Below are 230,686 nucleotides of genomic sequence, written 5' to 3'. Positions count from 1 at the left end.
CTGCCTTCATGAATATCCAAGACAAGGTGAAAGAAGTCGTTGACTCCTTAGAAGGTGACGAACAAACTGGTGCAGATATTGTGGTTCGTGCCCTCGAAACCCCACTACGTCAAATCGCTGAAAATGCTGGTCTAGAAGGTTCTGTCATTGTAGAACACATTCACGATAAAGACCAAGGTGTTGGTTACAACGCTGCTAGTGGTGAATGGGTAGACATGATTTCTGATGGTGTGGTTGACCCAACCAAGGTGTCACGTTCTGCTTTACAAAATGCAGGCTCAGTAGCTGGTTTAATTTTAACTACTGAAGCAGTTGTTGCTGACCATCCAGAAGAAAATGCAGGAAATGATGCAGCTGCAGGAGCAGGCGCACCAGGTATGTATTAATCCAAAAACTGAATAGGATAAAGATTGAAAAGCGCTTGGGAATTTCCCAAGCGCTTTTTCACAAAAAAGTAAGCTCAGATTAAGGAGATTTTCCTCAGTCAGAGCTTACTTTTTCTCTTTATCGTTTTTACCAAATATTATCTAAGATTAGGGTTTGGGTTCGGTCAGGTCCCACTGACACTGTGGCAATGGGGGCCCCTACGATTTCACTGATGCGACGGACATAAGCTTTAGCATTTTCGGGAAGTTGGTCAAAGTCTTGACAGCTAGTTATGTCTTCTTCCCAGCCAGGTAAACTTTCATAGATGGGTTGACATTGGGCCAGGTAGCGCAGGTTAGCGGGATAGGACTTGGAGATTTCGCCATCAGGGGTTTGGTAGCCTACACAGACCTTGATTTCATCTAGGCCAGTTAAGACGTCTAAACAGTTCAAGGAAAGCTTGGTTAAACCAGAAACCCGGCGCGCATGGGCCGTCACCACCCCGTCGAACCAACCTACCCGGCGTGGACGTCCAGTAGTGGTACCATATTCATGGCCGACTTCACGGATGCGGTCCCCAATAGCATCATGCAATTCAGTTGGGAAGGGACCGTCACCTACTCGAGAGGTATAGGCCTTCATGACTCCGATAACGGTATTGATTTTGCTTGGGCCAATCCCACAACCGACTGTAGCACCACCGGCAATGGGGTTAGAGGAAGTCACGAAGGGATAGGTCCCATGATCAATATCCAATAAGACCCCTTGGGCCCCCTCAAAAAGAATGTTTTCTCCTTGGTCATAGGCATCATTCATCAATAAGGAAGTATCCGTGACATATTTTTTCAGTTTTTGGCCATATGCTAGATATTCCTGGTAGATGGTGTCGTAGTCTAATGGCTCTTCGTCATATACCTTGGTTAGGAGTTCGTTCTTGACTTGAATTTGTACAGATAACCTTTCCGCGAAAGTTTCAGGGTCAATGAGGTCAGCCATCCGGATACCATTACGGGCAATCTTATCCATATAGGCAGGGCCAATCCCTTTTTGGGTAGTACCGATCTTATTGTCGCCTTTACGTTCTTCATCCAAGCGGTCGATCAGTTGATGGTAGGGCAAGATCACTTGGGCCCGTTCAGAGATGCGGAGGTTTTCACAAGAGATTCCTGCTTGGCGCAAATAGGCCAATTCTTCAAGTAAAGATTTAGGGTTAACAACCACGCCATTTCCGATCACACTCAGCTTATCTTCTGAAAAAATTCCTGAGGGAACGAGGTGGAGCTTAAAAGTTTGCTGGTTGAATTGGATCGTGTGGCCAGCATTATCACCGCCTTGGTAACGGGCAATAATATCGGCTTGGCTACTGAGGTAATCGGTGATTTTCCCTTTTCCTTCGTCGCCCCATTGAGTACCTACAACAACAACTGATGGCATATGCGTTCTCCTTTATCTATTCGATCTTAATAATGTCTTCATCATGTTAGCTTGTGGCATAACACCCAAAATATTATACCGCAATTTTTTTTGAAGAAAACCTTTTTTTAGGCCCTGACCTTTTTAATCATAAAAAAGTCCTTGCCTGCCCCAAAAAAATAGCATACATTTATAAAGTACAGAGTGCGACAGTCACAACGAAGGACGAAACCATTGGAGAAAACTGTCATAATAAGCTCAGCTAAAAGGATGTGAGGACGCCGTTAGAGACTTGAATCACTGGAGGAAAATACCATAAGCACAGGAAACTGTGCGTTGGAATTTTCTGAAGTGACTTCAAGGCTGGCGTCCGAACTCAGCTAAGCTGAGCGCTGGCAGTTTTTGAAATGGACGTTCGTCCTGTGACTGGAGCAGGTTTGGACAAAGTGCGACAAGCGCGCCAAAAGTTAAGAAGCACAAGGCAGAAGAAACTGCCAGAAAAGGAGTCAAAGCAGATGATTAATCGCTATACCCGTCCAGAAATGGGACAATTGTGGTCGGATGAGAACAAGTACCAATCGTGGTTGGAAGTGGAAATTTTAGCTGTTGAAGCTTGGGCTGAATTAGGAGAAATCCCCCAAGAGGATGCCCAAGCAATTCGTCAGCAGGCCAAGTTCGATGTCAACCGTATTTTAGCGATTGAAGCGGAAACCAAGCATGATGTGGTGGCTTTTACCCGCTGTGTTTCGGAGTCATTGGGCGAGGAGAAGAAATGGGTCCATTATGGTCTGACCTCGACCGATGTGGTGGATACAGCTTATGGTTACCAATTAAAGCAAGTCAATGACCTCCTCCGCCAAGACTTAGATGATTTCTTAGCGATTCTTAAAAAACAAGCCCTCAAATATAAAAACACCCTCTGCATGGGGCGGACTCACGGGGTTCATGCGGAGCCGACAACTTTTGGTTTAAAAGTGGCCCGTTGGTATAGTGAATTTAAACGTCATCGTGAACGTTTTGAACATGCCGCTAAGGGTGTTGAAGCGGGAAAAATTTCTGGTGCAGTGGGGACTTTTGCTAATGTTCCTACCCAGGTGGAAGCCTATGTTTGTGAGCATTTAGGGATTCGTGCCCAAGAGATTTCGACCCAGGTCTTGCCACGTGACTTGCATGCAGAATATATTTCAGTCTTAGCCCTAATTGCTACCGGAGTAGAAAATATGGCGACTGAAATCCGCCACTTACAAAAGTCAGAGGTCAGAGAAGTGGAAGAATACTTTGCTGCGGGACAAAAGGGCTCTAGCGCCATGCCCCATAAGCGTAACCCGATCGGTAGTGAGAATGTCACTGGGCTGGCCCGGGTAATTCGAGGCCATGTAGTGACTGCTATGGAAGATGTCAGTCTCTGGCATGAACGGGATATTTCCCATTCCTCAGCCGAGCGGATTATTTTGCCTGATACCACCATCTTAGTGGACTATATCCTCCATCGTTTCGGTAATATCTTAGCTAATCTGACGGTCTTTCCAGAAAATATGAAGCGCAATATGCAGGCTACCCACAATTTGATCTTCTCCCAACGGGTCTTATTAAAATTAATTGATGCAGGTCTTTCTAGGGAGGCGGCCTATGATTTAGTCCAACCCCTAACCGCTAAGTCTTGGGACCAAGGCCTTGATTTTAAAGGCTTAGTCGAAAATAATGCGGAAATTCGCCAGTCTCTCGACCAAGCGGCCATTGATGATGCCTTTGATCCGGCTTATCACTTGCGCCGAGTGGATGAAATTTATGCGCGTTTGGGATTAGCTTAGTTGATTATTTTTAAATGATCTCTTTGTCCTTCTTCAGTTATCCTCTAATATGCTATTGAAAACGTTTACTATTTATAAGCAATATGAGATGATAGGTTTATATCAAATCTTAAATAGACTTAATGGAGGTAGGCTTATGCATATTACAAAAGATCACTATGTGTTCTCTATGGACAAGAACCATGAACCCATTGCTAAGGTAGCTAGTGGCCAGCGTTTGCAGGTTGATGTCTGGGATTGCTTCAAGGGCAGCGTCCAGGATGAAAAGGACTTAATTTCTGGGATTGATTTTAATGAAATTAATCCAGCAACTGGTCCGATTTATGTGGAAGGCGCTCAACCAGGCAATGTGCTGAAAGTGACTATTCATAGCATTGACTTAGATCCCCAAGGAGCTATTATGACTTCTCCAGGGCTCAACAAATATTTCTCCAAGGAAATTACTGAAGAAGAGACAGCCATCTGTAAGGTCAGCGAAGACCAAAAGACCTTTGACTATTATGGAGCAACTTTCCCGGTTCATAAGATGATTGGTGTGATCGGGACAGCACCTAAGGGCGAAGCGGTAGCTACTGGATTGCCTGACTTACATGGTGGCAATATGGACAACAATCAAATAACCGAAGGCTCTGTCGTTTACCTGCCTGTGGAGGTCGAAGGGGCACTCCTGGCTTTAGGTGACATGCATGCCGCCATGGGTGATGGCGAGATTTGGGGCAGTGGTGTTGAGATCGGTGGCTCGGTTGACCTAACTGTAGAAGTCCTCGAGTCCTTCCCTTGCCCAACGCCTTTTGTGGAAACTGACCAGGCTTATTATTCCTATGGTGTCGGTGAAGACTTTGAAACAGCAGTTGTTCAAGCCAATGACCGGATGGCAGAATTTCTCATGGCTCAAACCGGCTTATCCTATAATAAAGTTGGCATGTTCATGACCTTTGCCGCTCATTTAGAATCTTGTCAGATTGTTAACCCCAATATTTCCATGCGCGTTCGGGTCGACAAGGCCAGTTATGAAAAGTTAAAGGATGTTAAAGAGTAAGCCTAAGTAAAAAAGGAGTTGCAGTGAGCAACTCCTTTTTAATTCGGCCTTCTTTAGGCATTTTCGAAGGTACCGTATTTAATGATTTCTTTGTTTTTAATCATTATCTCTGACATGGCAATCACGGTATCGATGGCTAGATTGTCTTCATCTAAGAGAAGGATATCTGCGTCCCGTCCCACTTCTAAACGTCCCTTATGGTCAAGTTTTAGGATACGGGCAACGTTAGAGGTGACTGCTGGGAGGGCCTTTTCAAGGGCAATATTTTCTCTTTGAACAGCTTCTTGAATACCGACCAAGAGTGACTTAGCACTGCCCACACCAATACGGAGGAAGTTGCCCTCTTCATCGAAGCGAGGCAGACTTCCTTGGCCATCAGAACTCATGGTAATGCAGGATTCATCTAAGCCTTGGTCTAGGACTTGTTTGAGAACGGTTCTAAAGGGAATCTCCCCGTCTTTTTCATAGGTCATATCGGGGTCTTCACTTCCGGTAATATCGAAAGTCCCCCCGCGTTTGGCAAAGGCAATGGCTTCATTAACCAGTTCCTGGCTCCGGCCACAGTGGGTCGGCAGGAAGGTGGTGACTGGAATATCAGTTTCATCTAAGGCCCTAAAGAGGAATTCTAGTCGGCCCTTGTTGGGGCCTACATGGCAATTGACCACGCCGGCCTTACCTGCTAATAGACCACCAGTCCGGGTATCAGCGGCTGCATGGGCAAATTGTTCAAAGGTTGGTGCCCCATTGCGGTGGTCGGAAATAGCAATTTCACCAATGCCAATCACCTTGTCAATGGCCATAATGTCTTTGATGATGGATCCGGTGAGGGTGGTTGCCGGGAGACGGTAGTTTCCGACATAGATATAGGTGGAAATTCCCTCTGCTTCTAAACCGCGGGCCTTGGCTAATAGGGCCATTTCATCGCGCGCAACGCCATCAGTCCCCAATAAGCCACAGGCAGTAGTTACTCCAGCCGTGGTTAGTTGGCTTAATTGGACTTCTGGTGTCCGGTTCTGAAAACCATTCTCACCACCGCCTCCTAGGAGGTGGAAGTGGCTATCAATGAAACCAGGGGTAGCGATTTTGCCTTGACCGTCGATCACTTCAATGTCGATCGCATTACTATCAATTGTGATGTGGTCCTCAATGGCAATAATTTTGGAACTGTCCATTAAGATATCTTTAACCCCTAATTTTTCAGGGGCGTAAACAGTGACTTGTTTGATTAATTTCATACTTTCCCAACTTTCTAACTGTAACCGATACTAATGGCAATAATAATGGCAATGCTTCCTAAAACAAAGAGGAAACCCTGCATTTTAATTTGGAACTTAGCCCAATCTGCCCAATCGATCCGAGCGACTGCCAAGCAACCCACCAGGCTAGCAGAAACTGGGGTGAAGGCGTCCACAAAACCGGACCCTAATTGGAAGGCCAAGACGGCAACTTGACGACTGACTCCGATAATATCCGCCAGTGGAGCCATAATCGGCATGGTGAGGGCGGCTTGACCGGAGTTTGAAGTCACCACAAGGTTGAAAAGTGATTGGAAGATGTACATGAACCAAGCGCCTAGAACGTTAGGAATACCAGATAAGAGGTTACCGACGCCATAGAGAATGGTATTTAAGGCGGAGAAGGTCCCCGCGTCTGATCCTCCTAAGACCAGTAGGATCCCCTTGGCCATCCCGACAACTACAGCGGTAGGCGCCAGGTCAGAGACCCCATCTTTAAAGGCGAAGGCAATATCATTAACGGTCATGCCATCAATTCTAAAGATGAGGGCGGTAATTCCTGATACTAAGCCCATAACAAAGAATTGGGAAGCTAATTCAGGAATGGAAAAGCCTTGACTCATCACACCCCAAACAATCCATACCAGGCCGAGTAACATTTCTAATAAGATCAGTTTGTGGCCCAGGGTAAATTCATGGCTGACATCCTCTTGCTTGGCTAAATCGGTCCGGAAGTAGGCGTCTGATTCATAAGAGGCTGATAATTGTGGTGCCTTACGAATTCGCTTCGCGTAGACCATGGTAAAGCCGCAGGAGAGGGTGGTAATAATCACCCACATCACAATCCTAAAGCCAGCCCCTGACAGGGCCGGAAGCCCAGCGATCCCTTGGGCAATAGCAATGGAGAAGGGACTCATCCAGGAACAAGCGTTACCAATCTGTGAAGCAGCAAAGGTAACGGTCACGGCTGTAATGGAGTCATAGCCCAGGGCAATCATAAAGGGAGCAATAATCATCACAAAGGGAATAACCTGTTCAGAAGCTCCAAAGGTTGCTCCGGCAAAGGAAAAGAGGAAGAAGAGCAGGGGAATGGCCAAATGTTCCATTCCTTTGGCGCTATTGACAAAGGCATAAATTCCGGCGTCGATAGCTCCGGTCCGCATAATAATTCCAAAAGAACCCCCAACGACTAAGAGAAGGGCCACAATCCCGATGGCGGAACCATAGCGGTCCCCGGTGACAATCCCTTCAAAGATATAGTTTAACACCCCAAAGCCATAGTGGTCCTGGGTTCCCCATAGGCCAGCGGTTTTATTTAAATTTTTACTGGTGTCGTAGATACTATCTCCATACATGGCATAGAGTTCGGATTCTTCTAAGTCGATTTCTTCTAACTGCCCCAGGGTCAAGGACTCTGACTTTTCTAGAAGCTTGGATAAATCCTCCTGGTCAACTTCTAGTTCTTGCAATTTAGCGGGTTCTTGGACCAGATCTTCCAAGTTGTCCCTTAAAACATCCTCCTTTAAGGGATGCATGTAACGGAAGGAATCTTGTTGGAGAACGGTCCGGGTTTGGGTTTCCCCATTGGCTCCTTCATATTCCAAAACTTCGGTGGTATATTTACCAGCCGGAACGATGAATGTTAGTAACCAGGCCACGAGAACAATACCAAAAATAATGACGTAAGTGTGTGGCGTCTGGAAACGCTGTTTTTTCTCAGCGGTTTCATTCATTTTTCTCACTCCTTATTTTATATTTATAAGGTTATTGTACCATGATAGCGCTTTAGGTGATATGTCTTAAAATGAAATTCCTTTTAATTAATGAATAAGTCCATTACGGTCATTTCTTCTTGCTTGAGTCTCTTGGGATTTTTTTAGATAATAAGAACGAGGTGATGATTATGGAGAACTATCGGAATTTTATCAATGGAGAATGGATAGCATCGTCAAGCCAAGAATTAATGCCAGTCATTAATCCGGCGACAGAAGAAGTCATCAATCATGTACAAAAAAGTAACCAGGAGGATGTTGATCAAGCAGTGGCCGCGGCTAAGGCAGCTTTTCCTGATTGGAATGCCTTAAGTGTGGACCAACGTTTAACCTATTTAGAGAAAGTTTATGACGGCTTGAAGAAATATGCTGACCTTTTAGTTAAGACCACGGTCTTAGAATTAGGGGCTTCGGTCAATTTTGCTAAGGATAATCATATTCCTATGGCCATCAAAGAGATGCGTGAATATATGGATTCGGCCAAAGACTTTGACTTTGAAGAAGAAATCGATGGGGCACGGGTTATTAAGGAAGGTTTCGGTGTGGTGGCTTGCATCACTCCTTGGAATTACCCACTCAATCAAATTCAGCGGAAGGTCACCCCAGCCCTCATTGCCGGAAATACAGTAGTGGTTAAACCGGCGTCAAATACGCCTTTGACCGCCTTGGTCTATGCTAAGGTCTTTGAGGAAGCTGATCTTCCTCATGGCGTCTTTAACTTAGTCACTGGTTCCGGGAGCGAAGTCGGTGACTACCTGGCGGGGCACCCTGATGTGGCTGTCATTTCCTTTACGGGGTCTACTGAAGTCGGCCGAGGTCTCTATGAAAAAGCTGCACCAAACATTAAGAAATTAATTCTTGAATTAGGTGGCAAGTCGGTCATGCTCTACTTAGCCGGTGGGGATAAGGACTTAGCGGTTAAAAAGTCCATGGATTCGATTTTAAACAACCAGGGCCAAACCTGTTCCGCCTTTACCCGCTTATTAGTGCCTGAAGCTGAACTGGAAGACTTTAAGGAATTGATTGAATCTTATTACCAAGACCACGTCAAAATCGGTATGCCCGGCGAAGGCGAAACCATGGTAGGGCCGATGGTATCGGCGCAACAAAAAGAAACCGTCCTTGACTATATTCAAAAGGGGATTGATGAAGGCGCTGAGCTTTTCTTAGGTGGTCAAGATATCGACCACAGTGGTTTCTATGTTCAACCTACAGTCTTTACCCAGGTTGATAATCAAATGACCATTGCCCAAGAAGAAATTTTTGGTCCGGTTTTATGTGTATTGACCTATCAGGATGAAGAAGAGGCTCTTGCTATCGCTAATGACTCGGCTTATGGTCTATCCGGTTATGTGGTTGGGCCTAAGGAGAAAGCGGTAGCCATGGCTGAACAATTGCGGACAGGAAATGTCTTCGTTAACCATGCTTCTGGGTCTTCTAGGGCGCCATTTGGTGGCTATAAAGAATCCGGTCTCGGTCGGGAAAAAGGTCCTTACGGAATTGCCGACTACTTAGAAATTAAGACGATCTTTGTCTAAGGGCTTGCTTCTTTTTCATTTTAGGATTAAACTTTAGGAAAAAATAAAAATAAAGATTGACAATAAATAAATGTCCTTTATAATAACATTAATTTATGAAATCGATGAAGCAAATAAGTAATTAACTCACTCCTGCAAAGCGAGGAACGTTTGGTGCAAGGTTCCCAGGATGACTAATGAAACGTCTTGCTGAGATAGTTAGTCGAAGTTTTGAGATTAACTCGCAGATGTCTGCGTTACCAAACAGAGTTGTCAATAGTTAGTAAGCTATTCGCAAATTAGAGTGGTACCGTGGAAGAAGTCCGCCTCTTAGGAGGTGGGCTTTTTTTGTTGTTTATGAGCCATTCATTGATTGAAGTGATGTTTAGTTATTATAAAGGGAGGTATTTATATGTATCAATGCAAGAAAATGTTTAGTGCGCTGTGTTTGTTTGCTTTGACTCTTTTAATCTTATTTAGTCCAAGCAGTGTTTACGCAGAGGAAAACGAGGGCAAGCAAGTTGTCCAAGACGATCAACTACTTCAGGAAATTAAGGACCGCGGCGTACTTCGCTTTGGTACAGCGAGTGGCTATGCTCCCTTTGAGTTTACCGTCTTAGAAAATGGCCAAAACCGCCTAGTAGGGACGGACGTTTTCCTCGCCCAACAAATTGCTGACGATCTTGGGGTGAAATTAGAAATTGTCGATATGGAATTTGGCTCTCTGATTCCAGCCATGGAGACCGGGTCTGTTGATATGATTATTTCCGGGATGTCCTATACCGAAGAGCGGGATAAAAAAGTGGATTTCTCTGATGTCTACCAGTCCGACCAGCAATATTTTGTGATTAGAAAGCAAGACCAAGATAAAATTAAAGATGTTTCTTACTTTGACCAAGGTGGCAAGATTGGGGTTTCCGATAATACTCTCCAAGATACCTTGGTGACCGAACGAGTTACCAGTGCTGAAAAAGTAGCCATGCGGAAGTCGGCTGATGCTGTCGCTGCCCTAATGGCTAACCAGGTGGATGCCGTGCTCCTCGATGAATCGGTAGCCAAGGCCTTTGCTGCTGAACATGGGGAACTTTTAGCTATTCCTTCTGGTTTAGATGTAAGCTCTGATGGTAAGTCGGTGGCTATCCCTAATAACCAACCCACCTTCTTAGCAGAAATTAATAAAACGGTGAATGCCTGTGTAGAATCGGGACAAATGGATCAATGGATGGAAGAATCCTATGACTTGATCCGGCAAAGTCAAAAGTCGAACTGGTTGAGCTACTGGCCTTACTTCTATGACGGGATAAAAGTCACCTTGTTGATTTCAGTAGTGGCTATTTTAGCTGGGATTATTTTGGGCTTGATCATCGTCTTGATGAGAATCTCAAACTTACCTGTCCTACCTCAACTGGCCAGTGCCTATGTTGAGTTTGTTCGGGGAACCCCTTTAATGGTTCAAGTTCTCTTCGTTTTCTTGAGTATCGGAGCCTTGTTCTCCTTATCTTCCCTGCTATCGGGGATTATCGCAGTTTCCCTAAACGCTGCGGCCTATATTTCAGAAATATTTAGGGGCGGGATTCTTTCCGTCGATCGGGGGCAAGTAGAAGCTGCTCGTTCCTTGGGACTCAATTACTGGACCACCATGAAGAAGGTCGTCTTCCCGCAATCCTTGCGTCCAGTCTGGCCGTCTTTAGTGAATGAAGCGGCGACCTTGATTAAGGATTCTTCCATTGTTTCTACGATTGGGGTAGCGGAATTAACCTTCCAAACCCGGGCGGTGACCAGCTTAACCTATCAGGGAACGATTCCTCTATTTATCTCGATGTGTTGTTACTTTGTCCTTACTTTTGTGACTTCGATGGCTTTACGTTTATATGAGAATAAGATGCAAGCGAAAGTATAAAGTCGATGAGGAAGGCTTGAAAACAAAAATTTTAGAAAAGGTTGTGTTAAAATGGCACTTTGGTCGAATACTTATCATCAAGCCATGGCTGAGTCAGCCTACCAGTTAAATCAATCCTTGGCTATTGACTTGCGGTTACTTCCTGCAGATCTTGAGGCTAGCCAAGCCCATGCCAAAATGTTAGGTCAACAAGGGATTATTGCTAAAGAAGAAGCGGAAGCTTTAGTAGCAAGTCTAGGGGATATGCAAAAAGAATATGCCCAAGGAGAACTCACTATTGATCCTAATTCAGAAGATATTCATAGTTTTATTGAAAGTGAACTCACCAAACGCTTAGGTGATATCGGTAAGAAAGTCCATACTGGACGGAGCCGTAATGACCAAGTGGCCACGGCCATGAAAATCTATGCGCGCACAGCAGCTGACGAATTATTAGATCAATTGGACCAAGTGGTAGAGGCCTTTTGCCAGGAAGCAGGCCAACACCTAGAAACCATCATGCCTGGCTACACCCACTTGCAAAGAGCCCAAGCGGTTACTTATGGGCATTACTTGATGGCCTATGTGGAAATGTTTATGCGTGACTACAAGCGTTTGATGGATGCTCAAAAACGGATTAATCATTCCATGCCTTTAGGGGCAGGCGCCTTAGCTACAACCACTTTTCCCTTGGACCGGCAATTAACCACTGAGTTATTAGCTTTTGATGCTTATGCCGGTAATAGTATCGATGCGGTTTCCGACCGGGACTATAGTATTGAATTACTGAGTGCCTTGGCCTTGATTAGTATGCACCTGAGCCGGTATAGTGAAGAAATGATCTTATGGGCCAGCCAAGAGTTCCAATTGATTGTAGTGGATGACCGCTTTTCTACGGGGTCATCGATTATGCCTCAGAAGAAGAACTTAGATATCCATGAATTAATGCGGGGCAAGGCTGGCCGGGTCTATGGCGACTTGATGGCGGTCTTAACCATCATGAAGGGCATCCCGCTCGCCTATGATAAGGATTTACAAGAAGAAAAGGAAAGGCTCTTCGATGCCATTGATACAGTCCAAGCCTTACTTAACTTACTGCCAGCCATCTTGGATGCCACCCATCCTCAGGTGGAAAACATGTACCAAGCCGCGGGTAAGGGTTATTTAAATGCCACTGACTGTGCCGACTACCTGAGTGCTAAGGGTTTACCCTTCCGTGATGCTTATCGCCAAGTTGGGGATATTTTAAAGTATTGTCATGAAACGGATAAAACTTTAGAGGAACTCTCCTTAGAAGAGTACCAATCCTTTAATGGTTTATTTGAAGCCGATATCTACCAGGCCATTGACTTGAAACATGGAGTCTATGCCCGTCAGGTGGCAGGTGGACCAGCTCCAGACCAGGTCAAAGAACATATTGCCCAAGTGAAAGAACGTCTGAAAAACTATCAAAATAAGAGAAAAGAAGGGAAGAATGAAAAATGTCATTGATGAAGAAATTGAGTCATTGCTTTTTAGCTGTTTTACTGATGCTAACGACCCTATCCGGTCTCTTAGCCCCACAAGTCTATGGTGAGGAAGACCAGGGCCAGACCCCTAGCGAGAATTCACTCCTCCAAAGCATAAAAGACCGTGGTGAACTTCGAATGGGAGTTAGTCCTGACTATCCACCTTTTGAATTTATTACCATGAAAGACGGCCAACAAACCGTGGCCGGAGCGGATATTGAATTAGGGCAAAAAATTGCCGATGACCTCGGGGTTAAATTAAATGTTGTGACTATGGAATTCTCTAGTCTCCTATCTTCCATGGAAGCGGGGAATATCGATATTATCATTTCTGGGATGGGTTATACTGAAGAAAGAGCCAAGTCGGTTGACTTCTCTGATGGTTACCAAAATGATGAACAAGCCATTATTATCCGTAAAGACGATGCCGAAAAGATCCATGATAAAGATTCCTTCACCCCAGATATGACGGTAGGTTACCAACAAGGATCGATTCAAGAAGGCTTAGCCAATGAACAAATGGCTCATGTGGGTAAGCACGCTATGCAACAACTCCCTGATTTAATCTCTGCCTTACTGACGGGGCAAATTGATGGAGTTATTATCGACTCTGGTGTGGGTGGTGCCCACGTTCGCGCCCATGAAGATGCCTTAGAAATGATCAATGGCCACTTTAAATTAGAAGACGATAACTCTAAACGGGTAGTTATGCCCAAAAACCAACCTGACCTACAAGCAGCTATCAACCAAAGTGTTCAAGAAGTCAAAGACCAAGGTTTGATGGACCAATGGCTAGATGAATCTTATGATTTGATTATTAGTGAAGGCCAAGAACAAGCTGAACAAGGGGTTGACTGGTTGTCCTATTGGCCTTACTACTGGAACGGCATTAAAATGACCCTGCTGATTTCAGCGGTCAGTGTGGTCTTTGGCTTAACCTTAGGGGCTATCTTAGCTGTTATGCGTCTGACTGAGAACAAAATTTTATCCGGTATTGCTATGGCCTATGTTGAATTCATTCGGGGGATGCCTTTAATGATCCAAGTCCTCTTCATGTTCTTAGGAATCGGTGGATTATTTAACGTACCTGCCTTGCTTTCAGCCTTGATTGCGGTGTCCTTAAACTCGGGGGCTTATATTAGTGAGATTATCCGTGGGGGGATTCAAGCGGTTGATAAGGGGCAAACTGAAGCCGCACGTTCTCTTGGTTTAGACCGTTTGACCACCCTGAAGAAGGTTATCTTCCCACAATCTTTACGGTCAATTTGGCCAGCCTTGGGGAATGAATTTGTAACCTTGATTAAGGAGTCATCCATTGTATCGACTATCGGTATTGCTGAATTAACCTTCCAAACCCGGGCGGTTACCAGCATTACCTATCAAGGGATTATTCCATTGTTGATTTCTATGGTCATTTACTTTATCTTGACCTTTACCTTAACCAAGTTCTTGAACCGTTGGGAAAAACAAATGAATGCCAAATATGCTTAGATTGGCTGAATTATGTTTATAATAAAGAAAAATCTTTACTAGATAACCTTTGTGAGCATTCGTTCTGCTTTTGAATTTTGGCCGTTGAAAAGTCATGGCACCGGCTCGAGCCAAGGTCTCTCGCCTAGCGAGCTTCAAACGGCTAGTACGGCTGATGCCTACTATCCGGTAATTCACATCGCTTGCTTATGCATGGCTAACGGCCAATTTCAAAGCGCCACTACTGCTTACAACTATTATCAAAGTAAAATTTACTAAAAAATAAAGAATCGAAAAAGCCACTTACTGCTTCCTTGAGGGGAAGGGGTAAGTGGCTTTTTATGAGGCGAATGTTTTAGTAGCCTTTCTTTTTATCTAGGCGGTTGATACTTGGATAGTTACCGCTTAGGTAAGCTTGGTAGTTTTGATAGAAAATCTTAAAAATATCATCACGGAAGTGTTCTACCCGTCCAGAAGAATGGGGTGTGATGAAGAGGTTTTTAGTCTGCCATAGGGGACTGTCTTCCCCTAAGGGTTCCTCTTGAAAGACATCTAGATAGGCTCCGGCGATCTTTTCCTCTTCCAGGGCGGCTTGGAGGTCAGCCTCTACGACAGCATTGCCACGGCCCACATTGATGAAATAGCTATCGGTTTTCATCTGCTTAAAGAAGTGCTGGTTAAAGATGTTTTCAGTCTCTGCTGTTGCCGGAAGGGTATTAATAATGATATCCATTTCGCCAAGTCGCTCGGTCACACTCGTTTGGGTGTAGGTATTTTGGAAATGTTCTACCGGTCTCCCTGAGGTATTGACTCCGTAGCAGCTTAAGCCAAAAGCCTGACCAATCCGGGCAATTTCACTGGCTAAATGGCCAGTCCCGTAAAGGAGTGCCTTTTTACCTGCCAGATTCTTCACATGCTCATAACGGTGCCAGTTATTTTCTTCTTGTTGGTCATGGTAGATAAAGAGTTGGTGGAAAATCCCTAAGAGATAACCATAAATACTCTCAGCAATGGAAGGAGCATGGATTCCTGAAACGGTCGTCACCGTTACGTTGGGGTCGGCCATAACTTCTTGGGGCAAGTAGTCAGCTCCAGCGGTATCTAATTGAAGCCAGGCTAAATGGCGGTCTTTTCCTTGGTAGATGGCCCTTAGGGTATCTAAGTCGCTACCGAAAAAGATTTCGATTTGGGCGTAGTCACTCGCTTCAAGTTGGTTTTTGTCTTTAATTTGATAGCGGTCACTCAGCTCTGCTAGTTGCCCACGGGCTTGGCCCTTATATTTGGCAGCTAGGTAGAGGATGGGTTTAGGCATCCGCCTCACCGCTTAGTTTGTTAGCAGCTGCTTGGTCCAGAATGACAACGACATTAGGGTGTTTTTGGAGGGCACTAGCTGGGACTTCTTCAGTCACTGGACCTTCCACCATAGCTTTCACAGCGGCTGCCTTTTCTTCACCAAAGGCTAAGAGCAAGATGTTTTTGCTGTTTAAAATGGAACCGATCCCCATACTATAAGCCGCGGTTGGGACATTGCTAGGAGAGTCAAAGAGACGGCTGTTAGCCTCGATAGTTGATTCCGTTAGTTCAATTTTACGAGTCTTACTGGTGAAGGAAGAACCAGGTTCATTAAAGCCAATATGACCGTTGCGTCCAATACCGAGTAATTGTAGGTCAATCGGATGTTCTTGGAGCAAGTTTTCAAATTGTGAACATTCTTCTTCTTCGTTAGGGTTGGCCCCATTTAAGAGATAGTTATGTTTGAAGGGTTTTTCGTTGAAGAGGTGTTTGTGCATAAAGTAATTATAGCTTTGTGGGTGGCTGGCTTCTAAACCAACATATTCATCCAAGTTAAAGGAAAGACTGTCGGTAAAGTCTAAGTCAGAAGCAACGATTTCTTGGTAGAGTTTTTCTGGTGTCGAACCGGTAGCTAAGCCAAAGACTTTAGGCCCATCAGCTAAGGCTTCTTGGTAGTAATTTAAAGCGGCTTGGCTGGCTGTTTCGATGTCATCATAAATATAAACTTTCATTTTTGTACCTCCATAAAAGATATAAGTTGATAAAAATCTTATCCCTAGTTTAACACGGATAGGAAAATAAATCTGTGGCAAAAGTAGATTTTGAAAGTAAAACCGGCACTTTAACAAAAAAATCACAAAGGTTGAATAGGTGAAAAGGGGGGAGAAATGATTAAAGCATCTTGGCATAAATTTTGGCAGCGGGCACTTTGCCAAAACTAGCCGGCAAATCCATTGAAAGCGTATACAGATATTCTGTACAATAATGGTGTAAATACTTATTACAATGATTCGATGAAGGAGGAAATATTATGGAACAGTCACAAGCCAAGTCTTCCGGCTTGAAGGCAGGTATCCAAAAATTGGGACGCCATCTCTCTAGCATGGTCATGCCTAATATCGGTGCCTTTATAGCCTGGGGGATTTTTGCTGCGCTCTTCATTCCAACGGGTTACCTACCTAATGAAAGCTTAAATGCTGTTGGTGGAGCCATGCAACGTTATCTCTTGCCATTATTAATTGCTTATTCTGGTGGTGCCCTGGTCTACCAACAACGGGGTGCTGTTGTTGCGACCATTGCTACGATGGGAGTTATCGGTGGTGCGCCACCCGAAACGCCAATGTTTATTGGTGCTATGGCCATGGGCCCCTTTGCTGGTTGGGTCATTAAGAAATTTGACCAAGCCTTCCAAGAAAAAATCCCTTCTGGTTTTGAAATGTTAGTCAATAACTTTTCCAGCGGGATTCTGGGCTTCTTCTTAGCCTTACTCGGTTTCTTTGCAGTTGGACCACTGGTGAGTTGGGGAACTGAATGGATGGAAATTGGCGTCAATAAGATCATGGAACTGGGTTTCTTACCTTTGGCCAATGTCTTGATTGAGCCCGCTAAGATCCTCTTCTTAAACAATGCCATCAACCATGGGATCTTAACCCCACTAGGTTCAGCCCAAGTTGCTGAAGTGGGTAAATCGGTACTCTATCTCTTAGAAGCCAACCCTGGTCCTGGTCTGGGTGTTTTACTAGCCTTTGCTATTTTTGGTAAGGGTAGCGCCAAATCTTCCAGTTGGGGAGCTATGATCATCCACTTCCTTGGTGGGATTCATGAGATTTACTTCCCTTATGTGATGACCAAGCCCCTCTTAATCTTAGCGGTTATCGCTGGTGGGGTAACGGGGACCTTTGTTAACGTCCTCCTCAATGTTGGTTTAACTGGACCTGCTTCTCCAGGCTCCATTTTTGCTATTTTTGGGGTAACTGCTCGTGGCGACCATCTACCTATGCTCCTAGCTGTTGCTGCCGCTGCTGCGGTATCCTTTGCGGTTGCTGCTTTAATCCTAAAAACCGACCGTTCCCAAGAAGACAACTTTGCTAAGCAACAAGCAGCTGTTTCTCAAGCCAAGGCTGAATCGAAAGGTCAAAGTGCTGATGTTGAGGCGACTTCAGATGAAGTTCCAGACGTTAACCAAATCGATCGGATTATCTTTGCCTGTGATGCTGGGATGGGGTCAAGTGCCATGGGGGCTTCCCTATTAAGAAAGAAAGCCAAACAATTAGGCTTGACTCAACCCGTGACCAACTCAGCCATTAATAACCTGAGTGACGATGCGAAGACCTTAGTCATCACCCAACAAGAATTAACCCCTCAAGCCCGTAAGAAAGCGCCATCTTCCACCCATATTTCGGTGAATAACTTTATGGATTCTGACCGCTATGATGAAATTTTAGCGGATATGTTAGATGAAGATGTAGAAACGGTTGAAGCTGAAGTATCTGATGGCTCTAGTGAGTCCGCTGATAAAGACGCTAGTCAAGCGCAAGCATCTGATTATGCTGGTATTAACCAGGTCGTCTTTGCCTTCCAAGGACCTGGTGTTGGTGGCACGACCATTGCCGCTTCCATCTTTAGAAATTTACTCGTCAAAAAAGCCCCTGATAAAAATATCCATGCTTCTGCTCAAGCACTGGAAGAGATTAATGACCAAGACAATATCTTGGTGATCGTACAGAGTGATGACTATCAAACAGCCAAGGAACATTTCCAAAAGGCTAGAGTCATTCATTTTGACCGTTTGATTGATGAAGGGAATTACTATTCATTGATTCAATCCTTAGGGGAATAAAGCCTTTAGCCATCCTTTGATAAATAAGCGACTTCAGTCAGATAAAGTTTTCCATTAGCCCGTCTCATGGTGTACTATAAAGGCAAAGTAGCTTTTATAGAGAGGATTAGGCCATGTACTTTTCAGAACGAGAACGGGTCATATTACAGTGCTTTATGGAGCAAGGCGATGGCGTGAGCTTGGAAAGTTTAAAGATGACCTTACAAGTCAGCCAGCGTACAGTTTATCGGGAATTGAATAATTTAGCAGCTTCCTTGAACAAGTTTGGGATCGAAATCGGTCGTGACCGCAAGCAGGGTTACTTCTTACGTTATCCCAAGGACTTTACGGCTTATGATTTAAAGGATATTCTCGGACCAAAGCAAAGGCAAGCATCCTGGCCTTTCTTTGACCGGGAGATACGCCAGCAGCATTTGGCCTGCCAATTATTACTAGAAAACCCAGAATTGACCAGGCAAGGTCTGGCAGAGGATTATGGCGTCAGCCCAGCCACCATTCAAACTGACCTCAAAGCGGTTGGTGAGGCCCTATTGAATTATGACCTCCACTTAGTCCGTGATGATAGGAAGAGTTATTTGGTTAGGGGCTGGGAAGCCGAACGTCGGCAAATGCTGAGTTCACTTTTAAGTCAAAATGTTGACGAATATACCTTCTTCCATCCCAACCGCCAAGGCGGACAAAACAGTCAAGCCTTTATGGCTTTACTAGAGAGGGAAGACTTGGAATTAGTCCAGCAAATCTTTAATCGTTTGAATCCGACAACCTTTGCTAAGGTGACGGATAACCAGTTGAAGCTGATTATGCTCCAAGTCACGGTCACTATTTTTCGATTAAAGTCGGGTCAGCATTTAGAAGATGGAGGGCAAGAAAAAAGCAAACACTTAGCCCTTTCCCGGCCCGGAAAAACTGAACAACAGTTAGCCCAGCAAATCATGACTTGGATATCGGATGCTTTAGCCTTACCGATTGGTATTAATGAACGGAATTTCTTGGCCCAGCAATTAGAAGGGGTCAATTACAAGCCGCTTGAACACTTGTTGATTGAAAATTACGATGGAACTTTTCTCTATCAGGTTTCCGAGCTTATCCAAGCTGTCAGTGAAAAAACGGCCAACGATTTCCGCACTGATTCAGCCCTTTACTATAATTTAGTCACCCATATCCAGGCGACCTTTAACCGACCGGAAGTGAGTGAATTTCAAGAATCTCCCCATACCTTATTGGACCGGATAACTGACCAATATTTTGACCTTTACCAGGCAGTGAGGACGAGCTTTTCCCAAGCCTTCCCGGGTCAGAAGATTGGCCGTGATGAATTGGCCTATATTGTTATTCACTTTGCGACTTCCCTGGAACGTCACCCCCAAGGCCGCCAGAAAATTTCCTTGCTCTTGGTTTGCGCGAGTGGGATGGGAACGACAAAAATTCTGGAAAACCGTTTGAAAAAGTACATTAAACAAAATCTATTGATTGATGTGGTGAAATTATCAGCCTTAAATCAAGTTGCGCTAACTTCCTATGATATCGTCTTATCCACCCTGTTCTTACCAGGGCTCAGCCGTCACTATCACTTGGTCTCCCCCTTGCTCTTAGACGATGAATTAAAGGCCTTAGAAATAGAAATTGAGCAAATCGCTCAAAATAAGGACCGGGTAGGAGCTAACAATCGGACTAGGGAAGTAGGAAGCTTAGCGAGAAATAATCAGGAGCTCAGTTTAGAAAATTATTATCATAAGATCAAAGAGGCTTATCAAGTCTACCAAAGCTTTCAAGTGATTAAGGTCAATAATACTGGAAAGGCTAAGCTTGATCTCAAAGCCTTACTTGACCAGCAAATAGGGCAACTTAGGGGTCGGCAAGTTGGTAATAGCCAGCAGGTCAGCGAGGCAGTCATGCGTCGATTTAAAGAATCGGCTATCGGCATCCCGCATTCAAGTATCGGACTCTTCCATACGAGTCATGTTGAGGTCCTAGAGCCATACTTTGTCATTTATGACTTGGCGGAGGGTTACCCTATTTTGGGCATGGACCACCAAATGATGACCCTTAGACGTTTGCTACTACTCTTAGCCCCCAATCCCTTAACCCCCTGGATACAGGAAGTGATGGGAGCAATATCGAGTTCCGTGATTGAAAATGATGCTAATCTCTCCCTCTATGATCGAGGCGATGAAGGGCGCTTGAAACAGTTATTGAATAACATATTACTGGCTACCATAAAAAATATGGACAGTCTATAAAAAAGCAAAAATGATGTAGGAGTATTCCTAAAGATAAAAGGAGTGAGGAAATGGAATTAAAAGAATCGATGATTCGTTTGAATCAATCCTTTATTAATAAAGAAGATGCCATTCGTGCAGCTGGGCAATTGCTCGTTGATGACGGCGATGTGGAAGAAGAATATATTGATTCCATGTTAGCCCGTGAAGAAGTGGTTTCAACCCATATGGGGAATTTTATTGCCATTCCCCATGGCACCGATGAAGGTAAAGATAAAGTAAAAGCAACTGGTATTTCGGTGATCCAAGTACCATTCGGGGTAGATTTTGCCCCCGATGAGCCAGAAGAAAAAATGGCTATGATGGTTTTTGGTATTGCGGGGATTGGAAATGAACACTTGGATCTTTTATCCAAGATTGCAGTTGTATGTTCAGATATGGACAGTGTTGTACGCTTAGTCAATGCAACAAGTGCCCAAGAAATTATTGCTATTTTTGAGGAGGCAGAAGTTTAATGAAAGCTGTACATTTTGGTGCAGGGAATATCGGACGTGGTTTTATTGGTGAAGTATTAGTCGCCAATGGTTTTACCGTTGATTTTGTGGATGTGAATGAAACGATCGTGGATGCCTTGAATGAACGAGGCTCCTACCAAATTGGTTATGCGGCACCAGGAGAAGAAAAAATTGATATTTCTGGTGTGAAAGCCATTAATAATGGAAAAAATCCTGAAGCCGTGGTTCAAGCCATTCAGGAAGCAAATATCATTACCACTGCGATTGGCCCTAATATCCTTCCCTATATTGCTGAATTAATTGCCCAAGGCTTACAAGCACGCCGCCAAGCTGGGGTGAGCGAACCTATTGATGTCATCGCTTGTGAAAACATGATTGGAGGGACCGATTTCTTACACCAAGAAGTCGATAAATACCTAACCGACCAAGATCAAGACTATATTGACCGCTATGTTGGTTTTCCTAATGCAGCTGTCGACCGGATTGTCCCTGAGCAACACCATGAGGATGTCCTCTTTGTTAGTGTAGAACCCTTCAAAGAATGGGTGGTTGACCAAACCCACTCCAAAGCTAAGAACATTCGCTTAGACGGGGTTCTTTATGTGGATGACCTGGAACCTTACATTGAACGGAAGTTATTCTCGGTCAATACTGGCCATGCTTCTGTGGCTTATTCTGGAGCAGCTAAGGGCTATCAAACCATTGGCCAAGCCTTAGAAGATGGCACCATCTTAGAACGTTTGAAAGCAGTCCTTAAAGAAACCAGCAGCTTGTTAATTGCCAAGTGGAACTTTAAGGAAGCGGATATGGCCGCTTACCGGGAAAAAATTGTTGAACGTTTCCAAAATCCAATGATTGTTGACCAAGTTAACCGGGTAGGTCGGACACCAATCCGTAAGTTGGGTTATAATGAACGCTTTATCCGTCCAATTCGTGAATTAAAGGAACGGGGCTTAGATTATAGCACCTTGCTAACAGTGGTTGGCCTAGCCTTTAACTTTGATAATCCCCAAGATGACCAAAGTGTAGCCTTACAAGAAAAATTACAAAAGCAAAGCTTAGAAGAAGTCATCCAAGATGTCACTGGCTTGGATGATGCGGATTTAATTCATGAAATTAAAGCCGCAGTTGAAGCCGCTAAATAATTTCTACAAAAACTTCAAAGAAAAAGAGGTCAGGAAAAAATTCTGACCTCTTTTTTTGAACAATTTTAAAAGATTAAGCCGCTTGTGCTTAATGGAAATGGTGTTTCATTTTCTCTTGGATGATTTGATCTTCTTTTCTTTGTTCTTGGCGGATCTTACGACGGGAGCCATAACCAGCGCAGATGTAGCGTTCTTCATCGGTTTCTGGTTGAATTTTGGGCATGGTAAAATCTTCATCTTCTTTTGGAGTAGCGACAAAGGTTAAGAAAGAGGTTGCTCCAATGAATTTACGGTTTTCCTGATAATTTTCACCAATCACTTTGACAAAGACTTCCAAGCTGCGATGGCCAGTCCCAGTGACATAGCACTCAATGCGGACAATTTCTCCTAATTTAAAGGGACTAATGAAGTTCATATTGTCCAAGGAGGCTGTTACCCCAGAACAGCGGGTGGCCTTATGGGCAGCGAGACTAGCCACATTGTCGATTAAATAGAGTAATTCCCCACCATAGAGGTTCCCAGCTGGGTTAGTATGGGCAGGTAAAATTAGCATTTCATGGACAACAAGTGTGTCTTTACAATTAAGGACTAAATCCTTTGTTTCGTTTTCCATAGTGACATCCTACTTTCTAATTAAGCCGATTGATTAACTGGTGGTTCCTCCCTTTATGATTTGGTAAGGAAGCTTCAGGTCAGTGTCAAGCGTTTCATTTTCCATTAACTTGGTCAAGGCCCGCATGGCAACAGCACCAATATCATAGATTGGTGGGGCGATTGAGGAGAGTTCTGGACGTGACATGTGGACAATTGGTGAATTATCCGAAGCCATGATTTCGACCTCTTCAGGGACCTTAACGACATTATCTAATAAGGCATTGAGTAAGCCAATGGCGATGGTATCATCGGTAGCAATAGCAGCATCAGCTTCTAATTCAGAGAAGGTCTCGTAAAGCGCATAGCCTGAGTCATAAGAAGGCGACTTCGCCGCAATTAATAAGTCTTCATTGACGGCATGTCCACCTTCTGTTAAGGCCTTTTCATATCCTTGCAATTGCCGGCTTTGGCTCACTTTGAAGCCTTGGTCGCTACCGACGAGGGCGATTCGTTTCTTACCCTTAGCTAAGAAATCTTTAGTGACTTGGTAGTAGGCATCTTCCACGTCTATATTAATCGTAGGCATGGTTGCTTCAGGATCGATTAAATCAGTGAAGACGCAAGGACGACCAGCGGCGGAAATTTTTTGCCGGGCTTCTTGAGAAATGCTATTCCCGATAAAGATAATGCCGTCGACTTGCTTCATAATTAAACTTTCCACCCCAGCAGCGTCATGCTCAGGGTCGGCGTTAGCTAAAATAATATTGTATTCATACATATTAGCAATATCATCGATCCCCAAAGCCAGAGAACTGTAATAAGGGTTAGTAATGTCTGGTAAGAGTACCCCGATATAGCGGGTCCGCTTGCTGGCTAAACCGCGGGCAATGACGTTAGGATGGTAATTTAATTCTTTAATCACTTTCATGACTTTTTCTCTAGTCTTAGGGCGCACATTAGGATTTCCGTTAACGACACGTGAAACTGTGGCCATGGATACCCCTGCTTGGTGGGCGACATCATAGATTGTCACGTTTTGTTTCTCCATAATAAAACTCCTTCGAAAAAATTTACTGACTTAATATAGCAAAGGTGTTTTTCTTTTGCAACCGTTTACTCATTCATTATATCACGTTTTCATTAACTTTCATAAAAAATAAAATCTTTCCTTAAAAGTTATCGTAGCTTATTACGCTGAAAAGCGCTTAAGCTTGCTTGCTGTCTAAGAAAACACCTGTCTCTTTCATTATATATAAAATATTAATTTAAAAATATTATCATAAAATGATAAATAGAAAAAGTTTTTATAACGAAAAAACATTCTTGACAGTATTTCTCTAAGTCTTGAGCTTTTTCCTATTGACAAAAGGCCCCAAGTCGGCCACAATGGAAGTTAGTTTAGACTAGTAAATTGTTGAAGGGTTAAGAGAGAGTTTGGCTGCTGAAAAAACTACCCCGCTCACAATTGAACCTACTAAGATACTAAGTAAGACTTAGCAAGTGCAAGCATTTGCAGGGGAGACACCCTTATCGTCCAATGAGATAAGCAAAAGCTTAATAAAGGTGGTACCGCGAGTCATATCGTCCTTTTAGGGGATGGTGGACTCGCTTTTTTTATCAGATAAAGTGAAAAAGGAGATTACAATGGCAAAAGAAACAACAAGTCATTTACAAGAAAATGATTTTTCTAAGTGGTATTTACAAAGTATTCAAAAGGCTGATTTATTTGCCTATGGTCCTGTTCGTGGAACCATGGTCTTTAAACCTAATGGCTATGCCTTATGGGAAAAAATTAAGACCGAATTTGATAAGAAATTTAAAGCATCAGGGGTAAAGAATTGCTACTTTCCCATGTTAATACCAGAATCCTTCTTCAAGAAAGAAGCTGACCATGTTGAGGGCTTTGCCCCTGAACTCCCCTGGGTAACCCGGGCGGGTGATGAAGAATTAGAGGAACCAGTTGCCCTTCGTCCAACCTCAGAAACCCTCTTTGGTAATGCCATGTCAGACTGGATTAACTCTTACCGTGACTTACCTATGGAACTTAACCAATGGGCCAATGTCTTCCGCTGGGAGAAACGGACCCTACCATTTTTAAGAACCTCTGAATTTCTATGGCAAGAAGGCCACTGTGCCTATGCGACTGAAGAGGAAGCCCGGGAACGGACCCTGCACTTCCTCAAAGTTTATCAAGAAACTGTAGAAGATTTATTGGCCTTACCTGTCTACCCTGGTCAAAAAACCCCTTCGGAAAAATTTGCTGGCGGAGTAGATACCTATTCGATCGAGGCCATGGTGAAAGACACCAAATCTGTTCAGGCTGGGACTTCTCACTACCTGGGGACCAACTTTGCTGAAGCTTTCGATATTAAGTACCTCAATACCGAAAACCAACACGTTTATGCCCATACTAGTTCTTGGGGCGCCTCGACCCGCTTGATTGGGACCATGATTATGGCCCATGGGGATGAGAAGGGGGTTATCTTCCCACCAAAAATGGCACCGATTCAAATTGCTTTGATCCCGGTAGGAAATGTGAAGAAGAACCCTGAAGTCCTTACTCGCCTAGAAGCCATTGAAAAGGACCTACAAGCAGCCGGCTATTCAACTTATTTAGATGATTCCAATAATTCAGCGGGTTACAAATACAATGAAGCTGAAGTGAAAGGAGTTCCACTACGGATTGAATTTGGTCCACGCGATATGGAAAATGGCCAATGCATGATTAAGATGCGTGACTTAGAGGACAAAGAAGCGGTTAACTTAGATGACTTACTCGACAAGGTTGCCAGTGAAATGGAAACCATGCAAAAACGTCTCTATGACAAGGCAGATCAATTCCGTCATGACCATGAACATTTCGACATCGACACCCTGGACCAATTAAAGGCACATATCAAGTCTTGTGAAGAAAAAGGAGAATACCCAGGCTGGATCCTTGCTGGCTGGGATGGCACGGAAGAAACAGAAGCCAAGGTCAAAGAAGAAACCGGCTTCACTACCCGGAATATCCCCTTTGAACCAGCAGTAGAAAAAACCGTCGACCTGGTTAGCGGAAAGCCCGCAAAACACACCGTTTGGTTTGCCCGCGCATATTAGGAGAGTGTGACAAGCGCGTCAGAGAGCAAGATCGCTGGAAGAAAAAGGCGTAAGAATTCTCAAAGAGAATTTGTCGCTATTTTCTGAAGCGGACGCTTGCTCTGCGCTTGTAACAGGTTTGAAGAGAGTGCGAGCTGACGACAAAAAAGTGAAACGCTGGAAGAAATATGCGGCAATCCTTGAAAAGGATTGCCAAATATTTCTGAAGCGGAGTTCACTTTTGTCAGCGAGCAGGTTTGGATAGAGTGTGACGGGTGCACCAAAGATCGATAGAGCTACGCATACTATATCTGTAACTCGCTAACGCTTCGAACAGCTATAGCAACTGGAGCTAAAGAGCAAAAATTCTTGAAAAGAATTTCTTGCACTTTAGTGAAGTGGAGATCGATCTGCACCCGGAACACGTTTTGGAAAGGATGTGAGGACGCCGTTTAAGACTTGAATCATTGGAAGAAAATACCACAAGCACAGGGAACTGTGCGTTGGAATTTTCTGAAGCAACTTCAAGTCTGGCGTCTGAATTCAACTAGAGAGTGCGACAAGCGCAAAAAGAGGGCAGAGACCCTCTTTTTTATTAATTCAAACATGTTTCTTCTACTAACTAAAGACCAGTCGTTTTATAATTTAAGTGGATAACTCTTGTTTTTATCTCAGGGGAAAATAGAAAACGCTTGCTCAATGAGATGAAATCAGCTATTTTAATAATATATTACTTAAATTTTTTAAAGTGGATACAACTTTTTAGTTGTTATTATCCAAGTACGAGAAAGGATCCACCTATGAATACAATGGCAGCTATGGCAAAAAATCAATTTCATAAGTCCATAGAAGATATTAGTGACCAGGAACTTTATTATTTATTACTCGATTTAATCAAGGATAAAAGCAAAGGCTTAGCCACTAATCACAGTAAGAAAAAACTTTATTATGTATCGGCAGAATTCTTGATTGGTAAATTACTGGTCAATAATCTCTTAAACTTAGGGATCTATGACCAAGTTGAAGAAGAATTACAGGCTCACGGCCGCTCTTTAACGGAAGTGGAACAAGCAGAAAAAGAACCTTCACTCGGTAATGGAGGGTTGGGACGCTTGGCTTCTTGCTTCTTAGATTCTATTGCCAGCTTAGGCATGAACGGGGACGGCATCGGTTTAAATTACCATTTTGGTCTTTTCCGTCAGTTTTTCGATAATAACCAACAAACGGCCAAGCCTGATGATTGGTTAGGGGGGAGAACTTGGTTAAACAGCACCGAGACTACTTTTACCGTTCCCTTTAAAAATGGGCCAGTCGCTTCCACCTTATATGAGATTGATATTATTGGCTTTAAAAAAGGGGAACGTAACCGTCTCCGCTTATTTGACCTAGACACGGTGAATTCTGATTTAATTCAATGGGGAACTATCCAATTTGATAAGAAAAATATCCCTGAAAACTTGACTCTTTTCCTCTATCCTGATGACTCTGACCATGCGGGACGGATGCTGAGAATCTATCAACAATACTTTATGGTCTCTAATGCCGCCCAATTGATTATTCGTGAAGCTCTGGATCGAGGGTCCAATCTCCATGATTTAGCTGACTACGCGGTCATCCAGATTAATGATACCCACCCTACCTTCATCATTCCTGAATTAATCCGACTCTTAACTGAAGACCATGACTTTACTTTTGAAGAAGCGGTGGCAGTTGTCCGCCAGGTAGTCGCCTTTACTAACCATACTATTTTAAGTGAGGCCTTGGAAAAATGGCCACTAGCAGATATTGAAGCCGTTCAACCGGAAATTGCTAATATTATTTGCCGCTTGGACCGTCTGATTAAGGAAGAGTTTCCCGATAATCATGCGGTTGAGATTATCGATGGCTCGAACACGGTCCATATGGCCAGCATTGCCATCCACTTTGGCTTTTCGACTAATGGTGTGGCCCGCTTACATTCGCAGATCTTGGTGAATAGTGAGCTCAAGGCCTTTGCCGATATTTACCCAGAAAAATTCTCCAATAAAACTAATGGGATCACCTTTAGACGTTGGATTATGGCTGCCAATCCGCGTTTGGCCCATTTAATTGACCAAAGCATTGGCGACCAATGGCATCAAGGAATCTCCGATCTTAGCGGTTTAAGTAAAGAAAAGGACAATAAGGATTTTATGAATCAATTAGCCCAAATTAAGCAGGCTAATAAAGACCGTTTAGCGGAACATTTAAGGGTAAGTAAACGGATCGAGATTAAGCCAGATTCGATTATTGATGTTCAAATTAAACGGATCCATGAGTATAAACGCCAACAAATGCTGGCCCTTTATATTATCTACAAATATTTTGATATCAAGAACGGCAACCGGCCGCAAACCCCAATCACCATTCTTTTTGGGGGCAAGGCCGCTCCAGCCTATACCATTGCCCAAGATATTATCCACTTAATTCTCACCTTGTCAGCACTGATTAAGGAAGATCCTGAAGTGGCTCCTTATTTACAGGTTGAGTTTGTCCCCAACTATAATGTCACGGAAGCAGAATACCTCATTCCGGCGGCGGATATTTCTGAACAAATTTCCTTGGCTTCAAAAGAAGCGAGTGGAACGGGTAATATGAAATTTATGCTCAATGGTGCCTTAACCATTTGTACCTTGGATGGGGCGAATGTGGAAATTGCTGAGCGGGTAGGGGAAGACAACATCTACACCTTTGGTAAGTCTAGTGATGAGATTATTGACCTCTATGCGAATAACGCCTATAATCCCCAAGATTACTATAATCGTCCCGCCATTAAAGCCCTGGTCGACTTTATTGTGAGTCCGGAAATGATTCGTTTAGGCCACGAAAGTCAATTACGGCGTCTCTATGAAGATATCAAGAACAAGGACTACTTCATGGCGATGATTGACTTAGAAGAATACATTGCCCTCAAAGATAAGATGTACCAAGACTATGAAGACCAAGAAGCTTGGTTGGATAAGGTCCTAGTCAATGTTTCAGAAGCGGGCTACTTCTCCAGTGACCGTACGATTTTGGAATATAATGAGGATATTTGGCACTTAGAAGTCGACGATCCTGAATAAACGATTAAAAAGACATCAGTAAAACAAAAATGCAGCAAGACTAAGGACTTTGCTTGAGAAGTAGGAGCGATCAGAACTTCTCAGCAATCCTTTTGTGCTTGCTGCACTTTTTTATTTATTGTGTTGTTGAAGATGGAAGCGACAAGTTTTTAGTCGATGCATTCGTTTTCGTATTCTAAGGCAGAGCTCTTTCCTTTAGACCAGATAATTAAGCCAGCAATCCCTTGAGCTAACATGCCTAGGTAGGAGAAACCCACGATCAGGTTACCTGCTTGTAACCAAAGAATCACGGAAAGGATATCGTTAATTAACCAGAGATAGTAGCCGTCCTTGTGACCAGTCACTTGACGTTGTTGGGCGGTAAAGGAAATCCCGTTAGTGATGGCGTCTAAGACAATTTGTTGGCCACCTAATACATAGGAAAAGGCCCCTAAACCAATAGTCCAGAAGAAGACAGCTTGGCAAATAATTTTTAAATTAAAGTATTGGTCCACATGGAGGTCACCATTTTCGTCCCGACGTTTAGCCCAACTGAAGTGGCCAACAAATTCGGTGATGAGATAGTAAATAGATGAAAACATATCTCCGTATATTCCTAGGATAGCGGCAGCGGCAATCCCGAAGATGTTTTGAATCCCGTTAACAATAAAAGTGGGTTGCCATTGAATGGCTAAGGTCCAAGTGCCTAAAAATCCAAAGATACTCATCCCTAGAGACATAAGGATGTTAAGGTCAAATTCTTGGCTGGTTAAACTGGTAATAATTCCGTATAAATTAAATCCCAAGGAGACGATAAAACCAAAAGCGATGATGGCTAATTCCACCTTGTTGAGTGGTTTTAAGGCGCGGTGAATACATTCTTTTAAGGACAGGGTCTTAGTGGCTTTGTTTTGTTCTTGCATATATCTTCCTCGTTTTCCTATTGAATTTTTTCTAAGTAAGTGTCAATGCTATCGAAAATAATTTGGGCGTCTTGGGGGCGATGAATGTCATAATTGTCCACATTTAGCCGCATTTTAGGTGACTGGTCATAGTCTGCATACCATTGCCCATAGTGGCTGTGGAGTTGACGGTAATAATCGTAAAGGCCGTTATCAGAACTTGGTTGTTCATAAACCCGGCCCCGTTTTTTGATGTTTTTGACCGCGTTGTCTAGGGAACTATCTAAAAAGACTAAGAGGTCAGGAGCCTTTTTAGGTAGGCTGTCTAATTCTTCCATCATGTTGGCTAGTAAGTCACGGTAGATGCCAAACTCTTCTTCAGAGATATTCCCGTTTAAGACATTCAAATAGGTGAAAAGCTCGTCTTCGTAAATACTACGGTCCAAAACGTTATTATTATCGAAAAAGGCTGCCTTAATATTTTTAAAGCGTTGGTTTAAAAAGTAAATCTGTAAGGAAAAGGCATATTTCTTGGGGTCTTGGTAATATTTATCAAGGATGGGGTTTTCCTCGACAGGTTCGTAAAATACTTTTGTGCCTAAATATTCAGCTAATTTTCCGGCATAGGTCGATTTCCCTGCGCCGATGGTTCCAGCAAAAACTATCACTATTGTAATCCCTACTCTCTAACTATATATTGTGCTGTTTCCTTATAAAAATAAGTGTAAATACTATATCTTGTGTCCGAAAAGTATTCTATCATAGGATATTGATAAGGCCAAGGAAGAAATTTTCCTGCGCTCTTTGACCTATTTGACTAAGCTTGAGACTGCCTGGATGGCTCGGCCTAATTATTTTTAAAATTTAATTAATCTTTTATATTTGGGGGCCTTCTTTATAAAAGTTCTAAAAAGAGCGATAAGCTGATGAAATCGCTTGCGAAAGCGTTAACAAGCTGCTATAATAAGCTTGTGAGTCCCTTACAATGCTTACCCAAAACCTGTAAGGGCTTTTTTGTTTTCAAGGAAATATAAAGCAGTCTGGGGCTTTTTTCTAGCAAATCTTAGTAATCGTGTTAGACTGAATAATAATAAGCAGCGTAATTTCAATGAGTGGAGGACATTAGCTATGGCAGAAACTTTTAGAGAACGATTGGGTAAAGAGCAACTCTTACCCTTATACACGGTCAGTGACTTAGGGTCGGTAGCCCTAGCTGAGGCGGTTTTAAGTGAAAACAACTTATCCTTTATCGAAGTGACCTACCGCAGTGACCTGGCTTCTCAAGCCATCCAGCAATTGGCGGATAGGGGCAAATTAGTTGTGGGAGCAGGCACAGTCCGTGACTTGGATACCGCCAAAGACGCCGTTGACCATGGCGCGCAATTTATTGTTAGTCCTGGTTTATCGACTGAAGTGGTCAACTATTGTTTAAAACAAGATATTCCTGTCTTCCCCGGAGCAGTTACTCCAAGTGAAATCATGCAAGCCATGGATTTAGGCCTTGATGTGGTGAAATTCTTCCCAGCCAATGTCTATGGGGGGCTGTCAGCGATTAAGTCTTTAGCAGGGCCTTTCTTTGATATCCAATTCATCCCCACTGGCGGGGTCAATAGTGACAACTTCACCGACTATTTAGCCAATGATGCCGTATTGGCAGTGGGGGGCTCCTTTATCTTGTCTGAAAAAGAGGTCTTAAAAGATGAAGGAAAAACAGCCTCAGATAAATTAGTGGCCTTAACCAAGCAGCTCCACTAAACTTATTGGAAGGAAAACACCCAGCTTTTAGCGGCTGGGTGTTTTTTGGAGGGAAAATTTTTTAGTCAGTTAAAATTGGCAGGAAAATAAGCCTGATCTCACCCCTTGGGGTAAGATCAGGCTTATTTCTTTATTGATCAGTATCGACCGGGACAGGTACGTCCACATAGACCTCTTCACCAATATGAAAGCTGGCTTGGGCAGCAGTGAGGTTGGTGAGTTCTTCTTGGAGTTTGTCCACTTCTTGGCTGGGGACGCCTAAGTGATAGGTCACCTTTTCTAAGTAGGTGGTATCTAGGAGAGAGTAGGGAGAGTTTTCCACCCAATAGGCCATGCTGCCGTTGAGGGAATAATCGATGGTTACATCGACTTGGGTTTGCAAGCGGCGTTCAACCACACCAATCTGGTGGACGGCTTCGGAAACGGCACCGCTATAGGCACGGACCAGACCCCCGGCTCCTAATTTAGTACCGCCGAAATAGCGGGTAACCACACAGGCAACGTTTTTTAAATCCATATTTTTTAGGACTTCCAGCATGGGCACTCCAGCTGTTCCGCTGGGTTCACCATCATCGAGGGCCCTTTGAATTTCATTACGCTCACCGATTTGGTAGGCGACACAGTTGTGGGTGGCCTTATAATGTTCTTTTCTGACTTCTTCAACAAAAGTGTCGGCTTCTTCCTTCGTGTAGGCGCGCTGAATCCGACAAATAAAGCGTGATTTTTTGATTTCTATTTCATGTTCACCAGCACATTTAATGGTACGGTATTCAATCATTGATGGCTCAGCTCGTTTCTTTTTATTTTCTCCTTATTGTAACTAAAGCAGGTCTAAACTTCAAAAGTCTCCTTTTATTCGTCAATTGAGAGGGGGAATTTGGCCGTTAATTACGGATAAATAGTTTAGTCAGGTGATGAAGAGAGGATGAATAAGCGTGCAAGACTTACTTTTAGGACGGCTGCTGGCGGCGAGTGAGCTGCCCGATGACCTTGATTTAAGCGGTATTCCTAGTCTCCCAGCGATTAAATCTGAGGGAAAGCAATTAATTTGCCAGCGTTGTTTTAACCAGCTGGCTTTTCAGCCTAATCCTTGTCTTTGTGACGGCCCGTGTTTTTATTGTTTAAATTGCCTGGCCTTTGCCAAATTAAGGACCTGCGACCGGCTTTATTATGACCTAGATCCTCACTTTTACTTTAGAGATTTATGTCGGGAGCAAACTTACCTAGAATGGCCTGGAACCCTATCACCCCAGCAAGAGCAGTGTGCTAAACAATTATTGATTTCCTATCAAGCGGGGCGCGACCACTTGGTTTGGGCGGTCACTGGGGCAGGGAAAACAGAGATGATTTTTCCCCTAGTGGACTATGCCCTCCGTCAGGGTCAGCGTATCGCCTTGGCTACGCCTCGGGTCGATGTCTGTAATGAGTTATTCCCCCGCTTTCAAGCTGCCTTTCCGGATATTGATATTCTCCTCCTCCATGGCAAGGTGGACCACCCCTACCGGCTTAGCCCCTTGACTATTGCTTCGACCCACCAGTTACTGCGCTTTTACCAGGCCTTTGATCTTTTAATTGTTGATGAAGTTGATGCCTTTCCCTACCATGGTGACCCTTTATTAGAGGCAGCTAGTCGGCGAGCAGTTAAAGACACCGGCGTGCGAGTGGAACTCACTGCTACTCCTTCAAGAGACCAGCAAAGGGCTATCAAGCAGGAAAAAGTTGCCGCTTCTATCCTGCCAGCCCGCTATCACCGCCATCCTCTCCCGGTTCCTAAGCACCGCTGGGTGGGCGATTGGCGGCAAGCTATTGCTAAGGGGCGCTTGCCGGGCGTATTAGGGTCAACCATCAAGACTTTTCTAAAGAAGGGCGAGTCTTTTTTACTCTTCCTCCCCCATATCGCCTTGATGGAAGAACTCGAAAAAATTCTCCATAAGCATTTTAAGCAAGTAAGCTTTACCAGTGTTTCCTCTAAAGACCCCGATCGGATTGAAAAGATAGCCGCCATGCGTGAACAGACTTATCAGTTTTTACTGACCACTACTATTTTAGAGCGGGGCGTGACCTTTCCTGGAATTCACGTCATTGTCTTAGGGAGTGAGGACCGGGTCTTTAACACCTCCTCCTTAGTTCAGATTGCTGGACGGGTAGGACGCAAACCTGACCAAGCCAGCGGGCAGGTGTATTTCCTTCATGAGGGGAAAACCAAGGCCAGCCTGCAAGCGGTCAAGCAGATTCTCTGGCTAAATCAAGAAGCTAGGAAGCGGGGCTTGATTGATGAGTGAGTGCTTATTGTGTCAAGAAAATTTCCAGGAAAAGCTTAGCTTAAAAGAACTCTTCACCTGGAAGAGCTGGGAGCCTATTATTATCTGTCCAACTTGTCAAGAGGCCTTTCATTATTTAAAGGGGCCGCGTTGTCAGCAATGTAGCCGGGAATGGGAAGAAGGGGACTACTGCCCTGACTGTTTGACCTGGCAAAGGGAGGATGGCTGGTACTTTCGTAATTACTCGCTCTGCGCCTATAATGCTGTCTTTAAAGACTGGCTACATACCCTGAAAAGTAAGGGCGATGTCAGGGTGGCCGGCTTATTTACTCAAGAACTCAAAAAGATTAGAGGCGATTATCCCGGATACACCTGGTTAGCCATCCCTGGCTCAAGTGCAAAGTTTAAAAAACGCGGTTTTCATCAAAGTGAGCTTATTTTGGACCAGGCGGGTATTCCCTACCAACGCTTAATCCACCTAGCTGGATCCAAAAAGAAACAGGCCCAGTTGAACCGCCAAGAGCGCTTAGCTAACCAACGCCAGATTGAACGCTTGACAGAAGGGCCACTCCCTCAAAAAATTCTTCTCTTTGACGATGTCTATACAACCGGTGCGACGATCCACCAAGTGGTCCGTTTTTTAGAATCTTTTGGGGTAGAAGAAATCACTTCGCTTACGCTGGGACGTTAGGGAAAACTGCCTTATGACTTGAATTAAAGCGCTATCTAACATATAATATAAGTAGTAAGAAAGAAGCTTATTAAGGGCTTCTGCCAGACTATGTTTGGCTTAGGAAGGATGAGTAATTATGTTTACTTACAATGTTCGCGGAGAAAATATTGAAATCACTCCTGCTATCCGTGATTATGCAGAGAATAAGATTTCAAAAATCGAGAAATACTTTAAAGACGCTCCGGATACAACCGTCTATGTGAATGCCAAAGTCTACCAAAACGGAGAGGCTAAAGCAGAAGTTACAGTTCCCCTACCACGTTTAACCTTACGGGCTGAAGAAACCTCACAAGACCTTTACGGTAGCATTGACCTAGTGGTTGATAAACTCGAACGCCAAGTGAAGAAATATAAAACTCGGATTAACCGCAAATCACGTGAAAAAGGTATTTCTGACGTGATGTTTACTGAAAATAATCAAGAAGACAGTAAAGATGACAATGACAGTAATATTGAAATTGTCCGTACCAAGAGTATTGCGGTAAAACCAATGAGCGCAGAAGAAGCGGTCTTACAAATGGAAATGTTAGGACACTCATTCTTTATTTATGAAGATGCTGAAAGTGAAAGCGTGTCCTTAGTTTACAAACGCCATAACGGTAAGTACGGTTTAATCGAAATCGAAAAAGACATCGTTAACGAATAAGAGATTTTTAAGTCAGAAGCTGGGTCACTTTGATCCAGCTTTTTTGAATGGAAAGACTTAAAGTTTACCAGGGAAATCTCTTCTGACTAGCTGGCGGAAGCTGAAAAGAACGGGGCCGCTAGAATATAAAAAATGATTTCATTTAGCCGAGATGAGCTGCTTCTGTTACAATCAATGGGGAAAGTTTTTCTTGTTTTCATAGCTATAAAAAAATGCTAGAATAATAAAGATACCTTATTTATGCAAGGAATACGAGTAGATTAAGGAGAATTCCATGGCCAACATTTTAAGAAAAATGTTTGATAACGATAAAAGAGAATTAAAACGTTTTAATAAACAAGCAAAAAAAGTGGAAGCACTTGCTGATAAATACAGTGAGTATTCCGATGAACAATTACGGGCAAAAACTACCTCTTTCCGTGAGCGCCTCGCTTATGGAGAGAGCCTAGAAGATATCTTAGTCGAAGCCTTTGCCACTGTTCGGGAAGCAGCTAAACGGGTTTTAGGTTTATACCCCTACCATGTCCAAATCGTGGGGGGCTTAGCCCTGCATTATGGGAATATTGCTGAGATGAAGACCGGGGAAGGGAAGACTTTGACGGAGACCATGCCAGTTTACCTCAATGCCTTAGAAGGTAAAGGGGTTCATGTGGTAACAGTCAACGACTACCTAGCCCGCCGTGACTCGGTTGATATGGGAGAAGTCTATCGCTTCCTAGGCCTCACAGTGGGTTTAAATACTAATGACCTAACCGCCGAAGAAAAACGAGCTGCCTATCACTGTGATGTGACTTATTCCACCAACAATGAATTAGGTTTTGACTACTTACGTGATAATATGGTGGTTTATAAAGAACAAATGGTCCAACGTCCTTTGCATTACGCCATTGTCGACGAGGTGGACTCCATCTTGATCGACGAAGCCCGGACACCTTTGATCATTTCTGGTCAAGCTGAACAATCCACAGCCCTTTACCAACGGGCCGATTATTTCGTTAAGTCCTTGAAAGAGGAAGAAGACTATGTCATTGATATTGAGTCGAAAACCATTAGTCTGACTGAACAAGGGGTTGACAAGGCTGAGGCAGTTTTCCACTTAGATAATCTTTATGATGTGGAAAATGGTCCCCTGATCCACCACATTGATACGGCCTTACGGGCTAACTACATCATGATCCGTGATATTGACTACGTGGTTCAAGAAGATGAAGTAAAGATTGTGGACGGCTTTACTGGTCGGATTATGGAAGGACGACGCTATTCAGATGGGCTCCACCAAGGGATTGAAGCCAAGGAAAATGTGCCGATTCAAAATGAATCCAAAACCATGGCCACCATTACCTTCCAAAATTACTTCCGTATGTATGACAAATTAGCCGGGATGACCGGGACAGCCAAAACGGAAGAGCAAGAATTTCGTGAAATCTATGACATGGATGTAATTCAAATTCCTACCAACCGTCCAGTCCAACGTGAAGACGCCTTGGATAAGATTTACCCTAACTTGATGACCAAGTTCCGTGCTGTAGCTGATGAAATTGAATCCCGCCACAAAAAAGGTCAACCAGTATTGGTAGGGACAGTGGCGGTGGAAACTTCAGAGTTACTATCACGGATGCTCAGTGAACGAAACATCCCCCACAATGTCCTAAACGCTAAAAACCATGCCCGCGAAGCTGAGATCATTGCGCAAGCAGGGCAAGAAGGCGCCGTAACCATCGCTACCAACATGGCCGGACGTGGGACCGACATTAAATTAGGACCTGGGGTCAAAGAGCTGGGCGGCTTGGCAGTTATTGGGACGGAACGCCATGAGTCACGCCGGATCGATGACCAATTACGGGGCCGTTCTGGCCGGCAAGGAGACCCAGGCTTCTCCCGTTTCTATTTGTCCTTAGAAGACGACTTGATGCGCCGCTTTGGTTCTGACCGGGTGAAAGCAATCTGGGAAAACCTTCAATTAGAGGATGACGATGTTTCGATTGAAAATCCGATGCTGACTCGCCAAGTGGAATCCGCTCAAAAACGAGTAGAAGGAAATAACTACGATACCCGTAAGAGTGTCTTAGAATACGACGAAGTCATGCGTGAACAACGGGAAATTATTTATAGCCAACGTCAACAAATTATCGATGAGAAAGAATCCCTTGATAAAATCATGTGGGCAATGATTGAACGTACCGTTGAGCGTATGGTAGAACAGTACACTGCTGGAACGGAAAAAGAGTGGAACTTAGAAGCCCTCTATGACCAAGTGTCTACTGAAATTCTACGCTCAGATGCCATTCAACTTAGTGATTTACAAGGTAAGTCTCAAGACGAGCTTAAGCAATTCATTACCGATAAAGCCCGCCAACGCTTCCAAGAAAAGTTAGAGAATATTGCTAACCCTGACCTGATCTTGGAATTTGAAAAGGTAGTTATTTTGCGGGCAGTTGACACCCGTTGGACCGACCATATTGATGCCATGGATCAATTACGTCAAGGGGTAGGGCTAAGAGCCTATGCGCAAAATAACCCATTAGTGGAATACCAAACTGAAGGTTATGAACGTTTCAATGATATGATTTCTGGCATTGAATACGATGCCAGCCGAATCTTTATGAATTCTGAAATCCGTCAAAACCTACAAAGACAACAAGTTTAAGAAAGAGTGCGAGGTGACGTAAAAAAGTGAAACGCTGGAAGAAATATGCGGAAATCCTCAAAGAGGATTGACAAATATTTCTGAAGCGGAGTTCACTTTTGTCACCGAACACGTTTAAAAAGAGTGCGACAAGCGCAATAAGAGGGGAGACCGCTACGCATACTATATCTTTACGTCGCTTCGCTTCCTACAGCTATAGCAACTGGAGCTAGAGGGCGAAAGAATTCTCATAAAGAATTCGTCGCCATTTAATGAAGTGGACGCTTGCCTCACACTTGGAATACGTTTAACGAATAAGAAAGAAGGACTGGGCTCGTTGGGCTTACAGTCCTTGTTTTCTTATTACTCAATTTAAAATTAAAGATTTTTTTATAAAGGAGCAGTTCGATGGAAATTAGTGAATTACGTCATCTATTAGCGGAAAACCAAGAACAATTAACCAGTTTCGGGAGGTCTCTTTGACTTAGAGGAGTTAGAAGCCCAATTAGCTGAATACCAAGACCGAATGTTGGCCCCTGATTTCTGGGATGACCCGAATCAAGCCCAGGCAGTAATTAATGAAAATAATCAAGTCAAGGCGGTTTATGATACTTATCATAAATTACTGTCAACTTATGAAGATCTTCAGGCTTATGATGACTTACTTACAGAAGAAGAGGCTGACCAAGAGCTCTACCAGGACTTTGAAGACCAAGTGCTCGCCTTCCAGGAAGAGATGGAGGATTATGAGCGTCATATGTTACTCAATGGCCCCCACGACAAGGCAGCGGCTATTTTAGATATTCATCCTGGGGCAGGAGGAACCGAGTCTCAAGACTGGGCCAGCATGCTGCTTAGGATGTACCAACGCTGGGCAGATAGCCATGATTTTACTTTTACCCTCTTTAACTATCAGGCGGGCGATGAAGCGGGGATCAAGTCGGCTACCTTTGAAATTAAAGGCAATAATGCTTATGGCTTATTAAAATCGGAGCACGGGATCCATCGTTTGGTCCGCATTTCTCCCTTTGACTCCAACAAGCGCCGGCATACTTCCTTTGCTTCCGTAGAGGTCATGCCTGAAATTGATCAGAATACGGAAATAGAAATCAATGATGATGACTTGCGGATCGATGTTTTTCGTGCTTCTGGTGCTGGGGGTCAACATATTAATAAAACCTCATCAGCCGTTCGCATTACCCATATTCCAACTGGAATTGTGGTTTCCTCACAAAGTCAACGCTCACAATTACAAAACCGGGAAACCGCTATGAAAACGCTGCAAGCCAAACTCGCCCGTTTATTAGAAGAAAAGAACGCCCAAGAACTTGATGAAATTCGGGGCGAAAAGTCTGAGATCGCCTGGGGGTCTCAAATTCGTTCTTATGTTTTCCACCCCTATCAAATGGTCAAAGACCATCGGACGAATTATGAAGAAGGCGATACCAGTAAGGTGATGGATGGCGATATCGATGGTTTTATCGATGCCTATCTTAAAGAGACTATCAATCAGGATTAAGAAGAAAATGTTATAGAGTTCTTTTTCAGATATTTTTTTGCTACAATAAGAACTGATGATTGATAACAAGGGGGAGGCTTATTCATGAAGAAAGTTCTAGTCGTGGATGACGAAGAATCAATTCGGAAGTTGTTAGAATATAACCTATCTAAAGAAGGCTATGAGGTCACTTCATCGGCTGATGGTAAGGCAGCCTATGATCTTGCAGGCGAGAAAAACTTTGATTTTATTATATTAGATTTGATGCTTCCTTCCATGGATGGAATGGATGTATGTAAGCAATTGCGTCAAGATAAGGTAAATACACCGATCTTGATGCTAACTGCCAAGGATGATGAATTAGAAAAAATTATTGGCCTTGAACTGGGAGCGGACGATTATATGACAAAACCCTTTAGTCCGCGAGAAGTAGTTGCGCGAATGAAGGCCATCTTACGTCGGTCACGTGATTATGGCAAAGTGGCTAGTGACCAAGAAGACAAGAAGGAAGCTGACCAAGACCCAGCCGGGGAAGAGGAGTCAGTGATCCAAGTAGGCGATATCACTATTAATAAGAGTGACTTTTCTGTTACTGCCCATGGGCAAGCGGTAGATATGACAAAGAAAGAATTTGAACTCTTAACTTATTTAGCTGAACGGGTCGACCGGATTGTTTCTCGGGAAATTCTCTTATCCAAGATTTGGGATTTTGATTACTCGGTAGGTTCCCGCTTAGTGGATGTGCATATCAGTCACTTACGGGAAAAGATTGAAAAGGATCCTAAAAATCCTGAATACATCATTACAGTTAGAGGCTTTGGTTATAAATTTGAGGTGCCCAAAGCATGAAGCGTTTAACTTTAATCATAACAACAGTGTTTTCACTGTTGTTTATTTTATATAGTTTTCTTTTTGCTTATAATGCTAACGAAGTTGTTCAAGTCACTGTCCAGCAGGAAACCCAAGAATCCATGCGGGATACAGTCCATTCGGTTGAACGCATCACTAAGAACTTGACCGCAGAAGATGTGGTGAACAATAGTTCCGCTTGGTTTGATGCCCAGCAGGAAATTATGAATACCCTTAACCCTATGGAACGGGTGTCTATTTATGACGCTAACCATAAGGAAGTTCTCTCCTTTGGTAATAAACTCTTAGCCAATATTCCCTTTACCGATGCGGAGAAGCAGGCCTTAGATAAGAATTTATCCTTTACCGAGTTTGAAAATGAAGAAGATATGACCACCTATGAATATACTGGCTTGATCAAGAATAAGAACCACCAGCCCATCGCTTCAATCCGAGTTCTGCGGAATGTTAACGATATAACAGAGGCGCAAAACCGCTTATTGATCGTGTCTGTCGGTGGGTCGGTGGTCATGGTCTTAATCCTTTTAGCGATTCTGTCCTATTACTTTAAAAAGATTGCCCAACCCATTTATTCTATTTCCGATGTGGTCGGTCGGCTGTCTAAAAGTGACTACTCGATTCGTTATAATCAGCTGGGAGTGGCTGAAATTGACGAGTTGGGAGACGATATCAATGACTTAGCCAGCAATTTGTCCCGGCAAGATATCCAAATTTCCATGCAGGAAGAACGTTTACAACTCCTGATGGATTATCTGGTGGTTGGGGTTTTAATGATCGATAAAAAACACCGGATTAAAGTGGCTAATAAGGCAGCCTATAGTATTTTTGATTTAGATGATAATGTGATTAATCATAAATATGAAGAAGTGCTGACAGGTTATCGGCTCTTACAAATGATAGAAACTTGCTACTCCACCAAAGAGAATGTTAACGATGAAGTTTATCTCTATTATCCTAAGGAATTGATTTTGGATGTTAATATTCTCTATGTTTCTAAGAAGGCCAATGTCTCTGGGATCAGCGAGCAGGTAGTGGTATTAGCCTATGATATTACTGAAATTCGCCGTTTAGAAAAAGTGCGCTCTGATTTCATTGCCAATGCTTCCCACGAATTAAAGACACCTGTCACCGCCTTAAAGGGCTTTACGGAAACCTTACTCGATGGGGCCTTAGAAGATGAGGATACCGCTCGAGAATTTGTCGAGATTATGAACCGGGAAGCTAACCGACTGGGTTTTCTCATTAATGATATTTTAGATTTGGCTAAGATTGAGCAAGACCAACTTGGTCACCGTAGTGAAACAGTGCAACTGAACCGTGTGATTGCTGAAGTCGTTCATTCTTTAGAAATCCCTGCCAGCGAAAACCGGGTGAAAGTCCACTATGATAATGATCTTGAAGCAGGCATTCGTTTTACTACCGAAGAAATGCGCTTAAAGCAGATTTTGACCAATTTAATCAACAATGCGATCAAATACAACAAGGCTGAGGGCGGTCAAGTTTGGATTAGTTCTACAGTGACTGAGGATGATAAATATGTTGTTATTGCTATAAGAGATAATGGACTTGGCATTCCTGACGAAGATATCCCTCGGATTTTTGAACGTTTCTATCGGGTAGACAAGACCCGGTCAACTGCTTCTGGAGGAACTGGTCTTGGCCTATCTATTGTCCGAAATTTAGTCGCATCAATGAGTGGAAAGATTGATGTGGTCAGCGAACTCAATGAGGGGTCAACGTTTACAGTCTATTTGCCTAAAAACGATAAAAATTTACTAGAAACAGAAGCAGACGCCTCCCTGTCTGCTGATAGTGAATAGAAATTAAGTTTTTTTGGACCGGATTTCTATAGCAAAGAAATACCGATAAATAATATTTTAATAAAGAACATACTAGAGCAGTCAATGACTTTTAAGTGAAAGGAATTGGCTGCTTTTGTCTTTTTGACTATTTAAAATATAATTTATAAAAAGGAAAAATTTACACAAAATTTACATAAATTTTACAAAAATCGGCAAAAAAGGCTAAACCCTAACATTATTTTTACATTAGGGAGCTATAATGTATATAGTAAGAAAAAAACGGTCATCCATGATGGCTATATTTTATCAATCAGAAGGAGAGATTGTTTAATGGCATTGAAATTCAAACCACTAGGTAAGTTAGTTATGGCTTTAGGTGTAACAGCAACTTTAGCTGCTTGTGGTAACGGCGGTTCTGAAGGCTCAAATACTGCAGATGGTGGTAGTGAATCAGCTGGTGATTTCTCAGGTACTATTAACGTAACCACTCGTGAAGAAGGTTCCGGTACCCGTGATGCTTTCCAAGAAATCATCGATTTTGAAGAACCAGTAGCGTCTGCTTTAGTTCAAAACGGTACTGACCAAGTGCTTTCCTATGTAGCTGGAGATACATACTCCATTGGATACATCTCCCTTGGTTCCATGAACGATACCGTGAAAGCCTTGAAGATTGACGGTGTCGAAGCAACTGAAGAAAATGTTGCTAATGACAGCTACAAGATTGCTCGTCCTTTCAACATTGTTTACCCTGGTGAATTAGAAGGCGCAGCCAAAGACTTCCATGACTTTATCTTCTCTAAAGAAGGGCAAGACATTGTCTTAGAAAATGGTTATGTTCCTGTGAAGTCTGACGCTGAAGCATATAGCGGTGATGGTTCTGCAAGTGGTACCATTAATATCGCTGGTTCAACTTCTGTTGGTCCGGTTATGGAAAAACTAAAAGAAGCTTATGAAGAAAAGAATCCAAATGTTCAAATTAACATTACCCAAAATGGTTCTGGTGCAGGGGTTACCGGTGCTCAAGAAGGTACAGCTGATATCGGTATGGCTTCTCGTGAATTAAAAGAAGACGAAACTGGTGTAACAGCTGAAGCAATTGCTAAAGATGGTATTGCAGTAATCGTCAACAAGGAAAACCCAACAGATGATTTATCTGTAGACCAAATTAGAGGAATTTATACAGGAGAAATTCTTGACTGGTCAGAGCTAAATCAATAATAGCGATTAGTAAAAAGAGGCTACTCCTTTAACTAGAGGTAGCCCTTTTTATTGCTGGCCCTTTATAATATAATAGCTTAGTAGAAGAATTTTAAAGGGAGAAAAAAATGCAGAAGAATACTTTAGAAGTCGTCATGAAATGGATCTTTTTCATCTGTGCGGCTGTTTCAATTTTAGCATTATTAGCTATTTGTTATTTCATTTTTGCGGGAAGTATTCCTTTCTTGTCGGATTATGGACTAGGAAACTTCTTGTTTGGTTCTAGCTGGCGTCCGCGTCAGGGAGACTTTGGAATTGCTCCAATGATTGTTGGTTCTTTTTATGTGACTCTCTTAGCGATTGCTATTGGTGTCCCTGCAGGAATTTTTACTGCGGTCTTTATGGCCTTCTATTGTCCCAAGAAACTCCACACCTGGTTGAAACCTGCTGTTAACTTGATGGCCGGGATTCCTTCCATTGTCTATGGGTATTTTGGTTTAGTGGTTCTGGTTCCAGCTGTTCGTAGTTTTTGCCAGTCATTAGGTATTTCAAGTACCGGGATGAGCGTTTTTACAGCGGGTTTAGTTTTAGGAATTATGATTTTACCAACCATTATTACCACTTCTGAATCATCCCTAAGAGCGGTTCCTAAGTCCTACTATCAAGCCTCTGTTGGTCTGGGAGCTACCCATGATCGAACAGCTTATCGGATTATGTTGCCAGCGGCCCGGTCAGGGGTTCTTGCAGCGGTTATCTTAGGTATTGGTCGTGCGGTGGGAGAAACCATGGCGGTAATTATGGTTGCTGGTAACCAAGCCATTTTCCCTCAAGGCCTCTTTAAAGGGGTCAGAACCATGACCACTAACATTATGTTAGAAATGGCTTATGCTTCTGGGACTCACCGTGATGCCCTGATCGCGACAGGGGCAGTCTTATTTGTGGTTATCTTAATCATCAATGGTGTACTAGCTATTGTAAACCGTAAAGGAGGCAACCACTAATGGCAGATAAATTACTACGTGCTTTGACTTATCTCTTTACCTTATTTACTTTTGGTTGGTTATTTTTCATTATTCTCTATGTTCTAGTAAAAGGGGTTCCTTATTTATCACCAGAACTATTTGCTTGGAATTATACCACTGAGAATGTGTCGATGATGCCTTCTATCATCACCACCATTTACATTGTTCTAGGTTCCTTACTCATTGCAGTGCCTTTAGGAGTCTTTGCTGGTTTCTACTTGGTAGAATATGCTGGTAAAAATAATAAATGGGTGGAAGCCATTCGAATTGCTACAGATACCTTGACAGGGGTACCTTCCATTGTGTATGGTTTATTCGGTATGCTTGCCTTTGTTTTGGCAGCACAATTCCAGTATTCCGTTTTAGCCGGGATTTTAACCATGGCAATCATGGTCTTACCCTTAATTATCCGTAATACCGAAGAAGGTTTAATGTCAGTTAACGATAGCTTACGCTTTGCCTCATATGGCTTAGGGGCAGGCAAGTTACGGACCATCTTTAGGATCGTTTTACCAGTGGCTATGCCAGGGATCTTATCAGGGGTTATCTTGGCTATCGGTCGTATCGTAGGTGAAACGGCAGCTCTTATGTATACCTTAGGGACTTCGACTAGCTTACCAAAATCACTCTTTTCATCCGGGAGAACCTTAGCCTTACATATGTATGTGCTTTCCACTGAAGGTTTACACCGTAACGAAGCGATGGCAACGGGTGTGGTATTGCTGATCTTAGTTTTAATTATTAACGGAACATCAACATGGCTATCCAATAAATTGGGAGCACAAGGAGGACAACAATAAAATGGCTGAACAAACAAAAACGCCGATGAAATTAAAGATGAGTGCCCATAATATGGACCTCTGGTATAGTAATTTCCAGGCTTTGGAAGATATTGATATTGAAATTTATGAAAAACAAGTGACTGCTTTGATCGGACCTTCTGGATCAGGGAAATCTACCTTTCTTAAATCTTTAAACCGTATGAATGACCTGGTTGATGGTTGCCGGATTGACGGAACCATTGAATTAGAAGGTAAAAATATTTACGATAAAAATATCAACCTTAATCTTTTACGTAAGGAAGTAGGAATGGTTTTCCAACAACCTAACCCTTTCCCAATGAGTATTTATGATAACGTGGCTTACGGCCCTCGTACCCACGGTATCCGTGATAAAAATGAACTTGATCAAATTGTGGAAGAATCCTTACGTGGTGCAGCTATTTGGGACGAAGTCAAGGATGACTTGTCTAAGAGTGGTTTAGCTATTTCTGGTGGGCAACAACAACGGGTATGTATTGCGCGTGCCTTAGCTGTTAAACCAGAAGTATTACTCATGGACGAACCCACTTCAGCCTTGGACCCAATATCCACTTTGAAGATTGAAGACTTAATTAACGATCTTAAAGAAGAATATACCATTGTTATCGTGACCCATAACATGCAACAAGCTGCCCGGGTATCCGACTATACTGCCTTCTTCTATGCTGATCCCGAATTAGGTGGTGGCCATTCTAGAATTATCGAATATGGCCCAACGGAACAAATCTTCAACAATCCCCAACAAGAACAAACTGCCGACTATGTGGCTGGTCGTTTTGGATAGTGGAACTTGCCTTTTACAATTGAAAAGAAACTTTCAGGACTTGGTTAAGGCCAGGTCCTCTTTTTTTTAGAAATAGAAAATAATTGAAAAATTGTCTTATTACTTGGAGAAAAAGCTAGCTTATTAGAAGTATTAGGCGTACAATTCATAGTTATTGAGAGTGAATATATGCGCTAGCCGGAAATAATGGCTTAGCGAGCTAAGGAGGATGTTGATGGAAGCAGAAGCTAGAATCCAGGCGATGGAAAACCATGCCGATCAAGTGGCCGCTTTACTTACTGATTTTTCTAAGTCTCTAGAGGCATATGCTAAGGGCCAAGCTGCCGTAAATAAACTTAGCGATTATTATGGGAGTGAAAAATGGTATCGTGATTTTGAGGCTTCTAACCAGGGAGCTCTTCCTAGTGACTTAAAATGTGGTGTACTTTCTGAGGATCAAGTCTATAATTTACTTACAGATAATTATGAATTAGCTATTCGTATGCTAGAAATAGCCACACAAGTTATTAAAAATTATTAAGAATAAAGAGGGTAGTCATGTTAAATTTCTTTAAGCGCTTAAATGTTTCTCAAAAGATTGCTTTTTCTTTCATGAGTGTGATTTTAGTAGGGTCCTTACTCTTATCCCTGCCGATCGCCCATACGGCGACTTCTACTGCAACTTATTTAGACCATTTGTTTATTTCGGTATCAGCCGTTTGTGTGACTGGTTTATGGACCGAATCCATTTATGATTCGTATAATATTATCGGACAAATGGTGATGTTAGCCCTGATCCAAACGGGTGGCTTGGGCTTGATGACCATTATTGGGTCCATCTACCATACCATTGGGCAAAATATTGGTTTGAAAAATCAAATAGCCACTGGCGCGGCCCTTAACCACAGTGAAAATTACAAAATTGGCGACTTCCTAACCCGAATTATTCGCTATACGGCGATTATTGAGGGGACTGGCTTTATCTTATTGTCGACCTACTTTGTGCCTCGCTTCGGCTGGGCTAAGGGGCTCTGGAATGGCCTCTTTACAGCCATTTCAGCTTTCTGTAATGCAGGTTTTGATATTATGGGAAACAATTCCCTAATTGACTTAAAGACAGTGCCGGTATTAAATTGGACCATCATGGCCCTCATTGTCCTGGGGGGAATTGGTTTCAGTGTTTGGTTTGATATTACTAATCAAATCAAAAATTATGCTAAGAAAAGTAATGGACGCAAACTGAGTTTTTATTTTAAACACTTAACTCCCCACACCAAGTTAGTTCTTATCGTTACTAGCTTAGTTATTCTGACTGGCGCTTCTTTATTTTTACTAGTGGAGTGGAATAATCCTGGTACTATTGGGCCGTTATCGCTTGGAGATAAGATTATGACTGCCTTTTTCCAAACCATCACTATGCGTACTGCCGGCTTTGCCACTGTGGATTACACGGCCTGTCGCCCCGTGTCCTTGTTGCTCTTTGTTCTCACCATGTTCATTGGTGGGGGTGCCGGGGGTACTGCCGGTGGGTTAAAGGTAACCACCTTTGCCTTAACCATCATGCTAGCCTTGCGCGAGGTGCGGCAAATTAAGCATGTCAACTTTGACCGGCATACGATTCCAGATGCAGCGGTTCGTCAATCTTTTACCATAGCTTTAATGTATGTTAGTGCTCTCTTCATTGGGTCGGCCTTATTACTAACTTTTGATCCAGGCCAGCGCTACTTACACTTGTTATTTGAAGCCATTTCAGCCTTGGCGACAGTTGGGGTCTCTGCTGGCTTGACGCCAAACCTTTCCCTAGCTAGCCACATTGTTTTAATGCTATTAATGTTTGTTGGCCGTATCGGTCCGATGACCATGGCTTTAAGTTTGAGACGGAATCGGAACAATTATGATATTCGCTATGCGAAGACCAATATTCTTATTGGGTAGATTAGAAAGAAATAAAAATAATAGGATAAGGGAGTCATTATGAGTAAAGCAAATCGTGTTATTGGTGTTATGGGCTTAGGCCTCTTTGGTTCTGCCTTGGTTAAGCGGCTAGCGACCAAGGGGATTGATGTGATTGCTTGTGACCGCATGGAAAAACATGTCAACGACTTGGAAGATTGTCTAACTATAGGTAGTGTAGGAGACTTTACCGACCTCGACTTTATGCGAGAAGCTGGTTTTGGAAATTGCGATATTATTGTGATTGGAACCGGGGAAAACCTCGAAGCTGCCGTTCTCGGTGTAATTAACTGCCAAGAATTAGGGGTTAACCATATTATCTGTAAGGCGAAGAACCAACGTTTTGCCCAAGCCTTGTTAGCGCTAGGGGTTTCGCGAGTGATTCTTCCTGAAGAGGAATCAGGTTACCATATTGCCGATGTTATCAGTCGCCAATCCATTGAAGACCTGATTAATCTGGATGAAGAAACCGCTATTGTTGAATTCCGGGCTCCGGAAAAATGGGTCAATGTCACTTTGGATGAATTAGATGTCAGACAGAAATACGATCTCAATATTATCGGAATCCGGAAACATTTAAAGGAAACCCTAAATACCCAATTCCAACCGGATTATCGTTTTGCTAAAGACGATATTATTGTGGCTGTAGCCAATAATGAAAAATTTGATCAAATTGATTACTTAGAACGTTTATAATAAGCAAAAAACAGGCCGCGGCCTGTTTTTTGTTTTTATTGATAATAGAGATTTTCATTAGGGAAGACGGGGTCATTAGTGACATCGATACCTAAACTCTTTAAGGTTTTTTCATTGTCTTTAGTGAGTATGTAGGTTGAGTGAGCTTGGGTGCCGTCCAGGGCTTTTAATTGGTCATAAGCCATTTGGGCGGTTGGATTGGTTGACGCTGAAATAGCTAGGGCAATGAGTAGTTCATTAGCAGTTAGGATCGGTGTCCGGTCACTTAAAGGGCCAGTTTTGAGTTCTTGAATGGTTTGTAAAATGAGTGGTGATAGCAAGTTAATCGGGTCAGCGATGCCAGCCAGTACCTTTAAGCTGTTTAGGATGACTGCACCTGAGGCGTCCATCAGGTCACTGCTACGTCCAGTAACAATTTGACCATCATCTAAAGCCAAGGCCATGACGGGTTGGTCTTCTTCGGAATTGAAGCGGTTTTGGACTTCTTTAGCATATTGGCGTGCTTCTTTGACAGGAACGCGGTCTTCTTGCTTGAGGTTGGAGTCTTCCATAATTAATTGCATCCGTGACAAGGCTTCTTCATCGACCAGACCACTCTTATAATCGTTTTCTGTTTGGAAGGAACGTCGGATGATTTCTTCATTAGCTGCCTGACGGACCACTTCGTCATCAATAATGCCAGCTTTGACACAGTTCACGCCCATGTCGGTAGGGGATTGGTAGACCGTTTCGTGGGTAATGCTTTGTAAGATGCGGCGGATGACTGGGAACATCTTTAAGTCGCGGTTGTAATTAACAGCGACTTCCCCATAGGCATCGTAGTGATAATTATCAATCATATTGACATCTTTTAAGTCCACCGTCGCTGCTTCATAGGCAATATTAACAGGATGGTTGAGGGGGAGGTTCCAGACTGGGAAGGTTTCAAATTTGGCGTAAGATGCTCGAACTCCACGTTTCCATTCATGGTAGAGCTGGTTAAGGCAGGTGGCTAGTTTCCCAGAGCCGGCACCTGGACCAGAGACAACCACAATCGGTTTTGTGGTTTCAATATAAGGATTGACTTCGAAACCATTTTCCCCTAAAAGGTCAACGTTAGTGGGGTAGCCTTTAATTTCTTGGTGGGTGTAGACCTTAATTCCCCGTCTTTCAAGATTATGCATAAAGTTTGTGGCATTCGCTTCACCATGGTAGCGGGTGATAAGGACGCTATTAACAGAAATATCTAAGGAATGGTATTCGTCGATTAAACGTAAGACTTCAAGGTCATAAGTGATGCCATAGTCGCCCCGCATCTTGTTACTTTCAATGTCTCCAGCATAGACACAGATAATAATTTCGGCTTGGTCCTTCATTCTCTCCAAGAGTTTCAATTTGGCATCTTCATCGAAACCTGGAAGGACCCGTTTGGCGTGCTTATCGCCGATTAATTTTCCCCCAAATTCCAGGTAGAGCTTGTCCTTGCCTTCAACGCGCTTAAAGATATACTTTGACTGTTCTTCAAGATACTTTTTAGTGTCAAAACCAATTTTACCCATACTCTTACACTCACTTTCTCTTTTTTATTAACGATTAAACGATCGTTACTTGTCTCGGTTCATGTGTTGGTCCAACATATGAACACCTACAATATGATACACGAAAAAGCTCGCTTGCACAGTAGAAAAAAATAATTCTCGTAAAATATTAGTCAAAAACGATAAAAAGCAAAGACTGATTCCCCTTATTTCAAGCTTTTGGCACAGAAGAATCAGCTTTGCTTTAAATGATTTTATCAACCAGGCCTAGTTTGTTTTTATTTTATAATTAAAGTTTGGTATCTTTTGCCAGCGGTCCTTAAGGAAACGAACCACCATTTTCGGTTCCCGGGCCCGGTTAAAGATACCTTTTTTGTTGCCTTGAACCCGTTGAACGCCAACTTTGGTTTGGAAGTCAGCAAAATTCCAAAGTTGCTCGCCGACAAAGTTATCTACTTGGTCGAAGACTCGAGACATCATGACATAGTAATCCCATTGGAATTCTTCTGTAAAGGGTTGGCGCTCGATGGCATGGAGGCCAGCAACCGTATCAACCCCGTATTCGGTGTACATGATGGGTTTATCTGGATAGAGGGTTTGCCAGTCTTGTAATTCTTTTAGGCTCAAGTCTTCAGCTAAGTCAAAATCAGCGGTTTGGGTATACCAGCCGTAATAGCGATTAAGACAAATAACATCAACCAGGTCAGAACATTGGTCAGTATCCGGAGTCGCTAAGAGGATATTGATCATAGTTAGGGGACGTTTTTGGGGGTCGAGGGACCGAGCTAATTCAAAGAGTGGGGCAAAATAATCATGGGCTTCCGGGTTGAAAGTGGCTGCTTCGTTGGCCAAGGACCACATCACCACACAGGCGTGGTTTTTATCTCTTTGAATCAGTTCGCGGATCACTTGCTCATGGGCTGCTTGAGTATCGAGCTCTTGGAAAGTGTTATCGCGGTAAGTTTTTGGGTCAAAGTTAGACATATTAAAACCAAAGGAGGACATAATCCCCACTCCGGTGGTTTCATCAATAACGACAATCCCTTCCCGGTCACAGAGCTGCATCATTTCCTCGGAATAAGGGTAGTGGGAGGTACGGATGGAGTTGGCTCCCATGCTCTTTAAGAGGTTAATATCCAAGACATTATACACAGGATCAAAACCGCGACCATGGGCGTAGCTATCTTCATGTTTACCACAACCTTTGAAGTAGAAGGGTTCTTGGTTAATTAGAAATTGGCCATTTTTGACCTCTACCTTGCGAATACCAAAGTCTTGCCGGTAAGTATCCACCAGTTGGTCGTCTTGGTAGAGGTCGACTTGGGCAGTATAGAGATAGGCATTCAGTGGTTGCCAGAGATGGGGTTGGTCTAGGTAAAATTCATTCTCATTCGCTTTACCCACGGCAACTATCTTTTCAGCTTCGTCATAAATGCTTATTTGATAGGATAACCCGTCATTAACCTGGGAATCAATTGAAACATCGAAGCTAACTTTAGCTTGGTCTAAGGAATCATTTAAGTCAGGCAAGATGGTGAGGTCAGTCAAGTGGGCAGCTTTTGAGCTGGTATAAATAACAATGGAGCGGTTAAGTCCGGCGTAATTGAAGAAATCAAAGTTCTCATCTAATTCCCGTTGGATCTTTCCTTGGTCATCTTTCTTTTCATGGTAGTGGCCCACGGGTAGGGTGGTATGGTCAAGAATATTGGAGAGGAGAACGGTTAGGCGGTTAGTTTTAGAAAAAGAAAACGCGTCCGTAATTTTGCACTCAAAGGGGGTAAAGCCCCCTTGGTGATGGGCGACTTCCTGATCATTGACATAGACCCAAGCTTGGTGGGTTGCAGAGCCAAAGCGGAGAAAAATATCCTGGTCAGCCAAAGTCTTGGGAAGGGTGAAGTCTCTTTGGTAGTAAAAGTAGCCGACATGGTTGCGAATGGTTGGATCAGCCACTTGGTCATTGAAGGAGGCAGGGACCGCAACACTTTGCCAATTGTCTAAGGGGTCCTTAGGATCATAACTTTCTTGGTCTTCTTTAATGCGGAAGCGCCAATTGCCATCGAGCGATAAGACACTGCGACATAAATTGCTTTGTGGATATAACATCTTCATTTCCTTTCTATGGATTTTATCTTAGCCGGCCTCTTGGTCATGGTTAGGAAAAATCTTCTTATTATTACTTTAACAGGCCTTTTGTAGAAACAGAAATAAAAGCGTCAGCAAAAATAAATCGTAATATTTACGATTTACTATTGACTTCGATCGGAAGAATCGATAATATAAATCGTAAGAGTTACGATTTAAAAAATTAAGAGGAGGAAATCAAGTGAAAAAATCGGTTAAAAGCCTAGTCTTTAGCATGTTTTTACTCGCTTTATTAGTGTTTACTGGTGCTTGTACGAAGAATACTGGGGATAAAGAAGTCAAGGGGCTAAATATTGTCACCAGTTTTTACCCAATTTATGAAATAACCCGGGCGGTTTCGGGAGACTTGAATACGGTGCAAATGATTCAAAGTGGAGCCGGTATTCATTCTTTTGAACCCTCAGCCAATGATATTGCTGCCATTGAAAAGGCAGATGTCTTCGTTTATCATTCGCGGACCTTGGAAGGCTGGGCCAAGAACCTTAAGGAAAACCTGAAAGATTCTCCAGTCAAAGTTATCGAAGGATCAGAAGGTTTAACTCTAGACAAGGTTCCTGGCTTAGAAGACCTCGACCCTGGTCAAGAAGTCGATGAAAAAACGCTTTATGATCCCCACTCCTGGCTCGATCCGATTCTAGTCGGCCAAGAGGCACAAAGTATTGCTAAGCAATTAAGTGCGATTGATCCTGACCATGCAGCAATCTATCAAAAGAACGCTGACGACTATCAAGCCCAGGCCCAAGACCTAGTGGATAAATACCAAGATCAATTCAAAAAGGCCAAGCAAAAAACTTTTGTCACCCAGCACACGGCCTTTTCTTATTTAGCTAATCGCTTTGGCTTACGCCAATTAGGCATATCGGGGATTTCACCGGACCAAGAGCCCAGTGCCCAACAAATGGCTGAAATTCAAGACTTTGTAAGAAATTACCAGGTCAAGACCATTTTCGTTGAGCCTCAAGTATCTACCAAAATTGCTGAGGTCATTTCCCAAGCGACGGGGGCTCAATTGGATACCTTAAGTCCCTTGGAAGCTGACCCCCAAAATGATAAAGGACTCTTAGGAAATATTGAGATGAATTTACAAACCCTCTTAAAGCATTTACAAGAAGATAAAAAGTAGAAAGTGAGTGAATAATTGTGGAGAAGAAAAACATTAAGCAAGCCATTCTGGCCTGCTCAGCCTCAGCGCTCTTATTAGGAGGGGGCTATTATTGGGGCTACTCCCAGGGGCATTCAGGCAATGAATCGACGATTAATTACGTGGCTGACCAAGGCCTGAGAAAAGATGGGGCTGAAGTCAAGAAATTGTCTCATGCGGATGATGAAATCGAAGCAGAACAAATTGTGGTGAAGATCACTGATGATGGCTATGTCACTTCTCACGGCGATCATTTCCACTATTACAATGGTAAGGTTCCTTATGATGCCATTATTAGTGAAGAATTAATTATGCGCGACCCCAATTACAAACTTCGTCAAGAAGATATCGTAAACGAAGTTCGGGATGGCTATATCATTAAGGTTAATGGCAAATATTACCTCTATCTAAAAGATCCTAATAAAGCTGTTAATGTGCGGACCAAAGAAGAAATTGAAGAGCAAAGAAAATTGCACAATGTTAAAGAAGACGGTAGCCACGGAGGACATGCCATGACTAAAGCTGAGGCCCAAGCTGTCCAAGCAGCTAAAGCCCAAGGTCGTTATACCACCGATGATGGCTATGTCTTTACCGTGGGTAGCATTGTTCAAGATACCGGGGACGCTTATATTTGTGCCCATGGTGACCACTTCCACTATGTACCTAAGGCAGACCTTTCGCCAGCGGAACGGGCGGCCGCAGCGGCCTATATGGCGGGACGATCAGGAACTTCTCAGTCAGGATCAGCGGGCCCTTCGCATAGTAGTGGACAAAGCATCGTTAGCCAACGTTTAAATAATAGTCCTTATGCTGGTTTAGTGAATGGGAATAATAGCTGGCAAAATCCACAGGGATTAACGAGTAAAATAAGTCCTCAAAATCAAGCTAACCAAGAAGCTCAGCAAGCGAGTCAGGGACAACGCTCTGGCTTAGACGGTTTATTAGACCAACTCTATAAACTGCCAATGAATCAACGCCATGTGGAGTCCGATGGCTTAGTTTTTGATCCGGTCAAAGTCACCAAAAGAAACAATTTTGGCTATGTTCTCCCCCATGGCGACCACTTCCATATTATTCCTTTTGACCAACTATCCGATTTGGAAATTGCGGCCACTGAAGCTTATTTAAAGGCTGGGAACTACAACTACCAAGCGCCTAAAGACCATTCAAAAACGACAGCATCTAATAAGAAATCACAAACAGGGTCGCAGCCTGAGAAAAAAGATCAAGCATCTCCTGGACAAAAAGAGCCAGCAGGACAGAAAAACCAGGAGCATGGCCAAGGCAATAAAGATCAAGGAAAGGATTTGAGCCCCTTAGAAGAGGCGCGGCGTCAGGGACGTTATACTACCGACGATGGTTATATCTTTACCCCTGAATCTATCGTTTCCGACCAAGGCGATGGCTATATCTGTCAGCATGGCGATCATTTCCACTATGTCCCTAAGGATGATTTAAGTGCTAATGAGCGCGCTCAAGCCAAGGCATATCTTAATAAGAAGAGCGGGCAAGCTGGAGCACAGCAAGACCAGACTGAGAAGGTCATTAGGCCCTTAGACCCAGTTCGCCCGCAAGTGAACCAACCAGGCTTTAAACCTAGCCAAATCGACCATCCTCAAGAAGGCAAAGCTCAGCCGCAAAAAGATCCCAATGACAGTCCGGCAAATAGTCAAAAAACCTTAGAGCAAATGTTGGACGAACTCTACGCTCTTCCTCTAAAAGAACGCCATAGGGAAGGGGATGGCTTATTATTCGATCCGATGAAAGTGACACGCAAGACCAAATTTGGTTATGTTCATCCCCATGGTGACCATCACCATGTGATTCCTTTGCAAGAATTATCCGCTCTTGAAATTGCTGCAACGGAGGCTCATCTCAACAATTCTTCTTATATTTACCAAGCTGGGAAAACCGATCAGGAAAGTAAACCTTCAGATTCCCATGGTGAAGAGATAAATAATCAAACAGATGAGTCTAAGAAGCAAGCAAGCCAGGTGGACGATAGACAAGATGAGAAAGACCAAGATAAGGTAAACTTCCTTGCTCTGGCTCAAAAAATCGATAAATCCGCTAAAGGTAAAGATCATAAAGCCTATACCACTGATGACGGCTATCGTTTTAGCCCAGAGTCGATCCTAGAGTACGACAGTAACGGCCTTATCACCCAACATGGTGATCACAGTCATTATGTTCCCTTTGCGGATTTGGATGATGAAGAGATCCGTCAAGCACAGGATTATGTCAATAGCGGGAAAAAGGAAATTAAGTTTGTCGAAGCAAGTCAGGATTCTGCTGATGAAATCGATAAGAAACTTTCTTTAATCGCCCTGGAAAGTGGGGTTAAGAAGGCCGATCTTAAAGTAACCGGCAATAAAGTCATTGTTCCGCATGGTAATCATAGTCATATGAAGAATTTATCGGACTATCCTTCCTACCTAAGAGCGAGTGATTTTTCTACTGCTGAAGAATATAAAGACTATATTTTAGGATTAAAATTGAGTCAGTTCAAATTGGAACATGGTCTCCAAGACAAAGAGGTTTTACGTGATGGTGATCAGTTACTTGCTGTTCTCGCGGATAAAACGATTGCTAAAAAACTTGATGATATTACTTTACCGATAGACTATGAAACTGTTTCATTTAGTTCTTCTAAAAATGACCAAGATGAGAAGAAGGAAGAAATTGTAGCAGAGCAGCCACAAGCTACCCCTATCCCTGAAGGGCTCTTTACCCCTCAACAATTGGCTGCAGTGAATATACAGATGGCCTATCCGGAAAGAGAAGAAAATGGGGCTTTCTTGGTTTACCATATTGATCACTGGCACAAAATCGAAGATATCCACTTAAATGCTTGGTTTAACCAAGATAAGGAAAAAATCGAAAAGGCTAAGGCAAGTATGCGTTATTTAATCGCTCATCCTGAAGCTAAAATGCCGCCTAAAAATGGTTTTGGTGTCCCTCATAATCAATCGGCGGATGACAAGGATTTCTATGTAAGCTTTAATGGTAAAAAGTATAAGGCTTTCGGTAAGGGGCTCCAAGCGGGACCTTATAATACTGGATCTGAAGGCTATGTTTTCAGTAAGGATAATATCTTAGGAGTGGATGACCATGGTGTAACCACCGAGCACCGAGAAGATGGCCATGCCCATACCCACTATATTGAATTTGGCGAATTAAAGGGCTATGAACTTGCCCAAGTGGAAGAATGGATGGAAGAACAGGGAATGGCAGTTGAAAAGACTAAGGACCAAAGCCCTCAAATCGATCCAGAAAGTGTTGTGCCTGACAAGCGTGGTGACCGCTACGTCTTCGAAGGTGAAAATGGTAAGGAGTTTTATGTCTATCCATTTGAATTAAGACCGGACCAAATTGCTGCAGTCGAAGCGGTCTTAGCTAGAAAAACACTTGATCCTCAAACAGTGATAGGCAAGGATGGCGATGTTTACCACTTTAAAGTGAATGGAAAGTCCGTGGTCTACCCAGCTGAAGCTTTATCTAATTACCAAGTTGAAAAAATTGAACGGCAAGTTTTCTTGAAGAATTTCCAAGCAAATAAAGTTCATAGCCGCTTTTCACGGGGCTATCTCTTCCAATTTGACCAAGGCAATCACTACTTCAGCCAGTCTGAACTCTCAAAAGGACAAATTGCCGCGGTAGAAGAAGTATTGAAACAAAGAGGTAGCAAGGCCCCAGATAAAGAGCCAGCCACCGATTCAAAAGCAGCTGTCGACCACAAAACAGACGCCGAACGAATCGAAGCGGCAAAGGAAGCCTTTCTCGCTTCTCATGGTTTTAACCCTGAAGAAGTAAAATCCAGAACTGCTGGAGGCTACATCTTTGAAATTTTCGGCACGGAATATAAGCTGACAGTCTATAAGCCAGAATCCGGACAAGCTAAAAAGGCCAGTGAATTAAGTCCTGACCAAGTCGCTGCAGTGGAAGCCGTGCTCAAATCCCGTGACCAAGAAAGGGCAAACTTAATTTCTGAAAGCAATCACAATCCGTCCTTAGATCATAGTGAGGACAAGAAAGGTCTAGCAGAAAATGTGCTTACTGAAACAGTCAATTCAGAAAAGGCTGAGACCGAAATAATCGATGAGAAACAAGTCTTGCCAGAAAATAGTGAGACCAACGTGCCCACTGCAATCCAAGCGACGGATTAAGCAGTGAAAACTCAGGTTTTTATCGCTAAGAAATTTGTTGAAGTCAAGCTACTACGATAAGACACTCCCTCTAAAGTTAACTTGAAACAAGCTAAAAACTTTAGGGGGAGTTTTTTCTTTGCCTTCGCTTATCAACCGCTTTCATTAACAGTTAAATTTGCTATAATAAGCTCTGGTAAGCTTTATTAAATATGAATTAGTCATGAGAGGAAGGAAAACAATGATTTTTGTAGATAATAATAATCACTACGATGCTTCGGTTAATATCGCCTTGGAGACTTATTTGGTTGAAAACCGCCTAGTCGATGAACCGATCCTGCTATTTTATATCAATGATCCTTCGATTATTATTGGACGCAACCAAAATACCTATGAAGAGATTAACCAACGTTATGTGGATGAGCATAATATCCAAGTGGTTCGTCGCATGTCCGGTGGGGGAGCGGTTTATCATGACCGGGGCAACTTTTCCTTCTGCTTTATTAAAGATGATGATGGCAGTTTCCGTGACTTTGCCTCCTTTACTAAACCGGTGATCGATGCCCTTCATAAGATGGGAGTGGAAGGTGCTGCCCTAAAGGGGCGTAATGACTTAGTGATTGGCGACCAAAAATTTTCTGGTAACGCTATGTACGCTAAGAACGGTCGGATGACTGCCCACGGAACCATTTTATTTGATGCTGACCTGAATGAGGTTAACAATGCCCTGAAACCCCGTAAAGAAAAATTCGAATCCAAAGGGATTAAGTCGGTTCGGTCACGGGTAACCAATATCAAACCCTTTGTCGACGAGGAGTATAAGAACCTCTCCACAGAAGAGTTCCGTGACCGGATCTTACTGGAAATCTTTGGGGTGGAGACGCGTGAAGAAGTCCCTGAGTTAAAATTAACCCCTGAAATTTGGCAAGGAGTTATGGATTTGCGGGCTGAACGGATGGGAAACTGGAACTGGAATTATGGACAATCCCCTGACTTTGATATCCAAGGTTCACATAAATTCCCCTTCGGATTTGTGGATTTGCGTTTAAATGTTTCAAAGGGAGTCATTAGCCAAGCCAAGATCTACGGGGACTTCTTCGGTCTAGGAGAAATTTCTGATGTGGAAGAAGCCTTGGATGGTGTCAAATACGACCGTCAAGCCATGGTTGATGCCCTAAGTGATCTAGACCTAAATAAATATCTCGGCGATATTACTGCGGAAGAATTAGTGGATATTGTATTCCAAGAAGCCTAGAAAATGCCTTCTTGGGGATAATTTGAGGGAAAATGCTAAAACCGTCTGTATGAGAAAGCAGTCTGTGGATAAAAACTGAATAATTAAACTGGAGCTGTGACTAAGTGGAAAACGCTGCCTAACTGATAGGAAGGCAGTCCCCAGTCACAGCTCCTTTTTTCACTTTAATTTATATTATTTATGATTAATTCTTTATTAAAATTTGTTTTGATAATTTAATTTGAGCAGTAGTGACGCTTTGAAATAGGTCGTTAGCCATGACCAAGCAAGCGATGTGAATTACCGGATAGTAGGCTTTAAGCCGTACTAGCCTAAATCTGTTTCAAAAGAAGTCCTGGCGTCCACTTCATAAACGATGTCCGAGTCTTTGCTAAGGCTCTCCCTTCGTTTATTCCAGTGGTCCAGGACTTTTGTACTTTTGTCACACTCTAGCTTTGAAGCTCGCTAAGTGAGGGACCTTGGCCCGAACTGGTGCCATGGCTTTTCAACGATCAAATTTCAAAAGCAGAACGAATGCTCATCGGCTATATTTCAAAAATCTGTTTCCATTTCTTTAGAAAGACTTTAGAATTGCTTGGGAATCTATTGAGAAGCGGCTGGCATAATAAACAGTGTCAAGAAGAGATCAGATATGAAAGTGAGGGATTAGCATGGAAGAAGTGCTAAGAGTTGACCAGCTGACCAAGACTTATGGCAAGCAAGTAGCCTTAGACCAAGTGTCTCTAAGTCTTAAGGCAGGAGAAATTTATGGCTTAATTGGTCGTAATGGGGCAGGAAAAACTACCCTGCTCAAAGCGATTGTCCGTTTGATCAAACCAAGCTCGGGTAAAGTGTCCTTGTTCCATTCAGGAAGTAGCCGGGAGTGGACCAAGGCCTTGGAACGCACCGGGGCAGTCATTGAAAGTCCCGTGGCCTATGACGCCTTAACTGCAGAGCAAAATTTACACTATTATTGTAAATTACGTGGGGTGGTGGATGAGGACCGGGTGGTAAAGGAAACCTTAGACTTGGTTGGCCTGAGTCAGGACCGCAAGAAAGCTTACAAATCCTTTTCCATGGGGATGAAACAGAAACTAGGTATTGGGATTGCCCTATTAACCCAGCCTGACCTACTCATTCTCGATGAACCGATCAATGGCCTAGACCCGATTGCCATCAGCCATTTCCGTCAATTAGTTAAACGGCTAAGCCAGGAAAAGCAAATGACTATTATCATTTCTAGTCATATTCTTTCTGAACTTTATCAAACGGCTAGCCGCTTTGGCTTCATTAATCAGGGGCGGCTTATCCAAGAAATGACTAAAGAGGAATTTGAGCAAATGAACCGGGAGTATATTGTCTTACAGACTAGTCAAGTACCCCAAGCCAGCCGTTTATTGTCTGAACAAGGGCAGTCGAACTTTAAAGTGGTGAATGAAGAAACCATTCATATTTTTTCCTCTGACCAAAAGATTCAACCCTACATGAAACTTTTTAGTCAGGCGGATGTGCCTATCGATGCCATTTATTTTTCTCACAAAAACTTAGAAGATTATTTCACCGGCATTGTCGAAGAGAAAGGAGACCAATAGACCATGTTAAGAGCAGATTTTTATCGATTGTTTCATAGCAAGGGCTTTTACATTACCCAGCTGGTTTTGATTCTGGTAGTCGCCTCCTGTGTCTGGGATAAGGGTGTTTTCTCAATGGCTGTCGGTGAACAAAACACCCAGGAAATCGCCCAAAGGACCGATCTTATCCGAGAAATGGCCTGGACCAGTCACCAAGCCGTTATGGCCATGTCAACCATGGCAGCCTTTTTGATCTATTTTACCTTACCTCTATTTTATATGACGGTAGGGGCTGACTTAAATAGTGGGACCTTAAAGAATATTATTAGTAGCGGGATGTCTAGGACTCATTACTTCTTTTCCAAGTATAGTGTTTTCCTTATGGTGACAGCCCTGCAATTTATCTTTTATTACGGAACTACCTACCTGGTAGCGGGCCTTACCAATGGCTTTGACGCCTTAAGCTTAGAGTGGCTTGGTAATTTTATCAGGGTATTCTTGGTGCAGTACCTCTCCCTCCAAGGCGTCTTTGCGGTAACGATGCTGGTTATTTTCCTAACCCTCTCCAATATGTGGAGTATCTTAGCGACTATTGTGGTGCCCTTGGTGCTAACAGTCGTTCAGATTGCTTACTTTGCTGAAAGTAAAATTGTCGCCTACCTGAATTTCCAAAGTATGCTCAACCAGGCTGGCGCCTTAACTTTGGATAGTGAGTTTTTCTTAGAATTTACCCCCTTAGCCCTCTTAGTGATTGCAGTCTGCCTTTTAATCGCCTTAATGTCATTTAAACAGCGCGATTTCTAAAAATTAGCCATTGAATAGTAATCAAAAACCGACCTCTAAGACTTAGAATGAGCCTCTAAGTCTGGGGGTCGGTTATTTGTTGTTAATCTGTAAGGGAACTAGCTGGCCAAGTGATTTGGCTGGTGAAGTTACCTTCTTGGTAGGTCATGGAGAGTTGACCCTTAGTGAGATCGACTAATTCTTGGATAATAAATAAGCCCAATCCAGAAGAGAGCTGGTCGTTGGCAAGGTTTTCTGCGTAGAAGCGCTTGGTTAATTGGTCTAAATGTTGGACGGCTTGCTGACTTTGATTCGACAGGGTCAAGCGGACCTCATCCTGGTCTTTTTTGACTTGGATATTTAATGTGGAGTGACCGTGCTTAATCACGTTACCCAGTAAATTATCCAGGATTCGGTTCAATAGGTCCGGGCTATTGTCAATATAGCAAGCTTCCTCAATGGCTAAGTGAATCTGAAAATCATCATTAAGGCGGTCGTAGTAATGGAGTAAGTTTTCCTTTACCGCTTGGCTGAGGTCTACTGGCTCAAGCTGCACTTGGACTTGGCCTTCGATAAGTTTTTGATAGCTGAGTAATTCTTCTAAACGGTGGGCGACTTGGCTGAGATGTTGGTTGATTTTCACTAACTTTTCTTTTTCAACCGAGTCTAAACTACCTTCTGAATCCAAGAGTTGCTGGCAGTAGCCGCTGGCAACGGTGAGGGGAGTCCGAATGTCATGGGCAATATTATGGATGGCTTGGTCGAGACTATGCTTTTCTTGGAGGTTTTTAATCCGCAAAGTTTGTAAGTCATCGAAGAGTTGGTTGGCCTCTCGAATTACTTGGTGGAGGTCCTTATCATTCAGGGAACTGGTGAGTAGGCGGTTAGATTGTTCTTTTCGCCGATAGGCCATGTCTTGGCTTAAGTTCTGCAGAGCTTTTTTCATTTTCAGATAGCGGTAGAGCAAGAATAAAGATAAGATGCAAAGTAGCAGGGTCAATCCTGGTCCCCCCTTGCTAGTCTGACGCCAATCCCCCAAATGGTTTCAATATAGTCCTGGCTGGGATCTAATTGACTCAATTTCTTACGCAGGTTGGAGAGGTGGGTGTTTAAGGTGTTGTCCTCGGCAATGTATTGAGCCTGCCAGATAGATTCATAGAGTCGCTCCTTGGTGAAAATTTGCTTAGGGTGGCTGAGCAATTTGTGAAAGATCTTGGCTTCGATTTTAGTTAGGCGGATAGCCTCTTGGTCAGTATAGATAAGGAACTGCTTAGGATCAAAGTGGATGGCTTGAAAGTCAATGACTTGATCTGACTGATCTTTAGCCTGCTGGTGGCTTTGCCGCAATTGCACCGTAATTCGGGCTAAGACTTCTTTATTGTTAAAGGGCTTAGTGATGTAGTCATTGGCTCCTTTTAAGAGGTAGTCACTGACCAGGTCTTTGTCACCCAGGGCTGTCAGCATGATGACCGGGATTTGGCTGCTTTGACGAATATAGTCTAGGACTTCGTCGCCTTTCTTGCCCGGCAGAAGGATATCTAGGAGCACTAAGTCGATGTCCTCTTGGTCAAAGAGTCGGATGGCTTCAGTTCCGGAAAAAGCTTGTTGGATTTGGTAATCCTGACTTAGGAGGTCTTTAAGCATTGTGTTAATGTCATCATTATCTTCCACAATCATGATTTGTTTCATGCAACCACGCCTTTCACTTGATTTTTACCAGTATTGTAACATGGACTAGGCGGATTATTCTCTTATTTCTAGGGCAAAGTTTATAATATAAGCTAGAAAGGAGACCGATGACCATGTCTTTAACCCAATCGCAAAGAGAAGAAACTAAACAAGTGCTTAAAACAGCCTTTAATAAGACTGGATTAAGCAAGCAAGACCTAGCTGACATTTTGGAGACGAGTGAATCTTACCTGGACCAGGTCTTTCAATTACAAGGCCAACGTTTGGAAGATGCTTGGATCTTAAAAAATTATCTCAATACTTATTTAAGTGAGCACGAGCAAGAATCAGTGACTTTTCAGGCCTTGGCTGGCGATTACCATGACTATTGGTTCTTGGATGCTAAGCTGATTGAGCGCGGTTTATTAAAGTAAAAAAGCATCCCCCTAATCTCAGAGCTGCTTATTCGGTCAGCAGGTCTAAGACAAGTGAGAATGCTTATTCCTATGATTTCAATCTTTATTCATTAGGAAGTGACCAGTCTAACTCAGGCCCAAGCGGTACGATGCCGTTAGGGTTAATGGTCGGATGGCTGGTGTAGTAGTGTTCCTTAATATGGGAGAAGTTCACCGTTTCCTTAACGCCCGGCCATTGATAAAGTTTACGGGTATAGAGCCAGAGGGCAGGGTAGTCGGTTAGGTTTCTAATATTACATTTGAAGTGACCGTAATAAACGGAATCAAAACGAACCAAGGTGGTAAATAGGCGCCAATCGGCTTCGGTGATTTGGTCCCCAACCAGGTAATCGTGTTGGCTTAAGTGGTCTTCTAAGCGATCCAATTCCTTAAATAATTGGTCCACTTCTTCTTCATAGACGGATTGCTTAGTCGCAAATCCGGCCTTGTAGACCCCATTATTAACCTTAGGATAAATTTCATCATTCCATTGGTCGATTTCATCGCGCAAGTTTTCCGGATAGTAGTCACCTGCTTTTGCGCCAATGTCGTCAAAGGCTTGGTTAAACATCCGCATGATTTCGGAAGACTCGTTATTAACAATGGTATCGGTCTTCTTGTCGTAGAGAACGGGAACCGTGACCCGACCGCTATAATTAGGGTCAACATGGGTATAGATTTGATAGAGATAGTCAGCATCAAAGAGCGGATCTTTGATCACGCCGTCAGCTTCTTCAAAGGTCCAGCCATTTTCGCCCATATGGGGATGGACAACCGAGATTGAAATCATATCTTCTAGCCCCTTGAGTGCCCGCATAATGAGGGCACGACTGGCCCAGGGGCAGGCATAGGACACATAGAGGTGGTAGCGGGCAGCTTCTGCCTTAAAGCCTCCTTCACCTGTGGGCCCGGGTGAGCCGTCTTTAGTAATCCAGTTTCTAAATTGAGAGTCTTTGCGGACAAAGTGGCCCCCAGTACTTTCGGTATCGTACCACTTGTCATACCATTTACCGTCAACTAATAATCCCATCGATTAATCGCTCCTTTTACTTGTTTTTAGGCCATATAAGCTTCTTATTTACTATATAAGACCAATCCCTAAATGAAAAATGATTTGCTCCTTTTTCTTGTATGGGTAAAAAACCAAGAAATGATTTAATGTCAGAGAAAATAATGGTAAAATGTTCAGGTACTCAAAGTAATTTAATTAAAAAGGATGATGAATATGTCAAGAGTTGTTGGGACAGTATCACGTGGCCTACGTGCACCCATTGTAAAAAAAGGTGACGACTTAGCTCAAATTGTTGTAGATACAGTCATTCATGCAGCCAAAGAAGCGCCCTTTACCATTCATGACAAGGATATTGTGGCCATTACCGAATCAATCTATGCCAGAGCCCAAGGAAATTATGCCAGCTTAGATGCTGTTGCTAAGGATATCCACCAAAAATTCCAATCAGAAAGTATTGGTGTGGTATTCCCAATTAATAGTCGGAATCGTTTCTATAATATTCTCCAAGCCCTTGCCCGGGCAACTAAGAAAGTTGTGATCCAACTCTCCTACCCAGCCGATGAAGTGGGCAATGAATTAATCAGTGATGAAGCCCTGGTGAAGTCGGGCGTTAACCCTTGGACAGATACCCTAAGTGAAACAGAATTCCGTTCGCACTTTGAAGAAATCAAACATAAATTTACTGGGGTAGACTACGTGGCCCTTTACCGCGAATGCGTGGAAAAAGAAGGCGCTGAATGTGAAATCATCTTCTCTAATCAGCCCCAAGCCATTCTTGACTATACCGATTCTGTCTTAGTATCGGATATTCATACCCGTTTCAAAACAGCTCAAGCCGTTAAAGAAGCTGGTGCTAAGACGGTCTATCGTTTAGATGAAATCCTAACCCAGTCAGTCGATGGTTCCGGTTATAATGAAGAATACGGTTTATTGGGAACCAACCTCTCTGGAGACAACGAATTAAAACTCTTCCCACGGGATTCAAAATCCTTTGTCTATGATGTGCAAAAACGCTTATTAGAAGCTACCGGCAAGAAAATTGAAGTCATGGTCTATGGGGACGGTGCTTTCAAAGACCCAGTGGGTCATATTTGGGAACTGGCTGACCCGGTCGTGTCCCCTGGTTATACCAGCGGCCTAGAAGGAACCCCTAATGAAGTGAAATTAAAATACTTGGCTGATAATGAATTCAGTGACCTCAGCGGGCAAGCCTTAGAAGATGCCATTACTGACTATATTAGCCAACATGACGATGTGGATAGAGATGGTAAAAATGTCAGCCTAGGAACCACCCCACGGCAAATTACTGACTTAGTAGGTTCCTTATCTGACTTAACCAGCGGTAGTGGGGATAAAGGAACTCCAATTGTTTACATCCAAGGTTACTTTGATAATTTATCCGATGAAGCTTAATTCATTTAACGAGTAAAAAGGAAAAGTTCAAGCTGAAAATAACAATCAGCTTGAACTTTTTTCTTGCTTATATTTTTCCCAGTAAACTTTTGGGGTCATTTGCATAATAGTATAGAAGCTACGTTTAAGTTTATTTTCATGAATAAAGCCCGTTTCTTTGGCGATTTCTTTCAGGTCTTTATTCCCAGTTTCTAAGCATTGACAGACGCTTTTTATTCGTAGATGGGTCACTAAGTTTTGAAAATTTCTTTCAGTATAGGCGATAAATTGGCTATTAATATCTTGGGGGCTAAGGGAAAATCTTTGACTCAGGTGTTCAATCGTAAGAGCATCAGTAAAGTGAGAGTAGGTGAATTCTAATATTTTAGGTTGCAATTCTTTAAGGGCTATAGGAGTAATGACTTCAATTAATTGCCAGTAGGATTCACATTCTTTAGGGTTTAGGTACTGAATTCTTTTGCTTTCTTCCTGTATTTCTTGACTGTAGGGATAGTTTAATAGCAGAGAAATTTCTTCTTGATTTAACTCAGTATTTTCTTGTAAATGAAGCCATTTAAAGACACGGATTCTTTGTAAAACTTCTTTGAAGCTGATCCCTACATAAGCTTGTATTCCTGCTTCTAGGGACTGGCTGTCCAAGAAAAAGATGTTAGCGACTTCATCTAAATGAAGCGATTTTGAAGCATTGTAGAATAAATAAGCAAATATTTCTTTATAAGAAGGGGTGTAATTACTTATTTGTTGGTTTTCTCTTTGATAGAGGATAATAAACTCTGCTAATTTAAGTAAACTACGAATAGTAGATAACTCTTGGTGGTCATGAAAAAGTTGGTTGGTGTGGGTGGAAATCAGTCCAACCTCTTCACGTAAATCAGTGAGAATTTGTTTGACTTGATAACGCCCCTTAGGACTTATTTTTTTACAAGGATTATTTTCTAGATAATTGAATAAATCAAATGACTCCTTATCAATATTTAAATAGTCTTTCATTAGAAATTTTATGCGATCAAAATTATAAACGAGTAAATAATAGGTTACTCTTTCGGTTATCTCTACAATTTCAGAAACCTCAAAAGGTAGTAAAGCAATAATATGTCCAGCTTTCATAATATAGTCAGTATTATTAATTTTTATTTTCCCTTGACCTGAAATAATAATTAAAAACCGAGCTTCTTTATGCAATAAGGGTTTTGTGGGGCTAGAATCTGATTGGATATCCATTGACAAAGCAAATGAATTTTGTCTAAAGTCATCATCCAATTTATTGACATATTTTCTCATCACTAATTATGGTTCACTCCCCTACTATTTTAGCTTATTTAATAGCATGAATAAGATTATTATATACTAAACTTAGCACAATCAAAATGATAAAAGAAAGCGCTATACTTTGATAATTTATTGATCAACGATATAATAAAAACATATTAAATGGTCGAGATTAAATGAAAAAAGGAGATTGTTATGAGTCATTTATTCGTGAATTGTGAATATGGGATTTCTGGTGACTTAACCCTAGCTGCCTTAGTTGACTTAGGGGCAGATCCGCATTATATCGAAAGCGAGTTAAATAAATTACCAATTGATGATTTTTCCATGTCTTTTAGCAAAAAGGACGAAAAAGGAATTACTGCTAATAAACTCAATTTAAGCTTTACAGAGCTTGATGAAGACCATGATCACCACGGTCATCACCATCATTCGGCTCAAGGAATTTTTCAATTAATTGAGGAAAGTGATCTGGCTGATCGAGTTAAGGAGCGGAGTTTAGCCATATTTAAAGAGGTCGCTCGCGCAGAAGGGAAAATCCATGGGAAGCCAATTGACGAGATTCATTTTCATGAAGTAGGTGCTATGGACTCCATTATTGATATTATTGGGGTTTGCTTAGCACTTGAAGATTTAGATGTTGACCACTTGACATTTTCAAAAGTGCCTACCGGTCATGGCAAAATTGAAATTGCCCATGGGCTTTATCCGGTTCCAGCACCAGCGACTATGGAGATTTTGGTGGGCGTACCTTTATCCTCTTTTACTGCAGAAGGTGAATTAACTACCCCAACTGGAGCAGCCTTCGCCAAGGTTCTAGCTGATGATTATGCGGATGTGGTTGAAGGTACTGTAGAAAAAATCGGCTATGGGGTGGGGGATCGTGAATTTGACCATCCTAATGTCTTAAGAGTAGCCTTGGTAAAAAAAAACTAGCCGGCAATAGGGAAAAGGTTTCAGTGCTTGAGTGCCAAGTCGATGATATGACGGGAGAAGCCTTGGGCTATTTGTTGCGCCTACTGGAGAGCCAGAAAGAAGTTCTTGATGTTTTCTATAGTCCCGTAAAGATGAAAAAAGACCGTCCAGGCGTTCTCATTACGGTCTTAACTCCAGCCAAAGATAAGGAAAGCGTTGCTAAAATTTTATTAAAAGAAAGTTCTTCTTTTGGGGTTCGTTACTATGATACCGAACGCTTGATTTTAGCGAGAGAATTTACCCAAGTGGCCTTAATGGGTAGTTGGCTTCAACTTAAAATTGGTTACCTAGATGGAAAGATTATTAAAGTCACTCCAGAATACGACGACTTGGTGAACTTGGCTAGAGATAATCACTTAGCCCTTAGTCAGGTCTATCAAAAGGCCTTGGCGGTTATTGAAGAAAAATTCGGTTCGCAAATAGAATAAGTAAGGAGTAATTATGGAGCAAAAGAAATTGCAGCAATTGGAAAGTCTCTTAAAAGAAATGGGCCAAGTCTGCGTTGCTTTCTCTGGGGGAGTGGATTCAACTCTTCTCTTATATCTTGCTAGAAAATTACTAGGCAAGGAGAACACCTTGGCCATCATTATTCAGTCTGATTTAGTGAGTGAGGCAGATGACCAGGAAGCACTGGCTCTTGCTCAGGCTATGGATGTCGAAAGTCAGCTTATTCCTGTCAATGAGTTAGAAGATCCTCGTATTCAAAAGAACGATGAAAATATTTGGTATTACAGCAAATTGTTGTTTTACCAAGCCGTTCAAGAGGCCGCTATGGCTCAAAATAAAGACTATGTCTTAGTGGACGGGATGATTGTAGATGATTTAAACGATTATCGTCCAGGGCTAAAGGCTCGTAAAGAGTTTGATATCAAAAGCCCCTTAATCCTGTGTGATTTTACTAAAGAAGATGTCCGTCAACTGGCTAAAAAAGAAGGCATTTCGAATTGGAACCGATCAAGTGGCTGTAGTGTAATTTCACGCTTTCCTACCGGAACACCACTTAACCAGGACAATGTCCAGCAAATTCTAGCTAGTGAAGCTTATATGCGCCAAAAGGGTTTTGATCCCGTTCGGGTTCGCTACTACAATGAATTGGCTAAGCTAGAGCTCTCTCCTGACCAGTTCGACCAATTCTTCCGAGAAAAGGATGAGATTTTAGCCCAATTTAAGGCTTATGGCTTTAAACACCTGGCCCTAGATGTTGAAGGCTATGTTTATGGAAAGCTCAATCGTTAAAACTAATTTATTAAGTGGTATCAATAAAGAGAGATAGAGGAAGGACTTATAATGTTTGATAATTTAGGCGAAAGTAAGGTGGATATTGATCGCGATCATTTAAAGGGTTACCCAGAGATTGTCTATGGTTTGCATAAAACTGCAGGCCAAATCGCTCGGGTGATGCAGTCTTTACTTGACCACGATAAGCCGGTTTTGGTGACCCGGGTGGCTAAAGAAAAATGGGAGGCTATTGGGGCAGATTTCCCTCAAGCGGACTATCAAGAAGCTGCGCAAACGATTACCATTGGCCAATGTGAGAAAATTCCTCATGGGAAGATGGTGATCTTAAATGCGGGAACCTCTGACTTTCCTGTATCAGAGGAAGCCCGGGTGACAGCAGAATGGATGGGATGCCAAGTGACCTGCATTTATGATGTTGGTGTGGCCGGTATCCATCGCTTGTTATCTTACCAAGAAGAAATTCGCCAAGCCAACGTGCTCGTTGTTGTTGCTGGGATGGAAGGCGCTTTACCTAGTGTAGTTTCTGGCCTAGTAGAGGCGCCCGTGATTGCTGTACCAACCTCGGTGGGTTACGGGGCTAACCTAGAAGGTATTACGACGCTCTTAGCCATGATTACTTCTTGTTCTTCCGGGATAAGTGTCGTGAATATCGATAATGGCTTCGGTGGAGCCTACCAAGGCGCCTTATTCTTAAAGCAGATCAGCCAATTTGTTAAGGAGAGAGATTAACAGTTTTTATAGATAAGTAGAAGGAGGGGGTGATACGAAGATATAACTTTGTCACTTGTCACTTGCAAAGAAAAGTGAGGAATTATCATGAAAGAAGAAAATCAAACTGCTAATCAGCCAGCTCCCCAGAAGAAGAAAAAGAATAAAAAACTCGGTAATCTACTTTTACTGGTTGTTGCCTTTTTATGGGGATCATCACTTACCGTAGTTAAGGGCGCACAGGATTACGTTAATCCAAATATGATTTTAGCGATTCGCTTTTCAGTAGCGGCTTTGGTCTTAGCGATAATCTTTTGGAAAAAAATTCGTGATATGACTAAAGATGATTTAAAAAGTGGGGTAAGTATTGGGATTTTTCTCTTTATTGCTTATTCTATCCAGACAGTTGGGGTAGGATATACAGATCCCGGTAGATCAGCTTTTCTGTCCGCTTCCTATTGTGTTTTAGTCCCCTTTATTTCCTGGCTTGTTTTAAAAAATCGGCCTGATAAATTTAATATGATTGCTGCAGCATTCTGTATTGTAGGAATTTATTTTGTGTCAATGGCTGGAGGTGCTGAAAATTCAGTGCTGGGTCAAGGACGAGAAGCAATCTTAGGTGATGCTTTGGCCTTACTGAGTGGTCTGTTTTTTGCCTCTCATATTGTAGCGGTTACGAAATTTTCTAAGGGCAAGGATCCTTATTTGATGACTATTCTGCAGTTCATCACTGCAGCAGTCTTATCTGGCTTAACAACCTTGTTCTTTGAAGATAACTCCAATCTGGTAATTGGCCAGAGGACTTTCTTAGAGTTGGCTTACTTGGCGATCATGTGTACAGCAGTTGCCCTCCTATTTCAAAATGTTGGGCAAAAATATACTGATGAAACCAGTGCGGCTTTAATTCTTTCTCTAGAATCAGTCTTTGGTATTTTAATTCCAGTGGCTTTAGGGGTTGAGACCCTAACCGTATACAAGACTATCGGTTTCGTAATGATATTTGTTGCGATCTTAATTTCAGAAACTAAACTAAGCTTCTTATTTTCTGATTCAAAAGAAGAATAATTAATAAAAAGAGTTGATTGGAATGCTTACGGAGCATTGCAGTCAACTCTTTTGTTATTTATCAAGATTTTTTCAATAACGGATTTGTTCTTTAGGATTTAACTTACGAAATGCACTGGGGGATATTTGTAAAATCTTTTTAAAATTTCGGGTCAGGGTCTTGCTGGAATTAAAACCGACTTGATAGGCGATATCAATAATGCTTAGGTCAGTTTTAATAAGTAAGTCACAAGCTTTATTGACGCGTAATTGATTCAAGAAATTTGAAAAATTATCTTCAACAAAATAATTAAGCATAGAATTAATATCTTTAGGATTACTATCAAATATTTTCGACAGTTGGTCAATGGTTATATCTTCGGCATAGTTTTCATACAGGTAATTGATTAATTTAAGGTCTCGCGGACTTAGACGGCTAGGTATTTGTTTGTCTCCTTTTTTATAGGTGGCTTTGAAATGGCTACTATTTATGCCGTGGTGTTGGCTAAATAGTTTGGATAGCCGGGACTTATCGCTAAAGTTTAAAGTATCAGCAATTTGGGTCAAGCTGAGATCGGTATGGAGTAATAAGTATTGGGCTTTAGATAAACGCATTTCATCGAGCAGGCTATAGAAGCCTAGACCAGTTAATTTCTTGATATACTTTGAAATTGTCGATTTTGATAGAAAGAAAATTTCTGAGAGCTTAGTTAAAGAGATATCTTCAGAAGAGTGTAGGTACATATAGCGGAAAATTTCTTCGCTACAAATACTTTGGGTCTTATTGTTAGAAATTTGTCGTAGGTAAGAAATGATAATTTCTGCTAATTGGATGACAATCCACATTGAAGATAGGGGCTTTGTGTGCCGATTGATTGAGGCAGTGCGTAAGCCGATCTCATCTCTTAAGGAATGGATCGCCCTTTGGAAGACCTGACTGTCATCTTTATCGACTTGGATTGAATGTTGTTGATAAAGTAAGTCAACGATATCTTGACCTTCATTTGCATAGCTTAACTGTTCCTTTAAGATAAATTCAATGAGTTCAAATCGATAAATTAATAGATAATAAGTGACTTTTTCATCGACCTCAATAATTTCTGAAATTTGCCAAGGTAAGAGTGAAATAATCTTGCCTCTTTTCATCGTATGAACTTCGTTTTGAATTTTTATTTTTCCTTTGCCGGATAAGATAAATAAAAAACGAGCTTCTTTATGGATTAATGCCTTTGTCGGAAAACTGTCGCTTTCAATATCTAATGATGCAATAAAGTTATCATCAATATTATTGGGAGAAGGTTCTTGGATATTAATAGGACCTTGCATGACATTCACAACCTTTTTAACTTCTTCACTCTTATGTTTATTTTACCATATAATTGCTTGAATAAAATTCAAAAGAGACGGTGACTAAGTTTGGGTATTTTATTTGAAAGCATTATAAGAAACGACAAACAACATTTCTTACCTAAGATGTCCTAGATTAAAAAAGTGAGCTGCTATAATAGTGCTGTAAGCGATTACAACATAGTTGTAATTAAAAAAGTTCGAACTTTTGTAATAGCAATAATGACATTAATTTTTAGGAGGAAATATCTCATGGCAAAAAACTTTCGTGGTAAAAGTTATCTAAAATTAATTGATTTCACCAGTCGTGATATTCGTCACTTATTAGATCTTTCAAAGAACTTTAAAGACATGAAGCGAGCTGGCGTTCCTCACAAATACCTAACAGGTAAAAATATTGTTCTCTTGTTTGAAAAAACATCTACACGGACTCGTTGTGCTTTTGAAGTTGCTGGTTATGACCTTGGTATGGGCGTGACTTTCTTAGATGCTAATAGTTCTCAAATGGGACATAAGGAATCCATCGCTGATACCGCTCGTGTGCTTGGCCGTATGTATGATGGGATTGAATACCGTGGCTTTAGCCAAGACGTTGTTGAAGAATTAGCTGAATATGCAGGCGTTCCGGTATGGAACGGATTAACTGATGAATGGCATCCAACCCAAATGTTAGCTGATATGTTAACTGTTGAAGAACATTACGGCCACTTAAAAGGTCTAAAATTTGTATATATGGGCGATGCTCGTAACAATATGGCAAATTCCTTAATGGTTGTCTGTGCTAAATTGGGGGTAAACTTCGTTGCTTGCTCTCCTAAAGAACTCGCTCCAGATCCTAAGTTAGTGGAAATGTGTGAAGAAATTGCTAAAGAAAACTTCTCAACTGTTACTGTAACTGACAATGTTGAAGAAGGGACTAAAGATGCTGATGTTCTCTACACTGACGTATGGGTTTCAATGGGTGAACCAGACGAAGTTTGGGAAGAGAGAATTTCTTTACTAAAAGATTATCAAGTAAATAAAAAAGCCATGGAAAATGCAAAACCAACTGCTATTTTCTTACACTGCTTACCAGCCTTCCACGATGAAAAGACAACAGTCGGCCAAGAAATTGCTAAGAAATTTGGCTTAACTGAAATGGAAGTTAGCGACGAAGTCTTTGAATCTGAACAATCCTATGTCTTTGAACAAGCTGAAAATAGAATGCATACAATTAAAGCTATTGTTTATGCAACATTATCATAACTTAATAAGGTAATTGTTACGGATAACACTTAGTTGAATGGAAATAGTATCTTATATATTTCAAAGGATCAGATTGTCTACGGCTAAGATAATATTAGTCGGCTTCTTGCTCACTTAAATAATCATTTGAAAGAGGCTAGTGATGTTTCCCACAACTCATCACTAGCCTAGTTGAAAAGATTAAGAATAGGAAATGAAGTCAAGGTAAGGTTTGAAACTAGTGTTATCTATTCAATTAATAGGCCGGAGGGGAAAGCTTTTAGCGACAGACATTTAACTAAAAAGCTTTTCTACTATCCGGCTTATTTTATTAATTGCTATCTCTAGCTATTATTGATTAACAATTCCTTAATATAAAAACCAATATTTAGAGGTGGTTAAAATGAATTTTATTGAAATGATTACTCAATTTACCAATTGGGTTTGGAACTGGCCTATATTAATTGTACTTATTACTGGGGGATTAATACTTGGTTACCAAACTCGCTTTATTCAAATTCGACACTTTGGTTATGCGATGAAGCAAACATTTGGCAAAATGTTTGACTCGGATGTAGGTGGTGAAGGTTCAGTCAGTCCCTTCCAAGCAGCATCGGCAGCCTTAGCCTCTTCAATCGGAGCGGCTAACATTGTGGTTGCGCCGGCGATTATATTTACTGCTGGACCTGGTGCAATTGTATGGATGTGGGTAGCAGGTATTATTGGTCAAGCCACTAAGTTTTCAGAAATTGTTCTGGGGATTAAATATCGGGAAGTTAATGAAGAAGGAGATTATGTCGGGGGTGCAGCCTATACCTTTAAAAATGGTATTAAAGGGAACCTTGGTAAAATCATGGGCTTTTTGGTTGCATTCTTCTTCATGTTAGAAATCTTACCTTCCATCACAGTTCAAACGATTTCCGCAACAGCACCGCTAGAACAATTAGGACTTTCACGTCCTATATCTGCTGCTGCGATAACTGTCTTAGTCGTTCTTGTTGTTTATGGTGGTATTCAACGGATCGGACAAATTACTGAGAAATTAGTTCCTTTTATGGCTGGTTTATACGTGATTTGTGGTCTGGTTGTTATTTTTATGAATATTCAGAATTTACCTGATGCTGTTTCTGCCATCTTTTCAAGTGCCTTTAATCCACAGGCTGCGATTACAGGTGGCGCATGGGGAGCCTTTTTAGAAATGTTTAAAGCAGGTGCTGCACGCGGTTCCTATTCTAATGAAGCTGGTATGGGTTCAGCTGCTTATGCGCATGCTACCGCCGTTACTGACCACCCTGTACGTCAAGGACTGTGGGGGATCTTTGAAGTCGTTTCTACTACCTTAATGGTATGTACCATTTCTGTTTTAGTGGTGATGCTTTCAGGAAATTATAAGAATCCCGCTCTCAAAGATATTGCGGTCGAAAGAGCATTTAACAACGCTTTTGGTAATATTGGTACAGTTATCATAGCTATTTCCTTATTTATGTTTGTTATTTCAACGGTTATCGTTATTGTCTTCTATGCAGAAAGATTAGGCGAATATCTATTTGGACTCCACTTTGGTAAATTAATGCGTTTCTTAGCTTGCTTTATGGTTCTACTAGGCGGTTTTGTAACTTTTGAAGGGGCTGGAGTATTCTTAGATTTCACCCTAGGTTTAGTAGTCTTTGTAAATATGATAGGGATGATTATGCTCAGTGGTGAAGTCAGAGAATTGACAGATGACTTCTTTACAAACCCTAAATATTTCCCTGGTGCCAAAAAAGATAAGTAATGTGTATCGATAAATTTAGTTAAGAAACTATACTTTCTCTTAGTTTGGATAAAGTAAAAAAGAATAAGAAATATTGCCTTTTGTATATAAATAGCCTTAATAAAAACGAACTAGGAGAAAGCTAAATGAAATCGCTTAATAAAAATATATTTTTATAGTAAATTATAAATAAACGAGTAATTTAGCTTAGTAAGAAATGTAGAAAGGAGGGAGGAAATGAACACAGAAAAGTATTCTCAGGAAGCCATGCAGGTGCTCAAAGAAGCACAAAACTTAGCGATAAATAAAAAGCACAGCGAAGTCACTGAACTTCATCTGCTCAAGGCGATTCTAGACCAAGACGAAAACTCGGTGATTAAATTATTGACCGACCAGGGGATCATGTTGGGGCCACTCAAAGAACAAGTGGATACCGCGGTGGATAAATTGCGGAGTCCTAAAGGGGTTAAAAATCTTTACATTAGCCGAAATTACCAGCGTTTGCTTTTGATTAGCGAGCAAGTGTCGCGTGCCCAGTTTGAAAGCCGGGTGTCCTTAGACCATCTTTTCTTAGCACTAATGAAAGACGAAGATTTTGCTTCTGCTAAATTATTAGCCCTCTTTGAGATCACTGCAGACTTCTATGAACAGGCTATGGCTAAAAGAGAGACTGATAAGTTTCAGGAAGGTATTTCTAAGGCAGACTTGAAACAATTACTCAAGTACGGACGTAATCTTACCCAAGAAGCTATTGAAGGTCGCCTTGACCCCATTATTGGCCGTGATCAGGAAACGCGTAGCGTGATTCGAATCCTATCCCGGCGGATAAAAAACAACCCTGTTTTGATTGGAGAGGCGGGCGTAGGGAAGACTGCTATTGTGGAAGGTTTAGCTCAACGGATTGTTCAAGGCCGAGTGCCGGATAAGTTAAAGAATCGAATTATTTTTGCCTTAAATATTACCTCCCTAATTTCAGGAGCTAAATATCGGGGTGACTTTGAGGAACGCTTGGAAGAAGTCCTTGGTATCATCAAGGATTCTAAGGGACGCATCATTCTCTTTATTGATGAACTCCATAATATTGTTGGCGCTGGAAATAGTTCAGGATCCATGGATACCTCAAACATCCTTAAACCTATGCTAGCGCGGGGAGAGATTTTGACGATTGGTGCGACAACGACCGATGAGTATAAACTCTACATCGAAAAAGACCTGGCTCTAGACCGACGTTTTCAAAAGGTGCTCATTGAAGAACCTTCAGAAGCTGCCACCTTGTCCATTCTGCGAGGAATCCAGTCTAAGTATGAATCTTTCCACCAAGTCAATATTAAAGACCCTGCCTTAGTGGAAGCTGTCCGTTTGTCTAAACGTTACCTACCCAACCGCAAGTTACCAGATGTCGCTGTCGATATCTTGGATGAAGCTTCGGCCATGGTGAGAATGTATACGGATGAATTGCCTGAAAAGATTCAAGACCTTGAGGCTGAACTCAATAAAATGGAAACTGAAGCGGCTCGCTTAAAAAATGAAAGTGACCAGGTCAGCCAATACCGTTTCAAAGAATTAATGGAACAGGTAGCTGAGCAAGAAAAGCTACTCGACCAAGAATTAGCGAATTACCATAAAGAAAAAGACCGCATCCAAGAAATCACTCGCTTGAAGGGTGAGCTAGAAACTCTGAACCAACAAAAAATGGAAGCCCAATATGAGCGGGATTTAGATAAAATGAGTGCTTATTTAGCTGAAGAGAAAAGTACCAAGGCCGATTTAGAAGAACTTGAACAAAGTACTCCCTACTATAATGTATCGGCAGATGTTGGAATCAATGAAATTCGCGAAGTTGTTGCCCAGTTAGCCCATATGCCTAAAGCAGAAATGGAATCAGATCCTGCTGCTCAAATTGCTAAAATTGAAAGTGACCTGCGGGAAAATTTTGTTGGTGCAGATGATTTAATCGACAAAATCATTAGTCTGGTTACCCAGAGTCGGTCGGGCTTATTTAATCAAGCCAAGCCCTTGCTTTCTTTGATACTAGCAGGGGAGTCGGGGACCGGCAAAACCTATCTGGCAAGGTTAATTGCTCAGGCGCTATTTGGAGGTGAAGAACATCTTATCGCTTTAGACATGAGTGAATTTAGAGATGCCTCTTCCAATACCAAATTGATTGGATCACCACCAGGTTATATTGGTTATGAATCGAATAACCATTTAACTGAACAAATTCGAACCCGCCCTTATTCAGTTGTTTTGTTAGAAAATATTGACTATGCCCATCCGGATATCTTTGCTCTGATCAAGCAAATAGTGGCTAGTGGTCAAATTCGCGATAATAAAAGTCGGGATGTTGATTTCTCTAACACAGTGATTATCGCTACCCTGACTTTAGATGGGAATGCAGATTATCAAAAACAAGTAAGCAAGCGGGTGAATGGACAATCGCTAAGTGATTTTGATGCTGTTTACTACTTACAGCTATTTGATAAAAGTGAGATGGAAGCTCTTATTCAATTAGAGTTGGATCGCTTAGCCAAACTCCTAAAAGATAATCAGATTAAACTCAGCTATCAAGATGAATTAGTCAGGAGCTTGGCGAATTATTTGGTGAATGACTTAGATCGTCATAGTGCCAATGATCTCTCCCAATTGATGGAGAGTGAAATCACTACGCCAATTGCCCAACTACGTCTTAATGATCAACTACCAGCATTTACCAACATAGAACTTAGTCAAGCAAAGGGTGGTGATCGGCTAGTTCATATTGACTACCAGCAGGAGAATGGCAAGCAAGATAATTAAAGAAAAAAGACATCGTTAAAATTAACAAGGAGGAAGAGATAATGGCTTATAAGATACCAGAATTAAAATTTCCTGATTTCCAAGAAGCAAAATATCAAGAAATGCCAAGTGTGACTTACGAGGAAGCTGAAAGTGATGGCGTTTTACCTGATAGCTTTTATTTAACCACCCATTTACCAACCTTTTATAAGTTAGGGGAAGAATGGATTTTACCTAAATATAACTCATTAAACTGTGTGGCAGTAGTTGAAGATGACGACATTGTTATTCGGGAGCTGCGTGATGTCAAAGCCGGTGACAAAATTATCTCTGGATCGACCACTGATGGGTCACAAGGCATCTTAGTTTATAAAGAAGGTTTTCCAGAAGACATTTATTCCCAACGGAGTGTTTCAGTAGAAACCTCATTCTCACAAGACTATGACAAACTCTTTGACATTATGGAACATGAGAAGAATAATGGCGGTCATATTTCCTGGGTATTGGGGCCAGCAGTTGTTTTCGACCACGACACTCGGAACGCCTTAGTTCACCTAGCTGAAAATGGTTATATCCATAGTCTCTTAGGTGGGAACGCCATGACTACCCATGACCTGGAAGGTGGTTTCTTAAATACTGCTCTGGGGCAAAATATTTATACCCAAGAAAATGCACCAATGGGACACTACAACCACTTAGACCTCTTAAATGAAGTCCGAACAGCAGGATCGATTAAAAACTTTAATGATGCCGGTAACGTTAAGGACGGAATTATTAAGGCCCTAACCGAGATGGATATTCCAATTGTTCTGTCTGGTTCCATTCGTGATGATGGTCCACTACCAGAAGTGATGGGCTCAACCAGCCAGGCTCTGACTGAAACTAAGAAAATTTTAAATGAAGCAACTCTGATTATTTGTATTGCGACCATGTTGCACTCGAATTCAGTAGCCTCCTTGGCTTCAAGCTACAAAGTGGGCGATGATGGTAAGGTTCGTCCCGTTTATTTCTATACTATTGATATCACAGAAAACGTGGTGAACAAGGTTGGGGCTGCCAGAGAATACATGGCTTACCACCCAATGGTGACAAACGTTCAAGACTTCTGTGTCGCTTGTGAAAAAGCTTTAGTAACGCCTGCCCAAGGAGAAATGGCTAAGGCTGTTGAAGACGAGGAGTACGAAACTGTTGAAGTAGAAAACAATGAAGACGCAGCGAAGGGAGAGTTGGGAAATGACATTTAAGATTGCTGAATTTCATCATCCAGATTTTGACCAAGAATTTTTGAAAAACGCACCCAATGCTAAGTTAGTTGAAGTAGTAGAAGATGGTCTTAGTCCTAGAAACTACCATGCCTTATCCATTTATCCCGAATATTTTAAAATCAATGACAAATGGGTATTGGCTGAACAATCCCGGATGGACACCGTCGCAGTGGCCCATGATGAACCTGGTAAGGAATATATCGATGTAATCGAGTTTAGAAACCTTAAGAAGGGTGATAAGGTCGTTGTTGGACGGACAGAAGATGCTTCCGAAGGGATCTATGTTTGGACTGAAGGTTTCCAAGAAGCAGCTGTTGATGCGGATACTTTTGCCTTCCGTGAAGGGCGTTCTCGTGAGACTGCCTTTTCTATGGATTATGACAATCTCTATGAACTCTTAGAGCATGAGCGGGAAGCTGAACATGGTTATGTGACCTTAATTTTAGGGACTGCTACAGTTTTAGACCGTGATTCCCGTGATGCTTTAGCCAAGATTATTAATGAAGGCTATGTTAATGCCATTTTCTGTGGGACAGAAACTGCTGCCTTTGACTTAGAGCAAGGCTTGTATGATACCACTTGGGGTCAAGAAACCTTTACCCAAGAACAAAATACCTACCACAATATGTATGCCACTATCAACCGCGCTCGCCGCTATGGCTCAACTAAGAAATTAGTTGAATCTGGTGAAGTTAAAGATGGCTTCATGAAGGCAGCTATTGAACAAGATGTACCAGTTGTTTTAGCTGGAACTATCCGTGACCGCTTCGGTTTACCTGAAAGTATTGATAATGTCTATGATGCCCAAAATGAAATGCGTTCCCACATGCGTAAAACTTCAACCATGATTGCTATGTCAGCGATTCTCTTCACCATTGCAACTGGGAATATGACGCCTTCCTACAACCGTTTTGGTGATACAGTCAGACCGGTATTCTTATATACCGTTGATGTCCAAGAATTTGCGGTAGATAAATTGGCTGACCGTGGCTCCCTAACTGCAGTTTCTATTGTCACCAACGTTCAAGACTTCTTACGGAATATTGGTAGTGCCCTTTAAGTCGTAAAGGTAGCTACTGAGTTGGAAGATTAGCGCTTTGTAACTTAAGCATTAACACATCTGAAATTTTTTGAAAAAGGGACTGAAACGGAAGAGTCTTAATAAGAATGGAGGAAAAATATGAGTAAGATAGTATTAGCTTTGGGTGGTAATGCCCTAGGAAGTACTCCAAATGAACAAAAAGAAGCAGTAAAAACAACTGCCCAATCCATTGTGGATTTAATTGAAGCGGGCAATGAAATTATTGTTTCCCATGGAAATGGACCGCAAGTTGGTATGATTAACCTTGCTATGGACGTTTCTGCAAAAAGTGATGCGGGCACACCTGAAATGCCATTCCCTGAATGTGGAGCTATGAGTCAAGGTTATATTGGCTTCCATTTGCAAAATGCCATTGAAAATGAGTTGAATAAACGTGGTGTTGACAAAGCCGTTGCATCAGTGATTACTCAAGTTGTGGTAGATAAGGATGATCCAGCCTTTGATAATCCAACAAAACCAATTGGCGCTTTCTATAGTGAAGAGGAAGCTCAAGCCCTAAGTGACAAAGGATTTGCAGTAAAAGAAGATGCAGGTCGGGGTTATCGTCGGGTGGTGGCTTCACCTAAGCCTATCGATATTGTTGAAAAGGCCTTTATCCAAGATGCTTTTGACCAAGGTAATATTATTGTTGCTGCCGGTGGTGGTGGCATACCAGTAGTTGAAGCAGAAGACGGTTATGACGGGGTTCCAGCTGTCATTGATAAAGATTTTTCAAGCGCTAAATTAGCTGAACTCGTTGAAGCTGATTTGTTGATTATTTTAACCGCGGTAGAAAAAGTGGCAATCAACTTTGGTAAAGAAAATGAAGAATGGTTGGATGAATTGACTGTCGACCAAGCCAAAGAGTATACTGAAGCCGGAGAGTTTGCTGAAGGCTCAATGAAGCCAAAAATTGAGGCTGCCCTAGGCTTTGTGGAATCAAAACCAGGTAATCAAGCCATTATTACCTCCTTAGAAAAAGCTGAAGAAGGTATTAAAGGTCAAAATGGTACCTTAATTAAATAAAAACAATAACTAAGCCCTCCTAGCTCTTTTGTTGAGCCAGGAGGGCTTTTTGTTTTCTATAATAAATTTTTAACGGCTTGGTAGATGTAACGAGCGACGTAGGGATTATTCATGGTGTAAAGGTGGATCCCATCTACGCCATGGCTAATCAGGTCAACGATTTGGTCAATGGCGTAGGCTAAGCCGGCATCCCTTAGAGCCAGGGGGTTGTCTTGGTATTTCTCCATCGCCCGGCGGAATTTATCGGGAATTTGAACGCCACAAATTCGAGCCATGTGTTCAATTTGTTTTTTATTGGTGACTGGCATAATGCCAGCTTCAATAGGAACATCGATGCCGGCTAAATCAGCCCGTTCTAGGAAACGATAAAAATAATCATTATCTAGGAAGAGTTGGCTAATTAATTGGTCACTACCGGCATCGACTTTTTCTTTGAGGTAGCGGATATCGGTAATGGGGTCAGGGGCATCCACGTGGCCTTCTGGGTAGCAGGCGGCAATGAGGTTAAAGTCCTCTTTTGACTTGATGTAGCGAATAAGGTCAGCTGCATAGGGAAAGTCTTCCTTAGGACTTTGACCAGGTTTAGGGTCACCCCGTAAGACTAGGATATTTTCGATATTGGCTGCTTTTAATTCAGCTAATTTTTCATCGATACTAGCCCGAGTCTCATATAGGCAGGGCAGGTGAATAACACTTTCAATCCCATAGTTTTTGATCAAAGAGGCAATTTCGATACTTTTTAGGCGGTTATCACTACCTAAGGCTCCGCAGGTCACGCTGATGGCATCGGGATCAAGTTCTTTTAGACCATCTAAGGTTTTATAGATACTAGCAGAGGATGACTTAGCATTGGGCGGAAAGACTTCATAAGTGAAGAGAGTCTTGCCCTTAAACAATTCCTTGGTTTTCATGACGCAACTCCTTTGTTGCTTGGACTAAGTGCTTGAGGCTGGCTTGGGTTTCTTTTTCGCCCCGGGTCTTTAAACCGCAATCGGGATTGACCCAAAGTTTTTCAGGCTTAACTTTTTGAAGCATTTTATCCAAGGCTTCCTTAATTTCACTGACACTAGGGATCCGTGGGGAATGGATATCGTAGACACCAGGACCTACTTCGGTAGTGAAATGATTTTCTTTTAAGGAATCCAGAATTTCTAAGTTAGAACGTGAAGCTTCAAAGGTGATGACATCAGCATCCATGGCATCGATTGCTGGGATGATATCGGTGAATTCGCTATAACACATATGGGTGTGGATCTGGGTTTCCTTATGGCAGCCACTGTGAACGAGGCGGAAGGCTGGAATGGCCCAGTCGAGGTATTCTGTATACCAGTCACTTTGACGGAGGGGAAGTTTCTCCCGTAGGGCGGCTTCATCGACTTGGATAATGCGGATACCATTGGCCTCTAGATCAAGGACTTCGTCACGGATAGCCAAAGCTAGTTGCAAGGTGGAGTCTTTCACGCTGATGTCTTCTCGAGGGAAGGACCAGTTTAAGATAGTTACGGGACCGGTCAACATCCCTTTCATTGGTTTCTTGGTGAGGGATTGGGCATAAACTGACCAGGAAACAGTCATTGATTGAGCGCGTGATACATCGCCCCAGATAATTGGTGGTTTGACACAGCGGGTACCATATGACTGAACCCAGGCTTTTTCAGTGAATAAGACTCCATTTAACTGTTCACCAAAGTATTCGACCATGTCATTTCTTTCAAATTCACCGTGGACTAAGACATCGAGCCCCAGTTCTTCTTGTAAGTGAACGCAGTCTTTAATTTTCTCTTTGAGGAAGTTTTGGTAGTCTGCTTGGCTGATTTCACCGTTTTTAAAGGCCTTGCGCTTTAGCTTAACTTCCTTGGTTTGCGGGAAGGAACCGATAGTTGTTGTTGGAAAGAGAGGTAAGTTAAAGAATGCTTTTTGGGCTTTTTCTCTTTCGTCGAAAGGCACTGAACGTTGATAGGCTGTTTCAGGGATAGCAGCTAGACGTTCTTGCACCTTAGGATCATAACTGTCAGGACGATCGGTAAAGAGTGCTTGGTTTTCTTGGAAACGAGGATCATGATGATAATCTGTGTCAATTAACTGACTTAGGTCGTTTAATTCGCCCAGTTTCTCTTCAGCAAAGGCAAAATGCTTTTGATATTTCTCTGCTAGGGCACTTTCATTATCCAAGCTATAGGGAACATGGAGTAGGGAACAAGAAGTGGAAAGGACAAGGTTAATTCCTTGGCTCTTAAGGTCTTGGATAAGGGCCAGGGAACTTTGGTAGTTATTGCGCCAAATATTTTTACCGTTGACCAGTCCTAAAAAGAGCAGCTTATCTTCAGGGAAGCCGTAATGTTCGACCAATTCTTGGCTCTTTTTCCCTTCAATAAAGTCTAAACCGATACCATCAATCGCTAATTCGGTGAGTTCTTGATAAACATCTCTCACGTCGCCAAAATAGGTATTGACCAGCACCTTGACTTGGTCTTTTTGACTGAGTAAGCCCTGGTAGAGGTCCTTGAATAGTTTGATATCTTCATGAGTTAAGTCATGGACTAGATAAGGCTCATCCAGTTGCAGCCATTGGATCGCTTCTGTATTAAGCAGTTTTACGAGGTCTTGGTAGGCAGTAACCAAGCCGGTGAGAAAATCTTGGGCTTGGCTTTGACCGTGGTAACGCGATAGTTTTAACAGGGTGAAGGGCCCAGGGAAGACGACCTTGCCGTTAATCTTCAAGGCTTTGGCTTCTTCAATAATTGTCTTTAATCGTTCAGCGTGGAAGCGAATTTCAGTGTCATTATCAAACTCAGGCACAATGTAATGGTAGTTGGTATTAAACCATTTCTTCATAGCTAGGGCCTTCACGTCTCCAGCTGGTCCTTGATAACCCTTAGCTAAGGCAAAATAAGTATCAAGAGCAGACAGCTCTAGATCTTGATAACGTTTAGGGATAATGTTCAATTGGAAAGCAGCATCCAAGAGGTTATCATAGTAGGAAAAATCATTAACAGGAATAAAGTCGATGCCTGCTTGAGCTTGCTTAAGCCATTGGTCTTTACGGATAGCTTGGGCGGTTGCTTCGAGCTCGTCGACGGTAATTTCTTGGCGGAAATATTTTTCAGTGGCAAATTTTAGTTCTCTAAGTCGTCCTACACGAGGGTAGCCTATCAGGGATGTTTTCATTATCTATCACTCCTAAAAATAAAAAATTAATTTACAAAATCTCCTTTTTTCACTTGTATAGGAGTATAGCTAAATCCCAGCCTGGGGTGTTAATATGCATTTTGCATAAAAGGTGATCGGAATTCTAAAAGTTTGATATTATTTTTTAATGAATAAAGAATCTTTTGAGAGGTCCGAAGACCAGGTTGTTGATCAAAAAGGGTAGTCCTGTTGAGGCCGAGTAATTGTTTCCATTAAAGCTTTAAAAAATGAAATTAGACCTATATTTTGTGCTATAATTCTAAGCAGTGAACTATATCTTGTAATTATTGAGAACTTTTGTAGGGAAATTCTTTACAAAAGTCTTTTACTTTGCACTTTTTAATTAAGGAGTAGTCTATTGAAATATCGTGATTTAACCTTGCTTGCTATCGATGAAATGTTTCCTCTTGGACTCACTAAGCAAAGAACAGAAGAAGATTACTTGGTCTTTGCCTGTGATAGTTCAGCTAGTATCGGTGAAAAGGCTAATGACCAATTAGCCTCTCCTAATCCCTTAACTGCTCAAACTGCCTTACGGGTGCCCTTGATTGAGTTGCGAGCAGTGAATGCGGAACCGGTCTTGGCCTTTTATTTAGTGAATAATGAGATGAATCCTACGGGTCTTGCCTATCAAGAAGGCTTTCAAGCAGAACTCGACCGGGCCGGTTTTCCCCATATCCAAGTCAATGGTTCCACGGAAGAGAATATGCTAACCACTATGTCCGCTTTAGGGATCGTTTTGATGGGAAAGGCACAAAATGCTAAGGGCCTGTGGATCAGGCGGGTTGTGAGTGGTGATCGGGTCTTTCAATTAAAACGTCCCCGTTGCGGCCAAGCCGTCCTCGATGAGATGGATAAGCTCGTTTCTTATCAGGATATTGACCGCTTGCTGAGTCGTCCGGACTTGGTTCATGAGATTTGTCCGATCGGGTCTAAGGGAGCCCTGAATGAAGCGGGACAGGTGGCTGACTGTAATCAATTAAGCTTTAAGGCTAATCCCCAAGTGGAAGGCTTAAGCATCCACCAAGATTCAGCTGGACCAGCAACCGCTCTGGTTGTAGTAGGGACAGACCAATTGGGAAGTTTCCTAAAAGAGCATTTTGATGAAGTTTATGACCTGGGAGTGATGGTTTAATATGGGAAAAATTATTCTGATATCTGGAGCAGCCAAGAGCGGTAAGACCCAATTAGCCGAAGAGATGGCCTTGGCCTCTTCCGCTAAGCGCCTCTGCTACATTGCTACCCAAGCCAACCAACACACGGATAAGGAGATGAAGCGGCGTATCCTGGCCCACCAAGCCAAGCGGTCGCCCCGCTTTGAAACGGTCGAACGTTTCAAAGACCTGCCGACCTGGATAGCTAGCCAGTCTTATGATGGCTATCTCTTGGATTGTGTGACTTTGTGGCTAACTAATCTTTTCTTCGTTTATTTAGAAAAGCAGGGCATTGCAGCGAAAGACTTTGACCAGAAGATCGCTAGTCTTACAACCGAAGAGATTAGTGCCATTTCTGACTATTTCCAGCAAGAAGTTGCTGACCTGCTTCTAGCGGCTCAAGAAACTTCTGCCAGTTTATGGTTGGTGACTAATGAAACCGGTTGGGGCGTGACTCCACCTAGCCAGCTGGGCCGCTTATTTGTTGATTTTTACGGCCAAGTCAACCAGCAACTGGCTGCTGCTAGTGATGAGGTCTATTTGGCCATTATGGGTCTAAAAAAACAGGTGAAGCCATGATTAAAGTTTTCATCATTTATTTTCAATTTTTTACCCGGATTCCTATTCCTATTGCCGTCGACCATCCCCTAGAGCGCTACCGTCAGGGGATCTATTTACTACCGCTTTTTGGGGCCTTGCTCTTTGGTCTCCTGGCCTTACTTTATGCTCTCTTGGCCTATCTATTGCCGAGCCATGTTGCTTGGTTACTAGTCCTTATTTTTGAGACGGTAATCACCGGTGGCTTTCATATGGACGCCTTGGCTGATACTTGTGATGGGATCTTCTCAGCGCGAAAAAAAGAGGATATGTTACGGATTATGAAGGATTCACGCTTAGGGGCCTTTGGTGGCATTGCCTTGATCTTTTATTATTTGTTATACTACGTGCTTGGGAGTGAGGTCTTGAATGGCCTTCCTGGATTAGGAAATCAAATGGGGCTGATTATTAGCCTGGGGCTGATTTCCCGAGCCATGATTGCCCTAGGTCATTGGCAGCTGGTTTATTCAGGCTATAACCCCAATGGTATGGGAAAAATGATGGTAGGGACGCCTAAGTGGGGGATCTTACTGGGCCAGTTGTTAACGCTGGTGATCTTGTTTTTCATTATTGGTGTCAAGGCTCTCTTGGCCTATGGGCTAACCACGCTGGTTGTTCTGCTCTACCGCCGTCATATTTATCATCTCTTAGGCGGCATGAGTGGAGACACGGTGGGTTGTATGGGGCCTTTGAGTGAGGTCAGTTTTCTTTTGGCCTTACTGGCTTTAGGAGGGCTTTGATGGAGCTTTATTTAGCGCGGCACGGCCAAAGTGTGCGCAATGTTGACGGCCAATTTTATGGCAGACTGGACCCGCATTTGACCCCACTGGGACAACAACAAGCCCAGGCTTTGGGAAAGGCACTGAGAGGGAGAAGAATTGACCGTTTAGTGACCTCCAGGATGCAGCGGACCCAAGAAACTGCCCAGATTATTGCAGACAGCTTAAAAGCTGATAGTAGCTTTCAGACTTTCCCTTGGACTCGGGAAGCTGATCTGAATGAACGTGACTTGGGTGTCTGGGAAGGGAAAACGGCTCAAGAAATCGAAGCGATGGACCCTAAGACCTGGTGGGAGTATATTGACCAGCCCTTTCTTACCACCCCGGCTGGGGCAGAAAGCTATCTTGTCTTTAGAGACCGGGTCTTGAAGGCTCTATTAGGAGTCTTTAGTTCAGCTAGTGATGAGGAATCTTATTTCTTACTGGGGCACCATGGTTGGTTGCGCTTATTAGTCAGCCGGCTCTTAAACTTGGACGTGAAATATTTTGATTGTCACTTTACCCAAGGAAAGATTTATCGTTATTCGATTGACCAGTCTTTACTTTTGGAACGGCTAGTTGAAGCTATTGAAGAGGGGGATGAAGGATGCCAAAACATGGTGGAAATTTAAAGGAGCTTAGCCAGGTAATGGGCAGGGATATGACCCAGGCCTTGGATTTCTCCGCAAATATCAATCCTCTGGGCCTGCCTCAAGCCTTTAAGGAGGCCATCGTTTCCCATTTGTATCAGTTAGATCGCTATCCGGATTACAACTATCGGGATTTACGCCAAAGCCTAGCGGACTACTATCAAGTGTCCGATGACCACTTACTGGTGGGCAATGGGGCCGCAGAATTGATTGATCTACTGGCCTTTGCCTTGCCTTATCCGATGGTGACCATTGAACCTTGCTTTAATGAGTACGCAGCTAGTGCTAAGAAGTACCAGCGTCCCCATTGGTCCTATCTGACCCAGGCAGAAAATGATTTTACCTTTGACTTAGAAGATTTTTGGCCCTGGTTAGATAGCCACCGCAAGCAGGAGGCGGACCAAGAAGCTGGGAATAGGGCTTTTTCAGTCTGGCTCTGCCAGCCTAATAATCCCACTGGGTCCTTATATGAGTTCAACTTATTAAGGGATTTATTAAAGGGTATCAGCGACCGGGGTGGCTATTTAGTGGTGGATGAATCCTTTATTGATTTCCTGCCTGACCAGACTGACTATTCGCTGCTGGGACAAGTAGAAAGGGAAGAAAAGCTGGTGATCATTCGCTCACTAACTAAGTTCTATGCCATGCCTGCCCTGCGCTTAGGCGTAGCCATGACCAGTAAGCAGACCCTCTTGGATGACTTAAAGGCGGCTCAACTGACTTGGTCAGTCAACGGCTTAGCGGAAGCCTGTGGCCAGAAAATGCCTGACTTATCCACTTACCGCCAAGACTCTTTGACTTATTTAGCAGAAGCTAAAAAAGACTTGCAGGCAGGCTTGGAGAGTTTTTCGGCTTTGAAAGTCTTCCCTAGTGCCGCTAACTTCTTTTTAATCAAAGGACCTAAAGACTTGGCCCAAAATTTACTGGAAAAAGGTATAGTTTTGCGACAGACAGCTGATTTCAAGGGCCTGGGACCTGGTTACTACCGTTTGGCTGTTCGGACTAAGGAAGAAAACCGGACTTTACTTCGGGCCTTAGCTGATATTTTATAAGTGAAATAAAGAAAGAGAGGTAAAGGATGCTTGCTATTTATCGTTTGCTGGCTTTCCTGTTAGATCTATGGTTGGCTGATCCCCCCACTTGGCCTCACCCGGTTAAATTCTATGGCCGCTTTATTCGTGGCTTTGAGAGACTTAGCCAGTTCGACAAGAAAAAGCCGATGACCCAAACTTTTTTAGGCGGGGTCTTAGTTTTCTTACTCTTAATTATCATTTTGCTGATTAGCTCTCTCTTACTTTATGGGGCTAAGCGCTTGTCGCCCATCCTCTATGCGCTTGTATGGATCTATCTCACCTATACCTGTTTTGCCGTCAAGGGCTTAGCTGATGAGGCTAATGGGGTCTTAGAGGCGATGAAGGAAGGTGGACTACAAGCGGGGCGTCGGCAGCTGAGTCGGATTGTCGGGAGAGAAACAAGTCAACTCAGTGAGGAAGAAGTTTACCAAGCCGTCATTGAGACTGTTGCTGAGAACTTAAGTGATGGCTTTGTAGCCCCCTTATTTTACGTGATCTTATTAGGTCCGGTGGGTGGGCTCCTCTATAAGGGAATCAATACCTTAGATTCGATGATTGCCTACTTGGATGACCGTTATCAATATTTTGGTTATTTTGCGGCCAAGTTGGATGACTTGGCAAATTATATTCCAGCCCGACTTAGCTGCCTTTTGATCGTTTTAGCCAGTGGCCTTTTGGGTTTAGACATGGCTAATGCTTGGAAGATCAGTTTTCGTGATGGCCGCGCCCACCGCAGCCCTAATGCGGGTTATCCAGAAGCAGCAGCTGCTGGGGCCTTGGGTGTTCAGCTAGGCGGAACCCATGTCTACCATGGCCAGCCCATTGAAAAACCGACCATTGGAGACCCACAAAAGCTGATTGGACCCCAGCAAGTGAAAGCCAGCATTGCTTTATTATATACCAGTGCCAGTCTGGCCATGGCTTTGTCGATGTTAATGATGCTCATTAGTAGCTGATAGTCGCTAAGCCATGCTTTAGGATAAGCTGGATTCATCCAGCGAAAAAAACAAAAATGAAATGAGGATTACTTATGAAAAATTTACATGCTAATGTCTTAACTGCTTTACTTTTGGCTATTGCAGCCATTGGAGCTAATGTTCATTTTCTAGGGAGTATTGCCTTAGATTCTTTTCCTGCCTTTCTAGGGGCCATTATTTTGGGACCAGGCTATGGTTTCTTGCTGGGACTTCTTTCTCACGGATTGACCGCTCTCTTGTCAGGTTTTCCGCTGACCCTACCTGCCCATATTATTATTGGCGTGATGATGGGGATTACCTGTGCAGTCTATGGTTATCTACGGGGGAAAGCCGGTAAGTCCATCGGAAAAATTCTATTCAGTGATGCCGTTGCCTTAGTATTCAATGTTTTACTGGCCCAATTAGCCTTAATCCCACTTTTAGGTTGGCAAAGCATCCTAGCCATGGTAACGGGTGGTTTATTACTGACCTTATTAATTGCTAGTGTGGTTAACTTAGTATTGGCTGAAGTGGTTTACCTTAGCCTGCCTGATAAATTCCTAAGTCCATTTACCAAAATAAAGACAAAATAGAGGAGTATCAAATGCATGCGAAGCTTATTGAAAGCCCTATTGACTAGCTTACTATGTCTCTTTTTGGTCGCTTGTCAAGTTGACCAAGCGAAAAGTAGCGATCAGAATCAAGCAAGTACCCCATCAGCCAATCAGATCCATTTTCCTGCCAAGTACCCCTTAACGACCTTGGATAATCAAAAGGCCAATGACATTACCAGCCTGACCTACGCTAGCCAAGTCTTTGACGGGCTTTATTGGCAGGATGAAAATAATGAATTACAGCCTAACCTGGCCCAGGATTTCCCTGAAATTTCCCCAGATGGCCTGACCTACCGCATTAGTCTGCGCCAGGACGCTAAGTGGGAAAACGGGCAGCCGGTCACTGCCCATGACTTTGTCTATAGCTTTAGACGTTTAGTCAATCCTAAGACAGCAGCTCCCTATGCCAATTTAGCAGGGGAAATCCAAGGGGCAAAGGCCATTATGGCCGGACAGGCTCCTCTGGACCAACTCGGAGTCAAGGCCTTGAATGACTATCAATTACAAGTCCAACTCGACTACCCTAATCCCAATTTCACCAAACTCTTAGCCTTTACCCCTTTCTATCCCGTCAATGAAGCCTATGTGAAGGCTCAGGGAGACCAGTATGGGCAAGATAGTGATCATGTCTTAGGGAATGGCCCCTTTGTCATCGAAAATTGGCAGGCCGGGCAAGACCAATGGGACTTGCGTAAGAGTGACCAATATAACCGCCATCCTGTCGCTATTGACGGGGTCAAAGTTCAGGTGATTAAGGAAGAGAACACTGGGGTGAATTTATTTGAATCAGGTCAGTTAGATCAAATGCCCCTCCACGGTCAGATTGCCAAGAATTATCAAGCCAAGGGGGAAGGCAATTTACAAGTCAAGGCTTGGACTGACTATCTGGAGTTTAACCACCAAAATCCTGATTTATCCCAGGTCGATTTGCGCCAAGCTATTGCCTATGCCATCGATAGCCGCTCGGTTGAAGACCTCATTGGTGGGGGAGCACAGGCCTTAAACACCTTTGTTCCTAGCCACTTAGTGGTTGACCCGGCGACGGGAGAAGATATCACCGACAGTCCGGCTATGGATGCTTGGTACGACTTAGACCAAGCCCATGAGGCTTTTGACCGCTATAAGGCAGCTAATCAGAAGGAAAGCTTAAGGCTCACCCTGCTAGCTAATGATGATGAAAATAGCCGCAAATTGTCTGAATACCTCAAAGAAACTCTGGAGCAAGCCCTTGACGGCTTGACCATTGACTTGCAAAATGTTCCCAAGAAAAATCGGATTGACCGTATGAACCGGCAAGACTTTGATTTTGCCTTGACTGCCTGGGGGGCAGATTATGATGATCCCCTGGCTTATTATCAAAATTTGAAAAGTGACAATTCCTTCAATCGCGGGCGATATCAAAATCCTGAGTTGGATCGGTTGATCACTGACCTTGCTTTCCCTTATAATCAAGATCGAGACCGGCCTTACCAAGTGGCCCAAAAAATTGAAGAATTAATCAAAAATCAAGCCGTTGTGGTGCCGCTCTACCAACAAAATGAATGGCATCTCAGGAGCGACAGGGTTCAAGGGATTATCTACCGTCCTATTGGACCCGAAGTTGATTTTCGATTAGCTTCCATTCAAAGTAATTAAATAATATCTAAGTCCTCCCTTTTATTACTGGGGAAGTCGGTGCGAGTCCGACGCAGTCCCTATGCTACTGTGTTTACGTTAAGGTATCAGTCAGAATGCCAGTAATAAAAGGAAGTTTTATTTATGTCTCAGGGTTTGATAAATAAGGCGAAAAAGGGCTGTCATTTTTGCGTGCGATAAAAGATTCAAAAACGATTATTGAGCAAACCCTGATTTGTTGAATAATCGTTTTTTTCTGTTAGGAGGACTTGGCGATGAAGATATGCATTGTTTATAGTAGCTTGCGAGGCAATACCGAAGCCGCTGCCTTTATTCTGGCCTCCTTCTTGGAAGACCTGGGCTTAAGCGCTCAATTAGTTGGGGCCGATGCCTATGACTATGAGACCTTGTTAGAAGCTGATGGTTTAGCTATTGGTTCCTATACCTACGGCAACCATGCTGAAATTCCCGAAGAATTGTTAGATCTCTACGAAGACCTGCCTGATTTGATCCAAGCCAATCCCAAATTAAAGCAGGCCCTGGCGGTATTTGGTTCTGGGGACCGGGATTATCCCATTTATGCTAAAGCCGTGGATGATTTTGTAGAAGTCATTGAAAAAAGTGGCGGGCACTTACTAGCACCTGGAGTAAAAATTGATGGCTATCCTGACTATGATGAAGAAATTGCTGGTCTAGCCGCTATTGCCCAGGCCTTTTTACAAATAGCAAAGGAGAATAACTGATGAGAGCCTTAATGATTGCCGGAGCCACTAGTAATGTGGGCAAGACGACCTTGACTTTAGGTCTGATCCAAGCCCTGATCAAGCGCGGACTGAAAGTCCAACCCTACAAGGTGGGGCCTGACTATATTGACACGCGTTTCCACCAAGAGATTAGCCACCGTCCTTCGATCAATTTGGACCAATTCTTAGTTCCTGATGACCAGGTCTTAAAAGCCCTCTATACCCGTCACCTTGAGGGTAGTGATATTGCCGTGGTGGAAGGAGTTATGGGCCTCTTTGATGGCTTTGGTTCTGACGCTCTCAAGGCCTCTAGCGCAGGCATAGCTAAGGCCCTGGATATTCCCATTCTTTTAGTGATTGATGGGCGGGCCATGTCGACTTCAGCGGCAGCCATGGTCAAGGGCTATCTCAGCTTGATCCCTGACCTCAATATTATCGGTGTCCTAGTCAATCGAGTGGCCTCAGCAAGCCATTATCAATTAATCAAAAACGCTATTGAACGTTATAACCAGGTGCCGGTTCTAGGCTACCTGGCTCGTAATCAGGCTTATTCCTTACCTTCCCGCCACTTAGGACTGGCCCTGGAAGAAGCGAATAATCATTTAGTTGACCAAGTCAGTCAAGTAGCCCAAGCTATGGAAGAAAGTATTGCCATTGATGACATTCTCAATTTGTCTCAATTAGATCCAGACCAACTCGCGGCCGACCAAGCAGCTATTGGTCCTAGTCTGGCCCCCTATGAAAAGGCCGACCAGGAGTCTCCTTTTAAGGTGGCCTATGCCTATGACGAGGCCTTTTCCTTTTACTATCCTGATAACTTATCCCTATTAGAGAAACGCGGCGGCCAGCTCCAAGCCTTTAGTCCCCTCCATGACCAAGACTTACCAGAGGCTGACCTCTACTATATTGGCGGGGGCTTTCCAGAACTCTATGCCGAAACTTTATCTGAGAACCAAGCCATGCGTACTGCACTCTTAGAGGCTCACAAAGCTGGTAAGGCCATACTTGCCGAATGCGGGGGTCTCATGTACTTAGGAAGTAGTTTTTCTAAGGAGGATAAAGACTACCCCATGGTGGGGATCTTTGAAGGGCAGAGCCAAATGACGGACCGCCTACGCCGCTTCGGCTACTGTACCATGACTCTTACTAGCGATTCCTTTTACGGCCAAGCCGGTGATGAGGTCAGGGGCCATGAATTTCATTATTCAACCTTTACCAGTCCAGAAAGGACGATTGGAAACTTATACAAGGACCGCGATGGAAAACGGGTTAAGGAGTGGCAGGGGGGCTTTCAAAAGAATAAGACCTATGCTGCTTACCAACATGTACACTTTTACCAAGACCCTAAAGTCATTGACCAAATGATTTCATGGATTAAGGAGGACTAGAGATGGCTTATATTAAAAAACCGGAACGCATCACTGACCGCTCATTTGAAATTATTGACGCGGAAATCAAACGGGACTTTCCTGACTTCCAATTTCAAAATGACCTAGAGGAGCGTATTATTAAGCGGGCGATTCATACTTCAGCGGATTTTGATTATTTACACAACCTGGTCTTTGACCGCCAAGGTGCCCAAGTGGTCCAAGAAGTGATTCGCTCTGGCGGCCACTTGATTACTGATACAACTATGGCCCAATCGGGAATTAATAAGCGAATTTTAAAGGAGCTAGGCACAGAAACCCATTGCTTTATCCGCGACCCCAGAACCTATCAAATTGCTAAAGACAAGGGGATTACCCGGTCTATGGCAGCCATTGAATTAGCGGCTCAGCTTGAAGGACCCAAAGTCTTTGTCGTGGGCAATGCGCCGACTGCCATTTATAAAATCCTAGAGATGATTGACGCAGGACGTTTACAAGCCGAAGCGGTTGTGGGTGTGCCGGTAGGTTTCGTGGGGGCAGCTGAGTCCAAGCAAGCCCTCCATGATTATCCTATCCCAAGTATTGCTGCCTTAGGGCGTAAAGGCGGATCCAATGTGGCAGCAGCCATTATTAATGCCATCCAATATGATATTAAAGATACCATCTATCAAAATTAAGTTGACCAAATTAGTTAGAAGACAGGGAAAGGGAGCTGAATCGGGATGAAAGAAACAGGTTATTTATCTTATAACGGCAAGCGCCTCCGGATGGGCTATACCACCGGAACTTGTGCCACCGCAGCGACCATGGCCGCTGTGGAAATGATACTGACTCAAAAACCGGTTCACCAAGTTCAGTTAATGACGCCAGCAGGGGTGGACTTAGTCTTAGAAATCGACCACTGCCAGCTCAGTTTAGACCAAGCTTCTTGTTCGGTGGTCAAAGATGGAGGCGATGACGCCGATGCTACTGATGGCTTGGATATCTATGCGACCGTGACCCGTCGCCGGGATAATCAGATTACCCTAGATGGCGGTCAAGGAGTGGGGCGGGTAACCAAACCCGGCTTAAAAATTGAGCCCGGCAACGCTGCCATTAATCCCACACCTAGAAAAATGATCCAGGAAGCTGCCCGCCAACTCTTGGGACCAGACCAAGGGGTGGACATTGTTATCTCGGTACCGGGAGGGGAGGAAACCGCTAAGGCTACTCAAAACCCCCAACTTGGTATCCTGGGTGGGATATCCATCCTAGGGACTTCGGGCATTGTTCGCCCCATGTCAGAAGACACCTGGAAAGAATCGATCACCCTAGAAATGCAACAAAAGAAGGCTTTAGGCCTAGATAAGTTGATTTTAACGCCGGGAAATTATGGCAATGACTTTATCGCTGAACATACCCACTTGAACCCTGATTATATTGTGCAAATGAGTAATTTTGTGGGCTATGTCTTATTAGAAGCCATGCGGATCGGTTTTACCGATATCTTACTGGTGGGCCACTTGGGCAAATTTATTAAAATTGCGGGAGGAATTTTTTCCACCCATTCCAAGGATGCCGATGCCAGAAACGAAATTATGCTGGCCAACTTGGCCCTCCTGGGGGCGCCCCTAGACTTATTGCAGGAAGTCAACGAGGCCATTACCACCGAAGCCCAAGCTGAACTGATTTTAGAGGCAGGCTATGGCCAAGTTTACCAAGTCATTGTGGATAAAATTAAGGCCAGGGTCTTAAAGCTCTTTAAGTTCCGGGCCCCAGATATCCATGTGGAGGCTATTACTTTCCTGAGTGACCATGATGTGACCGTGATGACTAAACCATTGAAGGAATTGGAGGCGATTTGGGGATGATTCATGTGATTGGTATTGGCCCAGGGCAGACTGACTATCTGGTCAACCATGCTGTTGACTTATTAGCTCAGCTGCCACATATTTACGGAAGCCAGCGGCAATTAGATTCCTTAGCTGATTATATTAAGGGGCAGCCCCATCGACTAGGTAAGCTGGGAGAACTTTTAGCCCGCTTAAAGGCCCACCTGGCTAAGGGGGAAGATGTAGCGGTGCTCGCTTCGGGGGACCCCATGCTTTATGGGATTGGTAACTACCTTTACCGTAATTTACCCCAGCAAGCCATCCGTATCCATCCTGGCATTTCTTCTCTCCAGTATATTTTTTCCCGAACAGGGATGGCTATGAATGATGTCTACTTAACTTCGAGTCATGGACGGGAGCCTAATATTGAATGGATCAGTCAATTTCCTAAGGTCGCCATGGTGACTGATGACAAGTGGGGACCTTATCAAATTGCCCAAGCCCTCTTAAAGGGGAGCGAGGGGGAAGAACTTGCTAATTGCCAAATGGTTATTGGTGAGAACCTATCTTATGACAATGAGCGAATCGAGAAACGGCCTTTGAGCCAAGTGGAAGACCGTGACTATGCGATGAATGTGGTGGTGATTTTAAATGAAAGATAGTTGTTTTATCCGGGGAAAAGTCCCCATGACCAAGGCTCCCATCCGGGCGGTCGCTTTAGACCTCTTAGAATTACACCAAGCCCAACGCTTTTTGGATATTGGCGCCGGGACCGGGAGTATTTCCCTACAAGCCGCCCAAGAATATCCTGATTTAGACGTTTATGCCATCGAACATAAGGAAGCGGCAGTAGACTTAATCAAAGAAAACCGGGCTCACTTCGGCCTGAAAAATTATCAAGTTCTCTTAGCGGAAGCGCCCATGACGGAAGACTTGGGCCACTTTGATGCAATTTTTATTGGTGGCAGTGGGGGCAAGCTACTCGAAATTATTGATTGGGCCTATGCGCTCTTGAATCCGGGGGGACGCTTGGTATTGACCTTTATCCTGATGGAAAATGCCTATAAGGCCATTACTTACCTTGAAGCGGGCCCCTGGCAAGACCTTGAGGTGCAAACCCTACAAGCAGCCACCCGGAAAACCATGGGGCCAGGGCACTACTTTAAGCCCTTTAACCCCACTACCATCATCTCCTGTAAGAAGTAAATAAGAGTGAATGAAAGAGAAAGGTTGTTAAATATGGCTAAAGTAACTTTTGTGGGAGCGGGCCCCGGCGATGTGGAGCTCATTACCCTAAAGGGCTATAAAGCACTAGCCCAAGCCGACCGGGTCATTTATGCCGGCTCACTCATCAATACAGACTTGCTCGACTATTGTAAGAGTGGGGCAGAGACTTATGACAGTGCCAAGTTAGATCTTAATGAAATCCTAGACCTGATTGAAGAAGCTATTGGCCAAGACCAAGAAGTGGTCCGTTTACACACAGGCGATGCTTCTTTATATGGTTCGATCCGGGAGCAAATTGAAGAATTAAAGAAACGGGGGATTGATTTCGCCGTTATCCCCGGGGTTTCTTCTTTCTTAGGAGCAGCGGCAGCCATCGGTACCGAATATACCGTTCCCGAAGTCAGTCAAAGCCTGATCATTACTCGGATGGCAGGGCGGACACCCGTTCCTGAAAAGGAAAATTTACGATTCTTAGCCAGTCACCAAACTTCCATGGCTATCTTTCTCTCAGTCCAAAATATCCAGGGCGTGGTGGAAGAATTATTGGCAGGTGGCTATTCCAAAGATACCCCAGCAGCAGTGATTTATAAGGCTACCTGGCCAGAAGAAAAACAAGTAGTGGGGACCCTAGCAGATATTGCTGAAAAGACCCAAGCCGCTGGAATTAAGCTCACAGCTTTGATTTTAGTGGGGAACTTCTTAGGGGAAGAATTCTATTATTCCAAGCTCTACGATACGGACTTTAGTCATGGCTTTAGAAACTAAGGTTGATGCCCGCTTTTTAGAACGGATGCAGCGTGGGGAAGAAAATAAGCGGGTGGCTATTGTTACCATTACCCAAAAGGCCAGAGATTTGGGACGAAAGATTAAAGCCAAGTGCTTTCCCCAAGCCAGGCTTTATGTAAGGACGACTGACCAAGCCCCCTTAGATCCCCGCTATCATGAATGCAAGCAAAGCCAAGGGCGGGCAGTTCTGGCCCTCCAGGAAGCCTTTCAATCTGCAGACCTGGTGATTGCTATTATGGCGACTGGGGTTGTGGTCCGAGCCTTAGCCCCAGTGATTGAAGATAAGATGACTGACCCCGGGGTATTGGTCCTCGATGAAAACGGCCAGCACGTGATTAGTCTCTTAGCGGGTCACTTTGGTCGGGCCAACCACTATGCCCGTTTACTGGCTAAGGAATTTCCTAGTCAAGCAGTGATAACCACAGCAACCGATAGCCAAGGCCGGCTAGGAATTGATGACTTGGCCTTTAGCTATGGGGCCGTCTATAGCGATTTTAAGAAACAAACCCGGCGCTTTAACTTGCTGGTTGCCGAAGGAGCGCCCATTCTCTACTTAAATGAGACGGTATTCAATTTTCTCTCGCCTCCGGGTTATCAGACCCTGGCCAAAGGGAGTTGCTCGGAGCCAGCAGCAAAAACTAGCTCACTTGACCCCACTACTTGGGCAGCTTACCAAGGCCTAGTACTAGTGACTAATCGTCAACAAAATTATCTTAGCCTGCCCCAGGACCTGCCTCTGGTAGAAATGATTCCCCGACGCTACATTTTAGGAATCGGTTGCAAAAAAAATACCCCTTATCCCTTACTCTTAGAAGAATTAGAAAAATTTCTCCATGGGGAAAATTTGCGCTGGGAAAGTATTAAAACCGTGGTGTCTATTGATCTAAAAGCAGAAGAAGAGGCCATTTTACAACTGGCTAAAGACCACTACTTTAACTTTAAAACGTTTTCCAAGGAAGACTTACTGGCTTTTGAAAGTTATTACCCGGGCTCTGATTTTGTCAAAAAGACGGTCGGAGTGAGTTCGGTCTCACAGACTGCTGCCCATTTGGAATCCAAGGGCCATGTGGTCAGTGGACGCTATGGCCATAATGGGGTAACTTTTACCCTGGCTTATTATCAAGAAGAGGAGTAATGAAAGATGTTATATATTGTTGGATTGGGACCAGGTGACAAGGACTTAATGACCAAGGAATGTCTTGAAGTCCTTGACCAAGTGGAAATTATTGTCGGTTATAAGACCTATATTGCCTTAATTGAAGACTTGATTGGCGGCAAGGAAGTTTATTCTACCGGCATGACAGGTGAAATTGACCGCTGTCAAAAAGCTATTGAATTAGCTAAAGACACCGGTAAAGATATTGCGGTGGTTTGCAGTGGGGACTCAGGTATTTACGCCATGGCTGGTTTAATTTTTGAGTTGTTAGCCAGTCAAGAAGAAGATATCCCAGTCAAGGTTATCCCAGGGCTCAGTGCCGGGATTGCCGGAGCAGCTAACCTTGGTGCCCCGCTAATGAATGACTTTTGCTTTATTAGCCTGAGTGACTTGATGACACCATGGGCCATGATTGAGAAACGTCTCCATGCAGCTGCCCAAGGGGATTTTGTGATTTGCTTGTACAATCCTCGTTCCAAAGGTCGGCCCAAACACTTAGCCAAGGCCCTAGAGATTATTAAATCTTACAAAGGCGGTAATATTGTCGTTGGGATCGTCAAGGATGTAGGCCGTAAAGAGGAAGAAACCATCATTACGACCATTGATGAGCTCGATGAGGAAGTGGTTGATATGACGACCACGGTGATTGTGGGCAACCGCTTTACCAAGGTTTACCAGAACTGGATGTATACGCCCCGCGGTTATGAAGACAAGTATGGGATTTAAGCTGGAAGATTTACGACAAGCTGAGCGAGAAAGGATGAGCTGATGATACTTCTATTTGGCGGGACTTCGGATAGCATCAAAATCATGGAGACCCTACTTGAAGGGGGTTGTGAGGTAACCCTTTCAGTAGCGACTAATTATGGCAAGATTTATTCAAAGAAATTTAAGGACCGGGTGATTCAAAGTCGGATGGACCAAGACGAGATGGAGACTTATCTCAAAGACCATGCCATTGATCTGGTGGTTGATGCCACCCATCCCTTTGCTGATTTGGTCTCCAAGAATGCCATTGCTGCTGCTCAGGCGGTAGGGATTCCTTACTTACGTTTCGAACGTCCCTTGTCCAAAGCAGACCCTCGCATCCAGCAAGTGACTTCTTTAGTAGAAGCTTGTCAAAAAGCCGAAGCCCTATGGCAAGAAAAAGGCCACGGAAAAAATGATCATATCTACCTAGCGACTGGGTCGAAGACGGTAGGTGATTTTGCCCAAATCTTAGGGCCTGAGCGCTTAGTTGTGCGCGTCCTTCCTGTCGCTTCCGTGGTCAAACACTGTGAAGCAGCTGGCCTATCCGCGGGACAAATCCACGCCATTAAGCCGCCTTATTCTAAGGCTTTAAATACGGAGCTCTATAAAAAGGTCAATGCTCAGATAATGATTACCAAGGAAAGTGGCCAGGCCGGTGGGATGGATGAGAAGGTTTCGGCTGCCTTAGACCGGGGCATGGATGTAATTGAAATTACCCGACCCGATGTGGCTTATCCTGAAATGACTCATGACATTGATGAGGTTCTATCCCTAAGCCGTCAATTATTAAGCCAGGGACAATCAGCTTCAAGTGATGTCCACAGTAAGGAGAATCGTGATGACTAGCGGAAAAGTGTATTTAGTAGGCGCCGGCTTAGGCCGGCTAGGCAATCTCAGCTTAGCGGCCTATGATTGCCTGCAAAAGGCCGATATTATCTTCTATGACCGTCTCATTAATCAAAATCTACTGCAAGTCGCCCCAAGTTCCTGCCTCTTGGTGAATGTGGGCAAGAAGCCTGGTAAACACTCGCATTCTCAGGAAGAGATTACCCAGCAACTTATCCAAGCCAGCCAAGAATACCAGGTTATTGTCCGTCTGAAAAGTGGTGACCCTTACCTCTTTGGTCGGGGAGGGGAAGAAGCCATGGCCCTGTCAGAAGCGGGCGTGGATTTTGCAGTCATTCCCGGTATTACTTCAGCCATTGCCGGCTTAGCCTATGCCGGTATTCCAGCTACTTACCGGGATAAGTCAAGTTCCCTACACATCTATACCGGTCAGAGCCGAGCGGGTCGAACCGACTTAGATTACCAGGCCATTGTCAAGAGTCAGGGAACGGCAGTCTTTTTAATGGCGGTAAAAGCCCTAGGAGACATTGTTAGTGGGCTAATTGATGCGGGCATGGATGAAAAAACGCCTATGGCAGCCATCGAGTGGGCAGGAAGAGCTCAAGAACGCTACTTGGTCTCTGACCTGGGCCATATGTTTGATGATTGTCAAGCTGCCCAGATCAAGGCGCCCGCCCTCTTTGTCCTTGGGGAGGTAGTGACTGACCAGCAAAAGCTCGACTTCTTTAGTCAAGCCCCGCTCTTTGGCCACCAGATTGCGATTTCGGCACAGACGCCTCTAACTGATTGCCTGGCTTTAGAGGATTTAGGAGCCGATTTAATCTTTTATCCTGATCCAGCTGCTGAAAGTAGTCGCCTAGAGCTGGCAAAAACCGCCCTCAAGCAGGCCGACATTATGATTAGTCAAGACCTACTTAATCCCTGGCAAGAAAATTTGGCAGCGGAAACCCTACATTTCCACGGTAGTGTTGATGATTTTATCCATCATTTTAGTAAACAATAAAGGAGTTCAATATGAAAAGTGCCATTCTACTAGCAAGTTTCGGGACCACTTTTAAAAAGACCCGTGAATTAACCATCGAAACTGTTTATCAAGAGCTTAAGTCTGCCTATCCCAACTGGCCCATTTACCAAGCCTATACGTCAAACATTGTGCGCAAACGGATCCAGGAACATGAAGGCTTGACTCGGCTCTCCCCCCTAGAAGCCTTACAATCCTTAAAAGCTGAGGGTTACCAAAGGGTCTATGTCCAACCCCTCCATGTGATTAATGGGAGTGAGGTCGACAAAATTTACCAAGCCCGAAGAGAAACAGCAGACCAAGATTTCCAAGTGAAGATTGCCCGTCCGCTCTTAGATATCTATGAGGACTACCAAGACCTACTTTCAGTTTTAGACCAAGACATCCAAAGTCTAGCCCAAGATGAAGTTATGGTTTATATGGCCCATGGAACCCAAGCACCGCAATTTACTAGCTATGTGACCCTCGATTATATGCTTGCCGATAAACCAGCTTATGTACGCTGTGTGGAAAGTTATCCCGAATTAGAAGAAGACTTTATCAAGGATTTACGGCAAAAAGGTGTTAAAACCGTCCACCTGCGCCCCCTCATGCTGGTAGCTGGTGACCATGCCCACAATGATATGGCTTCGGAGGATCCCGATTCCTGGCAAACGCAATTTGAAAATTATGGCTTCCATGTCATGATCCACTTGGAGGGTTTAGGAGAAGACCCAGCCATTCGCCAACTTTACCTTAAGCATTTAGGTGAATTGATGGAGGACGACCATGCCGGCTAAATTATATGGAATCGGCGTTGGTCCAGGGGATAAGGGCTATTTGACCCTAAAAGCCATTGAAAAGCTTAAGGCTGTCGATATTATCTATGTTCCCACCGGGAAAAAAGGTCAAGCCAGCTTGGCCTTTTCCATTGCAGAGCCTTATATCCCGAGCCATACCCCGGTAAAAACCTATCATTTTCCTATGACTAAGGATAGGGCAGTAAAGACCAAGCAATGTGACCAAGTAGCCCAAGCCATGGCCCAAGACCTTGACCAAGGGAAGTCCATTGCCTTCTTAACCTTGGGAGATCCTTCAACTTATTCCACCTTTACCTATCTGAAAGAACGCTTGTGCCAGGATTATAGTGTGGAGTTGGTGGCAGGGATAACTTCTTACCAAGCGATGGCGGCAGCTTTGCAAGTCCCTCTGGTGATTGATGAAGAAAGTTTTACCGTCCTACCAGCAACAACATCTACTGACCTGATTCGGTTGAATCTAAAAAACGCTGATACCATTGTTATTATGAAAATCAAACGTCACCTCAAGAAAATCCTAGCCCTCCTTGATGAAGCAAATCTCCGCGACCAGGCCCAAATTATTAGCCAGGCCACCATGGAGGCGGAGACGGTCTACCGGGACTTGAGTGACTGGCAAGGTGATGAGAATATTTCTTACTTTTCGACCATGATCGTCCGTAAGTCAAAGGAGGCCTAACTTCATGGCTAAACATATAATGATCCAAGGGACCGCTTCCGATGTCGGTAAGAGCCTCATGGCAGCAGCCATTGGCCGGATCTATACTAATGAAGGAATGCGGGTCTTTCCCTTTAAATCGCAAAATATGGCCCTAAATTCCTATATTACTAAGACCGGGGCTGAAATGGCCCGGGCCCAGGTGGTGCAAGCCAATGCCTGCCGTCGGGAACCTGACGTCTTGATGAATCCCATTTTGATGAAGCCTAGCCAAGATGCCCAATCACAGATTATTATTAAAGGGCAGGTCTACGAAGATCTCAATGCGCGTGACTACCACGAATTAAAACCCCAATTAAAACCTATGCTAAAAGAGGTCATGACCCAATTGGATTCGGAAAATGACCTGATCGTTTTAGAAGGGGCTGGGAGTCCTGCTGAAATCAACCTCAATGACCATGATATTGTGAATATGGGCATGGCTGAAATTGCTGATAGTCCGGTTATTTTAGTGGCTGATATTGACCGAGGCGGAGTCTTTGCTTCGATTTATGGAACCATCGCTTTATTAAAAGACCAGGGAAAGCGGATTAAAGGAATTATTATTAATAAATTCCGGGGCGATGTCTCCTTGCTTGATCCAGGTATTGAACAAATTGAAGCCTTGACCGGGGTAAAAGTGATTGGGGTGGTTCCCTACTTACCCCATGTGATTGAAAGCGAAGATTCCTGCGACTTACATATGGAACAGACCAGCTACGACGCCTCTAAGGCCCTTGATGTCTGTGTGATTGCTCTAGAGTGGGTTGCTAACTTCACTGATTTGAATAGCTTATCGCTTTTTGAAGATGTTTCTTTGCGTTATGCTAAGCAGGCTAAGCAAGTCGGGCAACCGGACCTAATCATTATTCCAGGAACCGCCAACCCTCTCAGAGCCTTAAAAGATCTAGAAGACCGAGGCCTGGCATCAGCCATTCAAGCAGCCGTAGGAAAGGGCAGTCACTTGATTGCAATAGGGGCAGGCCAAACTCTCTTGGGTCAGACTTTAAGCGATGAAGCCGGTAACAGCTATCCTGGTCTGGATATTTTCCCCTACCAGTCGACCTTAACCGGGGCGCATGATGTCTACCAGACTCAATGTCAAACGACTTATCCGCCACATAAAGCAGAGGAAGAAGAGGCGTATTCCTTGTCTGCCTATGAAGTGCGGACCTATACTATCCAAAGTCAAGATCACTTAAATCCCTTTGCCCAGCTAGTCAAACGAAATGGGGACAGCGTTTCGGATCAGGAAGGCTATTGCTTAGAAGCGGGCCGTTTAATTGCAAGTAATTTACATGGCTTATTTGACAATACTGCCTGGACCTATGCTTATCTACAGTCCCTAGCTGAGAAAAAAGGCATCAAACTCAAGGGCCAGCTTCCCCAAAATTATGCAGCAGTGATGGAAGAACAATTTCAGGAACTCGCCCAACATGTTCTTGACCATATTGATAAGGAAGCCTTAGACCGAATCATTGAAGGAGAAGGATAAGAATGGCAATTTACACACGAACTGGTGACCAGGGCATGACCCGACTGTACGGAGGACATAGTGTTTCGAAGGCTTCTGAGCGGGTAGGAACTTATGGGGCGATTGACCAGTTAAATGCTAGTGTGGGCTACCTGGCCGCTTTGGTTGATCCCAAATATGACCAAGTTCAAAGTCAACTCCTGGCTATCCAACAAGATTTGTTTGATTGCGGGAGTGATTATGCTACCCTAGACCAAGAACGTCCTTATAAGGTAAAAAGTGGTCTGGCTGACAAGTTAGAAGCTTGGATTGATGATTATACTGAAGCAACCCCCAGCATTAAAAAGTTTCTCCTTCCCCGGGGCACTCAGGCTGCTAGCTTCTGTCATATGCTAAGAACGCAAACTCGCACACTAGAACGGCAGTTGGTGCAATTTAGCCAGGTAAGCCAGGATTATAATCCCCAAGTTTTGCCTTATATTAATCGTTTATCGGACTATTTCTTTAGCTTGGCCCGGGCCTTAAACCATTATGATAATTACAGTGAGGTCCCCTATAAAAATAGTCGCGATATTTTTTCATAAGATAGTCCAGGAACAAAAAAGTCATAAAGGAGCTTAACCATGTATCCAGTTATGTTAGATATCAGTCACTGGTCAGTTCTCATCATTGGCGGTGGAAGGATCGCTGAGCGAAAATTACAGGGACTTATAAAGGAAGCGGGACAGGTCACGGTCTTGGCCCCTCATGTGACTGAGCGTATTGCTGACTGGGCTAGGGAAGGACAGCTGATCTGGCTTCAGCAAGCCTACCAAGGCCCTCTGGATTTACAGGGTTATCAGATGATCTTTGCCTGCACTGATCAAGCAGAGGTCAACCAAGCGATTGCGGAAGATCTTGGGTCAGGGCAATTGATCAACCAGACTGGGGACAAGCGAGCATCGAACTTCTTTAATATGAAAACCATTAATCATGAGGGCTACTTGATTGCCATTTCCAGTCAAGGGCAGTCACCCGCAGGCGCTAAGGCCCTGGGAGAAAGTATCGCATCTTATCTGAAAGACAAGGAGAATCGGATTTGACCACTTATCGTATTGGAACGCGAAGCAGCCGGCTAGCCATGCAACAAAGTTTAGAAGTTGTCAGGGCTTTGGAGGCCGTTTACCCGCAGGATGAATTTCAATTAGTTAAATTATCCACCAAGGGAGACAAGGATAAGTCCTCCCCCCTCTCTAAAATTGGTGGCAAAGGGGTCTTTGTCCGCTGGATTGAGCAGGCCCTAGTCCAAGGCCAGGTCGATTTTATTGTCCATAGTCTAAAAGATGTTCCTAGTGAATTAGCCCAAGGGACGGTCTTGGCTGCTATTCCTCAGCGCCAAGATCCTGGAGATGTGATTTTGACTGCTAAGGGAATGGACTGGCGCGACTTGCCTGAAGGTGCTAGGGTAGGAACAGGGAGTTTACGCCGCCTGGCCCAACTGCATGCCCTAAGACCAGATTTGGAGATTGTCCATGTTCGCGGGAATATTGATAGTCGCTTGGATAAACTCGCTCGCGGCGACTTCCAGGCCCTGGTCCTCGCTACGGCGGGCCTTAAACGCTTGCAGCTCCTTGACTATCCTTTTGACTCCCAGCGCTTTAACCAAAAAGAAGCTAATAGTGAGGCCCATAGCCTCAACAACTATGAACTCCAGGCCCATGCTTTTAGCCTGGATGAAATGATTCCTGCAGTGGGGCAAGGGGCCTTGGCAGTCCAATGTCTGAGCGATGATCAGCAAACTAGAGAAGTCCTTCAAGCCATTGATGACCCTGAAACCCACCAGGCAGTGGCTTGTGAACGGGTGGTTCTCAAAGCCTTAGGGGCTGATTGTAACTATCCGGTGGGCGCCTATGGTCAAATGAAGGACCAAATGATTCAATTAACCGCCATGATTGGTCGTCAGGACGGCTTAGCCTTGGTTCGTAGCCAATTAGAAGCTCCCCTAGACCAAGCCTTAGCCCTAGGCCAAGCGGTTTACCAAGATCTCTTGGACCAAGGGGCAGGAAAATGGTTAGGTCAAGGTGACGGCAATGACTAGACTTCTGTGGACGGCATCACGCTCCTTGAATAAAAAACAGCTAGTCCGCTTAGAGCAAGCGGGCTACCAAGTGGACTGGCTGCCGGGCATCCAATTGGAGCCTCTGAGCCAGGTTAACCCCTTAAAACTTCAACAAGGAGATGCCTTTTTCTTTGTCAGTCGCATGGCCGGCCAAGCCGCCTTTAAGCACTTACCTCCAAGTGATACATTAAGTCAGCATAACTTTTTTTCTAGTAGCCAACAAACTGGACGCTACCTTAGCCAGAACTACTCCGTTGATTGCCAAGCCTTGACCCAAGGGGGGACTAGTCAGGAAGCCTTTAAGCATTTCCAGAAAATCAAGGACCACTACCAACCTAGGATTGAGCGTTTTATTGTCCCCATTAGTCCCCAAAGTCAGGGCAAGTACCAGGCTCTAGGGCAAACTTACCTGTCTGATATAAGTATTCAGGAGTGGATCGTTTATCAAAAGCAAGTCAACTGGAAAGTTGGTCAATCACTTCAAGCCGCCATCAGTCAGGCTAACCAAGCAGCGCCCCTAGCCATAACGATCGCGAGCGCCAGTGCTTGGCAAGCTTTGGTGGATTTAGTGTCCTTGCCGGTCATAGAGCAGAAGCGGTCCGCCATCCAATTGTGGACGATTGGTCCCTTAGCCAGTCAAGCCATCCTTAAAAGTAGCTCCCAAGTTAAACCCTACCATGAAGCAAACCAGTCGAATTTCGCTGGCTTGGTAGACAGTCTGATTGAATATAAGATATAAAAAACAGCCTAGCTTAAGGAAACTTTCCACTTAAGCTAGGCTGCTTTTTTAATATTTTAAGTAATTCGTATTAAATAGTAGGTAACCAGTCAAGTACCTTTTTAATTTCTGGGTCCCAGTAGTCCCAACCGTGCTCGCCAGGGTTCTCATGGTAGGAGAGCTCTAAAACATCGCCAAAGCGGTCCTTGAAGAGGCGGTTTTGCTCGATTAAGCTATCTTCAGTGCCACAAGTTAAGTAGACTTTGGGTAAATCGATCTTATTGTCAATGGCTTGTTGGACCAAGTAATAAATGTCATTGTCAGTGTGAGCAGGAGACACCTCGTCAAAGAGCATTTGATGTTCGAAGGGAGACTCAGGATCAGGACCTTGGGCAAAGACATTGACCAGGTCGGTAACTCCTGACAAGCTAGCCACATAACCATACTTTTCCGGATAGGTGAAGGCCGCCTTCAAAGCGCCAAAGCCGCCCATAGAGGCTCCAGCAATATAGGTATCCTCCCGTTTTGTTGACACCGGGAACATGGTTTGGATGATCTCGGGCAGTTCGACACTGATGAAATTGCTATAGGGATAACCAATGGCATTGTTGATATACCAGCCGCGGTGGGTGGTAGGTAGGACAATGACCAAGTCTAAATCACGAGCATAGCGTTCTAGGGAAGTGAAGCGGAGCCAACCATCCTCATTACTGGATAGGCCGTGTAAGAGATAGAGGACCCGGTAAGGGGGCTTTAAGCTTTGCCGTTTATCTTCTGGAGTCCGGGCACAGTTTTGAGGAAAAATGATATTGACATGGACATCCATGCGCAAACTATCTGAGTAAAGTGTCGTCTGTAAAAGAGTCATGGGAATACCTCCTGAATATTTTCTTATGATCATTATAACGAAAAGACCTAGTAAAGGCGATTGATCCGGTAGGAGGGGTTAAGTCAAATCTTTTTGATTGATTTCCCTAAATTCATCGCTAAACCTAGCTAAAATCACTAAACTTGGTATAATGAAAGCATTGACAGAAGTAATGAAGAATTGGAGGATGAGTGATGAAATTTGTCAGCAATGAAAATTTTACCAATCATGTTTACTTAGTGGAGGCTGGTCAAGACTTAAGCATGGTCGACCAGGCCACCCAAGACTATTTAAAAGACCAACTGGACTTTAAGGGCGAAGCCAAGCAAGTCTATCGCTCACTAGGCCCTAATAGCCAAAACTTAGTTTTAGTTGGCCTCGGTGAAAAGCCTCAACGCGATAACTATGTGCTTGCGGCTTTCTTGGCAGCTAAGGAATTAAAAGCAGCTAAGGTTGAAGCAGCCAATGTTTCTTTTGCGGCTACGGACCGTGCTGCCCTGGAAGGGGTTATTGAAGGTTTCTTACAAAGCGACTATCGTTTTGACCGTTACCTCAGTGACAAATCCACCTCTTCCCTAGCTAAGATTAACCTGCCTAAAAAAGTCGCTGACCTTGACCAAGTGGTTGAGGAAGTGATTCATTTAGTGGAAGGGATTAATGCGACGCGCGATCTAGTCAATACCCCTTCTAACCACCTCAGTCCGGCGCAAATGGCTGACCAAGCCAAGGACTTGTTAACTGGGCTTGGGGTAGAAGTGGAAATCTTCGATAAAAAACAAATCGAAGACTTAGGCATGGAAGCCCTCCTAGCGGTTAATGCTGGTTCGGTCAATGAGCCCCGCTTCCTCGTGATGAATTATCTGCCTCAAGGCCCAGAAGAAAAAGCCATCGCCTTAGTCGGCAAGGGGATTACCTATGACTCCGGTGGTTACGCCTTAAAACCAGCAAACTCTATGATCGATATGAAGGACGACATGGCGGGTGCTGCAGCAGTAATTGGTAGTATTTACGCCTTAGCCAAAAACAAGGTCAATAAAAACGTTGTCGGTGTGGCTGCTATCACAGAAAACTTGGTCTCTGCCAGCTCCTATAAAAATAGGGACATTATTGGTTCCATGAAGGGGACCACGATTGAGGTCTTGAATACCGATGCTGAAGGACGGGTGACCTTGGCCGATTCGATTTACTATGCAGCTGCTAAAGTGAATAGTGAATGCGTGATTGACCTAGCGACCTTAACGGGGGCTTGCTTAGTCGCTCTCGGTGAACGGACAGCTGGGGCGATGACCAATGACCCTGAGCTCTTCCAAGCAGTCGACCAAGCTGCTGACAGTGTTGGTGAACCGATTTGGCAACTACCAGCCCCAGAAGAATTACGGGAAGCCGTTAAGGGCACCAATGCCGACTTAAGAAACTCTACCGGACGCAATGGGGGAACCATTACTGCAGGGGTCTTCTTAGAACACTTTGTGGAAGGTAAGCCCTGGGTTCACTTGGATATTGCTGGCCCTGCCTTCGGGGAAAAAGCCTACCGCTACCTCCCTCAAGGAGCAACAGGGGTTCCAGTGAAAACCTTATACCAATTTGTTAAAAATCAAGCGGAATCCAAGTAGTAGAATAGGTTCAAGGCTAGTAATGAAGTTGACTTAATGTAAAAGTAATCGGCCTCCCATAGTTTTCCATAGCTATCGGGGCCGATTTTCTTTTTAGCCACTTTGGGCTAAAGCTTTAAAAGTGGTAATAAAGCGGGTAAAATTGAAGTGACGTCAGTTTAAGGATTTAAGGAGGAGGATCTTCTATGGTAAAAATGATACTGGACTTAGATACAGGGGTTGACGATGCCCTGGCCATTGCCTATGCGTGTGCCTCAGCAGAAGTCGACTTGCTTGGTATCACGGGGACCTATGGTAATGTGTTAATGGAAAGGGGTCTGAAAAACGCCAGTCAATTATTGGATTTATTTGGTCAAGGCCAGGTCCCAGTTTATCCCGGCTTAGACCATGCTTCGGATAAGGAAGACTTTGAAGTGCAAGAAGTCTCAGCTCTGATCCACGGTAAAAATGGTCTGGGGGAGGTTGACTTGGGTGACCGGCCCGTTAAGCAAGCCGCTGGCAATGCGGTTGACTTTATCCTCGAATCGGCTAGGAAGTATGGTAAAGATTTAAAAATTGTCGCTACCGGGCCTATGACTAACTTAGCCGCAGCCATTGATAAGGACCTCGATAGCTTATCCCAAGTTGGTGAGATTGTTATTATGGGTGGAGCTTTGACAGTATGCGGTAATGTGTCGCCTTTTGCTGAAGCCAATATTAGTCAAGACCCCGCAGCCGCTGACAAATTATTCCGGTCTGGCTTACCAGTTACCATGGTGGGCTTAGACGTGACCTTGCGCACGCTCTTGACCTATAAGGAAACCCAACTTTGGCGTGACTTAGGTACTGAGGCCGGGGAGAAAATGGCTGATATTGTGGACTATTATATTAAATCCTACGAAGTCACCTCGCCCCACTTAAAGGGTTGTGCCCTCCATGACCCACTAGCCGTGGCGGTTGCCGTTCAAGGAGACTTAGTTGACTGCCTGCCTTTAGCCATGAAGGTTGAAACTGAAGGCGAAAGTCGGGGACGGACTATTGGCGATAATGACCGTTTAAATGATCCTGATCCCAGTGTCCGAGTAGCCGTGGCGGTTGATGTGAACCGATTCTTAAATGAATTTATGACCCGTTTGACCCAGCTCTTTAAAGCGCATTAAAAATAAATACGGTCCAATAAAGTAAAAGTGCTAGTATCACTCTTAAGTTTTAAGAGGATGATACTAGCACTTTTTAATTGTTTATTTATCTGAGCGTACTTGATTTAGTTGTTATCGGCTTGCTCTTCTTCGTCGATAGTGAGTTGGTAATGTTCATCGCCGAGTTGATTGACCATGAACTTATCGATATAAGAGAGGGCCTTGATGAAGTCAGAGCCGGAAAATTCATGCTTGCCGCCAGGGATCATTTCTAAATGGGCCTTGGGGAAAAGCTCAGCGGCCTTTTGGGCATAGACTGGGGGCACAAGAACATCATCTTCTCCATGGACAATGAGAACTGGGCCAGGATAGGAAGTAGTAATGTCTTCCACATCCACCTTAAGCATGTCTTCGATATAGTAACGGCTAACCGATACTCCCATGATATCGATGGAGTCAGGAATTGCTTCTTTGTCCGGGACAAAGTCGTGGACTAGGCTGGGCATATTGAAGGCAGGGTAGAGTAGGATCATCCCCTGGATATCCTCGGGGTGTTTTGCTGCCATCATGGTAGCTACGAGACCGCCCTGGCTATCTCCCAATAGGTAAGTTTGACTGGAATCAATTGCTTTATAGTTAGTGAGCTTTTGGTAAATGGCCTCCAGGTCAGCCAGTTCAGTCAATACGGTCATATCGGAAAAGTCACCATCACTGCTATTTAGGGGAGCCCCGCCGATAAAGTCAAAAACATAGGCAGCTACTCCACGTTTCGCCAAATGAGTGGCGTAAGGGGTGGTGGTTAAATCGGTTTGATTGATCCCATGGGCTAGGATAGTCAAAGGCCAGGATTCTTGGTCGCCCTTGGGCAAGAAGAGCTTACCGTGTATTTTAAAACCATCCCGCATGACATTTAATTCATATTGAACATAGTCCTCAGTCTGACTCAAGACGGTTAATTGGTCCAGGTCAGTCGCTGGGTCACTGGCTGGCTGTGTTTCACTCTTTTGCTCAGTTTGTGGGGACTTACTTTCTGTTTGGTCTTCCTGGCTAGCTTGCTCAGGAGTAGTAGAGTCTGGTTTTTGACCACAGGCAAAGAGCAGACCGGTCATTAAGAGTAGGAGTAATTTTTTTATTGTCATCATGATCCTTCCTTATTTTTAATGCTTACGGAATAAGGCCCGCACACGTTTACGGTTATCCCGGCGAATATACTTGGCTGAAGTGGTCCGGTTCCCTAGGTAACTGATACTAGAAACGGTAAAAATAGCTAATCCGATAGCCACGGTACTCATAAAGGTTTCTAGCAATTGACTAGAAAACAAGTCAAAATCGCGTTGAAAAAGATAGAGGGCAGTCCGGTAGAGGCCCCCACCAGGGACGATGGGAATAAAACCCGGAATGAAAAACAAGGTCACTGGTTGGTGGAAACGATTGGCCGCCCACTGAGACATAGCGGCAATGACTAGGCTGGCCCAATAAGAGGACCAGACTGGAGTCGAACCCGCTAGGACCTGGGTGAAGTAGTAGGTTAACCAGCCAAACATCCCAATTAAGGAGACTTGGAAAATCATTCTTTTAGGGACCTCAAAGACATAGGCACAAAAAAAGCCTACGGTCAGTGAAAAAAAGGCATGGTAAAGGAATAAAGCAATCATATAAAGACTCCTTCTAAGATAAGAAAGGCGATGATTGAACCTAAAGCTAAACTTCCTGCTGTGAGAAGGGCTTCCACTAAACGGGAAGAGCCGGCAATGAAATCCTCGTGGAAAAGGTCACGAACAGCGGTGGTGAAGGGCGTTCCTGGCACTAGGGGCATGAGAGAGGCGATCACCACGGTTCCGCTGGCTAAATCAGGCCACAGATACATTTGAAAGAGGTGGGGGAGGAGAGTGACGACACTTGCTTGAATGACATTGGTAAAGAAAGCCCCAAAATTAAAGCGGTTACCACCTAGAAACAAAAGCGCCAAGACTAGACCATTAATAGCTGCCGTTAAGCCTTCAAAGGGGCCACCGTCAAAAAGAAAGGTAAAACAAAAGGTCATCCCCCATATTCCTAAAGCCATTCGGTTAGGATTATAGAGGTTACGTCCCGAACGGATGTTCAATAAGAGGGTATAAGTTTGGTCAATGTCTAGCTGCCCTTGGACAAAATAATCTGTTATCCGGGTCACTTGACCAATTTTATTGAGATTGTTGCTGTGGCTGGTGATCCGTTTCACCCCCACAAAAGCCCCACTCTCAAATTTAGGATCGTCAATAATGGCCAGTAAATTGGTTGAAAAAGAACAGCCGACCGCAAAAGCTGCCTGGGAAAGACTAAGAATCTTATTCATGGTATCTTCTACCCGATAAGATTCTGCCTGACTTTCACACATAATTTGTCCGGCAAGTAAGGCTAATTCTAAGAGTTTTTTGACTTGCTGTTGCCCCATAGACATCACTTTCTAATGGTATTTGCCCTTGTATTTGGCAGAGGGTTAAGTGGCCTGTTCCGAGTGCTAGTGTTGCTCTTTAAGTAAGTTAGCAATCACTTGGGCGACCCCATCTTCCTTGTTGCTAGGTGCTAGGTAGTTTGCCTGGTCTTTGACCAATTGACTGGCATTAGCCATGGCATAAGAATATTTGACCGGGTGGAACATGGAAATATCATTATGAGAGTCGCCAATGGTGAGTATTTCATCGCTTTGATAGCCTTTAGACTGGGCATAAGCCATTAAAGCATTGCCCTTAGTGGCATCACGCTGGGTAATTTCTAAATTATCGGGTCCAGAAGAAGAGACCGCTAATTCTGGATGGCTATCAAAATGCTCAATAAATTGCTGGAGAATAGCATGGTCTTCAGAAAAGACCATGACTTTTAAGGCAGGCTCATTTTCCCCATTAATATAGTCCCTAATATCACGGATATAATTGGTATCAAAGATAAATTGGGCCGCACTTGCCATGGCCTTGGGATCGCCCTGGCTGATGGCCATAATTTGGTCGATAAAAGTTTCCGGATTATAGAGATAGTATTGGTTTTGGGTCATAATGGAATAATTAATGCTGTAATAGTTAAAGTAATCCAGCAGTTCACTAAGGAGTTGTCCGGAAAAATATTTTTGCTGGCTGGCTTCACCAGTAATATCAGTAAAAACTGCCCCATTTAAATTAATCATCGGGCAGCTTAAGTCTTGCATATCTAGTAAAGGTTGGGCTGAGTGATATCCCCGTCCGGTAGCTACCATAAACTCAATTCCCTGGTCTTTTAAGGACAAGATCGCCTGACGGTTAGCATCAGAAATGACATGGTGGTCATTGAGTAGGGTACCATCCATATCAGTGACAAATAGTTTAATCAAGTAAGTCATCCTCCTTTGTCAAAATCCGATTCTTTGCCCCTAGTATAGCAGAAGCGCCTCTGACTTCCCATTGTCATGGGTGAAAACGCAATCCCTTGGGAAAGAAGTTTTTAACTGTTCCTTGGACTTGTTTGCCAAAGCTAATGACCATCCCTTGGTAAACTAAGAGGACCCAACCTTGGTTGCCAGGATAAGCTAAGGTGAGACCTTGGACATAGTTTACCCAGTCATCGTAGCTGATTTCAATTTGAGGGTAAGTGGCTTTGGGAGCCAAGGCCATGGCCCAAGCATAGCTGGGTTGAAAACGATTTTTAAGTAAGCTTCCCAGGTGGAGCCCCAGACGGAGACTGTGTAATTGATTGAGGGAGCCCTCTACCAGCATGTGATAAGTAACGCCGGGAGGGAGGAGCCAAACCTGGTCGCCTTTAGCAATCAGTTCTCGATCTTGGTAGTCCTCATTAGGGAAGGATTGGCTTAGGGCAGCGAGATTTTTCCTTTCTTCTGGCTCTAATAAGCGATAGGGTGAAGCTTTAGACTTAGCTGCGTGTCTTTTGCCCTTTTTAGGACGACTCTTCTTAGCTTTTGGTGCTACTTGGTTGGCATTAAGGCTGTCTTTGGCCTTGAGGCGGGCAATAAAGTGGCCCTCGCCGATGGAACGATGGGGCCAAATTCTCACACAGGCGGAGAGATCATAGTCAGATTGATTCCAGTCACTTCGCCCCCTAGAGATCGTTTCAGCAGGAAATTGGTCAATCCATTCTAAGTCAAAGTCAGCCTGGTCCAATAGCCAGGCAATAATTTCTTCGTTTTCCTCTGGGGAGAAGGTACAGGTGGAATAGATTAATTGACCACCTGCTTTTAGCATCCGAACCGCTTGGCTCAGAATTTCCTTTTGCCGCTCTTGGCAGAGGAGGGGCGTCTCTTTACTCCAGCCCTCACGAGCCGCTTGACTTTTGGTAAACATGCCTTCACCGGAACAGGGGGCGTCAACCAGGATTTTATCGAAAAAGCTCGGGAAATAAGTAGCCAGACTTTCGGGATCGTGGTTGGTTACCAGCGCGTTGGAAATGCCCATTCTTTCAATATTTTCAGCTAAGATCTTGGCCCGCTTAGGAATAATTTCATTAGCGACCAAGAGCCCTTGGCCCTGCATATCAGCAGCAATCTGAGTAGACTTTCCTCCTGGTGCGGCACAGAGGTCAAGAATTTTTTCTCCCGGCTGGGCTTGGACCACACTAGCAACCGCCATGGCTGAAGCTTCCTGGCTATAGACCAGTCCAGCTTGATGGAGGGGAGAATGACCGTCTACTTGACCTAAATACCCCCATGGGCTATAGGGACAGGGGGTTAAATCTTCTTCAAAGTAAGACTGGCAAATGGCTTGGGCCTTAGCTTTTAGAGGGTTGATCCGAAAGGCTTTCTGGGCCTCTCCTTTATTAAGAGCGGCGAAGAAGTCAGCGGCTTCATCGCCCAGGAGCTGGTTAAATTTATCAATAAATTCCAAAGCTAGCGACATGGTTATTTTCCTTTCTGGCTTAATAAGTGCATATTACCATAGAATGAGCCATGCTCCAATAAGATTTCAAGGGACAAAGGAACAGAAAAGAAGGCGGTTTCTATGCTATAATTTAAAGTGTAAAATGTTTAAAAAATGTCCCGGTTAGAGGCTAGAAAATGAATAAGGAGGAAGATCTTTCCATGTTTTTTATTGATACGTCACGCCATGGTCAAGCGGTTTATGATCCTATTGTTAACCAATCGCTGGATAATTATCTGATCAATGACCTAGCCCTTGAAGGCCATGGTTTAATTATGTATATTAATGCTCCCTGTGTCATTATCGGTAAAAATCAAAATGCCTATGCAGAAGTTGATCTAGACTATTTAGAAAAGAATGATATCACCTTAGTCCGGCGTACGGGTGGCGGGGGAGCTGTTTATCAGGACTACGGCAACATTGTCTTTGAGAATATTGTCGTTGGTGACACCTCACATTATGGTGATTTTTCTTACTATGCCCAACCGATTATTGATGCCTTGACTGCACTAGGAATTGAAGGCGTCCAACTCAAAGGTCGTAACGACATTGTGGTGGACGACTTAAAAATTTCTGGCATGTCTATGGTCAAGGTAGAAAATGCCCTGGCAGCTGGTGGGACCCTCTTATATGATTTGGATACCCAACAAGCAAGACGGGTGCTGACCCCTAATCAAGATAAGTTAAAAACCAAAGGGGTCAAGTCGGTAGATAAACGGGTCTCTAACCTCAAACCCCTCTTAAAAGGTGACTTAGCTGACTTATCTACAGAAGCCTTTAAAGAGGCCCTGCTTAAGGAAATCTTTCATACAGAGGATTTGAATTCTATCCAACGCTATACCTTAACCGATGAGGACTGGGCGATTATTGACCAACGGGTGGCTGATTTTTATGGAAAAGATGAGTGGAATTATGGGTCAAATCCTGGATTCCATTACTATAAGACAGCCTATTACCCTGGGGTAGGCACCGTGGCTTTTAACTTTAATATTAGTGATGGACTTATTACTGATTTCAAGACTTATGGAGATATGAGTTTTGGCCAACCGGACCAAGTCGACCAAGCGATGATTGGAAAGACTTATGACCAAGCTGGAATTGCTGCAGGACTAAAAGCTGGCAACTACCAAGATAACATTGGCAAGCTTGCTATCGAGGACTTAGTCTCTCTTATCTTGGATTAATTATAATAGAAAAAAGTGTGACCAAGCTAATCAACTTGGTCACACTTTTTTTAGTCAAGTAAGTTTCTGCGCTTTAAGAGTGGACGTAAACGCAGGGCTAAGATAAAGGCCAGGGCACTTTTGAGAATTTCAGCCAGAATAAAGGGAGTGATCCCAATGGCTAAAAGCCCGCCGATGGAAAGGCCTTTGCCCATATAGCTGTTTAAAATAAAGGCCATATAGACAAAACCAATTGAATTGGTCACTAAGTAATTAATGACTAGGGCAATGAGGTATTCTCTAGGCCCTGGATTGGCTTGCTTAGCTAAATAGGTTGAAACCAGACTAGCGGCAGCAAGGAAGCCTATAATAAAGCCAAAGGAAGGGGTTAGGACACTTTGGAAACCGCCATGGAATCCAGCAAAGAAAGGTAATCCGATTAAGCCGCCCAGCAAGTAGAGCAGGGTGGTAAGAAAGGCTTCTTTAGGTTTTAAAAATAAGGCAATTAAGTTAACCGCAAAGGTTTGAAGGGTAAAGGGAACAATCCCGATAGGAATAGTTAACTGAGAAGCGATAACCAATAAGGCTATCATCAAAGCAATACGAGTAATTTCTTTGGTTTTCATTTTTGTTTTCTCCTTATGCAAAGATCGATTAACAGGGCCTTTGAGCCACTGCGTCTATTAACCAGAGATTTAAACTGGATTAATAGGCTTTTGCTTCTAGCTAGTCGCTAACGAATTGTTGACTCCCAAAATGAATATTGGGGCTGACTAGGGCGTGGATGTCTCCAGCGCTATCTGCCACTAAGAGCTGGCCTTGTTCATTAATCCCTTTTATTTTCCCAGTTTTATTGACCTGGTTTTCTTGGTAGCTTACTTCTTTACCCAGACCCAGTAGGTGTTTCTTATAGGTGTCTAGAAATTTACCTTGGGCAAAGTGGTGATGGTAGGTCATAAAGCATTGGATAAGGTCAGCTAAGAATTGGTTAATATTAAAGTCTTTAGGCAACTCTTTTCCAAAAAAGGTTCCAGCAATTTCCCTAATATCAGCCACTTTAGACAAGTCACCGGCTAAATTCAGACCCAAACCGACGACAATGTAAGACACGCTAGGAATCTCTAAGTCAGAGACCATTTCGCAAAGGATTCCGGCTGCCTTGTGACCTTGGTAGAAGAGATCGTTAACCCACTTGACCTGGATGGGTTCAGCTAAGTAACTCCCCAAAGTGTCGATCACGGCACTGGCCGCTAAAAGGGTGTAGAGAGGCACTTCAGCTGGGCTAGAACAATTGGGCTTCAGAGCCAAACTGACATACAAGCCATCCTCTAAGGAAGAATAGAAGCTTTTTCCTAGACGTCCTTTTCCGGCTGTTTGTTTTTGACTAGCACAAATAACCAAGTCATCTTGGTGTTGACTCTTATAGGCCTTGATATATTCATTGGTAGAGCCAACTTCATCTAAAAGAATGAGCTTCCACTTGGCTTCCCCTTGGTCCAGGTAATAAGTCAATAGACTCTGGTTTAGCCGTTGGGGTAAGGCTTGAATCTGGTAGCCTTGCTTTCCAGATTCAATGACGAAGCCTTCTTTACGCAGATTTTCAACCGCCTTCCATACTGCATTACGGGAGAGGTTGAGTTGGTCGGCTAGGACCTGGCCACTAAGGGGCGCTACCATAAGCTGCTCTAAAACCGCTTGACTGGTTGTCATGCAAGTATCTTCCTTTCTGAATAATCTTAACGAATAGCTATAAGCATTTTATATTTTACAAAGATCGGGATAATCTTGTCAACTTATTTTTATCTAAGGGTGACGCAAATGATAGGCTAACCATATCATTTTAAAGACCTCTTTGATCGTGTTAAAATGAGAGTATAAGATAAAAGGAGGAAAAGTTATGTCAGAAAAATTTGATCAAATTAAGGGTAAAGTCAAAGAAACCGCTGGAAAAGTATTTGATGACAAAGAAACCGAAAACGAAGGCAAGACTGAAGACCTATCTGCCCAAGCTAAAGAAGCAGTTAACGATGTGAAGGACTCCGTAAAGGGAGCAGTTGATGGGGTTAAGAATAGCTTTTCAGACGACAAAGAATAAGAAGTACAGATAAATTTATCATTTAAAAGAGGCTAGGATTTGTCCTAGCCTCTTTTTTTTCCAGTTGCTATAGTTGTTCGAAGCGAAGAGCGAGTTACAGATAGAGTATGCGTAGCGATTCAAGTCTCTGACGTCATCCTCACATCCTTATTTTTAATCTTTATTCATAGAGTGGATATATTTTTTACTAGCGGCTAAATCGTCTTCATCTAACAAGACCTTTACGGTATCTAGGGCTTGGAGTGTGGTATCACCATGTGGGGTGATACTTTGCCCCTTGCGTTCAATATTTAAGAGCAGGGCACTAGGCGGAAAGGCTAAGTCTTTAACGGCTAGCTGGTTAAATTGGGAGAGGACACTCACTTGATAAGTCAGGCTAATTTTTTTCTTGGTGAGCTTTGTCGCTGCTTTGTCCTGCATCCGTTCATAAAGACTTTCATAAATAGGCGCCAGGCCCAGTCTTTCGCAGATGATATAGGCAAGGGCAGCCACTACGGCCAAGGGCAGGAGGTTGTTGAGATTGCCTACCATTTCCACTACGAGAATGATAGAAGTTAATGGCGACCGTACTACAGCCGTTAGAACCCCAACCATGCCTAAAACCATGAAATTAGTTAATAAGGCTGAATCAATAGGAAGAAAAAGTTGAATAAGCATAAAAACGCTGGCTCCATTGAGGCAACCGATGGCTAAGGTGGGAAGAAAAATCCCACCAGGAACCCCCGTGCTATAGCAAAAGGCGGTAAAGAAAATTTTTGCAAAGAGAATGATTAAGAGGAGCTTCAGGGAAAAGGGTTGGGCGATAAAGTCAAAAACCAGTTCATGCCCTGACCCGGTTATCCAAGAAAAACCATAGGAAACTAAAGCAGCCACTAGGAAACCGGCCATCACTCGGTGAATTATTTTTGGAAAAAACTTTTGCATGGTGGTTTGCAAGGCTAAAAGTGACTTGGAAAAGCAATAGCCGATAACAGCAGAGGCTATCCCCAAAAGGATAAGAGAAAAATAAAGTTTTAAGGGAAAGCTTTCTGGTGTTTTTAGGGCAAAGGAGGGCTGTAAACCAAATAGCGATTTAGAGATCAAGTCAGCTAGGATGGCTGAAATCAGGGCGGGAATTAAGATAAAGGAAGAAATACTCTTATGAATCTCTTCTAATACAAATAAGCTTGCCGCAATTGGAGCATTAAAGGCAGCTGCTAAACCGGCAGCGGCTCCGGCAGTAATTAAGAGGCGAGTGTCTTCGGGGCTAGTCTGGCGCTTTTTACTATAACCCTTAGCCACAGCTGCCCCGATTTGAATCGAAGGGCCCTCACGTCCTAAAGACATCCCGCTAATGATGGCAAAAAGTCCCCCTACAAATTTTGATAATAATAAGGAAAGAACCGGCATATTAAATTGTCCCAGTAATTCTCCCGTCACCTGAGGAATGCCACTGCCTCCAGAGAGGGGAGAGCGTTTTAATAAGTAGCCGGTAACCCCAGCCATGAGGATGACCGTAATGATAGCTATAACGATAAAGCTTAAATGATTTTGGCTAAAGAGCCAAGTGTGCCACTGGGAAGCATAGCCTAATAAATAGCGGTAGAGGACTGCGAAGAATCCCGCTAAGGCTCCTACGGCAATGGCCTCGATGATTGAGAGGGCGTGTGATTTAGCCACTTCGGTCTGCAATTTATTGGCTTTGAACGGACTTGTTTTCACTTTTCAGCCTTCTTTCTAGAGAGTTAATCGTCTCAGACGATATCACTTCCATTATAGCAAGGCTGTCAAGACGACATGAAAAATCCCACTTAGAGGTATTCAGAGCGATTGAGGAAAAGTCAGGCTAATTCCAAATAAAATGAGGAAAATTCCTGAATTGCATCGGTCTATTTCGCAAAAAAGACAGGAAATGTTTCAATATTACAAAATATATTACAAAAATATTACAGAGTCAGGGAATAATTTCTCTCTAAAATTGACTTAAAGAAAAAAGTGCCCCAGGAAAGGGGCCATAGCAATATTTAATAATTCTTTAAAAAGATATGGCTTATAAAAGATAAGCTTTTAATTTTTCACTAAGAAGGCGAAAATGAAATAATTTGTAATCGACTTGTTACCCAAAAAAATTCCCCAGCATATATAATAGATATTGTGAATAAATAGATTTTAATAAATTTTAAAAATTTCTGGGGGTAAAACAGAATTATGAAAAAGACAAAGAAAATCATGTTAGGAACATCTGTACTGACTTCAGCGGCCTTGGCAGCTGTTATCGCACCAAATGTTGATGCGGCTGAATATACCATTAAGGTAGGGGACACTCTATCTGAATTAGCACTTCAATTTAATACCACTATTGAAGAATTACGTGACGGTAACAACATTGAAGATGTTAACCTTATCTTCGCTGGGGAAACCTTAGACGTTCCTTCTGCAGAAACACCTCAAGCTTCTAATAAAAAAGAAGTTAAAGCTGAAAAACCAGCACCAGCACCTGCTGCAAAAACCACTACTAGCCAAACTGCAGATGCTAATGGCGTTTACACCGTTGTTGCTGGAGACACTTTAAACAAAATTGCTGCTCAATTTAACACCACTGCTCAAGCCATTCGTGACTTGAACGGTTTACAAGGGGATTTAATCTTAATTGGTCAACAATTACAAGTAAAAGTAGCTTTACAAGAAAGTCCAGCGCCAGTTGCTGAATACCAAGCAGCTCCGCAAGATCAAGTGGTTGAAGAAAAAATCGCTGATGAACTTCCTGAAGTGACTGCCAATGAAGGCCATGTAGAAGAAAGCGCAAGCCCAGTTGAAGCACCAGCAGCTCCTGAAGTAAAAGAAGCTCAAGTTGGTCGTGAAGCAGAAGTTGTTGAAACTGAAGTAGCTAGCCCAGCTCCAGCCAAAGAAGTAAAAGTTGAAGAAGCTGTAGTTAATGAAGCTGATCAAGCCAAAGAAGCTGCAGAACAAGCGCAAGCCCAAGCTGCTAAGGAAGCCGAAGCGCAAAAGGCCGCTCAAGCTCAAGCAGAACAAGCTGCCAAAGAAGCGGAAGCCCAAAAAGCTGCCCAAGCTGCTAAGGAAGCTGAAGCACAAAAGGCCGCTCAAGCGCAAGCCCAAGCAGAACAAGCTGCCAAGGAAGCGGAAGCTCAAAGAGCCGCTCAAGCCGCTAAGGAAGCTGAAGAACAAAAGGCAGCCCAAGCTGCTAAACAAGCTGAAATTGAAAAGGCTCAATTACAAGCCCAAACTTACCAAGCAGCTAATACCCAAGTACAAGCCCAACCAGTAAGCACAAACAATGCGACTGTCTTATCTGCTTATGATGGGAGTGTTGACCCACGTGGCTTAGCTCCAGCAGGACAATGTACTTATTATGTCATCAACCGCCTACATGCCTTAGGTAAACCAGTTCCTGGTCCTATGGGTAACGCTAACCAGTGGGCATATACTGCAAGTAGTCATGGTATCCCAGTATCAAATACACCAACCGTCGGCTCTGTGGTTTCCTTCCCAGCCGGGGTTGCAGGTGCATCTGGTTATGGCCACGTTGCCTTTGTTGAAGGGGTTAACCCAGACGGTTCTATCCGTATTTCAGAAATGAACTTCGGTGGTTCACCAAACGTGACTTACCGTACTGTTGATGCTGGTTCTGCAGCAGCTTCATCCTACATCCATTTCTAATTAAGCAAGTAATAAAAAAACGAGTGTTTACCCCACTCGTTTTTTATTTAGTCAATTTTTATGAATGATACATGATTATAAGCGAGCTTTTGGCACCACCAAGACTCGCTTTTTTGCTTAGAAGCCATGTAAGAAGTCAGAAATAAAAGGGCTGGCATTGGTTTTTCACCCTTTTCACGGTATAATGTATAAATTAGAGAGTATTCTATTGACAATTTTTAGTTGACCCTGTTGCAGTGGTTGACTTAGATTGGTGGAAATAGGGAAATTTAGATGGAAAATTGAAGTTCTTAAACTAAAACGGGTTCCAGTCATACGATGCTTATGGATTTTCTTCTAGCCATATCGTCCTCTGCTGTAACTGTTACACTTAAGGAGTTTTAATAATGAAAAAAATTTTAGTCGTTGATGATGAAAAACCAATTTCAGATATCATTACCTTCAACCTTCAAAAGGAAGGCTATGACACCCTGGCAGCTTTCGATGGCGAAGAAGCCTTAGAAAGCTTTGCCAGCTACCAACCTGACCTTATTGTTTTGGATTTAATGTTGCCTAAAAAAGACGGCTTGGAAGTTTGTCGTGAAATCCGTAAGACCAGCAGTGTTCCTATCATTATGTTAACCGCCAAGGGTGAAGAAATTGACAAGGTGCTCGGTTTGGAAATGGGAGCTGACGACTATGTGACCAAGCCTTTTTCCAATCGGGAACTTTCAGCACGGATTAAGGCCAACCTCCGCCGTTCTCAGGTTAACGTTGAGGCTGCTGAAGAAAAAGAAGAAAATAATGAATTAAATGTCGGTAACCTAACCATTCATGAAGATGCCTACTATGTGTCTAAGAATGGTAAGGAAGTTGACCTGACCCACCGTGAGTTCGAGCTCCTCCATTACTTATCCAAGCACTTAGGCCAAGTGATGACCCGGGAACACCTCTTGCAGACGGTATGGGGCTATGACTACTTTGGCGATGTTCGGACCGTGGACGTGACCGTGCGTCGTCTACGTGAAAAGATCGAAGACACCCCCAGCCATCCTAAATTACTCATGACCCGCCGTGGTGTGGGGTATTATCTCCAAGATAATGACCAGGAGTAGGAAGCAATGAAGGAAAAACAAGAAAAATCGAAAATTTCCTTTCTTAATTCGATTCATTTAAAGATTCCTTTGGTCATTATCTTGCTCTTGTTACTTGGTTTGCAATTTGCTGGGGCTTATTTTATCCAACAATTAGAACAGGAAATGATGCGCAGCTTTGATGATCAAATGAATGTGCAAATTGGCTTCCTGGAGGATAGCGTTCGCCCCATTATTCAAAATGAAGATAATAAGACGAGTGACCAACAGGCGCAATTAATTAATTCATTGCGTCGTTTTAATGTTAGCAATGTTTTAGAAACCTTGGTGGTTGATGATAAGGGGCAAATTCTTGCTTCATCTAATCCCAGTAACCAGGCCAATGTGGGCCAACAAACGACCGATAACATGATCCGTACAGTTCTCTACAATAACACTAGCCTGAGTAAGGAAATGTATGACAATGAAGAAAATTTGCGGATTAAGCAATATGTTGTTCCTATTTTTTCTTCGGATAATTCCGGTCTTTTGATCGGGGTTTTAAGTGTGACGGTCAACATTGAAAGTGTCTACAACCAAGTGCAAAATACTGGTTTGATTTATATCACTTCATCGGGCTTGGCCTTGGTCTTTTCTATCTTACTGGCAGTTTTAATCTCTAGAGGGATTACCGGTCCAGTCCAAGAAATGACCAATCAAATTGAAAAGATTGCCGATGGAAATTATAGTGACCAGGTTAAGGTCTATAGTAATGATGAGATGGGCGTCTTAGCCCAGTCGATTAACTATCTCTCGGTTCGAGTGCGCGAAGCTCAAGAATCCACGGAATCTGAACGCCAACGGCTGGATTCAGTCTTAAAACATATGACCGATGGGGTGATTGCCACTGACCGCCGCAGCCGGGTCATGATTACCAATAACCGGGCCTGTGAATTAATCGGCAAAAAAGAAGCTGAAATTATGGGCCATTCCATTATGGAAGTGCTCAATTTAAGGGATAAATATACTTTCCGTGAGTTATTGAATAGTGAAAGTGATATTTTAATGCACTTTACTTCTGATGATGGCCAAGAATCGATTATTAAAGGCGAGTTATCCGTCATTCAAAGGGAGTCTGGCTATGTCAGTGGTCTAGTCTGGGTCTTAACCGATGTGACTGAGCATGAAAAGATTGAACGTGACCGCCGCCAATTTGTCTCAAATGTTTCTCATGAATTGCGGACGCCCTTGACCAGTGTCAGATCCTATAGTGAAGCCCTGGCTGATGGCGCCATTAAGGACTCTGAATTAGCGGTAGAATTTCTCGGTGTCATTCAAAGGGAAACGGACCGCATGATTCGAATGATTAGTGACCTCTTGAACCTCTCGCGGATGGACTCTAACCGCCAGGAAATGAACCTGGAGTTGATCGATTTCCAAGGTTTAGTCAACCATATCTTGGACCGCTTCGATATGATGATTCAATCAGAGGATTATGTCAATGAAGAATACCATATCCAACGCGAATTAACCAAGTCACCGATCTGGGTAGAAGCTGACCAAGACCGCCTCACTCAAGTGATTGATAATATCTTAAACAATGCCATTAAGTATTCACCAGATGGGGGGACGATTACAGTCCGTCTCATGACGACTCATAATGAAGCGATATTAAGTGTTCAAGACCAAGGATTAGGTATTCCCCAAAAAGCTCTTGGACACGTTTTTGACCGCTTCTACCGAGTAGACAAGGCTCGCTCCCGCCAACAAGGTGGCTCGGGTCTGGGTCTGGCTATCGCTAAGGAAGTTGTGGAATTACATCACGGAAAAATTTGGGCCAATAGTATTGAGAATAAGGGGTCAACCTTCTTTATTTCTCTGCCTTTTGAACCTGATATGGGGGAGGATGATTGGGAATAATGCGAAAATTTTGGACAAACTTGCCTCATTTTCTATTAACCTTTTTAGTCTTACTCAGTATCTTTTTCTCCCTGAATATTATTGGGCCTTTCACTAACTTATCTAGTAATTGGTCAGGAGATGAGGGAATGGAAGCAAAAACCACTGCTCTTACCCCGACTCAAATAGCTAATCCGGGGGATAAGACGCCGCTCTTAAAAGTATTCCGGCCAGTTTCTTTGGTCTACTCTGACGGAGAAGGCTTTTGGCAAAGCCGAGAAGCCAATTTGTTAACCCACTTTAATGAGAAGATGACCCAGTTAAAAGTGGATAGGCTTGACTTGGACAGCCTCAAGAAAGAATCGCTGGCTGACTATATCCAAGAAAGTCATAATAAGGAAATGATCGAGCTGGAGTACGCTGATCAAATCCCCCTCCAACTCTTGGGCTTGACCAGTGATGATATTAGTGGTGAATTGGGACAAATTCCCATCAATCTTATCTCCTACCCGCGGGATAGCCGAATGCTTTACTTGATTGACCGGGAAGAGGGTCTGGTCTATAGTCTGCCTTTAAAAGCGCCGGCTAACTTTGATGACTTAAAGACCAGTATCGATGAGAATAAGAATGGTTTTAAGGCCGTTAAGCGGGTTGATTTGAAAACCCCTTACCACTACTTGCTCGACGACAAGGTTGAGGTCAAGGCCCTATCCTATATTTTGGAACGTCAATCCAATGCGGCCTACTTGCAACTCTTATTTAACCTTCCTGACCAAGTCAATGACTATAGTGATGTTGAGTCAGCTCGGTATTATACCGAAAACAAGGGCTTAGTGATTAATAATAGTAATTTTGAAATTTTATTCAACCAAACCGTTGATTACGAGCTTAATACTGATCCTTTGTCGGTCATCTTACAAGCCTACAATGACCTCCAACGCATCCAGGCCAATAATGATAACTGGATCTATAGTCAATATAACCATAAAGAAAAGAATGTCACCTTTAGAAAAGTCGTTGGCGGTATTCCTATTTATGGGTCTAATTTTGTTTCACGGATCCGAATTGGTTTTCCTAAGGACCACACCCTGCAAGCTAAATTTTCAGCGCTTAATATTCAAACGCCTTTGAATGATTTGACGGAAAATTTTGAAATGCAACCGGCCACCAGTATTATGAAATTGCTTGAAGTCAACCATATTAGCAGTAAGGATATTGATTCGATAAATATCGGCTACTACTGGGTACCTAGCTCCAAGTCCAATCGTTTAATTTCCTTGGTGCCTTGTTGGATGATTGAAAAAGATGGGACCTATTTCATGCTAGATGAACTGGTCGACATGACTAAAAATGAGGCTTATGTGACACGGAATACGGCAAATGACGTTCCGGTCTATATCAAACACAATCGCAGCGACCAGGAGGCCCAACCAGCAGAAGTTGATAGTAATAATGAAGAAGTCTTTAAAGAAATGAACCAGGCTCAGAGCCGTTAGAGGGAGGAAGTCTTATGAATTTTCGTCAAATTGAAAATATATTGATTATTGTCTTTCTCGCCCTAAATATCTTCCTGGCCTATATTCTCTTTGGAAAGAGTTTTATGGAGACGACTTCCATCCAGTCCAACATTAATATCCAACAGGAATTAAAGAATAATGAAGTGACCATGAACTTTAGCCCTTCTTCAGATGATGTCCAGTTGCCGCTGATCGCAGGCAAACAAAGTCGCCTATCCACCGATAGAGGAGACCGGACCAAGGAACAGAAGTTAGAGTGGCGGGATTCGACTGAGGAACTCTATGGCGAGTTCAAAAATCCGATTAAGTTACCCGCGCTGACAGAGAACAATGTGGAAAACCCTACCCAGTTGTCCCCAGAAGCCTTAAAGCCGATTGAGGACTTGTTAGCTTCTGGAGCGATTGAGCATGGCCAAGAATATCACTTCTTGATCTATAACCGCCAACGTAAAATTATTTACTATGGGCAAAATACCTATGCCGACAAACTGGCCATGGATTCTAGTGCTGAATTATTATTTCATTTAAATGATCAAAATGAAATCGTCTCCTATGAATTGAGTCATGTCCATGACGTGAGTCCGCAAGGGGAAGAACGCCCATTGATCACCCAAAAGAATGCCATTGATAACTTATATCTTTATAATGAGATCCCTTCCAAGGCCAATATTTTATCAGCCAATATTTGTTACCAGCAAACTTTATCCGTTGATGATATTATTGTTTTTAAACCGGTTTGGGCCATTATGATGCAGTTGGATGACCATACCACTAAAACCACCTTTGTTGATGCCATTAATGGGACGATCGTTCAAAATGCTCCCGCTTCTCAGCCGGTTAATCCCACCAATGATGGCGACAAGGCGAGTAGCCAAAATAGTCAAGCCACCTAGGAAGGAGACCAAGCCATGAAAAAAGAATTCCCAACTCTGATCTTAATCACCCTTTTAGGCCTGCTTTGCCTGCTTCCTGATTCGGTTTTTGCAGTAGATAACCAAGGAATTTCAGTTGCTGATTACCAGGTTAAGGTGGAATTTGACCAGCAGGGGGACATTAAAGAACATGAACAGGTTCGCTATCAGTTTGATAAGCAAGTCGACCAATTAAGCCATGTGATTAGTACAGGCGAAAGCGGTCACCTACGTCAATTAAATGTAGATATGCGGATGAATTCAGCCAGTGAAGCCTTTCCTTTTGTTCAGAGTACTTCCCACACGGTAGGAACCTTTGACCTTCATCAAAACGGCAATAATGTCCAAGTGGACCTCTACAATACCATGTCCGGCGACGATGAAATTGTGAATTATATTGCCAATATTGAGGATGTCTGGACTAAGTACGGCAATCAAGTGATTATGCAAAAGGACTTTTTGCTCTTGCCTTTCGATATCCACTCCGCTCAAATTACCTTTAAATTTCCCCAGGCGGTGGACCAAAACCACTATAAGGCCTGGCTAGCTAGTCCAGCCCATATCCAAGAGAAGTGGCTGGATGAGTCGACCTTACAAGTTCAAGTCAGAGATCTGAGAGCGGATAGTAAGTTGAACGTGCAAATGGTGCTTCCAGCTGACGTGATGCCTAATATCAAAGGGGAAGGCCCCGTCTCTAAGGGTGAGCAAATTAACCGAGAGATTGATAAGCATATCGGCGCCAGACAAGCCTGGTACCGCCAACGTTACTGGATAGTGATGGGGGTCAGTTTAACCTTAGTCGTCTTATTGATCCTTTACACTTACTTCTTGCTCAGATGCAAGCAAAAGATTCGGCAAGCAGCTGACGCTAAGCAAGTCAACCACAGCCATGAGCTCAATCCGGTCGAAGTTAGCGAACTATTGAAGAAGAATTACAGCCAACATGATAAGTTGTGGCTGGTTCTTTTATCCTTAGTAGCTAAAGGACACTTAGCCTTACGTTTTGTCAACGCAGATGACCGCTTCTACCCTTACTTTAAAGTCTTGGCTAACCAAAGTGATGACCCCTATGAACAAGTTGTCCTCGATGCTTTTAGTAAGCAGCAGGAGGGTGGGGATCTTGATTTTGCCAGCTTTAAATATAGTCTGGGTCTGAAAAAGAAGGGCAAGACCAGAAACTACCGTAACTTGTTGCATACCCTTAGCAAGCTGGATAAAAAACGCAAACAGGACCTGCAGTTATTAGATAAGGTTGGAAGCCGCTTTTATGGCTTTTTATGGTGGCTTTATGTCACTGTCTTTATCGTCCTAGCGGGTTTAGTGATTTGGCTGATCTGGGAGATAAATAAGGGCCATGTTTGGCTCTTAGCCCTGGCCTTTTGCTTAGTGGGAATCTACTTACTGAGGCGCTATACTCTGCCGATTTATAATGCCCAGGGGCAAGAACTTGCCAAATATTGGAAGACTTATTTCGAATCTCTCAAGGGTCGCGACCAGTCCTTGGGTTACAGTCAAAAGGACTACCTCTATAGCTTTGTGACTGGGGATAACTACCGACTGGTCAAGCAGGCGAAAAAAGCCAACCAGTCGCTAAGCGGCAACTTAGCTCAGGCTTTAGAAGCAGTGAACCAATACCAATTAAAAGATTTTATGTAAGAAACGAGGAGAATGAAGTTTGGATGTTTTGGACAAAGACGCAGAGCAAAAAGATTTTACCATGCGCATTTGTATGTTAGCCAGTGGGTCAACAGGAAATGTCACTTATATTGAAACCCCACAGCGGAATATCTTAGTTGATGCGGGCTTAAGTGGTAAGCGTATTGAGGAATTGCTGCAGAAAATTGGCCGGGACGCCAAGGACCTTGATGCCATCTTTATCTCTCACGAACATTCTGACCATTCCAAGGGGGCAGGCATTATGGCCCGGCGCTACCAACTCCCCATCTATGCCAATGCCGATACCTGGTCCTATCTCGAGCAGAAATGTGGCAAGTTGGACGCCGACCAAAAGATAATTATGGAGCCAGGGGAAAGGATTAGCTTTGGGGATGTCGATATTCTAAGTTTCCCTGTCAGTCATGACTCCATCAATGCACAGTTCTATGCCTTCCAAAAGGATGGTAAGCAATTCGCCATGATGACAGACTTAGGCTATGTTTCCGATCGTTTAGCTGGCCTGGTATACAATTCTGATGCCTTAATGATTGAAAGTAACTATGACAATGATATGTTAAGAATGGGGAAGTATCCTTGGCGTTTAAAGCAAAGGATTTTTTCTGACCGGGGCCACCTGTCTAATGTCGAAACGGCGGAAGCCCTGACTAAAATGATTGGTGAACGCACCAAACGGGTTTACCTGGGGCATATTTCCAGGGAAAATAACTTAAATGCCCTGGCCCTTGAAACCAATACGGCGATTTTAAAGGAGAACGGCCTCGGGGTGGGCTATGATTTTGATCTTTATGAGACCCACCATTATCAACCTACCGATCTATTTACCCTTTAATGAGAAAATATTCATATATTTTTCAAATATTCATTCTAAGATAGTTAAAATCCTTGAAGTGAACAATTATAACAAGTGGAGGAAAAATATGCCTAAAGAAGTTAATCCTGATAAAAATCATAATTTAAAAGATGATACTAAAAACGCTATTAATTCCAAATGGGGAACCGCTATTATCAGTGGCCTAATCGGTGCTGGTTTAGTGGGTGGGGTCTCAGCTTACGCCAACCAAGATAAGGTTTCCGAAAATGAAGTGAAAACCATGGTGGAACGCCAGGTCAATGCCGAAAGCCAAAATAAGAGCGAAAATAAGGGGCAACAAGGGACCCAACAAGCCAGTGTGGAGATTCAATCTGATGTTTCTGCTGTGGTGGATAAGGTCGCAGGCTCGGTGGTTTCTGTGGTGAACTTGGCCCGTCCTAACAACCAAGTTTATGACTTATTTGGCTTTACCCAACCCAGCCGCAATAGTGATGAACTAAAAACCGCCTCAGAAGGTTCGGGTGTCATCTATAAGGTCCATGGCGATAAGGCTTATATCGTTACCAACAACCATGTGATTAAGGGGAGCGATGCCCTGGAGATAATCCTTGCTGACGGGACCCAAGTGCCAGTTGACCTGGTAGGGGCCGACCCTTGGACTGACCTGGCTGTTTTGGCCATGCCAGCTGAGTATGCTAAAACTGTGGCAGAATTTGGGGATTCTTCCCAATTGAAGGTGGGGGAACCAGCCATTGCTATCGGTTCGCCACTAGGATCTGACTTTGCTTCAACGGTAACATCAGGTATTGTATCTGGTTTGAACCGGCAAGTACCGACCGACTTAGATGAAGACGGGCAAAGTGATTGGACCGTGACTGCGATTCAAACAGATGCAGCCATTAACCCAGGTAACTCAGGGGGCGCTTTGGTGAACTCTGCCGGCCAAGTGATTGGGATCAACTCGATGAAGATTTCCACCGCCCAAGTGGAGGGTATGGGCTTCGCCATCCCAAGTAATGACGTAACCACAATTATTAGCCAGTTAGAAAAAGATGGTCATGTAACCCGGCCAGGACTTGGCCTGCGCATGGCTAGTCTCTACCAATTCCCGCTGGAACGGCAAAAACAAATGCTGAAATTGCCTGAAGCGATTGAGGACGGGGTAGTCGTGATGGAGGTCGACCCTAATTCTCCTGCCGACCAAGCAGGCTTGAAGCAGTATGATGTGATTACCCGTTTTGGCGACCATGAAATTAAGGATACCACTCAATTGCGTCAAGCCCTCTATGGTTCAGACCCCCATGGAAAGGTTGAAATTGAATATTATCGCAATGGTAAGAAGCAAACCACTACCGTTCAATTACGGCCTCAAGACCACCATAATGCCTAGTTGACTAAATTTTTTTGGATAATGACAGTAAATTAAGCCTCAGGAAAACTGGGGCTTTTTCTTTGTTCTTGGCCTTGGCTTTATCAACATAATCCCCAAGCCTTATGCACAAGATCAGGGGAAAACTTTGTGAAACTGTGGATAACTTTGTTGAAAAGTGGATAAGTCCCGTCACAAAGGGCTTCTTTCATGTGGGCAATTATGTGTATAAAAAGTGAAAACTTGGGATAGGTCGAAATTTCTGGGTAAAAACCCCTTCATAATAGGCTTTATTATTAACAACTTGTGGATTTGTGGAGTAAATTGTGGATAAGTCCTTGTGAAAAGGGGGAGTTATGCTATGATGAAGGAGAATTTGAAGAAAAGGGTGACTTGAGATGCGGATTACCATTCTCAGCGTGGGAAAATTGAAAGAAAAATATTTGAAACAGGGCATTGCTGAGTATCAAAAACGAATGCAACGCTATGGGAAATTAGAAGTGATTGAGGTTAAGGATGAGCCTACCCCAGACAATGCCAGCGACTTGGAAAACCAGCAAATCATCGAAAAAGAGGGCCAACGCCTACTGGCTAAGATTTCTCCCCAAGCCTATGTCATTGTGCTTGCTATCAAGGGTCAGGACTTAAGTTCGGAAGAATTGGCCCAGCAAATTGATCACTGCCTGACCTATGGCAAGAGCGACATTGTCTTTGTAATTGGCGGATCCTTAGGGACTAGTCCGGCGGTCAACCAAAGGGCCGATCTCTTACTCAGTTTTGGTCGGATGACCCTGCCTCATCAATTGATGCGTTTGGTGCTTAGCGAGCAAATTTACCGGGCCTTTCGCATTATTCACCACGAACCCTATCATAAATAAAAGAGTGTGACAAAAGTCAAAAAGAGCCCTGAACCACTGGAGCGAAAAGTCGAAAGAATTCACGCAGAGAATTCATCGACATTTCGTGAAGTGGACGTCAGGGCTGACTTTTGGAACAGGTTTAAAAAGGATGTGAGGACGCCACTAAAGGCTTGAATTGCTGGAGGAAAATACCATAAGCACAGTAGGTCTGTGTGTTGGTATTTTCTGAAGCAACTTCAAGGCTGGCGTCCAAACTCAACTATAGAGTACAACAAAAGTCAAAAAAGCCACTAGGCTCTGTGGATAAGTTTACTTATCCAGGGCCTAGTGGCTTGGTTTTTACTATAAAATTTTATTGGCCTTGGTTATTTTGGGCATAATTGGTGCCAAAGATTGAATCCCAGATGCCTAAGAGGCTTTGCCAGAGACTGTGGAAGAAATCGGTGATTCCATTTTTATCAGTCTCGTCCATATTATCCCAAGCGGATTTTGCGGAATCCACTAATTGGCCGCTCTTTTCTTTTAAGGTTTGTCCAAAGTTGGAAAGAGCGTTTTTTTGCTCTTCAGTCAGTTCAATTTGGCTAAATTTCGTCATTAAGTCCCGTAATTGTTGAATGTTTTCTTCAGAAAGGACGCCATTAAGATTGTAATTATTGATGACGTTATTAACAATGACTTGGATGGTATTGCCATCGATCGATCCACCATTTTGTTCCTTGGCTTGTTGGATTTGGTTTTTCATATCAGCGATGGCAGCATTCAAGGTTTCGTCAGAATAATTTTCTTTGTTTTGGTTTTCCTTAGTAATGGTTGAAGCGGTTTGTAATTCTTCTTGGGCGACAGAAACTGCTTTGCCATCTAAGGCTTGTCCGCTGTCTTGGAAGGCCTTATAGACACCTGCCAAGGCACCGGAACCGTCCACTTGAACAGCGGAAGCGACTTTAATATCAACATTGGTTGCTCCGGCAGTTAGGGCTGCGTTCTCGTATTGTAAGGGCGTAATGGCGGTAATGGTTTTAGGGGTGACGATTTCTACATTGACCCCACTGTGCTTGGCTGGGGCAATATAAGCGGATGAATAAACTTGGTAGTAGGGGTAATTATCATGTAATAGGCCATTCAACTCATTAATATTCACTTGGACAGCCCGGGCATTGGCATCAACCCCTAAGAGCTTTTGAGTCTCTTGGAATTGACTTTGGTTGAGGGACTCACCGTAAGTAAAAATAGATTCTTTGATAGCTGCCTGGGCACTTGTTTGGGGAATGAAGAGGGTGATGGCCATTAGGCAAGCGAGTACGGCCAAGAGCCCACGTTTCAATTGATTCATTCGAAAAACCTCCTTAATTGTTAATTCTATTATAACATGGCTAAAAAGATAATCTTTTAGCTTTTCCTTAAGGGGAGGCTAAGGATTGTTAAAAAATTACGCAATAACTAAAATTTTATTTTAAGAAATAAATAAGCTTTAAGGAGGTCATAATGCGCTAAAATAGTTCTATCAAAAAATTGTAAAGCGATTGAAGATGAAAGAGGCGATGACAATGAATAAAGAAAAAGCCCATGAATTATTACGCTTATTAGAAAGAGATGCCAGCCTAAGTGACCAAACCTTGGCCGACATGCTTTCCTTAAGCAAAGGTGAAGTCGTAGAGATGAAGACGGTGCTCAAAGACGCTAATATCCTCTCTGGTATCCAAGCCATGGTCAACTGGGATGCAACGGATAATGAGTATGCATCGGCCATGATAGAAATCACAGTGAACTTGCATAAAGGCGTTTCCTACCAACAAGTCGCTGATGTGATTAGTCAGTACGATGAAGTTGAAGCCCTGTATTTAATGAGTGGGGCCTATGACTATCTGGTCTTAACTAAGCGCCTCCCTATGCATAGGATATCAGGTTTTGTTAATAAATTAGCCACCCTAGATCATGTTCAAGGGACTGCCACCCATATTGTCATGCAACGCTATAAGGACCACGGGACCCAATTTAAGGCGAAGACGGATGGTAGAAATCGGTTGGTGATTAGCCAATGAGTCAGTCAATCAGCCATAAAGCGGTCCAACTAGCCCCCTCTGGTATCCGTCGTTTCTTTGAAGTTGCCAATGAAATCCCTGATGTTATTTCTTTAGGGGTGGGGGAACCCGATTTTATGACCCCCATGCCTATCCGACAAGCAGCTATGCAATGTATTCGTGAGGGCAAAACCTACTATACGGCCAATGCCGGTTTGATGGAATTACGTCAGGCCATTAGTCAATACATCGATGTCAAACATGACCTGCATTATGACCCCCGCTCAGAAATCGTGGTGACTGTGGGGGGGAGTGAAGCCATCGATATGGTGTGTCGGGCGATTATTAATCCTGGCGATGAGGTCATTTGTATTGATCCCAGCTACGTTTCTTATGCACCTTCAATTAAGCTAGCTGATGGTGTCGTTGTTCCCGTAACCTTAAGGGCTGATCGAAACTTTATTCTGACTCCGGAAGATTTAGAAGCCGCCATCACTCCTCAAACCAAGGCAATGATTATTAACTTCCCGAACAATCCTACTGGAGCAAGTATGACTAAGGAAGAGCTGGCTGCCTTAGTTCCAGTGATTGAGGCTCATGATCTCTATGTCATTACTGATGAAATTTATTCTGAATTAAATTATAATCAAGAACACTTGGTGTCGATTGCTGCTTTTCCAGGAATGAAAGAGCGAACCATTTATATCAATGGCTTTTCTAAATCCTTTGCCATGACCGGTTGGCGTTTGGGCTACGCTTGTGCTCCTCATGAGATTATGGAACAAATGATAAAAATTCACCAGTTTACCATTATGGCTGCCCCAACCATTTCTCAATATGCAGGGATTGTCGCTCTAAGAGACTGCGATCATGATGTCCAAGTGATGCGGCGGTCTTACCAACAAAGGCGGAACTTTTTGATGGCCCGGTTTAAGGACATGGACCTCCCTTGCTTTGAGCCCCAAGGAGCCTTTTATACTTTTCCGGATATTAGTGAATTTGGTCTCTCCAGTGAAGAATTTGCCTTGAAATTATTAGATGAAGAAAAATTAGCGGTTGTTCCTGGGTCGGCTTTTGGCGAAGGTGGTGAAGGGCATATTCGTATCTCCTATGCCTATTCCTTGAATGAACTAGAAGCAGCGGTCGAAAAACTTAACCATTTTATCCAAAAACTAAGACAAGACTAGTAAAAAAACACTTGCCCCTTTTCGGACAAGTGTTTTTGCTTTCTTAATTAGTAATCGACATTGCTTGGGTAATCGTTAGCAGCATTCCAGAGTAGGTACTCGTAAACACCGTGGTCACGGAGGGCTTGGATTTGCTCTTCGATTTCAACATTGGTGTATTCTTGGTAAGTTCCATTAGCTAAGTAGCTAGCGGTAAAGGCCTGTAACCAAGGACGGGAATGGGCATGGTCGCCATCGATATTTTCTAAGCGGAGGTCTTCGACATCCATATAGTTATCAACGACCCCGTAAGGTTCAAGGTCAGGTGCAGTGAAGCCAAAGTCACCATTACTCCAGTGACTCGGATAAATCATAGAAGAAACCACATCGACGGTATTGGCAATATCGGTAAAGTCTTGACCGATGCCTGGGGCTGCACCAATGGTGGTGACATAACCGAAGATATCAGCTGAGACATCGACACCATAGGGACGGAGCTCTTTTTGAGCATAGGCTAAGAAGTCGGTGATGGCCTGGCAGCGGCCTTCGACACTATCTTTACCATAATGCGCATAATCCCCCATATCGTAAACCAGACTGGTTCCAAAGTTTTCAAAACCTTCTGGGAAGCGGACATAGTCGAATTGGATATCCTTGAAGCCAAGTTCGGCAGCGCCCTTAGCCACGTCGACCACATAGGCCCAAACGTCTTTGTTATAAGGGTTTAGGAAGGTTTGGCCTCCTGCGTCAGACCAAATCTCACCATTGGATTTCTTAAAGGACCAATCCGGGTGGGCTTGGGCAGCATAGGTATCCTTGAAGGTGGTGATGCGGGCAATCGGATAAATTTGCTTCTCTTCAAAGGTTTGCATCATTTCTTGACCATTAAAGGTAATTTCTTCGTTCTTCTTAACTAAGTCATTATCGGTTGGCAACTGGGTAGCGATCGAGCCCCAGTCAGACTTGACATCGATGACTACACTGTTCAAGCCAGTGGAATCAAGTAAGTTAATGTTACGCTCCAAAATACTTGGTGTCCCCATACCGTGGGCAGACAGGTAGATGCCACGAACCCCTTCTTTAGGGTAGGCAATGTTGACTTGACTAGCCTTGTAGAAGCGTTCAGGTTTAACACTAGGTACTCGGAGTAAGGCTTGGTTGCCTTCGTTGATTTGTAATTCTTGGTCACTAACCTCTACTTTTTCTGCCTTAGCGACTTGATTAGTATTATTGGTATGTGAAGACTGGGCTGCTTGATTTTGAAAGCGATCGCGGTTAAAGAAAACAATAATTAAGAGGACGGCTAATAAACACAATAGAGCAGCAGAAATCTGTAACCAACGTCTTCTATGGGGAGGGCGACGATATTCTTGCTTAGACAAAGTCATAACCTCCTTTGTGAGTGTACGGGCCAGCTAGGGCTTGGTCATTGTTTTGCACATCTTGCAAGGCTTGACGGCTCTTTTCTAGCTGACTTTCTAAATTCTTTAATTGGTTTTGCAAATTGACATGTTTTTCATTAAGGGCCGCCATGGTATCCTCAAAGGTGTCGATGGTGGCATCCTTTTCGCCAATTTCTTGGTAATATTGATCTTCTTCTTCTAAGAAGTTTTGATAGTCATTGAGGTATTGTTCCACTTGACTTGCAGTTTCATTGAGAGATTGACGCAAGCTTTCATCTTCCACTTTTTCACTGACTTGTTTTAGGGCAGTGAGCTCCTTGATGGCTTTTTGGGTAGCTTCTTCACGTAGTTTGAGGTTCTTCCCTGTTTGACTATTTTTGTCTCCTAAGCGACTCAATGAAGAGTCCTGGCTGATATCTGTTTCAAAGTGACTTTGCAGTTCAGATTCCTGAGCTTGAATCTGATTCAGTTGGCTAGTAATGGTTTCAATATTTTCTAGGGCCGACTGTTCGGCAGGCTGTTTGCCACAGGCGACCAGAGTAAAGACCATGACTAGCAATAGTCCCAATTTCTTTACCATATTTCTCATCCTTTTCTTATAAATAAAATAAAACTGTTTTCAGTATAACAAAAAAAGAAAGGCTTTCCTACTCATCTTCATTTTCCTTGTTACACCGAGTTTTAGCTCAATTTGCTCTTAGTGAGTGCTTCTTAGTCTTCGTGTAAATTCAAAAAGAAAGCTTAACATTTTGATAACATTGTCCTAGGCTATCGCCCTTGACCGCGCTTTGATTGTATAATAATAGGTAAGTTTAAGGGCTAAAAGAAAGAGGTTAGCATCCATGTCAAGAAAGAAACGTTTATTAGCTTATGCAGCAACGGTGGTTGCCAGTTTAGCGGGCTATGCTTATCATGCCCTTTACCAAGAAGATCGGAGCGTAAAGAGTCGGCTCCTAGAGGACTTCTACCGGCTCAAAGACCGGCTAAAAAACGCTGATGAGGCTGATTACCGCCAATTCCTAGAAGACCAGTTGAAGACTGCTCGGCAGGGAGATTTAAGCTATCCCAAAAAACATGGCATGAACATCTCACTCTCAAGCTATCAAAATGGTAAAGCCTATGTGCTCAGCCCAGAAAACTACCGGCCAGATAAGCTAGTGGTTTATTTCCATGGGGGCCATCGGATTGAAGCAATTTCGCCTAAGGAGTGGCGGTTTTTGGAAAATTTTGCTGAAGACAATCAGCTGCGCCTATTAATTCCCTATATTGAGCCCCTTTCCTACGCTTATTTTGATGAAGAAGTCGACCGTTTAGAGGGCTTACTGGATGAAATTAGTCTGGACTATACCGATGAAGACCTCTACTTGATGGCTTCAGATACTGGGGCATTATTTGCCTTACCCATTGCAAGAGATAGCAGTAGTAACCTCATCCTTGAAGGGCTGATTTTACTTTCACCTTGGGTAACGACGAAACATAGCATCACTAGCAGTCAAGACGAGCAACAAAAAGATTACTTGATGACCTTTTCTGATTACCAAGCCATTGCCAGTCTTTGGCAAGCGAGTGAGGGACGGATTATTGCCCTAGACGCTGACCAGGCAGGGGCCTTACCCAAGGTCCATCTCTTTATGGGTAAGAAAGATGTCCAATATTTAGAAGTCTTAGCCTTTTACCGAAAATTAAAGCAAAAGGGACTGGCGGTCGATTTCTATGCTTTTGATTATTTGACCCATAACTTCCATTTCTTGGCTATTCCTGAGCAGGATGAAGTCATTGATTTAATCGCTAAAGTCGTCTTGCCTTAATACTTTTTTATAGTTATCTATTGGCTTTCTTGTTATAATAGTCAATAAAGATCAGAAAGGAAGATGTAAAAGTGTTTGGATTTCCTTTATTCTACATATTTGATCCTACCATTATCTTGTTAATTATCGGTGCCATTATTGCCGGGATTGCCTCTTGGAATGTCAACCGAACTTTTGATAAATATAGCCGCTATACTAACCGCCGTGGCTTAACTGCTGACCAGGTGGCCCGGATGATGTTGGACCACAACCAAATTGGCCATGTGGGTGTGAGTACGGTGCGGGGGAAATTAACGGACTACTACGATCCCCGTGATAAGAATCTTTATCTCTCGGACCAAGTTTCCCAAGAAAGCTCGATTTCAGCCATTGGTGTTGCTGCCCATGAGTGCGGCCATGCCCTGCAGGATGCTGATAACTACGCCTTTATGCGGATCCGGGAAAAAATCGTTCCCGTGGTTAACTTTGGCTCCAGTCTGTCCATGCCTATCCTCTTACTTGGGGTCCTTTTTGGAATGAATCAAACCCTGATTAATATTGGGATTGCCTTGTTTTCCTTGGCCTTGTTATTTCAATTGGTGACTTTACCGGTTGAATTTGATGCTTCTAGACGGGCCATTCGCTGTCTCGACGAAATGAATATTCTGAGTCAGGAAGAATTACCCTATGCTAAGTCTACTTTAAGAGCAGCTGCCTTGACTTATGTAGCTGGGACAGTCTCTACCTTACTCTCCCTCCTGCGGATTATTATTCTTTTCGGTGGCAACCGGCGTGACTAAGCGGCAAGAAGACATTAGAAAAATGTTCTTTCTAAGAATAATTTGATATTAAAAAAGCGTGACCAATTTTTTTGGCCACGCTTTCTTTTTGAAAACGGTTTAATTAGTAAGCTTTTAAGTAACGTTCAACTTCCCATTGGGTGACTTGGGTTTCATATTCATCGTGCTCAATGGTTTTCGCTGTAATAAAGTTATTGGATAGATGACTACCGAGAGCATCCAGCACCACTTGGTCTTCTTTGAGGAAGTTAACCGCTTCTTTTAAGTTAGAAGGCAGTTGTTCAATATGAGACTCCCGTAACTCTTTTGCAGTCATGTTGTAAATGTTTCGGTCAATGGGTTCAGGAACAGGGAGTTTGTTTTCAATCCCGTCTAAACCGGCATAGATGCAAGCTGCCATAACGAGGTATGGGTTAGCGGAAGGGTCTACTGACCGTAATTCAATCCGAGTCGAATTGCCACGGGCTGCAGGAATTCGAACTAATGGTGACCGGTTTTGGGCAGACCAGGCGATATAGACTGGGGCTTCATAACCAGGAGTTAGACGTTTGTAGGAGTTAACGATTGGGTTCCCCAGAGCAGTGATAGCTTTGGCGTGTTTTAAGATCCCAGCAACAAATAGATGGGCGGTTTCGGAAAGCCCGTCAGCACTGTTTTCATCGTAGAAGGTATTGCCGTTTTCATCAAAGAGGGACATGTTGCAGTGCATCCCTGAACCAGCGATACCGTATACAGGTTTAGGCATGAAGGTGGCATAGAGATTATGCTTGCGGGCGATTGACTTAACAATTAATTTGAAGATTTGGACCTTGTCACAAGCATCCACCACATCAGAATACTTAAAGTCAATTTCATGTTGGCCAGGGGCACATTCATGGTGACTGGCTTCCACTTCAAAGCCCATTTCTTCTAAGGTAAGGACGATATCGCGGCGGCAATTTTCACCGAGGTCAACGGGAGCCAGGTCGAAGTAACCCCCATGGTCATTAACTTCAGTCGTTGGTTCGTCACTCTCATTTAATTTAAAGAGGAAGAATTCTGCTTCTAAACCGAGGTTGAATTCCTTAAAACCATCGTCATTTAGACGTTGGACACAGCGTTTCAGGTTACCGCGGGGGTCACCGATAAAGGGCGTGCCGTCTGTGGAATAAATATCACAGAGCAGTAAGCCGATTTTCTTATTGTCACCAGCGGTCCAAGGGAAGATTAACCAAGTATTTAAATCGGGAATTAAATACATGTCGGATTCCTCGATACGAACAAAACCGTCGATGGAAGAACCGTCAAACATCAGTTTATTATCCAAAACCTTATCTAATTGACTAATCGGCACTTCGACATTTTTTAGGGTGCCGTTGACATCACTAAAGACGAGGCGGAGAAAGTGGACATTTTCTTTTTTGATATCGGAACGGATTTGCTCTTCGCTAATTTGTTTCATCTTTTTATAACTCCAATCTTCTTAACAGCTTAGTTAATCGATTTCTATGTAAGAAAATATAACACATGTAAAATAAGATCACAAGAAAAAATTATTCATAATTTCTAAAGTTTTTCTTATGTCAGAGCCTGCATTCAGCTATAGTATTATTAATAAGTAAAAATAATTAAAAAAGCTAATGCCTTTCCCTGGTATTTTGGTTAAAATAAGAAAAACATGCTTGATAGGATAGCAAGTGATTTACCTTTCTCCTAATACGTTTGGGAGTAATGTTTGATTATTTAACCAAATAAAAAGAAAAGAGTGAGCGTTGAAATGGAATTAGAATCATTAATTAAAGCAGTGGCTTCCAAGGCACCTGCCCCAGGCGGTGGGGCGGTTTCCTGTGTCACTGGTAGTTTTGCGTGTGCCTTGGCAAGTATGGCGGCTAAGGTGACTTTGGACCGGACTGACTTTTCCAAGGATGCCAATACCGCGGCTAACTTATCTGACCTAGCCCATCAAATGGACCGGGACAGCGACAGCTTCTTACATTTTGCCCGCGAAGACGAAAAGGTCTCTGCCCGGCTCTTTGCGGCTTACAAGCAAAAGGCAAGTAGTGAGGATGAAAAACAAGCCCGCAGCGAACAAATCCAAGTGACCTTGATCCAAGCAACGCATTTGCCTCTGCAAGTCATCGCCTTAGTGGTTGATGATTTAGCCCTACTAGAAAACGTCGCTCGCCTCGTTAAGCCAAGCATCTTAGCTGACGTTGAGGTGGCAAGGGACCACTTGTTGACTGCCTTTAAGGGCTCTAACCATAATGTAGAAAACAATTTGGCCTTAATTAAAGACCAGGCTAGCGCCCAATTTTTAGCTAAAAAACAAAGTGCTCTCTTAGATCGGATTGAAAAGCTGGACCAAGCTCTCCTTAAAGCAATTGAAAAACGTAAGGGACAATAAGCTAGCTTGTTTAGCTAAATTTGGAGTTTGAGAGCCACTGCATGTCTAGTAAAGTGTTAATGCTCGGACAAATTGTAAAAAAGAGTTTGCAAATAAAGAAAAAGTAGTGTACTATACTATGTGGAAAATTTGAATACCGAAGTGTTAGGCAGAGGCTCCTGTATAAACATAAGCTATCGCCCAAAAATGTCGAGAGACGCCAATGGGTAAAACAGAGATTGTCGAAATAAGGCTTTCTCCAGGTAGCTAAGAAATTTTTCTTTACGTTATACAGTGCTAAAACTCAGACGAAGCAACTCAATCAACTGAGCTTATTAATAATGGAGTCTCTACTTTCTTGGGTAGGGGCTCTTTTTATTTTGCCAAGGAAAAGATGGAGGTGATGGCTATGGAGGAAGAGCAAGAACAGATAGCGGAAAGTCGACAGCAAGGGAGTTTATTGCTTAAGCTCTTGAGGCCATTACCAGGGTCTCTGATTAAGCTTTAGGCTCCCACAGAAAGGAGCATAACGATGAAAAAATTTGAAAACCAAGGCCGCTACCGGCAATTTGCTGCTTATTCAATAAGCGAACTTTTTAACTACTATAAAATTGATAAAAACGGCCTTAGCGATGATCAAGTCCAAGCCTTGCGAGAAGAATACGGGGAAAATGTGATCGATTATGGGGACAAAGCTTCTTTAATGGAAGAACTTGTCCAAGCCTATCTCACCCCCTTTACCCTAATTTTAATTGGTCTGGCTATCATTTCATTCTTTACTGACTATGTCTTTGCAGCGGCGGATAGTCGCGATTGCATTAGTTCAGTGATTATTCTGGTCCTGGTCTTTATTTCTGGGACCGTATCCTTTATCCAATCCAAGCAATCCAATGATGCGGCAGAACACTTGAAGGAAATGGTTAAAGTGACTGCCAATGTCAAACGCGCGGGCGATTTCAACGAAATCCCTACCGAAGAGATTGTGTGCGGGGACTTGGTTAAATTATCAGCAGGGGACCTTATTCCTGCTGATCTACGGATTATTGAAAGTAAGGACCTTTTTGTTTCTCAAGCGGCCATGACTGGGGAATCCTATCCGGTAGAAAAAATGGCCCAAGCCACTGACCATGCTGAGACTGTGGTTGATGAGGTCAACCTGGCCTTTATGGGCTCGAACGTCATTAGCGGTAGTGCAGTCGGACTAGTGATTGCTGTCGGGGAGGAGACCCTCTTTGGTGATATTGCGAAAACCGTGACCACCGAAGAAGAAGTCACCAACTTTGATATCGGCATAAGTAAAATTTCCACTCTGCTCATGCGCTTTATGGGAGTGATGGTACCGGTAGTCTTTCTGATTAATGGCATTCATATGAAGAATTGGTTGGATGCTTTGATCTTTGCCATTTCGGTTGCGGTCGGCTTGACTCCGGAAATGCTTCCGATGATCGTGACCACTAACCTGGTCAAGGGGTCACAAACCATGGCCAAGGGTGGGACCATTGTTAAGAACTTAAATGCCATTCAAAGCTTTGGCGCCATGGATGTCTTATGTACTGATAAGACGGGAACTCTGACTCAAGATAAAATTGTTCTAGAAATGCATTTGAACTGTGATGGCGATGAAGACAGTGGGGTCCTTCGCCATGCCTACTTGAATTCTTACTACCAAACCGGTTTGAAGAACTTGATGGACGTGGCCATTATTGAAGCCACTCACCGGGAACTAGACCTGGATCCTTCTTACTATCACAAAGTCGATGAAATTCCTTTTGATTTTGAAAGGCGGCGGATGAGTGTCGTCGTGGAAGATAAGGCGGGTAAACGTCAATTGATTACCAAAGGGGCCGTTGAAGAGATGCTTGCCATTTCCACCCTGGTCCTCAAACAAGGTCAAGCCATTCCCTTAACGGATGACCTCCGGCGAGAAATCCGCCAACAAGTCAAAGATCTCAATGAAGACGGTCTAAGGGTCATCGGCATTGCTCAAAAAACCAACCCACCAGCAGTGGATGCTTTTAGCATTGAAGATGAGTCGGATATGCTTTTGATTGGCTACCTAGCCTTCCTTGACCCACCTAAGGAATCCACCCAACCGGCTCTTAAGGCCTTGGCTGACCACCAAGTGGATGTGAAGGTCCTGACGGGTGATAATGAAGAAGTTACCCGGTCGGTGTGTCGTCAAGTAGGAATTCCGGCAGATAGTATCATTAATGGGATCGACCTGGAAGCCATGGACGAGGAAGCCTTAGCCCAAGCGGTGGAAGACTACCAAGTCTTCGTCAAAATTTCTCCTCAACAAAAGGCCCAAATTACTCAAATTCTCCAAGATAACGGCCATGTAGTAGGCTTTATGGGTGACGGGATTAATGACGCCGCTGCCTTAACAACTTCTGATGTGGGCATTTCTGTGGATACTGCAGTCGATATTGCCAAGGAATCCGCTGACATCATCCTTTTAGAAAAGGATTTGATGATTTTGGAAAAAGGGGTCGTTTCCGGTCGGGAAATATTTGGGAATATTATGAAATATATTAATATTACGACTTCATCAAATTTTGGGAATACTTTTTCCATCTTGATGGCTTCCTTATTCTTACCATTCTTACCGATGATGCCGACCCAACTTTTAGTCTTGAACCTGATCTATGACATCGCCTGCATTTCCATTCCTTGGGACCGCATGGATGCCTCCTATTTGAAGAAACCTAAGAACTGGGACGCTTCGCATGTGAAGAATTTTATGATTTACTTTGGCCCAATTTCTTCCATCTTTGATGTGCTTTCCTTTGTGGCGCTTTACCATTGGATTATTCCTCAAGTCCTAAATGGAACTTATTGGTCCTTATCGACGGGACAACAAGCCATCTTTGAAGCCCTCTTCCATTCAGGCTGGTTCGTGGTTTCCTTATGGTCACAAACCCTAGTTCTTCATATGTTAAGGACTGAAAAGCTGCCCTTTATCCAAAGTCGGCCATCCTTTATTTTTACCACGATCACAACTATTGGGATCATCTTTGGTAGCCTATTGCCACGGACCAAGTTAGGCTTCTATCTAGGTCTAGCTCCCTTACCCGGCTCTTTCTGGCTCTTACTGGTCGCTATTGTGATTTCTTACTTGGTCCTAGTGACCTTGGTCAAACATTTCTACGTTAAACACTATGGCAAGTTACTCTAAGTTTACCAGGACTTGGATTTGACAATTAGGGTGAAATTACCTATACTGATGAGGAATATTAAGCAAGACAAGCCCAGTAGTGGTTAACAGTTGACTTGATAGCGAGCTAGTGGTTGGTGGAAACTAGTACCTGTTAATGATGAATTACACTTGTTAGAGGAATTGCTAGGTGGCGCTACCTTATCGCGCGAGAGTGGCTTTTTTAAGCAACTTGGGTGGTACCACGGTAACAATCGTCCCTGTCTGTCTGGCAGGGACTTTTTTTATTGCTTAATAAGAGAATTGACAGAACTTTAAACAGACCAAAATTAGACAAGAAGGAGTAGTTCCATGAATATTATTGATGAATTAGAATGGCGTGGCGCAATTAACCAGCAAACCGATGAAGCAGGTTTAAAAGACTATGTTGAAAACCATTCGATCAGCCTCTATTGTGGGGTTGACCCTACTGGGGATTCCTTGCATATTGGCCATTTGATCCCTTTTATCATGTTAAAGCGTTTCCAATTACAAGGGCATCGTCCGGTGATCTTAATTGGAGGAGCGACTGGTTCGATTGGTGATCCTTCTGGTCGGAGTGAAGAACGGCAACTACAATCCATGGAGGCTGTTAATGAAAATGCTCGTAAGCTGACTGCTCAAATGGAAAAACTCTTCCTCAAGGATCCTAACGCTCAATTCCGCCTAGTCAATAACTATGCTTGGACCAAGGACTTGTCCTTATTAGACTTTCTGCGTGACTATGGGAAATTATTCAATATCAATACCATGTTGGCTAAGGATGTGGTGGCGTCGCGTCTCGAACACGGGATTTCCTTTACTGAATTTACCTATCAAATCCTTCAATCCATGGACTTTTTACACTTATACCGGGAAGAAGATGTCCGTTTACAAATTGGTGGAGCCGACCAATGGGGCAATATTACCAGCGGTTTAGACTTAATTCGTAAGGTGGAAGGCCCTGAAGCCAAGGCCTTCGGTTTAACCATCCCCCTCATGTTGAAGGCAGATGGCACGAAATTTGGTAAAACCGCTGGTGGGGCCGTTTGGTTAGATCCTGAAAAAACTTCCCCTTACGAGTTCTACCAATTTTGGGTTAACCAAGATGATGCTGATGTGGTTAAATACTTGAAATACTTCACCTTCCTGTCAAAAGAAGAGATCGATGAATTAGCCGAAAAAGTTGCCACTGAACCCCATAAACGGGAAGCTCAAAAGACTTTAGCCAAGGAAATGACCCTCTTTGTTCATGGTGAGGAAGGCTTAGCCGATGCTCTAACCATCACAGAAGCCCTCTTTTCAGGAGACATTAAGAATCTCAGTGCCAAGCAAATTGAACAGGGCTTTAATAATATGCCTGGAGCTCAAGTCCCTAGAGAGACTGCTAACTTAGCAGTATGGCTAGTGGATAACGGGGTAGAGAGCTCCCGCCGCCAATCCCGTGAAGACATTAAAAATGGGGCCATCTATATTAATGGCGAGCGGATCCAAGACATTGATTATGAGATTTCACCTGCTGATGCTATTGAAGATAAATACATTGTCGTGCGTCGGGGCAAGAAGAAATATTTCTTAATGACTTTTGTTGATTAAAAAGGCCCTATACAAAAAACTTGCTCTTACTAGCATAAACTATCCGTTCTAAAGGCGACCCGCTTTATGCTATACTGATTTAGAAATAATTAAAGGAGGCACTCATTCGTGACTAATACTAAAGAACCTTTTTATGTAACCACCCCGATTTACTATCCTAGTGGCCAACTACATATTGGTAATTCCTACTCAACCATTGCTGCTGATACCATTGCTCGTTATAAACGCCTAATGGGCCATGAAGTCTTCTTCCTTACTGGGGCTGACGAACATGGTTTGAAGATCCAACAAAAGGCTGAAGAAGAAGGGATTTCTCCCAAAGCCTATGTCGACCGGATGGCTGAGGGCATGCAAAAGTTGTGGAAGAGCTTAGATATCTCTAATGATAAATTTATCCGCACGACCGATGACTACCATGTCAAAGCCGTCCAAGATATTTTTGAACAACTCTTAGACCAAGGCGACATTTACCTGGGAGAATATGAGGGTTGGTATTCGGTTTCTGATGAAGAATACTTTACCGAAACCCAATTAGCGGAAGTCTACCGTGATGATGATGGCAAGGTCATTGGTGGTAAGGCGCCTTCCGGCCACGAGGTTGAACTGGTTAAAGAGGAGTCCTACTTCTTTAAGATGTCTAAGTATGCTGACCGCCTCTTACAATACTATGAAGACCATCCTGACTTCATCCAACCCGAATCCCGTAAGAAGGAAATGATTAATAACTTCATTAAACCTGGCTTGGAAGACTTAGCTGTGACCCGGACTTCTTTCTCTTGGGGGATTCCGGTCCGTTCTAATCCTAAACACGTGATTTATGTCTGGATCGATGCCCTGGCCAACTATATCACCGCCTTAGGCTATGATTCAGAGGATGACTCCCGCTACCAAAAATTCTGGCCTGCCAATGTCCATTTAGTGGGTAAGGAAATTGTTCGTTTCCATACCATCTATTGGCCAATTATGTTAATGGCTCTTGACCTGCCCCTACCAAAACAAGTCTTTGGTCACGGCTGGTTATTGATGCAAGACGGCAAGATGTCTAAGTCTAAGGGGAATGTGGTCTATCCTGAAATGCTGATTGACCGTTACGGACTCGATGCCTTACGCTACTACTTGATGCGGGAAGTGCAATTTGGTTCGGATGGGGTATTTACTCCTGACAATTTTGTCAACCGGATCAATTTTGACTTGGCCAATGACTTGGGGAACTTATTGAACCGGACCATTTCCATGTTGAATAAGTACCAAGAGGGACGCGCTGGTGCTTATCCTGGCCAAGTGACTGACTATGATGCTGACTTGGAAACGGTTATCGAAGACAATGTCAGAGCCTACTTTGATAATATGGATAACTTCCACTTCTCCTTAGCCCTAGATAATACCTGGAAGATTATTTCACGGGCCAATAAGTATATTGACGAAACCATGCCTTGGGTCTTGGCTAAAGATGACAGTAAGCAAGCGGAATTACAATCCGTTCTTTATCACTTAGTTGATGCGCTGCGGATTATTGCTATTCTGATCCAACCAGTCATGACCCAAACCCCAAAGTTGATCTTTGAACAATTGGGGATTTCTGATAGTGACCATTCCTTCGCTTCCTTAGAAATTGGTCTCTACCCAGCAGTTGCCCAAGTGATTGCTAAAGGAGAGCCCATCTTCCCACGTTTAGATAAGGAAGAAGAGGTTGACTATATTCGTTCACAAATGTCTACTCCAGCAGCTGATGATGAAGACTGGGATCCTGAGGAAACCGAATTAGTTAACGCTAAGGATAAGACCATTAAATTCGATAAATTTGATGATGTTGAACTCAAGGTGGCTGAAATCAAAGACTGTGACTTTGTTGAAGGTGCCGACAAGCTCTTGAAATTCCGCCTAGATGCCGGAGACCAACAAGACCGGCAAATCCTATCTGGGATCCGTGAGTTTTACCCAGAACCTAAAGACCTCATTGGTAAGAAGGTCATTATTGTAGCTAATTTAAAAGCCCGTAAAATGAAAGGGGAAATCTCCCAAGGCATGATTCTTTCTGCAGAAGATGGCGACGATTTGCACGTAATTTTTGTTGATGAATCCTTGCCAAATGGGAGCCTCTTGGGCTAATGAAGAGGAAGAGACTGTGACCAGACCACAGTCTCTTTTCCATGAAATCTAACAGAACTCTGGATAAAGAATCGCTTGAGGAGCTTCTTATCCAGGATCTTAATTGACAAGAGAGGAGTCTAATCATGCTCTTTGATACACATACCCACTTTAATACGGCTGACTTTGACGAGGACCGAGACCAAGCCATTGAACGTGCCCGCCAGGCGGGAGTTTCAGGCATGGGGATTGTTGGTTTTGACCAAGATAGTATTGAACGGGGCTTACCCTTAGTGGCCAAACACCCGGATATGGTCGGTATTTATGGCTGGCATCCTACTGAAGCAGGCAAATATAATCAAGACATTGAGAACTTACTCCTAACTGCCCTAGATACTGATAAGGCAGTTGGGGTAGGGGAGATGGGGCTTGACTTCTACTGGGATGAAGACCCCTTGGAAGTTCAAGAACAAGTTTTCCGCCGTCAAATTGCCATTGCTAGAGAAGGCCACTTGCCAGTGATTATCCATAATCGGGATGCTTCAGAGGATGTCTACCGGATTCTTAAAGATGAAAAAATTTGGGAAATTGGTGGGATTATGCATACCTTTGGAGAAAGTCGAGAAGATGCCAAACGCTTCTTAGATTTAGGCATGCACCTGTCCTTTTCTGGAGTGATGACCTTCAAGAAAACTAAGGAAGTCCGCTATGTGGCAGCAAACTGTCCCAAAGACCGTCTCTTGATTGAAACCGACTCTCCTTACCTGACCCCAGAACCCAAGCGGGGACAGCGGAATGAGTCCGCCAATATCTCCTTTGTTAACAATCGTTTGGCTGATCTTAGACAAACTAGCTATGAAGCTATGGCTAAGATTACCTATGACAATGCTTGTCGCTTATTTGGGATTGAATGGACGGAAGCTGGTTGGAAGAAAGTCAAATGAAAAAACGCTTAAAAGAGGTTATTGTTGTTGAAGGCAGGGATGATAGCCAACGTTTAAAACAGTTCTACCATGTGAAAACTATCGAAACCAATGGCTCAGCCATCAACCAAGAAACCATGGACAAGATTAAGCAGGCCCAGGACTTATATGGGGTCATTGTCTTTACTGACCCGGATGTTTCTGGGGAAAAAATCCGTCGCACCATCATGCGGGATGTTCCCGAGGTCCAACATGCCTTTTTGGAAAGGCAGGATGCTAAGCCCAAGCACAAGGGCAGCTTGGGAGTGGAACACGCCTCTTTTGCGGCTATCGACCAGGCCTTGAGTGCCGTCTATACGGTAACCACTAGTGATGAAAGTCAACCGCCCTTTACTGCAGCTGAACTGATGGCACTGGGTCTCTTAGGAGGAGATGATGCAGCGGCTAGACGAGACTACCTGACCAAACGTTTGAAAATCGGCCATAGTAATGGCAAGCAATTAGCCAAACGCTTAGCCCTATTTCAAATTTCTCCAGCAGCCGTTTTGAAAGTCGTCGCAGAATATAATCAAAAAAGAGAAGAAGGAGAACAGCTATGACTAAATCCTGGATTGCTACCCCTAGCCGGACCAATGCCATTTTGAACCGTTACCAGCTCGATGCCAAAAAGAGTTTGGGACAAAACTTCCTCATGGAACCTCAAATCCTGGGAAAAATGGTGGACGCAGCGGACATTGACCAAGACACTGATGTCATTGAAATTGGTCCGGGAATTGGCGCCCTAACGGAATTTCTCTGTGAAAGTGCGGGCCGGGTCTTAGCTTTTGAAGTTGATGACCGACTCTTACCGGTCTTAGAAGCAGAACTGGGCCACTATGATAATTTAACCGTCCTCCACCAAGATATTCTGGAGGCTGATTTAAAGGATAGCGTGTCCCAGTATTTTCCTGATTCCAAACGCCTAGCGGTGGTGGCTAATCTTCCTTACTATATCACCACCCCGATTATCTTTCACTTCTTGGAAAGTGACTTAGAGGTCTCTGACTTTGCCCTTATGATGCAGTATGAGGTTGCCGAACGTCTGACGGCTCAGGCGGGAACCAAGGCCTATAGTGCCTTAACCATTGTCTTAGACTATTACTGCCAGAGTGAAATAGCTGTCAAAGTGCCAAAGACCGTCTTTAAACCCCGGCCCAAGGTTGATTCCGCTGTCCTTCACCTGAAAAGACGACAAGTTCCTCCTGTCCAACCACAAAATGAGGCCTTGTTCTTTAAGCTTGTCAAGGGAGCCTTTGCTCACCGGCGCAAGACCTTGTGGAATAATTTAAAAACGCTCTTTGCTGGGCAATTTCAAGAGCCAGCTGATTTACAAACAGCCATTGAAGCCGCGGGAATTGATCCTAAGGTCCGCGCTGAGCAATTGACCATTGAAGACTTCTCCCGTTTAAGTGATGCTTTGAATGAGGCTGGTTTTAAATAAATGCTAAAACATAATCCTGCCCCTTGTCGAAAGGAAAAGGATTGTGTTTTTTTATTATATTGAGCAGAAAGTTATCGTTTTAACACTAGCCAAGATGAGCTTCCTTTATTGCTAGGGCTATGATAAAATGTATCACAATTAAAACTGAAAAGTTATAGACTAAGAAAAGAGATGGTCATTTGCCCAAAGTATTAGAAGTTAGCCACTTAAACAAGGTTTTCCATAATAAAAAGGAAAGCTTCCAGGCCGTCAAAGATGTGTCTTTGACCATTGAGGAAGGCGAGATTCTCTCCATTATTGGCCCTAATGGGGCAGGAAAGACGACCCTCTTATCCATGTTGGGTGGCTATTTATTACCCAGTTCAGGATCGATTCTTGTCAAAGGGGTTGATGTCTTGGCCAATCCCCACCATGGTTTGATTGGGGTCTCCTTTGGCGGGGACTTGGGCCTTTATGATAAGGTCTCAGCCCAAGATAACCTGTCTTTCTTTGCTGATTTGGCTGATATTCCCTCAAGGGATCGGAAAAAAGAGGTCGACCGGGTACTCGCTATCGTTAAGCTGACCGATCAAAAAAATAAGACGGTGGAACACTATTCCAAGGGGATGAAGCAACGCCTCCATATCGCTCGGGCCTTGCTAGGTCAACCTGCCTTACTTTTACTCGATGAACCCACCAATGGGATCGATGTGGAAATTTCCCAAGAAATCCACCAGACTATTAGGGACTTAGCCAGTCAAGAAGGCTTAGCGGTCTTATTGACCAGCCATATGATGGGTGAAGTGGAAAGCTTAGCTAAACGCATTATTCTCTTAGGTCGAGGGGAGATTCAGTACCAGGGCAGTGTCAAAGACATTGTTAAGTTATCGGGAGTGGAACATATTGACCGACCCGCTACCTTGGAAGAATCCTATCTGGCCTTAGCGCCGCGATTGAGGTGATGATATGGGTCGCTTTTTACGTCTGTATGGTTTTCACTTAAAAGTCTATATGAAAAATTCTTATTTCTTCTGGCTGCCTATTACTAGCACCCTGACTTTCTTCTGCTTGCAGTATATTGCCCTCTATGCTTCTGGGAGCTCTAGTGACCCGGACTTGTGGCTGAGGAGTGGGGTTTTTGGTCTCTGGACTTCGGCAACTACAGCAACAGGTTCGATTGGCTACCAACGCCACCTGGGAACCCTACCTTATTTAATTAACACCCAAGCTGGGGCTACCTATTCCTTGTTATCTTTATTACTGCCAGCGGCCTCCTTTGGCTTACTGAGTTTTCCCTTGGCTTATCTTTTAGCCCTTGTTTTTAATACGGGCCTACAAGCTTTTAGCCTGGCCATGGCCGTTCAGGTACTGATGCTCTTTTTAGGCGCTGTGGTGATGGATTTATTCATTGCTGGCTTTTTTGTCTTAACCCCTAATGCAATTATTTATGAAGAATTACTTCATTTACCCGTCATGCTGCTTTCTGGCTTACTGGGGACCTTTGCTCTGGCCAGTCATTGGATCAGCTGGGCTCAGTGGCTGATTCCGATTATTTATCCGATCAAGTCCTTTTAGGGCGGGGGGACCACTTATCCATAGTGGCTTATGGCTTTTCTTTATTCTTATGGTTGGTTCTGGCAGTTACTTTAGGCGCTTATCTCTTAAGGTCAGCTCGTAAGCAAGGTTTAGGGAGGCGATTTTAATGCGGATTCAAATGAAATCCTTACCTTTTTTACAGAATAAGAAATTGATCCTTATCCATTTTCTGATCCTACCCATTATTCAGATCCTAGTTATTCTGCTTCTCAACCAACAGTATGCTAAGGCGCTTAATCCCCAAGTGGCCATGGCCTCAGTTTATTTATCGGCCAATAGTTTCTGCTTGTCGACCATGGCCTATCTCTTAGTGGTGGATTATTTAAGCCAAATTTTTCGGGAAGTCCTGGTCCATAAGCCCTGGTCTTTAAGCTATTGGGGGATAAAGCTTGCTACTAGTCTCTTTTTAAGTCTAATCATGTTTTTAATTAACGGCGACCTCTTATTGATGATTGGCGTGGACAGCTTATATTTTTGGCGCTGCTTAGCCGCTTTACCGCTTTCCTTATTATTTAGTGCAGGATTAGGGATCGCCGGTTATTTATTAAGCGTCCACCGCGATAATATCTATCTCTTTACCAACCTCTTTACCGCCATCCTACCGCTTATGGCTGGTGTGGTTGCCCCTATTTCTGCCTACCCACCTCTCTTTAAGGAGGCTAGCTATGTCTTCCCTTATGGTCAAGTGGTTGAGGGGATTTACCAGGGGGAGACCACTGCTTTATTAGTTTTAGTGTACATCGTTATCATTTTTGCTTTTAATTACTTCTGCTTAAAGGGGCTAAAAAAAACAGCTTATGGCAGGTTAGGAATATGATGAAGTCGCCCTCCAAGTGATTGGACCTTAGCTGGTGTTTTGGGGAGAAAATCGTCCTTATAAATCCTTTTAGAAAATGCTTTAGAGGCCTTGACAATGAAGCTTTTATTGTGCTATTGTAAAAAGATTGACTTTGTGTTATAATTGGTTTATCAAGGGGTGATGGCATGCCAAGTAATTTACAAAGTATTAAGGCAGGCTTAGAGGAAAATATTGGTAAACCGATCCAAGTAACGCAACAGACAGGGAGAAAGCGGATCACTATCCGTAATGGGATTTTAAGTGATACCTTTCCAGCCGTATTTGTTGTTGAACTCGACCAAGATGAAAATCAGTTTGAGCGCGTATGCTATAGCTATACCGACTTATTAACTGAAAGCATCGAAATTGAGTTTCCCTAATATTGTGCGTAATTAGTGATTGAGAAGAGGTGTAAGCAGCATGCAAAACCATGCTACTTACACCTCTTTTCTTTATCCCTTGCCTTCTCAGTTGAGGAATCAAGTAGTCATGTTAAAATAAGAATAATTAGACCAGTAAAAGAGAGGGGTGAAGCAAGATGGCTATTCGAGAAAAAGCTTTAGCTAAGATTAATCTCGCCCAAGATATCTACTATCAAGCAGAGGATGACTGCTTTTACTTTGATATGGTCATGGCCTCAGTTGACCTGGCTGATTACCTGGTCATTGAGGAAAACGATAGTGGTGAGATTTTTATCCGCTCTAACCAACATTTTCTGCCCCGGGACCAACGTAACCACGCCTACCAGGCCGCTGTAAAAATGAAGGATCTTGCCGGAGTAGATCGGGGCGTAACCATTTCTATCCGCAAGTATATTCCGGTTTCAGCCGGACTTGGGGGCGGATCGAGTGACGCAGCGGCGGTCATCCGCGGGCTAAATCGCCTCTGGCATTTGGATTGGTCCCTTGACCAACTCATGGATATTGCCGTAACCATTGATAGTGATGCTCCCTATTGTTTAAGAGGGGGACTGTGTCGGATGACCGGTTCGGGAAGCAATTATGAACCCTTACCGTCCTTACCTTCAAGCTGGCTGGTCCTAGCTAAACCTGCTTTTTCCATTTCCACCCCAAAGATGTTAGCTGCCTTAAAAGACCATCCCCAAAAGCTTTCCACCCATGCGGGTCCAGTAACCGAGGCCATTAAGAACGGAGATTATCAACAAGTGATGGCAGAAGTCGGCAATTCCCTAGAGGCCATTACTTTTAGTTATTATCCCAAGTTAAAGGCCTTAAAGGAACGGATGCAAAATTTCGGCGCCCAAGGGGTAACCATGACAGGGAGCGGGTCGACCATTATTGGCTTTACCCGCCAGCAACAACAAGCTAAGCGGATTTATAATGGCCTAAAAGGCTTTTGCGAAGAGGTTTATATAGTTAGAATGAATCAAAATCTCAGAAATATTAGTTAAGATTGCTTGCTTTTATTGGGGCTCACCTGGGGCAAAAGCCCCAGGTTTTTTATTTTAAATAGGAGAGATTATCTTGCGGCTGGCGATGATGTGTGCTATATTAAATCGTAAGAGTTACGATTTGCAAGGAGGCTTTATCATGAAAACGATGATTAAAAAGATAGGCTTTTGCCTAAGTCTGCTGGCTTTACTGGTCAGCTTTGGTTGTAGCCAAGGCAAAGAAGCGGCAGATAATAATGGTAAGGGCAAGTTAACTGTGATGACCAGTTTTTATCCCATGCAGCTATTAACCCAAGCGGTAGTCGGTGACCAAGCTGATGTCCAGGTGATGATATCAGGAAAGCAAGAAGCCCATCACTTTGAACCCAGTGCCAAGGACATGGCCCGCTTACAAGAGGCGGATGTCTTTGTTTATAACAGCGATGATATGGAGGCTTGGGTAGAGAGTAGTTTAAATAGTATTGATACGGACCAGGTGAAGGTGGTCGAGTCAGCTGATAATATTGAACCCATTTCGGGAGCGGTCGAAACAATTGAAGGGGAGGTCCTAACGGCTGAAGATGACCACGATCATGATCATGACCATGAAAGCGACCATAACCATGAAGAAGGCGGCCTCCATGTCCATGAATATGATCCCCATACCTGGCTTAGTCCTAAAAATGCCATGATCCAGACCCAAGCCATTTGTGACGCCATGAAAGAAGTTGACCCTGACCAGGCTGAACTGTATCAAAAGAATACCGATGCCTTCCTGGAGAAGTTGGAAGCACTTGACCATGACTATCAAACTGCCTTTTCTAATCATCCCGACCAATCCTTTGTGACCGCCCATGCCGCTTTCGGGTATTTGGCTGATGAATATAATTTAAAGCAAATTGCTCTAACAGGAGTGAGTGATGATGCGGAGCCATCACCACAAGCCATGGCAGGGGTGATTGATTATATTAAACAAAATAATCTGCCGGTGATTTATTTCCAAGAAAACACCTCATCCAAACTCGCAGAGACTTTGGCGGCGGAAACTGGGGTTAAGGTTTCCAGTCTCAATGCACTCGAATCAGCCAGTTCTGACCAGCCGATTTCAGGCGATACCTATATTAATTTGATGCGGGAAAACCTCGAGCATTTAAAATTAACCATTAATTAGATAGGAGGCTAGCATGCATTATATCCAAGTAGAAGACTTGCGCTTTTCTTATGATAGTGAGCCAGTTCTCAACAATATCAGCTTTACCGTTGACCCCGGTGAATTTGTGATCTTAACTGGGGAGAATGGGGCAGCCAAGTCCACCCTGTTGAAAAATATCCTGGGTCTACTACAACCGGACAAGGGAAAAGTGACGATTAGTAAAAACAATATTTATGGTAATAAATTACAAATTGGCTATGTTCCCCAGATGGTGGCTAGCTTCAATGCTGGTTTTCCCAGCACAGTTTATGAGTTTGTCCTCTCAGGCCGTTACCAACAAGATCGTTGGTTTAAACGCCTGACTGATGAAGACCATGAACACGTTAAGCGGGCCCTTAACTCAGTAGGCATGTGGGAACAGGCCCAAGAAAAAGTGGGGGAATTATCCGGCGGTCAGAAGCAACGGATTGTCTTGGCTCGAGTCTTTGCCACGGATCCTGACTTATTTGTCCTGGATGAACCTACTACCGGGATGGATAAGGCCTCACGGGAAGAGTTTTACACTTTATTGAAACACAATACCCGCCGCCATGGTAAAGCTATCCTCATGGTGACCCACGAGGATATCCATTTACAAGATTATTTCGATAAACACATTCATCTAACTAGAGAGGAGGGGTCACCATGGCGCTGTTTCAGTATGACTTCATGGTCCGAGCCTTCATCGCCTGCGGAGCCATAGCTTGTTTTGCTCCGGTATTGGGTTTATTGCTTATTTTAAGAAAACAGTCCCTGATGTCGGATACCCTGGCTCATGTTTCCCTGGCCGGGGTGGCTTTAGGTTTCTTATTAGGGGTGGAACCGATCTATACGACCATTTTAGTGGTGGTGATTGCGGCCATGGCTTTAGAATACCTCCGCCGAGTTTACAAAAACTATTCGGATATTTCCATTGCCATGTTAATGTCGGGTGGTATGGCCCTGGCCTTACTGTTAATGTCACGGGTCGAATCAGCCAGCAGTATCGAGGCCTACTTATTCGGGTCGATTGTCACTATTTCGCCTGTACAAGTCCGCTTATTAATTGCTTTAGCAGTTATTGTTCTCCTTGCTTATTTCGCCTTTAAGCGGGTCCTCTATGTGGAAGCCTTTGATGAGAGTATTGCCTATACTTCGGGCTTACCTACGCGCTTGATTTCCATGGTGCTTTCGATCGTGACTGGGGTAGCTATTTCCATTATGATGCCGATTGCTGGGACCTTGTTGGTCTCTTCCATCCTGATCATGCCAGCGGCCATTGCTATGCGCTTGATGAAGAGTTTTGATAGTGTGATTATCCTAGCAATTATTATTGCCTTAGCGGGTATGTTTTCGGGTCTGCTGATTTCATATGGCTTAGACACCCCTCCAGGAGCGACCATTGCCTTTATCTTTGTCTGTCTTTTTGCCTTGGAAAGTATTGTCTTACGCTTGGTAAAAAGATAGAGAAAACGGTTTTATGATTACTCCAATAATAAAACGCCCATTGTTAAGTGATGGGCGTTTTCCTATTGTATAAAAACAATTATAGTAAAAAACAGACTTTCGGCGGAAATTTCTTGAATTTGTTCTGATTTTGCTTATAATGTAATAAGCTAGCAAGTAAAGGAGTACAAGTATGAAAATGAAGCGTAGTCATCGTTTAGTCGATATGACCCATTATTTGTTGAATAACCCTTATCGAACGATTTCCTTACCCTTCTTTGTTGACCGCTATCAAGCAGCCAAGTCATCCATTTCTGAAGATGTCGGCATTATTGCTGAACAATTTAAGTTATCTAATATTGGTATTGTTGAAACTATTGCTGGAGCCAGTGGTGGTGTTATTTTCCGCCCTAAAGTGGAAAAAGACAAGGCCATGGAGTATATGAATCAATTAACCGCTAAGTTGACTGATAAGCAACGCATTTTACCGGGCGGTTATTTCTATTTTTCTGACGTTTTAGGCAATCCCTATGATTTACGTCATATTGGTAACATCATCGCTTCCGCTTATTATGGACAGTCCATTGATGTGATCATGACCATGGCAACCAAGGGGATTTCTATGGCCCAAGCAGTCGCCAATTTCTTAAATGTTCCCTTTGTCATCGTTCAACGGGAAGCCCAATTAACGGAAGGGTCTACTGTTTCAGTGACCTATGTGACGGGAAATGACGAAGTGAAAAAGATGGCCTTGACCAAAAATAATCTCTCGGCCGACCAAAACATTTTAATTGTTGATGACTTTATGAATGGGGGCGGTACCATGAATGGGATGCTCAGTTTAGTAGAAGAATTTGACTGCCATACCATCGGAGCTGTGGTCTTTGGGGAGGCCGATAATCAAAAGAACTATATCGATTATCCCTATAAGTCCCTCATCAAGGTTAAAAAGACAGCTGATAATTTAGATGTAGCGGGAATTGAATTAGGGTCCTTGTTTGACTAGGGAGAATAATTAGCAATGTACTGTTAGGACAAAGCTTTCTAAAGTTTTATTTAAAACAATTAGAAAGTCTTGTCCCTTTTTTATTTTACTTCTAATATAGGGTATAATAGTGACTTGATGAAGAAAAAGGAGACGAAGTGATGTCAAAGAAGCAACCCTCTTCAGCAAAGAGCGTATTAATAAATTCTGGAATTTATTCGATCACCTCGATTTTGCAAAAAGCGATTGGATTTATTTTACTTCCTTTATATACTTTATACCTTACTCCTGAAGACTATGGGATTGTTGGTGTGGTTAATTCATTGACCCAGGTATTAACCTTATTGTTCACTTTTTCTTTAAATAGTGCAGTCCAACGTTATTTTTACCGCTATCGGGAAAATTGGCCCCAATTACAATCCTTTTACGGGACCATTATGCTCTTTATTATGGGTAATAGCCTCTTTTTAGGGGGCTTAATTATCCTATTTAAGGATATCCTGGTTGAACCCTTTGTTGATGGGATCGCCTTTTTTCCTTATATTTTTATGGGGATCATTACCGTTATTGTTAATCCGATTTATAATATTTATCAAACCTTATTGCAAACCATGGAACAAGCCAAGGCCTATGCCATTAACAGCTTGCTCAATTTTGCCATGATGGTGGCTTGTAATATTCTCTTTATTGTTGTGTTCCAATGGGGAGCCACTGGGCAATTATTAAGTTACTTGATCACTGGCTTTACTTTTGGTTTGTATGCTTTGATTAGTTTATATCAGCGTGGCATCATCCGCTTTAACTTCCAATGGAACTACCTGAAAGAGGCGCTTTCTTATTCGATTCCGCTCCTACCGCATTTGATGTCGACCCAAATTGCTGATTTCGTCTCACGACTATTTCTCAACAACCAGGTATCAACTGCCAGTGCTGGTCTCTATACCACAGCCTCACAATTTATGTTAATTATTGATACCATGCAATATAGTGTCAATTCAGCCTATGTGCCTTGGTTCTATAGCTTGATGGATTTGGGCGATCAGCACAAGAAAAAAGCTATTCAATTTGCAGATGTTTTGAGTCGAATTTATTTAATCATTAGTTTGGGAATGTCCTTATTTATTAAGGAGGTTATCCAAATTTTTATTGCCGATGGCTATTTACTGGCTTGGACTCTGGTTCCTATCATACTGGTGGCTTATCAAATTCGTTCAGTCTACCTCTTCTACGTCAATACACTTTTCTATAATACCAAGGCGACCAGGTATATTTTCATTGCTACCTTGTCAGGGAGTTTACTGAGTGTCTTGTTAACCGCAACACTGACCCAGTACCTAGGACTCTTAACCCCAGCCATCGTGCTTTTGATTCAATGGACCGTAATCGCAATCATTATTTATGTCCTTTCTAGAAAAATTGAACCCGTCAATTTTAAAATCAAAAATATGTTGCTTTATATTGCTATATTAGTTCTGGTAAGCGGAGTGGGCTTGTTTTACGATATTGCCCACCCAACTGGGCCACTGATTTGGCAAAATCTTCTCTATAAGATCGTTCTCTACCTAGTGACTACTATCGTACTCGTCTATAGAGAAATTCCTACCATAAAGGCCTTGTTCACTGATTTTATTGGCAAAAAATTAAATTCAGGAGATTAAATTAATGAAACATGCAATTGTTGCTTGGACACCGCTTCATATTATCAATAGCCTTAATATCTGGAAGAATTGCTTATCTGGGGAAGAGCTGACCCTCTTTATCTATAACGAATTCGCTAATGCTGATTTATTAATTGATATAAGCAAGAAGTTAGGCCAGGGCTTAGAAGTGATTAAAATCAACCATCAGAATTTAGGCGGGAAATTGGCGAAAATTTCTCGTCTTTATTGGAATAAGAACTTGATCCCTCTAGATGATTTTGACCATATTTATTTACCGGGGGATAATTATTTTGGCCGCCTTCTCTATAGCAGCCTCGCTGCTAAAGGTCATGATTTTCACTTGCACTATTATGAAGACGGTATGGGGATTTATCTGGGCGCCAAACCCATAGAAATTAAAAATGCCAATGATGCCTTGCAAAAGAAATTGAATAAGCATTCCATTTTTCACGGCCAATGGGAAAATTGTTATACCTACCAACCAGACTTGGTTCAGTGGCATGATTTCTCAGGAGACTTGATAAAAATTCCTGCTCTTGACCAAAATAATCCTGCTTTTCCCTTGATCAAGGCAATCTTTTCTCAAGCCTATGATGAAGAAATAAGTCAAGTGACTGAGGGAAGTGTCATTTATTTTGACCAGCCCTTCAAAAAAGATGGGACACAAATCGATGAATTGACCTTGTTTAACCACTTAAAAGCAATATGTGATGCCTTAAATATTAGGATCTACGTGAAGTTACATCCTCGCTCTGAAGCAAATAAATATGGTCGAGTGAATTATTTACAAACCACCATGCCCTGGGAGATCTTTCTCTTGTTTGTAGACCATTCCCACTTGACCTTAGCCGCAGTGAATTCAACTGCGGTATTCTCACCTTACTTACTCTATCAACAAAGGATGCCGATTATTATGTTGGCCGGCCTGGTTGATCATGCGATTGGGGAAAAGGTGGATGAGCCGACTAAAATGATTTTAACCAATAGCTTGTCCATGGCTAAAAATTTCAAGGAAATTTATGGACCTTTGTTGCAGGTGCCTGAAAACAGCAAGCAGTTAGAAGACTTATTATATGAGATTAAAATTAAAGGAGATCAATAGCTCAATGAAAGAATATGCTAATAAAATCTTTTCAATAATTAATAATGTTCATTTATTTAAAATAATTACTTTGATTATTAATCTTATATATGCAGTTCCTAGCAGTTTTGATATCGAGAACCTTCCCATGAAGATTGTTTTTGTCTGGGGGATTTACTTATTGGCTAAGGACTTCTTGACCAGGCGAATAATGTTTAAGCAAAAGTTTTGGCCTTTTTTATTTGCCTTTTTAATTTCTTTTGCAATTTCGGTCCTCTTGAATCTGACTTATCAATTCCCTGATTCAGCTATTAACTGGTTCTATGTGGCCCAAACTTTCTTCCTGATCTATGCCTTTAATCCTAGTGAAGATTACCAAACAAGTAAAAAATGGATGGCAAGATTTAACGACATCTTTATCGGTATCGTTTGCTTTTTGGGTTTTGTTTCCCTATTGCTCTTTGCCTTTCACATTCGCTACTGGGTTTTAGATGGTACTGGGATTAATTGGATGCGGCAAGGTTTCACTGAAAATCGTCTATTTGGCCTTTACACCAGTCCTAACATGGGGTCGATTATTGGTGTGTTAAGTGTTGTAGCTAGTTTAATGAATAATATCTTGAAGCGGTCAAGTTGGAAGAGCTTCCAGCCATTCTATGTTTTTAATGCCATTATTCAATATTTATATTTTGTCCTAGCTAGTTCGCGGGGCACCACGCTAACCCTCTTAACTGCTGGCTTAGTCATCACCTGCTATGCCATTTATCGTCTCTTTGTTAGACACCAAGCCAACTTAAAAAGCCTTGGCAAGGTTATCCTAGGAGCAGGGCTGGGGCTCTTTCTCTTTGTCGCTGTGGAACATCAAGCGGAAAGCATTTTAGCTTATATTCCAGCAACGACCCAAACAGCTGCCCGCTTAGTTACTGGGGAAATCAGTTGGAGTGATTTGAGACATGGTGAGAGCAAGACTGGGGGAAATAAAAGTACAGTTATCGCTCCCGTAAGTATTCAACACGATGAAGGGGACGCTGAAGTTTCAGCAGGACGTTTTACCATTTGGCAAGCCGGGATTAAGGCGGCTGCACAAAATTTCTTGTTCGGTTTAAGTGACATTGACTTATACCGCAATATTAAAGACCAAGAAGCTACCGCCCAGGTTGATTTGACCAAGCTCACCACCTTGGATAGAAGCGAGATCAAACGTGCTAGAGGAAACATGCATAATACCTATATTGCAGTCTTTACTAAGGCTGGTTTTGTCGGCTTAATTATTATTGCAGCCTTTGCGCTATTCTATTTAATTTATCATGTAGGCTATCTGATGACAGCAAAGGTTGATTTCAGTGATGCCAACAATCAATTATATGCCTTAATCTTAGTTACCATTATCGCCTTGTTGGCTGAAGATATGGTGGAAAATCATATCTTGTTAGCCAACCGCGATACCATTGGCTTAATTTTTTGGACCTATGCCGGCTTCCTTAATGTCCACCGTTCCCAATTACAAGCACAAAAAAGCCAGGCAATCAATAAAGATCTAAAAAGTAAATTTATAAATATTATTTCGCCTTATTGAAGCTAAAGACTAAAAAAATTATAATAGTAATAATTTCTTTAGTCTAAGCACATATCAGGATCAAACTCTAGGTGAAGAAGGGTAATATAATGAACAAAAAAGCTTTATTTATAACCAGCATTTTAACGGTTTTGCTCTTAGGCTTGGCTGGAATTCTATACTATAACCACCATATTACGGTGGCCAAAGTTGAAAAAGAAGTTAATGAAATTTATTTTAATAATAAGCATGACTATATCAATCCGAATTATTCTTTGGAGGATTTAGAGAAGGTTAAATATGATAGTCGCCACATCTATGGTGACCATGCTAAGGAATTACAAGAGCTCATTGATCGGGCGATTGACAAGCGGAAGGCCATTCAATTCCTGAATGACTCTGTTCTTGATGATAAGCCGATTATTGAAGGCAACCAGGTCAACAAGGATTGGGTCATTGAAGATGGAGTTTCTGCTGAAGAGGTTGATAAGAAAAAAGATCGCTTTAATTTCGACTACTCAGACAAGTTAGTGGAAGATTTAAAAGCTAACTATGGACTTTTACAGCAGGTGGCCCAATCGAATGAGACGATTGAAAATAAAATTGATCATTTGCCAGAGAAGTTTATGATTGAAAGCTTAGATAAAGACCTTGATGCTTTTAACCAGGTTGCTAAGGAAATATCCAATTATATCGACCATACCAATAAAGAAGGTCAAGCTGACCTCTTTAAAAAGCGCTTAATGGACTACGCTTTATCAGTAAAAGAACAGACGGCTAACCAGGATGGCTATAGCAAGTCCCTAGAAAAATTACTTAAGCAGGATGAATTAGCCAGTGTGCTGACTGGGTCGCCAGTGGATTATCGGCCTTTAGTTGCTATTACTTTCGATGATGGTCCGGATGATAATGTCGAAAATGCCATGGATATCTGTGAACAATACGGCATCAAGGCAACCTTCTTCTTACAAGGAAATAATACCGAAAAGAAACCAGAATTAGCCCGCGAGATCGTTAAACGTGGCCACCATGTGGCAAACCACTCTTATGATCACCCTGATTTTGCTAAATTAACAGATAAGCAAATTTTAGACCAAATTAATCGTACTCAAGATATCATTAAACAAGCAACGGGAGTAACGCCGAAATTATTTAGAACGCCTTATGGCCAAGATCGAGCGCGGACGACTCAATTAGTTGCCCCCTTAAAACCTTGTTATTGGAATACCACATCCAGAGACTGGCAATTAACGGACCCCGATGATATCTATGATATGATCATGAAAAATATGCAACACCATTCTGTTATTTTACAGCATTCTAGGTATACGGCGACAACCGATGCCTTGAAGAAAGTGATTCCGGAACTGAAGAAGCGGGGCTATGTGTTTGTCTTTCCTGAGCAAATCCCTGACATCAAAACTTGGAATCATAACTAAAGAAAGATAACTTAATCGGAATGTCTGCTTATTTTAATTGGAAAATAAGCAGACATTTTTATATTTACCATAGCGTTTAGATTAGAAAGGGATTCCTATGTTCAATCTATTTTTATTTATCTTGTCGACCTATGGCTATGTCTCTTGCTTAGAGAAGCGCTTAGCCGTTTCGCCTTATCTGTCTTGGATCTTAGTAATTGCTGGTCAAAGTTTGACTATCTTTGTCCTGGCCCTATTGAACTTATTGCAACCGGCCATGTATCTTATTTATTACTTGGGTTTTATCCTATTAGCTGTTTATCTATTTCAGCAAAGTCGCTCTAGCCAGGAAAGTTTCCTTGACCTTTTCAAAAGAAAATTTTCCTGGATTAGCCTTATTTTCTTAGTGACTTTTTTTATCTGGATATTTTTTATGAAGGATATGCCCCTTATTTTTTGGGATAACTTTTCCCATTGGGGGCTGATTGTTAAATTTTTCTTCAATGAACAGCGCTTAGCGACTGATCTAGACAAGATTATCTACTATCGGTCATACCCACCGGCAGTTTCTCTATACATCAATTATGTGGTTAATTTTCTGGGTTATAGCGAAGGTCATATGATTATCGGCAATTTTATGGTCAATTTAGCTGCCCTCTATGCTTTTTTTACCCCCTTTAATGTCAAGAAAAATAAAATCACCGGCTTTTTGGTTCTCTTTTTAATCGCAGTCTTTTATTTAATGGATGACCACGTTAAAATGTATAATTTGCTAGTGGATAACTTGCTGGCTTATCTGACCTTGGCTGGCTTTGCTGGTTTATACCACTATCGGGAGAATAGAAAGATTAGTTCGCTAATTGTTATTATCCTTGCTGGCTTCCTAGGCCTGGTTAAGGGGAGCGGGGTTTTCTTTGCCGTCTTACTTATTGCTGTTTATTGCTATTATTTGACCAAGTACGACAAGGCTAAAGAGATCTTTTCTTTAAAAAAATATTTACCTGTTTTACTGAGTCTACTTCCCTTTGTTATGTGGAAACTCTATGTAAGGTTAATGTATGATACCTCACAATTTCGCCATAGTGTCCACTTTGATTGGAGCCAACTACATGATAAGGCCAAAATTGTGGCTAAATTTATCCTTCAAAGTTTGGACCCCTGGACGCCTTCAACTTGGGGACTGGTTTTGATAGTAGTCTTAGTTTTAGTGATGCTTTTAGTGACCGCCAGAGAGAAGAATTTGCAGAAGCGGCTAATGACTTTTTCTGGAATTCTTTTTGCCGTGTTGTTTGTTTACTATTTGAGCACCATGGCCATGTACTTGACCGCTATGCCAATGGATGAAGCAGTCAAATTGGCTCAATTTGACCGTTATACCCTGACAGGGGTTTTTGTGGGACTAGGAAGTATTAGTCTAGTGGCGATTAAATATTTTGAAAGTCGAGTCGAGGACAAGAGCGATCATTCACTTTATGGCAAGAAGCTCATCTATAGCGGACTTATTGGCATTTATTTTATCAGTTTGGCCTATGATTTAGTTGATGCCGCTATTGAAAAGCGCAACTTCATCAGTGACTCTATTCCCTATGAATATCAAAAAATGGGCATTGATAACCATAATTTAAACAATAAAAAGATCTTAGTATTGGCCAGTGGTAAGTGGAATACCGATAATGCCGGCAATTTGTACCTCTACACCCCCAATACTCATCTCTATAAGGGTAATCCAGACGTGGTTAAAAATTATGACCAGATCCTGGTTTTAGATAATAAGGAAGCGACCCAGACTTGGGTCAAGGAATTGACTGACCAACACTTAGCTCCGGGTTTCTACGACGTGAAGGATGTTGTCAATGAAAAACTTATTCAAAAATAGGTCTAAAATATTATTAAGACCATGTTGACCAGTGATTGCTGACTTATTGATATGCTATAATTAGTCCTATAAAGATCCATTATAAAAAGGAGTCAAGTGATGAATATATTAGCTGTTATACCAGCACGTGGAGGCTCTAAAGGAATTCCACGCAAGAACGTGAGAATACTTAATGGGCATCCGTTAATCGCTTATGCCATTATGAATGCTCAAAATAGCCAATATCAGATGGATGTCTGTGTCTCAACGGATGATGAAGAAATCGCCCGCGTCGCAGAAACTTACCAAGCTGAAGTGGTATGGCGAGGAGAAAATTTATCAAGTGATGCAGTCACCTTAGATCCAGTAATTTATGATGCTTATCAGAAGATGGAGGCTAAGAAGGGGGTCCATTATGACCTGATTATTACCCTGCAAGCGACTTCACCGCTCTTACAAATCAAAACCCTGGACCAAGCCATTGGCAAAATGATCAATGATCCAGCTATCGACACCTTGATCAGTGTGGTTAACCACCCGCATTTATCTTGGACAGAGGATGATTCAGGCAATATTATTCCTAATTACAAGGAGCGACTCAATCGCCAATATTTACCAGCTAACTATTCTGAAACTGGCGCTTTTCTGATTACCCGTGACCATGCCATAGAAGAAAATTCAAGGATAGGCCAACACTTAGCTGTTTTTCAGGTTCCCGAAGCGGAGTCGACCGATATCGATACGGCTCAGGATTGGTGGGTGGTTGAAAATGAAATGAATAAGAAAAATATTCTTATTCGTGTAGAGGGTTATGCCGAAATTGGTTTAGGACATGTCTACCGTGGCTTAGCCCTAGCTTACGGCTTGATCCATCATAAGGTCCACTTTGTGACTAGTCAGCAATCGAATCTGGCCCAGGAAAAATTAAAAGCCAGTCATTTTCCCTACACAGTAATCAATTCTGAAGAGGAAATTCTTGATCTGATCGACGAATATGATGCTGACATTTTAATTAATGATATTTTAGATACGTCTATTGATTATATGCAAATGCTCAAAAAGCGCGACCTGCGTATCATCAATTTTGAAGATATTGGCCCAGGAGCTGACCTCGCTGATGCGGTTATTAACGATCTATATGCTCCTCAGAAAAAGGGTAGTCAATATTATTGGGGAAGCCCCTATTACATCATTCGGGATGAATTCTTAATTAATTCTCCTAGTGATTTTCATGAAGAAGTGAAGAATATTTTTGTGATTTTTGGTGGGGTGGATCCTAATAACTTAACCCAAAAAGTATTGGAGGCTATTCCCTTTGTCGAAAATGCCAAAGACATTCAATTTACCATTGTTGTTGGCCCTGGCTATCCTTACTTTGAACAAGTGAAGGACCAGGCAGAAAGTATGCCATACGCTATTGATGTGATTCAAAATGTCAAAGTCATGTCTGATTATATGAATAAATCGGATATCGCGGTTTCTTCCCAAGGACGGACCATGTTAGAGTTAGCATCTATGGGAGTACCAACGATTCTCTTGGCTCAAAATGAGCGGGAATTGACCCATGAATTTGGATATTTATCCAATGGCTTTATGAACCTAGGTTTAGGTCAGGCCATCGATAGCCAATCCATTGGGCGGACTTTGAATTGGTTGATTGAAACACCACAAATTCGTCAACAAATGCACCAACAAATGTTAGCCAATGATTTACGTCATGGTTTAGATCGTGTATTAAAAATTATTTTAGAGTAAGGAGATTAAAATGGGGATTCATGAAGTATTAAAAGAACAGGGATACTATGTGATCGGAGAAATCGGAGTCAATTACTATGATATTGCCAAAGAAAACGGCACGACTCCAATGGAAGCAGCTAAGTTAATGATTGATAAGGCAAAAGAGTCGGGTATGGATGCGGTTAAGTTTCAAACCTATAAGGCCGAAACCATTGCCTCAAAATTCTCACCTTCCTATTGGGATACCAGTGAAGAAGCGACCACCTCACAATATGAGCTTTTTAAAAAATTCGATTCTTTTGGCTATGATGAATATAAGGAGTTAGCTGACTACTGTAAACAAGTAGGTATTGAATTCTTCTCAACGGCTTTTGACTTTGAGTCAGCGGATTATCTATATGACCTGATGGATATTTATAAAATTTCTTCATCAGATTTATCCAACCTGCCTTTTATTAAATACCAAGCAGAAAAAGGAAAAACTATCCTCTTATCAACCGGGGCTTCAAGTATGGATGAAATTCACCAAGCTGTTGAAACCATTGAATCCACTGGCAATAAGGATATTGTCATTATGCACTGTGTCTTAGAGTATCCAACCCCCTTTGAAGACGCTAACTTAAACGTTATTTCCAGTCTGATTAAGGAATTTCCTGACTATGTGATCGGCTACTCTGACCATACCCGTCCGGATCCACAAATGGATGTCGTCAAAACGGCTGTGGCCTTAGGGGCTAAAGTTATCGAGAAACACTATACTTTAGATAAGACCTTGCCAGGTAATGACCATTACCATGCCATGGACCCTGACGACATGAAAGTCTTGAAAAAAGGCCTCGAATTCCAAATGAAGGTAAGAGGGCAAGCGGTTGCTAACTTAGAGGCTCAAGCAGCGGCTCGGAAAAACGCACGACGTTCTATCGTCCTTACTCAAGATGTCAAAGCAGGAACAATCTTAACTGAAGATATGCTAACCTTTAAACGTCCTGGTACGGGAATTGCTCCTGGAAAGGTGAAGGAAGTTATTGGTAGAAAGGTTAACCAAGATCTTGCCGAAGACACGACTTTAATGGAAGATATGTTAGAAAAATAGTATAGATGTTGATTGATAACCTAGGGTTTATGCTAAGGCATGACTTTAGGTTTTTTGTTAATAGAGGAAAAGTATGATTCAATTAATTTTATTTACACTATCAACTTTTGGTTATGTTGCTGGCGCCATCCGATTTTTAAAGCTTAATAAATATTTTTCCTGGATTTTGGTCATGATCTCCCAAAGTCTTTTCTTATATTTAGCGGCCTTGGCGAACTTATTGTTGCCTGCTCTGTGGGCGACTTATTTATTAGGCTTTTTCTTGCTCATTTTGATAAGCATTGAGTATTGGAAAAATTCTCGTGGAAAGGGAAATTTTTTAAGGCTGTTTTTTTCGTGGGTCAGACAAGGGACTGCCTTTCCTGAAATTATTGCCTTAGTGGCGATTTTAGGTTGGTTTCTTGTTATGAAGGGGATGCCCCTGATTCATTTTGATAATTATTCGCATTGGGGCTTAGTGGTCAAATACTTGTTTACGGAGCTCCATTTACCGACAGATATTGACCAGCTGATTTATTATCGGTCTTATCCACCAGCTACTTCCCTTTATATCAGTTATTTTATTTATTTCTGTGGCTATAGCCAAGCCAAGATGATCATGGGTTTCTTTCTCTTTAATATGGCTTGTCTGTATTCTTTTTTTGGCATTCTGACCAAACCTGCCAATCGCTTAAATGCGGCCTTAATTGCTTTATTGTGGGGAATATTTTTTATCTTAGACAATTCAGTCAAGATGAATAATTTATTAGTCGACAATCTCTTGGCCTATTTAACCTTAGCGGCTGGTATTTATGCTTTTCGCTATCGAAAACACTTAGGCTATTTAATCACCGGGACGCTATTGTTTACTAGCATGGTCAACCTGACTAAGGATAGCGGTTTATTCTTCAGTTTGCTTATTGTTTTATATGTGACTTACTTAATCATTAAGAATCAGAATTTAATCAGAAAAGATAAGCTCAAGGCTTTTGCTATCCTACTTCCTGGTGCCTTTTTATCGAAGTTAACCTGGTCTCTCTATGTAAAATTTAATTATGACCTATCGGGCTTTAAACATAGTAGCCATTTTAACCAAGAGAGCCTTGAATTAGTCAAGCAAATTGGAAAAAGCTATTTAATCAAGCTATTAGATCCATTAATTCCAGCAACTGCTGGGATTATATTAGCCTTTACTCTCTTACTGATTCTTAGCTTATCTTGTCTTTTGACTAAAAAACACCTCCTTACCATGAAAAAACTGTGTTTAGCCATGGGTCTTACTTATATCATTTATTTCCTGGGAGTCTTTTTTATGTACGTGAGCTCCATGCCCAAAGATGAAGCCCTACGTCTCGCTCAATTTGACCGTTATGCTATGACCATCGCTTATGTCTTACTTGGAACAGTTTTTTTAGTAGGGGTTTATTATTTTGATAAGGTTTTTCAAAGGGGAGCGAGTGACTCTCATTTCATCAATATAGTGACCTTATTCTTAATGGTGATCTACCTGGCGGGACTGGGTTCTGATTGGTTAATTGCTGAACACGAGACCATTGCCTTTAAAGATCGCTCGATCCCTTACCAATACGAAAAACTTGGCTTAGAGCAGATGAGCTTAAACGATTCACGGATCCTTGTTTTTACCTCGGGAGGTTGGAAAACAGATTTTGCCGGTCGTTATTATTTATATACACCAAACACCAAGATTTATAACGGAGACCCAGCCATGCTGAAAGATTATGATCAAGTATTGGTTCTTGATGAACTCCCGCAAACTAAAAAGTGGGAGAAAGAACTGACTAAGAAAGAATGGCCTGTTGGTCTGTATACAGTTGATCGTTTCCTTAATGGCAATTAACTTTTAAAGTTATTGTAAGAATCAGTCAAATTCCTATAAAATCAGCTTTTCTCTTGATCAGATATGATATAATTCATCTGTTACTAAAGCGTCAGGAAATGGAGTAATAGAAAATTATGTTATTAAGTGTAATTATTCCAGCTTATAATGTCGAAAGTACCTTGCAACGTGCGGTCGATAGTGTCTTAAGTCAAAGCATGAAGGATTTTGAAGTGATTATTGTGGATGATGGTTCCACTGATGGAACCGGTCCACTTTGTGATGCTATCGAATCCCAAGATCAAAGAATCAGAGTCATACACCAAGCCAACGGGGGCTTATCTGCAGCGAGAAATACAGGCATTAGTCAAGCCCAGGGGGACTATTTGGCCTTTCTTGATTCTGATGATGAATATGTTAATGATGTTTTTTCCTTATTTTATCGGGCCTATCAAGAATACCAAATGGACTTGTTCATATTTAATTTTGAACGGGTTTCTGGTGACCAAGTCACCCCTAAGAATGCCATCCGTCAGCAAATATTTAAGAGCCAAGAAGCGGTTAGGGTCCTCCACCAATATAATGGTTTAGATTTCTATGCTTGGAATAAGATCTGGCACCATTCCCTCTTTGATGAGATGAGATACCCTCTTGATACCCTTTATGAAGATATGTATGTGAGTTATCTGGGGGCTAAGCAAGCCAACTGTGTGATTACCACAGATAAGGTTGGCTTAAAATATTACGATAATCCTCTAGGGATCACTGCTCAAACCTTTTCTCCGGGACAGTTTGATAATGTCACTGAAAGGGTAAAGATCTTGGATGATGTACTCATTCATTTCCCTGAATTAGCTCAGGGGGCAGCTCGGCGTTTATTTGATAGTTTCCTAATCGTGGCTTACCAACTTTCCCAGTGCGAAGATAAGGAAATGAAGAAAAAATACCACAGCCGCTTGCTTGAGCTCCTTAAGCAATACCAGCCCTATTTTAAGGATAATGAGGAAATTTCCTGGCAAAAACGGCTAGCCTGGTCGCTCTATCAAGTATCACCAAGTCTGTATAGCCATTTATATCGGATGTATTTAAGTTAAGGGAGGAAGAAAGCAGTGAATTTTACAGTGCTGATGTCTTTATATCATAAGGAAAACCCGACTTATTTACGGCAATGCTTGGATAGCCTGGTCAAGCAAAGCCTGCCAGCTGAAGAAATATTAATTATTAAGGATGGCCCCTTAACTGAGGAACTCGACGCTATTCTAGACGACTTTCAAAAACGTTATCCCAAGCAAACCACCATTCAGGCTTATCCCAAAAACCGCGGCCTGGGTTTGGCCTTACAAGATGGCGTTCAATTGGCCCGTAATGAATGGATTGCCCGGATGGATACCGATGATATTTGCCGGGCGGATCGTTTCGAAAAACAAATCAATTATCTTAAAGAACATCCCGAAGTCGAGTTATTGGGTAGCGATGTCTTTGAATTTGACCAGTCGCCAAAGGAACCAACTGCCAGAAAAGTCGTGCCCCATAGCTACCAAGATATCCTGGGGTATGCTAAGCGGCGTAATCCCTTCAACCATATGACAGTGATCTATAAAAAATCAGCTGTCCTAAAAGCAGGCAATTATCAGCCGTTAAAAGGTTATGAAGATTATTATTTATGGGTAAGAATGTTAAAAAATGGGGTTAAGGCTGCCAATTTAGCCGATACCCTAGTTTATGCGCGTGCAGACCAGAATATGTTTAAAAGACGGGGCGGTTGGGACTATTTTGTCGATGGCAGTAAGGCCTACCAAAAAATCTACCAGGTTGGCCTGGCCAGTCCGCTTGATTGGCTAATCCGTATGGGCGGGCAGGCTGTATTTAATTTAGTCCCTAATTCCCTACGCCAAAACCTCTATAAGAAAATACTAAGAAAGTAGGTTTCTGATGTTAATCTCGGTCATTATTCCGGTTTATAAAGTCGAAAAAACACTAGAGAGAGCGGTAAACAGTGTCTTAGATCAAAGCTACCCGCATTTGGAAATTATTCTGGTGGATGATGGCTCTCCTGACAATAGTGGGGATATTGCTGACCAGTTAGCTAAAAAAGACCCCCGTATCCAGGTGATCCACCAAGCTAATAAAGGCTTATCGGGAGCAAGAAATACCGGTATCGCAGTAGCTAGCGGAGACTATCTGGCATTTTTGGATAGTGATGATTGCTATGAGCTTGACCTATTTGAACACTTTATGGCTAGTTATCAGGAAGAACGCCCCGATTTATTTATTTTTAATGTCAAACGCATTGGAGTAAAATCCCAAACGGTAAAAGAGTCAAAAGAGATGCTTTTGACCTCTAGCCAAGCAGGGATCGAAGCCATGCTAGATTATTCCGGGATCGATTTTTATGCTTGGAATAAGGTATACGCGAGACAGCTTTTCCGTGGTGTCCGTTTTCCTGAAGGTAAATTATATGAAGATACAGCGGTATCCTATGCGACCATGAAAAGGGCGACCAGGATTATGACGACTTCTTATGTAGGGATTAATTATTATGAGAACGAGGAAAGTATTGTGGCTCAGTCATTTAATCCCAAGCAAATGGATAATGTGACGGAAAGGGCGCGCATGTTAGATGACGTTCAGGTCAACTTTCCAGACCTTACTGCTAAGGCAGGAGCGCGCCTATTTGATGGCCTCCTATCTACAGCCTATAAAATGGCTCAAGTCAGTCCCTTCAAGCAAGTAGGGAGTTCTTATCAGGACCTATTAGAAATTGTTAATCATTACCGCCCTTATTTTGAGGGAAATGAGGAAATTGACTGGAAAAAGCGCTTAGCTTGGCAATTATTCCGCCTAAATCCCAAACTTTATGCTAGAATGTATCAGTGGTACTTAGGAAAGTAATTTTCTAAGTAGCCACTCGATATGATTGATTCAATTTGCCCTCGTAGCTCAGTGGATAGAGCAATCGTTTCCTAAACGATGTGTCGGAAGTTCGATTCTTCTCGGGGGTGTTTTATTATAGGCAAAAAGGTCGTTGTTATCTGCTATAGGTAGTTAATAAGGAGATTAGAACGTGTCAACCAGTGATATTACAATTATTATTCCTGCTTTAGAACCGAATGAGAAGTTAATAGCACTCTTAGAGTCCATTCGCAGACAAGATTCAGATAATTTTACAATTATTATCGTTAATGATGGCTCTTCTGCTGACTATGATTCCTATTTTAAGCAAGCGCATGAAGACTTTGGTGCCATTGTCTTAAAACATGAGGAAAACTATGGCAAAGGGCGTGCGCTGAGAACGGCTTTTGACTATATCCTTCACCATCTGCCTGACTGCCAAGGAGTCATTACTATTGATTCAGATGGACAGCATACCTATGCCGACATGATGAAATGTATTGACGCCTTTCAGCAAGACCCCAGTGCCTTAGTTTTAGGCGTTAGAGATTTTCAAAATGAAGTGCCCTGGAAGAGTCAATTTGGTAATCGCTTAACTCGCTATATTTTAAAAATGGTTACCGGTATTTCCTTAACCGACACTCAAACGGGGTTAAGGGTGATTCCTAAAACTTATTTGGCCAGACTTTTGGAGATTTCAGGCGATCGCTTTGAATATGAATTAAAGATGATCATTGATGCCGCTAAGCAAAAAATTCCAATTAAGGAAGTGGCTATTGAGACCATCTACCATGATGATAATAAGGGGAGTCATTTTAACCCGATCAAGGATTCCATTGCTATTTACAGCGTCTTTTTAGAATACATGGCTAATCAGACCTATTTTTGGAAATACATCCTGTCTTCGGTCTCGTCCTTTGTGGTAGATATCCTTTTATTTCATCTCTTTTCTGTACTCTTGCCGCAAGCTGCAAGTACTCTGACCATTTACTTAGCGACAATCATTGCCCGGACCATTTCATCGGTCTTTAACTACACCTTGAATCGTTTTCTCGTTTTCAAGCAAGAATCCAAACAAAGCTTTATCAAATATGTCAGCTTGGTCATCGTGCAGATGTTCTTATCCGGAGGTTTAGTGTCTCTAATAAGCACCATCATGCAATCTCAAGCCACGACCTTTATTAAGATATTTGTCGATTCCATGCTCTTCTTGTTGAGCTACTTCATTCAAAAACATTTCATTTTTAAGAGTAAATAGGATAAAGTGCGACAAGCGCAAGAAGAGGGGTCTGCCTCAGAAAAGCGCTGGCATACAAGCTTATTAAAAAATAACCGCGACCAGGTCTTCTTCTGGTCGCGGTTATTTTAGTTGTTAATCCAATTCTTGACTTCTGGAATTTGATCAGCAAAGACAAAGGTATAGCCCTGTTTTTTAAGTTCAGGGATATATTTTTTCATGGCTTCGGCAGTTGCTTTGATGGTGTCGTGATGGAGGATAACGGCATGGTTGTGGGCTTGACTTAAGACACGTTGGGTGATTTGCTTAGTATCCATGGACTTCCAGTCTTCAGAATCGATATCCCAATAGATACCGGTTAAGTCTGGCCTTAAGCGAGCAATGCGCTTTCTTTGAGCACCGTGGGGGTTACGGATATATTTAGGACTGATGCCGGTGGCTTCTTTAATGGCCGCTTCCCCTTGGCTAATTTCGTCCACAACTTCTTTATCTCTTAAATTAGAGAAGTAAGGGTGGTCATAGGTATGGTTGCCAAGTTTATGACCTTCAGCTAAAATTCGTTGACTCACTTGAGGGTACTCTTTAACATGGTTGCCTTGTTGGAAGAACATGGCTTTGATCCCATATTGGTCGAGAATATCTAGGATAGCTCCAGTATTTTCGGAAGGGCCATCATCAAAGGTTAGGGCGATCAACTTACGGTGGTCAATCGGGCTCCCGGTCAGGTATTGGCCCAGCAAGGGTTGGTTTAATAGTTGATTTAAGACATCGTCTTTGAGAGGCGGATTAGCTTGAATCAGGCTCTTGGCGTAGATTTTGGTTTTATTAGTGATTGCTTGGAGGCTATTCTTGAGACGAGGTTGACCTTCGATATTTATCGCTGTATCCTCGAGGATTTGACTAATTTCGTTAAATTTCTTTAAGTTAGCATTAATTTGATCAGCTTGAAAACTGGTAGGCAGGTCGTTAAGAATTGATTGGAGTTTATCATCTAATTGGACAATTTCTAAGGCGTTTTTATAATGAATTTTTAATTCATCGGATAGGGCATCCCCCACTGAGAAATCAAAGTGGGGAGCTAGCTTTTTGAGGTCAGCCAAGCTAACACTATTATTTAGAATATCACGAGGATTCACTTTATCTCCAACCACAAAAGCCTCTGAATCATCATGTTGGTAGATTTGGTCAACGGCTTGGATAGCTGCTTGCTTTTGTTCGACGAGGGCAATTTCTTTAAGAGCTTTTTCTTTCTTCTCGGGCGCTAATTTATTGGCATTGTCTTTGGCCGCCTGGATCATATCTTCGTCAATCTCAGGGTTTAAATAGGCATGATCGTCATCAATAAAGAGAGCATCCATGGTGATAGTACTTTGGGCTTGGTGCTTTTTATTGATTAGGTGGTGACGATATGAAAATAGGCCTAAGGTTAATAAAATAATGCTAAGTAAAGCAAGGATAAGAACTTTTGATTTAGCTTTCATGATAATCCGTTCCTTTTTAATTAATGCTTTATATTATAACCATATGCCGTTAAAAAATATGAAAAAATTATGAAAAATAAGGCAAAAAATATTAAAGAAACTTAAGTAAATGAAACAAAAACCAAAAAGGCGAAATTAGATTTCATGTCTAATTTCGCCTTTAATTCAGAAAGAATATTATTTGTTAGCTTTTTTCTTATCAGCTTTGATTGGAATGGTTTGGGAGCTCTTCTCATAGGCCATATTTTTAAAGTCAAAGAGAAAACCTTTGTCTGAGTAAGGCGCTTGGTTGATGACTTCTTCTCTTGAGAGATAGCTGTAATCGCCTTTAAGAATAGGGCTTGCGATCTGATGTTTTTGGATCAATTGGTCAGCTTGACTTCTGTCTTCGTCAGATAATTTGCCACTAGCACTCTGCTTCATTAACTCTTGGAAAGCTTCCAGATCATCTCCCCAGGCGTTTTGGTAGTTTGGAGCCGTATAAGGGAGGTAGAGCTCACTATTGGAATAATTATCGTAGGCTTGTTGTTGACTGAGATAAAGATCAAAATCTCCTTTTTGGAATCGCTTCATCAAGACTTTTTCCGACAAGGGGAAGATATTAATAACCAGGTGAGGGATTTTGCTTTCCCATTGTTTTTGTAAGTCTTTGGCTATTTTTTGCGATAGGGCGTTGTCATCGGTAATCAAGTCCAGTTCAATGGCCTCGAATTGATAATCCTCTAAGAGCGCCTGCATACTTTTTTCATTGTCAAGAGCAGTTTTTTCTTGGACTTGACCCTCGCTTTGGGGATCTAAGGAGTAGCTGTTTTGTAAACTAGGAAGAGTGTCAGTTAGGGCCTGCCGGTCGATATTTTGTGCCAGGAGATCTCTTAGGCGCTGGTCATTAAGAATATTCTTCTTTCCGGCTTGATTAATATGGTAGAGGAGATTTTGGCTAAAAGGACGCTTTAATGCGGTCCAATCCTCTTCCGGTGTGCGACTAATCAAAATATCCGTTAAGCGTTGTTGGTAGGATTTTTTAGCTGTTTCAGTATTTTTGACATATTGGACACTGAGTTTTTCAGTGGGATAGTCCGTCCAATTGTGGTATTCTTCGTTGCGGTCATAGGTCCAAGTATCCCAACCGCTCTCCCAAGCGCTTAAATTGTAGGGGCCATTACTCAAAGTATTGACTGATTTTTGCCCGTAGAGGTCATAGGTAATTTGACCGATAAAGTTTTTCGGCAGGGGGAAGAGCGCTGGAAAGGCTAGGGCTTGTTTGAGGCTCTTATCATCCATGTTAGGATCTTTTAAGGTGATTTTTAGCCGGTGGTCATCTAAGGCTTGGACATGGAGTTGATCGACACCTACTTCGCCACTTGATACGGCGGAGGCATTATCGATTAGGGCTAACAATTTATAGGCATAAAAATTATGGTGTTCAGGATTAACTAATTCTTGCCAGGCATAGACGAAATCGCTGGCAGTTACGGGATCATTATTACTCCATTGGGCTTCTGGTTTCAAGTAGATGATAACATCCTTGTCATGACGCTCAATCTCTCCGTTACTTACCCCTGGACTGATAGAACCATCTTTTTCTAAGCGGAAGAGACCTTCGCCCACCATATTCATGGCACTAAGTTCATAAGCCGTTTGCAGCTTATTGGGGTTTAGGGATTTTAATTTATGAGTAGTCGTAAGTCCCAAGGCTTCACGGGGATGTTGGGCTTGTGGTTCCACTTTTTCCTCGGCCTTTGTCTCTGGCTTTTTAGGATCAGTGAAGCGGATTTGGTCACAACCGCCCACAAGAACCAGTGAGCCTCCTAGAAGGAGTAAGGGAATGATTTTCTTTTGCATAATATACCTCTTTATTCCATGATGTTCATATTCTAGCATGACTAAGATGCACTCGCAATTTCTCCCGGTTTAAGGAAAGCTTAAAAAGCCATAAAAAAGACTGGGGTTTTATCCCAGCCTTATTCCTTATCTTCGAGTTGTTTGACGCGATATTCTAAGTGGTTGACTTTATTTTCGAGTTCCTTAATTTGCTCAGTTTGGCTTTGAAAGTGGGCTTCTGTTTCATTAGGTGAGAAGATTTCTAAGACGCCCCAAACTAAGAGAAAGAGAACGATTAGGCCGATTAATAGGTAGCCCCAATTCAAGTGAGGAGACCCCTTATCTAAGTTCTCCAAGGTTTCATTAATGTTAAGGTTTTCGATATCATCAATAAATTTTGAACGATTCTTTTTGGGTACTTTATTCATAGTGCTCCTTTCCGTTCTTCAATAAACTAGTTTGTTGTCTTATTGGCTAGGGAACATTGATTTAATGTGGTTTTTGCTTAACTAAGTTGACCGCTGCCTGAGCGCCGGCTTCAATGGTTTCAATGTCTTCAGCATTGCAATCAATTTCAATTTTAATAGCTGGACAAGCTGCTTGAGCCCCCGTTTGTAGGAATTGGTCATAGAAGTCATCGACGGATTGGCAATAATCCGGGTAATCGTGGTCTCCGGACCCCAGGCTGATAAAAACCTTGCCAGTTAAATCTAAATCTTCTAAATCTTCATAAAGGTCGACGACATCATCCGGTAATTCTGAGCCGTAAGTATAGGTGCCTACAACACAGATATCCACATCGAGAAAGTCTTCGCCAAATAGGTTTAAGGAGGAATCCATATCAACTTCCACCCCTAAATCTTCCAAAGCTTCAGCCATAACGTCACAGGCTTCTTCTGTGTTACCAGTCATGCTGGCATAAGCAATTAAGGCTTTCATTCTTATTCTCCTTTAATTTATTCATTTGACTAATAATCCCATCAAGTATAGCAAAAATGACTAAACAGCGCTAGTTTAAGCTTATCAGATGAAAGAAAAACCAATAACTCCTTGTTAAAAGAGGTTATTGGTTGGTTGACATTATTTCATGGCGTAAGGCGAAGCTTGGTCAAAGACCGCTTTTTCTTGGTCATTGAAATATTGATATTGGTGTAGGGTTAATAACTCAATTAAGGTACGTGTTTCGTCAAATTCATTACGTTTGGCTAGGAAAATAATATCTTGAATGTAAATAATATTTCTAGCTTGGTAAGCGCAATGCGTTTTGTTATCACCAGCTTGTAAGTGGTTATGGACTCTTTCCAAAACAGAAGCATAACATTTAATGGCTTCTTCCACTAAGAAGTCATGTTGGGATAAATTGAGCAAGCTCTTAATAATCGCGCATTCCCATTGGACGCAGTCTAAATAATTATCACTTTCGAAGGCAGCGATTAAATTATTTAAGTTTTGGTCAAGATCAGCTGGCAAGTCTTTGGCGCTGGCTTTGTGCTTTAAGGCACGGTCCATTAAGCGGAAATAGCAAATTGCAAAATAACGCAAACGGAAAGCGACCAAGTCGACATCCTCTAAACTGGTTTTGACAAAAAATCCTCGGTAGGGCCGCATTTCTACAATCTCTTCATCTGCTAATATGGCTAGGGCAGCACGGATTGGGCTACGGCTCATATCTAATTTTTCTGAAATAGCTGCTTCCACAATATGATGATCATTTGGCCAATTGCCTTGGATAATTTGGTCTTTCATATATAGGTAGGCGATTTGCTCAAGCTTTTGTTGTTTTCCCATAATTCATCTCCCCATCTATGGTATTCAAAAAAAAGTTTGATTGCAGGATATAAAGTATCAGTAGAAAATATTACTATATTGACATAGCTAATCATGTCTTGCTTAAGATATTATATATTATTTGTTTAAAAAAGACCAGAAAAACTTGAAAAAAACTAATTTATTTCATAAATTGTTAATAAATCCCTTAAGGCCGAGAAATAAGCATCTATTTTTAGGCTTTTATTGTATACTTAGCTATGATAATTTATGAAAGGAAGAAATCAATGATTACCATCAAGTCTGAACGCGAAATTCAAGCCATGGCAGAAGCTGGCCGCTTAGTGGCAAGCATTATGGAAGAATTACGCGATATTATCGAACCTGGTATTTCTACCATGGATATTAATGATTTCATTGAAAAACGTACTCGTCAAGCAGGAGCTATTCCTGAAGAAATTGGTTTTGAGGGCTACCCTTATGCATCATGTACCTCAACCAATGATGAAATTTGCCACGCCTTCCCGGATAAAAAGACCATTTTAAAAGCTGGCGATATTTGTTCGGTAGATACTGTCCTCTCGCTGGATGGATTCTTTACCGATACTTGCCATACCTTTAAGATTGGCGAGGTCGACTCTGAAGTCCAACACCTCTTAGATGTCACCAAGAAGAGCCTTTACTTGGGAATTGAGCAGGCAGTGGCTGGTAACCGGATTGGGGATATCGGTCATGCTATTCAAAGTTATGCAGAAGCAGAAGGCTTTGGTGTTGTTCGTGACTTTGTCGGTCATGGCATTCAACCCACCATGCACGAAGATCCGCAAATTCCTCATTATGGGCGCCCTGGGCGAGGTCAACGCCTTCGTGAAGGCATGACCATCTGTATCGAACCCATGATTACCATGGGTGGTTATCAAGCCAAGGTGGATAGTAACGGTTGGACGGCGCGCACAGTGGATGGTTCCTGGTGTGCCCAATATGAGCATACTCTAGTAGTCACTGCAGATAAACCCAAGATTTTGACCATGCAAAAAGCAGAAGCTGGTGACGAAGACTTAGGCATCGACTCCTTGCAAATTGATTTTAATCGAGGAAATTAAAAGCTAAGGAAGTGAAAATATGAAGCAATCGTCAATTCAAGAAAATCGACGGAGCTACTGCCACCATCAACCGGATGATAATAAGAATAACGGTAAGACAAAGAAAATTTTTAAAGGACTGGGCCTGGTTTTAGGAATTATTGTAGTCGTCTTTATTATTCGCTTAGCCTTTAACTTCTTTAATTTTTCCGGGGCCATCTATCAGAATGTTGACCGGGAAAATATGCGTGATAGTCGGATATCGCTCAAGGATGGCGACCCGGTAAATATTTTACTCGAGGGGATCGATAATGGCGCTTTAATGTATGAAAATGTTAAGGATGGGCGTTCAGATGTCATGATGGTGATTACCATCAACCCCAAAGAGGGCAAATCAACCATCTTAAGCCTCCCCCGGGACACCTTGGCTCCCCAAGGGAAGACGAATGACTTCAATAAATTGAACCATGCTTATATGAATGGGGGCATGGAGGACTCCATTAATTCCATCCAACGTTTCCTTGATGTCCCTATTGATCATTATGTTGAAGTCAATATGCAAGGGTTCATTGATATTATTGATGGCATGGGCGGTATTGAAATTACGTCACCCATGACTTTTGAACAAGATGGAGTCAGCTTTACTGAAGGTGAAACCCGGACCTTATCTGGTAAGGAAGCCATGATGTATGTACGGATGCGTAAAATGGATCCTGAGGGGGATATTGGCCGTCAAAAACGCCAACAACAATTAGTTCAAGCTGTTATTGACCGACTCTTATCCATGGATACGGTCTTTAATTATGAAGAAATTTTAAATACTCTCGGTGATAACTTACGGACTGATTTACGGCCCAATGACATGCTGGCCCTCCAACAAAACTACTTACAAGCCCTTAAGAATCCCACCCACTTAGTCTTTGATGACTGGTTAGATTTGAATTTAACTTTTGGTTGGTATTTAGCGATTGAGGAAGAAGACCGTATCCGTATGTCGAATCGGATTCGGGCCTTATTGGAATTAGAACCGACCCAGTCGGCCATTGTTTACCCGGTAAGTTTTAATATTCCACCAGTCTATTTCCCAGTTTCGGATTTAAATGGTAATGGCATTCTTGAAGACGAAGAAATGGCCATTAAACCGGGCGTTTATGAGAAAGATAAACTCGACCGTTTGATTGAAAAAGAATTTGGAGAAGAAGGTTTAAATTATGAGGCCCAAAATCAACCGCAAGTTGACGATGCTTCAGGGGACACGGTGAGACCAAGCGAAAATGGTTTGCCTCAAGCTGAAAGTCAGCAGCCTGCCTATCAGCCACAAGCACCGGTTAGTCCGACTCCCGCCCCCCAGCCTCAAGCGCCCGCACCTCTCCCTCAAGCTCCGGCTCCCCAAGCTCCAGGTCTAGGAGCCAACCAAGCCCAACAACCGCCAGCAGGAGGGGGAGCAGTGGCACCAGAAAACACAGTGCCCGCTCCAGCAACTCCGGGAAGCTATTAATTGAATGAGAAATTGAAAACCGATAAAAGAAAGGAAGTCGATCATGGGCATTAGAAATGCACTATACGCTGGTAGTTTTGATCCAATGACTAAAGGTCATGTCGATATGATTGAGCGCGCTAGCCGTATTTTTGATACCCTCTATGTTGCTGTAGCAGTGAACACCACTAAACAAGCCCTCTTTAGCGATGAAGAAAAATTAGCCCTGGCTAAAGAAGCCTTAGCTGGGCTGGATAATGTGGAAGTCATGCGTCTCACGGGGGGTTTGACCATTGACTTAGCCAAATCTCTGAATTGCTGTGCCCTCATTCGTGGCGTCCGCAATGTCAAAGACTTTGAGTATGAGACTAACATTGCCTTGATGAATAAACTGCAAGCGGATGATGTCGAAACCTTACTCATGCTGTCGGATGAAAAATACCGCTTCGTCTCTTCCAGTCTTATCAAAGAGACCGCCTATTTCGGTGGGGATGTGTCTGCCCTAGTGCCTGAATGTGTCAATCAGGCCATTATTGCTAAGTTCAAGAAAGAACACGGAAAAGATTAATGTTCGGAATTAGCGATTATAATCAAGGGTTATTTCCTTAAATTTCTCTATAAAACGAATATTTTTCTCTAAAATAGCCGATTAGCCTTGATTTTTAATGGCGTGGTGTTACAATGTTAAAGGTTTATTTTAATAGTTTGAATAATTTAGTGAAATTAGGAGAGAATAAATGCAAACTTTTGATTATGAGCAAGTCCAGTTAATCCCTGCTAAGTGTATTGTACAGAGCCGGTCGGAATGTGATACGGGTATTCAATTTGGACCTCATAAGTTCAAGATTCCGGTTGTCCCTGCTAACATGCAAACGGTCCTTAATGAATCCTTAGCCGAAAAATTAGCTGCTAATGGCTATTTCTACATTATGCACCGTTTTGAACCGGAAAAACGTTTAGATTTTATCCGTCGTATGAATCAAAAAGGACTTTATACTTCTGTTAGTGTTGGGGTGAAGCCTGAAGAATATGACTTTATCGATGAAGTGAAAGAGTCTGGTGAAAAAGTAGACTATATCACCATTGATATTGCCCATGGTCACTCCCACACGGTTATTGATATGATTAAATATATCAAGAAACACCTACCTGATACCTTTGTCATTGCAGGTAATATCGCCACTCCAGAAGCCGTCCGTGACTTAGAAAATGCCGGCGCTGACGCTACCAAAGTTGGTGTAGGGCCAGGTCGGGTATGTATTACTAAGATTAAAACAGGTTTTGGGACCGCAGGCTGGCAATTAGCGGCCATTCGCCTGTGTGCTAAAGCAGCCCGTAAGCCAATTATTGCTGACGGGGGTATCCGTACCCATGGTGACATTGCTAAGAGCTTCCGCTTTGGCGCTTCCATGGTGATGATTGGTTCCTTACTCGCAGCCCATGAAGAATCACCAGGTGAAGAAGTCATTCAAAATGGACAAAAATATAAGGAATATTTTGGCTCTGCTTCTGAATTTCAAAAGGGCGAATATAAGAATGTTGAAGGCAAGAAAATTTTAATTGAAAGCCGCGGCAGCATCTTCAAAACCTTGAAAGAAATGCAAGAAGACTTACAAAGTAGTATTTCTTACGCAGGTGGTAGGGATTTAGGTGCATTACGCACAGTTGACTATGTGGTCATTCCAAGCATCTATAATGGAGATTAATACGGTATTGAAATTGAGGGCTGGAGGAAAACTTCGGCCCTTTTTTATTGCTTAATCAGCCAATGATGAGCTTATTACCAGGAGAGATCCTTATTTTGTCAAAAGTACGCGAACGCTATTCTTCTGCTGCACTAGCAATGAGAGGCACATGAGAAGCTTTATCTTATTAAGGAGGAAAACCTTATGAAAACTGCAATTATTACTGATAGTACAGCGGCCTTACCGGAATCTTTAGCCAAACATCCAGATGTTTACCAAGTCTATTTACAAATTAATTTAGCTGATGGGTCGACTATGACCGACACCAGCGATAGAAACCAAGTGACTGCCTACTATCACAGTCTGGCAAGCATGAAAACTTTACCAAGAACCTCCCAGCCCAGCATGGGGGAAGTGGTCCAAGTGATGGATGACTTAGTAGCCAAGGGTTATGATGAGGTTTTAATCATGACTTTTCCTTCGGCCTTGAGTGGCACCTTTCAAAATTGTCAAAGCGTGGCCCAAGATTACCAAGACCGTCTATCCGTTTATTTGATGGACACTCGGCAAACCTCCATTCCCCTAGCCTACTTGGTTGAAGTCGCTTTAAACTTGATCGAGGCTGGGAAATTATCCCTTGCTGAGATTGTTGACCTTTTGAATCGCTTGGATGAGGCGATGGTGATCTATGTCATCGTTGGCAATCTTGATAATCTTGTCAAAGGGGGCCGAGCAAGTAAGGGAATGGCGCTCTTAGGTAATTTATTGAAGATATTTCCCATTGTCCGAATCGAACGCAATGGGGCCTTGGAAATGGTCGAAAAAGTTCGCACCCAAAAGAAGGCCCTCAAACGGATGGAAGAATTAATGGAAAAAGAGATGACGGCTTATCCAGAAGGCTTGGAATTAGCTCTTATCACCACTCCAGATAGCCTTTTAGCCGAGGAGTTTGAGCAAATGATTGCTAAGGATGAAAGTCAATATCCTATCCGTCACGGCTTGATTCCCCCGGTAATTGGCACCCACTTGGGCTGTAATAGTGTCGCTTTTTGTGTACTCCCCAAAGTTGAAAATTTTAAGTTATAATATAAGCAAAGCTTAAATAAGGAGGTTGTTTAAATGAAAGCAGCAATTTTAACCGATTCTACGGCGACACTCAATGATCGCTTGCTCAATCATCCTGATATTTATTATGTTTCTTTACAGCTCCATTTTTCCTCAGGAGAAACTTTTATTGAGAGTGAAGATCGTAGCATCCTACCGGAATTTTATCATCGCTTGAAAAATGCCAAAGAGCTACCTAAGACTTCTCAACCCCGTCCCCAAGACTTCTATGCCATTTATGAAGAATTAGTGGACAAAGGTTATGATACCGTCTTCTTTATCCCCTTGAGCGCTGTGTTAAGTGGTACTAGCCAGACCGGACAATCGGTAGCTAGTGAATTTGAAGATCAAATTAAAACTTATGTGATTGATACTGGTCGGGCAGCAACGCCTCTCCGGTACCTGGTGAGTCAGGCTTTAGATTTAGTGGAAGCTGGGGCTGAGCCTGAAGAAGTGGTGGTTAAGATTAAATGGTTAAATGCACACACGACCATCTGGGCTTTAGTAGGTGATATTAATAACTTAGTTAAGGGCGGCCGGGCTTCACGGGCTCAGGGCTTACTCGGGTCCTTATTAAAAATCGTTCCTTTGATTGAATTTGACCAAGAAGGAAATATTTCCGTCTTAGCCAAGGTGAGAACCAAACGTAAGGCCTTAATGAAGCTAGCCGATGCCTTTATCGAGGAAGCTAAGAAATACTCTCAGGGCTACAAAGGCACCATTGCCCATGCTGATGATGAATCAGGGGCCAAAGAGCTGGCAGATTTAATCCGCGAGAAATTACCAGATATTGAAATCGAATTTGATTGGTTAACCCCAGTAGTGGGGACTCACGGAGGCACAGGTACCCTAGCTACAGCTGTATTACCTAGTTTAAAGAATTATTTACTCACTAAATAAGCATCAATTATCAAGTCTCTTAACCATCAAGTTAGGAGACTTTTTTATTAGACTGGTTATTGGAACGGTAATTTGGCAAAGGATTTTAAGATCTCTTTGAAGATATCTTAGTGGATAACTGTTAAAATAGGGCTTAACACGCTATAATAAGTAAGACAGAAGGGGTGGAAGGATGCAATTAACCAGTTTAGTCTATTTAGAGCGTGATGAGCGCTTTTTAATGTTACACCGTATCAAGAAGGCACATGATATCAACCAGGGTAAATGGGTTGGCATTGGGGGAAAGTTCGAACTAGGAGAAACTCCCATAGAATGTGCTAAGCGGGAAGTAAAAGAAGAGACCGGCTGGGAACTTGAAGCAGCAGAATTTCGCGGTGTCGTCACCTTTATCTATGCCGAAGATGAGCCCATGTATATTTTTGTTTATACGGGAACCCTAGCTAGTGATGAGGTCAGGGAGAATGATGAAGGGGTTATGGCTTGGATCCCTAAAGATGAAGTCTTAGACCTCCCGCTGTGGGAAGGCGACCGCTTATTCTTAGAGCCCTTAATGACTAGCGATGAGCTGTTTGATATTAAGGTAGTATACGATGAAAACAGCCAGCTACTGGCTTATGAGGATAACCGTCAATAAAAAGGAGAATGCTAGATGTTAGTGGATATGGCCTGCCACATTGCCAAAGTGGATCATACAGACTCTAATAAAGAGCAATTAGCCATGGCAAATACCATTTGGCAAAGTGGTGTGACCCATGTCCTAGCCACTGCTTCTTATCCGACTGATCCAGCAGCTACTGGGGGGGACTTAGTACAGGCCGCCGAAGCTTTTCAAGAGGACTTAGACCGGCGAGGGATTGCCTTAATGGTCTACCCGGGTCAGATTATTGACTTAGCCCAGGCGATTTCCTGGGATGACTTATCCCAAGATATTCTCTATGCTGATCTCAACCAGCGCTATGTTCTAGTTAAATTAAATCAAGAGGATCCCCAGCGCTACTTTGAACCCTTACTTTTCGAATGGTTGAAGCATGATATCCGCCCAGTCTTAGTCCAAATTGAGGAAAACCAGGCCCTCATGCGCGATATTGACCAAGTTTATCAGTGGGTTGACCAGGGTTGCTACACGGCCTTGACGGCGGGAAATCTACTAGGCCGCCAGGGCAAGCAAGTAAAGAAACAGTGCCATTACTTATTGGAAGCCGGTTTAGCTCATCTGCTAGGAAGTTTTTCCTCTGCTAGTGACGACTACCAATTACGTCAAGCCTATGCAGCCTTGGTAAACCGCTATGGACAGAGCATTAGCTTTGATATCCAGCAGAATGCTAGGGCTTTGATTAATGGGGATCCTTTAATCGACCATTTTCAAATGAAAAAGAAAAAGCGTTTCTGGTTCTTCTAGAAAGTTAAAACGGGCCTTTTCTTAATCAATTAGAAAGGCTGCTATGATTATTTTAAAGAAATGAGGATGTGACAGTTAACCATGAAGCAGTACAAAGGACGATCATTGGCTTCTTTTTTCCGGGGGCTTAAGCGGCAGTGGCTGTTTATCTTCTTAGGGGTCCTGCTTGGGATCGTGGTGGCCAGTGCTTATAATTTCTTATGGGCAGAGGCAGAATACGCCTCACAAACTCAAATCGTGGTCACCCCTAAGGACAGTGATAAGGACAAGGCGGACGAAAAGAAAGCGGGCTTAAAAACCTACGACGACCTACTCCATACGCCACTTATCTTACAACCAGTGGCCCAAGCTCATCAAAGGGACGTTGAAACTTTGAGTGAGAATACCCATTTAGAAGCTGATCAAAAATCAGCAGTCTTCAATGTGATTGTGACAGACGGGAATGCTAGTCAAGCGCAAAGCTTGGCCTCCGATATTAGTAAAGAATTTATCCAACAACTTCCCCAAGTCCTCGCTGTTGAAAAAGTGACCTTATTAAGCCCAGCCAGCTATAATGAGAAACCGGTTAGTCCCAATTACTGGTTGAATCTCCTCTTAGGAGCTGTACTCGGGGGCTTAGTCAGTCTAGTCATCCAAGCGATTCGGGTGCTTAACGATGATACGGTACGGAGTCAAGCTGTGGTTGAAGAAATGGGTTGGTCCTTAATTGGCGTCTTACCGCAAATGAGTGAGGAGTCCATTGAGGTGACCCGCTTTAAACGTCGTTACAGAAGCCAGGATGACAATGATGAGACCAAACGGCGAATTTAGTAAAGGTGATCAAGTCTTATGTTTAATTTCAAACAACGAAAAATTGACAAGAAAAATAAGGAACAACGGCGTGGCGTGAGTTTAATCACGGCTGCCGATCCTAATCATGTGATTTCAGAACAGTTTCGCACGATTCGTACCAATATCCAATTTGCTATTGATGCTTATCATTTGAAGACGCTAATGTTTACCTCATCAGGCCCTTGGGAAGGAAAATCCACCATTGCAGCCAATGTGGCGACAACCATGGCGCATTTGGATGGGGTACGCGTTTTGATGATTGATTGCGATTTACGTAAGCCTACAGTGCATAAAACCTTCGATATCCATAGCCGCAAGGGTTTGACAACTTATCTTACTGACCGCGATGTCGATTACATGGATGTCGCCCAATATGTGGCTGAAGTGAACACCTATGTGATACCAGCTGGTCCTATCCCGCCTAACCCGGCCGAGCTCTTGAGTTCTCAACGGATGAGTGGCTTATTGGAGGATGTGACGGCTGTCTTTGACTTGGTTATCATTGATGCGCCCCCACTCTTACCAGTGACTGATGCCCAAATTATTGCCAGCCGAACAGATGCCAGCGTCTTCGTCTTGCGGGAGGGTGTGGCCAGTTACCAGGATATTCAAAAATCCAAGCGCCTCTTGGAAAGCGTTGATGCTAATGTGATTGGGGCCATCTATAATGGAGCAGATGGCCAAGGGATGAATGCCTATTATGGCTATGGTTACCGTGATGAAGATATTGATAGTGAGGATTTACAGTCCTAGCTCTTAATCAATTGGGAGAGATCGATAAGATGAATAAATTAGCTTTAACTTTACTGAGCTTAGCTGGATTGCAGCTTTGGGACTGGCATCATTCCCAAGTTAAGGCTCCTTGCCTAAGTGACCAAGAAAAAATGGACTATAGTAAAGGCAAAGAATCTAGTAAGAAAAATTTAACCAATGGAGGTAGATAACGTGGCTAAACCGATACATGCTGCTTTGACTTATGCGCAGAACGAAGAATTAAAACGCTTGAATACCCAATATGCCAAGAATGATGTCAGCCAAGTGTTAAAAACAATCCAAGAATTTATCAATAACTACCAAGAATACTTTATGGATGGGCAAATAAATATGTTCGCTATTGAGGCCCAACCTAATTTACGGAACCATACCGCTCGTACGGCCTTTGTCATGATTAATTTAACCGGCAAGACCATTACGGAAATGAATGCGCATTTAGAGTTTAAGATTGATGACTTTGACCTCCAGTTCGAGCCGGTGGACTGGGAAATTCCAAGTGATTTTCTAGGGAGTTGGGCGCCTAACTATGCCATTATGGTAGTCGATGACATCCCTATGCAAGGGCAACCGACCAAGGCGAGCTATCTTCTCGATGATATTGAACTATCAGTAACCAATGTTACAGTAGTCAATGCCTAAGCTAGGTTTTAGTTGGAGAAAATTATAAATAATAGAAAAAACGGAGTAGCCTGATTGTGGGCAACTCCGTTTTTGTTTGTTTAATTTTTTGAAGGTTTGCTAGGCTTCGCCCTTTGTTGTGACTGTCGCACTCTTTTCAAACCTGCTCCAGTCACAGGACGAACGTCCACTTCAAAAACTGGCAACGCTCAGCCTTGCTGAGCTTATTCCAGTTTTCTCCAGTGGTTTCGTCCTTTGTTGTGACTGTCGCACTCTTTTATTCTCTGGTTTGGCCTTGGCCGAAGATGGTGTATTTATAGGAGGTGAGTGCTTCTAAGCCCATGGGGCCACGGGCGTGGAGTTTTTGGGTGGAAATTCCGATTTCGCCACCAAAGCCAAAGACCTCACCGTCGGTAAAGCGGGTCGAGGCATTAACATAGACACAGGCCGAGTCCACGTCATCCATAAAGCGGTTAGCGATGGCATAATCATTGGTTACAATGGCTTCGGAATGGTGACTCGAGTGTTTAGCAATATGGTCAACGGCCTCTTGGTAACCCTTAACTACCTTAATGGCAATTTCATAGTCCAAGTATTCCTCGTCATAGTCGGCTGCAGTGGCTGGGATAACGCCATCGATATAGTCAGCGGTGACTTGGTCACCATGGATTTTAACCTGGTGGTCCTTCAGTGCCTGACCAGCTAGGGGGAGAAAATCTTTGGCAATAGCTTGGTCGACCAGGAGGGTTTCTAGGGCATTGCAGACAGAAACTCTTTGGGTTTTCCCGTTGATTAGGATTTTTAAAGCCATGTCAAAATCACAGGCTTCATGGACATAGAGATGACAATTTCCCACTCCAGTTTCAATGGTTGGAATCGTGGCCGTTTGGACGACTCTTTGGATGAGGTTTTTACTTCCGCGGGGGATTAGGCAATCGATGGAGTCATTCATGGTCATCATTTCCCCGGCTAAGTCGTGGCTAGGGTTGTCGATAAACTGGATGGCAGCTTTAGGTAAATCGACTGCTTCAAGGCCTTCTTGTAAGGCATTGACGATGGCTTGGTTGGTTTGAATGGTTTCCTTACCCCCACGCAGAATCACAGCATTACCTGTTTTAAAGCAAAGCCCAGCGGCATCCGAACTGACGTTGGGACGGGATTCATAAATAATACCGATGACCCCTAGAGGCACCCGGCGTTTACCGATTCTTAGGCCATTTTCATTGACCCACATTTCATCGACATGGTTAATGGGGTCGTCTAATTGGGCGACTTTTTCTAGACCTTGGGCCATAGCTTCAATGCGGTCTGGATTTAAGGTCATCCGTTCCACAAAAGCAGCTTTCAGTCCTTGTTCTTGGGCGTTTTGGCACTCTGCCTGGTTGGTTGAGAGAATATTTTCTGAAGCATTTCTTAGGGCCTGAGCCATTTGGATAAGGGCTTGGTCTTTTTTAGCCCGGGATAAATTGCTGAGTTGACGGGCTGCCGCTTTGGCATCTTGGCCCATTTGCACTAAATCAGCTGAATTAATCATGATTTTTCACTCCTTGGATAAATGTTATGATTCGTTTTTAGGAATAAAGGCAGTGCCTATATCAGCCCCTGCTAAGAGGTCAAAGATTTGGCTAGGCTCTTCAGAAGACATAATGACTAAGCAACGACCTTCTTCTAGGGTTTTAGCAGCTGCCTTTAGCTTACTATGCATACCACCGGTAGAGAAGGTCGATCCCTTATCACCAGCCATGGCCAGATAGTCTGCATTAACTTCATGGATGGTAGAGAAGCGGTGGGCTTGGGGATCAGTATTCGGGTTAGCATCATAAAAGCCGTCCACGTCGGTTAATAAGATAAGCAGGTCAGCTTCAACAATGGAAGCTACCAAGGCGGAGAGGTTATCATTATCTCCAAAACGTACTTTATGGTCCATTTCATCGACGGCAATGGCGTCATTTTCATTAACGATAGGGACAATTTGGTGCTTGAGTAAACTAGCGAAATTATTTTTCAAATTGGCTAGAGAATCATGGAAATCAATCACGTCTCTAGTCATGAGGATTTGGGCGACTGATTTATGATAATAAGAGAAAAAGCGGGCGTAGGTATTCATTAGAGCCACTTGACCGACAGCGGCAACGGCTTGTTGGTCGGGAATATTTTTGGGGCGCTTGGGGAGATTCAGTTGGGCACAGCCCACACCCATGGCTCCCGAAGAGACTAAGATGACTTCTTTTCCACTTTGGGCAAGGGAAGAGATCACGTAAGCTAGGCGGTCAATGCGTTGGTAGCGGATATTGTTGGTCGACGTCATCAGGGAATTGGTACCCACTTTGATAACAATTCGCTTGGCGTCTTTAAGAGAATCACGATGCAAGATCTTTACCTACTTTCTTAACTCATTGCCAATAATTGTAGCATAATTTCCTACAATTAGCCGCTAATATTTAGCCGGCATGGTGGTATACTAGGCATAATTAAAAAGGGAGGGTAAAAAATGAAAGATTGGTTAAAAAATCACCCTAAAGCCTATATTTTGGGACTTATTTTACTTTATGCAATCATCCTACTTGGGGTAGATATTTATTATCCCAGTTTCAAAGCCGTCAACGAAGCCCAGCAGGAGGAAAAAGTTAGCCCAGACGATGAATTGGCCCAATTGAATCAAAAATTAACTGAGAAAGAGATAGGAGTGGCTGATTTAAAGGACCAACGTATGCAGGGCGTGACCCTAGCAGATGTCCAAGCTCACCATCCCCAATACTCACTCACAGAGCTTATCCAAGCTATTCCGACTGAAGACCAGCCAGGTGATTGGCGGCTAAAAGTGGTTAATCCGCTTTTTCCCTTGACTGAACCAGTGGATATTCAGACCGCCACTGCTTCCAATGGTCAGCTTTATGATGAGCGTATCGAAGACCCTCTCAATCATTTAATGGAAGCCGCTCAAAAAGCCGGCTATCCCTTGACTATCGTTTCCGCTTACCGGGATGTTAATAGCCAGGAAAAGAACCGGCAAAGCATGATTCAGATGTATCAGGCAGGGGGCGCAAGTTTAGAGGAAGCTAAGGCTAAAACTGATGCCTACGTGGCCCCAACCCATGCCTCAGAACACAGCACGGGTTTAGCCCTAGACCTCTTGGGGACCGATTGGGTTCAAGCTAAGCGGGGGCTGGAAACGGACTATGCCAAAGAGGCTTCAGCCCAATGGCTTAGGGACCATGCGCAAGACTATGGCTTTATTCTCCGCTACTTAGAAGGCAAGGAAACTGTCACGGGTTATGATTTTGAGCCATGGCATTACCGCTATGTAGGGGTTCCCACTGCCCAATACATTAAGCGTTACCAGCTCACTTTAGAAGAATATTTAGTCTTATTAGCCGCCCGCCAGGGGCAAAAACTCACTTACCAAGTGGTTCCATCCTTGCCTACTGATTAAGAGCTTGGCTGAGATAGGCCTGGTCTTGACCAAAGGGGATAGTTTCTTGGGAAGGACGCAAAGCTCCCGTATTATTGTCCCGGCCTTGGATAAAATACACCTGGTTAGGCTTGGCGTATTCTTTTTGGGCCTGGCTGACAAAATCTTGGGTCTTATCATTTAATAAACGGTTGAAGAGTACCCGGGTGGTGGAGGGAGAGAAGGCTTGAAACATCTGATAGTCCCCCATACTATCGCCAAAAACCGCCAAAGGTTCTCTAGCTTGGTGTCTGGGCTGGATGAGCTCTTGAATGGCCTGGACCTTACCTGCCGCCTTAGTAATCGGAGCATGACTTTCTAATTGAGCTTGGTAGATGCCGGCTTCATCTTGTTTATAGGACATGCCGATAATCTCGGGTGGGTCAATCGGATAGAAATATTTGACGGCCGTTTCCACCAGACTTTGGGGACTAGCGCTCACAATATAAGTGGCGATCCCAGCCGTATGCAAGCTCTGGTAGAGCTTAATCAATTCATTGGGAATGCGGAGCCCCTGGCTAAAGTGAGTGCTGAGACACTGTCTTGGGCCTCCTGACAAGGAGTAGGTCCAAGTGAAGTCTTTAATTGGAGCCCTTAAGCCATAAGCCAGGGCTTCTTTACCGAGGTCGACAAAGTCGGCTTCAGTGAAGTTTTGATAGAGAAAGCTCGGACAGGAGGCGCCAGCTTGCTTAGGGAAGCGCTGGTTATAAGCCAAGTAAAAGGTCCGTATCTTACAGAAAAAGTTGAAAAATAAGGGGTCAGTCTCAAGCCGGTCTTCTAGAGATTTTTGGCTTTTCTGATAGTCGTCTCGTTGGGGATAGAGCTTTTGGTAGTCAGCGATAATATCATCGATAAGCGCTTGAAAGCTGATTTGCGGTTCTTGGTCACTTATAGCTTGGTCGAGAGCCGCTTTATTTTGGCTTAAGCAGTTTCTCATTTCAGTAGGGCTTAATTGATAGGCTAAGTGGGCAGCGGTGTAGACCATAGTATGGTCTTCAATATCGTTAAAGATGCTGGTATGGTCAAAGTCAAAAACGACATAGCTTTTTTGGGCTCGGGGAGTATCCCTTTGCTGCTGATGATTTTTAATCAACTGGTCAAGTCTTTGGTAGAGCTGGGGTTCCCAATTTTTGGGGGCAAGTTGAGGCATGAGGAGTCTCCTTTCAAGGTGAAAAGTTAGGACACAAAGTCCCTTTGCTTATGCCTATCATACACTAGTTAGGCAAGGGAACCTAGCTTTAAGGGAAAAAGATTAATGGTATAATAAATCTGTAAACTTGACTGAAGAAAGGGTAAAGACTAAGCGTGATCGATTATTTCGACATAGCTTTGCAGGTAGCTATGTTATAATTAAAGTAATCGACTTTGAAGGGGGCTCTATCATGCGAATTGATGAACTATACACGAAACTCAATGAACTAGGTTTTATCGAAAATTATTATGTCGTCAATAAGAAGCATAATGATGAACCAGAAACGGAACGTGTGCTCAAAATTTATGATGATGAATTTAAATTAGCTGAGATCTATATTGATAAACCTTACATGTTAAGAACCAGCTATGGTGGTTTTGATGCCAGAAATCCTTTAGAAAAGCAAGCCCTACTCAAAATCTTAGTTGAATTTGCCTCTACACCAGTTAACCGGCGACAGAGTGAATTATATTTTGCCTACTATAATGATTTAAATAATATTTCTCATTATATTAAACGTTTGAGCAATGGTCGGTTAACCGATGAAATGATTCCGATGGCTTACTTTCGCACCCTAAACGATGAACAACTCAATGCCTATCTTTTTAACACGGCTGAGTTTGACGACTTCCCTAAGGATTATCAACCCCGTTTTACACCGGATTCTTTTGTTAAAGTACGCCCTTATGAAGAAATGATTGAACATTTAGAGGGACGTTACCCCCATGACGATGAATAGGGAATAATGACTACATTAAATTCTAAGCTAGAGCATGACAGAACCGACAATAAGAAAATAAAACAGTGATAAACGCTGAAAATGGGAAAAATTGAGGAGATTAGTATGGACGAACAACAGCAAAGTCTGTTAAATGATTTAAGTAAAAACTTTACGGGAAACTTTAAAGACGATATGACCTATATTGTTAGCAAGGTCAAGGATCATTTCCGTGATTTACAAGAGGATGAGGAATTACGTCAGCGGATTGAGAAAGTCCTCCTAGATGCTTATCCTGAAGAAGAGGAACCAATTTTACGTTTATGGACAGATTTGACGGATCGTTCTGATGACGATTTCATCCAACATATGAAAGAATTAATTGATGAAGGGAAGGCCACTGATGCCCAGTTTGAAATGAATCTCTTTATCAATGCCATGGAAGCTGACTTTATTGAGTATAAGCCTAAACCTAATGTAAAATATTATTCGATTAATGACTGGATCGACTTATTTATTTTCACTTGGTATGAACCCCAAACACTCGAATTGCGTCCAACCAAACGCGATTATTCCAAAATCTATAATTCCTACGCTGAAGTGCTGATGGCCGCTAATGAATGGCAGGAGGCCGCTGAAGCCTACAAGCAAGCCCTGCTTTGGAATCCTTATAATGCCAAAACTATTTTTAATCTGGCAGGGGTTTACCAATTGATGGAACAATACGGGATGAGCTTTGCGACGATTTTGAATGGTTTTCGCTACGCCGTAAGACGGGAAGATTTCTCCCGGGGTTATGCTTATCTGGCTTATTTTTATGAGAAAAAAGATGACCTAAAAACCGCGACTCAGTTATACTACTTGAGTTTAGCTTGGTCGGATAACTCCCGGGCCCAAGAACGCTTGGCGGTTATCGAAGAGGAAATGGGCTCCTTGGAGCCGGCCCTTGAAGGCGAAGCCCTTCAAAAATTTAAGAAAGATTACCGTATTAACAACTATCCGAATGCAGAAATGTTTAATGGACTCAAGGCCGCAGCCAGTCGGGCCATGGCCCTACATTCCTATGAAACCGCCTATGTTTATTACGGCCTCTATATGGACTTGGTTGACTCACCCGAAGACTATATTGTGAAGATGATCCGGGAACTGGATTACCGTTTGAAAGGTGACCAGGACTGTGAATAGGCTTATGTAGTTAGAGGACATCAATTGATAAAGAATAAAAAGTGCTTCAGACTAGTCTGATTTTCCTATAGGGAAGATCGACTGGCCTGAAGCACTTTTCCTTTGACTTAAAAGAGAGGCATTGAACCTAGTTTCTTAATGTTTACGAAGATCGTGAGGTGGGTAGTGGTAGTGTTTTTTGAATGCGCGGTAGAAGGAAGAATAGTCATTAAAACCCACCTTTTGCCAGGTGTTTTGGATCGATTCACCCTGGCTAATTAAGTCCTGGGCCCGTTCTAATCGTTTGTTGATGATGTATTGGTGGAGGGTGGAATGGTAAAATTCTTCAAACAAACGATTGAGGGTGGAGCTACTATAAGCAAAGCGCTTGGAAATGAGCGATAAGGGCAAGTCTTCAGCCAGGTGACTGTCAATAAATTGGGCAATGGCGGTGGCCAATTCATAACGTTGGTCACGAATATGGGGGTGGAGGTGTTTTTGCTCAAATAAATGACAGCAGTCCACCAGTAATTGACAGGTTAAGGCGAAAAGTCGCTTTTGTTGGAGCTGGGTCTTGGCATAGGATTGGGTTTGGTTCATTTCAGTAAGTACCTGGTTGAGGTATTTCCAATCATGACGGTCAACACTTAAAATCTGCATCTTAGCAAAGAGTTGATTAATTTCAGGAGTAGCGATAAAGCTATCACTGACCGCTTCTAAGTAGGGGTCACCAATAGCCAGAAGAAAGCCTAGATGTTCCTGGTCTTTGTCGATCTTATCAGTCTTAAAGTTGATCCGGATATTAGCAGGGAGGGAAACGACCTGCTGGCTTTGGAGAGTTAAACTTTGGTTGGGCGTTTGGAGTTCTAAAGCTTTTTGGCTAAAGAGCATCTCCTGACGGTGATACAGGGAACGATTATAGGTCAGCAAATTGTCTTTTTTTAAAGCAGTGACTTTGATCCGGTAGGGAACTGATAAGAGTGACATAAAGTGAGACTCCTTTTTGTGTTCTATTATTAATAAAGTATTTTAATATAAATACCGAGTCAAGTAAATCGATAATAAAAGGGCTGAGACTCTTGCCTCAGCCCTTTCTTATAATTTGAAGGCATTAAATGATGCCTAGGGAATGCATTTCAGCTTTAATTTTTTCGACTAATTCACTATCCGGAGCCGTTAAAGGTAGGCGGGTAGGTCCCACATTAAAACCAAGTAAGGCTACCGCTGCCTTGATTGGAATAGGGTTCGGTTCAGCAAAGAGCAAGTCAATCAGTGGTTTGTAGTCGGCTTGAATCTTTCTTGCGGTTTTGAAGTCACTCTTTAGTGCCGCATGGGTCATTTGATTAACGGCTTTGGGCGCAATATTAGCTAAAACCGAAATAACCCCTTTTGCCCCTAAACTCATTAATGGCACGATGGTATCATCATTGCCAGAATAGAAATCGATGGCTTCACCGACAGCATGTAAGTTATCGACAGAATGGTTAAAGTTACCGGTAGCATCTTTTAAGGCCACAATATTATCTACCTTAGCTAATTCTTTAAGGGTTTCCGGTTGAATGGTCATTCCCGTTCTTCCTGGTACGTCATAGAGGATCACGGGAATATCTACTGCTCCAGCGATGGCGTGGTAGTGTTCAATGAGGCCTTGTTGACTGGTTTTTAAGTAGTAGGGAGTAACAGAAAGAATGGCATCCGCACCGACTGCTTCACAATCTTTGGTTAATTGGACGCCGTGGCGGGTATCATTGGAGCCCGCACCGGCAATGACAGGAACGCGTCCATTAACATAATCTACCGCAAACTTAATGACTTCAACTTGTTCTTCGTCGGTTTGAGTGGAAGCTTCACCAGTTGTGCCGTCGATAATGAGGGCGTCAGTACCAGCGTCAATTTGAAAGTCGATTAATTCTTTGAATACATCAAAATTAACCTTTTTTTCTGCCGTATCCTCATAGGGTGTCACCAAAGCAACGCCTGAACCAGTATAAATTGACATATCTAACCCCTCCGTTTAATAATTATAAATATTGAATTGTGTGGAATATTATTAACAATTAATTTAGCACGCTAGCAGGGCTTTGTCAATTGCCTTTATGAGTAGACATAGGTGCGTGGAACCCGTTCGCTAATACCACAAGTAATTTCATAGGCAATAGTATGGTTATATAAGGCCAGGTCCCAGGCCGAAATGTGATTGCCTTGGTCATCGCTACCAATCAAGGTGACTTTTTCGTGGAGGGGAAGTTCTTTAGGGAGAGCGACCATGCATTGGTCCATGCATACCCGCCCCACAATTGGACACTTGTAACCAGCAATCAAGACTTCAAAGCCAGAGGAAGACCTTGGTAGCCCATCAGCATAGCCAATTGGAAGGGTTCCAATCCATTGATCCGATTCAGTGGTGTAGGTCGCTCCATAGCTAATCGATTCGCCAGCTTGTAATTTTTTGACATAGACTAATTCACTTTCCAGGGTGAAGGCCGGTTTTAGTGGCATATCCTCTGGAAGGGCAAAATCGGGGCCGGCGGGACTTTCCCCATATAAACCAATCCCTAGGCGGACGATGTCCATGGTTTTTTCTGGATACCAGAGGGCTAGTGCCGTGTTGGACCGGTGAATGAGGGGCTTCTTATTAAGGTGAGAAAAATCTAAGGCCTGGATAAAGTCTTCAAAACGCTGGGATTGCTTAGCGACATAATCTTGATCCTGGACTTTGTTACTATCAGCAGTGGCATAATGGGTAAAAATTCCGTCTAATTCAAAAGCTTCTTGGTGGTCACTGATATAGTCGATAATTTCCTGGCCCGCCTGACTATCCCGCAAACCAATCCGCCCCATTCCCGAATCCACCTTGAGATGTAGTTTTAAAGGGGGGAATTCTTGGTCTGTTGGGTGTTGGGCGTAAGCCGCTTTTAACCAAGCTAAAGACGAGATGGTCAGACTGATATCGTGCTCTGCATGGAGCCAGGCATCTTCAACCTCGGTGATCCCTAAAATGAGGATAGGAGCCTGGATACCGGCTTCTCTAAGGGCCAGAGCTTCATCAGTGACAGCCACGCAAAAGCCATCTGCCCCGGCTTCAGTGAGGGCTTTTGCAATTGGAATAGAGCCGTGACCATAGGCATCTGCTTTAATCACTGCATATGTCTTGGCTTTAGGGCTAAAGGCATGTTTAAATAGTAGGTAGTTATCAACAATATTTGGAATTGAAACAACAACCCGAGTAGGGCGATGTTCGCCACAAATCATAAAAATTCTCCTTTCAAGGACTTTTCATCGTAGCTATATTTTAGCATAAATCGGGTCAGGAGCATTAGATTTGTCGAGGCGTAGAGGGAGGCTATATGATTAGAATTTGTTTTGTATGTTTGGGTAATATTTGTCGCTCACCCATGGCAGAGGCCTTGATGCGTGAAGCAGTCAAAAAGAACCACTGGGAGGGAGTGGTTCAGGTTGAATCAGCAGCTATTTCTGACTGGGAAATAGGTAATGGTGTCCACCCAGGCAGCCGTCAAATCTTGGAGCGGGAAGGGATTCCATGGGAGGACTTGATCTCTTCTCCTCTAACTGAAGAAATTATTCAAGAGGCAGATTTATTAATCGGGATGGATGACCAAAATATTGCCGATATCAAGCGGCTAGGCGCTGACCCCGAAAGGGTTTTCCGCCTCATGGATTTCACCGACCAAGGCGGCATTATTGATGACCCCTGGTATACCGGAAAATTTGAATTAACTTTCGAGAAAGTCAGCCAAGGCATTCAAGGGCTCTGTGACTATCTCAAGGAGAATTATCCCCAGCAATTAAATTAATCATTTTGAGAATATGTTTTAAAGCGATAAAAAGGCTCCCCCTCGAGTGATCGAGCAGGAGCCTTTTACTTTGGCGTATGTATTCAATGAATTCTATTGGACGGCTTTTAATAGGGCTTGAACCCGGTCGGTTTTTTCCCAAGGGAAGTAGCCCTTATCGCTAGGACGACCAAAGTGGCCGTAAGTAGCGGTTGGTTGATAGATGGGCCGGCGCAAATCTAAACTATTGATAATACCAGATGGGGACAGTGGGAAGATTTCACGGATGGCTTCTAATAAGCGGTCTTCAGAAACTGTCCCGGTTTCAAAAGTATCGACAGCGATAGATACCGGTTCGCTGACTCCAATGGCGTAGGCGAGTTGGACTTCACAAGCCTTAGCTAGGCCGGCAGCAACAATGTTTTTAGCAATATAGCGGGCCATATAAGAGGCTGACCGGTCCACTTTAGTGGCATCCTTTCCGGAAAAGGCTCCACCACCATGACGGGCTGCGCCGCCGTAGGTATCCACAATAATCTTGCGGCCGGTTAATCCGGAATCGCCCTTAGGTCCGCCAATAACAAAGCGGCCAGTCGGATTAATATAGTACTTGGTATTTTGATCCAATAGGGAAGCTGGAATCACCGGTTTAATGATGTATTCCTTAACATCTTGGTGGATTTGTTTTTGGGTAATTTCTTCTGCATGTTGGGTAGAAAGTACGATCGTGTCCACGCGGAAGGGTCTGCCTGCATCATCCAATTCAACTGTTACCTGGGTTTTGCCGTCTGGACGTAAGTAAGGCAGTAAGCCACTGTGGCGGGCATAGGCCAAACGTTCAGTTAGACGGTGGGCTAGAGTGATAGCTAGAGGCATATATTCCTCAGTTTCATCACAGGCGTAACCAAACATCAACCCTTGGTCACCAGCACCTAAGGACTCAATGGCTTCTTCAGCGGCCAAACTATCGTCTTCTTTCCGGGCTTCAAGGGAAATGTCAACCCCTTGGGCGATATCAGGAGATTGTTGGTCAATGGCCACCATCACTGATAAGTTCTCAGCGTCAAAGCCAAACTTACCACGCCGGTAACCAATTTTAGTCACAGTATCACGAACAATTTTTTGGTAATTCAGGACGGCTTTAGTAGAGATTTCTCCAAAAATAAAAACTAAGCCAGTATTTACGATGGTTTCACATGCTACCCGACTGTTAGGATCTTGGGCAATAGCGGCGTCCAGAATAGCATCACTCATTTGGTCGGCTACCTTGTCAGGATGTCCTTCTGTGACACTTTCACTAGTAAATAATCTTTTTTCTTTTGACATAGGAACCTCCTAGTTCTCTTGATTTCTCTAGTATCATAGCATACAAGGGTCAATTTGTATCTAAGAAAGTGATTTCAAGGAAGAGTGCAAGTAGAGATTTTTTTCTGTCTGCCTTGATAGGGCCTGTGTTGAATTTCCAAGAAATTAAAGGTAAACTAATCTATACTAATGTTTAAAGTCACAGCTTTTATTTAAGGGTGGTGTGTGGATGAAACGCCGGGATTACAGACAAGCAAAAAAAGCTTATGAAAAAGAAAAACAAAACCAAACCAAGGGCGACAATGAAGTTAAGGATCCTTTGTATAACCAAGCAACCACCGAATTTAATAGTGATGATTTTCGTGACTTATCTTTTGATGACCAAGAACTTCATGACCAAGATACTAATGAAATCTTCTTTGAAAAGCAAAAACGCCGCCAATGGCAATGGTCGTCACCTAACAAGGGGGCTTCTCGTTTCATTGTTTTACTCTTAGCCATCCTAGCAATTATTGTGGCGGTCCTAGTGATGCCCATCTTGGTCAACTTTTTCCGCCAGGTGGTTACCTTTATTTAGTAAGCTAATAACATTTAAATATAATGCCAAGCAAAAAGGAGACTGGAATCAAGGTTCTAGCCTCCTTTTTTTGTCTCCTGTTTTACTATTCTGAAATTGTTCTAGTCACAGGACGAACGTCCGCTTCAAGCCTTTAATGGCGTCCTTACATCCTATCCTTTATTTTGGTTCAATGATTTGTGCTTGACGGGGGTAGTGGTTGATGACTTCGGGGCCCTCTTCATGGGCGATGACTAGGTCTTCGATTCTGACTGCGGTATTACCGGTTAGGTAGATTCCTGGTTCTACTGAGAAGATATTCCCAGCCTGGATAGGGGTTTGGTTGACTTGGGAGACGTCCCCTTTTTCATGGCATTCTCGGCCGATAAAGTGGCCAATCCGGTGGGTAAAGTAAGGGCCGTATCCGGCTTGGTCAATATGGTTTCGCCCAGCCAGGTCCACTTCGGCCAAGGCTTGTCCTACTTGGGCCGCTTTAATTCCCCGAGCTTGGGCTTCTTCAACAATTTGGTGGATTTCTAGTGCTTCCTTAGCCGGTTGGCCATAATAAACCGTCCGGGTCATGTCAGAACAGTAATAGTTATGACGGCAACCGATGTCTATGACTACGGAGTCCCCCAGCTCTGGTTTAGAGTGGTCAGGCACATGGTGGGGGTCGGCTCCATTAGGCCCATAGGCAATGATCGGCTCAAAGCTGAGGCCTTGGTTGGCTCCTTCTTCGACAAAGATTTTCTTCAACTGTTCGCAAGCCTCAATCTCACTATAGCCATAAGGAATCACTTCTTCAATCATCCGCTTCATCGCCCTGTCGGTGATGGCAGAGACTTCCCGCATGGCTGCCATTTCCTCTTCCGATTTGATGGCCCGTTGTTGGTCAACGATATCACTGGTCAGTAACCAGTTAAAGCTTGGGTAGGCTTCCATTAAGGGCAATAACCAGCCCGCAATCAGATGTTTATCGACACCAACGCTTGCACCTTCTGCCAGGTCTTTAAATACTTTGGTTTTTTCAAAGGCTTCAACGATACTATCGCCGTCTTTAATCCAAACCACCTGGCCTTTGTCAGGTTCTTCGAAGACAAAGAGTTCATTGGCAATTAAAACCGGCTCTTGGTCAGCTTGGGCGATCATTAACCAGATTCTCTCATTGGGATCGAATTCGATATTGAAGTAATAAGAAATGGCATAGGGGTCACTAATTACTAAGCGACTAATGCCTTGAGATTTGAGATTGTCTTGTAAAATGTCTAAACGTTGGTAGCTATGATTAGTCATTTTCTTCCTCCTTTTTTGCTTGACAATGAGTCCTTATTCATAGACTTTGAAGCCTAAAAAAAGATCCTCCGTTGTCAGACTATTTGGCTTATTATAGCATAAATTTGCCTGGTCTTTACAGGTATTCAAAGTCAGTAAGATGTGCTAAACTGGAAATAAAAGTAAGCGTTTCACAAGGCCTGACTTGGCGCTAATTAGGAAGTGAGAATTCATGGTAAAAATAGACTATAAACAATATGTTGACGCATTAATAAAAGATATTCAAAACTTGGTCCAAATTCCTTCGGTCAGAAATTTGGACCAGGCTAGTGAAGGGGCCCCCTATGGCCCCGCTATTGCTCAAGCGGTGGATTGGTTAGAAGACAAGGCCCAATCAGATGGTTTCGAGACAAAAAATTACCAGGGGCATGTTCTAAGCATTGAGCCTAAAAATAATGGTCAAGGTCAGCGGGTTGAAATCGCCTGTCACTTGGATGTGGTGGATGTGGCTGCTGGTTGGGAGGATGATCCCTTCTCCGGGAAAATCGTGGATAACCGCCTTTATGGCCGGGGCAGCGATGACATGAAAAGGGCTGATATGCTGGTTTACTATGCCTTAAAAATTATCCGTGACTACCAAATTCCCCTCAAAAATCAATTAGTATGGCTTTACGGGACCGATGAAGAATGCAATATGGATGATATGAAATACTTCCGTCAACAGGCCCCTGAGCCTAGCTTTGCCTTTACCCCTGATGGGAATTTTCCACTCTCCATTGGGGAAAAAGGAGCGCTCACTTGGACCATTAGTGGGCAATGGCCGGCAGATTCCTTGGTCCATAGCATCAAGGGTGGGGAAGGAGCCAATGTAGTGGCTTCTTCCTGCCAAATCGCTCTCAAGGCTAATAACCCTGAGGCGGCTGAAGCCTATTGTCAAGCCAAGGGCTGGTCGGCCAAGGTGGTTAGCGACAGCGAATTGGTCGTTATCCAGGTCAAGGGGAAGGCGGCCCATTCTTCGGTTCCTGAATTAGGGGACAATGCTATTGTTCGAGCCTTAGATATTGCGGCTAATGCCTATGGCGACAACTATGCTAGCCAGCTCCTTGACCGGATCGGGGCCAGTGATGGCTCTGGTTTAGGTATTGACTCAGCTACAGAAAAAATGGGGGCCTTAACCTTTAACCTAGGTATCTTAACTCTTGATGGTAAGGGAGCTTACCAGATGGAAGTCGATATCCGCTACCCAGATGCCTGGACTAGTGAACAACTCTATGACCGGGTTAAAGGTCACTTCTCAGAGGCTCACTTTGAGACCACTTTTGATGTTCCTTGGACCTTGGTGGATGCTAAGCGACCAGCCATCCAGGCTCTGCTCAAGCAATTTGAAGAAGTCTTCCCTTCAGAAGACCAAGCTCCAGCTGTCAGTGGTGGGGTGACCTACAGTAAATATATTCCCAATTGTGTGGGCTTTGGCGCTGCGATGGCTGATGACCCCACAGTCGCCCACCAAGCCAATGAATGGATTGACTTAAGTAATTTAGAAGATTTGCTCCGACTCTACACCCAAGTCATTATTGAATTAGGACAAATGGAAGACTTATAAACACGAAATTGAAACTAGAGATAGAAGTTTCTGACTGAATGAATTAGAAAGCCCTAATTAGATCCCTATTCCAAAAGTTAGTTCTACCTTCTCATAAAAAAGGCGACAAATTCTATCTTAGATTTGTCGTCTTTTTTTAAAGCATATTGCTGTTTTGTCGGACTTGTCGCACTATTTTCTTTATGTTTATTTATAAAAACTTTAAATAATCTTTTATAAGTTATTGCTTTTTTCCTCCCCGAGGCGTATATTTTTGGATAACTTACTTTGAGGAGGTAAAGAAAATGAAGGTAAGAAAATTAGTTATAAGTTTATTGTCCCTTTCAGCTCTTGCTTTAGCGGGCTGTAGTCAAAATAGTAAGGCTAATGAGAAGATCGTTCACCTCACCGAGGCTCAGGAAATCTCCACCCTAGACTCGTCCACGGTTGAAGATACAGGAAGCTCTGCTTACATTGGCCATATGCAAGACCCCTTGTACTGGGAAGACGAAAATAATAATGTTACTCCAGCCTTGGCTAAGGAAATGCCAGAGAAGTCTGAAGATGGTTTAACCTACACCATCAAGATGCGCGACGATGCCAAATGGTCCAATGGAGACCCCATTACCGCCCACGACTTTGTTTATGCGGTCCAACGTCTAGCCAACCCAGCAACTGGGGCTTCTTATGCCTACTTAGTGGAAAACTTCGAAAATGCTGAAGAAGTCCTCAAAGGCGACCGTCCCGTGGAAGACTTGGGAGTTAAAGCCTTAGATGACCATACTGTCGAAATTAAGTTAACCAAACCAACCCCATACATGGAGCACTTACTTGCCTTCACTAATTTCTCACCATTAAATAAGAAATTCGTGGAAGAAAAGGGCGATGCATACGGAAGCAATTCCGACAATGTTCTCGCCAGTGGTCCTTTCAAGGTCGAAGACTGGGATGGTACTGGGCTTAACTGGAAATTAGTCAAGAACCCCGACTATTATAATGCTGACAAGGTTAAAATCGATGGTGCCGATGTCCAAGTTATCAAGGAAATCTCTACCCGGGTGAACCTATTTGAAAATGGTGAAGTCGACAACACCATTTTGAGTGGTGAATTAGTCCGCCAATACAAGGATAATCCTAACTTGAAATTCAAACCTAAGGCTTCAATTTCCTACATCGGTGTCAACCACAAGAATCCATTGCTGGCTAATAAGGACTTCCGTCTCGCCCTTGACTACGCCTTGGATAATAAAGAATATACCGAACAAATCCTAGCTACCGGCTCAACCCCAATTTCAACCTTTGTGCCTAAAGGTTTAGTCAAGAACCCAGAAACCGGGGCTGACTTAGTGGATGATGCCAATATCGAGCCAAAAGTTGATGTTAACAAGGCCCAAGAACTCTGGGAAAAGGCTAAAGCCGCTGTTCCACAAGATTCCTACCGCCTACGTATCTTATCTTCTGACGATGAAGGCTCCAAGCGTGTGGGTGAATACTTCCAAGGACAATTAGAAAATAAATTACCTGGCCTCAAAGTAGACTTGATTACTGTCCCTGGTAAGAACCGGATTGCTGCACAAAGATCAGGGGACTTCGACTTGGTTCTCGCTGGTTGGTTGGGAGACTATGCTGATGCTTCTAACTTCCTTGACCTCTTCAAGACCGGGAATCCAAATAATGACGTTAAGTACTCAAATCCAAAATATGACGAATTGTTAAATAAGGCTGCTGACCAAGATGCCAATGATCCACAAGCCCGCTACAATGACTTCTTAGAAGCTCAAAAGCTTCTTGCTGAAGATGAAGCTGTCATTGTTCTTAACCAAGGGGTAACCGCTGAATTACGTAACCCACGTGTCAAAGGGGCGACCTACCGTTCCGTTGGTAATGAATTTGACTACCGTACCGCGACGATTGATAATTCAGCTGCTGAAAAATAATTTCAAGTAAATAAGTACTTCACTAAGCAGGAGTAGTTTCCCTGACGCATTAGAGACAGGGGGGACTGCCCCTGTTTTTTGTTTTTACTGATTTTGTATATGAAATTAGCAAAAAATATGTAAATTTGCAGAAAACGCTCACAATGTATCTTTTTGTACTAAAAATTAGTGAAAATGATTGATTTTTCTGACAGTTTAGGGTATATTATCCCATACGAATTATATTTATTTTAGGGGAGGAAAAATATTATTATGAAGTTTAAGAAACTCGCTGTGACGGTCTTAGCTTCTGCAGCCTTAGTACTTAGTGGCTGTGGGCAGGGCCAAAGCCAAAACCAGAATGTTATTCGTCGGACTGAATTACAGGAAATGACTACCCTAGACTCTACCCGGGTAGATGACGTGCAAAGTGCCAACTACATTGGTCACATGCAAGATCCATTATATTGGGAAGATGAAAATAACGAAGTGCATCCGGCTTTAGCCAAGGAAATGCCAGAAAAGTCTGAAGACGGCTTAACTTACACCGTTAAGATGCGCGATGACGCTAAATGGTCCAATGGAGACCCTGTCACCGCGCACGACTTTGTCTATGCTGTCCAACGCTTAGCCAATCCAGAAACTGGGGCTACCTATGCTTACTTAGTGGAAAACTTCGAAAATGCGGAAGAAGTGCTAAAAGGCGACCGCCCAGTAGAAGATTTAGGAGTAAAAGCCTTAGACGATTACACCATTGAAATCAAATTATCTCGTCCAACCCCATACATGAAACACCTATTAGCCTTCACTACCTTCTCGCCACTTAACCAAAAATATGTGGAAGAAAAAGGTGATGACTACGGAACCAATTCCGATAATGTCTTAGCCAATGGGCCTTTCAAGGTGGAAGACTGGGATGGTACCGGCTTAACTTGGAAATTAGTCAAGAATGACGACTACTATAATGCTGACCAAGTGAAAGTGGACGGCGCTGAAGTCCAAGTCATTAAAGAAGACTCCACTACCGTGAACCTCTTTGAAAATGGGGAAGTGGATAACGCGCTCTTACGTGGTGAATTAGTCCGTCAATATAGTGACCATCCACACCTAGAATACCGTCCAACTGCTTCAACCTACTACATCGAGTTGAACCAAGAAAATCCATTATTAGCCAATAAAGACTTCCGTGAAGCCTTAAATTATGCCATCGATAATAAGGAATACGCTGAACAAATTAAAGCAGACGGCTCCGTCCCACTAAGTACCTTAGTGCCTAATGACCTGGTACACAACCCTGAAACGGGAGAAGATTTCACCAAGGACGCTGGCATTGAACCAAAATATGACCCTGAAAAGGCCAAAGAACTCTGGGAAAAAGTTCAAAAAGAACTGCCACAAGACTCTTACAGCATTCGTTTACTCTCTTCCGATGACGAAGGGTCTAAGCAAGTGGGTGAATACCTCCAAGGTCAAATCCAAAATAACCTCCCTGGCTTAAAAGTTGACTTAATCACTGTGCCAGGTAAAAACCGGATTGCCCAACAAAATGCTGGGGACTTTGATATGGCCATTTCTGGCTGGTTGGCTGACTATGCCGATGCCTCAAACTTCCTTGACTTATTCACGACTGGTCACTCGAATAACCATGGCAACTATTCTAATCCAGCCTATGACCAATTATTAGAAAAAGCGGCCAATGAAGATGCTAATGACCCTCAAGCGCGTTACAACGACTTCATTGAAGCACAACGTCTCTTAGCCGCTGATGAAGCAACAATTGTTTTATCACAAAAACAAGATGCTGAACTCCGCAACCCACGTGTTCAAGGCATCACTTACCGTCCTGTAGGAAATGAATTTGACATCCGTACAGCGACTATTGATAATTCTGCCAATGAATAACAGCTAAATGGCTGACTTTAACAGGCGCCACTACTTTCGAGTAGGGCGTCTTTTTTGTTTTTCTGCTTATAAAGGGTGATCACTTCTTATAAAAGGAAGCTTTTTCAAAAAACAGCTGTATTTATTCATTTTAAAAGTATTCAAAATAGTTTGACAATTTATCTCTAATAGGGTATTTTATTAGTTAAATAAATTTTTAAGGGGAGATAAATATGAAAGTTAAACGTAGTGCTTTGCTCCTTGCCACGGCTGCTAGCCTTTTCTTGGCAGCTTGCAGTGGACAAGAAAGTGCAGGAAACAAGAGTGGAAAAAATTCGACCATTAACTATGCTGTTAACACCGAACTATCGACACTCGATTCTGGGACTGTAATGGATATTAACGCGGCCAATTATATTGGCTTAGTCCAGGAAGGGCTCTATTGGGAAAATGAAAAGAATGAAGTCCAACCAGCCTTAGCCAAGGAAATGCCAGAAAAATCAGAAGACGGTTTGACTTATACCGTTAAGATGCGTGACGATGCCAAGTGGTCGAACGGGGACCCTGTGACTGCCCATGACTTTGTCTATGCCATTCGACGCCTGGCTGATCCTAAAACAGGGGCGGCTTACTCCTATCTCTTAGAGAACTTTGTCAATGGCCCAGAAATTGCTGATGGCAAGAAGGCCCCTGAAGAAATTGGCGTAAAAGCCTTAGATGACCATACCATTGAAATTAACTTGTCCAAACCGACGCCATATTTGGAACATCTCTTATCCTTTGTACCTTTCTTCCCAACTAACCAAAAATTCGTGGAAGAAAAGGGTGACCGTTATGGTAGCTCAGCCGAAAACTCGATTGCTAGCGGCCCATACAAGATGGTGGAATGGGACGGATCGGGCTTAGAATGGAAATTGGAAAAGAATCCAGACTACTATAACAAGGACCAAGTCAAAGTGGATAATATTGACGTCCAAGTGATGAAAGAAGTCTCAACAAACGTTAACCTCTTTGATTCTAAGAAAGTCGACAATTCCCTGTTGACCGGTGAAACCGTTAAACAATTTGCTGACCATCCTAATGCTGTTCAACAAGAGAAAGCTCGGACCCGTTACTTACAACTTAACTATGAGAACAAGGTCTTAACTAACCGTAACTTCCGTCAAGCTGTTGACTATGCGATCGATAATGATGAATTGACCCAAAAAATTATTGGGGACGGTTCTAAAGGACTTTCAACCTTTGTGCCAGAAAACTTTGTCGCTAACCCTGAAACCGGGGAAGACTTCGTCAGCGAATACGGTAATGAAAAATTTGCAGATAAAGACAAGGCCAAAGAATATTGGGAAAAGGCCAAGTCTGAACTCAGTCAAGACCAAGTGACTATCCGCTTACTGGCTGATGATGATGAGAAGTCTAAGAAGGAATCCCAATATATCCAAGGACAAATTGAAGAAAATATGCCAGGAGTTAAGGTAGAAATTACTAACGTTCCTAAGAAGAACCGAATGAAGCAAGTGGCTGAGGGGAATTTTGACCTTGTTATCACCGGTTGGGGAGCTGACTATGCTGATGCAAGCAACTTCTATGACCTTTTCAAATCTGATAATTTCTACAACCAAGGGCACTATAAGAATCCTGAATATGATAAGGTCGTAGAAAGAGCAGGCAACCAAGATGCTAACGACCCTAAGACACGTTGGGAAGACTTTAAAGAAGCTCAAAAGATTCTCTCTGATGACAAAGCAGTCTTAGTTCTCTATCAAGAAGTAGAAACCCAATTACGTAATCCAAATCTTAAGGGCATTACTTTCCGCCCAGTCAACCTCGAATATGACTTCAGAACCGCTTACTTTGAATAAGAAATCTGGATTTAAATAATGAAGTATAGATATCCTTCAACTAATCAAGCTTGATCTATAAAATTGAAGGGTGAATGAGGCAAAATTAAAAAGAGGCTCTAGCAAGCCTCTTTTGTCTTTGTTAGAATATATCACGTAAGGAATACTATGATAAGATTTCTATACACTCAAACAGATAAACCGCTACTTTTAAGCCATAAAAAGTAGATGCAATTCTCTAAAATAAGTAGTATAGTAATAGGAATACAAGTGATAAAACTAGGAAAAAACTTCCTATGGCTAGACCTTTGCGGTACCAAGGTCCGATGTGAGTCGACAGATAGTCTTCTTTGTCAGAATCTTCTGTGCTGACTGGAGATGGATCGGGAGCTGCTTTCCACAGCCTCGGCCCATATTTCTTCCACATGGATTGAAACGTATCAAAGGTACCGGCTTTTAATATCCAACCAGCAAGGGAGGGAATCAAAAAACAAGCGGAAAGTATAAAGTAACTGTCACTTAAGCGTCTGGCCCATGGATAGCTGGACTCAATTAGTAATTGAAGGAGTGGCAGGACAGTTAATATACTGACCAAAAGAAGGCCTTTATTTTTTTTCATAGTTGATATCATTCCTTATATTGTGATTTTCAATGTTATTAAATTTACCATAAATTAGGAGGTGGCGCAATTTATGAAATCATATGGCAAGTTTCTATTAAGAAGAATATTCTTTATGGTTTTGACCTTATTTCTAATTGCAACGATCACATTTTTCTTAATGAAGCTCTTACCGGGAACGCCTTATACTAATGAAGATAAGCTTTCTCCTGAGCAGATTTATATTATGAATGAACGTTATGGCTTAAACGACCCAGTATTTGTGCAATATATTCGCTATATTTTAGGAATGCTAAAGGGCGACTTTGGGGTTTCATTCCAATTTAATAATACCCCCGTGTCTGAATTATTAGGCGCCCGGATCTGGCCTTCCATCCAATTAGGGGCCCAAGCCTTACTGGTAGGGACCGTGATTGGGACTATTTTTGGGGTTATTTCAGCCATGTATCGGAATACTTGGATTGATTCCGGACTAACCTTTCTTTCGATCCTAGGGCAATCGATACCTAACTTTGTTTTCGCTGTCCTCTTACAGCTGATTTTCGCTGTTAAACTGGGCTGGTTCCCAATTGCTCTTTGGGATAGTGGGCTGTGGTCCTCAGTCTTACCGACCATTGCTCTCTCGATTTCGCCCTTGGCCAACTCAGCGCGTTTTGTGCGTACTGAGATGGTGGATGTCTTGAATTCTGACTATATCGAATTAGCTCGGGCTAAGGGACTGAGTCAAACCAAGGTGGCCTTTAAACATGGGGTACGGAATGCCTTGATTCCCCTAGTAACCATCCTTGGGCCTCTGTCTGTGGCCTTGATGACTGGTTCCATGGTCGTGGAGAATATCTTTGCTATCCCAGGGATTGGGGAACAATTTGTTAAATCCATTACCACCAATGACTACCCAACCATTATGGGTGTGACCATGTTCTACTCTACCGCCTTGGTAGTTATCCTATTAATTGTCGACATCTTATACGGAATTATTGACCCACGTATCCGTGTAAGTACTGAAGGAGGGCGTTAAGAATGGCTGAAAATACCAAAGCTTACCCTAAAATGAGTAAAGAAAGCTTCCGCCCGGTTAACCATGAGGATTATTTATCTGCTGAAACTATCTCAGCACCATCCTTGAGTTTTATTCAAGATGCTTGGCGGCGCTTAAAGAAGAATAAAGCAGCTGTTGTTTCTTTGGTTATCCTAATTATTGTGGCTATCATCGCTTTATTAGCTCCGGTTTTAGCTCCTTACGACTATGCTGCCCAAAATGCCCAATTTGCCAACCTACCCCCTAAGATTCCAGGTTTGGAAGCCTTGTCCTGGTTCGATGGTAAAACAAAAGTGGCTGGCGCAGCGGTTGACGCTTATGCTAAGGCTGGGGTTCCTGAAGGCCAATACTTCTACCTAGGAACGGACGCTTTAGGACGTGACTTGTTATCGCGGATTCTCTACGGGACTCGCGTTTCCCTCTTTATCGGGGTGGTTGCCGCACTCTTGAACCTCTTAATTGGGGTGCCTTACGGGATTGTTTCCGGTTGGATGGGCGGCAAGGTCGACAACTTGATGCAACGTATCCTTGAAGTGATGTCTGGGGTGCCTAACTTAGTGGTAGTTATCCTCTTATTACTCGTCTTACGTCCAGGGATCTCATCCATTATTATTTCCCTAGCCTTGACCGAGTGGATTACCATGGCGCGTTTAGTCCGGGCAGAAACCCTGAAGATTAAAACCAGTGAATATGTTTTAGCAGCACGGAGTCTAGGAGAATCTCCTTTCAAGATTGCCCTCAAGCATATTCTGCCTAATATTGCTGGGGTGGTTATTATTCAAACCATCTTCTCCATTCCTTCAGCCATCTTCTTTGAAGCTTTCTTGAGCTTTATTGGTTTAGGGATTCCAGCTCCTCAAGCATCCTTAGGGACACTAATTAACGATGGGTATAAGACCTTCCGCTTCCTACCTCACTTGATGTGGTATCCAGCGGGCGTCCTCTGTATCGTTATGATTTCATTTAATATGCTAGCAAACGGATTAAGAGATGCACTTGATCCAAAAACAACGGATTAGGAGGCGAGCAAATGAGTGAAAATGTACTAGAAGTAAAAGATCTAGAAATTGGTTTCGATACCTTTGCTGGTCAAGTCCAAGCCATTCGCGGGGTAAGTTTCGAATTGAAAAAAGGCGAAACCCTAGCTATCGTTGGTGAATCGGGCTCCGGAAAATCCGTGACCGTTCGAACGGTGATGCGTCTCTTAGCCAACAATGCTGTGGTTAATGGCGGTGAGGTCAATTTCAGAAATGAAAACTTACTCGAAAAGACCGATAAAGAAATGCAAGCCATTCGGGGAGAAGACATTGCCATGATCTTCCAAGATCCGATGACTTCCCTAAACCCAGTTATGCGGATTGGTGACCAAGTGGCCGAACCGATCCGCCTCCACCAAAATGCGTCTAAGGAAGAAGCTAACAAGCGGGCCTTGGAACTCTTAGAGCGAGTGGGAATTCCTAATGCTAAGGACCGGATGCGCGATTACCCCCACCAATTCTCTGGCGGACAACGGCAAAGAATTGTTATTGCTATTGCCCTAGCTTGTCGGCCTGAAATTCTGATCGCTGATGAACCAACTACCGCTCTGGATGTGACCATTCAAGCTCAAATCCTAGAATTGATGAAGGAACTCCAAACCACCTCAAGCACCTCAATTATCTTCATTACCCACGACTTGGGTGTGGTGGCTAATGTGGCTGACCGGGTAGCGGTGATGTATGCTGGGAAGATTGTGGAATATGGAACGGTTGATGAGATTTTCTATAATCCTCAACATCCTTATACTTGGGGCTTAATTACCTCCATGCCAACCCTAGATACGGAGGGTAAGCTACTTTCCATCCCTGGGACCCCACCGGACTTATTAGATCCACCTAAGGGAGACGCCTTTGCCTTGCGGAGTGACTACGCTATGGCTATCGACTATGAAGAACAACCGCCATTGTTCCAAGTTTCTAATACCCACTTTGCGGCTACTTGGTTACTTCATCCCGATTGCCCAGCAGTGACGGTACCTGAAGAAATCAGTTCTCGCTTTGAAACCTATCAACAATTAGTGGCAGAGGGACTAGTAGAAGAAAATGGTACCAGCACAGGCGTACTTGACCAAGCCCATAAACAAGCCGCACAAAAGGAGGTCGCCCATGACTAAGCAAGAAAAACCTCTCTTAGAAGTTCATCACTTAAAACAATATTTTAATGTGGGACAAAAGAATGAAGTGCGTGGTGTCGATGACATTTCCTTCGACATTTATGAAGGGGAAACATTTGGTCTGGTTGGCGAATCAGGTTCTGGTAAGACCACAACTGGACGGGCCATCATGCGCCTATATCAGCCAACTGATGGGGAAATTCTCTTTGAAGGCAAGGATATTGCGGCCATTAAGAAGCGTCAAGATGAATTAGCCTTTAGAAAAGACATTCAAATGATCTTCCAAGATCCCTATGCTTCCTTGAACCCGCGGATGAAGGTTGAAGACATCATTGCGGAAGGTCTGGAAATTCATAAGATCTGTAATAGTGAAGCGGAAGCCAAGGAAAGAGTCAAGCAATTACTTGAAGTGGTTGGTTTGAAAGCTGACCATGCTTCCCGTTATCCTCACGAATTTTCTGGGGGTCAAAGGCAACGGATCGGTATTGCCCGCGCCTTAGCGGTCAACCCTAAGATGATTATTGCCGACGAACCCATTTCTGCCTTGGACGTTTCCATCCAAGCCCAAGTGGTTAACTTGATGCAACGCCTGCAAAAAGAGTTTAACTTAACCTATCTCTTTATTGCCCATGACTTGTCTATGGTAAAATACATCTCTAACCGGATAGGGGTTATGTACCGAGGGAAGTTAGTCGAGTTAGCCGATTCCGATGAACTCTACTACCATGCCTTACACCCTTATACCAAGAGTTTATTATCAGCGGTGCCGCAACCGGACCCTATTCATGAACGTAACCGGAAACGGATCCCATACGACCATGCCGACTTTACTGGCAATGAAAGCATGCATGAAATCGTTCCAGGTCACTACGTTTACTGTAGCCCTGAAGAAGCTGAACAATATAAAGCGAACTACAAATAAAGCTAAACATGAAAAAGCTGCAGAGGCAAAGGCTTCTGCAGCTTTTTTGTGGAAATTTTTCTAAGGCTTCCGAACAAAAAAACTCCGTCATGCTTATGGCGAAGTTTTAGCGATCACTATTTTAGTCTTCTTGGTGACGTTGTAGGTAGCTTTGGAATAGAAGTCCAGCAATTAAGATAATGTACCAGAGAATTTTACGGTTGCGGGCTTTTTGTGCTTTAGTAACTGCCATTATTTCTCCTCCTTTATGACCCAGGTCAAACTTTTCTTAATTATACCATAAAGTAGATCTGACTTTAATGAATAAGCAGAGTCGTTCTATTCTCTCAAAAGGGAAAAGTTTCGTTTTTTCTTAAAAAAGCTCTCAAAAATAAATATCCCTTAAAACTATGATAGAATAAAGTTTCTGAAAGAATAACACTAAAAACAATAAATTAAATCGAGGGACTGCTAGTATGAAAATTGGTATTGATAAATATAATTTCTATATTCCAAAGCAATATATTGAAATGCGGGACTTGGCTGAGGCACGCCAAACGGACCCCAATAAGTATCTGCTGGGTTTAGGCCAAGACCAGCAAGCCTTTGCCCCTTTGTCTCAAGATACGGTTTCTATGGCTGCTAATGCTGCGGCAGGCATTCTGACCGACCAAGACAAGGAGGCTATCGATTTAGTGATTCTAGCCACTGAATCAGGGATTGACCAATCCAAGGCTGGGGCCATCTATATCCACCACTTATTAGGCATCAATCCCAAAGCCCGTTGTATCGAAGTCAAAGAAGCATGTTATGGGGGGACCTTTGCCCTACAAACTGCCGTCAACCATATCGCTAAACGCCCCCAAGCCAAGGCCCTGGTTCTCACCAGTGATATTGCCCGCTACGGCTTAAACACTGCAGGGGAAGCCACTCAAGGCGCTGGGGCAGTGGCCTTATTAATTACTGCTAATCCCCGAATCCTTAGTGTCAATGACGATGCTAGCTATTATACCATTGATGTCATGGATTTCTGGCGGCCTAATTATTCGCGCTTGGCCCATGTGGATGGACATTATTCCAATGACCAATACCTTAATGCCCTAGACCAAGTTTGGGCTGACCACCAGGCACTTTCCGGCCACCAGCTGGATGACTTTGCTGCTTTCTGCTTCCACCTTCCCTACACCAAACTAGGCTTAAAAGGTTTAAAACACCTCACCCAAAAGGCTAAGGATGAACCACTAGGGGAGTGGGAGGAATCCTTTGAAGCCAGTCGGGCCTATAATCGCCGGGTAGGGAATATTTACACAGGGTCCTTATACCTCAGTTTGATTAGTTTATTGGAAAACGATACTTCTTTGCAAGCAGGTGACCTCATCGGCATGTACAGTTACGGTTCGGGAGCGATGGCCGAATTCTTCTCCATGAACCTAGAAGCTAATTACCAAGACTACTTGGAAGGAGATAAGCACCGCCAACAATTTGCTGAGCGGAAAAAACTTTCCATTCCTGAATATGAAGCCCTCTTTCAAGAAGACCTCCTTAGTGACGGTAGTCAGCAAAGCATTCCAGCCCACGGCGACCAAGATGACTACCGACTACTCGGCCTAAAAGATCATAAACGCATTTATGGTAAATAAGGAAGAGTGCGACACTTGCTCTGAGCTTGAAACACGTTTTGATTATAGCATTTGTATTTTAAAAGGGACTGCCTCAGGCAGTCCCTTTTTTAGCGGAAATTTCTCCTATTTAAATCCCGAGCCTATTGACGGAGGTCATCTAAGATCGCCTTGGCGTTTTGTCGATCCATAGGCTTTGCCTTTTGTAAGGATTGACTAACTTGGTCTACTTCATCGCCCTGGGCACCCACAGCGATGGCCAAGGACCGGGCTTGAAGTGACATGTGCCCCGCTTGGATACCTTCAATGACTAGAGCCCTCAATGCGGCTAGGTTTTGAGCTAGGCCGAGGGCAGCGACAATCTTCATTAAGTCGCTAGCACTGGGCTGGTCGAGTAAGTGGTGGACGAGTTTAGCGGCGGGGTGAATTTTGATTGATCCACCGACACTTCCTAAGGCAAGAGGGAGGGTGATTTCTCCAGCTAATAGGCCTTGGCCTTCAAGGTAGTCCCATTTGGCTAGGCCCCGGTATTGTCCGGATTGGCTGGCATAGGCGTGACAGGCTGCCTCCACCGCCCGCCAGTCGTTACCGCTAGCGATCACTAAGGCATCAACCCCATTCATAATCCCCTTATTGTGGGTTGTGGCCCGATAAGGATCGACTTGGGCCAGTTGGCTAGCTTGACTAATCCGCTTAGCCACTACTTGTGGATCTTGGCCTGGCTTAGCAAGAGCATCAATAGGGATTTGACAAGTCGCCTTAGCCAGACATTGGGTAGCTAAGTTGCTTAAAATAGCCATTAATTTTTCTAGACGGGGTAGCGACTCATCCTTTTGACTAAGTGCTTCAATGTGACTGGCTAAGGCTTCCAGCATGGTATTCATCATGTTGGCGCCCATGGCTTCTTGGGTATCTACCGTCATATAGACCACAAAAAAAGGCTCGCTTTCACTGGGATAGTAGGCCGTTTCTAACTGGCGCACCCCACCGCCCCGTCGGCTGAGGCTAGGATGGGCCTGGTTGGCGACTTGGATGAGGTCTTCTTGGTGGTCTTTAATGTAACTAGTCCAGATTTCAGCTTGGCTGGCTTGGTCTAAGCCTAAGAAGACCATTTGCCCAGTCATTTGACGGTTCAAGACCTCGCTATGGAAGCCACCGCCTGCCTTAGCCATTTTAGCGGCGTAACTGGCTGCTGCAATGACACTCGGTTCTTCGATCGCCATGGGGATCAAGTAGTCTTTTTGATTGATGACAAAGTTCATTGCCAGTCCCAAGGGGAGGGAGTAGGTTCCAATGAGATTTTCAACCATGTTATCAGCCAGGTCTAAGGGCAAACCCTGGTTATTTTTGAGATAATCTTTTTCTGCATCACTAATATAGTGGAGCTCATTTAAGCGGGCCAGACGTTCCTCTAAGGGGAGGCGGTAGAAGCCCTGTAAATTCACTTGAGTCATAATAACCTCCTAAGTGCTTTGTTTATCAGTGAGGGGGAAGTCTTTGTACTTTTCCATAAAAAAAGAAGTTGGCAATTGCTTCCAACTTCTAGTTTATGGGTCATTACTTGATTAATCAATAGCCAGTCGGTATTAATGATCGATACAATAGAGATTATCATCGACCATTTGATCGTCGGTTAAGAGAACAAAAACTTGCCGAAATTCATCAAAATCGATCCGGTTATCATTGCCTAAGATGCTGAGGGCTTGTGTTGTGACATGGATTTGACCGATATGCGTTTCCAGGACCTCATCAAAGCTTTCAAAACTTGGTGCATTAGTTTGTAAGACTAAACTACGATAGGCTCTGTGGCTGGTATGACCTGTTTCATCGGAAGTGGTTAGGCAAATATTATGGAAACGATCTAAGTTTTGTAACTGTTGTATGGCTTTCTGGGTGAAAAATAACTTCATGGCATATCCTCCTCACAACAACTCTTGTAAGGATGATTATATCAGAATTTGTGAGCAGTTTAGCCGGAAAAGCCTAAAAATAATTTTTAAAACGTTTTCACACCTTCACCAGCCGCTACTGAGAAAGCGGAGGCAGTCGGGGAGATGTTTGGCCCAGTAAAATTCATTATGCTCTTCATCCACATAGATGTTGAAGTCAATATTTTCTACCGGGATACCTCCTGCTATAAGCAAGGCCTGGTAGTGGAGGGAAGCATCGATATAGGCTTGGGCCATATTGCCTGGGAGAAAGAGACGGTCAGTATCGTCGCCTTCTTTGGTGCCGACTTGGAGGTAGATTTTTTGCTCGGGGTCTAAGCTTTGCAATTTGAGATAGCGGTCAAAGGGTTCTTGGGCTATCCATTGGGCTAGGGAAAAAATCCCCAAGCGGCCAATTTGATCGGCATACTTAATTCCCATATAGGCGGTGATATTGGCCCCAAAAGAAGACCCGATCATGGCTGTATGTTTTTTATCGGTTTTTGTCCGATAGGTCTGGTCGATAAAGGGTTTAACCACCTTCATAATGAAGTCACTAAAATCATTGCCTAAGCCGCCCAAGGGCCTTGCCTTAGGGTCGCTAGGGTTTTCGAAGCTCCAAGCATTATAATCATCCGCCCGAGTCTGAGAGTCATTGTCGATTCCGACCACAATCATCTTGGCTAAATCGGGATTACGCTTGAGGGTGGGGATGACCTTCCAAGAATAACCTAGGAAGGACTCCTTACTATAAAAAACATTTTGTCCGTCATGCATGTAAACGACTGGGTAGGACGCGGATTCCTGCTGGTAATTTTTAGGGAGTAGGACTCGCACCCGCCGCTTCTTGCCGGAATAGGGCAAGCTTAAGTAGTGGGTTTTCATTTTTAGATAATAATAATCGGCATTGAACATGATTTACCTCCGCTTAATGTGCTATTAGCATACTTGACCCGGGGGGATTAAGCAAGCGCAATCCCCCTGACAATGCTCAAGGTTAAGAAATAATTGCAGACTTCACAATATTTCGCTACAATGATGAGTAGAATAAAGGATAAGGGGGAGATGCCTTGGCAACAGAAGTCGAGCTTCTCAACGAAGCAGAAATGAAGCGCGCCTTAACGCGAATGAGTTATGAGATTTTGGAACGCAACCATGGTACCGCTAATTTAGCCATCGTGGGGATTAAAACCCGGGGAGCCATTATTGCTAACCGGATTAAGGACCGCATCAACCAGTTAGAAGAGGCTGATGTCTTTTATGGGGAATTAGATGTCCGCGCTTATCGTGATGACCTCGACCAGGAAAAGGATAAGCTGATCAAAGACTTATCCCAGCTGGACTTTGATGTGAATGGTAAACATATCTTTATCTGTGATGATGTGCTCATGACCGGTCGGACCATTCGGGCGACGATGGATGCCTTGATGGATCATGGGCGTCCAAGCAAGATCTCTTTAGTGACGCTCATTGACCGGGGCCACCGGGAATTACCGATTCGAGCGGATATTGTTGGTAAAAACATTCCCACTTCCCGGCAAGAGAAAATTCGGGTGAAGATGCGGGAACTCGACAGTAAGGATGCAGTATATATAATTAAATAGTTGGTACTAGGGGAGCCTTTATGGCTGAGATGTAATTTACAGACCCTTTGAACTTGAGACTAGGTAATACTAGCGGAAGAAAGTGCACGAAAAAAACAGGTAAGAGGCATTTTCTCTTACCTGTTTTTGTGCTAAGAAAGGATTTAATTATTATGGGACAAAGTAAACAAGTAAGGATTTTATTGGAAATTGCTATGGTAGCGGTATTAGCTTATTTATTAGGACTTTTGCCGACAACCAATGGAGTAGGTATTGGGGTAAACTTAGGAGTTATTCCCATTTACTTGATCTCTTTAAGACGGGGGATAAAGAGCGGTTTTGCTGCCGGCTTTCTGTTTGGACTTTTGCAATTAATCACCGGTCAAGCGACGATTCTAACTCCCTTCCAAGTCTTTCTTGAATACTTCTTCGCCTTTATGTTAGCAGGTTTAACTGGAGTCTTTGCTAATCGTGTGAAGAGTGCAGGCTTAAAAGGGGATAAAAAAGGCCTTTGGATCGGTATCTTTTCAGCGACCTTTATTGGGATGGTCGCCCAATACTTTATTCATTGGTTCGCTGGCTATGCCTTTTGGTCTTCTTATGCGCCAGAAGGGATGAATGCTTGGTGGTATACGACGATTGTCAATGTACCTACCGGTTTCTTTACTTGGCTAGTAGGGGCTTTAGTGGTGGCCTTGTTATTTAATAATGCCCCCAGACTCTTAAACCCAGAAGATTAAGCTGCAATTTTAACGATTGATTAGATGGAATTATTATTTTGAGACGCCCTTTGAGTGGGGGCGTCTTTTTTTATTGACGGGGACCTATTTTTGATAAAAAAGAAATATTTTATAGAATTGTTGGCGCGCAAACACTTTAATAAGAAAGCGTTTGCTATAATATTTTGTGAAAAGGATAACTAAAGTTAAAGCCTAGCTGAAAGCTTTCTCTCTTTTTTTAGTTAAGTATGTGAAGTTATGAACTATATTTTTAACCCAAAGTGAGAAGGCTATAACAACCAATAAATAATAGAGGATTTAAGAAAAATATTGGAAAGGAGTGTTCAATGTGTTTGTTCTTCGTTTCTTACTGGCAATGCTTATTGCTTATTTTGCCGGAGAACTGGCTAAGAAAATCAAATTCCCAGCCATCATTGGTTGGTTGATTGTGGCCATGTTTCTCGGAGAGCACGGGCTAAACCTTTTAAGCCCTGAACTAATTTCAACCAAGGTCTATCAATCACTGATGGTACTTATGCAAATTCTAGTGGGGTCGATGGTGGGCTATAAGTTAGTTTACCGTGATATCAAGGACTCCATCAGTAAAGTCTTCGCCATGGGAATATCTGACCTGGTGGTAACCTTTGCAGTGGTGACGGGATCCTTTGCCCTTATTCTTCACCTCTTAGGTCTACCCATCATTGCTGCCTTACTCTTTGGGGGGATCGCTATTGCGACTGCGCCGGCCCCTCCAGTCTCAGTGGTGGAGCAGTATGATTGTTCCGGCCCCTTATCTGATTCAGTGCCATCGATGACGGCTTTTAACTCAGTGATGGTTAACATTGTCTTCTTCCCCTTAGTTTCAGTAATTGGAGCAGTTCTAAACGAAAGTTCCACTTCCGTCCTGGGTTCATTACTGATTATGATCCTAGCTCCGATTCTCTTGGGGGGACTGATCGGAGTTGTCGCAGGGAAATTAGTAGGAAAGGGCGCTTCCAAACAGCAAAGCTTCCTAATCTATTTGTTCACCATGCTGGTCATCTATGCCTTAGATAATTATTTGAACTGGCATGTTTTCACCGAAACTCAGATGATGTCCTTATTAGCCGGAATTGCCGGGTCGTGTGCCTTTATGAACGTGGTTGATCCTGAGAAAGTTCCGAGCTTGCAAATGGATCTCGGACCGATTCACTCTTATGCCTTAATGATTTTCATTGTCAACCTATCGATTCATTTGAATCCAGCGGCCTTATTTGACGGTGGCATGCTTATGGTGGCCTATATCTTGATTAGGGCCCTAGGCAAATACTTGGGTTGCTATCTAGGAGCCAAAATCAGTCATGCGCCCAAAGTCGTGGAAAAGTATATGGGAGTCATTATGATGCCTCACTCTGGGGTCTCAATTATGTTTGCTGGGATTGCTGCTTATAATTTGATGGGCGTTTATCCTGAGCTAGCCAATCTCTTACAGATCACTATTTCAGCCGCTGCCCTAATTATTGAAATTATTTCTCTCCCCCTAGCTGGCATGGTTTATCGAAAACTCGGTGAAGCGGGTAAGGAGAAAGAAAAGTTGGCAAGGCAAGAAGACTTACTACCTAGTTAAGTGATGAAGTGAAGCGGACATGCCTCAGCTTGTATTAAAATAAAAGGAGAAAACCAACCATATTGAAAGATATAGGGGGATGGGAAAATGTCAACATCATTTATTGACTACTGTCTCAACCATGAGAAAGTCATTAATCACACCCGCCAGGAAAGCTATAAAAAGGGCGATATGATTGAGACTATTGGAACACGGATTACTGAAATTGGCATTGTCGATAAAGGCTTACTCAAAACAGTGAATTATTCGGCAGAAGGGAAGGAGTTAAATACCTCACTCTTCTTTACCAATTCAATCCTATTGGAATACCTTTATTTTAACGATCATTTAAACTACGCCTATGATTTAGTGGTCTTACGCGCCACTACTGTTACCTGGATACCAGTAAAATTATTTAAAGACATCGTTTTTAAAGACAGTTTAGGCATGGAGCTTTATGTTCATCACTTGATTGAGCGGGGCTTAGACTCCCAGCGGATCATTTCCTGCTTGAACTATCCTACTATTCGTGAACGGATTTGTTACTGGATTGCCTCCAAGAATTCTCTAGAAATTGGGCGGAGCGATATAAAACCCGACATGGAATTACCCTTCACTCAAGAAATTTTTGCCAAGTTAATCAAGGTCAGCCGGTCCAGCCTAAACCAAGAATTACACCTTATGGAAGCAGAGGGCTTCTTTAAAATGACAAGGAAGGCCCTGACCCATATTAATCAAGAGAAAATTTGGGATAACCTGTAAAGGAGTTGATGTCAAGAAATTATTCATGACTCATGCGATGGGTTAAGGCTTAGTAAAAGTTTTAACCACAGCATCATCAAATAGCTATCAAACATTGAATAAAGGAGTGTTGAGATGATAAAAGAATACCAACAAGGTGATTTTAAAGCTGAAATTGCTGAGGGCAATGTTTTGGTCGATTTCTATTCGAAGACCTGTGGCCCTTGTAAAATGTTAAGTTTTATCCTAGAGGATATTAATAAAAGCCATGGGGATGACCTGACTATTCTTAAAGTGAGTTTTGAAGAAAATACTGACATCGTAGAAGAATATGGCGTCGAAGGCTATCCAACTTTAGTTTATTTTAAAGACGGTAATGAAATCACCCGAAAAGCGGGCTTACAACAAAAACCAGTGATTGAGTCCATGATTGAAGAGGCATTATGAGAAAAGGAGCATAACAATGACAGTAAAATACGAATATAAAGAACATTTAATTGAAACACAGTACAAGAATGAAACTGCCATGTTAAAGGAGCTAGACCGAGGCAACTATACCATGGAAAATCCTTTAATCAAGTATAACCCTTATGTGGTTAATGCTCTTTCCGCTGTTATCTTGTTTGAAACAGAAGAAGAAATTGGAATGGTTGTTCGCGTAAAGGGTAAGACCCCAGAAGCAGACTTCTACCAAGCCTTCCCTAAAGCAAAACGTCACGTACTTCCAATCGTGGGGCTCTATTCTGATTTTGAGAATAAAATTGAAATCCATCCATGGCAAAAACCTGATCAAGTTGTTACACATACTATTAAGACGCCTAAGACCCCTAATGCGGACTTAGTTCACTCTATGGAAACTACTGCAGAATATATGCAAGATAACTTAATGATTCTATCTTGTGCAACTTCTGACTACGTTATTGGGGTAGACAACCAAGGAGATATTCGTCTAGAATTTACTGTTCCTATTCTATGGGATATCAAGCACCTAGATAACGGAAATATCTTAGTTGGTTCTGACCGCCTCATTAAGATGCCTTACTTCGTTAGCGGTATGTATGAAATGAGCTTGGTTGGTAAGATCTATAAGGAATACCGAGTACCAAGAGGTTACCACCATGACCAATGTGTCTTACCAAATGGTGATATTGTAGCCTTGAACTGTGACTGGGACAATGCGACGGTTGAAGACCAAGCTGTTCTGATTGATAAGGACACTGGAGCAGTTAAGAAAGTATGGAACTTCCGTGACTTCATCAAACCAGGTTCACAAAAATCAGGTTCATGGTCAGACGAAGACTGGTTCCACTGTAATGCGGTTTGGTATGATGAGCAAACCAATTCATTGACCTTCTCAGGTCGTCACATTAATTCTATGGTTAATATTGACTTCGATTCAGGTGAATTGAACTGGATTATTTCAGATCCTGAAATGTGGGCAGAAGAATATCAGAAATACATGTTCACCCCAGTAGGAGACGGAGACTTCGGTTGGCAATATGAGCAACACTCAAACTTAATCACCCCCCTAGGAGATGTTATGTGTTTTGACAACCACCATTGGGGAAGTCAAAATCCTGACAAGTATCTAGCAGCCAAGGATAACTACTCTCGTGGAGTTAAGTACCGCATCGATACAGATAAGATGGAAATTGAACAAGTATGGCAATACGGTAAGGAACGTGGCCATGAATTCTTCTCACCTTATATCTGTAATGTGAAGTACTACAATGAAGGCCACTATTTAACACACTCTGGAGGTATCACTTATACAGCTGAGGGTGAGCCTTCAGAAGAATTGGGACCATTTGCTCAATTGGATGATCCAAATGCAGATTTACGTTCAATTACTGTTGAAACCATCGGCGAAGATAAGATGCTCGAGTTAAAGGTTAAATCTAACTACTATCGTGCTAATAAGTATCCAGCTTATAACACTTATGGTAACAACCTCACCTTAGGTCGTGGTAAATTAGTTGGAGATATTGGTGAAACCTTGCAAATGGATTATGATATTCCAGCTGAAGATACTGGTGAACTACTACCAGATATTCATGAAGCTCGTCTAGTAGATGAAACAGATATGTTCACCTTCCATGCTAAATTCGCTAAGGGACAATTAGTCATGCTACTCTTAGAAGGTGAAGAAGAAACACGCAGATACTTCATTTCTACCGCTAAAGGTAAGCGTGGAGCTATGTGTGCGGGAACATTCCTTTCTGCTGATGATCGTGATACCCGAACCGGTGTAACTAAGGAAGGGATGAGTGGTGAATACAAAGTTAAAGTAATTGTAGATGACAAGAAATATGATACTGGCCTAACCATTAAGGGCTAAAGAAGGACATTTTAAATTTCTTTAAAAAAATTTGGACAAATTAACCAAACTATGGTCTAATAAAATAGCTACCTCGGAAGCCTTTTCCGTTATAAGAAGCGACTTCTGAGGTACTTTTATTATTTTAAGGAGGAAGATATGGACATTTTAAAAAAGAAGAGCTTTTGGCTCTCATTTATTCTGTTATTATTAGTATCATTATTTGCTAAATGGCTATCAGGCTTCCCTGGCTTATCCTTAATTGGTCACTTAGTGATTGCCTTAATTATTGGGATGGTTTTACAAGCATCCGGTCAATTAAAGGGGATCGCCAAGGGGGGATCAGGCTTCATCTCTAACAAGTTCTTACGTTTGGGGATTATCCTGATGGGTTTCCGGCTCAACCTGGAAGTGCTGGCTCAACACGGGGTCAAGACCATTACCCTGGCTATTGTAGTCATCGCTTTCACGATTGGGTTAATTTATAGTCTGGCTAAGGCTGCTGGAATTGAACGCAAATTATCCCTCTTATCCGCTTCTGGTTGTGGGATCTGTGGGGCTGCAGCTGTTCTCGGTCTATCACCCATTATTGAAACGGATGAGGATGATGAGGTGATTTCTGTTGCCGTGGTCGCTATTCTGGGGACCATTTTTACTTTGATTATGGTGCTCTTACGTCCAGTCATGGGCTTAACCGATGTTCAGTTCGGGGTCCTAGCTGGTGGTTCCTTACATGAGATTGCCCATGCTGTTGCTGCTGGTGCTGCAGGGGGAGCGGCTTCAGAAAATATTGCTGTGATTGTTAAGTTATCACGGGTATTAATGTTAGCCCCCGTATCCTTGATTTTCTCTTATATTGCTAGTCGCCGGAGTGATGGCAATAGCCATGCCAAGATTCAATGGCCATGGTTTATGTTAGGTTTCATCATTTCTTCAGCGATTGGGACCTATGCCGGACTATCAGATGCTATTGTGGGCCACTTAGTCGACTTGGCCTATATTCTCTTAGGGATGGCAATGGCTGCTTTAGGGGTAAATGTGAACTTTAAAGTGGTCTTTGAAAAGGGTCAAAAAGTCTTTGCGGTTTGCTTCGCTGGCTCAGTAGCTCTCTTTGCCCTGGTCTTTGTTGCGGCTAAAATGTTCTTCTAATCAATTGAAGCAAAAGAAAAAACGCAAGTCCACTTGGGCTTGCGTTTTTTGTATGAAGTGATTATTCTTCGTCAGAATCTTTTTCGCCGATAACTTCAGGTTCAGCGGCTACAGCTGGTTCTGCATCTTCTTCAGGTTCGTCATCTGGAGCGCTGACTGATACGATAACTTCTTCTGGGTCGGTAATTAATTCAGCGTCTTCCATACCTTCGAATTTAACTTCTCCGGCAGTAACGCTGTCATTAATGTCTAAGCCGCTAACATCCACAGTGAAGTATTCTGGTGCTTTAGCAGGGTCAATACGTAAGGTAACTTCGTAGACGTTGATGGCTGCCACACCAGCAGGGTTAGCTAGCTTGTCTTCGCCAACGATAGATACAGGAACGTCAACCTCAAGTTTTTCACCTTTCTTGATTGCTTGTAAGCTAATGTTATAAACGATTGGTTTAATCGCTGCGCGAGAAATTTCACGTAGGAAAACAGTACGGCTTCCTTGTCCTTCAATTTCTAATTCGAAAACTGAGTTAGTCCCTAAATCACGTTCAATTTTTTCCACGTCTGGGCGTTCCATTGAAATTTTGATAGGGTCTAGGTCACTAGCATACACGACACCTGGAACTAAGTCTTCACGGCGTAAAGCCTTTGAAGCGGATGTTCCTGCAGCATCACGCGTTTTTGCTACAAATTTCATCATTCTACCTCCTGATTATTACTTTTATGAATTCTTTGAATTCCTAAAAACTACTCAATTATAGCACAAAGGACCATAATAGATCAAGAATCCATAGTTTTTCAATTTCTATTTAACCATAAAAAGGCCAAGAGTTGTAGTCTTTTTGAAAAATATTTCCTGTTATTCGCTTTTTCGGCTGTCTAGAGAATGATAAGGACTTCTAGTTTTTAATTCCTAGTGGACCAACTCGAGGCTTAAGTATGGTAAAATAACGGCAATAATATCTGCTTACCTAGGAGGTTATCCATGTTATACACCAGTACGAGAAATAATCAGCTTTCTGTTCGGTCAACAGAGGCGATTTTGCAAGGCCTAGCGCCTGATGGGGGGCTTTATGTTCCTGAATCGATTCCTCATTACGAAGGAGATTGGGAGACGATGAGCAAGTTGTCCTACCAGGAACTAGCCTTTCAAATTTTAAGCCTCTATTTTGATGATTTCCCTAAGGACATTTTACAATCCTGTATCCAAGCCGCCTATGATGAAAAATTTGATGATGACCGCATTGCACCGGTCGTAGGCTTATCAGACCACTATCTTTTGGAGCTTTTCCATGGGCCAACAATTGCCTTTAAGGATATGGCCTTATCCCTACTACCTCATTTAATGAAGGCTGCCCAAAAAGTCTTGGGTCGCGATGAAGAAATTATCATTTTAACCGCGACTTCAGGAGACACCGGTAAGGCAGCTATGGCTGGTTTTGAAGACGTGACTGGGACTAAGATCATTGTCTTCTATCCTAAGGGCGGGGTTTCCAGCATTCAGGAAAAACAAATGCTAACTCAAAAAGGAGACAACACCTATGTCTTTGGGGTCAAAGGAAACTTTGATGACGCTCAAAGTAAAGTCAAGGAGCTTTTTAATGATAAGGACTTAGCAGCGGAACTTCAAGCCAACCATAGTCAATTTTCTTCTGCTAATTCCATGAATATCGGTCGCTTGTTCCCTCAAGTGGTTTACTATTTCTATGCCTATGGGCAATTAGTGAAAGAGGGCGCTATTCAAGCAGGGGACTTGGTCAACTTTACGGTGCCAACCGGGAATTTTGGCAATATATTGGCTGGCTACTATGCTAAGCAAATGGGCCTACCGATTGACCGCCTAGTCTGTGCCTCTAACGATAATACCGTCCTTTATGACTTCTTCACTAGCGGAACTTATGACCGCCGTCGCCCCTTTAAGTTGACTATCTCTCCATCGATGGATATTTTGGTCTCCAGTAATCTGGAACGGCTCTTGTATTACGCCGTGGGCCAGGATAGTCAAGCGGTCAAAGACTTGATGGCTGCATTACAGGATGAAGGTCACTACCAATTAGGTCAAGAAGTGCAAGCGGCCTTTGATAGCTTTATTGGAGCCTATAGTGATGAAGCTGAAACCAGAGCAGAAATTAAGCGCGTTTACCAAGAGGATCATTACCTCATGGACCCCCATACGGCCGTGGCTTCCGCCTGCCTAAGAAAGGTGAAGGACCAGTTAGCGGGTGAAAGTATTGTGGTGTCGACAGCTAGTCCTTTTAAATTCCCCGCTGCCGTTTTAGAATCGATCGATAAGGGCGACAGTCATTTAAGTGACTTAGAACTCTTAGAGGCAGTGCAAGCGTCCAATGGCTTGGACTATCCCCAAGCAATCCAAGCCATCCTTGAAGCTGACAGCCGGCCTGAACGGGTGATTGAAGTGGAGGAAATGGAAACAGTGGTAAGAGAGATTGCCAAAGGATAGGAGATTAAGGTGTTAGAAAATAAACAAATCGTTGTGATCGTGACTGGTGGAATTGCTGCTTACAAGGCGCCAGACTTTGTGCGTCTATTGATCAAGTCCGGCGCTGAAGTTAGGGTAGTGATGACTGAGGCAGCTGAACAATTTGTCCGCCCTTTTACCTTCGAGGTCTTAACCAAGTATCCCGTCTTAACTGAACAGGGGGCTTATCCGGACAGTATCGGTCACATTCATTTAGCTGACTGGGCTGACCTGGTGGTTGTCCTCCCAGCTACCGCTAACACCCTAGCCAAGGCGAGCTTGGGTTTAGGGGATAATGAGGCAACTGCTACCTTATTAGCCATGGATTGCCCACGGATTTTTGTTCCAGCTATGAATAATAAGATGTGGGAAAATCCTGCGACGGTTAATAATGTCGCCAGCCTGAGAGAGAGGGGAGATATTGTTATCGAACCGGCCTCTGGCTTTTTGGCGGAAGGTTATGATGGCAAAGGGCGGATGCCTGAACCCATTGAGGTTTTGCAAGCAGTGAAGGCTTTGGTCGCTTTGGAGAAGGCCTTTGCCGATCAAGCAAAGAATGTGCTTAAAAATAGCTCCTTTAAAGAAAAGAAGATCGCGGTATCCGCTGGAGGCACCCAGGAACCCATCGACCCCGTCCGCTTTATCGGTAACCATTCCTCAGGAAAAATGGGCCTAGCTTTGGCCCATGTGGCGGCCCTCTTAGGGGCTGAAGTGACCTTAGTGATGACGCCAACGGCCCAAGGCTTGCCCCATTTACCTGCTATTAAGACCCGTCAAGTGAAAGACGCCCGCCAACTCTACCAAGTCATGCATGAATTGAACGAGGCCAGTGATATCATTATCATGGCAGCGGCTGTTTCTGACTACCGGGTCGAGACGCCTAGCACCGAGAAGATCAAGAAAAATAAGGAAACTGACCAGGACCACTTACAAATTAGCCTGGTAGAAAATCCTGATATTCTCAAGAGTCTTTCCCAGGATGGCACCTTCTTGGTTGGCTTTGCAGCGGAAACCAACCATGTGCTTAATTAT

The 230,686-nt window shown here is 43.1% G+C and carries 202 protein-coding genes, 1 tRNA gene, 2 pseudogenes, 2 riboswitches and 1 other annotated feature (2 of these 208 cut by a window edge); of the genes and pseudogenes, 155 read left to right on the top strand and 50 right to left on the bottom strand.

Annotated elements, in window-relative coordinates; genetic code table 11:
• Window positions 1-386: the final stretch of a chaperonin GroEL gene (gene groL / locus JFU01_RS03905; protein WP_195855833.1), read on the top strand. Its footprint begins 1,243 nt before the window's first position; 386 of the gene's 1,629 nt are visible here — the last part of the coding sequence; its start codon lies beyond the left edge, outside the window; the stop codon is at window positions 384-386.
• Between the two features lie 127 nt (window positions 387-513).
• On the opposite strand, the gene JFU01_RS03900 is transcribed toward groL, so the two are convergent.
• On the bottom strand, window positions 514-1,800 hold the full coding sequence (locus JFU01_RS03900; protein ID WP_195855834.1) for an adenylosuccinate synthase: 1,287 nt from the start codon (window positions 1,798-1,800) through the stop codon (window positions 514-516).
• Between the two features lie 494 nt (window positions 1,801-2,294).
• On the opposite strand from JFU01_RS03900, the gene purB reads away from it, so the two are divergent.
• Both purB and JFU01_RS03890 read left to right on the top strand, forming a co-directional pair.
• On the top strand, window positions 2,295-3,590 hold the full coding sequence (gene purB, locus JFU01_RS03895) for an adenylosuccinate lyase (protein WP_195855835.1): 1,296 nt from the start codon (window positions 2,295-2,297) through the stop codon (window positions 3,588-3,590).
• Window positions 3,591-3,726: 136 nt separating this feature from the next.
• Window positions 3,727-4,629, top strand: a complete 903-nt coding sequence (locus tag JFU01_RS03890) for an acetamidase/formamidase family protein (protein WP_195855836.1) — start codon at window positions 3,727-3,729, stop codon at window positions 4,627-4,629.
• Between the two features lie 53 nt (window positions 4,630-4,682).
• Here the strand turns inward: JFU01_RS03890 and iadA are convergent, their stop codons facing one another.
• Together iadA and yfcC are read right to left on the bottom strand one after the other, a co-directional pair.
• The gene (gene iadA, locus JFU01_RS03885; RefSeq protein WP_195855837.1) at window positions 4,683-5,864 is read right to left on the bottom strand and encodes a beta-aspartyl-peptidase; all 1,182 of its coding nucleotides are present in this window, start codon (window positions 5,862-5,864) and stop codon (window positions 4,683-4,685) included.
• A 14-nt stretch (window positions 5,865-5,878) separates the two neighbouring features.
• Window positions 5,879-7,606, bottom strand: a complete 1,728-nt coding sequence (yfcC, locus tag JFU01_RS03880) for a putative basic amino acid antiporter YfcC (protein ID WP_195855838.1) — start codon at window positions 7,604-7,606, stop codon at window positions 5,879-5,881.
• A gap of 161 nt (window positions 7,607-7,767) precedes the next feature.
• On the opposite strand from yfcC, the gene JFU01_RS03875 reads away from it, so the two are divergent.
• The 5 genes from JFU01_RS03875 to JFU01_RS03855 all read left to right on the top strand — a co-directional run bounded on the left by JFU01_RS03875 (window position 7,768) and on the right by JFU01_RS03855 (window position 14,289).
• The gene (locus tag JFU01_RS03875) at window positions 7,768-9,174 is read left to right on the top strand and encodes an aldehyde dehydrogenase family protein (protein ID WP_195855839.1); all 1,407 of its coding nucleotides are present in this window, start codon (window positions 7,768-7,770) and stop codon (window positions 9,172-9,174) included.
• A gap of 95 nt (window positions 9,175-9,269) precedes the next feature.
• Window positions 9,270-9,487, top strand: a binding site (T-box leader).
• Between the two features lie 78 nt (window positions 9,488-9,565).
• Entirely contained in the window at window positions 9,566-11,053 is a 1,488-nt protein-coding gene (locus JFU01_RS03870; RefSeq protein ID WP_195855840.1) for an ABC transporter substrate-binding protein/permease, read from the top strand.
• A 51-nt stretch (window positions 11,054-11,104) separates the two neighbouring features.
• Entirely contained in the window at window positions 11,105-12,523 is a 1,419-nt protein-coding gene (argH, locus tag JFU01_RS03865) for an argininosuccinate lyase (protein ID WP_195855841.1), read from the top strand.
• A complete protein-coding gene (locus JFU01_RS03860) occupies window positions 12,514-14,031 on the top strand; it encodes an ABC transporter substrate-binding protein/permease (protein WP_195855842.1) in 1,518 nt (505 codons plus the stop codon). The genes argH and JFU01_RS03860 overlap by 10 nt, the downstream gene beginning before the upstream one ends.
• Before the next feature lie 51 nt (window positions 14,032-14,082).
• The gene (locus JFU01_RS03855; protein ID WP_198434187.1) at window positions 14,083-14,289 is read left to right on the top strand and encodes a hypothetical protein; all 207 of its coding nucleotides are present in this window, start codon (window positions 14,083-14,085) and stop codon (window positions 14,287-14,289) included.
• Window positions 14,290-14,365: 76 nt separating this feature from the next.
• On the opposite strand, the gene JFU01_RS03850 is transcribed toward JFU01_RS03855, so the two are convergent.
• A complete protein-coding gene (locus JFU01_RS03850) occupies window positions 14,366-15,322 on the bottom strand; it encodes an NAD(P)-dependent oxidoreductase (RefSeq protein WP_195855843.1) in 957 nt (318 codons plus the stop codon).
• On the bottom strand, window positions 15,315-16,034 hold the full coding sequence (nagB, locus tag JFU01_RS03845; protein ID WP_195855844.1) for a glucosamine-6-phosphate deaminase: 720 nt from the start codon (window positions 16,032-16,034) through the stop codon (window positions 15,315-15,317). Before nagB ends, JFU01_RS03850 begins: the two co-directional genes overlap by 8 nt.
• A 299-nt stretch (window positions 16,035-16,333) precedes the next feature.
• On the opposite strand from nagB, the gene JFU01_RS03840 reads away from it, so the two are divergent.
• From JFU01_RS03840 to JFU01_RS03825, 4 genes are all read left to right on the top strand, one after another.
• On the top strand, window positions 16,334-18,142 hold the full coding sequence (locus JFU01_RS03840; RefSeq protein WP_195855845.1) for a PTS mannitol transporter subunit IICBA: 1,809 nt from the start codon (window positions 16,334-16,336) through the stop codon (window positions 18,140-18,142).
• 113 nt (window positions 18,143-18,255) lie between these two features.
• Entirely contained in the window at window positions 18,256-20,382 is a 2,127-nt protein-coding gene (locus JFU01_RS03835; protein WP_195855846.1) for a BglG family transcription antiterminator, read from the top strand.
• Window positions 20,383-20,432: 50 nt separating this feature from the next.
• A complete protein-coding gene (locus tag JFU01_RS03830) occupies window positions 20,433-20,876 on the top strand; it encodes a PTS sugar transporter subunit IIA (protein ID WP_013669286.1) in 444 nt (147 codons plus the stop codon).
• Window positions 20,876-22,021, top strand: coding sequence for a mannitol-1-phosphate 5-dehydrogenase (locus JFU01_RS03825; RefSeq protein WP_195855847.1), 1,146 nt, complete (start codon window positions 20,876-20,878; stop codon window positions 22,019-22,021). Before JFU01_RS03830 ends, JFU01_RS03825 begins: the two co-directional genes overlap by 1 nt.
• An 88-nt stretch (window positions 22,022-22,109) precedes the next feature.
• Here JFU01_RS03825 and JFU01_RS03820 read toward each other — a convergent pair whose 3' ends face one another.
• Together JFU01_RS03820 and JFU01_RS03815 are read right to left on the bottom strand one after the other, a co-directional pair.
• Window positions 22,110-22,634, bottom strand: coding sequence for an acyl-CoA thioesterase (locus tag JFU01_RS03820; RefSeq protein WP_064293616.1), 525 nt, complete (start codon window positions 22,632-22,634; stop codon window positions 22,110-22,112).
• Window positions 22,635-22,667: 33 nt separating this feature from the next.
• A complete protein-coding gene (locus JFU01_RS03815) occupies window positions 22,668-23,663 on the bottom strand; it encodes a substrate-binding domain-containing protein (protein ID WP_195855848.1) in 996 nt (331 codons plus the stop codon).
• 596 nt (window positions 23,664-24,259) lie between these two features.
• Here JFU01_RS03815 and proS point away from each other — a divergent pair.
• Both proS and JFU01_RS03805 read left to right on the top strand, forming a co-directional pair.
• A complete protein-coding gene (proS, locus tag JFU01_RS03810) occupies window positions 24,260-25,714 on the top strand; it encodes a proline--tRNA ligase (RefSeq protein WP_195855849.1) in 1,455 nt (484 codons plus the stop codon).
• Between the two features lie 779 nt (window positions 25,715-26,493).
• Window positions 26,494-28,776 (top strand): glycogen/starch/alpha-glucan phosphorylase, encoded by a 2,283-nt coding sequence (locus JFU01_RS03805; RefSeq protein ID WP_195855850.1) that lies wholly within the window; start codon window positions 26,494-26,496, stop codon window positions 28,774-28,776.
• A 149-nt stretch (window positions 28,777-28,925) separates the two neighbouring features.
• Here the strand turns inward: JFU01_RS03805 and pnuC are convergent, their stop codons facing one another.
• The gene (pnuC, locus tag JFU01_RS03800) at window positions 28,926-29,678 is read right to left on the bottom strand and encodes a nicotinamide riboside transporter PnuC (RefSeq protein ID WP_111852219.1); all 753 of its coding nucleotides are present in this window, start codon (window positions 29,676-29,678) and stop codon (window positions 28,926-28,928) included.
• A gap of 17 nt (window positions 29,679-29,695) precedes the next feature.
• Window positions 29,696-30,325, bottom strand: coding sequence for a deoxynucleoside kinase (locus JFU01_RS03795; RefSeq protein ID WP_195855851.1), 630 nt, complete (start codon window positions 30,323-30,325; stop codon window positions 29,696-29,698).
• Between the two features lie 460 nt (window positions 30,326-30,785).
• Here JFU01_RS03795 and JFU01_RS03790 point away from each other — a divergent pair, with 460 nt between their 5' ends.
• On the top strand, window positions 30,786-31,412 hold the full coding sequence (locus JFU01_RS03790; protein WP_195855852.1) for a bifunctional 4-hydroxy-2-oxoglutarate aldolase/2-dehydro-3-deoxy-phosphogluconate aldolase: 627 nt from the start codon (window positions 30,786-30,788) through the stop codon (window positions 31,410-31,412).
• Window positions 31,413-31,542: 130 nt separating this feature from the next.
• Here JFU01_RS03790 and JFU01_RS03785 read toward each other — a convergent pair whose 3' ends face one another.
• A complete protein-coding gene (locus JFU01_RS03785; protein ID WP_195855853.1) occupies window positions 31,543-32,190 on the bottom strand; it encodes a YigZ family protein in 648 nt (215 codons plus the stop codon).
• A 157-nt stretch (window positions 32,191-32,347) separates the two neighbouring features.
• Between JFU01_RS03785 and JFU01_RS03780 the strand changes: the two genes are divergently transcribed.
• The 14 genes from JFU01_RS03780 (at window position 32,348) to JFU01_RS03715 (ending at window position 48,300) form a co-directional block, all read left to right on the top strand.
• Entirely contained in the window at window positions 32,348-33,694 is a 1,347-nt protein-coding gene (locus JFU01_RS03780; RefSeq protein ID WP_195855854.1) for a DEAD/DEAH box helicase, read from the top strand.
• On the top strand, window positions 33,687-34,364 hold the full coding sequence (locus tag JFU01_RS03775) for a ComF family protein (protein WP_195855855.1): 678 nt from the start codon (window positions 33,687-33,689) through the stop codon (window positions 34,362-34,364). The genes JFU01_RS03780 and JFU01_RS03775 overlap by 8 nt, the downstream gene beginning before the upstream one ends.
• 118 nt (window positions 34,365-34,482) lie before the next feature.
• Entirely contained in the window at window positions 34,483-35,052 is a 570-nt protein-coding gene (gene hpf, locus JFU01_RS03770) for a ribosome hibernation-promoting factor, HPF/YfiA family (RefSeq protein ID WP_013668810.1), read from the top strand.
• Window positions 35,053-35,326: 274 nt separating this feature from the next.
• Complete coding sequence (gene secA / locus JFU01_RS03765; RefSeq protein WP_198434186.1) at window positions 35,327-37,699, top strand: preprotein translocase subunit SecA; 2,373 nt, start codon at window positions 35,327-35,329, stop codon at window positions 37,697-37,699.
• A gap of 387 nt (window positions 37,700-38,086) precedes the next feature.
• Window positions 38,087-39,197 (top strand): peptide chain release factor 2 gene (gene prfB / locus JFU01_RS03760; RefSeq protein ID WP_195855857.1). Its coding sequence is split into 2 segments (ribosomal slippage): window positions 38,087-38,158 and window positions 38,160-39,197, totalling 1,110 coding nucleotides; the frame shifts between segments, so codons are not numbered across the junction.
• A gap of 84 nt (window positions 39,198-39,281) precedes the next feature.
• Window positions 39,282-40,025 carry a response regulator transcription factor gene (locus JFU01_RS03755; protein WP_111821503.1) on the top strand — a complete coding sequence of 248 codons (744 nt, stop codon included), beginning with the start codon at window positions 39,282-39,284 and terminating at the stop codon, window positions 40,023-40,025.
• The gene (gene pnpS, locus JFU01_RS03750) at window positions 40,022-41,866 is read left to right on the top strand and encodes a two-component system histidine kinase PnpS (RefSeq protein ID WP_195855858.1); all 1,845 of its coding nucleotides are present in this window, start codon (window positions 40,022-40,024) and stop codon (window positions 41,864-41,866) included. The genes JFU01_RS03755 and pnpS overlap by 4 nt, the downstream gene beginning before the upstream one ends.
• 312 nt (window positions 41,867-42,178) lie before the next feature.
• Window positions 42,179-43,066 (top strand): substrate-binding domain-containing protein, encoded by an 888-nt coding sequence (locus JFU01_RS03745; RefSeq protein ID WP_111821501.1) that lies wholly within the window; start codon window positions 42,179-42,181, stop codon window positions 43,064-43,066.
• A gap of 107 nt (window positions 43,067-43,173) precedes the next feature.
• Window positions 43,174-44,046 carry a phosphate ABC transporter permease subunit PstC gene (gene pstC / locus JFU01_RS03740; protein ID WP_111821500.1) on the top strand — a complete coding sequence of 291 codons (873 nt, stop codon included), beginning with the start codon at window positions 43,174-43,176 and terminating at the stop codon, window positions 44,044-44,046.
• Window positions 44,046-44,867: a phosphate ABC transporter permease PstA gene (gene pstA, locus JFU01_RS03735; protein WP_060777685.1), complete on the top strand. Its 822-nt coding sequence runs from the start codon at window positions 44,046-44,048 to the stop codon at window positions 44,865-44,867. The genes pstC and pstA overlap by 1 nt, the downstream gene beginning before the upstream one ends.
• 37 nt (window positions 44,868-44,904) lie before the next feature.
• Window positions 44,905-45,672, top strand: coding sequence for a phosphate ABC transporter ATP-binding protein PstB (gene pstB, locus JFU01_RS03730; protein WP_230086938.1), 768 nt, complete (start codon window positions 44,905-44,907; stop codon window positions 45,670-45,672).
• Between the two features lie 214 nt (window positions 45,673-45,886).
• Window positions 45,887-46,192, top strand: a complete 306-nt coding sequence (locus tag JFU01_RS03725; protein WP_195855860.1) for a DUF4298 domain-containing protein — start codon at window positions 45,887-45,889, stop codon at window positions 46,190-46,192.
• A 17-nt stretch (window positions 46,193-46,209) separates the two neighbouring features.
• Window positions 46,210-47,586 (top strand): TrkH family potassium uptake protein, encoded by a 1,377-nt coding sequence (locus tag JFU01_RS03720; RefSeq protein ID WP_195855861.1) that lies wholly within the window; start codon window positions 46,210-46,212, stop codon window positions 47,584-47,586.
• A gap of 39 nt (window positions 47,587-47,625) precedes the next feature.
• Window positions 47,626-48,300, top strand: coding sequence for a potassium channel family protein (locus tag JFU01_RS03715; protein ID WP_060777688.1), 675 nt, complete (start codon window positions 47,626-47,628; stop codon window positions 48,298-48,300).
• A gap of 35 nt (window positions 48,301-48,335) precedes the next feature.
• Here JFU01_RS03715 and JFU01_RS03710 read toward each other — a convergent pair whose 3' ends face one another.
• Entirely contained in the window at window positions 48,336-49,838 is a 1,503-nt protein-coding gene (locus JFU01_RS03710; protein ID WP_195855862.1) for a DUF1846 domain-containing protein, read from the bottom strand.
• A gap of 246 nt (window positions 49,839-50,084) precedes the next feature.
• Window positions 50,085-51,920: a beta-glucuronidase gene (gene uidA / locus JFU01_RS03705; RefSeq protein ID WP_195855863.1), complete on the bottom strand. Its 1,836-nt coding sequence runs from the start codon at window positions 51,918-51,920 to the stop codon at window positions 50,085-50,087.
• Window positions 51,921-52,173: 253 nt separating this feature from the next.
• On the opposite strand from uidA, the gene JFU01_RS03700 reads away from it, so the two are divergent.
• The 6 genes and pseudogenes from JFU01_RS03700 (at window position 52,174) to JFU01_RS03680 (ending at window position 60,854) form a co-directional block, all read left to right on the top strand.
• Window positions 52,174-53,082 carry a metal ABC transporter solute-binding protein, Zn/Mn family gene (locus tag JFU01_RS03700; RefSeq protein WP_195856007.1) on the top strand — a complete coding sequence of 303 codons (909 nt, stop codon included), beginning with the start codon at window positions 52,174-52,176 and terminating at the stop codon, window positions 53,080-53,082.
• 44 nt (window positions 53,083-53,126) lie between these two features.
• A pseudogene (locus JFU01_RS08995) lies at window positions 53,127-54,218 on the top strand (pneumococcal-type histidine triad protein); the annotation flags it as partial.
• On the top strand, window positions 54,198-57,266 hold the full coding sequence (locus JFU01_RS03695; protein WP_442858928.1) for a pneumococcal-type histidine triad protein: 3,069 nt from the start codon (window positions 54,198-54,200) through the stop codon (window positions 57,264-57,266). The pseudogene JFU01_RS08995 and the gene JFU01_RS03695, both read left to right, overlap by 21 nt.
• 220 nt (window positions 57,267-57,486) lie before the next feature.
• The gene (locus JFU01_RS03690) at window positions 57,487-58,500 is read left to right on the top strand and encodes a lipoate--protein ligase (RefSeq protein ID WP_195855865.1); all 1,014 of its coding nucleotides are present in this window, start codon (window positions 57,487-57,489) and stop codon (window positions 58,498-58,500) included.
• A gap of 650 nt (window positions 58,501-59,150) precedes the next feature.
• Window positions 59,151-60,071, top strand: coding sequence for an ABC transporter ATP-binding protein (locus JFU01_RS03685; protein WP_195855866.1), 921 nt, complete (start codon window positions 59,151-59,153; stop codon window positions 60,069-60,071).
• A gap of 3 nt (window positions 60,072-60,074) precedes the next feature.
• Window positions 60,075-60,854 (top strand): ABC transporter permease, encoded by a 780-nt coding sequence (locus JFU01_RS03680; protein ID WP_195855867.1) that lies wholly within the window; start codon window positions 60,075-60,077, stop codon window positions 60,852-60,854.
• Between the two features lie 82 nt (window positions 60,855-60,936).
• On the opposite strand, the gene JFU01_RS03675 is transcribed toward JFU01_RS03680, so the two are convergent.
• The gene (locus JFU01_RS03675) at window positions 60,937-61,833 is read right to left on the bottom strand and encodes a sensor histidine kinase (RefSeq protein WP_195855868.1); all 897 of its coding nucleotides are present in this window, start codon (window positions 61,831-61,833) and stop codon (window positions 60,937-60,939) included.
• The gene (locus JFU01_RS03670; protein ID WP_195855869.1) at window positions 61,830-62,522 is read right to left on the bottom strand and encodes a response regulator transcription factor; all 693 of its coding nucleotides are present in this window, start codon (window positions 62,520-62,522) and stop codon (window positions 61,830-61,832) included. The genes JFU01_RS03675 and JFU01_RS03670 overlap by 4 nt, the downstream gene beginning before the upstream one ends.
• A gap of 113 nt (window positions 62,523-62,635) precedes the next feature.
• Between JFU01_RS03670 and JFU01_RS03665 the strand changes: the two genes are divergently transcribed.
• Window positions 62,636-62,935, top strand: a complete 300-nt coding sequence (locus JFU01_RS03665; protein WP_195855870.1) for a DUF2316 family protein — start codon at window positions 62,636-62,638, stop codon at window positions 62,933-62,935.
• An 85-nt stretch (window positions 62,936-63,020) separates the two neighbouring features.
• Here JFU01_RS03665 and JFU01_RS03660 read toward each other — a convergent pair whose 3' ends face one another.
• Window positions 63,021-63,986, bottom strand: coding sequence for a glutathione S-transferase family protein (locus JFU01_RS03660; protein ID WP_195855871.1), 966 nt, complete (start codon window positions 63,984-63,986; stop codon window positions 63,021-63,023).
• A 195-nt stretch (window positions 63,987-64,181) separates the two neighbouring features.
• Here JFU01_RS03660 and JFU01_RS03655 point away from each other — a divergent pair, with 195 nt between their 5' ends.
• Window positions 64,182-65,381, top strand: a complete 1,200-nt coding sequence (locus JFU01_RS03655) for a coenzyme F420-0:L-glutamate ligase (protein WP_195855872.1) — start codon at window positions 64,182-64,184, stop codon at window positions 65,379-65,381.
• A 45-nt stretch (window positions 65,382-65,426) separates the two neighbouring features.
• Here JFU01_RS03655 and JFU01_RS03650 read toward each other — a convergent pair whose 3' ends face one another.
• On the bottom strand, window positions 65,427-66,641 hold the full coding sequence (locus JFU01_RS03650) for a helix-turn-helix domain-containing protein (RefSeq protein WP_195855873.1): 1,215 nt from the start codon (window positions 66,639-66,641) through the stop codon (window positions 65,427-65,429).
• A 204-nt stretch (window positions 66,642-66,845) separates the two neighbouring features.
• Between JFU01_RS03650 and JFU01_RS08965 the strand changes: the two genes are divergently transcribed.
• The 5 genes from JFU01_RS08965 (at window position 66,846) to JFU01_RS03625 (ending at window position 70,637) form a co-directional block, all read left to right on the top strand.
• Window positions 66,846-67,586, top strand: coding sequence for a LarC family nickel insertion protein (locus JFU01_RS08965; protein ID WP_195855874.1), 741 nt, complete (start codon window positions 66,846-66,848; stop codon window positions 67,584-67,586).
• A 23-nt stretch (window positions 67,587-67,609) separates the two neighbouring features.
• On the top strand, window positions 67,610-68,053 hold the full coding sequence (gene larC, locus JFU01_RS08960; protein WP_195855875.1) for a nickel insertion protein: 444 nt from the start codon (window positions 67,610-67,612) through the stop codon (window positions 68,051-68,053).
• A 13-nt stretch (window positions 68,054-68,066) separates the two neighbouring features.
• The gene (larE, locus tag JFU01_RS03635) at window positions 68,067-68,861 is read left to right on the top strand and encodes an ATP-dependent sacrificial sulfur transferase LarE (RefSeq protein ID WP_195855876.1); all 795 of its coding nucleotides are present in this window, start codon (window positions 68,067-68,069) and stop codon (window positions 68,859-68,861) included.
• A 51-nt stretch (window positions 68,862-68,912) separates the two neighbouring features.
• Window positions 68,913-69,593, top strand: a complete 681-nt coding sequence (gene larB / locus JFU01_RS03630; RefSeq protein WP_111821483.1) for a nickel pincer cofactor biosynthesis protein LarB — start codon at window positions 68,913-68,915, stop codon at window positions 69,591-69,593.
• A gap of 87 nt (window positions 69,594-69,680) precedes the next feature.
• Window positions 69,681-70,637: a DMT family transporter gene (locus JFU01_RS03625; RefSeq protein WP_195855877.1), complete on the top strand. Its 957-nt coding sequence runs from the start codon at window positions 69,681-69,683 to the stop codon at window positions 70,635-70,637.
• Between the two features lie 72 nt (window positions 70,638-70,709).
• On the opposite strand, the gene JFU01_RS03620 is transcribed toward JFU01_RS03625, so the two are convergent.
• On the bottom strand, window positions 70,710-71,942 hold the full coding sequence (locus tag JFU01_RS03620; RefSeq protein WP_230086939.1) for a helix-turn-helix transcriptional regulator: 1,233 nt from the start codon (window positions 71,940-71,942) through the stop codon (window positions 70,710-70,712).
• A 273-nt stretch (window positions 71,943-72,215) separates the two neighbouring features.
• On the opposite strand from JFU01_RS03620, the gene argF reads away from it, so the two are divergent.
• The 6 genes from argF to arcC all read left to right on the top strand — a co-directional run bounded on the left by argF (window position 72,216) and on the right by arcC (window position 81,087).
• Window positions 72,216-73,208 carry an ornithine carbamoyltransferase gene (gene argF / locus JFU01_RS03615; RefSeq protein WP_013669249.1) on the top strand — a complete coding sequence of 331 codons (993 nt, stop codon included), beginning with the start codon at window positions 72,216-72,218 and terminating at the stop codon, window positions 73,206-73,208.
• Between the two features lie 397 nt (window positions 73,209-73,605).
• Window positions 73,606-74,961: an alanine/glycine:cation symporter family protein gene (locus JFU01_RS03610; RefSeq protein ID WP_230082249.1), complete on the top strand. Its 1,356-nt coding sequence runs from the start codon at window positions 73,606-73,608 to the stop codon at window positions 74,959-74,961.
• Between the two features lie 216 nt (window positions 74,962-75,177).
• Window positions 75,178-77,736: an ATP-dependent Clp protease ATP-binding subunit gene (locus tag JFU01_RS03605; RefSeq protein WP_198434185.1), complete on the top strand. Its 2,559-nt coding sequence runs from the start codon at window positions 75,178-75,180 to the stop codon at window positions 77,734-77,736.
• A gap of 41 nt (window positions 77,737-77,777) precedes the next feature.
• The gene (locus JFU01_RS03600; protein WP_195855879.1) at window positions 77,778-78,959 is read left to right on the top strand and encodes an ornithine cyclodeaminase family domain; all 1,182 of its coding nucleotides are present in this window, start codon (window positions 77,778-77,780) and stop codon (window positions 78,957-78,959) included.
• Window positions 78,949-80,040, top strand: a complete 1,092-nt coding sequence (locus JFU01_RS03595) for an ornithine cyclodeaminase family domain (RefSeq protein WP_064292378.1) — start codon at window positions 78,949-78,951, stop codon at window positions 80,038-80,040. The genes JFU01_RS03600 and JFU01_RS03595 overlap by 11 nt, the downstream gene beginning before the upstream one ends.
• Window positions 80,041-80,160: 120 nt before the next feature.
• The gene (gene arcC, locus JFU01_RS03590; protein ID WP_070559506.1) at window positions 80,161-81,087 is read left to right on the top strand and encodes a carbamate kinase; all 927 of its coding nucleotides are present in this window, start codon (window positions 80,161-80,163) and stop codon (window positions 81,085-81,087) included.
• A 56-nt stretch (window positions 81,088-81,143) separates the two neighbouring features.
• Here arcC and metF read toward each other — a convergent pair whose 3' ends face one another.
• Window positions 81,144-81,998, bottom strand: coding sequence for a methylenetetrahydrofolate reductase [NAD(P)H] (gene metF, locus JFU01_RS03585; protein WP_195855880.1), 855 nt, complete (start codon window positions 81,996-81,998; stop codon window positions 81,144-81,146).
• Window positions 81,976-84,255 (bottom strand): 5-methyltetrahydropteroyltriglutamate--homocysteine S-methyltransferase, encoded by a 2,280-nt coding sequence (gene metE, locus JFU01_RS03580; protein ID WP_195855881.1) that lies wholly within the window; start codon window positions 84,253-84,255, stop codon window positions 81,976-81,978. The genes metF and metE overlap by 23 nt, the downstream gene beginning before the upstream one ends.
• Before the next feature lie 379 nt (window positions 84,256-84,634).
• Here metE and JFU01_RS03575 point away from each other — a divergent pair, with 379 nt between their 5' ends.
• The 26 genes from JFU01_RS03575 to JFU01_RS03450 all read left to right on the top strand — a co-directional run bounded on the left by JFU01_RS03575 (window position 84,635) and on the right by JFU01_RS03450 (window position 107,204).
• Complete coding sequence (locus JFU01_RS03575; protein ID WP_195855882.1) at window positions 84,635-85,411, top strand: hypothetical protein; 777 nt, start codon at window positions 84,635-84,637, stop codon at window positions 85,409-85,411.
• A gap of 1 nt (window position 85,412) precedes the next feature.
• The gene (locus JFU01_RS03570; RefSeq protein WP_195855883.1) at window positions 85,413-86,009 is read left to right on the top strand and encodes a bifunctional adenosylcobinamide kinase/adenosylcobinamide-phosphate guanylyltransferase; all 597 of its coding nucleotides are present in this window, start codon (window positions 85,413-85,415) and stop codon (window positions 86,007-86,009) included.
• On the top strand, window positions 86,006-86,767 hold the full coding sequence (gene cobS / locus JFU01_RS03565; RefSeq protein ID WP_195855884.1) for an adenosylcobinamide-GDP ribazoletransferase: 762 nt from the start codon (window positions 86,006-86,008) through the stop codon (window positions 86,765-86,767). Before JFU01_RS03570 ends, cobS begins: the two co-directional genes overlap by 4 nt.
• Window positions 86,767-87,417: a histidine phosphatase family protein gene (locus tag JFU01_RS03560; protein WP_195855885.1), complete on the top strand. Its 651-nt coding sequence runs from the start codon at window positions 86,767-86,769 to the stop codon at window positions 87,415-87,417. Before cobS ends, JFU01_RS03560 begins: the two co-directional genes overlap by 1 nt.
• Entirely contained in the window at window positions 87,393-88,487 is a 1,095-nt protein-coding gene (locus JFU01_RS03555; protein WP_195855886.1) for a pyridoxal phosphate-dependent aminotransferase, read from the top strand. Before JFU01_RS03560 ends, JFU01_RS03555 begins: the two co-directional genes overlap by 25 nt.
• 26 nt (window positions 88,488-88,513) lie before the next feature.
• Window positions 88,514-89,464, top strand: coding sequence for an adenosylcobinamide-phosphate synthase CbiB (cbiB, locus tag JFU01_RS03550; RefSeq protein WP_195855887.1), 951 nt, complete (start codon window positions 88,514-88,516; stop codon window positions 89,462-89,464).
• 74 nt (window positions 89,465-89,538) lie between these two features.
• Window positions 89,539-90,057: an ECF transporter S component gene (locus JFU01_RS03545; RefSeq protein ID WP_195855888.1), complete on the top strand. Its 519-nt coding sequence runs from the start codon at window positions 89,539-89,541 to the stop codon at window positions 90,055-90,057.
• Between the two features lie 15 nt (window positions 90,058-90,072).
• Window positions 90,073-91,713 (top strand): peptide ABC transporter substrate-binding protein, encoded by a 1,641-nt coding sequence (locus JFU01_RS03540; RefSeq protein ID WP_195855889.1) that lies wholly within the window; start codon window positions 90,073-90,075, stop codon window positions 91,711-91,713.
• A 254-nt stretch (window positions 91,714-91,967) separates the two neighbouring features.
• Complete coding sequence (locus JFU01_RS03535) at window positions 91,968-92,435, top strand: flavodoxin domain-containing protein (RefSeq protein WP_070559496.1); 468 nt, start codon at window positions 91,968-91,970, stop codon at window positions 92,433-92,435.
• Window positions 92,435-93,823 carry a cobyrinate a,c-diamide synthase gene (locus JFU01_RS03530; protein WP_195855890.1) on the top strand — a complete coding sequence of 463 codons (1,389 nt, stop codon included), beginning with the start codon at window positions 92,435-92,437 and terminating at the stop codon, window positions 93,821-93,823. Before JFU01_RS03535 ends, JFU01_RS03530 begins: the two co-directional genes overlap by 1 nt.
• A gap of 2 nt (window positions 93,824-93,825) precedes the next feature.
• The gene (locus JFU01_RS03525) at window positions 93,826-94,479 is read left to right on the top strand and encodes a cobalt-precorrin-8 methylmutase (RefSeq protein ID WP_195855891.1); all 654 of its coding nucleotides are present in this window, start codon (window positions 93,826-93,828) and stop codon (window positions 94,477-94,479) included.
• Window positions 94,480-94,524: 45 nt separating this feature from the next.
• Window positions 94,525-95,652, top strand: coding sequence for a cobalt-precorrin-5B (C(1))-methyltransferase CbiD (gene cbiD / locus JFU01_RS03520; RefSeq protein WP_195855892.1), 1,128 nt, complete (start codon window positions 94,525-94,527; stop codon window positions 95,650-95,652).
• Window positions 95,649-96,275, top strand: coding sequence for a precorrin-6y C5,15-methyltransferase (decarboxylating) subunit CbiE (gene cbiE, locus JFU01_RS03515; RefSeq protein ID WP_195855893.1), 627 nt, complete (start codon window positions 95,649-95,651; stop codon window positions 96,273-96,275). The genes cbiD and cbiE overlap by 4 nt, the downstream gene beginning before the upstream one ends.
• Window positions 96,265-96,819, top strand: a complete 555-nt coding sequence (locus JFU01_RS03510) for a decarboxylating cobalt-precorrin-6B (C(15))-methyltransferase (protein ID WP_195855894.1) — start codon at window positions 96,265-96,267, stop codon at window positions 96,817-96,819. Before cbiE ends, JFU01_RS03510 begins: the two co-directional genes overlap by 11 nt.
• Before the next feature lie 33 nt (window positions 96,820-96,852).
• The gene (locus JFU01_RS03505; protein WP_195855895.1) at window positions 96,853-97,605 is read left to right on the top strand and encodes a cobalt-precorrin-4 methyltransferase; all 753 of its coding nucleotides are present in this window, start codon (window positions 96,853-96,855) and stop codon (window positions 97,603-97,605) included.
• Complete coding sequence (locus tag JFU01_RS03500; protein ID WP_195855896.1) at window positions 97,589-98,761, top strand: cobalt-precorrin 5A hydrolase; 1,173 nt, start codon at window positions 97,589-97,591, stop codon at window positions 98,759-98,761. The genes JFU01_RS03505 and JFU01_RS03500 overlap by 17 nt, the downstream gene beginning before the upstream one ends.
• A gap of 6 nt (window positions 98,762-98,767) precedes the next feature.
• Window positions 98,768-99,508: a precorrin-3B C(17)-methyltransferase gene (gene cobJ / locus JFU01_RS03495; protein WP_195855897.1), complete on the top strand. Its 741-nt coding sequence runs from the start codon at window positions 98,768-98,770 to the stop codon at window positions 99,506-99,508.
• A gap of 42 nt (window positions 99,509-99,550) precedes the next feature.
• The gene (gene cobK / locus JFU01_RS03490) at window positions 99,551-100,378 is read left to right on the top strand and encodes a precorrin-6A reductase (RefSeq protein ID WP_195855898.1); all 828 of its coding nucleotides are present in this window, start codon (window positions 99,551-99,553) and stop codon (window positions 100,376-100,378) included.
• The gene (cobA, locus tag JFU01_RS03485) at window positions 100,371-101,381 is read left to right on the top strand and encodes a uroporphyrinogen-III C-methyltransferase (RefSeq protein ID WP_195855899.1); all 1,011 of its coding nucleotides are present in this window, start codon (window positions 100,371-100,373) and stop codon (window positions 101,379-101,381) included. Before cobK ends, cobA begins: the two co-directional genes overlap by 8 nt.
• A gap of 11 nt (window positions 101,382-101,392) precedes the next feature.
• The gene (locus tag JFU01_RS03480) at window positions 101,393-102,178 is read left to right on the top strand and encodes a sirohydrochlorin cobaltochelatase (protein ID WP_195855900.1); all 786 of its coding nucleotides are present in this window, start codon (window positions 101,393-101,395) and stop codon (window positions 102,176-102,178) included.
• Entirely contained in the window at window positions 102,168-102,875 is a 708-nt protein-coding gene (cobI, locus tag JFU01_RS03475; protein WP_195855901.1) for a precorrin-2 C(20)-methyltransferase, read from the top strand. The genes JFU01_RS03480 and cobI overlap by 11 nt, the downstream gene beginning before the upstream one ends.
• Window positions 102,876-102,879: 4 nt before the next feature.
• A complete protein-coding gene (locus JFU01_RS03470; RefSeq protein ID WP_195855902.1) occupies window positions 102,880-104,388 on the top strand; it encodes a cobyric acid synthase in 1,509 nt (502 codons plus the stop codon).
• Between the two features lie 2 nt (window positions 104,389-104,390).
• Window positions 104,391-104,951 (top strand): cob(I)yrinic acid a,c-diamide adenosyltransferase, encoded by a 561-nt coding sequence (locus JFU01_RS03465; protein WP_195855903.1) that lies wholly within the window; start codon window positions 104,391-104,393, stop codon window positions 104,949-104,951.
• A gap of 39 nt (window positions 104,952-104,990) precedes the next feature.
• Window positions 104,991-105,449, top strand: coding sequence for a precorrin-2 dehydrogenase/sirohydrochlorin ferrochelatase family protein (locus JFU01_RS03460; RefSeq protein ID WP_195855904.1), 459 nt, complete (start codon window positions 104,991-104,993; stop codon window positions 105,447-105,449).
• Complete coding sequence (gene hemC / locus JFU01_RS03455; protein WP_195855905.1) at window positions 105,446-106,444, top strand: hydroxymethylbilane synthase; 999 nt, start codon at window positions 105,446-105,448, stop codon at window positions 106,442-106,444. Before JFU01_RS03460 ends, hemC begins: the two co-directional genes overlap by 4 nt.
• A complete protein-coding gene (locus JFU01_RS03450) occupies window positions 106,437-107,204 on the top strand; it encodes a uroporphyrinogen-III synthase (protein WP_195855906.1) in 768 nt (255 codons plus the stop codon). The genes hemC and JFU01_RS03450 overlap by 8 nt, the downstream gene beginning before the upstream one ends.
• Before the next feature lie 70 nt (window positions 107,205-107,274).
• Here JFU01_RS03450 and JFU01_RS03445 read toward each other — a convergent pair whose 3' ends face one another.
• Window positions 107,275-108,051: an alpha/beta hydrolase gene (locus tag JFU01_RS03445; protein WP_195855907.1), complete on the bottom strand. Its 777-nt coding sequence runs from the start codon at window positions 108,049-108,051 to the stop codon at window positions 107,275-107,277.
• Window positions 108,052-108,245: 194 nt separating this feature from the next.
• Here JFU01_RS03445 and JFU01_RS03440 point away from each other — a divergent pair, with 194 nt between their 5' ends.
• Window positions 108,246-109,664, top strand: a complete 1,419-nt coding sequence (locus JFU01_RS03440; protein WP_195855908.1) for a leucyl aminopeptidase — start codon at window positions 108,246-108,248, stop codon at window positions 109,662-109,664.
• A gap of 185 nt (window positions 109,665-109,849) precedes the next feature.
• Complete coding sequence (locus JFU01_RS03435) at window positions 109,850-110,803, top strand: nucleoside hydrolase (RefSeq protein WP_195855909.1); 954 nt, start codon at window positions 109,850-109,852, stop codon at window positions 110,801-110,803.
• A gap of 104 nt (window positions 110,804-110,907) precedes the next feature.
• On the opposite strand, the gene JFU01_RS03430 is transcribed toward JFU01_RS03435, so the two are convergent.
• The 5 genes from JFU01_RS03430 to JFU01_RS03410 form a co-directional block, all read right to left on the bottom strand.
• Window positions 110,908-111,921 (bottom strand): alpha/beta hydrolase family protein, encoded by a 1,014-nt coding sequence (locus JFU01_RS03430; RefSeq protein ID WP_198434184.1) that lies wholly within the window; start codon window positions 111,919-111,921, stop codon window positions 110,908-110,910.
• Window positions 111,922-111,939: 18 nt separating this feature from the next.
• On the bottom strand, window positions 111,940-112,437 hold the full coding sequence (locus JFU01_RS03425; protein ID WP_060777742.1) for a threonine/serine exporter family protein: 498 nt from the start codon (window positions 112,435-112,437) through the stop codon (window positions 111,940-111,942).
• A complete protein-coding gene (locus JFU01_RS03420) occupies window positions 112,434-113,216 on the bottom strand; it encodes a threonine/serine ThrE exporter family protein (RefSeq protein ID WP_195855911.1) in 783 nt (260 codons plus the stop codon). Before JFU01_RS03420 ends, JFU01_RS03425 begins: the two co-directional genes overlap by 4 nt.
• 66 nt (window positions 113,217-113,282) lie before the next feature.
• On the bottom strand, window positions 113,283-114,125 hold the full coding sequence (locus JFU01_RS03415) for a Cof-type HAD-IIB family hydrolase (RefSeq protein ID WP_195855912.1): 843 nt from the start codon (window positions 114,123-114,125) through the stop codon (window positions 113,283-113,285).
• A 73-nt stretch (window positions 114,126-114,198) separates the two neighbouring features.
• Complete coding sequence (locus tag JFU01_RS03410; protein WP_195855913.1) at window positions 114,199-115,641, bottom strand: RsmB/NOP family class I SAM-dependent RNA methyltransferase; 1,443 nt, start codon at window positions 115,639-115,641, stop codon at window positions 114,199-114,201.
• A gap of 182 nt (window positions 115,642-115,823) precedes the next feature.
• Here JFU01_RS03410 and JFU01_RS03405 point away from each other — a divergent pair, with 182 nt between their 5' ends.
• Entirely contained in the window at window positions 115,824-116,846 is a 1,023-nt protein-coding gene (locus JFU01_RS03405; protein WP_230086935.1) for a lipoate--protein ligase, read from the top strand.
• A 50-nt stretch (window positions 116,847-116,896) separates the two neighbouring features.
• Here JFU01_RS03405 and JFU01_RS03400 read toward each other — a convergent pair whose 3' ends face one another.
• Window positions 116,897-117,451 carry a biotin transporter BioY gene (locus tag JFU01_RS03400; RefSeq protein WP_013668916.1) on the bottom strand — a complete coding sequence of 185 codons (555 nt, stop codon included), beginning with the start codon at window positions 117,449-117,451 and terminating at the stop codon, window positions 116,897-116,899.
• 100 nt (window positions 117,452-117,551) lie between these two features.
• Window positions 117,552-118,535, bottom strand: coding sequence for a biotin--[acetyl-CoA-carboxylase] ligase (locus JFU01_RS03395; RefSeq protein ID WP_198434183.1), 984 nt, complete (start codon window positions 118,533-118,535; stop codon window positions 117,552-117,554).
• A 187-nt stretch (window positions 118,536-118,722) separates the two neighbouring features.
• On the opposite strand from JFU01_RS03395, the gene JFU01_RS03390 reads away from it, so the two are divergent.
• Window positions 118,723-118,920 carry a CsbD family protein gene (locus JFU01_RS03390; protein ID WP_013669868.1) on the top strand — a complete coding sequence of 66 codons (198 nt, stop codon included), beginning with the start codon at window positions 118,723-118,725 and terminating at the stop codon, window positions 118,918-118,920.
• Window positions 118,921-119,073: 153 nt separating this feature from the next.
• Here JFU01_RS03390 and JFU01_RS03385 read toward each other — a convergent pair whose 3' ends face one another.
• Window positions 119,074-120,621, bottom strand: a complete 1,548-nt coding sequence (locus tag JFU01_RS03385) for a ClC family H(+)/Cl(-) exchange transporter (protein WP_195855916.1) — start codon at window positions 120,619-120,621, stop codon at window positions 119,074-119,076.
• 486 nt (window positions 120,622-121,107) lie between these two features.
• Here JFU01_RS03385 and JFU01_RS03380 point away from each other — a divergent pair, with 486 nt between their 5' ends.
• The 9 genes from JFU01_RS03380 to rlmH all read left to right on the top strand — a co-directional run bounded on the left by JFU01_RS03380 (window position 121,108) and on the right by rlmH (window position 132,691).
• A complete protein-coding gene (locus JFU01_RS03380; RefSeq protein ID WP_195855917.1) occupies window positions 121,108-122,577 on the top strand; it encodes a LysM peptidoglycan-binding domain-containing protein in 1,470 nt (489 codons plus the stop codon).
• Window positions 122,578-122,963: 386 nt separating this feature from the next.
• Window positions 122,964-123,671 carry a response regulator YycF gene (gene yycF / locus JFU01_RS03375; RefSeq protein ID WP_195855918.1) on the top strand — a complete coding sequence of 236 codons (708 nt, stop codon included), beginning with the start codon at window positions 122,964-122,966 and terminating at the stop codon, window positions 123,669-123,671.
• Window positions 123,672-123,677: 6 nt separating this feature from the next.
• Window positions 123,678-125,549, top strand: a complete 1,872-nt coding sequence (walK, locus tag JFU01_RS03370; protein ID WP_013669607.1) for a cell wall metabolism sensor histidine kinase WalK — start codon at window positions 123,678-123,680, stop codon at window positions 125,547-125,549.
• Between the two features lie 128 nt (window positions 125,550-125,677).
• Entirely contained in the window at window positions 125,678-127,024 is a 1,347-nt protein-coding gene (locus JFU01_RS03365; protein ID WP_195855919.1) for a hypothetical protein, read from the top strand.
• Between the two features lie 14 nt (window positions 127,025-127,038).
• Window positions 127,039-127,938, top strand: coding sequence for a two-component system regulatory protein YycI (locus JFU01_RS03360; protein WP_198434182.1), 900 nt, complete (start codon window positions 127,039-127,041; stop codon window positions 127,936-127,938).
• 15 nt (window positions 127,939-127,953) lie between these two features.
• Window positions 127,954-129,612, top strand: coding sequence for a DUF2207 family protein (locus JFU01_RS03355; RefSeq protein WP_195855921.1), 1,659 nt, complete (start codon window positions 127,954-127,956; stop codon window positions 129,610-129,612).
• Between the two features lie 19 nt (window positions 129,613-129,631).
• Complete coding sequence (locus tag JFU01_RS03350) at window positions 129,632-130,462, top strand: MBL fold metallo-hydrolase (protein WP_013669254.1); 831 nt, start codon at window positions 129,632-129,634, stop codon at window positions 130,460-130,462.
• Between the two features lie 88 nt (window positions 130,463-130,550).
• On the top strand, window positions 130,551-131,834 hold the full coding sequence (locus JFU01_RS03345; protein WP_195855922.1) for a S1C family serine protease: 1,284 nt from the start codon (window positions 130,551-130,553) through the stop codon (window positions 131,832-131,834).
• A gap of 377 nt (window positions 131,835-132,211) precedes the next feature.
• Window positions 132,212-132,691 (top strand): 23S rRNA (pseudouridine(1915)-N(3))-methyltransferase RlmH, encoded by a 480-nt coding sequence (gene rlmH, locus JFU01_RS03340; RefSeq protein ID WP_111851908.1) that lies wholly within the window; start codon window positions 132,212-132,214, stop codon window positions 132,689-132,691.
• 334 nt (window positions 132,692-133,025) lie between these two features.
• Here rlmH and JFU01_RS03335 read toward each other — a convergent pair whose 3' ends face one another.
• Window positions 133,026-134,003 (bottom strand): DUF1002 domain-containing protein, encoded by a 978-nt coding sequence (locus JFU01_RS03335; protein ID WP_195855923.1) that lies wholly within the window; start codon window positions 134,001-134,003, stop codon window positions 133,026-133,028.
• 214 nt (window positions 134,004-134,217) lie between these two features.
• Between JFU01_RS03335 and JFU01_RS03330 the strand changes: the two genes are divergently transcribed.
• Together JFU01_RS03330 and JFU01_RS03325 are read left to right on the top strand one after the other, a co-directional pair.
• Window positions 134,218-134,712, top strand: coding sequence for an Lrp/AsnC family transcriptional regulator (locus tag JFU01_RS03330; RefSeq protein WP_195855924.1), 495 nt, complete (start codon window positions 134,218-134,220; stop codon window positions 134,710-134,712).
• On the top strand, window positions 134,709-135,878 hold the full coding sequence (locus tag JFU01_RS03325; RefSeq protein WP_195855925.1) for a pyridoxal phosphate-dependent aminotransferase: 1,170 nt from the start codon (window positions 134,709-134,711) through the stop codon (window positions 135,876-135,878). The genes JFU01_RS03330 and JFU01_RS03325 overlap by 4 nt, the downstream gene beginning before the upstream one ends.
• Before the next feature lie 47 nt (window positions 135,879-135,925).
• Here the strand turns inward: JFU01_RS03325 and JFU01_RS03320 are convergent, their stop codons facing one another.
• Together JFU01_RS03320 and JFU01_RS03315 are read right to left on the bottom strand one after the other, a co-directional pair.
• Window positions 135,926-137,245 carry a putative glycoside hydrolase gene (locus JFU01_RS03320; RefSeq protein WP_230081956.1) on the bottom strand — a complete coding sequence of 440 codons (1,320 nt, stop codon included), beginning with the start codon at window positions 137,243-137,245 and terminating at the stop codon, window positions 135,926-135,928.
• Entirely contained in the window at window positions 137,232-137,840 is a 609-nt protein-coding gene (locus tag JFU01_RS03315; RefSeq protein ID WP_111821428.1) for a YkyA family protein, read from the bottom strand. Before JFU01_RS03315 ends, JFU01_RS03320 begins: the two co-directional genes overlap by 14 nt.
• A 262-nt stretch (window positions 137,841-138,102) precedes the next feature.
• Here JFU01_RS03315 and JFU01_RS03310 point away from each other — a divergent pair, with 262 nt between their 5' ends.
• Both JFU01_RS03310 and JFU01_RS03305 read left to right on the top strand, forming a co-directional pair.
• Window positions 138,103-139,068, top strand: coding sequence for an alpha/beta hydrolase fold domain-containing protein (locus JFU01_RS03310; RefSeq protein ID WP_195855926.1), 966 nt, complete (start codon window positions 138,103-138,105; stop codon window positions 139,066-139,068).
• Window positions 139,069-139,139: 71 nt separating this feature from the next.
• On the top strand, window positions 139,140-139,847 hold the full coding sequence (locus JFU01_RS03305; protein ID WP_195855927.1) for a zinc metallopeptidase: 708 nt from the start codon (window positions 139,140-139,142) through the stop codon (window positions 139,845-139,847).
• Between the two features lie 103 nt (window positions 139,848-139,950).
• On the opposite strand, the gene glnA is transcribed toward JFU01_RS03305, so the two are convergent.
• Entirely contained in the window at window positions 139,951-141,288 is a 1,338-nt protein-coding gene (glnA, locus tag JFU01_RS03300) for a type I glutamate--ammonia ligase (RefSeq protein ID WP_195855928.1), read from the bottom strand.
• Between the two features lie 315 nt (window positions 141,289-141,603).
• Here glnA and JFU01_RS03295 point away from each other — a divergent pair, with 315 nt between their 5' ends.
• The 29 genes and pseudogenes from JFU01_RS03295 (at window position 141,604) to JFU01_RS03155 (ending at window position 175,239) form a co-directional block, all read left to right on the top strand.
• Window positions 141,604-142,230, top strand: coding sequence for a cyclodeaminase/cyclohydrolase family protein (locus JFU01_RS03295; protein ID WP_195855929.1), 627 nt, complete (start codon window positions 141,604-141,606; stop codon window positions 142,228-142,230).
• A gap of 133 nt (window positions 142,231-142,363) precedes the next feature.
• Window positions 142,364-142,532, top strand: a riboswitch (M-box (ykoK) riboswitch).
• 209 nt (window positions 142,533-142,741) lie between these two features.
• Window positions 142,742-145,384, top strand: a complete 2,643-nt coding sequence (gene mgtA / locus JFU01_RS03290; RefSeq protein WP_195855930.1) for a magnesium-translocating P-type ATPase — start codon at window positions 142,742-142,744, stop codon at window positions 145,382-145,384.
• A 330-nt stretch (window positions 145,385-145,714) separates the two neighbouring features.
• Entirely contained in the window at window positions 145,715-146,977 is a 1,263-nt protein-coding gene (gene tyrS / locus JFU01_RS03285; RefSeq protein WP_195855931.1) for a tyrosine--tRNA ligase, read from the top strand.
• 108 nt (window positions 146,978-147,085) lie between these two features.
• Window positions 147,086-149,086: a methionine--tRNA ligase gene (gene metG / locus JFU01_RS03280; protein ID WP_195855932.1), complete on the top strand. Its 2,001-nt coding sequence runs from the start codon at window positions 147,086-147,088 to the stop codon at window positions 149,084-149,086.
• Window positions 149,087-149,211: 125 nt separating this feature from the next.
• On the top strand, window positions 149,212-150,009 hold the full coding sequence (locus JFU01_RS03275; RefSeq protein ID WP_195855933.1) for a TatD family hydrolase: 798 nt from the start codon (window positions 149,212-149,214) through the stop codon (window positions 150,007-150,009).
• A complete protein-coding gene (rnmV, locus tag JFU01_RS03270; RefSeq protein WP_195855934.1) occupies window positions 150,006-150,587 on the top strand; it encodes a ribonuclease M5 in 582 nt (193 codons plus the stop codon). The genes JFU01_RS03275 and rnmV overlap by 4 nt, the downstream gene beginning before the upstream one ends.
• Window positions 150,584-151,468 (top strand): 16S rRNA (adenine(1518)-N(6)/adenine(1519)-N(6))-dimethyltransferase RsmA, encoded by an 885-nt coding sequence (rsmA, locus tag JFU01_RS03265; protein ID WP_195855935.1) that lies wholly within the window; start codon window positions 150,584-150,586, stop codon window positions 151,466-151,468. Before rnmV ends, rsmA begins: the two co-directional genes overlap by 4 nt.
• Window positions 151,469-151,728: 260 nt before the next feature.
• A pseudogene (locus JFU01_RS03260) lies at window positions 151,729-152,409 on the top strand (ABC transporter ATP-binding protein); the annotation flags it as partial.
• A gap of 4 nt (window positions 152,410-152,413) precedes the next feature.
• Entirely contained in the window at window positions 152,414-153,022 is a 609-nt protein-coding gene (locus JFU01_RS03255) for a multidrug ABC transporter permease (protein ID WP_195855937.1), read from the top strand.
• Between the two features lie 127 nt (window positions 153,023-153,149).
• Window positions 153,150-153,860 carry an ABC transporter permease gene (locus tag JFU01_RS03250; RefSeq protein ID WP_195855938.1) on the top strand — a complete coding sequence of 237 codons (711 nt, stop codon included), beginning with the start codon at window positions 153,150-153,152 and terminating at the stop codon, window positions 153,858-153,860.
• A 167-nt stretch (window positions 153,861-154,027) separates the two neighbouring features.
• Window positions 154,028-154,261: a Veg family protein gene (locus tag JFU01_RS03245; protein WP_013668576.1), complete on the top strand. Its 234-nt coding sequence runs from the start codon at window positions 154,028-154,030 to the stop codon at window positions 154,259-154,261.
• A gap of 158 nt (window positions 154,262-154,419) precedes the next feature.
• Window positions 154,420-155,292 (top strand): 4-(cytidine 5'-diphospho)-2-C-methyl-D-erythritol kinase, encoded by an 873-nt coding sequence (gene ispE / locus JFU01_RS03240; RefSeq protein ID WP_195855939.1) that lies wholly within the window; start codon window positions 154,420-154,422, stop codon window positions 155,290-155,292.
• Between the two features lie 139 nt (window positions 155,293-155,431).
• Window positions 155,432-156,442 (top strand): metal ABC transporter substrate-binding protein, encoded by a 1,011-nt coding sequence (locus JFU01_RS03235; protein WP_195855940.1) that lies wholly within the window; start codon window positions 155,432-155,434, stop codon window positions 156,440-156,442.
• A 13-nt stretch (window positions 156,443-156,455) separates the two neighbouring features.
• The gene (locus JFU01_RS03230; protein WP_060777778.1) at window positions 156,456-157,166 is read left to right on the top strand and encodes a metal ABC transporter ATP-binding protein; all 711 of its coding nucleotides are present in this window, start codon (window positions 156,456-156,458) and stop codon (window positions 157,164-157,166) included.
• On the top strand, window positions 157,109-157,909 hold the full coding sequence (locus JFU01_RS03225; RefSeq protein ID WP_041706198.1) for a metal ABC transporter permease: 801 nt from the start codon (window positions 157,109-157,111) through the stop codon (window positions 157,907-157,909). Before JFU01_RS03230 ends, JFU01_RS03225 begins: the two co-directional genes overlap by 58 nt.
• A gap of 172 nt (window positions 157,910-158,081) precedes the next feature.
• Window positions 158,082-158,894 carry a pur operon repressor gene (gene purR, locus JFU01_RS03220; protein WP_060777780.1) on the top strand — a complete coding sequence of 271 codons (813 nt, stop codon included), beginning with the start codon at window positions 158,082-158,084 and terminating at the stop codon, window positions 158,892-158,894.
• A 140-nt stretch (window positions 158,895-159,034) separates the two neighbouring features.
• Window positions 159,035-160,531 carry a lipopolysaccharide biosynthesis protein gene (locus JFU01_RS03215; protein WP_195855941.1) on the top strand — a complete coding sequence of 499 codons (1,497 nt, stop codon included), beginning with the start codon at window positions 159,035-159,037 and terminating at the stop codon, window positions 160,529-160,531.
• Window positions 160,532-160,535: 4 nt separating this feature from the next.
• Window positions 160,536-161,636: a polysialyltransferase family glycosyltransferase gene (locus JFU01_RS03210; protein ID WP_195855942.1), complete on the top strand. Its 1,101-nt coding sequence runs from the start codon at window positions 160,536-160,538 to the stop codon at window positions 161,634-161,636.
• A gap of 4 nt (window positions 161,637-161,640) precedes the next feature.
• On the top strand, window positions 161,641-163,191 hold the full coding sequence (locus JFU01_RS03205; RefSeq protein WP_195855943.1) for an O-antigen ligase family protein: 1,551 nt from the start codon (window positions 161,641-161,643) through the stop codon (window positions 163,189-163,191).
• A gap of 89 nt (window positions 163,192-163,280) precedes the next feature.
• Window positions 163,281-164,609, top strand: a complete 1,329-nt coding sequence (locus tag JFU01_RS03200) for a polysaccharide deacetylase family protein (RefSeq protein WP_195855944.1) — start codon at window positions 163,281-163,283, stop codon at window positions 164,607-164,609.
• A 97-nt stretch (window positions 164,610-164,706) separates the two neighbouring features.
• Window positions 164,707-166,464, top strand: a complete 1,758-nt coding sequence (locus JFU01_RS03195) for an ArnT family glycosyltransferase (RefSeq protein ID WP_195855945.1) — start codon at window positions 164,707-164,709, stop codon at window positions 166,462-166,464.
• A 99-nt stretch (window positions 166,465-166,563) separates the two neighbouring features.
• The gene (locus JFU01_RS03190) at window positions 166,564-168,198 is read left to right on the top strand and encodes a cytidylyltransferase domain-containing protein (RefSeq protein ID WP_195855946.1); all 1,635 of its coding nucleotides are present in this window, start codon (window positions 166,564-166,566) and stop codon (window positions 168,196-168,198) included.
• Between the two features lie 10 nt (window positions 168,199-168,208).
• Window positions 168,209-169,273, top strand: a complete 1,065-nt coding sequence (locus tag JFU01_RS03185) for an N-acetylneuraminate synthase family protein (RefSeq protein WP_195855947.1) — start codon at window positions 168,209-168,211, stop codon at window positions 169,271-169,273.
• A 73-nt stretch (window positions 169,274-169,346) separates the two neighbouring features.
• Window positions 169,347-171,110 (top strand): hypothetical protein, encoded by a 1,764-nt coding sequence (locus JFU01_RS03180; protein ID WP_195855948.1) that lies wholly within the window; start codon window positions 169,347-169,349, stop codon window positions 171,108-171,110.
• A 116-nt stretch (window positions 171,111-171,226) separates the two neighbouring features.
• On the top strand, window positions 171,227-172,183 hold the full coding sequence (locus tag JFU01_RS03175) for a glycosyltransferase family 2 protein (protein ID WP_195855949.1): 957 nt from the start codon (window positions 171,227-171,229) through the stop codon (window positions 172,181-172,183).
• Window positions 172,184-172,198: 15 nt separating this feature from the next.
• The gene (locus tag JFU01_RS03170; RefSeq protein ID WP_198434181.1) at window positions 172,199-173,014 is read left to right on the top strand and encodes a glycosyltransferase; all 816 of its coding nucleotides are present in this window, start codon (window positions 172,199-172,201) and stop codon (window positions 173,012-173,014) included.
• Window positions 173,015-173,021: 7 nt separating this feature from the next.
• Entirely contained in the window at window positions 173,022-173,981 is a 960-nt protein-coding gene (locus JFU01_RS03165; RefSeq protein WP_195855951.1) for a glycosyltransferase family 2 protein, read from the top strand.
• Window positions 173,982-174,018: 37 nt separating this feature from the next.
• A tRNA-Arg gene (locus JFU01_RS03160) sits at window positions 174,019-174,091 on the top strand.
• A 62-nt stretch (window positions 174,092-174,153) separates the two neighbouring features.
• On the top strand, window positions 174,154-175,239 hold the full coding sequence (locus JFU01_RS03155; RefSeq protein WP_195855952.1) for a bifunctional glycosyltransferase family 2/GtrA family protein: 1,086 nt from the start codon (window positions 174,154-174,156) through the stop codon (window positions 175,237-175,239).
• Between the two features lie 107 nt (window positions 175,240-175,346).
• Here JFU01_RS03155 and JFU01_RS03150 read toward each other — a convergent pair whose 3' ends face one another.
• The 5 genes from JFU01_RS03150 to JFU01_RS03130 all read right to left on the bottom strand — a co-directional run bounded on the left by JFU01_RS03150 (window position 175,347) and on the right by JFU01_RS03130 (window position 180,308).
• Complete coding sequence (locus JFU01_RS03150) at window positions 175,347-176,699, bottom strand: polysaccharide deacetylase family protein (RefSeq protein WP_195855953.1); 1,353 nt, start codon at window positions 176,697-176,699, stop codon at window positions 175,347-175,349.
• Window positions 176,700-176,876: 177 nt separating this feature from the next.
• On the bottom strand, window positions 176,877-178,541 hold the full coding sequence (locus tag JFU01_RS03145; protein WP_195855954.1) for an ABC transporter substrate-binding protein: 1,665 nt from the start codon (window positions 178,539-178,541) through the stop codon (window positions 176,877-176,879).
• Window positions 178,542-178,660: 119 nt separating this feature from the next.
• The gene (locus tag JFU01_RS03140) at window positions 178,661-178,948 is read right to left on the bottom strand and encodes a hypothetical protein (protein ID WP_195855955.1); all 288 of its coding nucleotides are present in this window, start codon (window positions 178,946-178,948) and stop codon (window positions 178,661-178,663) included.
• A gap of 61 nt (window positions 178,949-179,009) precedes the next feature.
• Complete coding sequence (locus JFU01_RS03135) at window positions 179,010-179,459, bottom strand: flavodoxin (protein WP_013669906.1); 450 nt, start codon at window positions 179,457-179,459, stop codon at window positions 179,010-179,012.
• A gap of 141 nt (window positions 179,460-179,600) precedes the next feature.
• The gene (locus JFU01_RS03130; protein ID WP_070558615.1) at window positions 179,601-180,308 is read right to left on the bottom strand and encodes a GntR family transcriptional regulator; all 708 of its coding nucleotides are present in this window, start codon (window positions 180,306-180,308) and stop codon (window positions 179,601-179,603) included.
• Between the two features lie 266 nt (window positions 180,309-180,574).
• Between JFU01_RS03130 and map the strand changes: the two genes are divergently transcribed.
• The 12 genes from map to JFU01_RS03070 all read left to right on the top strand — a co-directional run bounded on the left by map (window position 180,575) and on the right by JFU01_RS03070 (window position 190,178).
• Entirely contained in the window at window positions 180,575-181,390 is an 816-nt protein-coding gene (map, locus tag JFU01_RS03125; protein ID WP_111821399.1) for a type I methionyl aminopeptidase, read from the top strand.
• A gap of 19 nt (window positions 181,391-181,409) precedes the next feature.
• Window positions 181,410-182,867, top strand: coding sequence for an LCP family glycopolymer transferase (locus JFU01_RS03120; RefSeq protein ID WP_195855956.1), 1,458 nt, complete (start codon window positions 181,410-181,412; stop codon window positions 182,865-182,867).
• Between the two features lie 43 nt (window positions 182,868-182,910).
• A complete protein-coding gene (gene coaD / locus JFU01_RS03115) occupies window positions 182,911-183,414 on the top strand; it encodes a pantetheine-phosphate adenylyltransferase (RefSeq protein ID WP_111861919.1) in 504 nt (167 codons plus the stop codon).
• Between the two features lie 169 nt (window positions 183,415-183,583).
• Entirely contained in the window at window positions 183,584-184,552 is a 969-nt protein-coding gene (locus JFU01_RS03110) for a GMP reductase (RefSeq protein WP_195855957.1), read from the top strand.
• A 183-nt stretch (window positions 184,553-184,735) separates the two neighbouring features.
• Window positions 184,736-185,617 (top strand): DegV family protein, encoded by an 882-nt coding sequence (locus JFU01_RS03105; protein ID WP_195855958.1) that lies wholly within the window; start codon window positions 184,736-184,738, stop codon window positions 185,615-185,617.
• 33 nt (window positions 185,618-185,650) lie between these two features.
• Entirely contained in the window at window positions 185,651-186,535 is an 885-nt protein-coding gene (locus tag JFU01_RS03100; RefSeq protein WP_195855959.1) for a DegV family protein, read from the top strand.
• Window positions 186,536-186,707: 172 nt separating this feature from the next.
• Window positions 186,708-187,169, top strand: a complete 462-nt coding sequence (locus tag JFU01_RS03095; RefSeq protein ID WP_070558608.1) for an NUDIX hydrolase — start codon at window positions 186,708-186,710, stop codon at window positions 187,167-187,169.
• Window positions 187,170-187,184: 15 nt separating this feature from the next.
• Window positions 187,185-187,934, top strand: a complete 750-nt coding sequence (locus JFU01_RS03090) for a CpsB/CapC family capsule biosynthesis tyrosine phosphatase (RefSeq protein WP_195855960.1) — start codon at window positions 187,185-187,187, stop codon at window positions 187,932-187,934.
• An 81-nt stretch (window positions 187,935-188,015) separates the two neighbouring features.
• Window positions 188,016-188,744, top strand: a complete 729-nt coding sequence (locus JFU01_RS03085; protein ID WP_195855961.1) for a YveK family protein — start codon at window positions 188,016-188,018, stop codon at window positions 188,742-188,744.
• Between the two features lie 18 nt (window positions 188,745-188,762).
• The gene (locus JFU01_RS03080; protein WP_195855962.1) at window positions 188,763-189,518 is read left to right on the top strand and encodes a CpsD/CapB family tyrosine-protein kinase; all 756 of its coding nucleotides are present in this window, start codon (window positions 188,763-188,765) and stop codon (window positions 189,516-189,518) included.
• 29 nt (window positions 189,519-189,547) lie between these two features.
• Window positions 189,548-189,709 carry a hypothetical protein gene (locus tag JFU01_RS03075; RefSeq protein ID WP_195855963.1) on the top strand — a complete coding sequence of 54 codons (162 nt, stop codon included), beginning with the start codon at window positions 189,548-189,550 and terminating at the stop codon, window positions 189,707-189,709.
• Between the two features lies 1 nt (window position 189,710).
• Window positions 189,711-190,178, top strand: coding sequence for a hypothetical protein (locus tag JFU01_RS03070; protein WP_013669428.1), 468 nt, complete (start codon window positions 189,711-189,713; stop codon window positions 190,176-190,178).
• A gap of 256 nt (window positions 190,179-190,434) precedes the next feature.
• Here the strand turns inward: JFU01_RS03070 and JFU01_RS03065 are convergent, their stop codons facing one another.
• Both JFU01_RS03065 and proB read right to left on the bottom strand, forming a co-directional pair.
• Window positions 190,435-191,691: a glutamate-5-semialdehyde dehydrogenase gene (locus tag JFU01_RS03065; protein ID WP_195855964.1), complete on the bottom strand. Its 1,257-nt coding sequence runs from the start codon at window positions 191,689-191,691 to the stop codon at window positions 190,435-190,437.
• 24 nt (window positions 191,692-191,715) lie between these two features.
• Window positions 191,716-192,528: a glutamate 5-kinase gene (gene proB / locus JFU01_RS03060; RefSeq protein WP_195855965.1), complete on the bottom strand. Its 813-nt coding sequence runs from the start codon at window positions 192,526-192,528 to the stop codon at window positions 191,716-191,718.
• Between the two features lie 120 nt (window positions 192,529-192,648).
• Here proB and JFU01_RS03055 point away from each other — a divergent pair, with 120 nt between their 5' ends.
• Window positions 192,649-193,590 (top strand): M15 family metallopeptidase, encoded by a 942-nt coding sequence (locus JFU01_RS03055; protein ID WP_195855966.1) that lies wholly within the window; start codon window positions 192,649-192,651, stop codon window positions 193,588-193,590.
• On the opposite strand, the gene JFU01_RS03050 is transcribed toward JFU01_RS03055, so the two are convergent.
• Entirely contained in the window at window positions 193,580-194,758 is a 1,179-nt protein-coding gene (locus JFU01_RS03050) for a haloacid dehalogenase-like hydrolase (RefSeq protein WP_195855967.1), read from the bottom strand. The genes JFU01_RS03055 and JFU01_RS03050 overlap by 11 nt on opposite strands.
• A 232-nt stretch (window positions 194,759-194,990) precedes the next feature.
• Here JFU01_RS03050 and JFU01_RS03045 point away from each other — a divergent pair, with 232 nt between their 5' ends.
• Window positions 194,991-195,539, top strand: coding sequence for a hypothetical protein (locus JFU01_RS03045; RefSeq protein WP_064292986.1), 549 nt, complete (start codon window positions 194,991-194,993; stop codon window positions 195,537-195,539).
• 105 nt (window positions 195,540-195,644) lie between these two features.
• Window positions 195,645-196,703 (top strand): tetratricopeptide repeat protein, encoded by a 1,059-nt coding sequence (locus JFU01_RS03040; RefSeq protein WP_195855968.1) that lies wholly within the window; start codon window positions 195,645-195,647, stop codon window positions 196,701-196,703.
• A gap of 135 nt (window positions 196,704-196,838) precedes the next feature.
• Here the strand turns inward: JFU01_RS03040 and JFU01_RS03035 are convergent, their stop codons facing one another.
• From JFU01_RS03035 to alr, 3 genes are all read right to left on the bottom strand, one after another.
• Entirely contained in the window at window positions 196,839-197,669 is an 831-nt protein-coding gene (locus tag JFU01_RS03035; protein ID WP_195855969.1) for a helix-turn-helix domain-containing protein, read from the bottom strand.
• 124 nt (window positions 197,670-197,793) lie between these two features.
• Window positions 197,794-198,681 (bottom strand): 4-hydroxy-tetrahydrodipicolinate synthase, encoded by an 888-nt coding sequence (gene dapA, locus JFU01_RS03030; protein ID WP_195855970.1) that lies wholly within the window; start codon window positions 198,679-198,681, stop codon window positions 197,794-197,796.
• 95 nt (window positions 198,682-198,776) lie between these two features.
• Window positions 198,777-199,934, bottom strand: coding sequence for an alanine racemase (gene alr / locus JFU01_RS03025; RefSeq protein ID WP_195855971.1), 1,158 nt, complete (start codon window positions 199,932-199,934; stop codon window positions 198,777-198,779).
• Between the two features lie 95 nt (window positions 199,935-200,029).
• Here alr and JFU01_RS03020 point away from each other — a divergent pair, with 95 nt between their 5' ends.
• Window positions 200,030-200,497, top strand: coding sequence for a low molecular weight protein-tyrosine-phosphatase (locus JFU01_RS03020; RefSeq protein WP_195855972.1), 468 nt, complete (start codon window positions 200,030-200,032; stop codon window positions 200,495-200,497).
• A gap of 93 nt (window positions 200,498-200,590) precedes the next feature.
• Here JFU01_RS03020 and metK read toward each other — a convergent pair whose 3' ends face one another.
• Window positions 200,591-201,802: a methionine adenosyltransferase gene (gene metK / locus JFU01_RS03015; RefSeq protein ID WP_198434180.1), complete on the bottom strand. Its 1,212-nt coding sequence runs from the start codon at window positions 201,800-201,802 to the stop codon at window positions 200,591-200,593.
• A 208-nt stretch (window positions 201,803-202,010) separates the two neighbouring features.
• Between metK and JFU01_RS03010 the strand changes: the two genes are divergently transcribed.
• A complete protein-coding gene (locus JFU01_RS03010; RefSeq protein ID WP_195855973.1) occupies window positions 202,011-202,358 on the top strand; it encodes a hypothetical protein in 348 nt (115 codons plus the stop codon).
• 159 nt (window positions 202,359-202,517) lie between these two features.
• Here JFU01_RS03010 and JFU01_RS03005 read toward each other — a convergent pair whose 3' ends face one another.
• Window positions 202,518-203,630, bottom strand: coding sequence for a M24 family metallopeptidase (locus JFU01_RS03005; protein WP_195855974.1), 1,113 nt, complete (start codon window positions 203,628-203,630; stop codon window positions 202,518-202,520).
• 211 nt (window positions 203,631-203,841) lie between these two features.
• Here JFU01_RS03005 and JFU01_RS03000 point away from each other — a divergent pair, with 211 nt between their 5' ends.
• The 4 genes from JFU01_RS03000 (at window position 203,842) to JFU01_RS02985 (ending at window position 210,850) form a co-directional block, all read left to right on the top strand.
• Window positions 203,842-205,212 (top strand): Sapep family Mn(2+)-dependent dipeptidase, encoded by a 1,371-nt coding sequence (locus JFU01_RS03000; protein WP_195855975.1) that lies wholly within the window; start codon window positions 203,842-203,844, stop codon window positions 205,210-205,212.
• A gap of 284 nt (window positions 205,213-205,496) precedes the next feature.
• Window positions 205,497-207,128 (top strand): peptide ABC transporter substrate-binding protein, encoded by a 1,632-nt coding sequence (locus JFU01_RS02995; protein ID WP_195855976.1) that lies wholly within the window; start codon window positions 205,497-205,499, stop codon window positions 207,126-207,128.
• A gap of 252 nt (window positions 207,129-207,380) precedes the next feature.
• Window positions 207,381-209,009, top strand: coding sequence for a peptide ABC transporter substrate-binding protein (locus JFU01_RS02990; protein ID WP_195855977.1), 1,629 nt, complete (start codon window positions 207,381-207,383; stop codon window positions 209,007-209,009).
• A gap of 212 nt (window positions 209,010-209,221) precedes the next feature.
• Window positions 209,222-210,850, top strand: coding sequence for a peptide ABC transporter substrate-binding protein (locus tag JFU01_RS02985; RefSeq protein WP_195855978.1), 1,629 nt, complete (start codon window positions 209,222-209,224; stop codon window positions 210,848-210,850).
• Between the two features lie 217 nt (window positions 210,851-211,067).
• On the opposite strand, the gene JFU01_RS02980 is transcribed toward JFU01_RS02985, so the two are convergent.
• Entirely contained in the window at window positions 211,068-211,448 is a 381-nt protein-coding gene (locus tag JFU01_RS02980; protein WP_101560476.1) for a DUF3899 domain-containing protein, read from the bottom strand.
• Window positions 211,449-211,521: 73 nt separating this feature from the next.
• On the opposite strand from JFU01_RS02980, the gene opp3b reads away from it, so the two are divergent.
• The 5 genes from opp3b to JFU01_RS02955 all read left to right on the top strand — a co-directional run bounded on the left by opp3b (window position 211,522) and on the right by JFU01_RS02955 (window position 217,180).
• The gene (opp3b, locus tag JFU01_RS02975; RefSeq protein WP_013669345.1) at window positions 211,522-212,466 is read left to right on the top strand and encodes an oligopeptide ABC transporter permease; all 945 of its coding nucleotides are present in this window, start codon (window positions 211,522-211,524) and stop codon (window positions 212,464-212,466) included.
• Window positions 212,467-212,468: 2 nt separating this feature from the next.
• Window positions 212,469-213,506 (top strand): oligopeptide ABC transporter permease, encoded by a 1,038-nt coding sequence (gene opp3C, locus JFU01_RS02970; protein WP_013669512.1) that lies wholly within the window; start codon window positions 212,469-212,471, stop codon window positions 213,504-213,506.
• Window positions 213,507-213,517: 11 nt separating this feature from the next.
• Window positions 213,518-214,639: an ABC transporter ATP-binding protein gene (locus tag JFU01_RS02965; protein WP_195855979.1), complete on the top strand. Its 1,122-nt coding sequence runs from the start codon at window positions 213,518-213,520 to the stop codon at window positions 214,637-214,639.
• Complete coding sequence (locus tag JFU01_RS02960; RefSeq protein WP_013670088.1) at window positions 214,632-215,561, top strand: ABC transporter ATP-binding protein; 930 nt, start codon at window positions 214,632-214,634, stop codon at window positions 215,559-215,561. The genes JFU01_RS02965 and JFU01_RS02960 overlap by 8 nt, the downstream gene beginning before the upstream one ends.
• 455 nt (window positions 215,562-216,016) lie before the next feature.
• Entirely contained in the window at window positions 216,017-217,180 is a 1,164-nt protein-coding gene (locus JFU01_RS02955) for a hydroxymethylglutaryl-CoA synthase (RefSeq protein WP_195855980.1), read from the top strand.
• A 122-nt stretch (window positions 217,181-217,302) separates the two neighbouring features.
• Here JFU01_RS02955 and JFU01_RS02950 read toward each other — a convergent pair whose 3' ends face one another.
• The 3 genes from JFU01_RS02950 to JFU01_RS02940 form a co-directional block, all read right to left on the bottom strand.
• Window positions 217,303-218,616 (bottom strand): hydroxymethylglutaryl-CoA reductase, degradative, encoded by a 1,314-nt coding sequence (locus JFU01_RS02950; RefSeq protein WP_440201597.1) that lies wholly within the window; start codon window positions 218,614-218,616, stop codon window positions 217,303-217,305.
• Between the two features lie 129 nt (window positions 218,617-218,745).
• Entirely contained in the window at window positions 218,746-219,069 is a 324-nt protein-coding gene (locus JFU01_RS02945; protein WP_195855982.1) for an iron-sulfur cluster biosynthesis family protein, read from the bottom strand.
• Window positions 219,070-219,174: 105 nt separating this feature from the next.
• Window positions 219,175-220,002 carry an alpha/beta hydrolase gene (locus JFU01_RS02940; RefSeq protein WP_195855983.1) on the bottom strand — a complete coding sequence of 276 codons (828 nt, stop codon included), beginning with the start codon at window positions 220,000-220,002 and terminating at the stop codon, window positions 219,175-219,177.
• A 155-nt stretch (window positions 220,003-220,157) separates the two neighbouring features.
• Between JFU01_RS02940 and pyrR the strand changes: the two genes are divergently transcribed.
• From pyrR to JFU01_RS02905, 7 genes are all read left to right on the top strand, one after another.
• A complete protein-coding gene (gene pyrR, locus JFU01_RS02935) occupies window positions 220,158-220,691 on the top strand; it encodes a bifunctional pyr operon transcriptional regulator/uracil phosphoribosyltransferase PyrR (RefSeq protein ID WP_224783429.1) in 534 nt (177 codons plus the stop codon).
• A riboswitch (TPP riboswitch) is annotated at window positions 220,690-220,789 on the top strand. (Overlaps the previous gene by 2 nt.)
• 54 nt (window positions 220,790-220,843) lie before the next feature.
• Complete coding sequence (gene thiT / locus JFU01_RS02930; RefSeq protein ID WP_195855984.1) at window positions 220,844-221,410, top strand: energy-coupled thiamine transporter ThiT; 567 nt, start codon at window positions 220,844-220,846, stop codon at window positions 221,408-221,410.
• A 328-nt stretch (window positions 221,411-221,738) separates the two neighbouring features.
• Window positions 221,739-222,995 carry a cation:proton antiporter gene (locus tag JFU01_RS02925; protein ID WP_195855985.1) on the top strand — a complete coding sequence of 419 codons (1,257 nt, stop codon included), beginning with the start codon at window positions 221,739-221,741 and terminating at the stop codon, window positions 222,993-222,995.
• 87 nt (window positions 222,996-223,082) lie between these two features.
• Window positions 223,083-223,736, top strand: a complete 654-nt coding sequence (locus tag JFU01_RS02920; protein WP_195855986.1) for a Crp/Fnr family transcriptional regulator — start codon at window positions 223,083-223,085, stop codon at window positions 223,734-223,736.
• A 114-nt stretch (window positions 223,737-223,850) separates the two neighbouring features.
• On the top strand, window positions 223,851-224,162 hold the full coding sequence (locus JFU01_RS02915) for a thioredoxin family protein (protein ID WP_195855987.1): 312 nt from the start codon (window positions 223,851-223,853) through the stop codon (window positions 224,160-224,162).
• 16 nt (window positions 224,163-224,178) lie between these two features.
• On the top strand, window positions 224,179-226,053 hold the full coding sequence (locus JFU01_RS02910; protein ID WP_195855988.1) for an aryl-sulfate sulfotransferase: 1,875 nt from the start codon (window positions 224,179-224,181) through the stop codon (window positions 226,051-226,053).
• 138 nt (window positions 226,054-226,191) lie between these two features.
• Window positions 226,192-227,181, top strand: a complete 990-nt coding sequence (locus JFU01_RS02905) for a YeiH family protein (RefSeq protein ID WP_111821359.1) — start codon at window positions 226,192-226,194, stop codon at window positions 227,179-227,181.
• Window positions 227,182-227,242: 61 nt separating this feature from the next.
• Here the strand turns inward: JFU01_RS02905 and JFU01_RS02900 are convergent, their stop codons facing one another.
• On the bottom strand, window positions 227,243-227,872 hold the full coding sequence (locus tag JFU01_RS02900; protein ID WP_230086936.1) for a 50S ribosomal protein L25: 630 nt from the start codon (window positions 227,870-227,872) through the stop codon (window positions 227,243-227,245).
• Between the two features lie 288 nt (window positions 227,873-228,160).
• Here JFU01_RS02900 and thrC point away from each other — a divergent pair, with 288 nt between their 5' ends.
• Together thrC and coaBC are read left to right on the top strand one after the other, a co-directional pair.
• Entirely contained in the window at window positions 228,161-229,636 is a 1,476-nt protein-coding gene (thrC, locus tag JFU01_RS02895; protein WP_195855990.1) for a threonine synthase, read from the top strand.
• 9 nt (window positions 229,637-229,645) lie between these two features.
• Window positions 229,646-230,686 carry the 5' portion of a bifunctional phosphopantothenoylcysteine decarboxylase/phosphopantothenate--cysteine ligase CoaBC gene (gene coaBC, locus JFU01_RS02890; RefSeq protein WP_195855991.1) on the top strand. Its footprint extends 198 nt past the window's final position, so only the first 1,041 of its 1,239 coding nucleotides appear in the window; its start codon is at window positions 229,646-229,648; its stop codon lies off the right edge, out of view.

The organism is Aerococcus sp. Group 2, from assembly GCF_905125285.1.
Taxonomy (GTDB): Bacteria; Bacillota; Bacilli; order Lactobacillales; family Aerococcaceae; genus Aerococcus; species Aerococcus urinae_E.
This window is presented reverse-complemented; position numbering and strand designations above follow the sequence as displayed.

Coding starts and splice junctions, on each gene's coding strand:
- JFU01_RS03900 (WP_195855834.1), bottom strand. CDS start 1,800: ATGCCATCAGTTGTTGTTGTAGGTACTCAATGGGGCGACGAAGGAAAA.
- purB (WP_195855835.1), top strand. CDS start 2,295: ATGATTAATCGCTATACCCGTCCAGAAATGGGACAATTGTGGTCGGAT.
- JFU01_RS03890 (WP_195855836.1), top strand. CDS start 3,727: ATGCATATTACAAAAGATCACTATGTGTTCTCTATGGACAAGAACCAT.
- iadA (WP_195855837.1), bottom strand. CDS start 5,864: ATGAAATTAATCAAACAAGTCACTGTTTACGCCCCTGAAAAATTAGGG.
- JFU01_RS03875 (WP_195855839.1), top strand. CDS start 7,768: ATGGAGAACTATCGGAATTTTATCAATGGAGAATGGATAGCATCGTCA.
- JFU01_RS03870 (WP_195855840.1), top strand. CDS start 9,566: ATGTATCAATGCAAGAAAATGTTTAGTGCGCTGTGTTTGTTTGCTTTG.
- argH (WP_195855841.1), top strand. CDS start 11,105: ATGGCACTTTGGTCGAATACTTATCATCAAGCCATGGCTGAGTCAGCC.
- JFU01_RS03860 (WP_195855842.1), top strand. CDS start 12,514: ATGTCATTGATGAAGAAATTGAGTCATTGCTTTTTAGCTGTTTTACTG.
- JFU01_RS03850 (WP_195855843.1), bottom strand. CDS start 15,322: ATGCCTAAACCCATCCTCTACCTAGCTGCCAAATATAAGGGCCAAGCC.
- nagB (WP_195855844.1), bottom strand. CDS start 16,034: ATGAAAGTTTATATTTATGATGACATCGAAACAGCCAGCCAAGCCGCT.
- JFU01_RS03840 (WP_195855845.1), top strand. CDS start 16,334: ATGGAACAGTCACAAGCCAAGTCTTCCGGCTTGAAGGCAGGTATCCAA.
- JFU01_RS03835 (WP_195855846.1), top strand. CDS start 18,256: ATGTACTTTTCAGAACGAGAACGGGTCATATTACAGTGCTTTATGGAG.
- JFU01_RS03830 (WP_013669286.1), top strand. CDS start 20,433: ATGGAATTAAAAGAATCGATGATTCGTTTGAATCAATCCTTTATTAAT.
- JFU01_RS03825 (WP_195855847.1), top strand. CDS start 20,876: ATGAAAGCTGTACATTTTGGTGCAGGGAATATCGGACGTGGTTTTATT.
- JFU01_RS03820 (WP_064293616.1), bottom strand. CDS start 22,634: ATGGAAAACGAAACAAAGGATTTAGTCCTTAATTGTAAAGACACACTT.
- JFU01_RS03815 (WP_195855848.1), bottom strand. CDS start 23,663: ATGGAGAAACAAAACGTGACAATCTATGATGTCGCCCACCAAGCAGGG.
- proS (WP_195855849.1), top strand. CDS start 24,260: ATGGCAAAAGAAACAACAAGTCATTTACAAGAAAATGATTTTTCTAAG.
- JFU01_RS03805 (WP_195855850.1), top strand. CDS start 26,494: ATGAATACAATGGCAGCTATGGCAAAAAATCAATTTCATAAGTCCATA.
- pnuC (WP_111852219.1), bottom strand. CDS start 29,678: ATGCAAGAACAAAACAAAGCCACTAAGACCCTGTCCTTAAAAGAATGT.
- JFU01_RS03790 (WP_195855852.1), top strand. CDS start 30,786: ATGGCAGAAACTTTTAGAGAACGATTGGGTAAAGAGCAACTCTTACCC.
- JFU01_RS03785 (WP_195855853.1), bottom strand. CDS start 32,190: ATGATTGAATACCGTACCATTAAATGTGCTGGTGAACATGAAATAGAA.
- JFU01_RS03775 (WP_195855855.1), top strand. CDS start 33,687: ATGAGTGAGTGCTTATTGTGTCAAGAAAATTTCCAGGAAAAGCTTAGC.
- hpf (WP_013668810.1), top strand. CDS start 34,483: ATGTTTACTTACAATGTTCGCGGAGAAAATATTGAAATCACTCCTGCT.
- secA (WP_198434186.1), top strand. CDS start 35,327: ATGGCCAACATTTTAAGAAAAATGTTTGATAACGATAAAAGAGAATTA.
- JFU01_RS03755 (WP_111821503.1), top strand. CDS start 39,282: ATGAAGAAAGTTCTAGTCGTGGATGACGAAGAATCAATTCGGAAGTTG.
- pnpS (WP_195855858.1), top strand. CDS start 40,022: ATGAAGCGTTTAACTTTAATCATAACAACAGTGTTTTCACTGTTGTTT.
- JFU01_RS03745 (WP_111821501.1), top strand. CDS start 42,179: ATGGCATTGAAATTCAAACCACTAGGTAAGTTAGTTATGGCTTTAGGT.
- pstC (WP_111821500.1), top strand. CDS start 43,174: ATGCAGAAGAATACTTTAGAAGTCGTCATGAAATGGATCTTTTTCATC.
- pstA (WP_060777685.1), top strand. CDS start 44,046: ATGGCAGATAAATTACTACGTGCTTTGACTTATCTCTTTACCTTATTT.
- pstB (WP_230086938.1), top strand. CDS start 44,905: ATGAGTGCCCATAATATGGACCTCTGGTATAGTAATTTCCAGGCTTTG.
- JFU01_RS03725 (WP_195855860.1), top strand. CDS start 45,887: ATGGAAGCAGAAGCTAGAATCCAGGCGATGGAAAACCATGCCGATCAA.
- JFU01_RS03720 (WP_195855861.1), top strand. CDS start 46,210: ATGTTAAATTTCTTTAAGCGCTTAAATGTTTCTCAAAAGATTGCTTTT.
- JFU01_RS03715 (WP_060777688.1), top strand. CDS start 47,626: ATGAGTAAAGCAAATCGTGTTATTGGTGTTATGGGCTTAGGCCTCTTT.
- JFU01_RS03710 (WP_195855862.1), bottom strand. CDS start 49,838: ATGGGTAAAATTGGTTTTGACACTAAAAAGTATCTTGAAGAACAGTCA.
- uidA (WP_195855863.1), bottom strand. CDS start 51,920: ATGTTATATCCACAAAGCAATTTATGTCGCAGTGTCTTATCGCTCGAT.
- JFU01_RS03700 (WP_195856007.1), top strand. CDS start 52,174: ATGTTTTTACTCGCTTTATTAGTGTTTACTGGTGCTTGTACGAAGAAT.
- JFU01_RS03690 (WP_195855865.1), top strand. CDS start 57,487: ATGATTTTTGTAGATAATAATAATCACTACGATGCTTCGGTTAATATC.
- JFU01_RS03685 (WP_195855866.1), top strand. CDS start 59,151: ATGGAAGAAGTGCTAAGAGTTGACCAGCTGACCAAGACTTATGGCAAG.
- JFU01_RS03680 (WP_195855867.1), top strand. CDS start 60,075: ATGTTAAGAGCAGATTTTTATCGATTGTTTCATAGCAAGGGCTTTTAC.
- JFU01_RS03670 (WP_195855869.1), bottom strand. CDS start 62,522: ATGAAACAAATCATGATTGTGGAAGATAATGATGACATTAACACAATG.
- JFU01_RS03665 (WP_195855870.1), top strand. CDS start 62,636: ATGTCTTTAACCCAATCGCAAAGAGAAGAAACTAAACAAGTGCTTAAA.
- JFU01_RS03660 (WP_195855871.1), bottom strand. CDS start 63,986: ATGGGATTATTAGTTGACGGTAAATGGTATGACAAGTGGTACGATACC.
- JFU01_RS03655 (WP_195855872.1), top strand. CDS start 64,182: ATGTCAAGAGTTGTTGGGACAGTATCACGTGGCCTACGTGCACCCATT.
- JFU01_RS08965 (WP_195855874.1), top strand. CDS start 66,846: ATGAGTCATTTATTCGTGAATTGTGAATATGGGATTTCTGGTGACTTA.
- larE (WP_195855876.1), top strand. CDS start 68,067: ATGGAGCAAAAGAAATTGCAGCAATTGGAAAGTCTCTTAAAAGAAATG.
- larB (WP_111821483.1), top strand. CDS start 68,913: ATGTTTGATAATTTAGGCGAAAGTAAGGTGGATATTGATCGCGATCAT.
- JFU01_RS03625 (WP_195855877.1), top strand. CDS start 69,681: ATGAAAGAAGAAAATCAAACTGCTAATCAGCCAGCTCCCCAGAAGAAG.
- JFU01_RS03620 (WP_230086939.1), bottom strand. CDS start 71,942: ATGCAAGGTCCTATTAATATCCAAGAACCTTCTCCCAATAATATTGAT.
- argF (WP_013669249.1), top strand. CDS start 72,216: ATGGCAAAAAACTTTCGTGGTAAAAGTTATCTAAAATTAATTGATTTC.
- JFU01_RS03610 (WP_230082249.1), top strand. CDS start 73,606: ATGATTACTCAATTTACCAATTGGGTTTGGAACTGGCCTATATTAATT.
- JFU01_RS03605 (WP_198434185.1), top strand. CDS start 75,178: ATGAACACAGAAAAGTATTCTCAGGAAGCCATGCAGGTGCTCAAAGAA.
- JFU01_RS03600 (WP_195855879.1), top strand. CDS start 77,778: ATGGCTTATAAGATACCAGAATTAAAATTTCCTGATTTCCAAGAAGCA.
- JFU01_RS03595 (WP_064292378.1), top strand. CDS start 78,949: ATGACATTTAAGATTGCTGAATTTCATCATCCAGATTTTGACCAAGAA.
- arcC (WP_070559506.1), top strand. CDS start 80,161: ATGAGTAAGATAGTATTAGCTTTGGGTGGTAATGCCCTAGGAAGTACT.
- metF (WP_195855880.1), bottom strand. CDS start 81,998: ATGAAAACCAAGGAATTGTTTAAGGGCAAGACTCTCTTCACTTATGAA.
- metE (WP_195855881.1), bottom strand. CDS start 84,255: ATGAAAACATCCCTGATAGGCTACCCTCGTGTAGGACGACTTAGAGAA.
- JFU01_RS03570 (WP_195855883.1), top strand. CDS start 85,413: ATGGGAAAAATTATTCTGATATCTGGAGCAGCCAAGAGCGGTAAGACC.
- cobS (WP_195855884.1), top strand. CDS start 86,006: ATGATTAAAGTTTTCATCATTTATTTTCAATTTTTTACCCGGATTCCT.
- JFU01_RS03560 (WP_195855885.1), top strand. CDS start 86,767: ATGGAGCTTTATTTAGCGCGGCACGGCCAAAGTGTGCGCAATGTTGAC.
- JFU01_RS03555 (WP_195855886.1), top strand. CDS start 87,393: ATGCCAAAACATGGTGGAAATTTAAAGGAGCTTAGCCAGGTAATGGGC.
- cbiB (WP_195855887.1), top strand. CDS start 88,514: ATGCTTGCTATTTATCGTTTGCTGGCTTTCCTGTTAGATCTATGGTTG.
- JFU01_RS03545 (WP_195855888.1), top strand. CDS start 89,539: ATGAAAAATTTACATGCTAATGTCTTAACTGCTTTACTTTTGGCTATT.
- JFU01_RS03540 (WP_195855889.1), top strand. CDS start 90,073: ATGCGAAGCTTATTGAAAGCCCTATTGACTAGCTTACTATGTCTCTTT.
- JFU01_RS03535 (WP_070559496.1), top strand. CDS start 91,968: ATGAAGATATGCATTGTTTATAGTAGCTTGCGAGGCAATACCGAAGCC.
- JFU01_RS03530 (WP_195855890.1), top strand. CDS start 92,435: ATGAGAGCCTTAATGATTGCCGGAGCCACTAGTAATGTGGGCAAGACG.
- JFU01_RS03525 (WP_195855891.1), top strand. CDS start 93,826: ATGGCTTATATTAAAAAACCGGAACGCATCACTGACCGCTCATTTGAA.
- cbiD (WP_195855892.1), top strand. CDS start 94,525: ATGAAAGAAACAGGTTATTTATCTTATAACGGCAAGCGCCTCCGGATG.
- cbiE (WP_195855893.1), top strand. CDS start 95,649: ATGATTCATGTGATTGGTATTGGCCCAGGGCAGACTGACTATCTGGTC.
- JFU01_RS03510 (WP_195855894.1), top strand. CDS start 96,265: ATGAAAGATAGTTGTTTTATCCGGGGAAAAGTCCCCATGACCAAGGCT.
- JFU01_RS03505 (WP_195855895.1), top strand. CDS start 96,853: ATGGCTAAAGTAACTTTTGTGGGAGCGGGCCCCGGCGATGTGGAGCTC.
- JFU01_RS03500 (WP_195855896.1), top strand. CDS start 97,589: ATGGCTTTAGAAACTAAGGTTGATGCCCGCTTTTTAGAACGGATGCAG.
- cobJ (WP_195855897.1), top strand. CDS start 98,768: ATGTTATATATTGTTGGATTGGGACCAGGTGACAAGGACTTAATGACC.
- cobK (WP_195855898.1), top strand. CDS start 99,551: ATGATACTTCTATTTGGCGGGACTTCGGATAGCATCAAAATCATGGAG.
- cobA (WP_195855899.1), top strand. CDS start 100,371: ATGACTAGCGGAAAAGTGTATTTAGTAGGCGCCGGCTTAGGCCGGCTA.
- JFU01_RS03480 (WP_195855900.1), top strand. CDS start 101,393: ATGAAAAGTGCCATTCTACTAGCAAGTTTCGGGACCACTTTTAAAAAG.
- cobI (WP_195855901.1), top strand. CDS start 102,168: ATGCCGGCTAAATTATATGGAATCGGCGTTGGTCCAGGGGATAAGGGC.
- JFU01_RS03470 (WP_195855902.1), top strand. CDS start 102,880: ATGGCTAAACATATAATGATCCAAGGGACCGCTTCCGATGTCGGTAAG.
- JFU01_RS03465 (WP_195855903.1), top strand. CDS start 104,391: ATGGCAATTTACACACGAACTGGTGACCAGGGCATGACCCGACTGTAC.
- JFU01_RS03460 (WP_195855904.1), top strand. CDS start 104,991: ATGTATCCAGTTATGTTAGATATCAGTCACTGGTCAGTTCTCATCATT.
- JFU01_RS03450 (WP_195855906.1), top strand. CDS start 106,437: ATGACTAGACTTCTGTGGACGGCATCACGCTCCTTGAATAAAAAACAG.
- JFU01_RS03445 (WP_195855907.1), bottom strand. CDS start 108,051: ATGACTCTTTTACAGACGACACTTTACTCAGATAGTTTGCGCATGGAT.
- JFU01_RS03440 (WP_195855908.1), top strand. CDS start 108,246: ATGAAATTTGTCAGCAATGAAAATTTTACCAATCATGTTTACTTAGTG.
- JFU01_RS03435 (WP_195855909.1), top strand. CDS start 109,850: ATGGTAAAAATGATACTGGACTTAGATACAGGGGTTGACGATGCCCTG.
- JFU01_RS03430 (WP_198434184.1), bottom strand. CDS start 111,921: ATGACAATAAAAAAATTACTCCTACTCTTAATGACCGGTCTGCTCTTT.
- JFU01_RS03425 (WP_060777742.1), bottom strand. CDS start 112,437: ATGATTGCTTTATTCCTTTACCATGCCTTTTTTTCACTGACCGTAGGC.
- JFU01_RS03420 (WP_195855911.1), bottom strand. CDS start 113,216: ATGGGGCAACAGCAAGTCAAAAAACTCTTAGAATTAGCCTTACTTGCC.
- JFU01_RS03410 (WP_195855913.1), bottom strand. CDS start 115,641: ATGTCGCTAGCTTTGGAATTTATTGATAAATTTAACCAGCTCCTGGGC.
- JFU01_RS03405 (WP_230086935.1), top strand. CDS start 115,824: ATGTTTTTTATTGATACGTCACGCCATGGTCAAGCGGTTTATGATCCT.
- JFU01_RS03400 (WP_013668916.1), bottom strand. CDS start 117,451: ATGAAAACCAAAGAAATTACTCGTATTGCTTTGATGATAGCCTTATTG.
- JFU01_RS03395 (WP_198434183.1), bottom strand. CDS start 118,535: ATGACAACCAGTCAAGCGGTTTTAGAGCAGCTTATGGTAGCGCCCCTT.
- JFU01_RS03390 (WP_013669868.1), top strand. CDS start 118,723: ATGTCAGAAAAATTTGATCAAATTAAGGGTAAAGTCAAAGAAACCGCT.
- JFU01_RS03380 (WP_195855917.1), top strand. CDS start 121,108: ATGAAAAAGACAAAGAAAATCATGTTAGGAACATCTGTACTGACTTCA.
- yycF (WP_195855918.1), top strand. CDS start 122,964: ATGAAAAAAATTTTAGTCGTTGATGATGAAAAACCAATTTCAGATATC.
- walK (WP_013669607.1), top strand. CDS start 123,678: ATGAAGGAAAAACAAGAAAAATCGAAAATTTCCTTTCTTAATTCGATT.
- JFU01_RS03365 (WP_195855919.1), top strand. CDS start 125,678: ATGGAAGCAAAAACCACTGCTCTTACCCCGACTCAAATAGCTAATCCG.
- JFU01_RS03360 (WP_198434182.1), top strand. CDS start 127,039: ATGAATTTTCGTCAAATTGAAAATATATTGATTATTGTCTTTCTCGCC.
- JFU01_RS03355 (WP_195855921.1), top strand. CDS start 127,954: ATGAAAAAAGAATTCCCAACTCTGATCTTAATCACCCTTTTAGGCCTG.
- JFU01_RS03345 (WP_195855922.1), top strand. CDS start 130,551: ATGCCTAAAGAAGTTAATCCTGATAAAAATCATAATTTAAAAGATGAT.
- rlmH (WP_111851908.1), top strand. CDS start 132,212: ATGCGGATTACCATTCTCAGCGTGGGAAAATTGAAAGAAAAATATTTG.
- JFU01_RS03335 (WP_195855923.1), bottom strand. CDS start 134,003: ATGAATCAATTGAAACGTGGGCTCTTGGCCGTACTCGCTTGCCTAATG.
- JFU01_RS03330 (WP_195855924.1), top strand. CDS start 134,218: ATGAATAAAGAAAAAGCCCATGAATTATTACGCTTATTAGAAAGAGAT.
- JFU01_RS03325 (WP_195855925.1), top strand. CDS start 134,709: ATGAGTCAGTCAATCAGCCATAAAGCGGTCCAACTAGCCCCCTCTGGT.
- JFU01_RS03320 (WP_230081956.1), bottom strand. CDS start 137,245: ATGACTTTGTCTAAGCAAGAATATCGTCGCCCTCCCCATAGAAGACGT.
- JFU01_RS03315 (WP_111821428.1), bottom strand. CDS start 137,840: ATGGTAAAGAAATTGGGACTATTGCTAGTCATGGTCTTTACTCTGGTC.
- JFU01_RS03310 (WP_195855926.1), top strand. CDS start 138,103: ATGTCAAGAAAGAAACGTTTATTAGCTTATGCAGCAACGGTGGTTGCC.
- glnA (WP_195855928.1), bottom strand. CDS start 141,288: ATGAAACAAATTAGCGAAGAGCAAATCCGTTCCGATATCAAAAAAGAA.
- JFU01_RS03295 (WP_195855929.1), top strand. CDS start 141,604: ATGGAATTAGAATCATTAATTAAAGCAGTGGCTTCCAAGGCACCTGCC.
- mgtA (WP_195855930.1), top strand. CDS start 142,742: ATGAAAAAATTTGAAAACCAAGGCCGCTACCGGCAATTTGCTGCTTAT.
- tyrS (WP_195855931.1), top strand. CDS start 145,715: ATGAATATTATTGATGAATTAGAATGGCGTGGCGCAATTAACCAGCAA.
- JFU01_RS03275 (WP_195855933.1), top strand. CDS start 149,212: ATGCTCTTTGATACACATACCCACTTTAATACGGCTGACTTTGACGAG.
- rnmV (WP_195855934.1), top strand. CDS start 150,006: ATGAAAAAACGCTTAAAAGAGGTTATTGTTGTTGAAGGCAGGGATGAT.
- rsmA (WP_195855935.1), top strand. CDS start 150,584: ATGACTAAATCCTGGATTGCTACCCCTAGCCGGACCAATGCCATTTTG.
- JFU01_RS03255 (WP_195855937.1), top strand. CDS start 152,414: ATGGGTCGCTTTTTACGTCTGTATGGTTTTCACTTAAAAGTCTATATG.
- JFU01_RS03250 (WP_195855938.1), top strand. CDS start 153,150: ATGCGGATTCAAATGAAATCCTTACCTTTTTTACAGAATAAGAAATTG.
- JFU01_RS03245 (WP_013668576.1), top strand. CDS start 154,028: ATGCCAAGTAATTTACAAAGTATTAAGGCAGGCTTAGAGGAAAATATT.
- ispE (WP_195855939.1), top strand. CDS start 154,420: ATGGCTATTCGAGAAAAAGCTTTAGCTAAGATTAATCTCGCCCAAGAT.
- JFU01_RS03235 (WP_195855940.1), top strand. CDS start 155,432: ATGAAAACGATGATTAAAAAGATAGGCTTTTGCCTAAGTCTGCTGGCT.
- JFU01_RS03230 (WP_060777778.1), top strand. CDS start 156,456: ATGCATTATATCCAAGTAGAAGACTTGCGCTTTTCTTATGATAGTGAG.
- JFU01_RS03225 (WP_041706198.1), top strand. CDS start 157,109: ATGGCGCTGTTTCAGTATGACTTCATGGTCCGAGCCTTCATCGCCTGC.
- purR (WP_060777780.1), top strand. CDS start 158,082: ATGAAAATGAAGCGTAGTCATCGTTTAGTCGATATGACCCATTATTTG.
- JFU01_RS03215 (WP_195855941.1), top strand. CDS start 159,035: ATGTCAAAGAAGCAACCCTCTTCAGCAAAGAGCGTATTAATAAATTCT.
- JFU01_RS03210 (WP_195855942.1), top strand. CDS start 160,536: ATGAAACATGCAATTGTTGCTTGGACACCGCTTCATATTATCAATAGC.
- JFU01_RS03205 (WP_195855943.1), top strand. CDS start 161,641: ATGAAAGAATATGCTAATAAAATCTTTTCAATAATTAATAATGTTCAT.
- JFU01_RS03200 (WP_195855944.1), top strand. CDS start 163,281: ATGAACAAAAAAGCTTTATTTATAACCAGCATTTTAACGGTTTTGCTC.
- JFU01_RS03195 (WP_195855945.1), top strand. CDS start 164,707: ATGTTCAATCTATTTTTATTTATCTTGTCGACCTATGGCTATGTCTCT.
- JFU01_RS03190 (WP_195855946.1), top strand. CDS start 166,564: ATGAATATATTAGCTGTTATACCAGCACGTGGAGGCTCTAAAGGAATT.
- JFU01_RS03185 (WP_195855947.1), top strand. CDS start 168,209: ATGGGGATTCATGAAGTATTAAAAGAACAGGGATACTATGTGATCGGA.
- JFU01_RS03180 (WP_195855948.1), top strand. CDS start 169,347: ATGATTCAATTAATTTTATTTACACTATCAACTTTTGGTTATGTTGCT.
- JFU01_RS03175 (WP_195855949.1), top strand. CDS start 171,227: ATGTTATTAAGTGTAATTATTCCAGCTTATAATGTCGAAAGTACCTTG.
- JFU01_RS03165 (WP_195855951.1), top strand. CDS start 173,022: ATGTTAATCTCGGTCATTATTCCGGTTTATAAAGTCGAAAAAACACTA.
- JFU01_RS03150 (WP_195855953.1), bottom strand. CDS start 176,699: ATGAAAGCTAAATCAAAAGTTCTTATCCTTGCTTTACTTAGCATTATT.
- JFU01_RS03145 (WP_195855954.1), bottom strand. CDS start 178,541: ATGCAAAAGAAAATCATTCCCTTACTCCTTCTAGGAGGCTCACTGGTT.
- JFU01_RS03140 (WP_195855955.1), bottom strand. CDS start 178,948: ATGAATAAAGTACCCAAAAAGAATCGTTCAAAATTTATTGATGATATC.
- JFU01_RS03135 (WP_013669906.1), bottom strand. CDS start 179,459: ATGAAAGCCTTAATTGCTTATGCCAGCATGACTGGTAACACAGAAGAA.
- JFU01_RS03130 (WP_070558615.1), bottom strand. CDS start 180,308: ATGGGAAAACAACAAAAGCTTGAGCAAATCGCCTACCTATATATGAAA.
- map (WP_111821399.1), top strand. CDS start 180,575: ATGATTACCATCAAGTCTGAACGCGAAATTCAAGCCATGGCAGAAGCT.
- JFU01_RS03120 (WP_195855956.1), top strand. CDS start 181,410: ATGAAGCAATCGTCAATTCAAGAAAATCGACGGAGCTACTGCCACCAT.
- coaD (WP_111861919.1), top strand. CDS start 182,911: ATGGGCATTAGAAATGCACTATACGCTGGTAGTTTTGATCCAATGACT.
- JFU01_RS03110 (WP_195855957.1), top strand. CDS start 183,584: ATGCAAACTTTTGATTATGAGCAAGTCCAGTTAATCCCTGCTAAGTGT.
- JFU01_RS03105 (WP_195855958.1), top strand. CDS start 184,736: ATGAAAACTGCAATTATTACTGATAGTACAGCGGCCTTACCGGAATCT.
- JFU01_RS03100 (WP_195855959.1), top strand. CDS start 185,651: ATGAAAGCAGCAATTTTAACCGATTCTACGGCGACACTCAATGATCGC.
- JFU01_RS03095 (WP_070558608.1), top strand. CDS start 186,708: ATGCAATTAACCAGTTTAGTCTATTTAGAGCGTGATGAGCGCTTTTTA.
- JFU01_RS03090 (WP_195855960.1), top strand. CDS start 187,185: ATGTTAGTGGATATGGCCTGCCACATTGCCAAAGTGGATCATACAGAC.
- JFU01_RS03085 (WP_195855961.1), top strand. CDS start 188,016: ATGAAGCAGTACAAAGGACGATCATTGGCTTCTTTTTTCCGGGGGCTT.
- JFU01_RS03080 (WP_195855962.1), top strand. CDS start 188,763: ATGTTTAATTTCAAACAACGAAAAATTGACAAGAAAAATAAGGAACAA.
- JFU01_RS03075 (WP_195855963.1), top strand. CDS start 189,548: ATGAATAAATTAGCTTTAACTTTACTGAGCTTAGCTGGATTGCAGCTT.
- JFU01_RS03065 (WP_195855964.1), bottom strand. CDS start 191,691: ATGATTAATTCAGCTGATTTAGTGCAAATGGGCCAAGATGCCAAAGCG.
- JFU01_RS03055 (WP_195855966.1), top strand. CDS start 192,649: ATGAAAGATTGGTTAAAAAATCACCCTAAAGCCTATATTTTGGGACTT.
- JFU01_RS03050 (WP_195855967.1), bottom strand. CDS start 194,758: ATGCCTCAACTTGCCCCCAAAAATTGGGAACCCCAGCTCTACCAAAGA.
- JFU01_RS03045 (WP_064292986.1), top strand. CDS start 194,991: ATGCGAATTGATGAACTATACACGAAACTCAATGAACTAGGTTTTATC.
- JFU01_RS03040 (WP_195855968.1), top strand. CDS start 195,645: ATGGACGAACAACAGCAAAGTCTGTTAAATGATTTAAGTAAAAACTTT.
- JFU01_RS03035 (WP_195855969.1), bottom strand. CDS start 197,669: ATGTCACTCTTATCAGTTCCCTACCGGATCAAAGTCACTGCTTTAAAA.
- dapA (WP_195855970.1), bottom strand. CDS start 198,681: ATGTCAATTTATACTGGTTCAGGCGTTGCTTTGGTGACACCCTATGAG.
- alr (WP_195855971.1), bottom strand. CDS start 199,934: ATGATTTGTGGCGAACATCGCCCTACTCGGGTTGTTGTTTCAATTCCA.
- JFU01_RS03020 (WP_195855972.1), top strand. CDS start 200,030: ATGATTAGAATTTGTTTTGTATGTTTGGGTAATATTTGTCGCTCACCC.
- metK (WP_198434180.1), bottom strand. CDS start 201,802: ATGTCAAAAGAAAAAAGATTATTTACTAGTGAAAGTGTCACAGAAGGA.
- JFU01_RS03010 (WP_195855973.1), top strand. CDS start 202,011: ATGAAACGCCGGGATTACAGACAAGCAAAAAAAGCTTATGAAAAAGAA.
- JFU01_RS03005 (WP_195855974.1), bottom strand. CDS start 203,630: ATGACTAATCATAGCTACCAACGTTTAGACATTTTACAAGACAATCTC.
- JFU01_RS03000 (WP_195855975.1), top strand. CDS start 203,842: ATGGTAAAAATAGACTATAAACAATATGTTGACGCATTAATAAAAGAT.
- JFU01_RS02995 (WP_195855976.1), top strand. CDS start 205,497: ATGAAGGTAAGAAAATTAGTTATAAGTTTATTGTCCCTTTCAGCTCTT.
- JFU01_RS02990 (WP_195855977.1), top strand. CDS start 207,381: ATGAAGTTTAAGAAACTCGCTGTGACGGTCTTAGCTTCTGCAGCCTTA.
- JFU01_RS02985 (WP_195855978.1), top strand. CDS start 209,222: ATGAAAGTTAAACGTAGTGCTTTGCTCCTTGCCACGGCTGCTAGCCTT.
- JFU01_RS02980 (WP_101560476.1), bottom strand. CDS start 211,448: ATGAAAAAAAATAAAGGCCTTCTTTTGGTCAGTATATTAACTGTCCTG.
- opp3b (WP_013669345.1), top strand. CDS start 211,522: ATGAAATCATATGGCAAGTTTCTATTAAGAAGAATATTCTTTATGGTT.
- opp3C (WP_013669512.1), top strand. CDS start 212,469: ATGGCTGAAAATACCAAAGCTTACCCTAAAATGAGTAAAGAAAGCTTC.
- JFU01_RS02965 (WP_195855979.1), top strand. CDS start 213,518: ATGAGTGAAAATGTACTAGAAGTAAAAGATCTAGAAATTGGTTTCGAT.
- JFU01_RS02960 (WP_013670088.1), top strand. CDS start 214,632: ATGACTAAGCAAGAAAAACCTCTCTTAGAAGTTCATCACTTAAAACAA.
- JFU01_RS02955 (WP_195855980.1), top strand. CDS start 216,017: ATGAAAATTGGTATTGATAAATATAATTTCTATATTCCAAAGCAATAT.
- JFU01_RS02945 (WP_195855982.1), bottom strand. CDS start 219,069: ATGAAGTTATTTTTCACCCAGAAAGCCATACAACAGTTACAAAACTTA.
- JFU01_RS02940 (WP_195855983.1), bottom strand. CDS start 220,002: ATGTTCAATGCCGATTATTATTATCTAAAAATGAAAACCCACTACTTA.
- thiT (WP_195855984.1), top strand. CDS start 220,844: ATGGGACAAAGTAAACAAGTAAGGATTTTATTGGAAATTGCTATGGTA.
- JFU01_RS02920 (WP_195855986.1), top strand. CDS start 223,083: ATGTCAACATCATTTATTGACTACTGTCTCAACCATGAGAAAGTCATT.
- JFU01_RS02915 (WP_195855987.1), top strand. CDS start 223,851: ATGATAAAAGAATACCAACAAGGTGATTTTAAAGCTGAAATTGCTGAG.
- JFU01_RS02910 (WP_195855988.1), top strand. CDS start 224,179: ATGACAGTAAAATACGAATATAAAGAACATTTAATTGAAACACAGTAC.
- JFU01_RS02905 (WP_111821359.1), top strand. CDS start 226,192: ATGGACATTTTAAAAAAGAAGAGCTTTTGGCTCTCATTTATTCTGTTA.
- JFU01_RS02900 (WP_230086936.1), bottom strand. CDS start 227,872: ATGAAATTTGTAGCAAAAACGCGTGATGCTGCAGGAACATCCGCTTCA.
- thrC (WP_195855990.1), top strand. CDS start 228,161: ATGTTATACACCAGTACGAGAAATAATCAGCTTTCTGTTCGGTCAACA.